This window comes from Chlorogloeopsis sp. ULAP02 (assembly GCF_038404745.2).
Classification (GTDB): domain Bacteria; phylum Cyanobacteriota; class Cyanobacteriia; order Cyanobacteriales; family Nostocaceae; genus Chlorogloeopsis.
In genome coordinates, this window is the sequence record NZ_JAYKTT020000054.1 from 1 (window position 1) to 171,386 (window position 171,386).

Sequence of the window (171,386 nt, forward strand, 5' to 3'; positions counted from 1 at the left end):
AATACTGAAACGTAACCCACCGATCAAAATAAACGAAAGTAGTCCATCAATTAATGGCAATGAACGTGGAAGTCCACTTAAAACGGAGTTTGGGATGCTATGAATTACATCAAAACAAAACGACTGTATGATGATCGCTGCTGCCATCAACATGGCGATATATGTGAGTTCCTCAATGCTGGCATAGCGCCAGTAACGGCGATAGAAGCCAGAACTCCATAAAATGAATTGTTTGATGAGCAAAAATAGTGTTGTGGCAAATGCTAAGTTTGATAGATATGCTTCTAGGCTAGGTATTCCATCTAAGCGCAGAATCAAAGCTAATAGGGGTGTAGCGGCAAAAACAATGATGTCGATTATTAACCAATCCCTGTTTCTCACTTTTAGCAATTTATCAAGTAATATATTGCTTGATTTCTGTATTAACCAATGAGAAACAATAAAGAAAACATTCATTTTTTGAAAACCTCAATTCGCTAAAGACTATTACTTAGCTACAAATAGCCAAGTCTAGACAAAGCAAATTGGTATAACCAATTTTATTAATTATTGCGAAACTTGTAGTAAAAATACACAGCAAAAGAAATTTGCAGTTGTCGCTCTTATTATCAAAACTGGTATCCATTCACTTATTGTCCTGTTTAACTCAAATCAAATATCTTTGACAGATGTCTGTTTTGGTTTGATGACTATCTCAAATGCTCTCAAAGTTATATTATGCACTTATCTAAGTTAAATCAACCTGACCAAAAGTATAGTAGTTGGATCTGACAATCATTTTAGTTGATATTCACACCACAATAACTATCTTGAATATATACATAAGTAACTCATCCTCAAGAATTGGATTTTTATCAAATAACTGAGTCGCAAATGCATACAACATATTTAAAAATTATCCAGCAGAGCTTAAAGGCTAAGAAGCGCTTTTAAACTATGTTGATTTGCTGATCTGCAAAAAAACTTTTTTAGTTACTATATCTAGACTCAATCAAAAACTACCACTTTTAAGCCTAATCACATTGGAAATTAATAATTTTCTTAAAATTGGTCTGAATCAATTGATAAATAAATATCGCTTTTTTTCATTATCAACCTCCTCTAACAAGGATGATGCCATCTTCGTTAATGCATTGATAAAAAGATTATCTAAAGGCTTTGCTGAAGAAGATTTTTAGGACGTACACACAGCAAAAGCTTGTTTAGAAGATTTCATAAAATTCAGATTAGCTGATTGTTAACTCTATCAATACTTTTAATTTACAATTTGTTGTATTTTGAGTATCTAGATAGGTATTGAGATGCAACTAGCATAACATATGCTAGCAATTAGCATAACTAAATAGATTGTTTATATTGATAGAAATACTTTGATATAGTTAAAAAATTGAAGATAAAGCAAGCAATAACTTTATTTTTCAGAGAAATTTATAATTAAGAAAAATAGAAAGTATTTATGCCAAATTTAGAAGATGATAGATGATTTTTATGTTGCATATGAGTATCAAACAGCAATAAGATACTAGATGTCATAGAATGCTCACTACTAGCACAAAAAAATTATCGGTTATCTTTGCCAGAAATTACGCATGAGTTACGGAAAAACCAACCGCAGAGAACACAGAGAACACGAAGAAAAGAGGGTTTTAGAGGAATTTTGCGTAAGTCCTATTTGCGTTGCAAGTGCTCGTCTTTGCGATATTGCGATATTGCGATATATTGTTGTTGATCCTTAATCTATAAAACTGCTTCTCCCTATCTCGACTACATCGATGGTATGAAGTTGAGCCAACAAAAACACAAATTATTTTTTCTAACTGCGTTATATATCCCCTGGGGGAGTATTCTATATAAATAGGTAATCAATCCAACAGCACTGACAGTAGTACTAGAGCCATAAAGAGTGCTGATAAGTGTCTAGAGATTAGGAACCATTATTAAATGGTCTATTCAGTGAGCCTTTTGTAAACTTACTGAGAATTAATCATCAAGGTTGATGGAACGAACATAAGAATTTTCATGAGCACAAGCATTAATGGTTTAATGCTTGAGACTAGGAGTGTTTTTTAGATGCAGCAAGCTAGAAAACTTTAGTATTTCACAAAATTATCATGATCTACCAGCATAAAACACTAGAAATCAAACCACACATAACTAGATGGTTGAACCAAACATTATCAAACAAAATACAGACTACTACAGTAGTAGCAATTGAGAACATACTTTTGCCACCAGCGCAAATTCGACACTACTTTGAGCCTAAGAAGATGCAAGAATTAGTAGAGTCAATCAGGCAGCATGGCATTCTTGAGCCACTTTTAGTTCGCTCCATTAATAATGAGATGTATGAGTTAGTCAGTGGAGAACGACGCTATCGAGCGGCGAAAGAACTTCAAATATCACAAATTCCTGTTATAGTGCGCCAACTCAACGACGAAGAAGCATTGCAGATTAGCTTAATCGAGAATTTACAACGAGAAGACTTAAATCCAGTTGAGGAAACAGAGGGTATTCTGCAACTATTGGCAATTAAGCTGAACTTAGAAATTCAAAATATTCCTAAATTACTTTATAAGATGCAGCATGAAGCTAAACATAGAAATACCCAAAACGTTTTGGGCAGTGAACAAGGGCAAGCTGTACTAGAAGTGTTTAGAGGATTAGGGCTGATGAGTTGGGAGTCTTTCGTCAGTAGTCGCCTGCCTTTACTTAATTTATCTGAGGAGATTTTGATAGCTTTACGTCAAGGAAAGATAGCTTATACTAAAGCTCTAGTCATTGCTAGAGTTAAAGATAAAGAACAAAGACAAGTACTGCTAGAAGAAGCGATCGCCAAAACACTTTCGCTTTCTCAGATCAAAGAACGGCTCGTCAGTCTTACAACTGCAAGCTCTAATGACGATAGGCACCCATCCTTAAAAAATCGTATGAGTACAATTGTCCGTCTGCTGGATAAATCACAAATTTGGGATAATCCTACCAAGCGCGAATCACTAGAGAGGCTCATGGAACAGTTGCAAGCACTAGTGTCAGAAGAGTAAGCTGACAAAGCTAACTGAGTAGATCGCAAGCTTGGAAGCTGTATCTACTTTGCGCTCAAAACAGGGAAGATAATATAGATGAATATTGCTCAATAGCTGATCTTGTATTTTTCATTCCCACAGAGCTAGAAATGACGTTAGTTGTTGCTACATTTTATAAATTTGTTAACCTGCCAGATTTGATCGAGAAACAACAACCTTTACTATCCTATTGCCAAGTGCAAGGCATTAAGGGAACGATTCTGCTGGCACAAGAAGGTATTAACGGCACAATTGTTGGCTCCCGTCAGAGTGTAGACTCAGTATTATCTTTTTTGCGTTCCGATCCGCGCCTTGCTGATTTGGAACACAAAGAGTCTTCTGCTGACTCCCCACCGTTTGAGCGGATGAAAGTACGTCTAAAAAAAGAAATTGTCACTATTGGGCTGCCCGAAGTTAACCCGAATGAAGGTGTGGGAACTTATGTAAGCCCCAAAGACTGGAATGCCATTATTTGCGATCCAGAAGTGACAGTGATTGATACTCGCAATGATTATGAAGTGAGTATTGGCACTTTTAAAGGAGCGCAAAATCCCAAGACGGAATCATTTCGCCAATTTCCGGATTACATTGGCAAGCAACTTGATCCGAATCAACACAAGAAGGTAGCACTCTTTTGTACTGGTGGAATTCGTTGTGAAAAAGCTTCGGCTTTTATGCTTTCCCAAGGATTTCAAGAAGTTTATCATCTCAAAGGTGGTATTCTCAAATATTTAGAGGAAGTTCCAGCAGAAGAAAGTTTGTGGGAAGGAGAGTGTTTTGTTTTCGATGAACGCGTGGCAGTGAGTCACGGTTTGCAATCTGGTACCCACCAAATGTGTGCTAGCTGTGGGCATCCGATCTCAGAAGTTGATCGCACTTCTTTAAAGTACGAGGAAGGAATTTCTTGTCCCTACTGTTTTGATAGTTTGACAGAGGAGAAAAGAAAACGCCAGCAGGAAAAACTGCGCCAACAAAATTAACAGTAGCTTGGCGATCGCTGTTGCTCGATTCAGTTACGATGCATCTTTCCAAGTTCTTAATATTTAACAGTGCTCAACCGGATGCTGATGTCTGCGTATAATCTGGAGTAAATGCGATCGCTACAGATACTCATATCTTCTAGTAAAAAACCAATCTGCTTTAGCGGCTTGTCAATCATGCTGTTGCGGCTAGTCTGAGTCAACGTGTCACTTGATTGCAAGATTTAATACTCTCAGTTTCTATACATAATTCTTAAGTTTTAATTTTTCATAGCTAGGGTTAAGCCATCTGCAATTGGTATCATACTGATCGTAACTCTTTGGTCTTGATGTAGTTTCTGATTCAAAGCACGAATTTTGTTAGTGCGATTGTCTTGAATGTTGCGATCGGCTACTTGACCTGACCATAACACATTATCGATTGCAATCAATCCTTTCGGACGTACAAGTTGCAAAGCCAATTCGTAATAATTCTCATAATTGCTTTTGTCAGCATCAATGAAGGCAAAATCAAAGGTTTCTCCTTCGCCTGCTGCTAACAACTGCTCTAGCGTTTCTAAGGCTGGAGCAATGTGTAATTGAATTCTATTTGCCACACCTGCTTGCTGCCAGTATCGACGGGCAATAGCTGTGTACTCTTCACTAACATCACAAGCCACTACTTTGCCATCTACTGGCAATGCCAATGCAACTACCAGAGAACTATAGCCAGTAAATACACCAATCTCCAATGTTTTCTTTGCCCCAATTAACCGCACCAGCAATCCCATAAATTGTCCTTGCTCAGGTGCAATCTGCATTTCAGCCATTGGATGCTGTGCCGTTTCCTGTCGCAGTTGGGTGAGAATTTCTGGTTCCCGTAGAGATACGGAGAGCAAGTAGTTATAAAGGTGTTTGTCTAGTCCAATAGTCTTATTTGCCATAAAACGCGATCGCTAATCCTGAGTTCCGTAAAAGATTTTACTTTGGACAAACAAAGGCGAGCTTGAAGCTTTTATTAAACTCTAAGTATTGTGGATGCAGTGACAGAAGGTAAGCATCACCTCAATCGTGATCAAATATTTAAATTTGATTAGATTGTAAAGACACACCACTATATGGAAGGAAATTAGATTACGGGTAAGCTAGCAGTCGTAGTCTAAATAACAAATAAAAAGATCCAACAAAAACTATGTTCTGATCATCTTAAATGTTATCTATAATCATAGTTAATTAATTTACAAAATTCGACATAAATTGTAGTCAAAGACAACAACCTTTGATTATCAGATGATTTTTTTAATCTTTAGTGATTAGTTTGCCTAGTAATACTCTTTCTACTCCTTGAGTTATATTTCACAAATTTCTAGAATTAGTAAACTAGCATACAATCCAAAATTGCACTTTACTGTAGTTGCTACTTGCAAGGGGGAAAAGCATGAGCCGTCCAATTATTCTTGGTATTGTTGGTGACAGTGCTGCTGGAAAAACCACACTGACAAAAGGGATTGCTCAGGTGCTTGGCCCAGAAAATGTGACAATCATTTGTACAGATGATTACCACCGCTACGATCGCAAACAACGTGCAGAAATTGGTATAACAGCTCTTCACCCCGACTGCAACTATCTAGATGTTATGCAGCAGCATTTGTCACTGCTAAGAATAGGACAGCCTATTCTCAAGCCTGTTTACAGTCACAAAACAGGTACATTTGAGCCGCCAGTTTACATTAAACCGGGTAAATTCGTGATTGTTGAGGGATTACTTGGTTATTCAACTCGTACAGCTCGTGATTCCTATGACGTAAAAGTTTATCTCGCACCCCCTGAAGAATTACGTGCTACCTGGAAAGTTAAACGAGATACACAAAAACGGGGCTATACAGAAGAACAGGTGTTAGCAGAACTTGAAAAGCGAGAACCAGACTCAGAACAGTTTATTCGTCCGCAAAGACAATGGTCAGATATAGTAATAAGTTTTTACCCGCCTAACGATGATTTGAATCAAGTTAACGGACATCTAAACGTGCGTTTAGTTTTACGTCCAACCATTCCTCATCCGAATTTTACCCAAATTCTTGGTCTCGATCACAATTCTATGTCAGCAATTCGTTTGGGATTAGATCGGGATATGGGTAAACCTGTTGATGTTTTAGAAGTTGACGGTCATGCTACTTTAGAACAAGTCAATAAGTTAGAACATCTAATTTGCTCGGATATGCCTCACTTGAGGAGCATATGCGATCGCGACAGCAATCCAGAGTTAGGCAAAGTTGCTGGCACCACTGGGGAAACAATTCAAAGTTATCCCCTCGCCCTTACCCAGCTTTTGATTACTTACCATATGCTCAAAGCAACACAAATACATTAGACATCTTGTGAAAAAGAATGTAGAGACGCGTACACCGCGGGGGTTCCCGTAGGGTAATTTCGCGTCTCTACTCTCTGTATTTGGATCAAAGTTTTTGTGAAATGGTAGTGCGATCGCCCGCTCTTGTATTAAGTCGAGATGCGCGATGTGAAAGTTGTGCGTAGAGGTAAGTGGTTAGGCAAAATTAAAGTTATGGGTAGAGGCAAGGGAACAGGGAACTCTTAACAGGGAACAGCAAAAAAATGTGTAATTAATTTTGTTTAGATACTTAGTAGCCCATTAGCCTTTAGCAAAAATTTTAAATATTTAGTCAAATCGGTTATATTTTGAGAGCCTTCAGGGGATAAATAGAGTATAGATACTCTGCGAGTGTATTTCCCTGAGTTTGCTATGACTTATTGTCTCAGAATTGTTGATATGCCTGAAACCGAGCGTCCGCGAGAGCGGTTGTTGGCTCATGGTTCTAAAGTTTTATCCACTGCTGAATTAATTGCAATTCTGCTTGGCACCGGGCAAGGAGCGGGAAAACTCTCTGCTGTGGGTTTGGGACAATATATATTACACGAATTAAGTAAATGCGATCGCGATCCATTAGCAGTGCTGCGAGATATTAGCGCTGCTGAATTAATGCAAATTCCTGGCATTGGCCCAGCAAAAGCAACTACCATATTAGCAGCAATTGAATTAGGTAAACGTGCCTTTCAGTCTCGTCCTTCGGATCGGACAGTGATTGATAGTCCAGCTGCTGCCGCTGCTGCTCTTAGCCAAGACTTAATGTGGCAAACAAATGAGCGTTTTGCAGTGTTGCTGTTGGATGTAAAAAATCGCTTGCTGGGAACGCAGGTAATTACTATTGGCACTGCCACCGAAACTTTAGCACCTCCTCGCGAAATTTTTCGAGAAGTGATTCGCCAAGGAGCAACACAAGTAATAGTTGCACACAATCACCCTTCAGGTAACATTGAACCTAGTAGCGAAGATATCGAACTTACCCGGCAGTTGCTAGCAGGGGCGCAATTTTTGGGTATTCCACTGCTAGATCATTTAATTTTAGGTAATGGCAATCATCAAAGTTTGCGGGAAATTACAACCTTGTGGGAGGAGTACCCCCAGGGAGATTCATGAAACTGGAAAAGTGGAGTGCCGCTGTGGTTCTTTCTTGAACCCTTGCCATTTATAGCTTGACTTATCGATTCACCGTACTCATGTCCGCATAGCGATCGCCTGCTGCCACATTTTTGGGAGCGACTTCGTCAATACGTTGCAAGTCTTCTGGTGTCAGAGCAATCTCTACGGCTTTAATATTTTCCTCTAGATACTGACGGCGCTTAGTTCCCGGAATTGGAACGATATTTTCTCCTTGTGCCAATAACCATGCCAGCGCCAACTGACCGGGGGTTGCTTGTTTTTCGGCCGCGATCGCTTTCACTAGTTCTACTAATTGTAGATTCTTTTGGAAGTTTTCACCCTGAAAACGAGGCGAAGTACGGCGAAAATCATCTGGAGCCAAGTCATCAGGACTGGTAATTTGTCCAGATAAAAATCCCCGCCCCAAAGGAGAGTAAGGTACAAAGCCAATCCCTAATTCTCGCAAAGTCGGCAAGATTTCATCTTCTGGCTCGCGCGTCCATGGAGAATACTCGCTTTGTAAGGCTGCGATCGGATGAACGGTGTTGGCACGGCGAATAGTTGTCGGTGCTGCCTCCGACAGTCCCAAGTAGCGGACTTTACCTTGCTGTACGAGTTCTGCCATTGCACCCACGGTGTCTTCAATCGGTACGTTCGGATCGACACGATGCTGGTAATAGAGGTCGATGTAGTCAACTCCAAGCCGTTTCAGCGAGGCATCACAAGCTTGGTGAACGTATTCCGGACGCCCGTTGATTCCCCGGAAACTGCTGTCTTGACTGCGTTGGATACCAAATTTAGTTGCCAATACTACCTTGTCTCGACGGCCTGCGATCGCTTTGCCCACAAGTTCTTCATTGGCGCCGTAGCCATACATATCGGCGGTATCAAGAAAGTTGACACCAAGTTCTAGGGCGCGGTGGATAGTGGCGATTGATTCAGTTTCATCCTGTTCGCCGTAGAACTCGGACATACCCATACAACCAAGTCCCAAAGCGGAAACAACAAGCCCTTGTTTGCCTAATTTTCGTGTCTTCATTGGTTTTTTCCTTTTTATCTAAAATTTGTATTTTTCTCTAATGCCAATAATTCATTACAAACTCATTGGCAGGCGCACTTGAAACCTCGTATCTCCTGGTTGAGAAAAAACCCGAATATCGCCATGATGTTGTCCCACAACAATGCGATAGGCGATGTGCAAACCTAATCCTGTACCTTTACCTACTCCTTTGGTAGTAAAAAACGGCTCGAAGATATGGGACAGAATTTCTGGGGGAATGCCAAGCCCATTATCAGCAATTTCCACTAGCAAAAAGTCAGTTTCGCAACTAGTACGAATCCAGATTTGACCTTGCCCATTGATAGCATCAATAGCATTGTCAATCAAATGCGTCCAAACTTGATTTAAGTCTCTGCCATAGACATTAATACGCGGCAGTTCGCAGTCATACTCCCGCGTTACTACCAGACCTTGCTTCAGCTTGTGACTCAAGATGGTTAAAGTACTTTCTATACCTTCATGTAAATCTATTTCCTGTAAAGGTGCTCGATCCATGTAGGAATAATCTTTAACAGCTTCAACAAGAGTGGAGATTCGCGCAGTACAATGATCTATTTCTTCTAACAAACCTATTTCTTGCAGCGTTACCTCTATCCAAGTGAGGACATTACTAAGTAACAAGCCACCTATATTCTGCTTAATATTCTCCAACCATTGAGTGTCTATTCCAACGGAAACAAAGGTAGGAGCAAGTTTCCACGCATTGGCAATGTTGTGCATTTCCAGCCATTGCATGACTTCATCCTCGCGATCGCTTTGGGTTAGCGGATCGAGTTGCACTGCTGTTTTAGCGCGGGCGATCGCATCTTGCAGCAAGTCGGCAAGAAACGCTTTTTGTGCGCAAGTCATTTCCTGCTGATTCAGCTTAATTGTTAGTGGTTGCAATACTTGCACTGTCTGACGTAACTGTCCTACAGCTCGGCGGCTGGCTGAGGCAGGGTTGTTCAACTCGTGAGCCAAACCTGCTGCCAAAGTGCCTAATGCTACCATTCTTTCTCGATGCTGTGATATCGTTTGTACTTCTTGCAACCTTTCTGCCATCGTGCGCAGAATTGCGGTCATGACACAAGTACAACTCGAAAGCATTTCCCAAAATGCCTGGTTTGGCAATTCAAAAATCTGGCAGCGAGTCACAGCAGAACCACTTGCCCAGAAGTATTCTTGACCCATTAAAACAGGCAATTCGCCATACAGGGTTTTCGGTTCGTAAGTTGCCAACAAAATCTCTTCATTACCGACTTTTTTTGTAATTCGCACTTGACCTTCAAGCAACACAAAAACATGGTTGGCGCGATCGCCTTGATGGCGATGAATTTCACCTGGTTGCAACCATACCTCTTGTCCTTGTTCCAGTAGCCATTGCAACCTTGGTTCCGGTAGTTTTGCAAAGATTGGGACTTGGCGTAAAGTGTTGATGTCAAGCATAATCAAACCGAGTTTGGAATTAATATCATGTCTATTTAAGGGGATGAATTTTATCTCACGCACCAGACGCATTAGACGCCCGGAGGGTAGGCGCGGAGAAAGAACGATTCCCCGCGTCCCCATGTCTCTTTTTTATGCCTGGCGGTGAAACTTGTTTTATTGTGACTGCCCTTTGCCCTCTTTACACAAGTTGTCAACAGGTTTGATGATAGGCAAACGCACGCGAAAGCGCGTATCACCAGGTTTAGATTCGACATGAATATCACCTTTGTGTCTGTTGACAACGATTCGGTAAGTAATTTCTAAACCTAAACCGGTGCCTTTCCCAACACCTTTAGTAGTAAAAAATGGTTCAAAACCCATAGTCTATAAACTATTCGGCGGCTGATCCCCCGAAAAATGACTACACCTTTATTTTGGAGGTAAAATGGCGGCAAAAAACAAAAAAGGTTCCGTTGTTCTTAGCTCGACTTTATCGCTCACTGGTATTGATGCCGAGGCGATAACCACAGGCATTTCAACAAGGGTTTCGTTTGAAACGCGATCCTTGCACCCAACTCCCTTAATTTTATTGAAGTCACTTTTTATATTGCGTTTTAGATTTACCAATTACGCACTTCTGTAGAGTTCGCTTACGAAACGGAACTGGTAAGGAGGTTTAGGGATCGAGGGACATACTTATATACTATGTATTTTATTTAAATTAAGAAATTCAGTACAAAAATCAGGATTTTTGTCTAATAATTACTCACTGTCTAATCACTTTTTAGCAAAAACTTAACAACCATGTATTTCAATCCTGGTGTTGCAGTGTTTGTATGACCTGTGTTTGAAGTTCATGTAAGTTAACACCCAAATATTCTAAGATTCTCACTGCATTACTAGGCTGACCATCAATTAACTCTTGACCTTCTTCAAGGAGTCCAAGAAGGAGATGGAAAGCGCTAATAAAGCGTTGTTTACCTCGATCAGCTATCTCTTCCGCTCTTGTAAGGACTCGAATTGCTCTTTCAGAGAAACCCACTCCTTCGTTAAAAGCAAACGAAGCAATTGTATAGTTAGCCTCTACTTCAACTACTTGTGTAGATGGTGGAGAAACAACCAAAGTGGATTCCGACAAGTCAGTATCAATAGGCACTAAAACATCACGAATGGCTGCTTGAACTCTTGCTAATGTAATATTTCGATTTTGAAAAAAATTAAGTGAATTAAATGAAGTTAAATTTGTCTCTGTATCAGAGGAAGTTTCATTCCCGTCAGAACTCTCCTGAGCAATTAAACCTAATAGAATTAATTCTGTTCCAACAGAGTGATACTGTTGAGAGAATACTTGATTTCCAGCAAAAAGTACTGCCTTTAAACCTTGGCTGTCAAGTCGCTCAAATAACATACTAAAAACATTTATCTGCGTAATTAATTGATATCGCAAAAATACTGAACTCTTCTATAAATTTTGGCTCAGAATAATAACAACACGTAGTCATTTGTACACAGGATTTATTAATTTTGCAACTTCTTAAAGTTTGAATAAAATTTAAAAGAATCTTGTAGACACTTATTTGGAGAAAGAAATAGTTTGAAATAGTAATCTCAAAGCAATACGCTTTCACCTAATTTATGCACTCTACCAAATCTGAAAGTTATCCAGTACAGCAACAAATGAAATCCCGTAATCATTCGATGTATTTATGGAAGAAATTTAACAAGCTTTGCTTACTACCTGCTATCGTTCCACTAGTCTCTGTCTTGACTAGCCTAGTTGCTTCTCCTGCAATTGCAGGTTCAGTTGACATAGAATTTGGGGATGCGAGGTAGCATTGGCTTGTGCCAACTTCAATGCTACGAGTACAACAGCATCGTGGCAGTTCACATTAAATCCTAAATCTCCATCAGTATATGGAATTAATGGTGGCATCACTTTTGATGATGATCCCCTTTCATTTCAATCAATTGATCAGGTTTATGTAGGAGGAACAAGGGGCGATTTTGGAATTGTGAATTATTCAGATCCTGAAGGTATAGCTCCGTTTACAGCCCAACTGACTGCGATACTTACTGCCTTTGCACCAAACCCACCCCTTATTCGTCATGCTGCTGTCCCATTACTATCAACATTGTGTGATATTCCCAATCCCAACCTCGCTTTTGTCTTTGATACTACGGGCAGTATGGGTTCTTACATTGGAACCGTACAACAAACTGCTAAAGACATTCTAAACAAACTAGATGTTTCTGGATTGAACTATCGTGTTGCGGTAACCGACTATAAAGATTTTGGCGGCTCAGACTATCCTTACAGACCTGTTTTACCCTTTTCCAGCAATCAAGCTGCTATTACAAGCGCTATTAACAGTCTCAGCTCAGTTAGTGGTGGTGGTGATACACCTGAATCAGCCTACTCAGCCTTGATTAGAACAATTCAAGGAGAAGGTATTGGCGAATGGGAAGAAGATGCATATAGTCGGTCAATCATTCTTCTAACAGACGCTCCTCCGCATGATCCTGAAACCTATACAGGCTACACAGCCGAAGATGTGATTGCTGCTGCTCGTTTTGCTAACGTAGGAACTGGTAATCCATTAGCTCTTTCCTCTACACAAACAATGAGTCCCTTTAGCTCTGCTTCAGCAAATATGTTTGCTGTTGAGCAAGCCACAGATGCAAATTCAAATGAGGATACTCCCCCATTAGTAAAAAGGCTGTATCCAATCAGAATTTTTACAATTCTTGCTGGTGGCAATACATGGGGCGCTGAGTTCTATGAAAAAATTGCTAAAGAAACGCTTGGTAAAGTTTACTATACTAGCTCCGCAAATGATATCACTAAAGCCCTCTTTGATATTACTGGAACTCTCTCAGGGGGCGGTGATTCTACAGTCAAAGTTCCTGAAAACTCACCTGTAATTGGACTGCTGGTAATGGGAACTTTGATTGCTGGAATGGCTATGTTCAAGCGAAAAAGGAATTCGCTTGATGTGTCAGATTAATTTATTTCGCCTTTTTCACATGAGTTCTTCACAGGTTGAATGATAGGCAAACGCACGCGAAAGCGCGTATCACCAGGTTTAGATTCAACATGAATATCACCTTTGTGTCTATTGACAACTATTCGGTAAGTAATTTCTAAACCTAAACCGGTGCCTTTACCGACACCTTTAGTAGTAAAAAATGGCTCAAAAATACGAGATTGTATCGCTTCCGGAATGCCAATTCCTGTATCAGCTATTTCTACTACAAGACAGTTATTGTCTTTATAAGTGCTAACAGTTAAATCGCCTTTGCCATCCATTGCATCAATGGCATTGTCAATCAAATTTGTCCACACTTGATTGAGTTCGCTTGCATAAGCACAGATGCGTGGCAGAGTGCGATCGTAGTTGCGGTGAATAATGATTCCCTTCTTGATCCGACAACTAAAAATCAGCAAAGTGTTTTCGATTCCCTCATGCACATCTATTTCTTGGAGGGGAGCTTGATCCATATAGGTGTAGCCTTTAATTGCTTTCACCAGCTCAGAAATGCGTGTTGTACTCTGTTCGATATCGTTGATGAGTCCTGTTGCTGACAGTGCAGTTTCTAACCAATTCAACACCTTGCCAAGTGAGTCGGAGGGGATGCGATCGCTAATAATATCAAGCTTGCCAGAATCTAATCCGGCAGAAACAAATGTGGGGGCAAGTTTCCAACCATTAGCTACATCATGTTCTTCTAGCCAATCCGTTACTTCGTCTTCTTTATCACTTTGGGTAAGAGGATCTAGTTTGGGTGCAGTCGCAATGTATTCTGTTGCTTGATTTTGAATTGCCACCAGTAAATTAAGTTGTTCTTTTGTCAGGCAACTTAGCCCTAGAGTTAGAGATTGCAAGTTTTGGAAGTTCTCGCGTAATAATGATGCTGCCCGTCGCGCCGCTGCTCCTGGATTGTTTAATTCGTGTGCCAAACCTGCTGAGAGTTTACCTAAGGCTGCCATCTTCTCTTGTTGACGCAGTTGTGCTTCTAAATCTTTGCTTCTACCCGCCATCGCAGTCAGGATGACATCTGCTAAGGGTGAACAATCGGTGAGAATTTGCTTAAAGGTGTCGATATCAATTCGCAGTACCTGAGTGGATGCGATCGCGCGAGCGTTAACAATATAAGCCGAACCAGTCAGCATCGATAATTCACCGACAAATTCACCACGACGATGAATAGCAAGCAGTCTCGTCTCGCCACCGACTTGTTTGGTAATCTCGATTTCGCCGTCTAAAACTGCGTGGAAGCTGTAGTTAGAGTCACCTTCGTTAAACAGCACATCCCCTGCGTTGAGTTGGATCTGGGTGCCATAATGCTTCATCTCTTCTAAAGCTTGATCTGGCAATTTAGGAAACAGCGTCATCTGGTTGGGATCGTGCAGCATGACAACTCCTGATTGATTTTGTTTAAATTTGGGTTATTTAGTAAGTGACTTTAAACGCAGAGGAGCGCAGAGTAAACGCGGAGGAACGCTGAGTAAGTGAGTAAGATTGTCCGTTACAAGACTTTGCTCAAATATTGATGTACGAACTGAACGCAGATTGAACCTTCACCTACTCCCGAAGCAACACGCTTGACTGAACCATGACGCACATCACCCACTGCAAAAATACCAGGAATATTTGTTTCTAGCAAATAGGGATCGCGTTCCAAATTCCATCCTTTAATGTGCTGTTTGTCGCGCAGCAAATCTGGCCCTGTTAAAATAAAACCGCGATCGCTTCGTTCTATCACACCATCTAACCATTCAGTACGGGGTGCTGCCCCAATAAAGATAAATAGTGAAGTGGCAGGAACTGTTTGTGTTTCACCAGTGAGGTTATTCTTGAGAGTAATTGCTTCTAAAGATGTTTCACCTTTGGCTTCAATGACGCTAGTTTGCGTTTTGACGGTAATATTTGGTGTATCGGCGATTTGGTCAATCAAGTACTGAGACATACTTATACCCAAGGAGTCGCCTCTTACCAAGATCGTTACATGGCGAGCATATTTAGAAAAATACATCGCTGCTTGTCCGGCGGAATTTGCCCCACCGACTATATAAACTTCTTCGTCTTTACAACTCATCGCTTCCGACTGCGCTGCACCATAGTAAACACCCGCACCAGTCAAGCGGTTCACTCCAGGTACATCCAATCGCCGCCACGCCACACCTAGCGCCAAAATCATCGCATGACAGCTAATTTCACTGCCATCTGACAACTGCAAAAATCGATATGGATCTGCGACGCGAATGCCTTTCGCTTCCTGCGGTGTAAGAATTTCCACACCAAAACGTCTTGCTTGGGTAACGGCACGACGCGCCAAATCGCCTCCGCTTAAGCCTACGGGAAAACCAAGGTAATTTTCAATACGTGAACTTGTTCCGGCTTGTCCGCCTGGGGCTTCTCGTTCAATCATCACCGTGCACAACCCTTCGGATGCACCATACACTGCGGCTGCAAGTCCGGCAGGGCCGCCGCCGACAATAATTAAGTCATAAAATGGCTGTTGCGCCTGGGTTCGCAATCCTATTTTCTCGGCAATCTCTGTATTGGTTGGCTGTGTCAGTTTAGAGCCATCAGGAAAAATAACTAAGGGAAAGTGTAATTTATTGCAATCAGCGTATTCGACTAGCTGTTCGGCTTCCTTCGATAATTCAATATCCATCCACTCGTAAGGCACTTGATTTCGTGCTAGGAAGTCTTTAACTTGATGGGAATGAGGCGACCAACGGTTACCAATTACACGAATACCTTCAAAGGGTGGGCGGAATGTTGCTTGCCAGTCATCAAGCAAATCGTTCAAAACTGGATATAACCGTTCTTCTGGCGGGTTCCACGGTTTCATTAAATAGTAATCGATTTTTGTGGTGTTGATGGCGCGAATCGCGGCATCGGTGTCTGCATAGGCAGTAAGTAAAGCACGCTTTGCGTCTGGAAATATTGACATGGCTTGTTCGAGAAACTCAACACCAGACATTTGCGGCATTCGTTGATCTACCAAAAATAGTGCTACTGACTGGTTCCGGAGTTTGAGTTGTTTGAGTGCTTCCAAAGCGCTAGCACCAGAATCAGCACGCAATATACGATAGTTTTCTCCATATTCCTGCCGCAGATCTCTTACTACTGCTTGCAAAACTTCTGGATCATCGTCAACCGTTACGATCGCTGGTTTCACTATATTCCCTCACACTAAAAGCTGGTATAAACCGATTAGAGTTCCGTCGGGATCTCGAAGATAAGCCGTTTTGATTCCGAAGTAGGGATTATTCATGGGTGGTGCGATAAATTTCACACCTTTATATCTTAATTGTTGATATTCTTCTTCCACATTATGGACTGTAAAAATTAATGCTACATTATCTTGACATTCAGCATGAGGTGGCTTATCGGCATTATGAATTAGTTGCGCCATTTCTTGTCGCCGAAATATACTTAGCTTCATATCTCCGGCTTTAAACTCGGCATATCCATCTTCTTCATCTTCGACAGCAACATCAAATCCCATCACATCTTTGTAGAATAAAAAGCTAGCTTTCCAGTCTTTGACTAGTAATCTTGTGTATGCTAAACCTGTTTTCATTGCTGGTGTACCTCTGCTGCAATCTTCGATTAAATTATGCGATCGCCTCTTTTAGTAAGTTTCTATGCAGATTTGTTTGTAATCATCTTCGTTATTAAAAACGGAGTAAATCAACTTTAAGGAGTATTTTTGCAAACAATTCCAAGTTTTAGGTAATAACGACCACAGATGGACACAGATAAACACAGATAAAATATTCGTGTGATCTGTGTTTATCTGCGGAACGTTTGTAGACGCCGAAGGCGGCTTCCCGAAGGGTGCGGAGGTTTCCTCTGCTCAAAGCTTTCCAAGACAGTGGTCGATTTATAAAACATGATTTTTGTTTGCCATTTTTATTCACATCAAACGTAATTTCCAAATGACTAGTGAAAAAGCTTTTTCTCTTGTGTCTTTTATCTTCTGCTTTCTTAATTATCATTTTTTAGTTTTTACAGAAACTTGTTCTGGCTTTTGAAACACAAACGAGAGTAAAGGTGGTGCTAAAAAAGTTGTTAAAATTACCATTACAATAATTGCAGCATCTAACGAACCCGATAAAACTCCAGTTGTTGAGCCAATACCTGCAAATACTAGTCCAACTTCTCCCCGTGGAATCATACCAATACCAATTGCTAATCGATTAGTTTCTTCTTGATCGAAGACTGTAAAACCGCTAATTACTTTACCTACAATTGCTATCAAAATTAAGAATACAGCAATCATCAGCCCTTCACGATTTTCAGGTACAAATGGATTTAATACACCAATATTAGTTTTGGCACTTACAACTACAAAGAAGACAGGTACTAGTATATCTGCTATAGGAATAATTTGGTTTTTCAAAGCCTGACATTTTTGAGTTTCTGCTAATACCAAGCCCGCAGTAAATGCTCCTAGAATTGCTTCTAATTGAATGGCTGTAGCAATATAGGATAAAGCAAAAGCAAAAATTAAAGCCGGAATTAACAACTGACCGCGAGTTCTCAACTCATCGACAATTTTGACAAAGTAAGGATTAAAAAGACGACCAAGTAAAACTGCTCCGACTAGGAATGCTACGGCACTGATAATCAAATACACTACATTTGTCAGTTCTACCTCTCCGGTTTTTGCCAGACTTGCAACAATAGCAAGAATAATAATACCAAGAACATCATCTAAAACAGCAGCGCCAATAATAATTTGTCCTTCTTTACGATTGAGATATTGCAGTTCTGCTAAAACTTTAGCTGTAATTCCAATACTGGTTGCTGTCAGAGCGGCACCAGCAAAAATTGCTGGAACAGTGGGTATACCAAATAAGTAAACTAATCCTAAAGTACCACCAAAAAAGGGCGCGGCTACTCCTACTAATGCAACGATCGCAGAGTAAGGCCCGACTTTCAGCAGTTCTTTTAAATCTGATTCCAAACCAATTTCAAATAACAGAATTACTACACCTATTTCTGCCAATACTGAAATAACTTCACTATTTATTTGAAAAATAGCTGCTCCATCTAAACTTAAACCTGTAGTGGCGATTAAAAAATTAATGATGAGGGAATTACTACTATCGCCTCCACCTTCAGGAAATACTAATAAATGAAAGGCAGATATTCCCACCACAAGCCCACCGAGTAGTTGTCCTAAAACTGGCGGCATATTTAAGCGAGCGCAAATCTCAGCACCAACGATACTGGCAAGATAAATTACTATCAAACTAATTAGTACTCCTGCCATGATGTAAGCACTGTCTGATTCTGTCGCAGTTGCTAACAGAGGAATAATTGGGTTCGATGTTAAAGAAGTCACCCAGGTTATAGAAATTGCTAACATCTTGTGTTGCTTTTTTCAAGTCTTTTAGATAGAAAAACCCGATTTTATTAAGAAACCGGGTTAGTAATAAATTTATCGATATATTTCAGTAGAAACTCGCCCATCATCTTCTAGATGCTGTGGTGGTTGAGGTGGACGACGCGAGAACAAGCGATCGCGTATTGTTCCAATCACAATATATAAAATTGGCACCACAAACAAACTCAAGAAGGTAGCAACAAGCATTCCCCCAAACACTGCTGTACCCAGAGATTGACGGCTACCAGCCCCTGCACCTGTGGCAATCACTAAGGGGAAAATCCCTAACAAGGTAGAAATGGCAGTCATGAGAATCGGTCGCAAGCGCTCTTGAGCTGCTTGTACTGCCGCTTTGGTAATCGAAAGCCCTTGCTCGTGTAGTTGGTTGGCAAATTCTACAATCAAAATGGCATTCTTACTTGCTAAACCAATCAACATCACCAATCCAACTTGGCAAAAGATATCGTTATCAAGTCCCCGCAATGACTGTGCTAACAGCGCCCCAAAGATAGCTAGAGGAACCGAGAGCATAATAATTAATGGGTCAATATAATTCTCGTATTGGGCAGCTAATACTAAGAACACAAAAACAAGTCCTAAGCCAAAAATTAAGGGTGCGAGTCCGCCTGATTCTATTTCTTCTGCTGCTATCCCTGTCCATTCATAACCAAAAGTTGTTGGTAATACCTTTTGCGATACTTGTTCCATCGCTTGAATTGCTTGTCCTGAACTGTAGCCAGGAGCTGGTGAACCATTGATTTCAATTGAGCGGAACAAATTGTAGTGATTAATTGTTTGCGCTCCAGTAGTAGGAGTGAGTTTGACAAGATTGCCCAGAGGAATCATTTGATCGTCGGCGGAGCGAACATACAGTTTATTAATATCCTGTGGGTTGGAGCGAAACTGAGCATCTGCTTGAACATATACCCGGTAAGTCCGTCGTTCATAATTAAAGTCATTGACATACCGCGAACCTAAGTAACTCTGTAGAGTATTAAATATTTCATCTACGTCAACATTTAGAGCCTTAGCGCGATTACGATCAACTTCAATCAAGATTTGGGGAGTATTAGCAGCGAATGTGCTAAATACAGCCTGTAATCCTGGTGTTTGATTACCTTGCTGGAGTAACTGTCCCATGACTTGCAGCATGGTTTCTAAATCGCTGTTACCAGCTCTATCTTGTAGCTGATATTGAAAACCACTAAAACTACCTAAACCTCGAATTGTGGGTGGATTAACTGGCAAAACTCTTGCTTCAGTAATTCCTGATAATTTACCTTGCAAATTACCGAGGATTGCTTGTACTGGCTGATTGCGGCGTTGTTCCCAAGGCTTGAGAGTTGTAAAAATTACGCCGTTATTAGCTGTGCTGCCACTAAAACTAAACCCACCCACAGCAAATGTGCCTGTGACTTCTGGCAATTTGAGAATTTCTGCTTCTGCCTGCTCCATCACTTTGCTAGTGTAGTTGAGCGAAACTCCCTCTGGCCCTTGAATAATGGTAATGAAATAACCTTGATCTTCATCGGGAAGAAATGATGTAGGTACGCGGGTATAAAGCCAACCAGTCAATATTAAGGAGAAAACAAACAGGGCTATGACAATTGCTTTTACCCTTACCAGACGGTTGAGGAACCACTCATATCTATAGCGCATCGAGTCTTGGAACGAGTTAAACTTACCAAAGATCCAACCTAAGATGCCGCGTTGTGGAGGATTGCGTCGTAGTAATAAGGCGGACAGAGAAGGTGTGAGAGTAATAGCAAGAAAAGTAGAAATAACGATAGAAAAAGCAATTGTTAAAGCAAATTGTTTGTATATTTGTCCGGTAGCTCCTGGAAAGAAGGCGACGGGGACAAATACAGCCATCAACACCAATGAAGTGGCAATTACTGCCCCAAATAATTCCTGCATTGCCACTGATGCTGCCCGTCGTGGCGACATTCCCTCTTGTTGAATCAAGCGCGAGATATCTTCGACTACGACAATGGCATCATCAACTACCATCCCTGTTGCCAAGGTAAGACCAAATAATGTCAAGGTGTTGATGGAAAAATTAAAAGCTCTGACAAAGGCAAATGTACCAATTAGTGCTAAAGGAATGGTAAGGACGGGAATTAGGGTTGTACGCCAATCTTGTAAGAAGAGAAAAATTACCAGGATTACCAAAGCGATCGCCAGTAATAAAGTAGAGACTACTTCCGAGAGCGATGCTTCTACAAAGCTAGTGGTATCAAAGGCAACTTGATACTCCATTCCTGGTGGAAACTTTTGAGCAAGTCTTGCCATTTCAGCTTTCACTGCTCTGGCTACGTCTAGCACGTTACTTCCTGGAATAGTAAATATACCAAGACCTACACCTTCATTACCTCTAAATCGCAGGAACGAACTATAATTTTCAGCTCCTAATTCGGCTCGTCCTACATCTTTAAGCTTAACGAGCGTCCCATTCTCACCAGTTTTGAGCACTATGTCCTCAAATTCCGAGACATCCGTAAGCCTGCTAATAGCACGCAAGTCGATTTGATACATTTGGTCAGATGGCGCTGGCTGCTGCCCGATTTGCCCAGCACCTACCTGTATATTTTGTTCTTCCAAAGCATCTATGACATCTTGAGCGGTGAGGTTGCGGCTAGCAAGTCGATTAGGATCGAGCCACAGACGCATTGCATAGCGACGTTCTCCAAAAATCCGCGCCTCACTTACACCATCGATTCTTTTGAGCGCATCTGCTATGTATAGGTCAGCATAATTACTTAAAAAGACGTTGTCGTACTCTCCTTGATTACTATATAGCCCGATCGCTAACAAGATGTTAGTGGACTGCTTTCTGACAGTCACTCCAGTTTGCCTGACTGGATCTGGCAGTTGTGGTTCAGCCAACGAGACGCGATTTTGCACATCAACGGCGGCAATATCTGGATCTCGCGCAGCATCAAAAGTGACTGTAATCGTACTAGTGCCACTATTACTGCTGCTAGAAGTTATGTACTTCATGCCTTCAACACCGTTAATCTGTCGTTCTAAGACAGTGGTAACGGTGTTTTCTACGATTTCAGAGCTTGCGCCGACATAGTTAGCAGTAACCTCTACTTGAGTTGGACTAATTTCTGGATATTGTTCTGTAGGTAGGGTAGGGATACTAATTGACCCTACCAGCAAAATGATGATGGCGCAGACACTGGTAAAAACAGGCCGCTTAATAAAGAAGTCAACAAACATAAAGGATTGGGTATCGGGTATCGGGGGTTGGAAAGAAGACGCGGGGACACGGGGAAAAAGGACAAGGAGACACGGGGAGGTGGGGACACGGGGAATATTTTTGATAGATTCTCCGCCTCTTCCCCTTCCCCTGTCCTCTTGTTTGTCCCTAGTCCCTAATCCCTAGTCACTAATCCCTAGTTCCTACTAAGATTCTGGATTGATGGGCGCTCCATCTGTGAGGTTAAGTAGTCCTGAGACAATAATTCTTTCTCCTGGCTCTAATCCTTCTAGCACTTGATAAGTATTGCCCTTAATATTGCCTAACTCTACACGCTTTTGTTTTGCTACCTGTTGAAACTCCCCTTTTGGAGATTGTTGCATTTGCGCTACATAAACAAAATTCTGTCCGGCTACACGAGTTACTGCTGTAGTTGGAATTAATACTCCAGGGCGCTGATTCCAAATCACTCTTACCCTAGTATATTCATCAGCCCGTAGTTGACCTTTGGCATTGTCAAAGAGTGCTTTAACTAATATGGATTGGGTGTTATTAATAACTTTGGGTGAAATAAAAAATACACGACTAATACCGACACTGCGACCTTGAGCATCCATGATTTCTACTGGTGTTCCTTTTCGCAATTGAGATCCGCGCTCAAGTGGTACAGAGATATTTACCTCCAGTGGTCTATTTTGAGTAATGGTTACTAGTTGAGTAGAATTATTCACGAAATCACCCACCTTCACAGGAATGTCACCCACTGTGCCTGCAAAGGGAGCTTCTATTCTGTAGTACTGGAGTTGAACAGCTTGTTCTTTGGTATTAGCTAATGCCTGTTGCAAGGATTTTTCTGCTTGGGAGACAGAAGCTTGCTGTGCTTGTATTCTAGATTCAATCGCTCGCAAATTAGCCCTTGCTGTTGCTAGTCTGTTGGCGTACTGATCTCTTGTTTGTCGAGAAACAGCTCCTTGAGCCGCAAGATTTGAATAGCGATCGTATTCTTGCTGATTTAATCTCACATCGGCAAGGTTAGATATACGTTCTGCTTCTAATGAACGCAGGGTTGCTCTGGCATTTTCTAACTGGGAACTAGCTGCATCAGCAGCTGCATTCACACTATTAACTGCTGCCTGTTGCTGTCTAGCATCGATCTGGATAATTGGATCTCCTTGCTTGAGTGTATCTCCGGATCTCACCAATATTTGGGCTACCTGTCCCTGAATTCTTGGCTGTAGAATTACCGAGCGACGTGACTCTAAGCTCGCTATATACTCAGAGCTATCTTCGATTAAGCCCGATTGTACAGTGGATACCTTCACTGGTACTGGTGGTGGAGCATTAGCTGCTGTTGGAGCTTGATTATTTGCTGGAGTTAGCAAACGCCACAACAAAAAGCCTCCACCCATCAATCCCAGTAGAGCTAACAATAACCAAAGCCACCGACGTTTTTGGCGAGGTGGCTGTATTTCTGTCTCTGGAACACTATCTTCAAATTCAGTTTGAGGCTGAGGGGGTATCATGGATTGCAGAGAAGTGAATAAAACAAATGACCGCTAAATCAGGATTGAACTTAAACTTAAAATTGATACAGAAATTACTTGCTATTACTGATTTAGTTATGATGCTCCCTTGTATGACTAGATACTAGCTTTTACGCTAGCATAACCTTTTATTAAAGTAAGTCTCATCTATCTAGAAATAAGTATTTATTTATAGTTTACAAAAAAACCTGTTCTAGTGTCTTGTCTATTCTTGCGAAAATTATTCAAATCTTGCTATGATTTGCATACAAAACTTGTACTCAGTAACTAAAAAGCTATCATTATTGACTGTTTACAGCTAAAATTCCCAAATTAATTAATGATTAGTGGTAGATACTCCTAAGTGACTGAAGTTATGTTGAGACAAAGGCTTATTTCAATAAGTAACTATTTACAACGCTCCATATGTATGTATTTACCTGTCGTATGGTTGTGTAAAATACATCCTTTCTGACGAGTTAATCTATTTTCTCCGACAATAAAAAGACTAATAGATAATATTAATAATAGTTTCAATAATTTTATTTTCTCAGCTTGAAGAGAAACTTTTAAATATATATTTTGAAATATATTGTAATAGGTTTTTTTGATTTTACAATTAGTATTTAGTAAATTTTTTTTAGATGAAGAGAGATTTAGTGGAATTTCTATGTTTAATTCTTGGCTCCATAAAGGTGTAGATTTTCCTTCTTGATAACCGTAAATTTTGACGTTCTTAATACATACAGTTTTCAAGCCTGTGATTTCTTGGCGAACATATTTAACTAAATTTTCTTGTTCTGGCACTTGACTAGATTTAAATTTAATTTCTAAGCAAGTATTATTGAAGCTAACTTTGGCTGTGACATTTTTAAGTTGTAGTTGACTGTTTATTAAAGATGCGATTGCCTTAACATCACCCTGCTTGGCAAGCTCTAAAATATTTGCTTGTGTCATAACTGTAGAAGCGAAGAGTTATCAACAGAAAATTTACATTAAATATAACTTGTGCTCTAAAATTTTACTTCGGTGATTACACGACAATTACAAACAGCAATCTTCAAAAAATTGTTGATTTTAATTCATCTAAAATTTATATGTATTAACTGGGGATTAAGGACAAACAAGAGGAGGGAGAGAAGTGAGTTTGTTGCCGCGGCTCTCCCCGTTGTAGCACTTGACGTAGAGAGACTACCAATGATAAATGACCAATAACTACCTCAACTAATTAACATTATTTGTAGCGACCTACCTAATTGCCATCTAGAGTATATTGTTGAGCAAATTCACGATGAATCTGATATTGTATAATTTCTTGCTGGGCTAGACTGTAATTACTACTAGTATATGGTACAGTTTTCATGAGAGTGATCGCTTCATCCCAATTGCGAACAACCTTTTGCCATTCGTCTTGAGATTGTGCCAGTTGTGCTAGTTTAGTTGCGCGTTTAGCTTTATTATTAGCTCGTTCATAATTGTCTGTAGGTTTTTTAGGTTTAGCTTTAGGTGGTTCTTGTTCAGAAGCGATTGTTGTAAGATTCTCTATAGAAAAATTTGTAGAGATACTTTGTTTAATTTCTGGTAATTTGGCGTAGGAATATATCCATAGAGCCAAAAAGGGAATTAAAATCAACGTCACTAGTTGCTTTGAGACTGAGGAAGACTTTTGAGGTGTCTCTGTGAGTTTCTGTTTTATTTTAGGAATTTCATCGATAGTTTGCACCTTAGTAACACCAAAATCAGATGAAATTACTTCATTTTTAAATTCATGTAATGTAGTTACATCTGGGTTTTTAGCTTCAGTACTGATAGAATTTCCTAAAATAATACGACGTTTAAATAAAGATTCAATTTCATAAAGTATAACAGCACAAAATAGCCAAATAATAGCGAAAAATGGTAAGATTTTACTACTAATTTGACTATAGTTAGAAATTATTTGATCATAGTTGAGTTGAAATAAAGGGAGGAGAGGAGTAAAAATTAAAGTTGCTGTTAGTGTAGACAAAATAAAAACCAGCCAGCTATATAAGCTTTCTCTCCAACTTTGCAGCCCTGGCAAAATTCCTCGAATTTTATTTACCTTTTTTCCTGGAATGACTGGAATAAAGCGACTGAGCAGAAAGTGATGTACAAAAGCGATCGCTGGGATGGGTAAGATTAGCAAAAATATCACCGAAACGATAATTCGCTCTGGTTTGTCTGATAAATTAGTAAAGTTAAGTAATAGAAATTGATTATATGCAATTGTGTTGATAAATCCTGCCATCAATCCAAATAGTATTAAAGCATTTAGCCAAGAATAAGGATGAGGAAGCCATCTTAGCAATTTCAACTTTCTCATTTTTCATGTATCCTTTGTTTTCTGAAGACGATTATGTAGATTTAGCCACATTCTACGAATATATTGGGTAATTTCCGCTTTTTACTTGTTAAATAGTTTACTCAATCTAGGATAATCTAACTTTCTAGAACGCCCAAAACAGCAAGCGTTGCAAAAATTTATAGTTTGAGCAAATTACTGATATGGCAATCGAATCTGCCGTAGGCGAAATTGGAATTGAGCAAAATTTAAAGCAATTTCTGCTTGTACTCTCAGTTTCCTTGAGTGTAGCGACACTACCGCAAGTTATTAGCTGGTTTCGTCAAATTCCCTACACTTTACTCTTGGTAATTGCTGGATTGGGGTTGGCGCTAGTGGATGTGCGCTTAGTTAATCTTTCCCCGGAGTTGATTCTGGCAATTTTCCTGCCACCCTTACTATTTGAAGCTGCTTGGAATTTAAAATGGTCTAATTTAAAGCGGGATTTAGTGCCTATCTGCCTGTATGCAGTCATAGGAGTAATAATTTCTATTGCAGGTGTAGCGCTAGGTTTGAATTTATTAGCACAACTGCCATTAACAACAGCATTGCTGGTAGGAGCAAGTTTGTCTGCTACCGATCCAGTTTCAGTCACGGCTTTGTTTCGAGAACTAGGAGTAGACAAGCGCCTTACAACACTAATGGAGGGCGAGAGTTTATTTAATGATGGTATGGCAGTAGTAGCTTTTAGTTTCCTAGTTGCCTTACCGTTGGGAACAGCACAATTAGGGGTAAGACCTGTATTATTACAACTGTTTGCGGTTATTGGAATCGGTTTAGCAGTAGGTGGTTTGATTGGGTTTGGTATCTCTTACCTAACGCAAAGATTTGATTTACCACTGGTGGAACAATCTTTAACTCTCGTCTCTGCTTACGGAACTTACATTATTGCCGAAGAATTTGGTGGATCTGGGGTAATAGCAGTTGTCACCACTGGCTTGATTTTGGGTAATTTTGGTTCCCGAATTGGTATGAACCCGCGTACACGGGTAATTGTCAGCGAATTTTGGGAATTTTTGGCTTTTTTTGTTAATTCTATTGTTTTTCTATTGATTGGTGACCAAGTTAGATTTACCCATTTAGGAGAAAATCTGGCAATTATTGCTGTCACTGTTGCTGGGATGGTTTTAGCACGAGCGATCGCTGTTTATAGTTTAGGATTTATTAGCAATCGCCTCGTCAACTCAGATATTTCTTTAGCACAACAAACTGTACTCTGGTGGGGAGGTTTGCGAGGCTCTGTCTCCATCGCTTTAGCATTGAGTGTACCGAATATCCTCAGCGAACGAGAAGATGTAATTGCTACGGTATTTGGGGTAGTTTTATTTACACTTTTGGTGCAGGGATTAACTACAAAGCCCTTACTAGAAAAACTCAATCTTTTAGGTGATCAGCCCCTGCGACAACAATATTTGGAGTTAGTTGCTCGCCAAACTGCCCTTAAACGTGTTTTAAAATACCTCGAACAAATAGAAGAACGCCCAGGATTAGATCCAGAATTTTACCGCTATCAGGAGACTTTAATTAAAGGTGAACTGCGACGGTTGGAGGAGCAAATTGATAAATTACAAGATGAATACCCCAACTTGCAAACCTTCACAGCCCAACAGCTGCGAATGGAATTGCTCGCTGTAGAGGCAGATACCTACGCAGAATTTGTGCGATCGGGTAGATTAAATCAAGAACTTGCTCCTTTGCTTGAGGATGTTTTAGAGGATGAGCTTTAACAGTTATTAGTGAATAAAATTGGAGGGTGCGTTACGGCTAATTCTCATTCTCCTAAAATCTTAAATCCTTACGTAGCCGTAACACACCCTACTCCTGACATCTTCCCTTCTGCCCTTATTTCTTAAAACTTATGCAGGCGAAGATACATACTTATACTTCCCTTGGCTGATGCAAAGTGTACGTACTTACATTTAGGTTGATTAGGTTGTGGTTAGCACTAGTAACCGTAATTGTCCGCATTTATAGCCAGATTTAATTACATATGCCAGAATTTGCCGGAGAACTACCTGTTCGCGAACCAGCGTGGAATGTCTCATCCGTTCAAAATATTCAGCCTCATCAGCAAGGGATAGATTTTGAGTGCGACGTTTCTCGCCTTTGTCTGAGGGTTCTTGCCCCAAATCTTATCCGTGTCAGTTTTTCTCCTACAGGAGAATTTAGAACTAGACGTTCTTGGGCTGTGACGCCACGGGATGAGGAATGGGCTGCGATCTCTTTCGACGTCCTAGAGACGGAGGAAGAGGTGATGATTGAAACTGAAAAAATGCGCGTCTGCGTGCAGCGTCATCCTTGTCGCATCAAGTTTTTTGACAAAGAAAATCGTCCCTTTGCTCAAGATATGGATTTGGGGATGGGTTGGCGACAAATGGGGGCAGGAAAGTTTCAAGTTGCCAATTGGAAGCGTATAGAAGCTGGAGAAAAATACTATGGCTTTGGAGAGCGGGCTGGCTTACTAAATCAACGGGGCAAGCGTCTTACTAATTGGACAACGGATAGCCTTGATTACACTATGTTAACGGATGCAATGTACCAAGCGATTCCGTTTTTTATGGCGTTGCGTCCGGAAATTGGTTATGGTTTATTTTTTAACACTACATTTTGGAGTCGTTTTGATATTGGTGCCGACGAACCAGAAATTTTACGAATGGAAACTCTGGGTGGCGAATTAGATTATTACATTATTTACAGTCCTGAACCAGCAGAAATTATTCATACATACACGCAATTAACGGGGCGAATGTCACTACCGCCTCGATGGGCATTGGGTTATCACCAATGTCGGTGGAGTTATGACTCAGAAACAGAAGTGCGACAACTAGTACACCAACTGCGTCACCGTCGGATACCTTGCGATGTTATCCACCTAGACATTGATTATATGTTTGGCTTCCGGGTATTTAGCTGGAACCCCAGACGATTCCCAGATCCCAAGAAATTACTTGGTGACTTGGCAGAGGAAGGTTTTAAAGTTGTCACCATTGTCGATCCAGGTGTAAAATTCGAGCCGCAATCAGATTATGCAGTTTATGACGAAGGAGTGGAAAAGGACTATTTTATTCGTCGGGCTGATGGCAAGGTTTTTCACGGTTATGTTTGGCCTGATCGCGCTGTATTTCCCGATTTTCTTCGTCCTGATGTGCGTCAATGGTGGGGAGATTTACACCACAATTTAACTGAAATGGGTGTTGCTGGAATCTGGAATGATATGAATGAGCCGGCAATGAACGATCGCCCATTTGGAGATGAGGGGGGGCAGAAAATTTTCTTTCCAATGGATGCACCTACAGGCTCTGGTGATGAGCGCACAACCTACGCCGAAGCTCACAATTTATATGGAATGATGATGGCTCGTGCCTGTCGGGAGGCATTAGAAAAACTTAGAGGGCGATCGCGTTCTTTTGTTTTGACGCGATCGGGTTATGCTGGTGTACAAAAATGGTCGGCAGTATGGACAGGGGACAATCATTCACTATGGGAATACCTGGAAATGTCTCTACCTATGCTTTGTAACTTAGGTTTGTCTGGCGTAGCATTTGTTGGCGCAGATATTGGGGGATTTGCAGGAGATGCAACCCCAGAAATGTTTGCTCGTTGGATGCAGTTGGGAATGCTTTATCCTTTGATGCGCGCTCATTCGATGATCAATACTAAGCGCCACGAACCTTGGGAGTTTGGAACAAGGGTAGAAGAAATTTGCCGCCAATATATCGAATTGCGCTACAGATTATTGCCTTACATCTACACCTTATTTTGGGAAGCAACAAGCACGGGAAGTCCAATTCTACGTCCCTTATTTTATCACTATCCCAATGATCCGAAAACCTATGAAATCTACGATCAGGTACTTTTAGGCTCATCGATGATGGCAGCACCTGTATACCGACCAGGGGTAGAGAAACGCATGGTTTATTTGCCCCAAGGAAACTGGTATGACTGGTGGACGGCAGAGTGTTACACAGGCTCAACTTATATTCTTGCTGATGCACCTGTAGAAAAAATGCCTATATATATTCGTGCCGGCTCAATTATTCCTCTCGCCCCTGTGATGCAGTATGTGGATGAGTCACCCATCAACGAATTAAGATTACGAGTTACTCCTGGTGCAGGGGAATGGACACTATATGAAGATGATGGGCATAGCTTTGAATATCGCCACGGTGCTTGGTCAACTACAACTTATCGCGTGTATTCAGAAGGTACGCAGACAGTCGTGGATATCCAAGCACGGCAAGGACAGTGGACTCCACACCCTCGCAAAGCCATTGTTGAGGTGATAGGTGATGGAGAGCAAGAATTTGCAGATGACGGTTCTGCTCGCCGCCTCACTTTTGGCTAGCGTCTATTGATAATTGCCTCTTGTAATTCTACTGGAGGTAATTGTTCTACAGTTTGCAGAGGCGATCGCCCTGTTATTAAACTTTGACTCAACCAAATCAAACTACCACCAAATAAAGTGATAACCCCTATTAAAATACCAGTAAGTAATTTCACTTGGGAGCGTAGAAATTTTACTTCTCTGCTTTTAGATTCTAATTCAGAAATTACCTTGGCAGGAGAAAGTTGTTTTTCTATCACTATTTCTGCTGATTGTACTACTGGCTTTTTAAAACTAACTTGCTGGTAAAGCCAATTAGTAATTAATATCGGACAATTTTTTCTAAACCAACGCCACGCAAAAATCCTGAACGCTGGTTTAGACATTCTCGCAATCCATTTCATTACTCTTTTAACAGCACAAGAGCGAAACTTTTTATTGATTAGGTTAATTGAACCTATATCATAAAGGCGGTCAAAGATAAGTTTAGCAGTAGCTTCTTCTCTGTATGCTAGATTTTCTATTATTAGAAGAACCTCGTACATTAGTTCTTCTTCTTGTTTGTTTTCCGCTAAAAAGTGTGTTAAATTACCTGATATTTTAACTGGATTAGCCATATATTTTACTCTGGCAGCACCTTGTATTTTTAATTAAAAAATATTTTAGTTATTTCACTCAAGTGACATATCAAAATTTTTGTCAACTGAAAAACACTCTTCCTATCACTATTTCCTAAGCATAATATATTTCATGTCACATTTGAATAAACTAATAACTTCAGTAGTGGTAAAAAAACTAACATTATATAGTTCATTGAAGAAGAAAATAATTGTTACTTTGCTATTAAGCATAAATTTATGTTAAATGTAGTGTTTTTGAAACTTATTTACCTCTAGGAGGATTTAATTTTCTCTTTTAAGATGTATTTCTTAAGCTTGTCGTTGTTAGTGAACAAGAATCTGTATCCTACTGTACAAGTAAGCAGAACCGCCCTGAAGATGCCCATTTTCTGTCATACCTTGCTAGACATCTGCGCATAGCATATCAGCATCTTAGATCTTGTACTTGGAAATTAGTTACTTTTAGACTTCCTCAGAATTTCCTCATTTTTAGATGGCAAGATTTATTACACAGTACAAAGCGGATGCCTGTAGCGTAATGCTTTTTACTGAGCATACGGTAACATTTATTGATAGCCCCAGCCGGGGCTTTTTATTTTCCTAAGCCTAAAATACAGAATCTCCGACTTCTTGAAAAAGCTGGGGATCTGATTGGGCAAACTAAAATGTTAATGCATTAATTTTTATACCTAAGAATATGGTGGCATGGCCCCAAAGTCAATTGATTCAGTCATGTCTGGCTATTCTTCCACCAGATATCCCGGTTGAGACTGCCGTTAAAGTGATGAACCGTAGGAAAACTAGTTATGTCTTAGTCTGTGAGCAAAGACAACTAGTTGGGATTTTTACTGAGCAAGATTTAGTTGGGGCGATCGCCTCTGGGGTAAATTTAAGCATTGCCACCTTATTAGAGGTAATGACTGATCAAGTTATTACTATTAAAGAATCAGAGTTAGACAATTTATTCAATATCCTTAGCCTGCTGCGCTACCACAAAATCTGCTACTTGCCAATTGTGGATGAAAAAGAGCAACTAGCAGGTGTAATCACGCTTGAAAGTATTCTGGAAGCTTTACAACACATAGAAACCCACCTTAAACAAGCCGAATTACAATACCGCAATCTCGTCGAGCAAATTCCTGGAGTTGCATACACTTCCCCAATCACTGCAACATCAGAATTTGCTTACATCAGCCCACAAATACAAAAATTCCTTGGCATTCCAGATCAAGAGTGGAATTCCGGATTTTTTAACAGTTGGGCGGAGTTGGTGCATTTAGAGGATCGCGATCGCATTCAGCAAGAAGTTGCCGCTGCCATCGCCACAGGTAAACCCTTTTGTAGCGAGTACCGCATGATCAGACACGATGGTAGAACCATCTGGGTGCAAGATCAAGCCAAACTTGCGCTGGCAACAGATGGGCAAACAACTGTGCTTCAGGGAATTGCCTTTGATATTAGCGATCGCAAGCAGCAAGAAGAAGCACTACAACAAAGCCAAGCCCGTTATCAATCAATTCTAGAAGATCAGACGGAAATGGTAGCTCGTTTTTTGCCAGATAGTACGATTTTGTTTGTTAATCAAGCATTTTGTCGTTATTTTGGCATTGAGCGCCAGGATATTCTTGGTAAGAGTTATAAACCTGTTATTTATGAAGAAGACAGGGATAGGGTGACTCAACTTCTAGAGTCAATGAGTATTGAAAACCCTACCATAATGATTGAGAATCGGGTAATCGATGGTAAAGGAGAAATTCGCTGGACACAGTGGGTTAACCGAATGCTATTCGATGATGGGGGAAATGTAATTGAGTGTCAGTCTGTTGGACGCGATATTACTCAATTAAAACTTACAGAAGCAGCACTGCGCCAGAGTGAAGAACGATTGCAACTAGCTTTGGAAGCATCTGGAGATGGAATTTGGGGCTGGAATCTTGCGGCAGGAGAAGTATATCTCAGCTCTCGTTGGATAGAAATGCTCGGTTATGCAGCTGATGAATTTCCAGCTGAATTTAGCAGTTGGGAAAAATCTATCCATCCAGATGATAAGCCTTGGGTGATGGATGTGTTGCAAGCTCACTTGAAAGATAGTTCTGTTCCCTACACTTTTGAATATCGAATGCGAACTAAATCGGGAGAGTGGAAATGGATTGCTAACTATGGCAAGGTTGTAGTGCGGGATCAAGATGCCCAACCATTACGAATGGCAGGTATTCACCGAGATATAGATGATCGCAAACAAGCAGAACAAGCTTTAAAAGAGCGAGAAGCTTTTTTACGGGCGATTGGGGACAACATTCCCAATAGTTATATTTACCAAGTTGTGCGGGAAGTGGATGGTAACTATCGCTTTTACTATTTTAGTGCGGGTGTTGAAAAAGCACATGGACTAAAACCCGAAGCAATTTTGGCAGATCCAAGTCTGTTGTATAGTACTTTGGTTCCGGAAGATCTTCTCTACGTTAGTCAAAAGCAGGAAGAATCTGCACAAACAATGTCAGTCTTTGATGTTCAAGTACGAGAATATTCTCCCGAAGGTAATATTCGCTGGGCGCGCTTATGCTCAACTCCCCGCGCGATGGATGACGGACGGATAATTTGGGATGGTGTCCGATTTGATATTACTGAACTCAAACGTACTGAAGAAACACTACGCAAAAGCAAAGCTCTCCTCACAGAAGCCCAAAAAGTTGCCCGTATCGGCAACTGGGAGTTTGATGTCGCTACTAAAAAAATCACCTGGACAGAGGAGCTATTTTACATATTAAATAGAGATCTCCTACAAAAGGAACCCACTTATCTTGAGCATTTACAACTCTATCATCCAGATGATCGAGAAAAATTGCACAAAGTGTTTGAGCGAGCGATTACAACAGGTGAATCATACAAACTTACACTCAGACTCAATCCTCAGTCTGATAGTTCTATACGCTACATTGAGGGGATTGGATACGCAGACTTCAATACCGATGGGCAAGTGATTCGTTTGTATGGAACTACCCAAGATGTTACAGAACGTGTGCAAACTGAGAAGGCACTGCAAGAAAAAGAGCAGTTTTTACGTAGTATTTATAATGGTGTTGAACAAGCTATTTTTGTAGTAGATGTTATCGAAGACGGTGATTTTAAATTAGTTGGATTCAATCCTGCCTGCGAACGTTTCACAAATATGCGTTCAGCAGAAATACAAGGTAAATCTTTACAACAAATGTTTCCTCCCGAAATTGCTGCATCGGTTCGGCAACGCTACCAAGCTTGTCAAGAGGCAGGAAAAGTTATTACCTATGAAGAATGTTTACCCTTTTTAGGGTTAGATACCTGGTGGATAACTAACCTGGCTCCTTTATGGGATGAACGTTCACGCATCTATCGGATTGTGGGCAGCAGCATCAATATTAGCGAGCGCAAACGGCTAGAACTTGCTCTGGAAGCATCAGAAAATCACTTAAAAAATATTCTCACTACGGCGAATGCCTCTATTGTCAGTTTTCGCGTCTTTGCCAATCGAGACTGGGAATATGAATATCAGTCGATTGGATGTGAGAGTCTTTTTGGTTATACAGCAGCAGAAATCTTAACCGACAAAATGCTGTGGATATCACGGGTGTTTCCAGAGGATCGAGATACGCTTATTTATCCACACTTTGAGAGTATTTTTGCTGAACGCACTTTTGCTGTAGAATATCGATTCCATCACAAAGATGGTTCGCTGCGTTGGATTTCTGCAATTTATTCCTCTCACCTGGATAAGGTAGCCAATTGCTGGATTGTAACGGGAGTTAGTATCGATATTAGCGATCGCAAACGGGCAGAAGAAGCTTTGCAGCAAAGTGAAACTTTGTTTCGGACTCTGAGTGAGTCTGCACCAGTAGGCATTTTTAGAACTGATGCTCAAGGTAACAATACTTATAGCAATCCTCGCTGTCAAGCAATTTGTGGCTTTACCTTTGAGGAAGCCTTAAAAGATGGCTGGATGCAGTTTATTCACCCAGAAGATTTAGAAGTAGTGTTTCCGCAATGGATTTTGTTCTTAACAACAAATCAGGAATTTTACGCCCAGGTGCGTTTTGTTCACCGAGATGCAACAATTCGCTTTTGTCGATTGATGGCGGTTCCGATTTTTTCTGAGTCAGGTGAATTAATGGGTAATGTGGGTACTGTAGAAGATATTACGGAAAGTCGGGCAATAGCGAAAATGAAGAATGAATTCATCTCTATTGTCAGCCACGAACTACGAACGCCTTTAGCTTCTATCCGTGGTTCTTTAGGATTACTAGCTGCTGGAGTACTCAAAGATCAACCAGAATCAGCCCAACAAATGTTAGAAATTGCTTCCAGCGAGACGGAACGCTTAGTGCGCTTAGTAAATGATATTCTTGACTTAGAGCGCTTAGAGTCAAATAAAGTAACTCTAGTCAAGCAGTGGTGCGATGTCACTAAAATCTTACGTCAGTCTACAGAAACTGTTCAACCTTTGGCAGCTGAAAATAATATTGCACTAGTTATGTTACCCAGTTCTGTACAAATCTGGGTAGATCCAGATCGGATTATTCAGACTCTTGTTAACTTAGTAGGTAATGCGATAAAATTCTCTCCCTCACATAGTAAAGTCACAGTGAGTGCAGAATATCTGACAGATCAAGTTTTATTTAAAGTTCAAGACCAAGGTAGAGGTATCCCAGATAGTAAATTAGAAACTATTTTTGAGCGGTTTCAACAAGTTGATGCCACTGACTCGCGTCAAAAAGGAGGAACGGGTTTAGGTTTAGCTATCTGTAAGAGTATTGTGCAGCAGCACGGCGGTAAAATTTGGGTGGAAAGTATTTTGGAAAAAGGTAGTATATTTTATTTCACGATACCTAAGGTAGTGGAAGGGTAAGGATCAATAGCATTTTTGCGAAGTCTATAGGCTCCAACCAAGAATTTTAACAATTTCAGAAACTAGCGTTAGAGGATTGAAAGGTTTAGCGATCGCTCCCACTGCGCCCAACTGCAAGAATTGATGTGGTTCAGTAAAGCTTAAAATTGATGTCAAGAAAATTACTGGTATTGCTTGAGATTTAATATTCAACTGTAATTTTTTGAGGCAAGCAATGCCATCAATTTCTGGCATTATCACATCTAGAAGAATGGCATCTGGCTTGAGATCCTCTGCTTTTATTAAGCCCTCTGCACCTGAATTCGCTAATACTACCTCCCAGCCTCCGATTGTTTCTAAGCTGATTTTGACAATTTTTTGCATATATGGTTCATCATCAACAAATAGAATTCTTTTACTGACTAGTTCTACCATCATTTGTAGTTCCTACATACTGTTCGCTTGGAGAAAACACCAAATTTAACTTGTCCCAATTCATACCAAGAGATGCATCTACAGCTAAAGATTGTTCTGGTGTAGACTCTTTGGTGTCAAAAATTTTCACCTTAATTGGTCGCCTTTTATGGTATGACTTCTGGAAAGTGAGCTTCAAGATACCGTCATTAAATTCTGCGAGCGTGGCATGAGGTTGAATCAAATTAGGTAGAGGAATAATAATTTGAAATTGATTTGGGCAAAATTCAAAATCAAAGGAGCTAAAAACTTTTGCAAGTTCTAATTCTTGTCCGATAATGAGAACTGTTTCCTGAGAAACTTGAACATCCAGTTTTTCAGTTTCTATATTTGGAATTTCTGCTATGACTATAATTTCCGTATCTGTTTCCTCTACCTCAATCATAGATACACCAGTTCTACCCTCTTCATAAACCCATAGTGTATCTTCACCATAGCTGTACAAAAACTCACGGATCACACTATATAAGTATTGCTCAAAAATACTCAACCTTTGGAAGATTTGCCAACAGATTAACATTCTAATATTTCCTTTATCTATCAACTAATGAATCTTACCAAAATAGTCAATCATGTCTTGCAAACGAAAGCTATTAATTTAAGTTATCAATAGATAAATTTTTAGTTGAATTTCTATAGTTTTCTATAATTTTTAAAATTCTATTCCTAACTAGCTGTTGCTGATAATTGTAGTACTGTCTCAGCAATTCGAGTTGTTGGTTTAACCGTTCAGTATCTTCAACTAACGTACTTAATTCGTAGATTATACTTGTGTATCCAGCTAGCATTATATTATCCGTGAGTATTGAGGAAGTTTGATTTTCAATAGTTTCAAAATTTTGGCGATCGCTGTTGTTAATCATTGTCTGTATTCCTCAAATTAGCTCCACCTCATAACTTAAAACAAAAAAATGAGGATTTTATGAGGAAAACACTTGCACTGGAAATTTATGTTTAAGGTGATGCTTTTAATAGCGTTGCTAATTTAATGTATAAAAATAATTTTGCGTCATGTCAAAACCCTTCTAGAAAAGCGACATATCGCCTCTGGGCATCCAGATTCATACCCCATTTAACAACGCCCTTTTAGTTCTCAAGACAAGCAAGTTTATTACCAATTATTTCTGCCACTTCAGGAGCTTCAACGGATATTTCCCTAATTCTTCATATACCCCGGATCATACTTGACAATTTCCGAACAGCCACCAGGCAAATCCATAACTCCCGTTACCAGCCTCAAGCTGGCAACTAGCAACAAGAACTAGAGTTACTCTTGCTCTTTCAACTGTAAGGCAAAGCCCTTCTCGCAGGGTATGGTGTGAGATATCAGTTTTTGTACTAAGATTAAGATTTCCATCCTAGAACTTCAGCTACTAAACGTGAAAGTTTCAATGGATCAAAAGGTTTGGGAATTATTCCTGCAACCCCTAGTTGAGCAAATTTATTTAAGTCAACCATCTGTACCTTAGCTGTCAATAAAATTACGGGAATATTTTGAGTTAGAGGATTACTCTGCAATTTACTAAACAGCGCCAGCCCATCTATATCTGGCATCATTACATCTAAAAGAATAGCATCAGGATGCTCGGTTTCAGCTAAAGTTAAGCCTTTACTACCTGAGTGTGCTGTTAGCACTTTCCAACAACCAAGCTTTTCCAAACAAGCTTGAATAATAGTACACAGGTTTTTTTCATCATCAATTACTAAAATACATTTCGCTGACATAGCTTTACTTTTACCCTTTAAAACTTTCTAGGGTAAAAAATTTTGTTTTGAACAATAGCATAAAATAATTACATAATTACTAGTGATAATACTGTTATATTACTTTCTCTTTTAGTCTGATCCTTTCTAAGCGATTAAGTATACGGACGATTAATTCTGACTCTACAAATGGTTTTTTTACATAGTCATCAGCTCCTGCTGCATAAACTTTATGCACAATTTCTGTATCAGAATGTACGGACAAGAACAAAACACTTAACTGGTTCCAACGAGGATCGTTGCGTACAGCTTGGCATAGTTCAATACCGCTAAAATCAGGCATTTCGATATCTAAAATCAGCAAATCTGGTACAGTATATTCTAATACATCCCAGAATCTTTGAGAATCTTGTAATGTAGTTAGTTGTATTCCCCAAGGTGACAGCAATGCAGTTACACGATTAAGCACTAAGGAGTCATCATCTACAACCAGGATTTTGGCTTCAGCCATATGGTGCTGTTTCAGTGCTGTTTTGACAACGGAAATAACCTCGCTAGCAGACATAGTTTTACTTAAAAAGCCACAGGCACCAAGACTTACAGCTTCTACTCGTTTAGACAATTGATTGCAGCTAGTGAAAACTAAGACAGGAATGTCAGGCTGACTCTGATTCAGTTCTGCTAAGAGCTTTAAACCATTCTCCTGTGGATCACTAAAGGAGAGATCTAATAAAATGACATCAGGAGAGTATATAACAAGTATACTTCTTGCCGTTTTCAGATTTGCTGCAATCTCTACTTGAAAGCCGTGAGTTTTTGCCTCTAGTTCAACTCGTTCAGTTAATATAGCATCGTCATCAATTATTAGTAACCACCCAGAAGAAACTCTAGAAAGAGAACTAGCAGTAGGCATCAAGGATTGCTGACGCACTATTTTTTTCAGTGATTTAATTAATTCCCCTAATTGCAAGGTTACATTTTGCTTCGGAGTAGTTTGACTTTCCTCCAGCAATCTTTCAATTTCCCTTGCTATTTTTGAACCTTCCAAAAGACTGTAGCATCCCAACGAACCTGCTAAACGATGGGCTTGTGCTGTTGCTTGCTTGAGCAAAGAAAGATTTGGTGTTGCATCTGATAAGTGGGCTTGTACCTGCTCAAATAATTTAATCTGTTCCCCTAGAGTTTGTTTAAACTCTTCCCACATATTTGCCACCACAGCCATCACTTTTGCTTCGGCTTGCTGCTTTTGTGTCAACTCAGTTCCTCTACTGGGATCTAAAACCCCATCTTCTAGAAGTTGTAAGTTGGAGTTGGGATAATAGTCCCCCTCCCAAACCCCTTTTTCTTCCGCAGTTCTTCCACTTAGGGAAATCCTTAGATTATACTGTTCTCTATTTCTTTTTCCCCGTTGCCTTTTAATTGATTTATCCTGTTCTTCTTTGAGGCGATAACCCAATCCATAAACTGTTTCTATCAAATCTACATTCATCCCAGCTACTTTTAATTTTTGCCGCAAACCTTTAATTTGGGTTGTCACAGCTTCCTCACTAGGAAATTCTAGAGAAGACCATATTTTATCTAGCAAAGCTCTTCTACTATATATTCTCTGAGGGCTACGGAGAAAAAGTTCTAGTAAACCATATTCTTTCGGAGTAAGATGTAGATGTTTGTCAGTATAAGTAACTTCTTTAGTATTTGTATTAAGCTGTAAATTTTCCCAAATTAATACTGTTGGTAAAATTTCTTTTCCTCTACGCAATAAAGCTTTTATTCGTGCAATTAACTCTAATAAATCAAAGGGTTTAGCAACATAATCGTCTGCACCAGCCTCTAATCCCATGACACGCATACTAGTGCTATCCTTGCCCGTCAATATTAAAATTGGCATTTGATAGCCTGCAAAACGAATTTGGCGACAAAGGGTGATTCCATCTAATCCTAGAAGCGAAACATCCAATAAAAGCAGATCGTAATCAACTTTTTTTGCTAACTCTAACCCGATTTGACCATCATTTATAGTCTCAACTTGATAGTTATAATTTGTAAGTGCTGCTACAACTATTGAAGTTGTAAATTCATCATCTTCTATCAAAAGAATTTTCATGGAAATTCTCTTTCTGTATTTAGATTACAGAAACTAACAGAAATTATATTCTTGCTTATTGTCTAAATAAAAACTAGATTATGCAAACCAATCTAAAATATGACAAATTCATTCGATTTGCTCTGGAAAGTTTATTTTTTTAGTTCTTCAGAATTGATTCTTTGTACGTAATGTTATACCAAATTATCAATAATGTCATTGACTAGTAGCAAATAACTCAAAACTATGCTCATCCGTACTAGTACGATGAGTCTGAAATTATAAAATTTCTCTTTAAAAGATTATTTATAAAGTAAACATTAAATTGTAATAACGCACCAATAAATACGGTACGTTACGGCTAATCTGACTCTCTTAAACGCTCAAACCTTTAACATAAGCCGTAACGCACCCTACTTACTTTATAAATAGTCTCTAAATAAATTTTTGAACGATAGCAATCATCTAATGCAAGCAGATTGAACAACCAATTTCAATTGTTTACAAGTTTCAGAAATGCTTTTTGATTATATTACTTAAAAGTGGGGGTGGAGGGACTTGAACCCTCACGACCTTTTACGGTCAACGGATTTTCATTCTCCTGCGGCTTTCGCCACTGCCTGATAGCTTCTACTATCTTAGACTTTGAGAATTGGACTCTCCCTTTACCCTCGACTTTACGTTAGGGTAGCTCCCGTCAAGTCTCTGCACCTTCCGAACTAGCCTTTTGTTAGTAATCATTTGTAAGCTACAAATGACTAATGACAAGTGACGAGTTTAGCTTGGCTCAGGATTGCCTTGTCTGTTACCAGATTTAGGTTTCCCTGAATTTGAGAGCTTACACTCAAAGGATTTCTCCTTTAAGGCTCAATTACTTAAGTCCGTAGCGTCTACCATTCCGCCACACCCCCAGATTTGTTTGGGAGTCACTTTTTAGTTGGTGAGGCATTAAATACCTCCTCGATCTATTGCAACATCATTTGTGTCATTTGCCAACTAGTAACTATAAAAAATTTTTCTGGATAACCGAACTTTTTTAAAAAAAGGCAGAAAATTCTCCTGAGCCGACTTGATAATTGGATAGTCAGGAGCAAAAGCAATCAACGGTACTTTCCTGGTGGCAAGCTTTCAGCCTATGATGGAAAGGAAGATGCACCCGTTGGTTATTGCTGAATTAAACTCATGATGGAATCTATGATGGTACCGCTCCTGTACCTGATTTTGGCTGGAGCTTATCTGTTAGTCATACCTGTGGCTGTGCTGTTCTATCTAAATAAACGTTGGTATGTGGCTAGCTCCATAGAGCGTGCATTTATGTACTTTTTGATATTTTTCTTCTTTCCAGGTTTATTAGTTTTGTCACCGTTTGTGAATCTTCGACCCAAGCGGCGGCAAATTGAAGCTTAAATTAACAATGGTAGGTCATAAGACTTATGCGACGCATTGACGCTATTGGAATTGGCTTAGGCGTTTTTATAGCAGGTGGCTTGGTGTATTTACTTCTGCAACTGGCAGGCTTAGATAGTTTGAATGCTGGGATCTGGAGTCAAGCCTTGCTAGTCGGTGGATTAGTTGGCTGGTTGCTGACATATCTTTTCCGTGCAGTTAGTCATAATATGACCTACCATCAGCAACGCGAACAATATGAGGAAGCCTACTTGCAAAAGCGCTTAGAAGAACTTTCCCCAGAAGAATTAGCGGAAATTCAAGCCGAAATAGAACAGGAAGAACAACATAAGGTGTAAATTGGTTATTTGTCATTTGTCCTTTGCTCATGACTAATGACAAATGACTGATGACTAATTACTAATAACTAATTACTAATGACTGCGATTTCCGATTGCTTTGAAAACCTGGCACGTAACCGAGAGTGCGCCTTAATCCCCTTTATTACTGCTGGCGATCCAGATATAGAAACTACAGTAGAAGCCTTACGAGTTTTGGATCGCAGTGGTGCGGATATAATTGAGCTTGGTGTTCCCTATTCTGATCCTCTTGCTGATGGGCCTGTTATTCAAGCTGCTGCTACTCGCGCTTTGCAAAGGGGAACAACTTTAGATCAAGTGCTAGAAATGCTGAAAGACACCTCTTCTAGCTTGCGAGTTTCCTCCGAAAAGGCTGCGCCAACGCCAATTATTCTGTTTACTTACTATAACCCCATTCTCAACCGTGGTATCGATACGTTTCTCCAGCAAGTTGCTAATGCTGGCGTAGCTGGCTTAGTCGTGCCAGATTTACCTTTAGAAGAAGCTGCAACCTTGCTCAAACCTGCTGCTGAAATTGGCATTGATGTCACTTTGTTGATAGCTCCCACTAGTTCCACCGAACGGATCGAAGCAATTGCTCGCGCCTCCCAAGGTTTTATTTATTTAGTCAGTGTGACTGGTGTTACAGGGATGCGATCGCAAGTTGAAACACGAGTATCTAATTTACTAAAAGAAATACGTAATCATACTAATAAACCAATTGGTGTAGGTTTTGGAATTTCTCAAGCAGAACAAGCTCGTCAGGTGAAAGAGTGGGGAGCGGATGCTGCAATTGTTGGCAGTGCTTTTGTAAAACGCTTGGCTGAAGGTACTCCACAGCAAGGTTTAAAGGCGATCGCCGAATTTTGTCAAACACTCAAAAGCGCGCTTGCTAACCCGTAAGCACAAGCAAATAGCAATTTAAACGAGACAAACTGGGAAGGTAGATTAAAATGTTTAATAATCAAAGTTTTTTTACCTTCCTTTGTAGACATTTTCAAAAATATAGTTTTGAATATATAAAGCAGATATCAAGCGGTAAAAAAGTAGGTTTTACCGCTTATCCGGATTTGGGTGTTATTTAAAGTACAGTACTTTTAGGATGTAAATTTTATGATTATGAGTGTTAAAGTATATCGGTCACAAGCGATCGTGGTGGCTTCGCTATATAGAGGTAAAGGCAATGAGTGAGAGTATGGCGTTCATCGGCGGTGTCGCCGTGGCGGGGCTAGCAGCTATTTTGTTGTTAAAGGGAACTGGAAATCCTCTGCAACAGCCAAATATTGCAGTTGCTCCACAATTGCCAACCACTATGATGCCTGGAGTTATACAGCAGCCACCGACATACAATCCTTACGCACCACAACCTGTTGCTCCAACACCTACAACTCCTAACCCTGATGAGCGTTTGGCAATGGAACGTCTCAAAATGGAAAATGAAGGGCTAAAAAAGGAAAACGAGCAACTCAAAAGTCAAATGCAACAGTTCCAAGCTCAACTCCAACAAGCTTATAACTATCAGTTGCAATTAAATGCACAGCAAAACCAAAATGCAGCGTCACGAATGCAGCAATCCGAAAACCCCTGGTGGTCTTCACCTATAGTATGGGCAGTGGGAGGTATGTCTTTAACTATCGGCGGAGGTATTGTTGTTGCTGGGGTAATATCTTTGTTCTCTCCTAAACAGCGTCATACTCGTACCGTTCAAGTTATTCATCCGTACAATGGTTCTGGCACACCGTTAGTTCCAGTGCGTCGAGCTGAGTTTTTACCACCTCACACTGAAGTAAGGCGAGTTAATGCGCCAGAATACGAGGACACATACTAAGTAGTTTGAAACACAACAAAGCACCTCTTAGTAAAAAAGCTTTCCGAAAACACAGACGTGCGAAAATTAGTTTTCTCATGCTTATTTTTCATGTTTTTTAATAGTAAAAAATATTTAGACACTTAATTAATACTTATTAAGAAGCCCTTCATCATTAAATACACAGTTAGTCTAGTAGAGCGCGTTAAAGCAGAGCGAACGTACCCCATGATTGTGGTGGGTTATGGATATGGATAGTTCTCATTCTCTTATACTTCTAAACCCTTGCATAGCCGTCATACATCTTACTTAACTTACTCTTACAGTCATTTTCAGATGAATAGACCAGACAATACTGTAAGAGCGGGTTTTGTCTCAATCTCTAGCTCAAACCGAAAGAATATCTGCTAAACCTGCCCCGACAAAAAATTGTGGTTCAAATAAATAAAATTTGCTTTAAATTAATCACTAAATGTTTTATTATCTTCACTGTTTAGTTGATTCAGTAGTAGAAAGCTTGTCTTTAGAATTATTATTTGGCTTGGTGATTTGAGGAAGCTTTTGTTTAGCTATATTTTCGGCAGCTTGTTTAAATAACGGTTCTATTTTGTTTCGCCAGTATTGAATATTTGGTAAATTTTCGGGTTTGTCTTTGTAAGCCAAAACTTTATCCCATTGACCACTATCTAATGCTTTATTAATCTCATTGAAGAAAGCTTCTGACTTTGCCCAATCTTGTTGCCATTGGTTTAACATTTCAGTCGTTTGTTTCAAGCCAGAGGCATTTTCGGGAATAGATTTCACCAGTTCAACTGCACCTTGTAAATCTCCAGATTCATACTTCTTTCTTGCTTTTTCTACAGTCTTGGTAGATGTTTTTTCCTGTGATTTCTCCAACTCTAATTGTGGAGATAAAGAAGATGGATCTAATGTTTCTGGAGACGAAGTTTTGCTATCCACAACAGATTTTGCTGGGGGAGTTGAAAGAGAACCAATCAAGTCAACATCGTTTACAGTTTTCACAGCAATGCCTTTATCTCGCAGACAAGTAACCCATCCATCTTTATTTTTGATATGAACTTGTTCTATCCAAGCTCGTTGTGAGTCAACTTTCACTTCTACCCAACCGCGTTTTGTCCGTCTTCCTGTTACTTCTAGCTTCTTGCCTTTGTTAACTTTTTGCATAATGTTATCACTTGTGATCGCACTCGGCTCTGAGCGGATATTTGCTTGCTTGGCTCCAACTACAGCTAAACAAGTGGGTGCTGTAATGATGTCATTACCTTCTGTCATGTTCGCAGCAAAATTTTGTGCATTCTTAACTACCAACGGCGCAACAGCAGCAGCACTACCTGCCAAAAATACTAGAACAAATAGCTGCAATAAGTCAGGGCTGTTAGAACTCTTGGAAACAGAAGTAAGTGGCTTGGTGGCTATTTCTGGCGATGCTGGAGATGCATTATTTGCTGGTGCAAGGGCGATCGTTTTCTGTTGAGATTGGCGTGACGGGAAAGCAGTTGCCCCATAGCTGAGATTTTTGCGATATTCTCCAGCTTGAGAGCGGATATCAATTGCCTGCAACGCTTCCAATGCTTCCTTAGCGCTTTGATAACGATCTTTAAAGTGATAGCGTACCATTTTACTCAATATCGCCGCCAAATCTCGGCTAATGGGTACTAAGTGCTGCCAGAGAATTTCGCCTGTTTGGGGATCTTCTTGCATTTCTACTGGCGCTACTCCTGTTAGCGCTTGAATGGCAATAATACCCAAAGCGTAGATATCACTATTGGGGCGGGGTTTGCCTTGCCCTTGTTCTGTCGGCATATAACCGGGAGTGCCAATAGCTACCGTAGCAGAGAAGTACCCGGCAGCATTGATAATTGATGTTTGGGTTGCGTATTCGGAGGGTGTACGCAATTTTTTCACCGCTCCAAAGTCTAATAAGACTAATTTCTTGTCTGAGGCACGACGGATAATATTGTCTGGCTTGATGTCGCGGTGAATTACACCATGACTGTGAACAAAATCTAAGATATTTAAAATTTCTGTTAATAAATCTATGACTTCCCCTTCAGTCCAGTTTTCACTAGACATCATTTCATCACTAAGGGAATGTCCTTCAATAAATTCCTGTACCAAGTAGAATTCTTGATTCTCGTCAAAGTAAGCCAACAGCCGAGGTATTTGATCGTGGTTACCCAATTTTTCTAAAGTTTCGGCTTCGCTTTCAAATAGGCGTTTAGCTGTATCAAACAATGAGGGAGCGGCGCTAATTGGCTTAAGGTGCTTAACTACGCAGATCGGATTACCCGGCCGTTTTGTATCCTGGGCAATATATGTTTCACCAAATCCTCCTGTTGCTAGGACTTGCATGACTTGGTATCGATGGTCTAGTAACTTGCCAATCATATTCCCTCCCCAGTATTAACATCCATTTTCTCAGGATGGTAATAAATATCTCCAAAATTTCCTCGATAAAATCCGTTATCTTGAGAAAAGATTTGGATGTAAAATGCAATTTTTTAGTCAAAAAACATTGTTAATTTTGATTTCAATATCATTTTTTAGTAACCATGCCACCTAAAATAACAAATTCAGTCGCGTGGCGGCAGGCTGAACTCCTCATGCAACCTGCTTTCATTCGCGTTGTGGATAATATTCGCAAATTGCTTGATGTATCTGCTTGGAAGGGAACTTACCAGGATGTACTGATTTGGCCCCCAAATACCAGCGATGAGACAAAAGCAGTTGTGACAAGACTTTTACAAGATCTAGAAGCCGCAACTCCTGAGAAAGCACTTGAAATTAGAGAGACTCTCGCCCGTCTACCAATGCCCCATCCAGGATATCATCTGTGTTTGCAGCGTCAAGAGCAGCAAGTAAGTGTGGATTTGTGGGAATTGTGTTACCGGGTATGTTTTGTTGATTACAATTCCTTGAGTGATGAACCAGTTGATATTGATACTAGTCTAATCGATGAAACGGGTGATGTGGATTGGAATGCTTTGGAAGCTAAAACGAAAGGGTTAGTCGAACAAGTGTTTGCAAGTTTACCTCCAGAATAACTTTATCTCTAGCCCCTTTCCCCAAATGGAGAGGGGAATTTTTGATCAACGACTAAGAATATATAGACGCGAAAGTGTTTTTGCACAGGCTAATACTCTACCCGCTGGCAAATGAGAAGCCCTACTGCTTACTTGTGAAAACAGAGTCAGTTTTTTAATGATGGCTCTATTGCAGAAGTAAGAGGATTCTAAAAATCTAGTTTTCAACTTCAAAATAGGAAATAGGGAATAGAGGTTTTCATAATTTCGTTACGGGAATAATTATATGAGTTTATGTCTTCTGAATACTTTTGTGATTAAATTCCTTACTTGTATGCAGAGTGCTCTGGGGGGTTACTCTCACAATATTTAAAAAATGATAACTTAGCACAAGTTTCTAAAACTTATTTTAAAGAAAAGTTTAACTTTTAGTTAAATTGGGATTTTGAGTATAGTATTCTGGAACGCAAACTATTTTAGTGAACAGAAAGTATAATTTAATAGGGCAGTAATATTTAATTTATTTCTAATTATAACTGTTTTAGGCAAATTAAATACTCTAACATCCAATAAGTTTAGCAGCGATTTTTTTATATTTTTGCAAGAATTGTTGACTTTTAACCTAAATATACATAGGTAAAAATGACAGCGCAATTACTTAAAATTCAGCAACAATTGTCATTCCATAAAGGACAAAGAATCTTATTAATAGAAGATAATGATATCAATAGAATGTTACTCAGTGATTATCTGAATCACTTTAGATATAAAGTTCAGAGTTTGGCAGGAGGATCTGATTTTATTTCTACTATCAAAAAGTTTCAACCAGATTTGATTTTATTAGATTTAAAACTACCTGATATTGATGGTTATTCTTTACTAGAAAGAATACAGCAAGAAGCAGATATATCCCATATACCGATTTTTATCGTTTCGGCATTTGCTTTTAAAGAAGATAGGGAACGAGCAATCAAACTGGGTGCTCGTCGTTACTTTGTTAAACCTGTAAACTTGATTGAGTTGATTTTGGCAATTCAAGAAGAATTAGCTTGTAAGCTTTTCCAGTGAAATTGGCAATATAGAAAAATATACAATCAATAAAATTTCATAGTAATTTTACTTAAAATAAATATATTCTCATCTTGCACTAGTTCCAATAGCCTTCAAAACCCTCGTTACCAAGTTCAACCTGATCACGAGAACTTCAATAAAATTTCATAGTAATTTTACTTAAAATAAATATAGGTAAATTATAAAGTTGCCAAACTTTGGTTGTGACAACATCAGCTCAAACACTACCACTAATTAAAGAACCAGAACGTCTAGAAAGTCGTTTAGCCGAAATTCCACCAGAACCTGGAGTTTATATGATGCGAGACGGAAGCGATCGCATTATATATATAGGTAAATCTCGGAAGTTGCGATCGCGTGTTCGTTCTTATTTTCGAGAATCACAAAAACTCAGCGAACGTATCGCCATAATGGTAAGGCAGGTGACAGAGATTGAATTCATTGTCACCGATACTGAAACGGAAGCTCTAGCGTTAGAAGCTAATCTGATCAAGCAGCACCAACCGTATTTCAACGTGTTGCTGAAGGATGATAAAAAATATCCTTATGTTTGTATTACTTGGTCAGAAGATTATCCCCGTATCTATATTACCCGTAAGCGTCAATTAGGTAAAGAAAAGGACAAATATTACGGGCCTTATACTGATTCTCACTTACTGCGGGAGATATTGCGCTTGTGTAAGCGGATATTTCCTCTGCGACAGCGCCCTCAACCACTATTTAAAGACCGTCCCTGCTTAAATTACGATATAGGACGTTGTCCTGGTGTGTGTCAGTTGCTAATTTCCCCAGAAGAATACCGCAAAACTGTGCAAAAAGTGGCGATGGTATTCCAAGGGCGAAGCAGCGAACTGATTGACATCCTGACAGAACAAATGCACAAGCAAGCAGAGGCACTTAACTTTGAGGCGGCAGCACGGATTCGCGATCAAATTGCAGGGCTAAAGTCTCTCAATGCCGATCAAAAAGTTTCCCTACCAGATGATACGGTTTCTCGTGATGCGATCGCTTTAGCAGCGGATGCACAACACGCCTGCATTCAATTATTTCAAATTCGTGCCGGACAATTGGTGGGTAGACTTGCATATGTTGCGGAAGTACCCCCCCTTTCATCCCCCCCGCAAGCGGGGGGCAGTGAGGGAGGGTTGATGGGAGCCATCTTACAACGCGTGTTGGAGGAACACTACCAAACTGCCGATGCGGTGGAGATTCCTACGGAAATTTTGGTGCAGCATGAATTGCCAGATACAGAGATATTGGCGGATGTGCTGACACAGCGCAAAGCCAGAAAAGTGACGATTGTCGCTCCTCAGCGACAAACCAAGGCAGAATTGATAGAAATGGTAGAGCGAAACGCTCAATATGAATTGCAAAGAATGCAAAAATTGGGCGATCGCAACCAACAAGCGATGCAAGATTTAGCTGCCATCCTTGATTTGCCCGACTTACCTCATCGCATTGAGGGCTATGATATATCTCACATTCAAGGCTCGAATGCTGTAGCTTCTCAAGTTGTGTTTATCGACGGAATCAGTGCCAAGCAACACTATCGCCATTACAAAATCAAAAATCCCACAGTTACAACCGGACATTCGGATGATTTTGCCAGTCTGGCTGAAGTTATCTGTCGTCGCTTTCGCAAGTATACCGAAGATCCGCAATTGTCACGAATTGGGAATCCTGACTGGCCTGATCTAATTATGATTGATGGTGGTAAAGGTCAGTTATCAGCAGTTGTAGCAGTTTTACAAGATATGAATTTATTGGAAGACTTGCGTGTGATTAGTCTGGCAAAACGGCGAGAAGAAATTTTTCTACCAGGAGAATCGGAACCGCTGCCAACAGAGTCAGAACAACCAGGTGTACAACTACTGCGGAGATTGCGAGATGAAGCGCATCGATTTGCTGTCAGTTTTCATCGCCAGCAACGCAGCGATAAATTGAAGCGATCGCGTTTAGATGAAATTCCCGGTTTGGGGCATTATCGCCAAAAACAGCTTTTGGGGCATTTCCGCTCAGTTGATTATATTCGCCAAGCTACACCTGCACAAATAGCTGAAGTTCCAGGAATTGGCTCGCGTTTGGCTCAGGAAATTTATGACTATTTTCATCCCGCTTAAAGTAGATAGGTAAAATGCTAAGGCTTATTAAATGCTGATAAGCAGGAGAAAAGAAATGATGGGTAATTGATAAGCGGGAAAAACCCATTACCTAATTACCCATTACCCATTACCCATTACCCATTACTAATCATTAGATTAGCAAATATGGCTGAAGCTATTCATCTGTTGATTGGAAGTTTTTCTTAAATTTTATCTCTAAACATTAATGATTTTTTTGCAGTAGCAAAAAAATCATTTCGACTTAGAATTAATATTTTTTTACTCGAACTTCTAATTTGTTATGTATTTACTAATTTAATAATAACGCTATTTTTGAACTACATTTTAGACAAAATTCTAATTTCCATTCTTTTTGCGCCTAGCTTTAAAAATTGTAACTTAATATACAAAATTTGCAAGAATTTTGCAAAAGAATATTTTTGCACTGGAATTACCCTCAATCTTGTGATGAAGTAGGGTGCCATTAGAGCCTAAAGTTAACCAAATATGATTTGCCCAAGTCTTGCTAAAAGCTACTGCTGCTTTTATTAGCAAAAATAAACAAAAGGGACTAAAGTTAGTATAGTCTCAAGCTTATCTTAGTAGGGATCGCAGAAACCATAAGTCAATACAGCATAAACAAGATGCTTTTATATCCAAAGCTAGATGGTTATATAGATAAAGTTTAAGATAATCAAAAGAATTATAGGTTGTTAAGTTTTTCCAGGCTAAATTGATTTACTGGCTAATATAATATTGATTTTTGTTAAGTATGAGAAATTAAAAGTTAGCTAGTTTCATTAGCCTGCTTATTGTTTCAAGCAAAACTAATCATGATATCCAGGGATTTAAAAATGCAGATAGTACAAAGTATTTACTGCCCCAATTGCGGTAGTAAAGGAGAAAGATATTATATTTCTGATAGACAATTAACAAGAACTCAATGCCAAAGTTGCGACTACTTAATGGTATGTTGCACCCTTACTGGTAAAGTTATTGAAGCTTATGCCCCTGGAATTTATGCACGTTGATAATTAGGTTAATGGATAGTGGTTAACAACTACCTACTATCTATTAACTACTAACTACTGTACGGACGGATTTCGTTGATTATCTTTCGGCTAAAACCGATGATTTATCTTCTAAACCCGCATAGCAGTCGTTACAACCGGGGGAACCCGACGCCAGGTGACGCCAGGTGCTACAACGCGGGAAACCCGCAAGGGCGCACTGGCTCCTTAACGCGCTGCCTCCCCTACTAACTACTGCTTACTTGCTCGTAGTTGTCCGCAAGCAGCATCTGCTTCTAAACCACGAGAGTAGCGTACGCTCACAGCAATATGATGCTGTTTGAGAACTTTGACAAAAGCTTGAATGCGACTAGAAGTCGGGCGTTTGTAGTCTACTTCAGAGATAGGATTATATGGTATTAAATTAACATGACTTTGAAATCGCCGTAGTCTTTGTGCCAACTCTGTAGCATGCTCTGGTAAGTCGTTAACATCCGCAAGCAGTACATATTCAAAAGTTACACGACGTCCCGTAATTTCCACATATTCACGGCATTCAGCTAGCAAATCTTCAATTTGATAGGTACGGGCGCTAGGGATGAGTTTTTCTCGTAGTGCTTGGTTGGGAGCGTGGAGACTGACTGCGAGGGTAACTTGTAGTTGATGTTGGGCAAATTTACGAATGCGATCGCCTATCCCCACTGTAGAGACAGTCATGCAGCGCTGTCCAATACCCACATCTTGATTGAGAGATTTAATCGCTCCTAAAACATGATCTGAATTTAATAGCGGTTCACCCATACCCATAAATACGATATGACTCACCCGCTGCTGAAAATCTTCCTGAACAGTTAATACCTGATCGACAATTTCGTGCCGTGCCAAATTACGTTTATAGCCACCTTTTCCAGTTGCACAGAAATCACATCCCATCGGACAACCAACTTGAGTCGAAACGCAAACTGTCAACCGTTCCAGAGATTTTGGATTTTGGATTTTGGATTTTGCAGCCACTGTGTTGCGGAGGTTCGCTCCGTTGTCGCAAGTGGCGTGATTTGGGAAGTTCTCCGTGTCCCCGCGTCCCCGCGTCTCCGACTCTCCCCCTCTTCGATCAGTGGGGATACCGACTGTTTCGATAATATATCCGTCTGCTAGTTGCAAAAGATACTTGACAGTACCATCGGGAGCAACAGAGCGATAGTGAATAGTAGAGCGTCCAATGGAAATTTCTGCAACTTCTGCCCGCCATTGTTTGGGAAAGACAGAAATATCAGCAAGCGATCGCACGCCTTTGTGATAAATCCATTCGTGTAGCTGCTTTCCTCTGTAGGCAGGTTGTCCTTTTTGTTGTACCCAAGCGGTTAACTCGGCAAGCGAAGCACCCAGCAAGGGAGGAGTTAATTCTCCTGATGCTGGATCTAATTTTTTTTTGGTAGGAGAGTCAACCCCAGGAAAAAGAGGCGTAGCAGACATAAAAAGTCACAAATTCACGGTGGCATATCTATCCTATAACCTCTTGCCGAATCTTGCTTTGACCTAGAGCGATCGCCTATTTCTCTCTAAAAAATTTAGAATTTACGCACGAGCTACGGAACAATAAAACCACAGAGGCACAGAGGAAGAGGAATAATAGTTAGAGAGGTATTTCCTCAATTTGAAAACTCATCATTATAAACTTATGTTAAGTTTTATTTTGGTTTGCACTCATGATTTCTCGCCGCAATTTTTTGAGCATATTATTCGTTAGTTGTTTTGCTCTGATCGGTTGGTTGAATTTTGCCCCAACAGCTCATGCCTTAGGTGGTAAACTGCCGCCTATTAATCAACCTGCACCCCTATTTACTTTGCCGACAAACTCTGGTGATGGTGAAATTTCTCTTTCTAATTTGCGTGGTAAGTGGGTAGTTCTGTACTTTTATCCAAAAGATTTCACTCCTGGTTGCACAATAGAAGCACGTCGTTTTCAGCAAGACTTACCCAAATATCTAGAAAAAAATACTCAAATTATTGGTGTGAGCGCGGATGATGTTAGTTCCCACACCGAATTTTGTGATTCAGAGGGTTTAGTATTCCCCCTATTAGCAGATACAACTGGTGCAGTGAGTAAAGCCTACGGTTCTTGGATGAGTTTTGTCTCGATGCGTCACACATTTATCATCGATCCGCAGGGTGTTCTGCGCGAGACTTTTGTCAAAGTCAATCCAGCTATCCACAGTCAAGAAGTCTTATCTCGGTTAGAGAAATTGCAAAAAACTACTGCTAAGGGTATGGGGGTATAGGGATATATGGGAGTAGGGGATAATGCTTCCCTTACACCTTCACACCCTTAAAACCTCTTTAGTCACTAGTAATGAGTAATTAGTCTTAAACTCATAATATAAATGGGCAGAATTAGAAAAAATTGATTACTAGTAAATAAAAGCTGATAGCTCCTTGGCGAGGCGTACTATGAATGTTGAACGCGAAGTAAACTTTCAAAATCCAACAGAAGAATTTGAATTTGCTCAACCACCTACTCCTCCTAAACCACTAGAATTGCTAAGAGATACTGAGGCTTTACTGCGTCGTCCAACAGTCGCAACACTGGTACCACTTTTACCGCCAAAGCTAGGAAAAAACTTGCAAGCTGCTTCTTCTGTTGCCGAAGATTCTTTAAAAGAGTTAGCCGAAATTGAACTAGAGAAAATTAGCGACTGGGAACTGCGAACTGCACGTATCCGTGTGGGATTAAGCTTTGTTGGTTTTGGAGCACTGATGATAGTTGTACTGTTACTTTATCTCACCACTTTGCATCCCCAACTCAGTTCAGTTCAACAAATTGGTTTATATTGGTATCAATATGTTTGGTTTGTGTGTTTGGGCGTAGCGGGAATGTTTATTCTCGGACGAGAAGCAATGCGTCCTACTGAAAAGCCTCAAAAATTCAAGAAACGCTGAGTATGAATAATATCAACCACAACCATTTAATTGTTGAACCTGGTTCTAAAATTTTATTAAAAGATTATGATCCTAAATATACGGGTAATTTCCAAAGTAAGGTTGATGCACAAGGCAAATTAGAAGCAGGCGTTCAGCAACTAAGAAAATATCAAGACGTTCTGTATGCTCAAAATACTTATGCTTTGTTAATTATATTTCAGGCAATGGATGCCGCTGGTAAAGATAGTACGATTAAGCATGTGATGTCTGGTGTCAATCCACAAGGCTGTCAGGTATTTAGCTTTAAAGCACCAAGTGCAGAAGAGTTAGATCATGATTATTTGTGGCGATCAGCCAAATCATTGCCAGAAAGAGGACGTATTGGCATTTTCAATCGTTCATACTATGAAGAAGTTTTAATAGTTCGTGTTCATCCAGAACTCCTACAAAAGCAACAATTGCCTGAATCCCTCAAGGCAAACCATATTTGGCAGCAACGATTTGAGGAAATTAACAATTTTGAAAAATATCTAGTAAATAATGGCATTATAGTTATTAAATTTTTTCTAAATGTTTCTAAAACAGAACAAAAAAAACGTTTTTTAGACAGAATTGAATTGCCAGAAAAAAATTGGAAGTTTTCAATTAATGATGTTCAAGAACGTGCTCACTGGGATGATTATATGAAAGTTTATGAAGATGTTTTCAATCATACCAGCACAGATTGGGCGCCTTGGTATATTATTCCTGCCGATCGCAAATGGTTTATGCGTCTTGCTGTATCTGAAATTATCTGCTCGAAATTAAAAGAACTTAATCTAAAATATCCAATTGTCAGCGATGAACATAAACAGCAACTTTTACAGGCAAAAGCAATATTAGAACGAGAAGATTAGCTATAGAGTGAGAAAAAGATAAAAATTTTAAAATTCACCTCCATTGTGATAGTGATATTATGCCTATTAATTAACCCAAATACTGCCAATCCAAATAGAATACTGCTTTTTAACCATAAGTACTCATCCTGAAGCTAAATCAAAAGAGCTTCTTGTTCACTAGGGTAAGCAAAAAGAAGTAATCAGCTGGATTGAACATTGTTTATTCAAGGCTATACAGAAATCCATACTTGACCGCAAGTTATGTATGGCTAATTTTGAAAGCCAAGCTTAATCTCATCAAATCCTCACAAGTTCCTCAGGTTTATAACTTAATCTCATGAGTATTGCCCAAAAAGAGGTGGCAAGTATGGAAGCAAGTAAACTTGCAAAATTCCTAAGTTTTTTGCAAGAAGATTTAGCGATTCCAGCAGATGATCTGCAATTAGCATTGCGGCATCCTGAGCAAAATCCGAATTTGTTACCAATAATTCTGTGGCAATATGGGTTGGTAACTTTGAACCAGCTAGATTTGATTTTTGACTGGTTGCAGGGGAATGGTTGAGGTTAAGCCACAATGAAAACAAAAAAACGTCTTGGTATTCTTACCAGTGGCGGCGACTGTCCCGGATTGAACACTGCAATTAGAGCAGTTGTCAGCCATGCCACCCTGACTCATGATTGGGAGGTGGTGGGTATTCCCTACGCCACGACGGGACTTTTGGAAGGAAAAACAGTTCCTCTGTCTATGCATGGCTTAGATTTACACGGTATCGATCCTTTACTGTGTATAGGCGGAACGATTCTCGGCAGCATTAATAAAGGAGATACTCTTGCTCGTATTAATGAGATTTTAGCTGGTTATCAGGCTTTAGAATTGGATGCCTTGATTGGTATTGGTGGAGACGGTAGTTTAGCAATTCTCAAAGAGCTACAATCTAAAGGTGATTGGCAGTTCATCGCCATTCCGAAAACTATCGATCATGATGTAGCACTGACAGAAAGAGTAGTTGGATTTGATACAGCAGTTAATACAATTGTTGATGCTCTAAATCGTTTGACTTTTACTGCTGCTAGTCATGATCGCGTCATGATTGTAGAAGTAATGGGACGTACAGCCGGACACTTGGCGCTACAGGCGGGAATTGCAGGTGGAGCAGATATCATCCTAATTCCGGAAATTCCTTATTCAATTCAAGAAATTTGCCAACATTTAGCAGAATTACGCGATCGCAACTGGCGTAGATTTGCAATTATTGTCGTAGCAGAAGGCATTCGCATCGCTGAAGATTCAACTTTGCAACCAGCCTGTGAACAACCGACTTGTGGAATGGGACAGTATATCGCTGATGAAATTCGGCGTTGCAGCACTTATCCTATAGACGTTCGAGTTTCAGTATTAGGACATATCCAACGTGGTGGTATTCCCTCGGCTAGCGATCGCTTGATCGCTACAGCTTTTGGTAAAGCCGCTGTAGATTTAGTTGTTAGCGGACACACCAGTTTAATGGTATCTTGGCAGAATGGGAGAGTAGTACCAGTTTCTTTAGATTTAGTTTTAGCGAAAAGTCCTTTACTGGTAGATCCCAATAGTTTTTTAGTAGAAACTGCCCGCTGTTTGGGTATTTATGTGGGTAAATGAAGGCAGATGGCAGAGAGCAGAGGGCAGAAGGAAAGACAATAGAAGTGTTTTTTCATTCGTTTTATCTAAAATGGAGCTAGAGGCTCCAGTTCTTGTTACCAGGTTGAACCTAGTAATGAGGGTTGTGGGGCTGCTGCCTAGTGGCTGTTGGTAAGAGGAGTGCAAGAAAATTTCTTTGCGTCTTTGCGTCTCCCTGTCCCCGCGTCAGCCTCAACTCGTCAATTAAGTTACCTCACCGAACCGCAGCTTCTAGCATTCGTAGTGTGCCATTCTCGGCATCTGTTTCCACATCAACACCTACAGGTACAGTAAATTTATCCTTAATATGACCAATCATTGAACCGTACCAAGCAGGAATACCCAAGGGTTGAATGTGATCGTTTAATACTTGAACTAAAGTCAGCGATGGTTCATCACCAAGACTACAATTAGTACATTTTCCAAACACAAAACCAACGATTTGGTTAAGAATTCCCGCATTTTTTAACTGAGTGAGCATACGATCAACGCGGTAAATATCCTCGCCTATATCTTCCACAAATAAGATGCTATCCTGCCATGATGGAAGATATGAAGATCCCAGCATTGCTGATAGTACCGACAAATTACCACCAACTAATTTACCTTTAGCCTTCCCAGGAGTAATTATTTTGCGGCTAAGTTCAGTTGTGAGGGTATTTGTCATTGTCACAACTTCTGCATTAAAAAGGATACGCTGGAAGTAATCTACGGTAAACTCATTCCAAGTAGATGTAGCAACAGGGCCATGAAAAGTAATTAGCTGACTACGAGTATAAATTGCTAATAAAAGGGAAGTAATATCGCTGTAACCTATGAAAATCTTTGGATGGGAGCGAATTAGGGAATAGTTAATCAGGGGTAAAATTCGATTGCAACCCCAACCACCACGCATAGTAATAATGGCTTTTACCGAGCGATCGCTAAACATAGTATTAACATCTTTCGCACGGTTAATATCTTTACCTGCTAAATAACCGTAACTATCTAAAATATGCGCCCCTAGCTTTACCTTTAATCCTAAAGTCAATAATGCTTGTTTTGCTTTTTCAATGTCTTGTGCTTCAACTACACCACCAGGGCTAATTAATCCTACTGTGTCACCTACTTGTAAACGTGGTGGCTTAACTAATGTGTCTGAATATAATTTGCCTTGAGCAGTAAAAATAGGAATTTGAGAATAGAGAGCACCTAAACCCAAGATTTTGACAATTTTTCGGCGCTTGATAGTCATTGTAAAAATATGGTATCATTTCAGACCTGTATCCAATGATAGGAAAAAAACAGAAGGTAAAGGGTAAAAGCAACAACCTTCCCATTACTTTTACCTTCTACCTTTTACTTTTTGTGCTCTTTGAATAGGGTGTAAGGAACGGTAGATATGCAGGTTGCCTCCACCCATACCTTTAATTTTGCCTAGCCACTTAATCATCAACAGCGAGCGGCATGGGGTAGCATGAACTTCTCTACTTCTAGGGGGAAAGCACCACGAACCATCAAAAAAGAATCGCCGTCAAGTAGGTGAGGAAGTGCTTGTACATCAGCATCTAAGCGTTCCGGGCAGAAATAAATTTCAACTTCGTTAATTGGTTGCGGCACTCGTTTAAGAATAGCTTCCAAAGTACATATCTGTGTTCCTACCAAATCAAAAAGCTTGAGTTTGTTATCTTCTATCTTCATCGCCGCAATCAAATCTAAATCCTGGGCATAATACAGGGGATTGTTTCCTTCTTGGTAGCAGAATATCGCTTTCTCATTTACTATTCCCAAAATGTTAGATACAGGTTGGCGTGTTTCCAAAAGTCGGTGTAGCAATTGTATGTCATTGCGATCGCTAGTATTTAGCAACCGAAAGCCATCAATGCCACCTTTTGAATCACACTTGCTTGTAAAAATATGTTCTTCGATCCAACGAAAGCCAAAAGATTGATATAATTCGGGTTTTGCTGTAGTTAATACCAAGGTTTGATAGCGGCGATCGCAGTAGTTCAGTACCTCCTCCATCACTTCCCGGTAGTAGCCACGCCGTCGAAATTGGGGATGGGTGCATACACCGTGAATTCCCCCTACAATCACATCTTTTCCCATCAGTCGCATCGGAATCTCCAGAATCCCCACATGGGTAACAGCTAAGTTATCGTGGAAGCGGATAAACGGGGTAGAAGCATCTTCCCAAGCTGCACCCAACTTCCGAATGCGTGCTGCCGCATCCCTAACTCCGGGGAATGCAATCTCTAGTAGGTTAAACAGGCGATCGCTTAATCTCGGATCTTCAGAAAATGACTGCCGGAAGCGATACTGATTCATAGTTTCTGTACTCAACAAAAACGTAATTCTATTTTTTTATACTAGACACACTACAAAGTCATTTCCCGATCAACAGGCTAATGTTTTGAGAAATTTAGTAGGCTGTGTAGAGAAAATCTCTAGCAATCCGAAATACTTCAAGAGGTAAAAATGGCGCGTCAACGCTTAATTATCGAGATGGGGATGGGAGTAGATCAACACGGACAAGATCCAACAATAGCAGCAGCAAGGGCTGTAAGAAATGCCATTGCTAACAATGCCTTGCCTGGTGTTTGGGAAGTAGCTGGCTTAAGCGATCCAAATAACATGATCGTGGAAGTGGAAGTTGCAGTACCATACCCAGAGCAAGTACGAAATGAAGAAGTACTTGCTGTACTACCTTTTGGGCGTAAATCTTTGAATGTGAAACTTGGGGGAATGGTTGTGCAAGGAAGAGCAATTGCAGAACTTAACGATAAAAATGACGAAATGTTGATAGCTGTCGCTGCGGTGACAGTTTTGATTGAAAATGAGTGACTGAGACAGTGAGTATAAAACTCAGTCAAAAAGAGCCGATTAATTTCTAAAGTGTTTCATAGAAAAGAGTGAGCAGAAGTTAATCATGAGTAAGAAAAATATGAAAGCACAGCTAGAAAATTGGGATAATTTTTGTCGATACCATGCTAATAATGATTGGTATGGAACTTGGACAAGATACGAGCCAAACGGACAAATAATAGAGACTTTTCACTGTATTAGAAGCTTTAAAATTAGCCCCGATGGCAGTGAGATTTATCACCAAAATCACTATACATATCTAGATGGAAAAAAAGAGACAAAGACCTTTGGCCCTTATCATAAACCAATTACCAGAGCCTTATTTTTAGATAACAGTTTTTTTTGGGGTTCTACCGAAATCGAAATTGGTTCCAATTTTGGTTTTGAAACAGGTTTTAGATATGAAGATAGACGCGTGAGTGTCGCAAGTTTATATAATAGCGCTGGCAATTTAGAAAAAATTGTAGTTATCCCAGAAACTTTAACAACTTTTCCAGAACATCCAAATCCTCCATTGTCTGAAAAAGATATTCATAACAACTGGAGAGGAAGGGGCAAAACCATGACACCTGATTGGATAGTATCCTCTGCTAGGGAAACATCATGGCATAGACTAGAATCTTTTGGTACAGATTCCCTGATTTTATATTTTTCCGATGGTATTTCTATCAGTTGCCCACGAAATGTTTACCCTGGAGAAAACTTGTTTATGGTAGTAGATTGGCAAATTAATCCTCAATTGTTCCAACGCGGTATTCGTAATTATGATACTTCTGGTTTTACAAGTTTTAAATTGGAAACCTTTGAGCTTACAAACTAATGGTGAGTTGATTTAGCATTTAAAATTTACAATTTAGTGCAAGGCGATCGCACTCACTACTGCTACCATTTATTTCATCTTCATCTCCTTTGGAAGATATGAGTTAAAAAAATAGCTGCTATGCTTCAATTGTTAGGCTTATGGCGGAATAAAACGGCTAACATCAACATAAATTATGAATACTGAAAATTTATTTGCAGCCAGCGAAACTAACTACTCTCAATGTAAAGTATTGATTGTAGGAGGAGGGCCAGCAGGACTTGCTACTGCAATCATACTAGCCAAGCGTGGCTGGCAAAATATTACAGTTCTAGAAAAACGCCCAACTGCTGACTATTATGAACCAGATAAATCATTCAGTTATCAAATTGATGGACGCGGTCAAAAATTCACTGATTTTTTAGGATTAACTCAACAACTATCAACAATTAGCGTTCCAAGTACAGAATTTTATTTAACAACAATCAAACCAGATGGTAACCGTAAAACTTTTAAATTACCTATAGTAGATCCAAAACGCAAAACTGCCTATTGGCTACCAAGAAGAGCATTTCTGCTTTTGTTGTACCAAGAAATCGAACGGAATTGGCAAGACAGCATCACAGTACTTTTCAACACAAGCTGTCTCCAAATCAATAAGTTAGCTGTAAATAACGCAGAAGAAAAACTTGAGATTGTTGCCAGAGAAAATGGCAATATTGTAAAATTTGAACCCAATCTTTTGGTTGGTTGTGATGGTCTTAATTCCATTGTTCGTAATACCTTAAAAGAGTGGGATAAATCTGGCTCGGATAAATTTGAAATGAAACTTTTTCCTTCGCCCAGTTCCGGGTTGAGGTATAAAGTTCTAAGCTTACCGCCAAATTTACCTCTCGATCACAATGGCGAAGAACACGCCGTATCTACAATGGCTTATGCTATTCGTGGGGCTTTTAAAGGGCGCACGCGTTCTGTGTCTCTTGGTTTATTGCCGCTTAAAAACTCAGATGAACCTAGAACTGCAAATATCATTACATACCCAGACCACGAAATCTGGAAATTAAAAAATAGTGAGGAGTTGTACAACTTTTTAGAGCCAGCCTTCCCCCAATTGCCAATACATCAAATCGTCTCACCCCAAGAAGCAGATAGATTTGCTAAAAGTGAAGGTGGTTCTTTTCCCATTCCCCAACACTGTTGTAGTTTACACTTCTTATTAAAAACAAATCAATCTTGTGCAACTGGGATAGTACTTTTAGGAGATGCCATCCATTGCTTTCCTCCAGATATTGGACAAGGGGTGAATTCGGCATTAGAAGATGTATGTGTCCTTAACGAAGCACTATCGAGAAGTAATGATGATATTTCCCAGGCTCTGCCTTCATACGAATCTTTACGGTTACCTGACGTTAAAGCTTTGGTACGTCTTGCCCAAACTGCTTTTCCGTGGCAGTATAACCAAGATCCTCTGCGCAGAAACTTATGGAGTGTCAACTTTTTTCTCCGACTTTTACTTAGTCGGTTACTACCTTTCATATTTAGTTCTCCAGCTTTCCTTCTTATCCAGAACCAGGAACTTTCCTACCAGCAAATCTGGGCTATGGTTCAACGCACAACCCAAATCTTCTATTTACTTGGTTTAATGTTCATGATTGGATATTTAGCCGTAGTGTTGAAAGTAGCAGAGATTTAATGATTGCCTGTAGAAGTAGCAGCTATCCGTGACAAAATAAAAGCTAGTCTGAAAATTAAAGAAACTAACACGATGATAAAAGAAACAATAGAAAGCGTTGTTTCTAGCTACTTTGCTAACATTGCTGCGATGAACGCCGAAGACTGGGTGGACAATTTTGCAGAAGATGCTGTTAGTTACGATCCCGTTGGAGAGCCACCGACAAAAGTTCATGAGGGGTTTCGTGCATTTATCGGGCAGTTGCAAGCAGTCTTTGAAAAACTAGAACCCACTACAGAGCATATTTTTGTTGCAGCCAATGAAGCAGCGGTAAAGTGGACTATGCAGGGCATCAGCAAGAGTAACAAGTCAGTGAAATTTGAAGGAATCACAATCTTTGAGGTTAATGAAGCTGGAAAAATTCAAACCACTCGTGCATATTGGAATCCAGCAGCGATGGTAGCGCAACTGCGCTCTTAAGGAACTGCTGTGCAGTAAACTAGAGGCATAGGGGTGGAAGTCTCTGACAGTAAGCCTGAATCAATGACTAACCTTCACCACTCCACTAACAATGTCTCAAGAGAATAACGAAGCAATCAAAATTCAAGAAATTTACAAACTCAAACCAGTACATTTTGCTGATTTAATCAGAGCTGTACAATTGATTTTTGATCCAGCCAGGGGAATGTCTGGTATACACAGAGAAGTTGATTGGAAAGACTTTGGCATTCCCGATGATGTGGTGGAAAATCTAAAAGCTCTCGGTAAGGAATATCAATATGCATCTCCCCACATTCCTCCAGAAATTATTTGGAGTAAATTAACTCCCCAAGCGCGGATTTGGTTTCTAGAAAATAAAGAAGATTTGTGGCAGTTTGAGGAATTTTTTCCCGCTCTGGATGAAGATTAACATTTTAGTATGAACTTACCTGCACCAATTTTTGAACTCAAAAACGTCACCCAAAAATTTAATCAAGTTCCATGTCTAATTGATATCAACTTGCGAATTGAGCCTGGTGAGAGGGTTGCACTTGTTGGTTCTAGTGGTGCAGGCAAAAGTACGTTAATTAGCTTACTCAACGGTACACTACAACCTACAAAAGGGGAAGTATGGGTATTTGGCCGCAACTTGGCACGCACACATCCTAAATCACTGCGGCAAGTACAACGACAAATTGGTACAATTTATCAGCAATTTCATCTAGTAGATAATCTACGAGTAATTCATAATATCAATGCTGGCAATTTAGGACGATGGTCATTTTTGAAAGCAGCTATTTCTTTAGTTTATCCTTTAGAAGTAGAGACAGCAGCCAAAGCGTTAATACAGGTAGGAATTCCAGAAAAACTGTACGAGCGCACCGATCGCCTGTCTGGAGGAGAACGACAAAGAGTAGCGATCGCCCGCGTTTTAGTACAAAATCCCGCTGCTATTGTTGCTGATGAACCAATCTCTAGTCTTGATCCAGAACGTAGTCGGGAGATAATGAATTTGTTAAGTCATGTAAGTCAACAAACAGGCAAAACATTGCTGACTAGCATACATGCAATCGAGTATGCCCGCAGTCACTTCCAGCGAATTATTGGTTTGCGCCAAGGTAGGATTTTATTTGATGCACCCACTAAGGAAGTATCAATGAAGATGGTGGAGGAATTGTATAGAATTGAACCACAGAGGCGCTAAGAACACAGAGGAAGATTTAGAACGACAAGTGTTCTTACCATTTCCCTATCTTCTTTGGGTGTTGGTGTTGTTAGTGCTGATTATTTGGTCGTTACAAGTAGCTGGTATATTTCAAGGAGATTTAATTAATGAAGGTGGTTGGAGTCTTGTTGTTAGTTTTCTGATTGCTGCACTCTCTCCTGAAATCAGTTCAGATTTTTTACTGTTAACCTTAGATGCAACACTCAAAACTCTCGCCTATGCGATTTGTAGCACATTTTTTAGCATTGTGATTGGGTTTGTGGCTGGTATTTTATCATCTCAAGTTTGGTGGAAATCTCTGGGTAAAGTCTATAAAATTCCTTGGTTAGTAATCAGGGCAACTTTAGCAATACCAAGAGCAATTCACGAACTGATTTGGGGATTGTTTTTTATCAATATTTTTGGACTCGATCCACTTGTGGCGGTGTTGGCGATCGCTATTCCTTTTGGTGCAATTACTGCTAAAGTTTTTTCCGAAATTTTAGATGAAACACCCCGTGAACCTTTATTAGCGCTACTAAACAGTGGTGTGCCTCCTATGAGTGCTTTTGTCTACACTTTGATTCCCCAAGCGTTGCCCAATCTAATTTCCTACAGTTTTTATCGGTTGGAGTGTTCTATCCGTTCGGCGACGGTTTTAGGTATCATCGGTGCTGGAGGATTAGGCTATCAAATTTTCCTGAGTCTTCAATCGTTGCGATCCGAGCAAGTATGGACTTTGATGTTTGCATTGCTATTTTTGAGTAGTTGTACTGATTTTTTGAGTAGGTTGTTGCGTCAGCGTTTAGAATTGCTAAACCGTTCTCCCACTGCTTTGCTCCCCCATTCCTTCACTCTCCTTTCGCTCCTGAGTGCATCTATCTTATTAATATTTTCCTTTTGGTACATCAAAGCCGATTTTGGGAAATTCTGGGAACCCCGTACAGCCGAACGTTTAGCTAGAGTCATCCAAGATGTTTTTCCGCCACAATTGATTGATTTACATCAGTTGTTTACCCTGTCTGCTCAAACGCTGGCGATGTCTATATTGGCAATGGTTGGTGCAGCAGTGGCTAGCATTTTGCTTGCTTTTGGGGCAGCGAGGGAAAATGTGGAGACAAAAAAACGATTCTCAATTGAAAATCTCCAATCTCAAATCCGAATTGGTGTTACCCGCTTGTTATTGCTTATTGCTCGTGCTGTACCGGAACCAATTTGGGCATTAATATTTTTGTTTGTATTGTTTCCAGGAATTCTACCAGGTGCGATCGCTCTGGCTGTTCACAATTTTGGTATTCTTGGTAGATTAATGGCAGAGGTTGTAGAAAATTTAGATCGGCGTCCCCTACTTTCTTTAAAAGCTTTAGGTGGAAGTACTTCCCAAGTTTTTATCTACGGCGTTCTACCTGCAACTTTTCCTCAGTTCATCGCTTACACTCTCTACCGTTGGGAAGTCTGCATTCGTGCTACAGTGATTGTCGGGTTAGTCGGTGCAGGAGGCTTAGGACGTTTGTTGACGGAGCAATTAAGCAGTTTTGACTACAAAGGTTTACTTACAACTTTGACAGTTTTGATTATTCTAACCTTAATAATAGATATTATTAGTACAACCCTTAGAAGAAGTCTACGTTAAATAGTTAAATAAGTAACATTTCTTTAGTAGAGCGTGGTAACATTTTCTTGAAAACTTCAAAATATTCAATCCCCAACTACTAAAGATATTCGTTATTGCACAGAAGACCAGTATTTAAGAAGCAGACTGTAAGAATTTTATCCGCAATATCTTTAAAATAAATGATACTATGTCGGACTTAGGGATACCATCTGCTCGTGAAGGGGAAGTTTCAACCAATCTGCAACCACAGGAATCTTTGTACGATCACCCTGAAAGTTGTAAATTGAGAAAAAATATACTAGTTGTTGACGATAACCCTGACCATTTAGAGATTCTCATCAAAATCTTGTCTGAGCATGGGTATAAAGTGCAACTAGTTACGAGTGGTAAACAAGCTTTAATGGCTGTCGAGTTAACTCAACCTGACTTGATTTTGTTAGATATCGTCATGCCGGAAATGGACGGCTTTGAAGTGTGCTCTCAGCTAAAAGCATCTGCCCAAACCAAAGATATTCCGATTATCTTTCTTAGTGTCTTATACAAAACGTTCGATAAAGTCAAAGCCTTTTCCCTGGGTGGAGCAGACTACATTACTAAGCCATTTCAGCTAGAAGAAGTTTTGGCTCGGATTGAAAATCAATTGCGTATCCAGAGGCTGACAAAGCAACTAAATGAGCAAACAGCACGGCTTGTGGAGGAAATCAAGGAGCGCAAAATTAGCCAAGAGCAACTCAAGCAAAGTGAGAAGCGTTATCGCCAATTTTTTGAGACTAGCATTGATGGCATTGTCATCACTGAAATGGCGGGAAGAATTATTGATTGTAATGCTAGTTACCAAAAGATGTTGGGTTATTCCCTAGAGGAACTCAAGTTAAAGAGTTTTTGGGATCTCACACCAATTCAATGGCACTGTTGGGAAGCCGAAATTATTGAGCAACAAATAATTGAACGAGGCTACTCAGATACCTACGAGAAGGAATATATCCGCAAGGATGGTACTTTATTTCCGGTAGAACTGACAGTTTATTGTCAGAAAAATGACTGCGGACAACCGGAATTGATGTGGGCAAATGTACGAGATATTAGCGATCGCAAGCAAGCCCAACAGGCACTACATCGAAGCCTAACCAAAAATCGCGCCCTTGTTGACGCCATCCCCGATATGATATTCCGCTGTCACGTGGATGGTACTTATCTAGAGTTCAAATCTGCTAAAGGTATCCAGCCCTTTGTACCGCCTCGTGCCTTTCTAGGGAAAAAAATCCAAGAGATATTGCCAACTAAATTGGCACACAAGTTATTACAAGCTCAACGGCAAGCTATATCGTCACAAGAAACCCAAATTTTAGAATATCAGCTCACAATCGATGAGCAAGTTCACGATTACGAAGCTCGCATTGTCGCTTGTGGAAGTCATGAAAATATTATTATAGTACGTGATATTACAGAGCGTAAGCAAACTGAAGCTGCTTTAGCTGAGAGCGAACAGAAGTATCGCAATTTAGTTGAGACATCCCAAAATATAGTTATGTCCTGCGATCGCCAAGGACGTATTACCTTTGTTAACCAAGCTGTCAAACAGATTTATGACTACGATCCCGAAGAAATGATCGGGCGTCCGTTTACTGATTTCCTCCCGCCTGAACTGATTGCCAAAGATGTAGAAGTTTTCCAGCAACTGCTAAAAGGAACGCCAGTTTATTTGTATGAAACTACTCATCTAGCCAAAGACGGTAGATCAATTCAGTTGTTATTTAATGCGATCGCACTTTTTGATGAGCAAGGACAAGTTATTGGCACAACGGGAACAGCTAGTGATATCACTGCTCGCAAACAAACAGAAGAAGAATTACAGGAAGCTTACGAAAAATTAGAGGCATACAACGCCGATCTACAAGCAACAAATCAAGAATTGCAATGTATGCTGGAGGAATTACAACTGCTTGAGGTAGAACGACAAGAGCAGTATTGCAAGTTGGCAATCGAGCAAAAACGCTATGAAGATTTATTTAACTTTGCACCCGATGGGTACCTGCTGACAAATGCAAAGGGCATAATCCAAGAAGCAAATCATGCGTTCACAACATCCCTGTCAGTAGATTTAAAATTTTTAGTCGGTAAACCTCTAGCTATTTTTGTCCCAGCAGATGATCTTCTGGCATTTCGTACTAAATTGAACAAGCTATCATTGCTTCAAGAAAAGCAAACCTGGGAACTGAGACTGCAACCTCGCAATGGTGAGCCTTTTCCTGTCGAAATAACAGTTGCTCCTGTTCGTGGCTTCTCTGAGGAACTCATCGCTCTACGCTGGTTGCTCCGAGATATTACTGAACGCAAACAAGCCGAGGCTGCTCTGCGAGAAAGCGAAGAGAGATTTCGTCAAATAGCAGAAAATATCAATCAATTTTTCTTTGTTAAATCTGCTAAAGACGAAAATTTTCTTTACATCAGTCCCGCTTATGAGAAAATTTGGGGACAAAGTTGTGAAAGTCTCTATCAAAACTCTAGAGCTTGGCTGGAGTTTTTACATCCAGATGATCGCAAACTGGTATTACTATCTGTCGAAGAACAATCCCAAGGCAAGCGTGCTCAACGGGAATATCGGATTATTAAACACGATGGCACAACTCGCTGGATTTTTGCTGAAGTGCTTCCCATTCTGGATCAATTAGGAAAACCCTTATATTACATCGGATTGGCAGAAGATATTACGGAGCGCAAAAAGGCAGAAGCAGAACTCAAAGAGAGCGAACAGTTTTTACGCAGTATTTATGAGGGCATTGAAACTGCTGTCTTTATCGTTGATGTGCTCGAAGATGGTGGCTTTCGCTATGTCGGAATTAATCCTGCCAACGAACGGATATCAGGTTTATTATCATCAGAAGTTAGTGGCAAAACTCCCGAACAAGTGCTGACTCCAGAGATGGCACAAATGGTGTCGGATCATTATCGTGCCTGTATTGAAGCCGGAGAGCGCATTACCTATGAAGAATATTTGTTAATTAAAGGAAAAGATACTTGGTGGATCACAAACCTAACTCCAATGCGAGATAATAATAATCGCATCTATCGCTTAATCGGCACAAGCTTTAATATCACACAGCGCAAGCAGCTAGAGCAGTCTCTACGCTCGCAAGCGCAACAAGAACGCTTGCTTGGCACTATTACTCAACACATCCGTCAGTCGCTCAATTTGGAGGAAATCTTAGCAACAACTGTGGTTGAGGTACAGCGAACTCTCCAAGCAGATAGAGCTTTAATTTTTCGGTTAAATCAAGACGGATCGGGAGAGGTGATCGAGGAAGCTGTTGTCCCTCAGTATCCGATCACAAATCAGATGCGCTGGCTTGATGAGTGTTTCCCAGAAGAATGCTATGAGTACTATCGTCAAGGAAATCCTCGCATTGTGCCTGATGTGGCAACGGATGATTGGGGAGCGTGTTTGGCTGAGTTTATGGAAGAAGTTGGCGTCAAGTCTAAAATGGTTGCGCCGATTATCCAAACCTTTGATGCTTCCTCGAATAATGTTTGGGGATTGCTCGTAGTTCACGCCTGCTCTCACTATCGTCAGTGGCAAGCATCTGAGATCGATTTTTTGCAACAGATTAGCAACCAACTAGCGATCGCTATTCATCAGGCAAATCTCTACCATAAGTTGCAAATTGAATTAGCTGAACGCAAACAGACTGAAGCTGCTCTAAAAGCTGCTCAAGAGAATTTGACTATCGCCATCGAAGCTGCGCAAATGGGGACATGGCATTTGGATATAACTAAAGATTTTGCCCCAAAGCGATCGCTACGCCATGATCAGATTTTTGGTTACGACACACTACAACCCGAATGGGGGCAGGAAATAGCCAGACGCCACGTTGTTGAAGAAGATCGCGAAATTTTTGATGCGGCGTTTGCTCGTGCGATGGAAACAGGTGAACTCGATTTCGAGGTACGCATTCAATGGTTGGATGGGAGCATTCACTGGATGGCGGCTCGTGGGCGTTTTTACTTTGACGAAAATGGCAAACCTGTATACGGAGGGGGTGTAAACTTTGACATCACAGATCGCAAACAAACAGAATTGGCACTGCGCGAAAGTGAAGAGCGATTTCGCAGAGCCTTTGATGATGCTGCTATTGGGATGGCAATGGTTGCGATTGATGGCAGCTTTTTGAGGGTTAATCGTTCGCTGTGCGAAATTTTAGGCTATACAGAATCGGAATTTTTGGCGCTGACATTTCAAGATATTACTCATGCTGACGATTTACAAAAGGATCTCGATAATCGACAGCGCCTTTTAGTTGGAGAAACTCGCACTTACCAAACACAAAAGCGATATATTCATAAACTAGGACACGAAGTCTGGGTATTACTGAGTACATCCCTAGTCAGGGATCGGGATGGACAATCACTCTACTTTATTACTCAATATCAGGATATTAGCGATCGCCAACAGATTTCTCGGATGAAAAATGAATTTATCTCTATTGTTAGTCACGAACTGCGTACTCCATTAACAGCAATTCGCGGCTCTTTGGGGATTTTGGAAACAGGTATCTTAGAAAATGAACCACAACAAGTCAAAGAATTAATCCAAATAGCTCTTAATAATAGTAATCGCTTGATGCGTCTTGTTAACGACATCCTGGATCTAGAACGTCTGGAGTCGGGCAAAGTCCGGCTTGTGATGCAAGAGTGCGAAATTGCCGATATCGTTAAGCAAGCAACCGAAACAGTGCAATCGATCGCAGACGAAGCCAACATCACCCTCTGTGCCACATTTCCCAAAATTCAAATTTGGGCAGCACCCGATGCGATCGCCCAAGCACTAATTAATTTGTTAAGTAATGCAATCAAGTTCTCGTCTGCTGGTAGTAGTGTGTGGTTGAGTGCAGAATTATTTCCCGATTATATCATGTTCTTCGTCAGAGATAATGGACGTGGTATCCCCTCCGATAAGCTGAAAACCATCTTCGGACGATTTCAGCAGGTAGATGCTTCTGATTCCCGTCAAAAAGGGGGAACAGGATTGGGATTAGCAATCTGTAAAACTATTATTCGACAACATGGCGGACAGATTTGGGCAGAGAGTGTGTTGGGTGAAGGAAGCACGTTTTATTTCACATTGCCAACAACAAAGCGTGAGCCATGAGTGAATAAATTTGGTTGAAATTGAAGAAGGCAGAAGTATGGAGGCAGAGGAGCCACTGCGCCCTTGCGGGTTAAGCGCGTTGTAGCACGTGGCATGGCAGAAGGGCAACCAAGGCAGACAGTTTTATCTTTGAATTACGGCAGTGGGATCTGAGTGTTCTTGCCACCCTTACCAAAGAAAAATTATTAGAAAGATATCATTCGCACACACAAAACTCGTTAAATACATTTGCCAGGATTGGTTGAAAATATGAATTAGGCGTTTCCAATACTCTGCAAATAGGCATCAATTTAATGCAATATTTAATGTAGAAGTTGTCCGGCTTGCTGCACAGCAGAGCGCATAACAGGGAGTCATCAAAACACAACCAACCCTTTTGGTGTAGCCGGAGTTTCTAAAGGCAGGCAAATATGCATACTGTAATCACACCTGAAAGAATCGAACTGCAACCTGGCACAGTTGTAAGGATGTTGGGATCTTGGCAAGACTATCAAATACTAAGTCAGCAACTTGGCGATCGCTGCTCGCCTCGCATTAAATATCGATCTGGAGAGATTTGGCTGATGGCACCGCTACCAGAGCATAGAAGAGATGCGAGCTTGCTAGCAGATATTGCTAAGGTTTTGCTAGATCATTTACAGCAAAGATATGATTCATTTACGCCCATCACCATGAGCTTGCCACAAGTCAGCGGCATTGAGCCTGACTTTTGCTTTTACATTGAAAATTGGAGATCCGTAGTAGGTAAAAACCGTATTGACTGGCTCAATGATCCTCCACCCGATTTAGTAATTGAGGTAGATATTACTAGTTATACCGATATTAATGACTATCTCCCTTATCAAGTGCCAGAGGTTTGGCTGTTAAAAAATAAACAACTATTGATTTATAGATTACAAGGTGAAAATTACATAATTACAGAAAGTAGCTATTTTCCTAACGTCAGAGAAATTGTGCAGCAATGTCTCCAAATTGCCAATCAGCAAACAACAAGTGAGGCGATTAGGTGGTTAAGAAGCTTTTTGCGTAGAAGTTATACTGCTCCATAGTTATATTTTTCTTGTGTAACTTTCCGATGATAATTAATATAAGAATTGAAAGATAGCATTCTACAAGGTATGTAGAAAAATGGATTTATAATTTAGTTGTGTTAATCCACTCCAATTTAAGGTTTACTTTATCAATAATTTCTTAATCAAAGCAGCTTTAATCACCTAAATGTAATAACTAACATCAAGATAATTTTCGCCGCAAGTTACTTTAAGAAAGGGAACTGCGGCGTCGTGAAGGGTAGATTGAGAATTCACAGTATAGGTAATCTGTCAAACTCTATCAATCTTAATCATCTAGTCATCTTGGAAAGCGTATAACTTTTGAGCTACCTCACACCAGTAGCGATCGCTTTTTTATAAATTAATCTTTGTGACGGTGCTGCCATGCTACACCAAAAGCCGCCCCAGCCCCAGCTAATAATCCAGTACTCATTCCTTGGATGGTTTTGTTAATTGGATCTTGAGTCAAACACTCATTCGTAACTTGATTGGCTTGCAAGCAAGTGTTGCTCTCTGCCCAACTAGTGGTACCCCCTAAAATTACACCAGCTAGACTACAGGAAACAATAAGTAATAAAAGACGTCTGCTTTTTCTATCCATAGATAGTTGCTAAAATTTTTAGGCTGCAAAGATTTATCAACTACTTTACACAACTACTGGCGGGATGTCAGCAAGTAAGATCATAAAGTGTGGCAGCGATCGCCTAAAAAAAGTGGGTATTACCCACCAAATTTAAACAAATTTCAAGCCGATAAATTAGATTTACTCAATTTTTAAGTTAAAAGGTAAACGAGCATATACACCTCGCGGATCGTTCATCTTTTGTAAAATTGCAAGTTCCGCTTGTAGTTTTTGGAATTCAAGGGTAAGCGGATCGGATGTTTTGAGTTGCCCTCCATTGAGATTCACAATAGCCTTCACTTCTTCAGCTACTTCTCCAAACAAGCGTTCTCCCCAAGTGCCTAATCTCGGATACTCTTGCAATTCCCAATCTTTTCCTAACTTGGCTTGTTGAGCTGTATAGGCAATGGCAGCATCTAAACCGCCAATTTCATCGATTAAACCGATATTTTTTGCTGCTATACCTGACCAAACTCTTCCTTGCGCAATTTCAGCTACCTTTGCTTCTGGAATTTTTCGACCTTGGGCAACTTTATCAAGAAATATACTATAAATTTGATTGACCATACGCTGGTACAGTGCTAATTCTTGATTAGTTTTAGGACGAGAAACTGTTTGACTGTCAGCGTAACGTCCGGTTTTGACACTATCCCAAGCAATCCCATTGTTGTTAGCTAACTTTTGAGCATTGAAAAGCAATCCAAATACACCAATAGAACCTGTGATTGTATTTGGTTCAGCAAAAATGCGGTTAGAATCACTGGCAATCCAATAACCCCCAGAGGCAGCGATATCACCCATTGATACTACCACTGGTTTTACTTCACGAGTTAGCCGCACCTCTCGCTGCATCACCTCAGCGGCTGTAGCACTACCTCCAGGGCTATTAATTCTGAGTACAACCGCCTTCACATCTTTATCTTGCCTGAGTTTGCGGAAAATTTTGGCAAAGCGATCGCCACCTATTCCTCCTTCTTCACCTTGCCCGTCAACTATCTCACCTTCGGCGTAGACAACAGCAATTTTATTTTTAGAGTTACGTTCTGTACCAAGGGAGGGATCACGAACTTCGGTGTATTGGCTAAGACTAATTTGCCGGAAGCTTTTCTCATCCTGATCAGCTCCTGTTAGCTGCTTGAGATCGGCAACTACTTCATCAAAATAACCGACTTTATCAACTAAACCATTCGTTTTAGCTTGTTGCGCCTCCAAGAAAGCTTGATTATCTGCGATCGCTTGCAATTTGGTGGCGGGAATGTTGCGACTGCTTCCGACTGCGTTTCGCCACTCTGCCCAGACATCATCCAATAATTTCTGAGTTTGTTGTCGGTTTTCTGGACTTAATTTTGTGAGTACAAATGGTTCAACGGCTCCTTTGAATTTTCCTACCCGCACAACTTGTACGCCAATACCATATTTTTCTAAAGCTCCTGCCAAAAATATCGGTTGTGAACTAAAACCGTTAACCTCCATTGCTCCCAAGGGGTTAAGCACGACTGTATTGGCTACAGAACTGAGGTAATATTCTCGTTCTCCCCATCCCACACCATAAGCCACTATCTTTTTACCAGCAGCACGGCATTTCTCCAGTGCCTGCCGAATTTCTTTATAGGTAGCAAAGCCTGCACTATTGGTTGCAGAGGTACGAGTGGCATCTAAGTAGATTCCGACAATGCGGCGATCGCGTCGTGCCTTTTCCAAAGCATCTAAAACTGCACGGAGGCTCATCTGCTCCTCCTGTTTGCCTGATAGTACTTTTTGCAGCAGTTCGCTGGAGCTGGGCTTGGTATCGGTAATTTTCGTTGCTAAGTCAAAAACTAGTACTGATTTATTTTTTACTTCTGGCCCTGGATCTTTAGCAGTTGCAAATAATAATACCAACAGACCTGTAGTTCCAAGACCAAAGAAAATAAAAAGTCCTAAAATACTGCCAACTAAGCTGGCAAAAGTTTGTTTGATAAAATTCTGCATATTTTTATTATTAGTCATTAGTCATTAGTCATTAGTGATTTTCCCTACGGCAAGGAACAATTTTACTAATGACTTCATTTGTATTCTTAATATTTCCCAATTCTCCTACTCAACACCCAAAATAGTGAAAGTAAGATGAATAGTATACTTATTTTATTCTTTGTAAGTTGCCTGAACACTTCAACTGCTCCAAGTTAGCACTACCAGTACAAAAGAGTACTGTGGTAATTTCGGCAACTAACACTTGTGTCAAGTCGTAAACAGCAGCTTCTGAAGAAGCCGCAGCTTGCAAAAATGGCATTGCTAAACCGGCTATATCTGCCCCTAATGCCAGTGCTTTTGCCACATCCAGCCCATGACGCAATCCCCCTGAAGCAATCAAAGGAATTTGTGGTGCAACGGCACGAATACTCCTTAAGCACTCCGCTGTTGGTAAACCCCAATCTGCAAAAGTTGTACCCAAACGTCGCTGTAACATATTTTCGGCTCGTTCGCTTTCTACCTTTGCCCAAGATGTACCACCTGCACCAGCCACATCAATTGCTTTCACTCCAGCAGCAATCAGCTTTTGTGCAATTGGTGCTGATATACCATTACCAACTTCTTTCGCAATCACTGGCACTGACAACACGCTACATAAAATTGCTATTTTGTCAAGCAAGCCTCGGAAGTTTGTATCGCCTCTGGGTTGGATACATTCTTGTAGTGGATTGAGGTGCAAAATTAGGGCATCTGCCTCAAGAATGTCGATGACTTGCAGACATTCATCTAAACCGTAATCGTAATTAAGTTGAACAGCTCCCAAATTGGCAAATAGGAGTACATCGGGGGCATACTTGCGCATGGCAAAGGTGTCAGCTACTTGAGGTTTTTCCACTGCCACTCGCTGGGAACCAACACCCATTGCCATTCCGTAATGTTGGGCAACTTCTGCTAGACGTCGATTGATGATGCCCGCCTCTGGGGTTCCTCCAGTCATTGAGGAGATTAACAGTGGTGCTCCTAGTTTCTTTCCTAAAAAAGTAGTACTGATGTCAATTTCATCGCGATTGATTTCTGGTAAGCAACAATGGTTAAAACGGTAATCTTCCAACCCATTGGTAGTCTGTTGGAATTGTACGTCTTCTTCCAGGCAGATGCGGATGTGATCGGCTTTGCGAGTTTCAGTAGAAGCAAATGGGCTTGTCTGGGTGTTCACGGGTGGTTCATACTACAAAGGTGTTGTAGTTTCTATTTTCTCATCTTAGTTGTGGCTATTCTGTGGGAAAGGTCACTAAGACTGCTAGGCGGTTTAATCTCCTGAATCATGTTTTGACTGTTTCTGTGGTGACTGAGTAATTTAAGTTTCAGTATTTTAGTGATCGCTGCTCCAGTTAAATCAAGATTACGTAGTATAAAATAACACTATTTAAACTGAGACAATCCATGAGGTGATTATGATTTGGAGTTTTGCGATCGCCACTGGTTGAGGAAATACAGCGGGATACTGCCAGCATCAAAAACAATTATGAGAATTTTTGCGTAATATTAGTTTTTACAACAGTAGTATTCACAGAACCCTCTTAAGCTCACCCTCTTGAAAGTGAATGCTGCTGACCATTACAACTACACACCAACCTGCTACAGAACTAGGCTACTTACTACATAAACACCCAGAGCGCTGTCAATCTTTTGTCCTTTCCTTTGGCAAGGCACATATTTTTTATTCTGAGGTGAGTACACAGCGCTGTACAGCAGTACTCCTATTGGATGTCGATGCAGTGAAATTGGCGCGGGGAAGGGGTGCTTTGATTCGGCAATACGTGAGCGATCGCCCCTATGTTGCTTCTTCATTTTTGAGTGTGGCAATAGCTCAAGTATTCAGTACTGCCCTGAGGGGACGTTGTAAAGACAAGCCGGAATTAGCACAAACCTCCATACCCTTGGTAGCAAGATTGCCTGTACTACCTTGTCGGGGAGGTGAAGAGTTTTTACGGCAACTATTTGAACCTCTAGGCTATTGTGTTAGCGCTCAAGCTCATTTATTAGATGAAAATTTTCCTGAGTGGGGACATAGCAATTATTACACCGTTGAATTGCGGCACACTCTTTCAATTTCAGATTTATTAAGTCATCTCTACGTACTTATCCCTGTACTAGATGATGAAAAACATTACTGGGTGGGTGATGAGGAAGTCGAAAAACTGCTACGTCATGGTGAAGGTTGGTTAGCTGGGCATCCGGCACGAGAACAAATTACTAAGCGCTACCTAAAACGCCAAGGTTATTTAACTCGTACTGCTTTGGCTCAACTGGCGGAGGAAGACAACCTCGATCCAGATTGGGTAGAAGAAACACACACTCAAGCAGAAGCAGCCATAGAAAAACCCCTCAGCCTCAATCAGCAAAGGATAAATGCGATTTTGACTGTACTCAAAAAGTATGATGCCAAGCGGGTGATTGATTTAGGCTGCGCTCAAGGCACTTTATTAAAAATTTTGCTAAAAGACAGCTTTTTTGAGCAAATCACAGGTGTTGATGTTTCCTATCGCTCTTTAGAAATAGCAAAAGAAAGATTAGATCGGTTGCGTTTACCTCGCGATCGCTGGAACCGCCTACAACTGATTCAAAGTGCGCTCACTTACCAGGATAAGCGTTTCAAAGGTTACGATGCAGCTACGGTAATTGAGGTAATTGAACATCTAGATTTATCGCGTATTCAAGCTTTTGAGCGAGTTTTGTTTGAGGTGGCTCAACCAAAAACTATCGTTTTAACTACACCAAATATTGAGTATAACGTCAGATTTACGAATTTACCTGCTGGGAGACTGCGCCATAAAGATCACCGCTTTGAGTGGACACGAGAGCAATTCCAAACTTGGGGAAACAGTGTGGCAGAGCGCTTTGGCTACAAAGTGGAGTTTCAATCTGTAGGAATAGAAGACTCAGAAGTCGGTTCACCAACACAAATGGGAGTATTTAGCCGTAATTCCTAATTTCATGATTGGCTATGGAAGCAATTATTTTTGTAGGAATTCAGAGTTATTTGTCATTAGTTAACACCATTGACTAACCACTGTACGGGCAGGTTTAGAAGGTAAATAGTCTGTTTCAACCGTTCACATAATCAACAAAACCACTACCCACTAACTACTAACCACTAACCAACAATGAAATTAACTATTCCTGAACTGTCCTTAGTTGTCCTCATTGGCGCATCCGGTGCCGGAAAATCAACCTTTGCCCGCAAACATTTTCAAAGCTTTGAGGTGCTTTCTTCAGACTTTTGTCGGGGATTAATATCTAATGATGAGAATAATCAGTCTGTTAGCAAAGATGCCTTTGAAGTGCTGCGCTACATTACTACTAAACGTTTACCAGCAGGGAAACTGACAGTAGTTGATGCAACAAACGTTCATCCCGATGATCGCAAAGAATTTGTTCATCTAGCACGGCAATACCATTTTTTCCCAGTTGCGATCGCTTTCGATTTACCAGAAGAGTTGTGCCATCAACGCAATCAACAACGCCCCGATCGTCAGTTTGGTTCCCATGTTGTTCGTCGTCATACCCAGTTTTTGCGGCGTTCCCTACGAAATTTAGAAAGAGAAGGCTTCCGCTACGTCTACATTCTCAAGTCTCCAGAAGAAATTGATGCTGTAGAAATTGAGCGTCAACCCCTTTGGAATAACCGCAAATACGAACACGGCCCCTTTGATATTATTGGCGATATTCACGGCTGTTGCAATGAATTAGAAGAACTACTGGGACAATTGGGATACATCAAGGATGGAGGACAGGGAGATGCAGTTTTTGATGACGCAAAGAGGTACCCGGAGGGCGGCTTCTCGTGGAGTACCCGTAAGGATGACGCCCACAGACATGAGGACAAGGAGACTAAAAGACAACCAGACAAATTCCCTACCTCCCCGCGTCCCCACCTCCCCGCGTCAATTCCGCCTTCCCTCTGGAACGATGCCCCCACCTATCAACATCCCCAAGGACGTAAAGCTATTTTCTTGGGTGATTTGGTAGACCGAGGGCCACGCATCCTTGATACAGTCAAGCTAGTGCGAAATATGGTAGCAGCGGGAACAGCTTTTTGCGTTCCTGGAAACCATGAACACAAACTATTGCGGAAATTACGGGGCAAGAATGTTAAGGTAAATCATGGCTTAGAGCAAACATTGGCAGAAATTGCAGCTTTGCCAGAAGAAGTGCGCGAACAATTTTCAAAGCAATTGAAAGAGTTTCTAGATTCTTTGGTGAGTCATTATGTCCTTGATAATGGACAACTGGTAGTTGCCCATGCGGGAATGAAGCAGGAGTATCAAGGACGTGGTTCGGCACAAGTGCGAGAATTTGCTCTATATGGCGAAACTACTGGCGAAATTGACGAGTTTGGCTTACCCATTCGTTACAACTGGGCAGCAGAATACAGAGGCGAGGCGATGGTTGTCTACGGACACACTCCTGTGCCGGATGCGGAATGGTTAAATAACACAATTGATATTGATACAGGTTGTGTCTTCGGAGGCAAACTTACAGCCTTGCGCTATCCAGAAAAGGAATTGGTAAGCGTACCTGCTGCTCAAGTTTATTGCCAGCCTGTTAAACCAGTGACAATCACTGGCAGTGAGGAGTCGGACATAGAAAAGACAGCCCAACAAGAACATGATGATTTACTGCATATAGATGATGTACTGGGTAAGCGTATTGTCAACACCAGTCTAGTATCTAATATTACAATCAGAGAAGAAAATGCGATCGCTGCCCTAGAGGTTATGAGCCGTTTTGCTGCCAATCCCAAATGGCTCATTTACTTGCCGCCTACGATGTCTCCAGTAGAAACTTCCCAAGAAGCAGGATATTTGGAACATCCCCAACAAGCTTTTGCTTACTACCAAAACCAAGGAATTACGGAGGTGGTGTGTGAAGAAAAGCATATGGGTTCGCGGGCAGTAGTAATTGTTTGCCGTGATCAAGTGGCAGCCAAGAAACGCTTTGGTGTGGATGACGAGGGCATCGGTATCTGCTATACTCGCACCGGAAGACGTTTTTTTGAAAACTCTACTCTAGAAACACAGCTTCTGGAGCGTTTGAATGTTGCTCTTTCTAGCAGTGGCTTTTGGGAAAGATTTGATACCACTTGGGTTTGTTTAGATTGTGAACTCATGCCTTGGTCAGCAAAAGCTTCAGGGTTGTTACGAGAACAATATGCACCTGTAGGGGTTGCTTCACGTCTTGCCCTCAATAATGCCGTCACATTACTGGAAAAAGCCAATTACCTTGGTGTTGACGTCAGTACACAGTTGAGCAGTTATCAGCAAAAAGCTGAAATGGCACAGCAATATGTCAATGCCTATCGCCAGTACTGCTGGAGTGTAAGTGATATTTCTCACTTAAAGCTTGCGCCTTTCCACATCTTAGCAACAGAAAAAGCTGTCCATACCGAAAAAAATCATTGTTGGCACATTGAAGAAGTGGCAAAAATTGCCTCTCACGAGCTAGAGCTAATGTTAAAAACAGCACACAAGGTAATAGATTTATCAGATCCCAGTAGTGTGGCTGAAGGGGTGCATTGGTGGAAAGAACTAACGGCAGGGGGAAGTGAAGGTATGGTAGTTAAACCAATGCAATTCATAATTAAAGGTAATCGGGGTATTATACAACCTGCGATCAAGTGTCGCGGACAAGAATATCTACGCATTATCTACGGGCCAGAATACAATCTGCCTGAGAATTTGCAACGTCTGCGTCAAAGGGGGTTATCCCTGAAACGTTCTTTGGCTATGCGGGAGTTTGCTTTGGGTGTTGAAGCATTAGAGCGTTTTGTTGCCCATGCACCCTTACGCCATGTGCATGAATGCGTTTTTGGTATTTTGGCGCTAGAAAGCGAACCTGTAGATCCAAGGTTGTAAACTACTCAAAACATACCTTCGTTTAGCAACGCCAATCAAATAATCATTTAGTGGTCAGAATGTATGACAATCAAAGAAATAAGGTGGAAGCAAAAGCAAGATAGTGATGCAGGTTCAGGTTTTGCTCGCTAGAAATTGCTCGATCGCAACAGTATCGGAGTAAAACATTTGGGATTCAACAATTTTGCTGCCGCGCATTTTATAAACGCTTGCAGCTGGCAAATCAAGTTTTCTGCCGCTACTCACTTCCAAGCCTTTCAGCCGCCAGAGAACAACGATATACTCGCCTGCATCGAGAAAGACAGCATCCATCTTTCTTTCAACTTCGGGTTGGAGATGATTCCAGGTTTGCGCTGCACCTTCAATGTGTTGTTTTGCGCCTTTAAAACCGTGATGAACACCACCATAAGGTAGTGATACAGCATCGCGGATAACAATTTCAGGATCGTAAGCGGCAAGTACTCCAGCTACATCACGTTCTTCAACCGCTTTGAACAAACGACGAGTTGTCTCGATATTCTCGTGCGACATAGCATTTTCTTCCTTTCATACAAAGTGTTTGTAGCAAAGTTTTACAATCGTCAGACTAGTCTTTAACGATTACAGATTCAGTATGCAGAAATCTTGGAGTGCTTTGCTTCAATGTTCTTGCGATCATTTTCAACGTTTTTGCTGCGAATAAACTTTGGGTGTCACTCCCACAAGTCGTTTGAAATGGTAGGTAAAATGTCCTTGACTGGCAAAACCAACCATCTGAGCAATTGTCACAAGTGACAAATTTCCCATCACCATCAGTTGTTTAGCTCGTTCAATTCGGCAACGGATTACATATTGATGAGGTGATGTATTGATTGATTTCTTGAACAAGTGAGCAAAATGATAGGGACTTAATTGCACAATTTTTGCCAATTCAGCCAAGTTAATGTTTTTATCCAGATTTGCATTAATGAAATCAATAATTTGCTTCCATTGTGTTTGAGTAAAACCGCCTGGTATCGGTTTAATTTGACGTGAATGAGTTGAATATCGAGCTAAAAGATGGACGACTAGTGCATAGGCGATCGCATCAGCATATAAACTGCTGTTTTCCCCATCAATCTCTAGTGATGTTTTCAGCGCAAAGCCAATCTGTTGCACTAACGGATCAACAAGAGTCGCAAGATGGGGAATCAGTTCTAAGTGATCGCTCCCAAACACGTCATAACTCACCTCAGTCAAAAATGACGGTTCTAAAAACAGATTGAAGAATTCAGCTTCTTTATTCCAACGGAACTGTTGACTCAAATGGGCGGGATAAATTGCCAAATCTCCTGGGATTGAGTCAACCACCTTTAGTTTTCCATCAACGACTTGCTCCAGTCGCACAGGCTTGCCGACATTCATACAAAGGGTATGTCGAAGTGATATATGCTCCGGCACATTACAGGGAGGTTGCTGAAAGTGGGCAAAGTGAATGTTTGTCCACCTCGAACCGTCACTCACCAAAATCGGCGATCGGGGAAGGATTAAAGGCAGCTTGTTTTGAGCAGGATCGGTCACAGTTATTTCGAGTTTTCTAAGAGGATTCTAACAGCAAGCACTAGAGATGCCTTCCCCAAAAATGGTGATTGAGGTTTCTGTTTTGGAAAAATGAATTAGCTTATTACACCCCAAAAGACTTTTTTGATAAATAAATCACTCTCAAGTTGGAAACACATTATATGCCCTGATAGAGGTTTTTTTGGCTCCACCTAAGTATCCTATTTAGTTAATAGGCGAATTAGAAGAAGGAAGAACAGGCAAGAGCATGGATAATATAGACAATATTGATAGTACTGCAAGTAATTCTGATCAAAATACAACAGGTACTGAAGCGAATATTGTTGATCAGCCATCATTTCAAGAACTGAAAAATTTTTCGGGTATCATTGATATCGATGGTCAGCGTCCGATAGACTCAAGTGATTTAGAGGTTAAGGATACTCTCGACATCGATGGTCAACGTCCAATAGCTAAGAGCAATTTTCAATCAAATGAAACAATTAACATAGACGGTCAACGTCCGATTGCCAAAAGCGACTTTCAGGATCGTGAAATGCTGGCTATAGATGGTCAGCGTCCAATAGACCCAAGTGATTTAGAGGTTAGGGATACTCTCGACATCGACGGTCAACGTCCGATTATTAACAGTAATTATCAAGTTAAGGATACCATTGACATCGACGGTCAGCGTCCAATCACTTCAAATAATACTGAAAAGCTTGACATTACAACAGACTATGTTGACTAAAATCATCTGCTTGGATGGGGATTAATCAAGATCATGAATTCATCCACTAACAGTAATTTTGGTTCTATTCTTGGTGCGATCGCTTTATATTTAATATAAATGATTAAGAAAAATTAAGCTGTATGAGCGTAGTTAGCCATGAGTAAAACCGCCTTAAATTTAATCGCCATCTCTGTTTTTCTCATGACTCTTTCCAGCTTGCTGGGGCCATTATTTCATTTATCGCCCACAGTACCTGCACTTGCTACCTTTACGATTTTGGGAATAGCAACTGTTGATACATTGGGTTGGCAAGGTAAGGGTGGAACCATATTGTTAGATTGGATTGCTGGATTTTCTCCTGAACATCGAGAACGCATTATCCATCACGAAGCCGGACACTTTTTGGTTGCCTATCTTTTAGATATTCCCGTCATCGGTTATACTCTCAGCGCGTGGGAGGCTTGGAAACAAAAGCAACCAGGGCAAGGCGGTGTAAGTTTTAATGATCAACAGCTAGCATCCGAACTGGAGCGAGGAACTATTAGCACCCAAATGCTGGATCGCTACTGTACTGTTTGGATGGCGGGTATTGCCGCTGAGAATTTAGTATACAAAAACGCTGAAGGTGGGGCTGATGATAAAAATAAGTTGGCTGGAGTTTTAGCAAGTATGGGTTTTTCTGCACCTGTTTGCGAGCAAAAACAGCGCTTTTTCGCTCTGCAAGCCAAAACTCTCCTGCAAGAAAATTGGTTAGCCTATCAAGCTTTAGTTAATGCTATGCGCCAACGAGCTTCGGTAGCAGAGTGTATGAGCGCGCTCCAACTCAAGAGGAAACTACCTGAAGATGTGAAATAGGTTGAGAAAAAAAGTTTTCGTTTTTACAGCCGATCGCACAGTTACGCCCAGCTGCTTTTGCTTGTAACAGATGTTGATCAGCACGTTCAAGTAGACTGATTCCGTTAGCATCATCTTCTGCTCGCAGACATGATGTACCCAGACTTACGGTGAGGTTAATAGACAGTTGGTTGTTAATCGTGAAGGGTTGTTCGCTGACTATACGATTGAGACGATTTGCTACAACTATTGCCTCATCGTAATTTGTGTTGCCAAGCAAAATCACAAATTCTTCCCCACCATAACGAAAGGGAGTATCCTGGCATCGCAGATTATGCTGAAGTCGATGAGATAACAACTGCAAAAGGCGATCGCCAACTAAATGTCCGTAAGTATCATTAACTTTTTTAAAATAATCGACATCTAAAATAATTAAACTTAAAGAAGTTCGATGATTACGAGCTTTTTTAATTTGTCTAGGTAATTCCCAATCTAAAGCACGGCGATTGTTTAATTCTGTCAGCGCATCAGATAGGGCGATTGTTGACAAAATATCGTTTGTACGGAGCAATTCGCGGTACTTTTGCGCTTTTCGCAAACCTGCTGTCAATTGTGCTAATAATAAGGGCTGGTTGATGGTTAAATCAACCATAGTTAAATCTCTATTGTCCTTTGGAGTTAGCCAAATGTAGGCATCGGCTCCTTGCTTAAGTGCGATCGCGTTCATCTCAAACTCCCACTCCCAGCCATAATCGCTTCTGTGAGCAAGCAATTGGGGGCGGTCTTCCAAAAGGATACAGTAGATCCAAGATAGTTTTGTTTGTTCTTTTAGCCAGTAGCAAAGCTCTAGACTGCCATCATTGCTCGCTTGTACAAGAACAATATCGGGCGGTGTAATTTGAATGTAAGACACTGCCTGATTAACATTATTGATAACTTCTATGCTAAAGGCACTTGCATCACGGATCTGATCCGGAAGTGTAGTGATAAAGTTTTTGCTTCCAAAGACCAGAATAGAAATTTTCATGGCTTTGCTTTTTGCCCTATATCAACTTCAAGGATACAAACCTATTAAAACCCCTTAATATTTTTTGTTGCCTATATATACTTATGTATTTTAACAAGGGGTAGTATCCTATATTTTTTATCTGAAACTAGCATATACACTCATCTCCTCTTCCTAACTGTACTGATCACCACAGTAATTAAAGTTAAAATTCAGGATACTTAAGTTCCGCCTTTCGCCATTGATCCTTTAAACAGTAAAAATACTGAATTATCTTCAAAAGTAGACAAAGTATTACTGTAACTTACAGGAATTATTTATCCAGAATTGTTATCCGATAACTTGTTCTCAATAATCTTAGATTTTCCAATAAAAATTGGACAGGTTAAACAATTTTTCTGTTTTTATTATTTTGCTCTACGAATGATATATTCTTTATTTTATGTCATCCGTATAAACCATTACTAAGCTGCATTTTTCTAAGGCTAGATAACTAAAAAATCAGTCTTTTTTGCTACTATTAACCTGCTATACTTAAGTTCATGTTTTGTTTTAAAACTAATTTTCAGAGTCTCCATAATTCCACAATATCCTGATATTCACTAGGAATTGATAAAATTTTAGTGAATTATGAGCCTGTTTTTTAAACAAAAACAAGGAATAATATTAATGATACAAAATACAGCTTTATAACAGCTAGCTATTAGCTGTTTTGTCCTCCAGACTACTAAGTAGATTTACATAATAGCAAAACTGTAAAAAAATGATCCCAAATAAAACATTAAGAAATAATTCCAAGCTTATAAAAAAACATAGAACCTAGAATTAGTTGAGATTAGGGATAGTAAATAGTACTCAGTGTAGATAAGCGGCGACTTGCCGCTTAGGCTGCGATGTTCTTTTTTTATAAACTATTGATTACTCAATCAGTATCTATTGATAGCCCTCGATCTCATAACCAGCCGCCACAATAGCTTGTTTAATGGATTCTTCGGAAGCTTGAGATTCTACAGTCACAGTTTTAGCTTTGATATCTACCTCAACCTTTGCATCAGGTTCCATAGTTTGGATAGATTCCGTAATCGTTTCGGCACAACCTTCACAAGCTATATTTGGAACTTTCAATTTTAATGCCATGAGTAACCTCATCTTAGAAATTTGCCATATTCTCAAATATCTATCCTATTAAATAAAGATTAATTGCTCATCCGACTACAGTTAGGGGATTGTGCTACCATCGCCAGCTGTAAGCTTCGTTGATTTCTCAATCTAGGTTTTCGGGTAGCAGCAAATTCAAACAAAATGTCAGAATTAGGATTATCCTCTCTGATGCAATTTCACTATCTTACGTAAATATCCCTCCCATGTCTTATCATCCCCAGTTCCTCAGCGGTAACGAAATTCGCACCTTGTTTCTCGACTTCTATGCCCAACGGGGACACCAAATTCTGCCAAGTGCCTCCCTCGTGCCAGAAGATCCCACCGTGCTGCTGACGATCGCGGGGATGCTACCGTTTAAACCGATATTTTTGGGACAACGCACGCCAGAATTCAATCGTGCTACTACTTCCCAAAAATGCATCCGCACCAATGATATTGAAAATGTCGGACGCACCCAACGGCATCATACCTTCTTTGAAATGTTGGGTAACTTTAGTTTTGGCGACTATTTCAAAGAACAAGCGATCGCTTGGGGTTGGGAAATCTCAACAACTGTCTTTAAGTTACCTCCAGAGCACCTCGTTGTCAGTGTCTACGAAGAAGACGACGAAGCCTATGCGATCTGGCGAGATCAAATCAGCGTGCCAGAAAAGAGAATTAAGCGCATGGGTGCAGATGATAACTTCTGGAACTCTGGGCCGACTGGCCCTTGTGGCCCCAGTTCAGAGATATACTATGATTTTCACCCAGAACGGGGTGACGACAATATAGATTTAGAAGACGATACTCGATTTATTGAGTTTTATAATCTTGTCTTCATGCAATACAACCAGGATGCAGAAGGCAATCTAACACCCCTTGCTAATAAGAATATCGACACAGGCATGGGTTTGGAGAGGATGGCGCAAATTCTCCAACAAGTTCCCAATAACTACGAAACTGATTTAATTTTCCCGATTATTAAAAAAGCAGCAGAAATTACTGGTGTTGACTACTATAAAGTTGACGAAAAAAATCAAGTTTCCCTAAAAATTATTGGGGATCACGCTCGCGCCGTCGTTCATATGATTGCCGATGAAATCCGTGCCTCCAACGTGGGAAGGGGTTATGTGCTGCGGCGCTTAATTCGGCGTCTGGTGCGTCACGGGCGCTTAATAGGCATTAATAGTGAATTTACCACCCAAGTTGCTGAAGTTGCTATTTCTTTGGCTGAAGATGCTTACCCCAATCTCCGTCAACGAGAAAATGCCATCAAAGCAGAATTGCAACGGGAAGAATCTCGTTTTCTCCAGACGTTAGAAAGAGGCGAAAAACTGCTGGAGGAAATTATTGCTCAGGTGAAGCAGCAAGGCAAAACCCAAATTAGCGGAGAAGATGCCTTTACCCTATTTGATACTTACGGTTTCCCCTTAGAACTTACCCAAGAAATAGCAGAGGAAAACAACCTGGCTGTCGATGTTGATAGCTTCAATGTCGAAATGGAAAAACAGAGACAACGCGCAAGAGTTGCTCACGAAAGTATCGACTTAACAGTGCAAGGTTCTCTTGACAAGCTAGCTGAACATATTCAAGCTACAGAGTTTTTGGGCTATCTCCAACCAACGACAACTGCCAAAATCGAAGCAATACTTGTAGGTGGCGTTTCCCAAGAAGAAGCAGAAGCAGGAACTGATGTGCAAATTGTCCTCGACAAAACCCCGTTTTATGCTGAGTCGGGTGGACAAATTGGCGATAAGGGTTATATCTCTGGTGAAGGTGTCGTCGCTACAATTAATGATGTCAAAAAAGAATCCGATTTCTTTGTTCATTTTGGACGGATTGAACGTGGCACCCTGAGAGTAGGCGATACTATTACTGCCCAAATTGATCGCGCTTGTCGGCGTCGCCTGCAAGCCAACCATACAGCCACTCACCTATTACAAGCAGCGCTAAAGAAAATTGTCGATGATTCGATCTCCCAAGCGGGTTCTTTGGTAGCGTTTGATAGATTGCGCTTTGACTTCAACTGTTCACGCCCCTTAACACCAGAAGAGATTCAGCAAGTAGAGGAACAAGTAAATACTTGGATTGCAGAAGCACACTCAGCTCATGTGGCAATTCTGCCCCTCGCCGAAGCAAAAGCTAAAGGTGCGATCGCTATGTTTGGGGAAAAATACGGCGAAGAAGTACGGGTGATTGATTTTCCAGGAGTGTCGATGGAATTGTGCGGTGGAACCCACGTTAGCAACACTGGCGAAATTGGCGTTTTCAAAATTATCTCTGAAAGTGGTGTTGCTTCGGGAGTACGACGGATTGAAGCTGTTTCTGGCCCGGCGATGCTAGACTACTTGAACGTCCGCGATAAAGTAGTTAAGGATTTGAGTGACAGATTTAAAGTCAAACCTGAAGAACTACCAGAGAGAATTACAACTCTCCAAAACGAACTGAGAACCACTCAAAAAGAACTAGAAACACTCAAGTCACAGCTTGCGATCACGAAATCTGACAGTCTACTGCAAACAGTCGAAACTGTCGGCGACTATAAAATTTTAGTTGCTCAGATGGAAGATATTGATCCAGAGTCCTTAAAAACAGCCGCCGAACGCCTACAGCAAAAACTTGGCACTGGTGCAGCAGTGGTACTCGGTTCCGTTCCCGAAGCCGGGAAAGTCAGCTTAGTTGCTGCTTTCTCTCCAGAGGTAAATAAGAAAGGCTTGCAAGCCGGAAAATTTATTGGTGCGATCGCCAAAATTTGTGGTGGTGGAGGCGGCGGGCGTCCTAACTTAGCACAAGCAGGCGGACGTGATGCGAGTAAGTTACCAGAGGCAATAAAGCAAGCTCAGAGTGAGTTAAAGTCAGCGTTGGCTTAATTTCTGTTTGTGGAGCAGGCATCTTGCCTGCCTGGAAATTATTAACAAATTTTGAGAATGGGTTGGGCGAAGGCATGACCCATTTTTTATTTACCTTCAAGAGTAAAACATTCTTCGGACACTTACGCAAAATTCCTCTAAAATCTTCCTTCCTCCGCGCCCTCTGCGGTTGATTATTCCATAACTCGTGCCTCATTTCTGATTCTATAGGTAAACGCCAATTAAGACTAGGCATTTCCTTAGACAGAGGTTTTAACCTAGTAGAAAATTTATCTTTAAATCACTAGTTTCTAAGTGTATTTTGAAACTCCCGCCACGAACCAATTGGATTTTGTGGCAGAAATTTTTGCAAACAGCGAATACAGTGCGGGAGTAGAGTATATGGCAATAATAGAAGTTTTACAAAGAATTTCTGATACTATCTGGGAAATTCCAATTTCCTACAAACAGGGAATGCTTGTTCCTGCTCGGATCTACGGAACAGAAAAGATAATTCAGGAATTAGACGAAGCGGTATACGATCAAGTCACAAATGTAGCTACACTTCCAGGGATAACTAAGTATGCTTTGTGTATGCCAGACGGACACTTTGGTTATGGTTTTCCGATTGGTGGTGTAGCAGCAATGGATGTGGAGCAAGGAGGAGTGATTTCTCCTGGCGGGATCGGTTTTGATATTAATTGCGGGATGCGCTTAATAGTTACTGATTTAACTTATGATCAAGTAAAGCCTCATATCAAAAAGTTAGTAGATAAACTTTACGAAAGAGTACCTGCTGGAGTAGGAAGCACAGGTTTTGTGAAACTTTCACGCAATGAGTTTCGCAAAGTGGTAGAAGAAGGCGCCCAATGGTGTGTTCGCAATGGCTATGGTAGGGAAGAAGACTTGCAGTTTATTGAAGAAAATGGGTGTATTGTAGGTGCTGACTCTGCCAAAATCAGTGAAAAGGCAATTGATCGAGGTGTCAACCAAATTGGCACTTTGGGATCTGGTAACCATTATCTAGAAATTCAAATTGCTCAACCAGAAAATATTTTTGATCGCGAATTAGCCACAAGTTTAGGAATTACTATCCCCAATCAAGTAGTCGTGATGTTCCACTGTGGTAGTCGGGGTTTCGGACATCAAGTAGCTACAGATTATCTGCAAATTTTTCTCAAAGTGATGGAAAGTAAATATGGCATTAAAATTCTGGATCGAGAATTAGCCTGTGCGCCTTTCTACTCTCCTGAAGGACAAGCCTATTTTACTGCTATGAAATGCGGCATTAATATGTCGTTTGCCAATCGTCAAGTTATTCTACATCGCATCCGAGAAGTATTTTCAGAGATTCTCAAAAAGCCACCAGAAGATTTAGATCTGCATATGGTCTATGATGTAGCCCATAACACTGCCAAACTAGAGCGACATATTGTTGATGGTAAAGAGCGATCGCTCCTTGTTCATCGTAAGGGTGCTACTCGCGCTTTTGCTTCTGGTATGGCAGATTTGCCCAAGCAATATAAGAATATTGGACAGCCAATAATTATTGGCGGCAGCATGGAAACTGGCTCTTATCTATTAGTAGGGGTACCCAGTGGAGAGCAAACATTTTTCAGCACTGCCCACGGTAGCGGACGCACAATGAGCCGGGCAAAAGCACGCAAAATTTATCGTGGGGACAAACTCCAAAAAGAAATGGAAAGTCGGGGTATATATGTCCGCAGTACCTCTTACTCAGGATTAGCAGAAGAAGCAGGTGGTGCTTATAAAAATATCGATGATGTGATCGAAGCTACTGAGTTAGCAGGAATTAGCAAGCGGGTAGTAAAGTTAACACCGATTGGAAATATAAAGGGGTAAGTAGAAGGCAGAGGACAGAAGGTAAAATACTCTTTATATCTAATGTTCATGAATTTGGATTTTATGTTTAATTATGTCCTACTACGTAAGACCTATTTTTACTTATTATGAAAATACGCACACCTTTAACAGTAATTACCGGGCCTTTGGGAAGTGGTAAAACAACATTACTGCGTTATATTCTCGAAAACTTCCCCAAAAAAATCGCCATTTTAATGAACGAATTTGGCGAAATTGCCATTGACGCCAAAATTATTCAAGGCAAAAATGTCCAAATGGCAGATTTAGGTGGTGGTTGTGTCTGCTGTTCTTTATTAGGAGAATTTGAAGCTGCTGTTAATGAAATCATTGATTCTATTGATCCAGATATGATTGTGGTAGAAACAACTGGAGTTGCAGAACCAGACGCTTTAGTTTTTGACATTCAAGAGAGTTTGATTAAAGTACGACTAGATGGAGTAATTACGGTAATTGATGCCGATGCAATGGTAAAATATCCATCTGTTGGACACACAACTCAGTTACAAATTGAAGCCGCAGATATTATTCTTTTGAATAAAATTGATTTAGTTTCTGAAAGCGAGTTACTAACTATAGAAAAAAAATTAATTTCCATTAATGAAATTGCTTCGATTGTTTATGCTGTTAGAGGACAGGTAGATCCAGAGTTACTGTTTGGTATTGGCAGAGAACGAGTACAAGCACCACCACAACATATTCATCAACCAGAGTTTGAATCATTTAGCTACAAATCAACTGCTATTTTTAATCGCTCATGTTTTGAAGAATTTGTAAATAGTCTGGAAACAAATATTTATCGAGCTAAAGGATTTATCCGCTTTCCTGAAGGTATCTATTTGTTCAATTTTGTAACTGGACGTTGGGACTTAGAGTCATTTTTACAAGAGGCAACAGAACTAGTTTTTATCGGTAAATATTTGAGAGAAACAAAAGTAGATATTCTAGAAAATTTAAAAAAATGTGAGCAGTTATCTCTAAACTAGTAATCTATATTTGACGTAGCCTATCTATGCCCTACGAATTTCTTGAAGACTTAGCCACTGCTGATATAGCCTTTCGAGCCACCGGAAAAGACTTAGTAGAGCTTTTCAAAGCAGCAGGTGATGCAACAATCAATACTATGATTGATAATTTGGAAGCAATAGAACTAAAAGAAACGCGACAAATTAACTTAGAAAATGATGCATTAGATCTATTACTATTTAATTTTCTTCAAGAACTTATTTACTATAAAGATTGCGAACAAATATTACTGCGAGCACAAGAAATTCATTTTGAGGATAAAGATAAAAATCATCATCTTACCGCTGTACTCAAAGGAGAAAAACTAGACAGTGATCGCCATCATCAACGAGTAGATGTCAAAGCCGTGACTTTACATCGTTTTCAGTTAGAAGAAACACACGATGGTTGGATAAGCATGGTTATTCTTGACATTTAATAGTGGATTTAAGAAAAAATCTATATCCCTGACTTCTTCAAGGATCGGGGATATTAATGTACATTTTAGTTTTAAAAAGTTATACTACTGATGTAAAACATTGAGAATATTAGTTAAATAACAAATTGCTAAAGAGCATAAAATAACATCAAAATCTTTGTCTCTAAAGTCTAAATACTCTGCATCTGCTTCAACAAATTCAATATTCTGCAACCCAGACTTTACAAGTTTTTGTTTAGCATTGTTGAGCATTCCTGTAGATATATCCACACCAATTACCTTACCCGAATAACCAACTATTGTGGCTGCATCAAGCGCAACTATACCCGTACCTGTGGCAACATCTAGTATTTTCTGACATTGGCGTAGTTTGACAAGTGAAAGTAATTTCTTGGCTACAGGAGTGTAAAATTTACCTTGATCGTAATTAGTTCTGGAATTAAAGTTGGTAAGTAATTGCCATTTGTATATATGCTTATCTGCTGCTTCAAGCATTCTTGAATTCTCTAAAATCCTGCTTTAAAAGTCCTAAATTTATGTTCTTTAGAAGCTAAATATAATTCACAGGCATGGCATTCTATATGTAGATGTTCGACTTATATAAACTTCACAATGCTAAAAAGATTATGTAATCTCTGTAATGCCATGATGATAGACTAGAGGAAAAGATTTAAAAGCAAAGCCTTAGTAATTTAAAAACACTGTGAATGAACCACAAAGAGGCACTCAAACGAGTTAAAAACATCACTATATCTGAATTTGTCAACTAAATTTGACAAATCAAGTAACTTAAATAATCTTATAGTCGAACAGAATCATCAATGTATCAAGCAACTAGTCAGTTGAAATGCAATTTAATTCCTTTCATACAGAAATAAGAGCAACTATTTAGCAATCAAATAATTGACATAATTTGTAAAGGTCAATCTTATGGAGTGGAAAAGTTAACGCTCTAGCTTAAATGAAATGCATTACTCTATTGTGTAGGGTTGCTGCATAAATAAAACTCGATTCATTAGGTATTGATTACCGAAAAGATTTTTTGTAATTAAACTCATTGCATAACGAGTTGATAAGTTGATAATCAAAGCGGCAACTGATATTTTCCCTCAAGAGTTCTTGCAGCACAACCAGATTTTTTTATGAGTGAGTCTTATTCTCAAAAACAAGCGAAACAAAATATAAATCAGCAACAAAGCTATTACCAAGATATAGAGAATCTGGATATATACAGTTCTGAGCAGACAGAAATTTGGCTTCCAGAGTCTCCTCAACCACAAGCTTTAGAACGACAAGCATGGAAGCTTAAGGTTAAGGCAATCATTTGGGCGATCGCTTTGAGCGTGCTACCTGTTTTGGCAGTTGGAACAGCAATCCACTATCATGGCACGCAGTTAATTACCAAGCAAATTCCTCAGTTGAAACAAGAAAGTGCGAAAGCTTCAGCAGAAACCGAACTTTCTATCCATAGACAACTGTCACTGTTGTTAACTGGAACTGGGATTACAGCTGTTTTAGCAGGAGCGATCGCTGCTTTTATGGCTAATCGTGCTATTCGTCCAGTCCAGAACGCTGCTGCAATTTCCACCACTATTATAAATAAGCTGCGTCCGGAGAATGACGAAACTCATAATCTCATTGCCAGCAAAGATGAATTATCAACCTTAGAAACAAATATTCATTTAATCAAAGAACTACTTTCGGGTTTGCTATGGGAACAAAAAGCCGAAGCACAGTACTTTCAATTGCTAATTAAAATTAGCCAATCCATCCGCGAATCGTTTAATGAAGAAAATATCTTTAGAACTACTGTTGAAGAAGTTCGCAAAGGTTTAAATCTTGATCGTGTGGCAATCTTTCGATTCAATGCTAACTGGAATGGAACCTTTATCCAAGAATCAGTAACACCCGGCTTACCAAAAGTTTTGTTAGTTACAGTCTCAAACCCAGGTTTTGAAGCAGGGTATATTGAGCAATACCGTAATGGTTGCATCCGCGCGATCGATGATATCTATCAAGCTGATTTAACTGATTATCATATTCAGTTACTGGAGCAATTTGGTGTCAAGTCTAGTCTTGTGGCACCAATTTTTAAAGGTAAGCAACTGTTCGGTTTATTAATTGCCCACCAGTCCTCTAGAATCCGCTTTTGGCAACAGTCTGAGATTAATTTGTTTGCTCAAATCGCCATGCAAGTCGGATTTGCTCTTGATTACGCAAGGCTTTTAGAGTACACCGATAAAAAGGTTAATTTAGCTCAAGTATTTATAGACATAACCCGTCGGATTCGAGAATCGCTCAATGAAGACGATGTCCTTAAAAACACCGTCGAAGAAGTTCGCAAAGCACTTAGCACTGACAGAGTACTGGTTTATGGCTTTGATGCAAATTGGTATGGCACTGTGATTGCAGAATCAGTAGTTCTCGGTTTCCCCAAAGTTTTGCGAGCCGAAATCAAAGATCCATGTTTTGCTCAAGGATATGTAGAAAAATACCAAGCCGGGCGAGTTCAAGCTACTAGCAACATCTATGAAGCTGAGTTGACTGATTGTCATATTCGGCAACTCGAATCGTTTGCTGTCAAGGCTAATTTAGTTGCACCAATTCTCAAAAACAAGCAGCTATTTGGTTTGTTAATTGCTCATCAATGTTCCAGAGCGCGTGATTGGCAACAGTCTGAAATTGATTTATTCGCCCAGATTGCCATGCAAGTCGGATTTGCTCTCGACCATGCTAGACTTTTAGATCAAGTTAAGCAGGTGTAAAAATTAGGATATTTTTACCAGAAGTGATGAAACCAACACTGAATTATCCGATGTTGCATGAAAGTTGTATATAACTTTACTAAGGAATAATTTTCTGGAATTCTTAATTTTACACATCTTGATACTATCTTGTGCCAGTGGAAGAGGGAAACCACTGGCTTTTTATTGCTAGTTTGGGTTTAAATAGGCAGATTTAAATACATCGTTTCCTGTCAACCATCTTTCTTTTTAAATCTTCACTTTTTCCCTACTTCCCAATAATTTCTGGCAGTAGAAAGCGTAAATCGTAATAATTGAGTATTTCCTAGTTCTAGAAATTTTTGTGGAACCAAAGGCACAATTTTCAAAGCGGTAATCAATTTTTCTCCTATGGCTTGTGCTAACAATGGTGGTACTGCGTTCCCTACTTGTCGGAATCCATGCCACTTGGTTTGGTGAAATCTGAACCAATCTGGAAAGGAATGCAATCGTGCAGCTTCTCGAACGGAGATTACCCGTGCTAATACTGGATGAATCGGACGAGGAGATGTATGGCTACCACGACTGTAATCCGTACCAGCACGTAAAGTATGGCACAAACCCTCAATATTCAAACGTCGCAGGCGGCTAATAGCTTCTAATTCTCCAGCTAGAGTTTTTGCAAAGCGGATTTTAGAACTTTCTTGATGCTGAGTTTGCATCGAGCTAGTTAGCAATCTAGGGTTCCATAAGCGACGATAGGAAAAATTCTGTATTGGTGATGGGGGATTAGTTTTCCGGTACTGAGTCCCTGGTACCAAGTCCCTAATATTTGGGTGAAAACGTAACATCTTTACATAGGGACTAGATTTTTTATTCAGACTTAGTAACTGTGATCGCGAAAGCAAAACTTCATCGCTAGTTTTTAATTCTGGGAAATCATCTATATCCGGCAAGTCAGTGATCGCATCTCTAACGGTGGGGGCTGGGTATTGAATACTAGGTACTAGACAGCGGCTAGAAGCATCCCTAACCCCAATTAAAAATAACCGTCGCCGCTTTTGAGGTACACCAAAATTTGCCGCATTCAAAATTTCTTTTTGTACATAGTATCCTGCGGCTTCAAACTTACTGATAAGTTGTGACAGTAAATTTCTGTGCTCTCCTGCATTCATTCCTGGCACATTTTCCATCACAAAGTAACGAGGATCTAACTCCATTACCAGGCGGTAAAAGTGAAAAATCAAATTATTGCGATCATCCTCTAAGTCTCTCTTGCCCATAATAGAGAAACCTTGACAAGGTGGCCCACCAAATACTAAATCTATTTTTCCATCCCAACTTTCATTTAAATTTCCCGCGTCCCCTTCTCGGTGAGCAAACCAACTATGGTAAGCTGCCTGTCGAATTATCTCACCTGTTACATTTGAGATATCCGCACACAATACCTGAGTCAGGGGAAAGTTGAAAGAGTAGGTGCAAGCATGAATGGGATCGTACTCTACCGCGACTAAGACATCAAACCCAGCTTGCTCAATACCCAGAGAAAATCCACCTGCGCCAGCAAATAAATCCACTGCTACTGGACGCCGTGCTTTTGGACTTTGAATTGTGGATTTTAACTTTATCAATGGTGGATTTTTATTTAAAAAACACAAATAGACGCTGCAAATAGCGTCTTGGTTTTTGATGATTGACTTTAAGCTTAATCTAAAATTTCAAATCTACAATCTAAATAGAATCTAAAAATTGGGGAGCATTTGCAAAATTTCTTGAGCAGCGCGATCGCATACTCCTAGTTCTCCTATACATTGCCGCATTTGTTGGTAATTTGCCTGAATTTCCTGTTTGCGTTCTTGGTTCAACAAAAATTCTGCTGCTGTTTGAACAATATTCTCTTTAGTTGCTTGTTCTTGGATAAATTCCGGTACGATTTGTTTCATCACCATCAAGTTTACTGGTGAAGCAAAGGGGAAAGAGATTTTCAGGATTTTCCTACCTACCCAATAAGTAAAGGGATTGAGACGGTAAAGTACTACCTGCGGCACATTTAATAAAGCAAGTTCTAAATTCACAGTACCGCACTTGGTAACTGCCAAATCTGCTGCGGCAAGTACCTCCTGTTGTTGATCTGACACTAAAGTGGCTCGTAAACCATACCGCTGTATTTCTTGTTCTATCTTCTGACGGTATATTTCCAGAGATAACGGAATCCAAAAATGTACAAGAGGCAGTTTGGCTTGAATTTCTTGCGCTGCTTCAAACATTACTGGTAGGAGATACTTGAGTTCCTGCTGACGGGAGGCAGGTAAAAGCGCCACAGCGATCGCATCTTCCTTGATTCCCAACTTGGCACGCGCCGCCTCTCGACTGGGGAAATTCACCATTCTATCTACTAGCGGATGCCCCACCCAGGTAACATTCACACCCATGTTTTTAAAGTAACGAGTTTCTTCAGGGAAAATAGCTAGGAGCTTGTCACTAACATTAGCAATTTGGGATGTATTGCCAAGATTGATGGAAGAAACCCACACCTGTGGTGCAATATAATATACAATCGCTATATTTGGGAAATGGCGGCGAATGTAATTGCCTATGCCTAAATTTGGCCCCATATAGTCAATTAACACCACCAAATCTGGCGGATTTTGTTTGAGATAGGCGATCGCCCGTCGCTGAACTTGCAGAGTTGGCAACACAAAAGGTAGAGCTTCCAAAAGGCCAAAAGATCCAATCTCACTGGTATTGGCTAGCAAATTAGCTCCTGCTGCCGCCATTTTGTCGCCACCCAGCGCTATAATCTCTACTTCCAACTCAGCAGCAAGTGCTTGTCGTTGCAGCGCGGCAACTAGTAGCGATCCTTGTAAATCGCCAGATACTTCACCAGTACTGATAAATATTCGCATTTAAAAATAGGGACTAGGGATTAGGGACTAGGAACTAGGAATTAGGGACTAGGGACTAGGGACTAGGGATTAGGAATTATAAAGATTTCAGATTTATTCAAAATTCAATATTTCTAGCCTCTAGCCTCTAGTCTCTATCCCCTAATTTCTGGTTCCTTATTCTCAAGACTCATCACTGCTGTTGCTTGCTTTTCCTTTTCCGGGAATCAAACCGCGTCTTCCTGGCATTTGAGAAAGTAGGAGAAAACGACGCAAGTGTTGCAAATGTTCTGCATCTCCCAACAGTTCCAGTTCTTCTAGAGCATCTTTAAAAGTGAATTCAGAACGATAGAGAATGCGGAAGGCTTTTTTGAGGGCTTGTAAATCAGCAGTCGAAAAACCAGCACGTTTAAGTCCCACAAGATTGAGTGTTCGCACTCGCGCCGGATTGCCTTCCACCGTCATAAAAGGTGGCACATCTCGGTCTATACGTGCCATACCACCTACCATTGCGTGTCTGCCGATATGCACAAATTGATGAACACCCAAAACCCCACTTAATCTAGCACGTGACTCTATGTGAACATGACCTGCTAGCGCCACTGAGTTAGCAATTACTACAGAGTCTTCAATGACGCAGTTATGCCCCACATGAGCATAAGCCATCAATAAGTTACCATTACCAATTTTCGTTTCTTCGCCTGTACCAGTAGCCCGATTAATTGTGACGTATTCCCTAATCAGGTTATCGTCGCCAATCTTAACCCAGCTAAATTCACCATCGTACTTCAAATCTTGAGGTTCCATGCCAAGCACCGCACCTGGAAAGATTTGATTGCGTGCTCCTATGTCTAAAGGGCCCTCTAGCACTGCATGAGCACCAATTATGGTTTCGGTACCTACTTTTACATGCCCTCCAATCACAGCATAGGCACCGACTTGCACTGTAGGGTGGAGTTCCGCATTAGGATGAATAACAGCAGTTGGATGAATAAGCGTCTTCAAGGGTGCATCTCCAGAAGATTAAGAGTGCAAAGTATTTTCAAAATTTAGTAGCCGTAGACACCCGCACGGCGACTTCCCATGAGGGTAAGCGTCGGGTAGCAACTTTAAGTGTGAGGGCGGAGAAAATTAGCAGATTATACCATACTTTTTATGGTTTTTTGCTTTGACTGAAGTCTTTTAAGTAGTTTGTAAAGGCACTTCACGGTTGTGCCTCTACTACAAAAGAAGATTTTTAGCTAACAAGAGAAAACATGAGTTCGCCTTCAGCAGCGAGCTGGCCGTCTACTTCGGCCTGAGCTTGCATCTTACCAAAACGACGTTGTTTAACCCACAACAGTTCCACGGTCATTATAAGTTGGTCTCCGGGAACAACCTGACGACGAAAGCGGACTTTATCTATACCAGCAAATAGAAAAAGTCCACCCTCCAATTCAGGTACTTGTGTCATCACGACACCGCCAACTTGTGCCATTGCCTCTACAATCAATACACCTGGCATAATCGGACGCCCTGGGAAATGACCTTGAAAATGGGGTTCATTGACCGTAACGTTTTTAATACCTACAGCTCGCTTTCCAGGAGTGTAGTCAATAATCCGATCTACCAGTGCAAAGGGGTAGCGGTGCGGTAGAAGTTTCTGAATTTCTTCTGCTGAGAGAATGGTTTTTGTTTCCGATTTACTAGTAGTGGAATGATCTGACTGCTCCTGAGTAGGTGCTGGTGTGGGCAGATTGGTTGTGTTTACTTCAGTGACAGTTGACATTGACTGTATATTTAATTTCAGTGTTGATTGGGTTGTTAGGTAACTCTTTGAACGTAATGGTTTGTGAGTTATTGATTGTCGGTGATCAAAAAGTACCATTAACCGCGAACCACTAACTAGTCCCTTGTCGTAGATCCCAAATTTTCTGTGCCAGTTGAATATGTAAATTGTGGCTAGCTTTGTATGCTAAAAAATGAGCACAGGGTATTTTTCCTATTAGGCTCAAGTCTCCTATTAAGTCCAAAAGTTTATGACGTACTGGTTCATTAGCAAATCTTAGTGGTGGATTGAGCCAGCCTTGTGGCCCGCAAACCAAAGCATTTTCCAGGCTTCCACCCTTGATTAACCCAGATTTTTGCAGATATTCAATTTGATGTAGTAAACCAAATGTGCGGGCAGGAGCAATTTCAACAGCAAAGTTAGCATGATTAGTGGAAGCAGAAGTTGGTGACCAACTATACCATTGATTGCCAATAGCAGGCAGATCGAAGTCAATGCCGTAGGTGAAGCGAGGTGCTGGTGCTGGTAAAGCACACACAAAACCATCGTCCTCACGTACCCAAATTGGTTCATTTATGGGTGGGTAGCTCTGTTGCTCTATGCAAGTTTGTGAAACTAAGCCTACCTGAGCGATACTGTCTGCCCATACCTTTGCTGAACCGTCCAAAAGTGGTACTTCTGGGCCATTGATTTCGATCCGGGCATTATCTACACCCATACCAGTTAAAGCTGCCAATAAATGTTCTACAGTCCGAACACTTACCTCGCCTTTACCCAGCTGAGTTGACAGAACCGTCTGACTTACCGCCGCTACTTGTGCTGGAATGATCGGAGTGTCTGGTAAATCTACCCTGATGAAGTATCGTCCACTGTCTGCTTCTGCTGGTAATATCTGCACTTGAGTACTGATACCACTGTGCAGTCCCACCCCTGTGTGGTTAATTTTAGCTGCTAATGTATTTTGTTCCATATTGCTAGATGTCGTGTATCATCAGTCATTTGTCTTATGCTAATGACAAATGACTGGTAACTAATGACCAATTAAAATCTTTCACCAATGCCAAAATTGATGCGGCTGTCTCCTTCATCGTTGATACCGTAGTCAACGCGAATGGGGCCAAGTGGGGATTGTACCCTGACGCCGATGCCGTAGCCATAGCCAGTACCATTTTTATCCAGCAACTCACCTGCTCTAGTCTCGGAGCCGAAGTCTGTGCCAACATCAAAAAATAGTGCGCCACTGACTACAGAGAAAACTGGGAAGCGATACTCAAGCGAGGCTTGGGCGAAACTACGAGAACTACCTAATGCACCTTCTTCATAACCCCGAACAGAGTTACTACCACCCAATGTAAAAGCTTCGTAAGGAGGCAAGTCACCAAGTACAGTTCCTCCTTGAACATTAAAGGCGATGGTTTGCGCCCCTTTGGTAAAATTCAGAAATCTGACTGGGAAATATTGACTGTAGCTGCCTCGTAATCTAGTCATAAAAATACTGCCCAGCCCTATTGGTACAGACTGATCTACCCCAAGACGGAAGAAAGAACCACTTGTTGGTTGTAAAGGATTATTGCGGCGATCGCGTACTGCTCCAAGTTGTACCAGCAACAAATCATCTTGTCCTTCTCCAGATTGAGTCAACTCAATACAATTGCTTGGATCTTGCTCACACGGTACTGTGACGTCCTCAAGCCTACCTCGCCTTCTGAGATCGCCATCGCGATCGCGGCTAGAAACTCTTTGATACTGTAAACCAGCTGAAGCTGTCCACTCTGCACGCTCGTAAGGATTCCTTGACAAGGGACGGCTGAAGGTTACACCACCACCCAAACGTAAAATGCGGGGGCGATCGCCATCATCTCCTGGATTTCTGGGATTATAGGTCTCAATATCCTGATCTGGGCCGTCAAAAATCAATGAAATTGAACGACGGCGAAAACCGTTAATTGTATAGGAGGTTCGGTATGGATCGCCGGCTATCCAAGGATCTGTAAACCGGACATCAAACAGAAATTCTCGTTGTCCTATCTGTAACTCTGTTCCTAGTTTTTGGTTTCTACCATTCAGATTTTGCTCTTGGTAGCTAATGGTACCAAATAATCCACTTGCAGTACTAAAACCCGCCCCGGCTGCGATCGAACCAGTATTGCGCTCAACCACATTCACCACTACATCTACTCTACTGGGGTCAGTACCTGGATCTAAGGAAACATTCACATCTTCAAACAAACCTAGTCCAAATACCCGCTGCAAGTCTCTTTGCACAATATTGCGGTTAAATACCGTTCCTGGCTTCAACTGCAATTCTCGTGTCACAATGTAAGGCTGTGTTTTACCTCGAATCGGTTCTCCCTTTTCGGTTGTCTCTTGCCCTTCTTTAGTACGGAAGCGGACGCGGATATCTTCTACCACCCCTTCTGCTACTTGTAAAGTGACAACGCCGTTTTCCGTTACTTGCGGCGCTCCAATTACCTGTGCTAATACATAACCTTGGTCTTGATAACGTTTAGTTAACTGCTTGATGCCTTCCTGTAGGTCGCGTAAATTCAAAATCTGTCCGTATTGGTTACGAAAGATTTCATCTACAACTTTTGGATCTAATACTGAAGGAACGTCGGTACCGGGATTTGCTTGGATATTTACGTCTCGTAAGACAGGGTTAGGTTGAACTATAAAGCTTACCCGTACTCCCAATGGCGTATCTTCTGGCACTGCTTGCACATTGGAGAAAAAGCCAGTTGAAAAGACGGCGTTAATATCCTCTTGTAGTTGCGATCGCGTTGTTGTCCGTCCTGGTTGGGTACGAATAGCTCTGTAAACTTCGTCTTCTAGTTGGGGTGTTAGCGCCTGTCCAGTTTGAGATCTCACTAACACTTCCGACACTAACACGCGCGGTTCTGTCTCTGTTTGTTCTTGATTTTGTTGATTTTCTGGAGTCGTTGGTAATGCTGGTTCAGCCCCAGGAGGAGTAGTATTTTGCTGATTAGGAGTCGGGGCGGGAGTTTGAGGTGATTGTTGAGTTCCCGCAGGAGGCGTGGGAGCTTGGAAAGGTGATTGTTGAGTTCCCGCAGGAGGCGTGGGAGCTTGGAAAGGTGACTGTTGAGTTCCCGCAGGAGGCGTGGGAGCTTGGAAAGGTGACTGTTGAGTTCCCGCAGGAGGCGTGGGAGCTTGGAAAGGTGACTGTTGAGTTCCCGCAGGAGGCGTGGGAGCAGGAGTCGGATTCTGTGCAATGATTTGATTTGCCCAGTTTGTGCCTATGCTCCTTGGTGTTGTCTTCAGTGCTGCTGCACCTGACAACATAGCTTGATTTGTCCAGTTTGTGCCTATGCTCCTTGGTGTCGTCTTTAGTGCTGCTGCACCTGATACACTATTAACTCTTATCTGCTGATTTGCTGATAGTTTAGCTGCTGGAGTTGTTTGGTTTAAGTTTTTAGGAGTTTGTGTAGTAGTTGGTAGCTTAGAAGTGGATGCTACTACTTGGGAAGTTGTCTTCACCACTGATGCTGTTGGAAACACAGCACTAACTTCATGCTCCTGATGCTTTGTTAGTGGTGTATTTGCCTGAGGTTTAAAAGTTTGAGATATTTTTGGAGTTGCTGATGTTGCAGAGTCTGGTAGAGATACTTGGGGAGTTGTTTTCAGTGCTGATGCTGTTGGAAACACAACTTGCCCTTGAGTTTCTGGTGGAGTAATAACTGTCTTTTGTTGAGATTTTTGAGAAGTTTGTACAGTTGCTGGCGTTGACAGGATTGGCATAATCGCCTCTGAGGTTTCTACCTCTGAAGTTCCTGCTAAAACATCAACAGCAGGGAATGAGGAGTTAACTTCCTGCTCGCGATCAGTGGTTGATGTGAAAACTTCTGCTGTTTCTTTTGAATTCTTTGTGGTTTGTGCTTCTGCACTGAGCGAGCCGCTTAAAGGGGCTGCAATCGCCACCACTGTCATAAACACGGGAGATAGGCGCATTTTATTTTGATTCCTCTTCACGTCCACACACCATCAAAAGGCAATTAAACTTTCAGTTAAAAGGTAAAAGTAAAAACATAATTATTACTCTCGCCTTTCTACTTTATAAGGCAAAATGCCGAAGGCAGAAGTTAAAGACTTTTGTTGTTTTTCTTTTACTCAAGGAACTGAGGATTGATGGTTGATAAGACGCGACTAATCACTGCTATACAGTTGTTAGTTGTTTATGATTAGTTGTTTGTTCCAATCAACTACCAACAATCCTCAGTTGATTTTATTATTCCCGTTCTACTGCTTTAATTACGCGTCGTAGAACCTCCTGATAAGCATCTTCTACATTTCCTAAGTCACGGCGAAACCGATCTTTATCCAAAACACGGCGATTAGGATCATTTTCCGCAGAAATATCCCATAAACGGCAGGTATCTGGACTAATTTCATCCGCTAGCAACAACTGTTGTTGTGAATTCAAACCAAATTCTAGTTTGAAGTCTACAAGGGTGATATCACACTGTTGGAAAAAGTCCTTCAGAAATTCGTTTATTTGCAGTGCTAGATGGGTAATTTTGTTAACTTGTTCCACAGTCGCCAGTTCCATTAGAAGCAGGCGATCGCGTGTCAATAAAGGATCTCCTAATTGATCGTTTTTATAATAAAACTCCACTAAGGGCTGTTTTAGAACAGTGCCTAGTGGTAATCCTGTTTGCTGACAAAGGCTACCAGCAGCAATATTTCTCACAACTACTTCCAAGGGCAAAATTTTTACTGCTTCTATCCGCATTTGATTAGGAGCAGGACTATCAATAAAGTGGGTTTTTACGCCATGTGCTTCCAATTCTTTGAATAATTTACTAGAAATGCTACAATTTATCTCTCCTTTGCCTCGTATACTTCCACGTTTTTGTGCATTAAACGCTGTAGCATCATCTTTAAAAACAGCCAGAAAGATTTGTGGGTCATCCGTGGGATAGATAATTTTGGCTTTGCCTTCGTATAACTTAGTGTGGACAGACATGGTGACAAGTAAGATTTTAGGCTATGGGCGGCTTTTATACGTTCAAGCTTAACCATTTTATCTTTTGTCGTTATTTATTAATCACTGATAGCGCTGCCCTCAACAAAGGATATGGATGCACAAGCGCAAACATAATCCCTGAAAATACTATTTAAGTTATTTTATATTTTTGCTCAATGTATAAAAAATTACTAATTATTGGGTAATAATACTTTTCATAGTATAAAAAACAAAAAATATTTCAGTGTTTATCGTGAAGCTAAAAAGCCTATATATATAGGCAAAATAACTAAATAAAATAAATTGCCAGAAATTAAATATTTACATAGCTAAAACTGAGCTAGTAACAAATAACCTCTGATTATCAAAGTGAGTACGTTAAAAATGGTCAACAAAGATAACTTTCTTTACCCTAAAGGTCGTTACTACGGTCAAGTCAAACCAGAGAACTTGGTGTTTAATGCTAATTTGCAGGAGTTTGCTCAAAAAGTAAGCTATATTTGCAATTTAGAAACTTCTGGTAAAATTCCTCCAGAAGAGGCTTATGAGCAAATCAAAGCCCTTTGGAAAGGTTTGAAAAGAAGTAAAAAGCAATTAAGAATTGGCGAAGATCCTTTTCGTCCAGATGATGATAACGCTGACAGTGATGGTGAAAACTAGAAAAATAATATCAGCGTGAGCTGAAGTTAGAACATATTCTTGCTGTGTATGTAGTATTCACTTTTAACTAGACTTCTGAAGTTTAGGCAAAAGAAAAAAGTTTGAATTTAGCAAAATATATTTAGAATTAGGCAAAGTCTCTAGCAGCGAGATTGTGCCAAACTATTTTTTCGCTTCATAAATTTTGTACCTTAGACTTTTTGCAAAAATCAGAATTTAGATTAACTATAAATAAAGGATGAACATAGATTGACACCATAAAATCAAAATACAGCGTATTTCATCTAGATGAAGTACATTACCTATCCTATTATGTACCGGGAACCCTCCCCTTTTTAAGTGAGTGTTAGGGAGGGGTATACTGCATTAACTTGCAATCTGCTGTATGTGTTTCTCAGTTCTCATCCAAAGAAAGTTTATAGACGCGCAGCGACTTCTTGAAATGTACCGATTTTTAAGCATAATTGATTTTGAGCCATGCAGAGCGCGTCTAAGTACAGTTTTCCAGAGGCAACTTCAAACTTTCTAAGACAGTCATCGATAGCTAGACAACTATGCTGCTTTCGGTAACTCGGAATAAATTATCTTTTGATAATAATCTTGTAATTGGCGAGTAGCAGCTGCCCATCCCCAACGTTCTGCTTCTTGGCGTGCATTTTGACGGATATTTTCTCGTTCTTGTTTCTGCTTTAACAGACGAATTGTTGCCGCGATCGCACCCGCATCACCTGTTTGTGGATCGAACAAGTATCCATTGACGCCATCTGTAACAATATCGGGAATACCACCGGAACGAGCCGCTACCACAGGGCAGCCAGCTGCCATTGCTTCTAGCAATACTAATCCCAGTGTTTCTGTGCGGGAAGGAAAAACAAAAGCATCAGCACTTGCAAACGCAGAGGCTAATTCTGTTCCAACCAAATAGCCAACAAAATGGGTATTTGTATCGTCAAAGTACTTTTCTAAGTTTGCCCTGTGCGGGCCATCTCCTACAAGTGCCAATCTTGCTTCGGGGATAGCTTCTAATATTGGTTTGATACGCTCAATTTCTTTTTCAGCGGAAAGACGCCCAACATAAAGTAGCAAAGGGCTATCTGGATGATTTTGCGATAGATGCGATCGCATTTGCTTAGAAGCTAAACTGGGATGAAACGTTTCTGTATCTACTCCCCGCTGCCACAAATTTACTCGCTCGATCCCGTGTGCTGTTAATTCATCCATCATGGCTGTGGAAGTACATAGATTTAAAGCTGCTTGATTATGTGCAGATTTCAGTAATTCCCACAATAATCCTTCCAACATTCCTAAACCGTAATGCTGCAAATATTGGGGCAGATGGGTATGATAAGAAGCTACTAGCGGTATATTTAACATTTTGCTATAAAATATACCCGCTAATCCAAGAACAGCTGGATTTACTACATGAACAATATCTGGCTGAAACTTTTCCAAAATATGACCAATTGCTGGGCGTGGTAGTGCCATTTTTAACTCTGGATATAGTGGTAGTGGAAAACCAGAGATACCATATATTTGCGCCCCTTTATATTCAGTCATACCACCATCGGGACAAATTACCAGTACTTGGTCTCCCCTGCGTTGTAGGTGTTCAACTGTGTGGCGCAAGCGCGTGACGATGCCGTCAACCTTAGGCAGAAAGGTTTCAGTGAATAGAGCAATCCTCATAAAATACTATTGATTACAGGCAGAGCGTTTAGATAATCCCAACTTCTGAGCAATTACACCATTAATTCCAGAGTAAATCGTCTGTTGGACTAGGAGCAATTATGTGCAGTCACTTAGTCCATCATTATCTTTACTTTCTTCAGAATAGCCGTTATTAGGAGCAAAATCACTAATTATTGGATAATACATTTGAGTATTAGCGATCGCTGGTCGTCATTGGATCGGAAAGCGTAACGATCAGTTTGAGACCAATGACTAAACTTGATTTCAGTAGGTTTCTTTAGCTAGCCTCATTCAGGTTTACAGTTATTAACTTTGATGGTTTACTAGTAATTTTAGTTAACAGTATTCAGTACTGCCCATTCAGGAATTAGTCGATAGATGTTGATACGACTAATTCCTAGTTGAGGCAGTACTATGAACAGAATCAGAATAAGCGATCGCCTATTCATCCTTTATTACTTACGATGCCAAGTCACTTTCGGCAAAATTTGATATTTGTCAACTCGATTTTGATATTTGACTGCAAAGTTTAGCAGAGAATCGAGCAAAGAATCAGAGAGATAATGAGGTTGCAGTCCTAAATCCAGTAGCTTAGTGTTTTTGGCATTGAAATAATGTTCTTCTTTCTCGATTCTGGGATTCTCCAAATTATTAATTTCCACATTTAGTCCCATCGCGTTTCCGGCTTTTTTCACCATCAGCGCCAAGTCACCGACACTAAATTGTTCAGTGAATTGGTTAAAGACGCGGAATTCACCAGATTCAGCAGGGTTAGCGATTGCTATTTCTATACATCGCACTGTATCGCGAATATCCAAAAATCCGCGCGTTTGTCCGCCCTTACCATAAACAGTCAAGGGGTGTCCAATAGCAGCTTGAATGCAGAAGCGGTTCAACGCAGTTCCAAATACACCATCATAATCAAGGCGATTAATTAACAGTTCGTCCATTCCAGTTTCTTCTGTTAAGACGCCATAAACAACACCTTGATTTAAATCAGTTGCCCGGAGTCCCCAAATTCGGCAAGCAAAATGGATATTATGACTGTCATGCACTTTGCTTAAGTGATACATTGAACCAGGTTGTTTGGGGTAGGGCAAGGTGTCTTTGCGCCCATTATGCTCAATGGTAATGTAGCCTTCTTCTATATCTATATTAGGTGTGCCATATTCACCCATTGTTCCCAACTTCACTAAGTGACAGTCTGGGAAATCGGCTTTCATCACGTACAGTAAATTTAGTGTACCGACGACGTTATTAACCTGCGTCATCACAGCGTGTTCGCGGTCAATCATCGAAAATGGAGCTGAACGTTGTTCGCCAAAATGCACGATTGTATTCGGCTCAAATTGATGCAGCGCCTTTTGGAGAAAATCGTAATTTGTAATATCGCCAACAAACAGGTCGATAGATCTACCCGTTAAATCTTTCCAACGCTGAATACGTTGCTGAATTGGCACAATCGGGGTGAGAGTTTGTACACCCAGTTCATTATCCCAGTGTCGCCGCACCAGACTATCTAAAATACCAACTTCATAACCGCGATTAGAAAGGTAAAGTGCGGTTGCCCAACCGCAATAACCATCGCCACCAATAACCAGGACTTTCATTTTCACCAGTTTTTACTCGCTGATAGCTAAATCTACCAGGTTTGTGTCCCCTCTAAACCATCTGATGGAGAGATGAAGTGGAAGCAGGGGAGACAAGGAGACAAGGCGACAAGAAAGCATCAGGAGCAAAGGGGCTTCAAGAGCAGAGGAGAACAACCAACTACTAACTACTGTACGGGCGGGTTTAGAAGATAAATTTTCGATTTGAACGGTAAGATGATCAGCAAAACCCGCACGCCAGTTGACGCCAGTCGCTTCAACGGGGGGAACCCCCGCACGGCGCTTCTCTCCGCAACGCGCTGGCTCCTTTATGCCGGGAGACCCGTCCACCCTTCGGGTACCCTGTGGGAACGCCTCCGGCGTACAGCAGTCCCCCAAACTCCTTCGGAGACGCTACGCGAACGCCGGAAACCGCCAAGACGGGGGCTGCTTCACCGCACTGGCTCCCCTACTAACCAATGACTAATGACTAAATACAAATCGATCAAACCCTAACAATTACTATTTATGTAAATAAATATTACAAGTATGACGTCAAAACGTTTTGCTGTCTTGACAACCATCAGCAGACTCGATATCGTAAGATACATACCCGGGTAAGACCGTTAAAGAGTTATGCAAGCTAAGCAAAAGGTTACTTTGTATTTATCGCCGGAACTGCACAGAAAACTAAAGATACGTTCAGCAGTAGATTCTGAACCAATGTCGGAGCTTGCCGAACGTGCCCTTGTTTTCTACCTGGCACATTCTGAACTAGTAGATGAAGAAACTTCTTACGGAAGTACTCATAAAGTCTATAGTTGCCCAAACTGCGAAAGTTCACTTGTCTTACGGGATGGAGAATTGGTTGCCTTGGGGCAACAGCCGGGGTTAATCGGTCAAGAACACCTTCCAATGGAAGAGATGGAAAAAGAATTAACCCATCCTAAGGGTGAGGAAGAATTAGTTCCTTGCTAGATAGGAATTAGGAAGACAACTTTTGAATTCATGATTCCGCCGTTTTTGCCAGAAGTGATGTCTGGAGTGTCTGTAAAAGGTCTCAAGTAGGTCGATGTATGAAAGAAGAGCTCAATATTCTCATTCAGGCTCAATACCCTTTAATCTACCTTGTGACCTCCGAGGAAGAGCGGGCTGAGCAAGCAATTTTTACAATCGCTCAATCATCCAAGCCACAGCGCCGAGTGTACGTTTGGACAGTAACTCATGGCATCGTGGAGTATGGTCAACCCCGTAACGTGACTCAACACAACACCGTATCTCCGGAAGCGGCGATTGAGTGGATTATTAGACAGAGAGAGCCAGGCATATTTATTCTTAAAGATTTACATCCTTTTATTGATGCGCCTGCGACAACGAGATCTTTGCGAGATGCGATCGCCGGTTTTAAAGGTACGCAGAAAACAATTCTCTTAATGTCGCCAATGCAGCAAGTACCCATTGAACTGGAAAAAGAAGTTGTTGTTCTAGATTTTGCACTTCCAGACATGGGTGAATTAAATAAAGTTTTAACTAATCATATAGATCACCATCGTGGGCGGCGGTTGACAACAGAAGCACGAGAAAAACTTTTAAGAGCAGCTTTAGGATTAACTAAGGATGAAGCTGAGAAAGTTTATCGTAAAGCACAAGTAACAACTGGGCGCTTAACGGAAGAAGAAGTAGATATAGTTCTATCTGAGAAAAAGCAGCTAATCAGACGTAATGGTATATTAGAGTACATAGAAGAAGATGCAACCATTGACGCAGTTGGCGGCTTGGAAGAGTTGAAGAAGTGGCTCAAGCAACGCTCTAATGCTTTTACAGAGAGAGCGCGGGAGTATGGTTTACCTCAACCAAAAGGAATGTTAATCTTAGGTGTTCCAGGTTGTGGAAAATCCCTAATTGCGAAAACAACTTCTCGACTTTGGGGCTTACCATTGCTGCGGTTAGATATGGGACGAGTCTATGATGGCTCTATGGTGGGGCGCTCGGAAGCTAATTTAAGGAATGCCCTAAAAACAGCAGAATCGATTTCTCCAGCAATTTTATTTATTGATGAGTTAGATAAATCCTTTGCTGGTAGCACAGGTTCTTCAGATTCTGATGGTGGTACCTCAAGCAGAATTTTTGGCTCTTTCTTAACCTGGATGCAAGAGAAAAAATCCCCAGTATTTGTAATGGCGACAGCTAACAGAGTCGAAAGGTTGCCAGGGGAATTTTTGAGAAAGGGTCGTTTTGACGAGATTTTCTTTGTGGATCTGCCAACACCAGAAGAACGGCAGGATATCTTCACTATCCACTTAAGTAAACGCCGTAGTGACATTTCTAGATTTGACCTTGAACAACTATCTAAAATGTCGGATGGCTTTTCTGGGGCTGAAATTGAACAGGCGATCGTGGCGGCGATGTATGAAGCTTTTGCCCAAGATCGAGAGTTCACCCAGCTAGATATTATTGCTGCAATTAAAGCGACATTGCCGCTGTCTCGAACGATGCAAGAACAGGTAACGGCTCTAAGAGATTGGGCTAGACAGCGTGCTCGACCGGCAGCAGCCTCCGTTGCTGAATATCAGCGAATGGAGTTTTAAAAGCTTTCCCTGCGAAAACAGGGTAAAGGCTAGCACCAAATGCTAGCAGTTTAAAAAAACCGCGTCTAGTTAACGCGGCTTCTTCTAAGACTAATCGTTGTCCTTTTTCTCACTTCTCTTTGGAGGAAACCCAAATGTCTCATTTTAGCACTCTGCGTACCAAGATCACCGATGCTGAAATCCTCAAGCAATCCCTACGTGACCTTGGCATCACAGTAAAAACTGAAGCAGATGTTCGTGGTTATAACGGTCAGCGTGTTCGTTCTGACATCGTAGCAGTTTTGGAAGGCGAATATGATCTCGGTTGGTCTCGCAACAGCGATGGTTCTTTCGACCTAATCGCAGACCTGTGGGGCGTAGCTAAGAAGCACAATCAGACCGAATTGATTAACTCAATCAATCAGAAGTATGCTGTTAACAAGACCTTGACTGAAGTTAAACAACGCGGTCTGCAAAATGCCAACGTTAAGTTGGTACTGCAATAGAAGTTTCTCTGCGCGTTCCCAAAGCTGTACGGGTTAACCAGGTCAAGAGCGGTTAGCCCGCTTTTTTTCCGGACTGGGTTTGTTTCCAGTCCTTATTAGTTTACAGCTTTTACTGTGCTATATCTAAATTTAACATTTTTTAAAGTTTGCCTTCATTGTTTTTGATTCAAAAACCAAGTTTTTTGATTAAACCTTAGCAACAGGAAACTGCACCTCTGTTACATAGGATTCATTATTTTGTTCGTTGCCACCGATAATATAAACCTCGCGGTTCGGGGCAATAATTTTATAGCCGTTGGCTTCAATCCAAGAGATGAGGGCTGTATAGGCTTGATTACTAGTTTTGTAACTACCGTTATGAACTGCGCAAGCCATTTTCTCAAAACCTGGTAATTCATACACTTTTATACGCTTGTTAATAGATACAAAACTTTCCGCTGATGCAACAGCCTCCCAATCAACATCAGACTCTTTGTATGCCCAATCGTGCCAAATGCCCGCACAATAAGCAGGTTCCTTAATTCCTTGTAGCAGAAGACTTTCAAATAACTCATCGTAAAGTCGCGACACAGCAGCAAAATTTGGAATAATTTTTCGTATTGATGCAACTTTGATTGGTTCCACTTTTTTAAGCACAATTCCGTATTTTGGTATGCTTTCCTCTTCGATTTGCTTAAGTCGTGCTTCTACTCGCAACAAGCGTGCCTGTTCTTCCTCTACCAAATGCTGAAGTTCTGCTTGCTTAAGTCTCAGCATGCCGCGAATTTCTGCTGGTGGGAGATTTTCGTTTAGCAGTCTGGCAATTTGTTCTAAAGAAAAGCCCAAATCTTTGAGTGCTAAAATGCGATTAAGTTGTGGTAACTGTTCAGCACAGTAGTAGCGATAACTTGTAAATTCATCTACATAAATTGGTTTGAGCAATCCCAGTTGATCGTAGAGGCGCAGTGCTTTTACCGTTACTTGACTGAGTTTGGAAAAATCACCTATTTTCAGCATCTCTCCAGCTTTTATTCAACTATGATTCAGGTGGCCAATTAGGAATGTGTGTTAGTTCTAGCTTGATACCATCTGGATCTAGAAAATATACAGCATAATAGCCAGGCATATAATCATACTCAAAAGGAGGATCGAGAATCTCTACACCCATTTCGATCAGCTTTTGGTAAAGTTTATCTACGTCTTTTCGACTATCTGCACTAAAAGCCAGATGGTGTAGCCCTGGAGAATAGCGATCGTGTTTTTGATTGGGTGATTTGGGGTTAGATGGAGAAATAGTAATGACACCATTAGAACTTGCCCAGAGAATTAATTGTTCTGTTGTTTCTGTTTGTTCATAACCTAGAAATCCTAAAAGCAGATTGTAAAAAGCTTCTGAACGCTCTAAGTTAGAGACTGTTAAGGCTATGTGATTGATAGCTCCCAATTTCATTGTTTGTTACCTCTTACTTGTGGTTATTTCTAGTGCACACCCTCCCCTAAGGGTAAAGTCAAGAGCTATTGCGAGAAAATTTTTATGAGTTTACACCAACCTCTAGAACGACTGTTAGCGCTGGAAGGTTGCTACAACACCCGCGATTTCGGTGGCTATGAAACTTTAGATGGCAAAAAGACACGCTGGCGTACTGTGTTGCGCTCAGATAGCCTACATCGTCTCACCCCAGCAAGTCAGCAGTTATTGTTGAATTACGGTGTGCGAACAATTATTGACTTGCGTTATCTGTCTGAAGTCAATCAGACTCCTAATGTCTTTTCTACTTCGCCTCATGTGACTTATTTCAACCTACCTTTGTTTGGCGAAGAACTAGAAGCTGAGATGAGGAAAGCAGGAACATTATTTAAACAATGCTTGCTGCTACTTGATTGCTGTCAGCAACAAATTAAAACGGTGATGAGTGCGATCGCTACTAATGAGACTCCAATCTTAGTGCATTGTGTTGGTGGCAAGGATAGAACCGGTTTGATAGCAGCTTTATTACTTGCTGTTGCCAATGTCCCCGTAGCTACAATTGCTCAAGACTATGCCATGAGCGCAGATTACCTTGCTGCTTTTTACGCACCAATGCTAGAAACACCAACAAAGCAAGGCTATGCTCATATGTTTAAGTCTCCACCAGAAACAGTTGGAGAGACTTTCAATTATTTGGAGCAACAGTATGGCGGAGTTGTTAGTTATTTAAAGACAATTGGCATGACTGGTGAGCAAATCAATCATTTACGTGAGATGCTGGTTGATTGATTAGTTAGTTTTTTCAATGACTGTTGTTTCTTCTGTATCTGTTATTGTTCCAGCCACAACTGCTAATTTGGGGCCAGGATTTGATTGTATCGGTGCAGCGCTAACGCTGTATAACGAATTTAAGTTCACTAACCACAATCAAGCTGGAGTCACAATTACTGTGACAGGTTTAGAGGCGGAACAAGTTAAAACTGATGAAAGTAATCTGCTTTACCAGGCTTTTGTAAAGTTATATCAACACTTGGGACAGACTCCCCCACCCGTGCAAATTGATATTAAACTGGCTGTACCTCTAGCACGGGGTTTGGGTAGTTCGGCAACGGCAATTGTCGGTGGTTTGGTTGGTGCTAATTTGTTGGCGGGTGAACCTCTGACTCAGTCACAGGTAATGGAGTTAGCGATCGCAATGGAAGGACACCCAGATAATGTTGTTCCTGCCCTGATTGGAGGCTGCCGTCTGGCTGCCAGCAGTGACTGGGGCTGGGAGATTTGTGATGTTCCTTGGCATGAAGATATTGTGCCAGTGGTAGCAATTCCTAATTTTGAGCTTTCTACCCAGGAGGCGCGACGGGTGTTGCCAACTCAGGTGAGCCGTGCAGATGCAATTTTTAATACAGCTCATCTGGGACTGTTGTTACGCGGTTTGGAAACTGGTAGGAAAGATTGGTTGCGGGCTGCTTTGCAAGATAAATTACATCAGCCTTACCGAGAATCATTGATTCAAGGTTATGAGGATGTCAAAGAAGCTGCCCTTGCTGCTGGTGCTTGCGGTATGGTAATTAGTGGTGCTGGCCCTACACTATTAGCATTAACAGATACAGCCCATTCGGAAGTTGTAGTAGCAGCAATGTCGTCCGCCTGGCAGCAACAGGGAATTTCACCAGTAGTGCGATCGCTTGCTGTTGATACTCAAGGAGCAAGAAGCTTTTGTTAATCATTAGTCATTTAATCACAAATGACAACAACACAGGATAAATAACAATGGAGCAATATCAGGCAGAAATAGCAGCAATTCAAGCTCAAATTCAGGCTTTGCGTCAAGAACGTACCTATCTTGCTGTCAATATTACGCCTCCAGAGAATGATTCACCTCAAGCAATAGCAGAAGTGTACCGTCGGCAAGCGAAAGAAAATGCTGAATTGTTTGCAGAACTGAAGGGCATAGATGATGCTATTGCTGCCCTAGAAGCTCAATTGAAACAAAAACAAGCCCAGTTAACGCGTCGGCAGACACAATCAATTCAACAGCAGCAGCTAGAGGAGGCTAAAAAACAGGCTCAAATTCATGCTGAACGTATTAATGAACTAGCAGCTGAACTTGCAACAGAAATACGCAGTCTCAAGGCTTGCGCCGATCAACTTAGCCCTCTTTACTGGCAAGTTTATTACAAACCCTTTATCACTGGTTTCAAGACTATTTCCGTTCCCCATGTCCGTTCTGATGGGGAAGTATGGACGATTGTTAATCGGATTGTTTAAAGTCCACTAAAAATATAGATCCCCGACTTCTTGGAGGAGTCGGGGATCTAGAAAATTTCATAACAAATATCCTCCTTCAGACAGTTGATATTAAGATATGTAACGGTGGTGGAAGCCACCATTTTTTGTTGACGTAGCAATTCTTAACATTTAGAATAAATCTAGAGAATTTTATAAGTATTTATTACTATTTATGCCTAATATTTAATCTTCTAGAGATAAATAACGTTTACAAAAGTATGAACTGCTTAATATAATGTAATTAAAAGCGAAAATGAAAAACGATTGTCAGTGATGATTGCTCAAATACCCTGGTTAACAACCATAATCCTCTTGCCGCTGGTGGCTGGTTTAGCCATCCCGCTCATCCCAGATAAAGAAGGTAAAACAGCTCGTTGGTACGGTTTGGGAGTAGCGATCGCCGACTTTGCCCTCATGATTTATGCCTTTTGGCATAACTACGACTTTCAAAACACCACCTACCAACTGGTTGAAAAATATGCCTGGGTGCCGCAAATCGGCTTAAATTGGTCAGTAGCAGTCGATGGTTTGTCAATGCCGCTAGTACTGCTAACAGGCTTAATCAACACACTCGCAATCTTCGCGGCTTGGAAAGTAACCAACAAGCCGCGTTTGTTTTATGGTTTGATGCTGGTGTTGTACAGCGCCCAGATTGGGGTGTTTGTCGCTCAGGATCTGCTGCTATTCTTCCTGATGTGGGAAATTGAATTGGTGCCTGTGTACCTGTTAATTTCCATCTGGGGAGGACAAAAGCGTCGTTATGCCGCTACCAAATTCATTCTCTACACCGCAGCCGCTTCAATATTTATCTTGGTAGCAGCTTTTGCGCTGGCATTCTATGGAGATACCGTTAGCTTTGACATCACAACCTTGGGAATGAAGCAATATCCCAAAGCTTTGGAACTCCTAGCTTATGCAGGTTTCTTGATTGCGTTTGGCGTGAAGATGCCAATTTTCCCTCTCCACACTTGGTTGCCCGATGCTCATGGTGAAGCTTCCGCACCTGTTTCAATGATTTTAGCTGGTGTGTTGTTAAAGATGGGTGGTTATGCCCTGATCCGCATCAACATGGAAATGCTGACTAATGCTCATGTTTACTTTGCCCCAGTGTTGGCAATTTTGGGTGTAGTCAACATTGTTTACGGTGCTTGCTGTGCCTTTGCTCAAACAAATCTCAAGCGTCGCTTGGCTTATTCTTCGATCGCCCACATGGGTTTTGTTCTGATTGGTATCGCTTCCTATACAGAAGTAGGTATGAGCGGTGCCGTACTGCAAATGATTTCCCACGGTTTGATTGCCGCTACCTTGTTCTTCCTGTCTGGCGTGACTTACGAGCGTACTCACACCTTGATGATGGATAAAATGGGCGGTATTGCCAAGGTAATGCCGAGAACCTTTGCTCTGTTTACTGCTGGTGCGATGGCTTCTCTAGCGCTACCGGGAATGAGTGGTTTTGTTGGTGAATTGATGGTATTTTTGGGAATTGCTAACAGCGATGTTTACAGTTCCAGCTTTAAAGTTGTAGTTGTGCTCCTATCTGCTGTAGGCGTGATTATGACTCCGATTTATTTACTGTCGATGTTACGCCAAGTGTTCTACGGCAAGCAAAACACCGAACTACATTTGGATGCAATTGTACCTGATGTTAAACCCCGCGAACTATTTATCACCGCTTGCTTGATGATTCCTATCATCGGTATCGGTTTGTATCCAAAATTGGCAACACAAACTTATGATGTCAAGACTGTAGAAGTTGCAGCCCATGCCCGTCAATTTCTACCAGTTGTAGCCAGACAGCAACCATCAAGTTTATATTCCAGCGTTTTTACAGCGCCGACGTTGGCTACTTCCCAAACTTCAAGTTTAATTAATATAGCTGATTAGATATTTCTCCCACAGGCTGGTGCTATTAAATAATTTTAGAAACAAAAGATGGGGGTGATTGTGCGATCGTCCCCATACTTTTTACCAAAAATATTTATTTTCTATCACTGTTGTTTGGCGGCTGGATGAGTCGTATTTAAGGAGGTATTCGCGGGCGATCGCTTCTTTATCTCGCAGAGTTTGAACTTCTTTTTTTCCGATTTCTGTGTCTGTGGAAAGTAAAATCACTTGATGGCTGGCTGAGGGAAAGTAACGTTCAACTAAGTTACTGCGGTGCGAAGAATCTAATCTCCCCAAGGGTGTGTCAATCGCCACTGGCAAACGACGCCCTGATACTCGCGCCAAGCCCCACAAAAAAGCGATCGCTAAAAGTTGTTTTTCTCCTGCCGAAAGACGATGTTTGGGAACCGATTTACCTTGTGAGTTATACAAAGATAAGCTGAAGCTATTAGTATCAATGGCAAGGCGATGCACTAAATCAGATTTGTGCAGTAGATAGCGAAAGCACTCAGTGACTTCATTTTCTAATTTATTTAATTTTCTTAAAGTCAAACGCTCTCGAAAAAGTTTAAGTGTTTCTTGAACCCTCACCGAAGCAACAATAATATGTTCTATATTTTTGCGGTCTAAAGTTTGTTTAGTATATTCTTGTAAATCCTTCTTTAGCTTTTCAATTGCAGTCTCTAATTCAACTAGACGGCGGCGTGTTGTTTCGCAATCAGCTTTAACTTCAGCAACTTTCTTTTGTGCTACTTGCATTGCATCACGTAATTTATTGTATTCTTCTGGTGATGCTGCTGTCTGCACCTGTCTTTCTAAACTGATGATTTCTTCTTCTTTAGTTTTCAGAGTAGCTAGTTGTTGTTTTGCAGAGATTTTAGCATTCTGTAAATAATAAATAACATTACCTAACTGACTGAGAGCTTCATCATCAGCGAATAACCAAAGTTCTTCTTGTAGAGAAGAGGAATTTTGCATCTGCTCATCTTCTGCTAGAAAAGCTTTGATTTTCTCAACTTGTTCTTCTGCAATACTTAAATTATTAATCAATTCGAGCAAGCGCTGATCTCGCTCCAATAATATATCTCGTGCTATTCGTCCTTGCCGAATACGAAATTCTTTTTCTCCTTGGGCTTGCACTTGCGAGAGTAATGGTTGAATTAACACCAACGGTAAAACATCGCCAGCTAATTCACACATCACCTGACGAGTTTGTTCAGCTTCTGCGGTTGTTTCTTCCTTCTGTTTATCTAACTGACTGCGTTCGGCTGCGATTTTACCGCCTTCAGAAATAAATTTATCAATAGCTATAGCTTGTGATTTTTCAGCTAATTGTAATTTTTTTTGTAGAGAAACAAATTTTTGTGTTTCTATTTTATATTCATCTTGTAATTGCTTTAATTCTTGTTCAATCTCTTCTAAATTTTCTAATTCCTGCTTGTCTGCTACTTCTTTACGTTTGCGATTAACTAAAATCTCTATATCGCCAGTCAAACGTTCAGCCAATTCTAATCCTAACAAAGCGCGAATCGCATCCACAACAATTGGTGGTGGTATTTCCTGTTCTGCTAACTCCTTCACTTGTTCTCCATCAAAAAGAAACAAGTTAGATATTCCTAAAGGTAGTAAATTCTCAATATACTCATCCCAGATATTAACTAAAGCTTCAACAGGCCAGGTGTCATCATCACCCAAAATACCTAAATTATCTTTACCATCTTTAGGGTTTCTTTCCCATGTTCGCACAATTCTGTATTTAACTGGTTGGTCATTTTCAATGTGTTCAAATACTAATTCAATGCGAGTTTTATCATTGGCAGGTGTATGACTGTTAACGCATTGAGTGAGAAAATCCCCATAGCTTAAATTTCCACGCGTAGAGCATTGGGCGCGATGTCCATAAAGTGCGAGACGAATCGCATCCATGAGCGTTGTTTTTCCCCCTCCATTCATCCCACCTAAGAGAAGAATTGGGCGAGCATTATCTTTAATTTTTGGATCGAGATTTATTACCTGACGCCCATTGTAGGGGCCAAAATTTTGGAGTACAAGTTCAAGAAAAATCATGGTACTAGGGACTATGGATTAGGGACTAGGGGCTAGGATGAGGAGGGGGGAGAGGAGCCAGCGCCGTGGGCGGGTTTCCCGACTTGGGGCGACTGGCGTGGGAAGACAAGGAGCAAGAACGTGAATCAAGATTCTCCGTGTCCCCGTGTCCTCTTTACCCAATCCCCAATCACCGTTCCCCAGTCCCGAATTTGACATTCGCCCAAGTCTTTGGTTTAGCAGCCGAGGGTTGATCTGTGGAATCAACAAATGGCTCGCTCTTTACTTCCACTTGTTCACTTGTTACATCCGTTGCTTTATCTGCTACTACAAAATCCCCTAAAGTTAGCTGCTTTACCTTTTCCACATCTCCTTGAGCAGCCGCGGTTTTCAAATCTCTTTTCAAATAAGCATTTTTAATTGCTTCTTCTTGGGAACGAGAGCTAGTATCAAAACATTTCTCTAGGGCGTCATATATGCCTACACGCCGCGCCATCTTACGAAACTGGCGTTCTGTGTCCAAAAGCTTCGCCATCAATTCTAGGTGCATGGCATCACCTTCACAAATTTCTTCTAGCACTGCCCACTCGTCGCTACCCAACAGACTATAGTCAGCACCAGGGCGGGGATCTTGGAATTCTTCACCAGTCACTTCTTTATATATGCGGGGTAAACTATCATCAAATTCATGTTTTTGTTCTAGCCAGATGCGGCGAATTTCGCTTAGTTCTTCGGGAGCAAGTAGCGTAATATCGCGCATACTTTGTGGTGCTGTATGGCGGATTTGTGTTTGTGCTTCTAATACTCGTCTTAGCCAATGTTCGCGCCAATATTTAGTATAGGGGCCTGGAATTGGTTCTACTGATTTTTCTCCATCTTTGTTGCGCTCAAAAAGTTGGACATCCCCCCAAATTCTTCGGAAATCTCTTCTGTCGCGATCATCTTCTGCATCTAATTCATTACGGATATCCAATAAAGGCTGCATCCATTCTTTTTCTTCATCATTTTGGATCATTGCCTGCATCGATTTATCCTGACTCACCAGCGTGCAAACCCAACACCCAAATCGGGAATCACCACAACTAGGAGTGGAAGTATCAACAACTAAGGGGCATTCGTTATCTGCGGTTGCACCTCTGTAGATGTTGAATAATTCTTTGTTGCTCCCTCCCCAAGGATTGTCACACTGATTGAGATAAATCCAGACATCATTATTACTCCAGTCTTCAATGGGGGTGTAAATTAAAGAATTGAGCAGACTACCATTAGGACTGAGGCGATCGCGCACTCTACGCATTTGATGCTTTTCCATTGTGGCTGCACGTTTTGAACTTTCGGCTTTGCGAGTACCCAAAACCAGAATTGTTTCACCATTCGCTCGAACCATCTCGCGGATAAAATGGTTAGCCGGATTAATTTTCAGACGTTGGGTACACCAACGAAATTGATTGCGTGGTGCGGGGTAGCCTTTGCCAATTAGATTTACCCAAAATGTATCTTGAATCACAGGCTGTAGCAGATGAGGTTCAACAGGCATTTGTTGTTTATGTGCCGCAGACTTTAGCTGTTGCAAAGATTTACGTACCCAAGCAGAAACAATCGGGTTTTCTACTTTAGTATCTGTTGTAATTACATGAATTGTTTTAGTTCGTTTTTCTTTTGGGAGGGCAGCGATCGCATTCCAAACTAGCTGCAACACCGTACTAGAATCCTTTCCCCACGATACTCCTATAATCCAAGGTATTTCGTCCAAACAATATAACTCTTGGATCTCAGCAGTGAGAACTGGTATCTCATCCAGCACAGTAGTACGCACTTTTCCATCTTGATTTTCTGCTTTTTGTGCTGTAGCCATTTCTCCCTACCTATGTAAATACAGGTAAATTCATCCCTAAACCCTTCCTGTCAGCTAGGAAGAGAAAAGATAAGATGATGCAATATTTATCACCCTTTATATATGTACTGGAAGTACAACCATAGTATTGTAATCTTTAAAGGTTTTTAAAAACTTTACTTGCTGAATCAATTCTCTTGGAAAATTATTCTGATTTATAATTTAAGACTTTAAAAATTAACATGGATGAAAGTGCTGCCTACCCAACTGCTGATATTGCCAGTGAGTTCCTAGAAAGGGAAAACAAGGATAAACAGGTGCTGGCTATTTTACTAGAAAAGTTCATGAACCAGAAAGATTGGATTTTGGTTCAAAAGACAGAAATGGGTGGTACTGAGGCCTATGTTAGCTCTGTTACCTTAGAATGGCTTGCGGGTAGAGTTCGCTTTGCATCTGCCTTACCCCTACTTCAGCAAAAATATAATCCGCAGACAGATAATGTTGAGATTGACGCCGAGAGTATTGACGAAATTCAGCAACGCCCCCTTGATTGGTCGCGTCAACTACCACTAGCTCAGTATCTGTTAAGTTGCAAAAATCACAAGTTTCCACCTGTGTTGGTAGCGATAAATCAACCGTGGGTGGACAATTCCCAAGCTACTGAGTGGAATAGCCAAGGAATAGCTTTAAAATCTACTACAAATTTTACACCGCTAGATAAAGAAGGCAAGGTTGGTTTATTAAACGTTTTTGAGGAGGATGTAACCATCTATGCACTGGATGGACAACACCGCCTTATGGGTGTACAAGGGTTGATGGAATTGCTGAAAACTGGCAAACTCCAGCGCTATAAAAAGGATAAATCTCCTGACAACACGTTTATTACCGAATCTGACTTGATTCAGCAGTATAATATTCAACCAGCCTATCTGCAAAATTTATCTAAAGAAAAAATTGGTATTGAGTTCATTTGTGCAGTTGAGCAAGGGGAAACCCGCGAACAGGCAAGACGACGCGTCAGATCCATCTTTGTGCATGTTAACCTCATGGCTGCACCTTTAACAAAAGGTCAGTTAGCCCAGCTCAACGAAGATGATGGTTTTTCTATTGTTGCTAGAAAAATCGCTGTAACCCATCCGCTTTTGGAACAGCGAGAAAGCCGAAATCCTCGCGTAAATTGGAATAGTGCTACAGTTGCAGCCAAGTCAACAGTTTTAACGACACTCCAAGCACTGAAAGATATGTCTGAGCGATACTTGGGACAAAAATTTCCTCACTGGAAACCCTTAGATAAAGGTCTAATTCCCATGCGCCCAGAGGATGAAGAACTGGAGGAGGGAATCGGAGAGTTTCACAAGCTTTTTGATTATTTGGCAAGTCTTCCTAGTTATAAGCTTTTAGAAGATGAGGATACGCCAGCCTTACGGCGATTCAGTTTTGAGAAAGATGGGGGCGAAGGAAATATGCTTTTCCGCCCTGTCGGTCAAGTGGCTGTAGCGCAAGCTTTAGGAATCTTGGTTTTCCGCAAAGGATTTAATCTCGACAATATTTTTAAGAAACTGCGGAAGTTTGATCAACAAGGTGGTTTTAGTAGCATGGAGTTCCCCCAGTCTATTTGGTATGGCATTTTGTACGATCCAAATAAAAAACGGGTGCAGGTTGCTGGGCGAGATTTAGCAGCTAAGTTACTTATTTATATGTTGGGTGGAATTGAGGATCAGATGGAACGTGCAGAACTTCGTAAAGCTTTGGCTGATGCTAGAAGAGTAGAAAATAAAACTATCGGTTTTGATGGTAATTTTGTTGAACCAAAGCAGGTAGGGCTTCCGGCTATTCTGTAGTTACTATCAAAGAATTGGCGATCGCTCAATTTTAAGGAACAATCACAATGGTTCTCACCGTTTATGAATTTATCGCTCAATGCGGCGATAGCGATCGCTATGAGTTTTCCTCAATCTTTCCCAATTTGCAACTAACAGCACAACAAGTCTTTGTGCCAGGGTGCTAATCGCCCTTCAAGTCTCAACTAGGCAAAATTCTACAAAGGGCGTATGCACCATACCTCTCCAACAATCTTCTAACGACTCCATATCTAATGGAAAAGAGCGATTGCTTTCTATGAAAGGTGCGTTAAGCAAATCGCCTAACGCACCTACTGTGAAAACTGGTAACTGTTAAAACTCTCCCGCTAATGCTGCAACACAACGTTCGCAAATTGAGGGATGTTCTGTGTTCTCTCCCACATGAGTAGAGTAGTTCCAGCAGCGATCGCATTTTTGTCCTTCTGCTTCTACGACACCAATTCCCCATGCATCTGTCTGCAAGTTGTATTTCAATCCTTGCAGTTTTTCTGGTGTATCTAACATCTCTGCTTGGGAAGTAATAAAAAGATAGCGAAGTTTATCGATACCATTATCACTGGTACTATCCAGTGATTTCACAGAGGCACGTAAATGCTCATTAGCGATGTAGAGCAAAACTCTTGCTTCTAGGGAAGAACCAATCATTTTTTCTACCCTTGCTTGCTCTAATACCCTGTTGACATCAGTGCGGATTTCTCGTAACTGTTGCCAAAAAGTTGCTAATTCTGGATTCTGCCACTTGGAATCTAGCTGCACCCAACCAGCTTCAAACACCGATTTGTAAGGTGTCTTGTAGGGGAGATATTGCCAGATATCTTCAGCCATGTGACACAGCACAGGTGCGATCGCTTTTGCTAAATTTTCTAAAGCAATCTGTAACACGGTTTGACAACTACGCCGACGGAAGGCATCGGGCGCACTGATATACAACCTATCCTTAGCAATATCCAAATAGAAGTTGGATAAATCCACAACGCAGAAGTTCTGCACCGTTTGGAAAAAGCGGGAGAATTGGAAGCTATCAAAGGCTTCAGTCACTTCTTGAAATACTTCTGTGATCCGGTGCAACATATATTTATCGAGTTCTGGTAATTCCTCGAAAGGTACTGCATTTTTTTCGGGATCGAAATCGTGCAAATTACCCAACAAAAACCGCGCCGTATTGCGAATTTTGTTTCTGATATCTGTCAGTTGCTTGAGGATGTTTTTACCCAAGGGTACATCCGAGGTGTAATCTACCGAGGAAACCCACAAGCGCAACACGTCTGCTCCATAAGCTGGTTCTTCTTTCTGGTTCTTTCCACCCCCAATTACAACTTTCGGATCAACTACATTTCCTAAGGACTTACTTTGTTTGCGTCCTTGTTCATCTAGGATGAAGCCATGAGTCAAAACTGTTTTGTAGGGTGCAATACCGTTGACTGCTACGCTGGTGAGCAAACTCGACTGGAACCAACCGCGATGCTGATCCGAACCTTCTAAGTATATATCTGCTGGGTAGCGTAATTCTGGACGCTGCTTGATGACCGCTGCCCAAGATGAGCCAGAATCAAACCACACGTCCATTGTATCTGTGCCTTTACGGTAGGTACGGCCGTTATTGCGGTATTTTTCTGGCAATAATTCTTCAACAGAAAGTTCCCACCAAGCATTAGAACCTTTTTCGGCAATGATCACCTGCACGTGGGCGATCGTTTCCTCATTTAATAGTGGTTCTTTGGTTTCTTCGTCGTAGAAAACTGGAATGGGTACACCCCAACTGCGCTGACGCGATATACACCAATCAGAGCGATCGGCAACCATCGGCGTGATTCGATTTTCGCCTTGAGCGGGAATCCATCTTACCGAGGCGATCGCTTTGAGGGCTTCTTCACGAAATCCTTCCACAGAAGCAAACCACTGTTCGGTAGCACGGAAAATAGTCGGTTTTTTTGTGCGCCAATCATAAGGGTACTTGTGGACGTAAGGTTCCTCTTTGAGCAGGGAACCAGCCTCAGACAGGGCATCAATTACCGCTTGATTACCATCCCCAAGCACATTCAACCCGGCAAACTGTCCTGCTTCTTCGGTAAAGTTACCATTGTCATCAACTGGTGCCAAGATAGGTAAACCATAACGTTGACCAACGATGTAGTCTTCTTGACCATGTCCGGGTGCAGTATGTACTAACCCTGTGCCTGATTCAGTAGTTACATAATCACCGCCAACCACGATTGGGCTTTCCCGCTCATACAGGGAATGTCGGTAAGTGGAATGTTCTAATTCTTTCCCTTTGACTGTGGTTTTTACGGTTAATGCAGTTTCCAGAGTAGTAGACAGTCGTTCTACCAAATCAGCAGCTACGATTAAGTATTTAAACTTAACACTTCCTGGTGGAGAACTTACTTCCACAACTGCGTAGTTGAGTTGTGGATTGAGTGCCACTGCCAAATTCCCTGGAATTGTCCAAGGCGTTGTTGTCCAGATGGCTACACCTAAATCGTGGAGATATGGTTTTAGCGCAGGCTTCACCGCTTCGGAAAGGCTAGTAATAGCGAAAGCAGCATAGATACTACGAGAAGTGTGTCCTTCTGGATATTCTAATTCTGCCTCTGCCAAAGCAGTTTTAGAACTAGGACTCCAGTGGACAGGCTTCAAACCACGATAGATGTAACCTTTTAATACCATCTGACCGAAAACACCGATTTGCGCTGCTTCGTATTCCGGTGCCAGCGTCAAATAAGGATGATCCCAATCACCCCAAACTCCGTAGCTTTTGAAGCTTTCCCGCTGTTCGTCTACTGCATTGAGAGCAAATTCTTTGGCTTTTTGCCGTAGTTGCAAAGTTGTCAAGTTTTGCCGTTCTGCAGACTTCATGTTCTGCAAAACTTTCAGTTCAATAGGCAAGCCGTGACAGTCCCAACCAGGCACATAGCGAACTTTGCGCCCCCGTAGCAGTTGGTAGCGGTTAATAATATCTTTGAGAATTTTATTTAAAGCATGACCAAGATGCAAAGAGCCATTTGCGTAGGGTGGCCCATCATGCAGTATAAATAATTCGCCTGGATTATTCTCGGACAGGCGATCGTAAATCTTATTGTCTTGCCAAAACTTTTGAATTTCAGGTTCACGCTTGATTGCGTTCGCCCGCATATCAAAGTTAGTTTTGGGTAAATTTACTGTATCCTTGTAGCTTCCAGTTTCTGTCACAGCTTCATGCCTAAGATTTTTAGTTGTCCAGGTTTTATCAATTATAATTGTTGCCACGACTGCTACCTAAAGCACCCATGTTAATAGAAATGAGCCAAGGGTTTTGAAGTATTTAGGTTAGCTAAGACTGCAACAAATCTTCTGCCAAAGCTACTGCACCCCACAAAGGCGCATCATCTCCCAACGCTGCCGACACAATCTCAAAATTCACTTCCGGTAACGCTGTCTTTCGCGCTGTTTCCCGAATCACTTGCCACCATCTTTCTCCAGCCTTGGTTACGCTTCCACCCAAAACAAATAGCTGCGGGTTGATCAAATTCGCCACATTGCCAATACCCACTCCTAAAGCCCAAGCCGATCGCTCTAAAAGTTCCTGTGCTAACTGATCACCTTGTGCCGCCGCCTCACTCACCACCTTCCCCGTAATTAACTCCAAATTCCCACCTACTAAATTTCTAATTTTTTCTCCCCTACACCCCTGCAATTCCTCCCTCGCATCCTGTGCCAAATAAGGCCCCGACGCCAACCTTTCCACACATCCCCGCTTCCCACACAAACATATCGGCCCCGCAGGATCTACAACCATATGTCCAATTTCGCCAGCCATACCTTCCTCACCCCGCCAAGGTTTGGCGTTGAGTATCCAACCACCTCCAACGCCAGTGCTAATGGTAATGTAAAATAAACTATTATGGTTATTTCCTGCACCGTAACGCCATTCACCAAGAGCCGCTACATTAGCATCATTATCAATACTAGCAGGAACGCTATATTCCTGTTCTAATAAGTGTTGCAAAGGTATATTCTCCCATCCGCAAACATGATGTGATAATCTCACTGTACCCGTAGTTGCATTTACAGGCCCGCCAAAGCTAACACCGATCGCGGCGGGTTTCCTATCTTGGAGTAAAGATTTGATGAGCGATCGCATAATCTTTAAGTCAGTGCTAGCATTTGTATTTGCAGGCGACAGGCAGCGTTCGTAACCCAACCACTCTCTAGAACCCGCATTACTTAAAGCTGCTGCTAATTTTGTACCACCAAAATCGAGTGCCAAGATGAATGTCATACCATTTTAGATTTATCTCTCATCTCAAATGTAAGTTTGATGTGGCACAAAAAGTTTTAAAACCATCATTAAAGTTCCAAACTAGAAATTTTCTAAATTTATAAAATTATCTATTCAAATTTAAAAAAGCAAAAAAAAGCCAGTGCGGAAAAACACCACTGGCAACACGCAAAGTGAAAGCGATAACAACGAGGCTTGCTGAACTATCATCAAGAATTACAGAGGGCTAATTTCTTGTAAAGTTAAATACAATTTTTACGCAACACATCTCACTATTAAGTAGAAGTAAGTAGAAGACATCATATTAATCAATAATTTTAACAATAATTTTAATCCAAAATCTAAAATCCGAAATTAATATAAAAAGCCAGTGGTTTCCCTTTCCCACTGGCAAAAATGAATCCAAGAGCAAAACAGTCAGAATCGCTGAACTATAAATAAGAATTCCAGAAAATTCTTGTTTGATAAAGTCATATACAACATTCATGCAACGTTGTCTAAAATTCTGCAAGTACGCCATCAATAAATTGCTGTAATCTTTGATAATGGGAGCCTTTCCAATAAATCTGAGCACAACCTTGACAACGATGAAACTCCTCTATCTCCCGCTGGATGTTTTCTGGCAACTGCCCCATAACGGCTTGTTTAGTAACTGGTTGTAACAGGCTATTACAGCGCAGACATCTTTGGAAAGGAGACACCAATTCAAATAAATCAAAGCGTCGCAATACTTCTACAATTTGTTTTTGAGGATCGGTATTTCGCACGTAATAGCCATATACAACTGCACTGCGCATCAATAAGCCCCTGTCACGAGTTAAAAGAATTCGTATTTGCGTACTGGAAATTTCAGCTAATTCTGCATCATCATAATCGTTCCGATATAGGGTGTCAAAACCTAACAATCGCAAAGATGACGCCAATTTTCCTAAGTGAATATCTAAAACAAAGCGAATCACATTTAGTGGTGTCGGTCGTACTAAACTCAAAATGTGTCTTTGTTTTGCTGCGGAAATAGGATAGACATTGATAATATCTCCATCCTGAACGATGTAAGAAAAGTCTACTAATGTTCCGTTGACTTCAATACTATCAACTTCTGGATGAGGTACACCTAATGATTCAATCATGTCTTTAATTGAGCCTCTCTCTCCAAAAAAATGCTCAATTTTCCTATCTCTTTTATGTGGTGGCAAAAAATCATTTAATTCTGCGTAAAAGCTAAACTTTACTCTAGCCATAGCAAAAAATCATTATTTTATCCTATCTTAATCATTGTAACTTTCATAGATAAAAGCAAGTTACAATAGCAGAATATCTGCTAAAAACTTCAAGAAAAAATACTGAGCGATCGCACTTTGCTTTAACTATCTATCAGAGAATAACTCAAACAACTTGGTGTAGCTGTTCGCAGCTATGTAGAGCCACAACTTGAGTCTATGGATACTCCTCGCTCTGAACAAGAAAATGAGGAAGGGAAGAATTTCACCTAGAAGGCTGACTGGGATTTGCTTTTAGGCATAGTTAACCTATAATTTCCTGCTGCTATTGCCTAACTTCTAAGTTCTGAACTCTGGCTTGCCTGGTGTTTATACTCATTATAGTAATTTCTCAAACTATGCAAAAAAGCTGAATATTGAGAATCTTTATCTTTTATATTTGTCTCTATAGAGTTTGCGAATTGAAACTATTCTACTCTTAAATGCTTATTAACATTGATTTTGCTGGCTTTGCAGGCATTGAGCTACATAGTCTTTGGAAAAATTATTAGTAAAGTCTTGCATTTGTGTTTGACATCAGCTAGAGTCGAAATAGGTACTACCGATTCAGTCTCTAATTTATTCTTCAGGAGGTGCGATCGCTTAACAGGGCAATTTACAAAGTGTGCTTTTCCATTTTTGTCACGTAATTGAGATTTTCGTTAACGCAACGCGAATCAAGATACTGTAACTGCGTAAAAATACTTCTTATGGCAGTGCTATTACCAACAAATAATTGCTACCATTACAATAAAATTCATAATCTCGTTTAACTTTCTTTTTTTTATTCAATTGAGAATATTTTGCAAAATGCACCAATTTAGAGATAAATTTCAATCACCTCGAAAGGATCATTGTTCAACCCACCGTAATATAGATAAATTATTATTTATATCTACAGAAGGAGAAAATTATTTTGCTTATCTATGTTACTCCAGAGCGACTTAAATTAGTTTTTAAATCTCATGTGTTCAATAACTGAATTACAGCCGAGATGTCAGTAGAAACTCTAACTTCTTGTGATTAGGATTAACTACTCATCAAAAAAAGAGTTTATGTTTTGCTAATTTTACTTATGAGACGAAGTAGAGAAATCTCATTTGCAGCAATCAGAAAAACTATAACTCTTGACTGTAAATTGTTAATCTTTATCTTGAAAGTAGCTCAAACATTTTATAAAAAAATCATCTACAGCACAAAATTGAGTGAAAAATGATGTTATAAAGTGGCTACTAGGATAAAAATGAAAAATTGTTGTCATTCATTTTTATCTTCGTTGATAGGTGGAAGCGTATTTTGTAGCTACAAAAAGCTCGCTACAATTTTCTGGGGAAATTGTAACTAAAACTACTAACTCTGTTGGTAATATCCTTTGTTTTTTAGTTCAATCAATTACTACAGTTAGATGAATACTTTCTTTTGTTCTGATAATTCTCGTCAATTAGGAGAAGATATTATTGGCAGTGTCTCCAATCATAAGACTTATATTTTGATTGAGTGTCCCACGCCTTGGTCTACAGAAGCTTTTCACTCCAGATGGGTTCCAGAAAATTTACAGCTTTTAGTAGAGGAAATAAAACGTGCTAAACTACCGATAAATTTTCTTTTGATTGCTAATAATTTATCCCATAAAGTAAACCATAAAACACTGTTAATTTATCAAAAGCAGGATGGGTTGAGTCATGGTTACCAAAAGCGAGAGTTTCATCTAGAAAATATAGAGCAAGCAGCAGCTGTAATTAGAAAATGGTTGTGGGATAGAAACTCTAATTATGAAGTAGAGGCAACTCCAACTAGAGATTTTTTAGTATGTACCCACGGTAGTCACGATCAATGCTGCTCTCGATATGGTAATCCCTTTTATTTTAACGCTACAAGTATTGTTGATGAATTAAATTTGAGTAATGTCCGACTTTGGAAATCCAGTCATATTGGCGGACATAGATTTGCTCCTACATTAATCGATTTTCCTGCTGGAAGATATTATGGCAATCTCGATCAAGAATCATTTAAATCAATTTTGACGCGTACTGGCGATATTAAATGCTTGCAAAAAGTTTATCGAGGTTGGGGAATTCTACCAAGTTCAATTCAGGTTTTGGAAAGAGAACTCATTTTTCGCTATGGATGGGATTGGTTCAATTACAAAGTGGCAGGCAGAATCATTGAGCAAAGTGCAGACAAAAATACAATTCGTGCTGAACTAACTTTTGAAAAGCCTGATTGTTCGCAATACAATTATCAAGCTAGGTTAGTGAAGGACGAAACAAAAACTGTAGAATTGAAGAGTTCCTGTCATGCCAAACATGAGTCAGTATATGTTAAATATGCTGTTGCTAGTCTCTGGTTGACTTCTACAAATCTTATCACCTGTAGTGCGTAAGATTTATTCTTTTTCTGGACGAATACTCATATACTTGTCTGTGCGAATAGCATTGATGACGCAGCGGATATGGCTTTCTTCTGCACCCAATGTTTTGAGTAAATGATTTCCCAACTCAAGCGCCGCTTCAAATTCAGGTTGTACGACTTCTCTTGCACCCATTTGAGTCAAAAAGTCAATTTCGCTGTCAATGTGCGATCGCACAATCACATCTAATTGAGGTGCAATAGAGAGCGCCCGTTTGAGGAGCAATCTGGTACTAGCAGGATCTGGTAATGCTATTGCTAGAGCTTTAGCGGTTGGCAAATGTGCTTTTTCCAATACTGACTCCGAATCAGCATCGCCAAAAATATAAGGTATTTGGTGAAAACGCAACCTTTGCACAGCTGCTTCGCTATTCTCAATCACCAAAACAGGATATCCCTGGCTTTGTAAAATCTTGACAATTACTTGCCCGACTCTCCCGTAACCAGCAACTACCACATGATTGCTGATTCTTTCTGGCAGAAATATGGTTTTAGGAGCCGAAAATCGCCGCAGAAAATTTGTTAACCAAGGTATGTGGTTAAACTTATCTGCGAGGCGAGGCGCAGAGTCTAGCCACATGGGAGTCAGCACCAGCGTAATTGCTGTTGTTGCCAACAGTAAAAGATAGGTTTGTTGGGAGATGAGTTGTAACCTCCAGCCTTCCAAAGCTAAGACAAAGGAAAACTCTCCAATTTGATTGATACCAAAACTGACGATGACAGCGGTTTTAAGAGAATAACCAAACCTAAGAACAATCGGTAAAACAATCGCTGCTTTGCCCAACATTACCAACATCACTAGCCCTATAATCAGTCCTAAGTTCTGGATCAGCAAAACCGGATCGATGAGCATACCAATCGAAGCGAAAAAAAGACTGGCGAAAGTGTCTCGCAAAGGCAGAACTTTTGCTAGTGTTTGATCGGCATAGTCAATTTCAGAAATCATTAACCCGGCAACAAATGCTCCCATCGCAATAGACAAGCCCAGACTAGCTGTAGTCAAAGCCACACCTAAACATAGAGCAATTACTGCTAAAAGAAATAATTCATTGCTTTCGGTAGCAGCAAAACTGCTGATCAGGCGAGGCACGATCCATTTACTTAAGGCGATCGCTACTGCCACAAACACCAGGATTTTAAATACGGCAATGCCAAGCGCCAAGGCAATATTTTCTGGTTGCTGCAAAGCAGGCAAAATTGCTAATATCACGCCTAATGCCAAATCTTGGGCGATTAAAATCGCCAACATTATTTGTCCATGTAATGTATTAATTTCTCCTCTATCTGTCAGTGTTTTTAACACTACCGCCGTTGAAGATAGAGAAAGAACCACTCCTAAGAAAATTCCCTGAGAAAGTCCGGAAGCCCAACCTAACAGAACAGTCACAAAAGCTACCAGTACTGTTGTCAAACTTATTTGTAATATGCTTCCTTGTAAGGCAATATTTTTAACTCGTTTTAGTTCTGCTAAAGAGAATTCTACACCTAAGGCAAAAAGCAGAAAGGCAACACCTATCTCCGCTAAAGATTTAATCTGGGGAACATCGCTTAAGAGCTTGAAGCCGAAAGGCCCTACAATTAATCCACTGGCTAGATAACCAAGCAAAACAGGCTGACGTAGTCGGTTTGCCAGATAACCTCCCACTACCGCAGCCCCTAAGACAATGGTGAAATCCAAAATCAAACTTTGCTCAGTTGCCATGTTTGCTACAGGTTGCCACAACTGTAGTAGTTTACTCTTTTAGGCTAACCTGACATCATGCAAGCTATTCAAATCAATATTTAAATACTAGTAAGTAATCAGTTTCCCTTTCAATAAATAAGGCAGCTATGCTGGAGGCAGTAGACACTTCGTGTCTACTTGCAGAAGTCGCTGCGCGCCTACCTTCGGTAGGCAGAAGGAAAGAAACACGTTTCCCTCTAAAAGTTCCCTGTTTCCTGTTCCCTGTCTCCTATCCCCTGTACCCTAGATTCCAGGATAGGACAAAACATTTGCGATCGCGCTTCCGTTAATATCTATAGATTTTTAGCACAAATGTTTGTCCATAAAGAAGCTACTTTTCAGCGATTATTTCCTTTGAAACTTGATCTGCCCTAGTCTGATTTTGTTTAACTTGCTTTGCTATAGCAATGACATAGGTTGATAGCAAAATGGTGATGAGAATACCGTCCATCGCCAACCTCCCTGGTAGGTGTTGTTGTGTAATTACCGAAAAGGCGCTTAGAGTCCCTAACTAATACATCACCACGTTCAACGGTATTTCCTGATTTATATACAAATAATTTAATTTTTCTACCAGATATCATTAGTATAAATGTTTATTCCGCTGGGGTTAGACACTTATCATTAGTTAGTGGTTAGTTGTCTATTGCTCCCCCATCTTCCTTATTTCCCCTATCTCCCCCTCCGCTCTCTTCTCACGTTCTTCCTAGCATCTGCAAATTGTGTAAAGTTGCATAAAGCCCTCCTAGTTGGAGTAACTCTTCGTGACTTCCTTGTTCGATTAATTCGCCGCGTTTGAGTACGAAAATCCGATCTACGTTGCGAATTGTCGATAAGCGGTGGGCGATAATAATCGCGGTACGTCCTACCATTAGCTTGTTTAAAGCTTGTTGAATCAATGCTTCTGTTCCCACATCCAAGCTAGCTGTTGCTTCATCTAGTACTAAAATTTGGGGATTGCGGATAGTAGCACGAGCAAAGGCTAAAAGTTGCTTTTGACCGCTAGAAATATTGGTACCTCGCTCCCTGAGTTGTGTATGATATCCTCTGGGAAGTTGTTCAATAAACTGGGCGACATTAGTTCTCTGGGCTGCTTTTTGAATTTCCTCAAAAGTGTATCCATCTCCTAAAGTGATGTTGCTTTTAACATCACCAGCAAATAAAAATGCCTCTTGTAAAATCACTGCCATATAGCGGCGCAATTCTGCTTGAGGTAGTTCCCGGATATCAATACCATCAACGAGGATGCGCCCTTTGCTGGGTTCATAGAGGCGACATAAAAGGCGAATAATTGTACTTTTTCCAGCACCAGTAGGCCCTACTAATGCTACTTTCTCACCAGGATGAATAGTAAAATCTAAGTCTTTAATTACATATTCGTCATCATTCTTATAGGAGAACCACACGTGTTCAAATTTAATTTCTCCTAACTGTGGTTTAGTATTTTGATCAGGTGAGTCAAGATTTTCTTCAATCTCGTCAATGTATCCAAATTGAGAATCGAAAATTGAGATTCTAGGATTGGCGCGATCGCGTATTTCTATTGGTTCATCTAAAATATCGATCACGCGCTCAATCGCCGTAAAACCAGCTTGAATTACCGTAAATTTTTCTGCAAACTGCTGTAGGGGCTGGAATAATCGCTCGGCATATAAAATAAATGCAGATAATATTCCGAATGTCAAGTTTTCTTGTAATAGTAAATAACCACCAACCAACAAAACAAGTGCGATCGCAACCAAAGAAACCCATTCTAGGGTTGCAGAAACCGCAGACTCATTAAAGATGGTTTTGTCTACCTCTTTGACGTAACGCTGATTTGTCTTGCGAAACAACTCGGCATTAAATTTTTCCCGCCGAAATAATTGCACAACGTTGATGCCAACAATATTTTCTTGCAACTGGGAATTAAGCGTTGATAGTTCTTCCCTGGCTTTGTAATTGGCACTGCGGTACTGCTGCTGAAAGTAAATAATTAATGCCGATACTGGGATGAGCATCGCAAGCAGTAACAAAGCGAGTTCCCAGCGGATCGAAAACATAAAACCGAGAATCACCAGCATGGAAAACAAATCTGACACAATGCCAACTGCTCCAGTGGAAAATACATCTCCCAGTACTTCCACATCACTGGTAAGTCTAGTAATTAACTTACCAACAGGTGTGCGGTCAAAAAAGCGTACAGCCAAGGATGTGACATGCTTAAACAAGTCTTGGCGAATTTCAGCGGTAATTTTTTGTCCGATTTTCTGTACCAAATAACCCTGAAAGCCTGTAAAGATTAATCGGATAGATACCGTTACTACTAACAATGCTTCCAAGATATGCAAAGCCTGCCAAAAGGGAAGATTGCGGAGTAACTCGAAAGTACTTGGTTCTTGACGAATTAGGGAAATTATCTGTCCAATTAAAAATGGTTGGACAGCGTTAGCTATGGACATTGGCACAAGTAACAACATTGCCAGTGCCAATGATTTTTTGTGACGACGGGCATAGGGTGCTAGGCGTAAAAATAACCGCCAATCGTTTTCACGCCGACGGTACTCTGTGTGAGATTTTGTTTGCGGCTTGGAAATGCTGGTCATAAAGAAATTATATTAATTTTTACAATCACAAAAGCAAAAATTGGGAAATTAGTGTTTAATTTCTTACCCTGCCATTATCCAAAAGTTAAAGTAATCTCATAATTTAGACATTTTGAGAGAAGCGATCGCCTGTACTTGCGTTTACTTGGCGTATATCATCCCAACTGCAACTGAGTTGTTATTAACACCCTCAATTTCTGTTGAATTTTTCTCGCTCGTTAAGCAATGCCGCCTATATTTATACCAAATTAAAAAATGATGATGTCAGATATATTTATACAACTCAGATACACTAAAGTGATTCCGGTGATGTGAATAAAATGGTAAGCAAAAGTCATATTTTAGAAATCGAACACAGATAGACACAGATAAACACAGATAGGCAATTTCAAATCCAAAATCACGCCACGTGACGCCAGTCGCTACAACGCGCTGGCTCCTTTATGCCGTAAAACTCTTACTTACAGCAGCCGCCTTCAGCGTCTACGGCAGTCGTCATGGGGGAGATCCCCTGTTCTGCGCGCTGCCTCACCACAGCAGTGGCTCCAAAATCTAAAATGGTATGAGTTCGGCTAATTCACATTTACAAGTGTATGAACTTACATCTGTTGCGTCTCTACAAATCTTGAAATTGATTTCCAAGCTATTAAGTTATATATGAACAACCAATTATATTGTGATACAAAAGTTTTTAAGTAACATTACTATTGGTCTTTGCGTAGTTCCCTTGGTAGTGCTAGTGCCAATACTATCATTTGAGTCGAGAGAACTCAGTCCGCCAGAATGTAGAGTACAAAAGTGGCAATTATCTTTACCCCTATCAACCCAAAATCAGACAGTACCACCGCCACTTCTACCCCTACAAAACTCGCCGTTTTTTTGTTGTGAAGGTGATACATCTTGCTTTGATCGACAGATTTGGGGCGAAGATAGTCAACCCTCAGACAAAAAGGCACTTACAGCAGCAATTGATCGCAGTTTGCAGTACTTACAAACCAATAGGGCTGAAGCTGCCTATCAAAGGTATCAAATAGCTGAAATTGGGCGTCCACAGGTTATCAAGAGTTTAAAACGATTCCGCCAATTATTACTCAAATCTAATTCTGCTGCTGAATTGAATGCAGCGATCGCACGAGAGTTTGTTTTTTACCAGTCTGTTGGTAGCGATGCGAAAGGAACGGTTTTGTTTACCGCCTACTTTGAACCGCTTTATCATGCCAGTCGCATTCCCACAGCCGAGTATCGCTATCCCGTCTACCGTTTACCTCCCGATTTAAACTCTTGGCAAAAGCCACATCCGACACGCTTGGAGTTAGAGGGGGCAGATGGTTTGCAAGGCTCAAAAGGCAAACTGCGGGGATTGGAGTTGTTTTGGTTTCGCGATCGCCTAGAACCGTATATCATTCAAATTCAAGGCTCGGCACGGCTTCAGTTACCCGACGGCACTCAGACAACAATCGGCTATGCCGGCAATACCCTTTACAACTACAAAAGCATTGGACGCGAACTAGCAAATGATGGCAAACTACCTTTGGAAGGACTGACAATGCCAAAAATCTTGGACTACTTTCAAAAGTATCCCCAAGAATTAGACGTATACATTCCACGCGATCCCAGCTTTGTATTTTTTCAAGAAAAATATGGTGCGCCAGCCCAAGGTTCCATTAGCGTGCCGCTTACAGCAGAACGTTCCATTGCCACAGATAAATCCCTAATGCCTCCTGGTGCTTTAGCCATCATTCGCGCTCCTTTTCCCTTTGTTGATAGTAACGGCAAAACAGAACACCGGATTGTTAGTCGTTATGTTCTCGATCAAGATACAGGAGGCGCGATCAAAGGCGCAGGAAGAGTAGATTACTTTTTAGGTAATGGTAAACAAGCAGGCGATCGTGCTGGTGTCACAGTTAGCTACGGACAACTATATTATTTGCTGCTTAAGTCTGCATCATAATTTGTAGATAAAAATTTCAAAGCTTTGTAAAATAAACTTTTTAGCCATGCAATAAGGTTAGCCTTATTTGCGTAATTAGGCAGAGGATGTGGTGTAAAGGTGAGCAAATTTGAGCATTGCGCTCATAAATTCCAGTTTTCTATTAAATTTTGAAAAAATATGCAAGCCAATCGCAGCATTTATGAAGTAGCCATCATCGGTGGTGGAATCTCTGGAACTGCATTATTGTACAGCTTAAGCAATTACACCAACCTCAAGCGAATTGTTTTAATTGAAAAAAATTCAGCAGTTGCTTTGGGCAATTCTCATAAAACGAGCAATAGCCAAACTCTTCATTTTGGAGATATAGAGACTAACTATACTTTAGAAAAAGCTCAAAAAGTTAAACGAGCTGCTAACTTAGTCAAAAATTATCTTTTGAAAAATGACCTTCAGCAAGAAACATACAGCCGATATCACAAAATGGTTATTGGCATAGGAAAGGAACAAGTTCAAGAACTTCAAAAGAGGTACCAAGAATTTAAACCTTTATTTCCTCAATTAAAATTGCTACCTAAAGAAGAAATAGAATTTCTAGAACCTAAGGTAGTGAAAAATAGAGATGCCGAAGAGGAAATTATCGCTCTATTTAGTGAAGAAGGTTACACAATAGATTTTCAAAAACTAGCTCAATCTTTCCTTCATAAGTCAATTAATAACTCTCAAACAACAATTGATTTAATGATGGAGACAAAAGTGAAAAGTCTCAAAAAAGAAGGAGAGCTATATTATATTCAGACAGATAAAGAAGAGATTACTGCTAGAGTTGTGGTTTTTATGACTGGAGCGTACAGTTTGTTATTTGCGAAATCTCTAGGCTATGGTAAAAATTATGCGCTTCTAAACGTAGCTGGAAGTTTTTATTTAGCACCAGGTGTTTTAAACGGTAAAGTCTATACAGTACAACTAAAAGAAATTCCTTTTGCAGCTATTCATGGAGACGCAGAGGTTCACGATCAAAGCAAAACTAGATTTGGCCCCACTGCCAAAGTCACTCCTGTTTTGGAGCCATCTAAGTATACTACTATTTTTGATTATTTAAAAACGGCTGGTCTCAGTCTCAATGCTTTAATGAGCTTCCTCAGCATTCTTTCCGAAAAAGCAATATTTAAATATATAGTCAAAAATTATCTTTATGACATTCCCATTCTTGGGAGAAGACTCTTTTTAAAAGAAGTTCAAAGAATCATTCCTTCATTACAAATAGATGACATTCAAATTGCTAAAGGATATGGAGGAATCAGACCTCAAATTGTTAATCTTAATACCAAACGTCTTGAGCTTGGTGAAGCCAAAATTATCGGAGAAAATATATTATTTAACATTACGCCTTCTCCAGGAGCTTCAACTTGTTTGCAGAACGCTGAATATGATACTGAAAGAATTATCTCTTTTTTAGGTAAAGAATATAGATTTGACAAACAGCAATTCTTAACAGATTTAGGGGATAATTAAGAACAATGCAGAACGCATAATATCTAGTTAATTACAACCATAGATAGATACCGAGAAAAAAGATTTTATCTGTGTCTATCTGTGTCCATCCGTGGTCGAATTGTTTGAAAATAGAATAAGTGTAAGAGGTTTGATGTACAAATTTAGTCTTGTTACAAGTTGCTTTAATTGATATCTTGCAGCTGTTGCAACAGCCAGGAGACTGAACCTCCAAATCCTTGTTATCAGGTTCAACCTGGTAACAAGAACTAGAGCCAGAGGCTCTAGTTGATCTTGGTGCAAGTTATTCAGTTAACGCATTGCATGATTGTGGTGCGTTACGGCTAGTTCTTGCTCTCTCAAACTTTCACATCCTTACATAGCCGTAACACACCATACAAAATATTACTATGATAAAGATAAATAAACGCTTTACTAAACTTAATAATGACTGTAACTACCCAACAGCAACTAACACAAGACACCTTTGAAAAACTCTTTTGGACTTGGCAAGGTTATAAAATTCAGTACACCGTCATGGGTACTGGCAAACCTTTGGTTTTAGTTCATGGATTTGGTGCTTGTATCGGACACTGGCGAAAAAATATTTCTGCTTTAGCAAGTGCTGGTTATCGTGTATTCGCTCTTGACCTTTTAGGCTTCGGTGGTTCCGATAAAGCCCCTATTAATTACACTACAGAAGTATGGGTAGAACTGCTCAAAGATTTCCATTCAGCACATATTCACGAACCTGCTGTATTTATCGGTAATTCTATTGGCGCACTTTTGAGCTTAATGGTAGTGGCGCAATATCCAGAAATTTCCGCAGGAGCTGTGTTGATTAACCCTGCAGGAGGATTGAGCCATCGCCCCCACGAATTGAATCCACCACTGAGAATTGTGATGGCAACTTTTAATAAGTTAGTTGGACATCCAATTACCGGGACTTTCGTATTTAACCGGATTCGTCAAAAGCACCAAATTCGCCGTACTCTTTACCAGGTTTATCGCAACCGCGAAGCCGTCACAGATGAATTAGTGGATATGCTTTATACTCCCTCTTGCGATCCAGGAGCGCAAAAAGTTTTCGCCTCTATTTTAACAGCACCTCCCGGCCCCACTCCTGCTGAAATATTGCCCAAAGTTCAGTGTCCTCTCTTAGTACTTTGGGGTGCTGATGATCCTTGGACACCAATAACAGGGGCAAATATTTATGTAGAAGCCCAAAAAGTTGCTGCTCAGGGCGTACAAGCACAGGAGAATGGAAAAGATATTAAAATTGTTCCTATTCCTAATGCTGGGCATTGTCCCCATGACGAAGTGCCAGATGTAGTTAACTCTCGGATAGTGGAGTGGTTGGCAAATTTATAAGTTAGTGATGGGTAACGATCGCGCTTTACCCATCCGATAAATATTACTCTTGTCTAGAATTATCCTCATACACGTTAAGCTTGATTAAGGTAGCAAATTGTTGCACTTCCTAGAGGAATTTCTTCGTTCCTGCTAACTTTTAATTTTCGCTGCTTGAGAAAACCGAAATGCTAGACCGAATTTTTGATTACCTTCACTTTCATTTCAGCATTGAGGCTCCTATCGTTTTGCTTGTCCTGATATTTTTGGAGGCAGTGCTATCTGCTGACAATGCGATCGCCCTAGCTGCGATCGCTCAAGGACTAGAAAACAAAAAACTTGAACAGCAAGCGCTCAATTTGGGTCTAGTTGTTGCTTACGTTTTAAGAATCACCTTGCTGCTGACTGCGACTTGGGTGCAACAGTTCTGGCAATTTGAGTTACTAGGTGCAGCTTATCTACTGTGGTTGGTATTTCAACACTTTACCTCAGCAGAAGACGAAGAACATCACCATCACGGGCCTCGTTTTACAAGCTTATTACAAGTCATACCTGTAATTGCTCTGACGGATTTGGCATTTTCTTTGGATAGCGTTACCACAGCGATCGCCGTTTCTAAAGAAACTTGGCTAGTCTTAACTGGCACTACGATTGGTATTGTCACCCTGCGCTTTATGGCGGGTTTGTTTATTCGTTGGTTGGATGAATTTAAGAATTTAGAAGATGCAGGCTATATAACTGTAGCTTTAGTAGGATTACGCCTGCTGATCCGGGTGGTAAACGAAGATTTAGTACCACCACAATGGATCATGATTAGCGCGATCGCTCTAATTTTATCCTGGGGATTCTCCCAGCGCAATCTTCCAGAGTCATTACCGGAAGTATCGGCACCGGAAAAAAGTGAAGTGAATGTGGAGTGATTAGGGACTAGGGAATAGGAATGCTAGAAAGGTTGAAGTAAAAAGGATGAAGGCTAAAATTGTTTATACTTCATACTTTTTCCTAGCCCCTAGCCCCTAGCCTCTAATTTACTCGTGCAGCCAAGGCATTAAATGAGGTTGCCAATTGACTAATTCTTCATCTTTAAACCACAAAGAAATTTCTCGTTGAGCAGTTTCGATCGCATCGGAGCCGTGAATAATATTACGACCGATATTAACGCCAAAATCACCCCGGATTGTCCCTGGTTCTGCCGTTAAGGGATTTGTCGCACCAATTAACTTTCTTGCCGCAGCAACAACACCTTCACCTTCCCATACCATCGCTACCACCGGGCCAGAAGTGATAAACTCAACTAACCCTGAAAAAAATGGTTTTTCCCGGTGAACATCGTAGTGCGCTTCAGCCAATTCCCGGTTGACTCTCAAGAACTTTAAGCCAACTAAGGTAAAACCTTTAGTTTCAAAGCGACGGATAATTTCACCAGCCAATTTACGTTGTACGCCGTCGGGTTTAATTGCAATAAATGTGCGTTCCAAAGCTATCTCCTCAAAGCAGATAAATATTTTTTGTGTCTTTAGTTAAAAGTCAAAAGTCCCTGATATAGTTTTTGTCTGTATAAGTACGGGTGGGTTTATAAGATAAATTGTCGGTTTGAGCCGAAAAATAATCAGCAAAACCCGCACGGCAGTCGCTACAACGGAGCGGAGCCTCAGCAACGCGCTGCCTCCCCTACTAAACAATAACTAATGACCAATGATTAATAACCAATCACAGAATATCTCAGAAATCACCTCCAAAGTCTATGTGCGTTCAAACATGAATGCGCTAAATTGTAAATTCGTGGGTGAAACATAAAAGGTCAACAAGAAATGCGTCTTGAGTCAACTGCTGCATCAGATGAGGTGGTGAAACCGCCTTCCAATAATGGTAAAAAAGGTGAACTGAAACATCACAAGCAAAAAAAATTGCTACCACCTGCTACCACACATGATGGCTCGCGCCTGTGGAAAATTGAGGATAGTGAAGCCCTATACCGGATTGAAGGTTGGGGGCAACCTTATTTTTCAATTAATGCCGCCGGTGACATTACTGTTTCTCCCAAGGGTGATCGCGGCGGTTCTCTCGATTTATTTGAATTAGTCAATGCTCTAAAACAGCGCAATCTCGGTTTGCCTCTGTTAATTCGTTTTTCGGATATTCTAGAAGACAGAATCGAGCGGTTGAATGCTTGTTTTGCCAAAGCGATCGCTCGCTACAATTATCCTGGGGTTTACCGGGGCGTATTTCCGGTTAAATGCAATCAGCAGCGGCATCTGGTATCAGATTTAGTCCGCTTTGGCAAACCTCATCAATTTGGTTTAGAAGCAGGTTCCAAGCCAGAATTAATGATTGCTCTAGCAATGTTGGATACACCAGGAGCTTTGCTCGTCTGCAACGGCTACAAAGACCAAGAATACATTGAAACGGCAATGCTGGCACAGCGACTAGGACAAACACCAATTATCGTCCTAGAACAAATTGAAGAAGTGGATTTGGTGATTGAAGTCAGTCAGCAGCTAGGAATTCAACCGATTGTCGGAGTGAGAGCAAAACTCAGCACTCAAGGCATGGGGCGCTGGGGAACATCCAGCGGCGATCGCGCTAAATTTGGTTTAACAATTCCAGAAATTATCCAAGCAGTGGATAAGTTACGTGCAGTCAACTTGTTAAATTCTTTACAGCTATTGCACTTTCATGTTGGCTCGCAAATTTCTGCCATTAATGTCATTAAAGATGCAATTCAAGAAGCCAGCCGCATTTACGTAGAATTAGCAGCATTAGGCGCTAACATGAAATATCTCGATGTCGGTGGTGGCTTAGGTGTAGATTATGATGGTTCGCAAACTAACTTCTACGCCTCAAAAAATTACAATATGCAGAACTATGCCAACGACATTGTGGCAGAGTTGAAAGATACCTGCTCAGAGCGAGGTATACCCGTACCAACACTGATTAGCGAAAGTGGACGAGCGATCGCTTCCCACCAGTCGGTATTGATTTTTGATGTTCTCAGTACCAGCGAAGTTTTGACTGAAGCGCCCGAACCTCCTAAAGAAGGAGAGTCGCACATCATCAGTTATCTTTGGGAAACTTACCAATCAATTCACGAAGATAATTATCAAGAGTTTTACCACGACGCTACCCAATTTAAAGAAGAAGCGATCAGCCGCTTCAATTTGGGAATTCTCAGCCTCACAGAGCGTGCCAAAGCCGAACGACTGTACTGGGCTTGTTGTCAAAAAATTCTCAGTATCACTAGGCGGCATGAGTACGTACCCGACGAACTGGAAGACTTAGAAAAAATCATGGCTTCTATCTACTACATCAATATGTCTGTATTTCAGTCTGCGCCTGATTGCTGGGCTATTGATCAATTATTTCCGATTATGCCGATCCACCGCCTAGATCAGGAACCAACACGACGGGGAATTTTAGCGGATCTTACCTGTGACAGTGACGGTAAAATTGACCGCTTTATTGACTTGCGAGATGTGAAGTCAGTCTTGGAACTCCACCCCTTTGAGCCTGGAGAACCTTACTATCTGGGAATGTTCCTGAGTGGAGCGTATCAGGAAATCATGGGTAATTTACATAACTTGTTTGGCGATACGAACGCTGTTCATATCCAATTAACGCCCAAGGGCTACCAAATTCAACACGTAGTTAAGGGTGACACCACAAGTGAAGTGGTGGGCTACGTGCAGTATGACTCCGAGGATATGGTAGAAAACATCCGCCAGCGCTGCGAACACGCTTTAGAAGAAAATCGCATTACTCTAGCAGAATCACAGCGACTACTGCAAACCTATGAACAGAGTTTGAGGAGGTATACGTATTTGTCTTCTTAGGGACTGGGGACTGGTGACTAGGAAAGAAACTAATCAACGTTAAAAGCGATGATTCCCAACCCCTAGTACCGAGTCCCTAGTACCTAATTTGCGTTTGTCCCTAACAATTCGGCGATCGCTTGCCGTTCTAGTGGAGTTTGAGACGTCGGTGTTTGTCTAGCATCGGTAATCAACCAGTCTAAAGCTGCGGCTTGGACATCTATTGTTGCCCCAGTTTTATCTACGCAGTATCGTCCAAACACTAACTTATCAACCAGCCGCGCTCCTGGGCCTAAACGCGACCACTCAAAAATTACACTGTTTTCTACAGTTGCACCACTGCAAATCCAGCAATTTGGGCCGATCATTGTGGGGCCGACAATTTTAGCTCCATCTTCAATTTTGGTCATGCCACCAATGTAGACTGGGCCAGTAATATCAACTTTATCCCAGTTCATTGCTACATTTAAGCCAGTGTAAATACCGGGGGCAACTTGCTGACCGGGAATTTGGACATTTTTAATTTCTCCGGACAGCACACCACGAATTGCCCGCCAGTAGTCTGGAACTTTACCAATATCTACCCATTCAAAGTCCATCGGAATGGCATAGAACGGCGCACCTAATTCCACTAGTCTGGGAAATAATTGGCTACCAATATCGTACTCACCACCTGAGGGAATATAATTCAAAACCTCTGGTTCAAAAATATAGATACCCGTGTTGATATTGGTACTTAGAGCTTCGTCTACCTTGGGTTTTTCTTGGAAAGCTTTAACGCGTCCTTCTTCGTCGGTGACAACTACACCGTAGCTAGAAACTTCTTCTTGAGGAACGGATTTCATGATGATAGTGGCAATCGAACCCTTAGATTTATGCCACTTCACAGCTGCCGTCAAATCTAGGTCAATTAAAGCATCTCCGCACAACACTACAAAAGTGTCATCAAAAAATGGGTAAAAGTCCTGAATTTTTTTCATACCGCCAGCGGAACCAAGGGCTTCTCCCACCAGCGTACCTTCAACAATTCGTCCTTCAAAAGAATAAGCAATCTGGACGCCAAACCGCTGCCCATCACGGAAATAGCTTTCAATTTCCTCTGCCAAATGGCTAACATTGACCATAATTTGGTCAAACCCATGTTGGCGTAACAGTTCTAGTAGAAATTCCATCACTGGCTTTTGCAGGATGGGCATCATCGGTTTGGGCATAGTGTACGTAATCGGACGAACACGAGTTCCCTTACCCGCAGCCAGAATCATCGCCTTCATAAATCTTTATTCCTCAACCACAAGCCAGTTAACTTTCATGGAGTGATATTTCATAGTCAGTTTATTTTATGCGCTGAGTCATCCTGACAAGGACTGAATTAGGGGAATTAATGAACATGGTATTAGCATAAGCATAGGTTAATGATATGCGATCGCCAGATGATTGCTCATCTGTTCAATGTACTTAAATTTTGGGGTTGTTTGAAACACTAGCTGAAACATTAATTGTATAAATCATGTGTATTTTTGAGCTAGATGCCTACGAGTGATTTTCGTCGCTCCTACTTGGAGGCTCGCGCCCACAATAATGATGAAAACCTTTGTAGCCTAGTTCCCCCTATCTAATTCCTCGACGGTTCCAAGCTTTTTTCGGTACTTTGTGTGTTTGTGAGCAAGCGAATTTTAATATTCTGGTAAAACTCTTCTTGAAAAAGCTCCACCTTGGATTGAGCCGAAAGCAATAACAATGCCCAAAAAACACCTACTAAATGGCTGTTTGGTGAGTCGTGAGCAGAGCCATTGTGTTGTGATTGCTTTGTCTGAGTCCACAACTGTACCAGTTGTTCCAAATCCAACCAATTTTGTTCTAGACACAGTTGTGTTGACCAACTGTACAATACTTGTTCTAATTCTCCAGCTACTTCTGTAAGGTTTTCCTGGTGAGCCAACTCCAGTGCCGCCCGCATCGATTGCAAACCGGGTTGACGCCGGGGACGAGGTGGTTTGTTGACTTTTTCCACTAGTTTTAACTGTTCTGCCATTAACTGCAATTGCTCGATTAACTCTTGCAGAGTCACACGACGCTTCGGCGGAGGCATGGCTGCCGGGCGACGACGCAAATGCCGTTCTAATGGCAATCGATGATTTGGAGATAAAACTGCGTCCTCTGGTTCTAAAAAAATATCATCTCCAAGAGTTTCTTGCTCTTGTGCAGACTGCAATTGCATTAAAGTGTTGGCTTTAAATAACACCAGCATTGATGCTGAAAGAATTGCTTGTCCAGATTGAGATAAGTCGGCTTCATAAGTTCTATGAGTAGCCTCTGATGCCATTAATTCTATATAAAGGTCAATTACCTCAATAACTTGGACATCCCAAGGATCGATTTCCCCGGCTTGTGCCTGATTTATGAGATTCTCAATTGTTGCCAGTAGCTCGGAAGCATCCATCAACAAATACTGTGGTTAGTAGTTAGTAGGTAGTAGTTAGTAGTTAGTAGAGGAACTGTAGGAAGAATCCTTCTCCTTATCTTTCCCTCCCCGTGTTCCCCCTCACGTCAGTCGCCTGCGGAGGAGCCATTATCTACTAACCACTATCCACCAACTTCTCTTGGTATTGTGAATAAAGTCAGACTTAAGCAAAAGATAAAAATTATTACAAAGTTTATTTGTCTCATTGGATACTAGATAGTAAGTAGTAAGTTCTGCTTAATGATTTCTAAGAAATCACAAATTCTTATCTTAGGAATTGTAATTTTTGATTCCATAAGTCCCTAAGTTAGTACATTTAGAGATATGTGTGTATTGCGAGTTTACAAACAAATGTTATTGGAGAGAGTATAAAAAATCAAGTGTAATATGATATTTACGTGTACAAATAAATGTATCTAGAAATACTTTTATCTGTTTTTGCAGCGGTAAGGGTTGACTAGGGACGCTTGAAGGGGAGTGGGAGAGCGAAGTAGAACTCTTCTCCACCTCCCCGTGTCCTTTTCATTACCCCATCCCCTTTACTCAAGAGGCAACTCTGGTTCAATAGTAATTTCTGATACAGGATTTTTGGGCTTGAAGTTTTTCAGAGCATCAAATGTGCCTTTGATTGTGCCAGCAATCGGTACAGCAACGAGTGTTCCCAGTAAACCAGCAATTTCAAATCCCATCAAAATTGCAACAAAAATCCAGATCGGATTCAGTCCAATAAAATTTCCTAGTAACTTGGGGCCTAGCAGATTATCTTTAATTTGTTGCATAAAGATTGCCGCCACTGCAACTTGAACTGCTAACCACCAACTTTGCAGCAACAGCAAAATCGTGACGCTGCCAATGCCAAGAGTTGCTCCCACGAAAGGAATGAGTTCAGAAATGCCGATCCAGATAGCAAACACAAGTGCAAAGGGAACTTTTAAAATCAAAAAAATGGGAGTAAGACTTACTACCATAAATAGCCCCAATAATAATTGGGAAAGGAAAAAGTTCTGGAAATTTAACCGTAAGGAAGTGGTGAGAGGTACACGAATACGGGATGGTAGGAGCTTTACCAAACCAAACCAAACGCGATCGCCATACAACAGCATATAAAATGCCAGTACGACTACTAAAACCACGTTAATTATTCCTGATAGTAATGTTCCAGCAAATCCAACAGCAGTTGAAGCTAATTGCTGCACCAGATTCTGAATATTGGCATTGATTTGATTGCTAATTACAGTAAAATCTAAAGGCAAACGTCGTTTCTTAGCCAAAGCTTCTATATAGTCTAAGTTATCTTGACTAGTCGCAAGCCAATCAGGAATCTTGTTTAATAGCTGGATAGTTTGGTCAATGACTATCGGTACGAGTGTAACGCCCAAGAATACTACTAGTGTTAAAGTCAGCAGTAGTACAGCAATCACTGCCTGTGTGCGAGAAATACGAGCTTTCTCAAAGAACTTAACTGGATAGTTCAATAAAAATGCGAGAATTGCCGCAATACTAAGAATAGTAATTGGATGCTGGAAATAGCGAAAAAAAACAGACAGCAACCAGATGTTGAGCGCAATGATTGGGCCGCTCAAACCATAGATTAGCAGATTTTGAAGAGAGGTCCAACGGCGCATTTGAGGCAATATATTTGAAAAACTCCTTAGCTGTTGTGAGTAAAAACTACTTAATACTGATTATCATCATAGATATTTTTCACAGGTAGATGACTTACCTTAAATTGAATAGGTTGGCACAAATTAAAGTTAACTAAATAGGGTTGTCATTGGTCAATAGTCATTAATTATGAGTGAGGTTATAGATGTGTTTACTTTTCGTAACATAGGTATGATGATTTCCACTCATACCAAAATGACGTAGGAAGTCTTGTTTCAAAATTCTGGACAAGCCTACTAATCAATGGTTTTAATCCAAAATCTAAAATCCAAAATTAGTATCACCTATTTAGTCAAAAGGAAGCAGAGCGCAATGGAAAAAACTTTAGCCGACCTTCGCAAAGATTATACATTGCAGGGCTTGAGCGAAAATGATATTGACCCAAATCCTTTTATACAATTTCAAAAATGGTTTGACCAGGCACTAGCTGCCCAATTGCCAGAACCAAACGCGATGACTGTTGCTACTGCTACACCAGATGGCAAACCCTCGGCAAGAATGGTGCTGCTAAAAGATTTTGACGAACGGGGTTTTGTTTTCTTTACCAACTACAACAGTCAAAAAGGACAAGAACTCACCGAAAATCCTCAAGCTGCTTTAGTTTTTTGGTGGGCAGAACTAGAACGGCAAATTCGTATTGCCGGGTATGTAGAAAAAGCTTCTGAACAAGAGTCAGATGAGTATTTTCAAAGTCGTCCTTTCAATAGCCGCCTCGGTGCTTGGGCATCTCATCAAAGCCAAGTAATAGCAAGCCGAGAAGAATTAGAGGAGCGTCTGCAAGCACTGCAAGCAAAATATGAAAATCAAGATATACCCCGCCCTGCTTACTGGGGAGGTTTGCGTGTGATCCCAACAGAAATTGAGTTTTGGCAAGGACGCCCCAGCCGCTTGCACGATCGCTTGCTGTATACTCGTCTTAATGATGAGAGTTGGAAAATAGAGCGTTTGTCACCCTAAAACAGAAAGACTTCTGTCTACATTAACCCCATTTCATGCAAACCCTGGCGTAGCCGTTTTGCTTCTTCGGGGTTGTGTTTTTCATGGATAGTGATCGCTTGGCGAAAAGCCTTCAAACTGCCTTGTACATTGCCAACTTTCAGCAGCACTACTCCCAAGTTTTGATAGGCATCTGCATTTTTAGGATTTAAGACAATTGCTTTTTGATAAGATGCGATCGCCTCTGTAAATAAACCCATTGCTTTGAGAGTCATTCCCAGATTGTAATGCCCTGTAGCAAAACTAGGATCTATCTGCAAAGCTGTTTCATAAGCTGTTTTCGCACCTTTGAAATCTCCAGTTGCTTTTAGTAAATTGCCTAAGTTATTGTATGCTCCCAGCTTCAGCATGGGATAAATAGGTAATTTAATTGCAGCTTGATAATAAACAATAGCCTGTTTGACATTTTGCAAACGGCTGCAAGCAATGCCCAAATGATAGTAAAGTTCGTATAAAATGTCGTAATTATCCCCGGCAATTTTAACTCCTTTGGCTAGTAAATCTACACCTTCAGCTATCTTTCCCGTTTCTACGTACAAAGCACCCAACTTACTGCATACATAAGGATCGTGGGGATGGGTTGCAAGAAACTCTTCCATCGCTTTTTGGGCTTTAAAGTGTTTGTTGCTTTGGGTAATCGCACTTTTTTGATAACCAGAATGTAGAATTGCTACACCTTGCAAATAGCCAATCTGCCAATGGGGTTCTTGGCGCAAAATCTCGGTGACGCTATCATCCACTAAAGCGTGGTAAGGACGAGAAAAGCGAATTTTTGGATGGTTACGAAATAGGCGAGAAACCAAGGAATAGGGGGATTGTACAGCACCCACCTCTTGACGAAGGAGGTTAATGAGTAGGTATTCCTCACTGTGCATTGCTTCTCGCAACTGCGGTACAATTTTCTGCGTCAGGCTTTCGTCTGCATCTAATACTAAGATCCAATCACCTGTCACGTATTTTAAAGCTGCATTCCTAGCGGCACTGAAGTCATTGCACCATTGAAAGTGATGTACTGTGGCACCAAATTTCTGAGCAATTTGGGGAGTGCGATCGCTTGAACCTGTATCGAGAACCACCATTTCGTCTACCACATTTTTGACGCTGCCCAGGCATTTGGGTAGTACTCTTTCTTCATTTTTGACAATCATGCACAGGCTCAGTTTCATAATCTGCCTTTATCCGGACTTACTGCAAACAAGAGGGCGATCGCACTATGGGTGCTAATTCTGATTTATAGCACTGTCTGGATGGGATGGGATGTAAAGCAAATCTAAGAAATTACTTGGCATAACTGAGGAGATGCGATCGCACTACTAAACCTCGATTCGCAGTAAATATAGATTGATTCGATAAACCAAGAAAAGATGTACACGAATAATTGGTGTTGCTGAATAAGGGGACGATTGAGGCTGACGCGGGGATTATGGTTGATGCAAATTCCAAAATCATCCCGCAATTATGCAACGCCTATCTATGTCTATCGGTAGTCAATTTCTAAAACATGATTTTTGCTTGCCATTTTAATTAACATTCAGACATAATTAGCAATCCACGACGAGCTTTTAAGGTAGTTTATAACTGGTGACTCTAATTATTAACTGACCTTGACGGGGATTTTGAGTGAATATGAATGCCCCTTCTTCCTTTTCGCCACTGGATAAAAAGTCAATTTGTAAGTCTCCGGTTTCAGAAATTTTCTCCCCTATTTTTAACTGCGCCATAATCTGAACTGACTCGGCTGTTCCTCCGCCTGTATTGGTGACTTCAAAAGGAACATAATATTTTCCATCCACTTCTCGGATAGTTTGTTTGTTACTAACTGAAAGTATTGGAGGTTGATCATTTTCGTTTAACCAAACATAACCCACTAAGCCGACTACTATAGCAAGAATAAATGAGGCTGCACTGAAAGTAACCCATTCAGCAACAGAACGCTTCGGTCGCTGTGATTGTGTTTCAGTGTCAGTTATTTCGCTTTCCATATAGACTCTAACGAGGATGAAAGTATGCTATTGATTAAAATAAGGGTGTATGAAAGTTCTTCAGCCCACCCCACATTCTTCTACCATTTGATTAATTCATACCGCTAACCTTCCAGCGGCACCGCCGATAGTTGCAGGTAATCCTAGTAATAATGTGTGATTCAACCACATTGTCCAAGGATCGCTCAGAGTTAATTTTTGAAAGAACCACAACATTACTGCTGCTGCCAACAGTGATATTAAGTAAGATGCAATTGTTTCGCTGATTGGTCTTTGAAAAATTCCTTGTTGTTGCCTGCGCTTTTGCTGATCTGAAAAGCCCGCTTCAAAAACAATAGCATAGGAAATGACTATAGATGCAGCCATAATAGCTAAAAGCCAAGCAGGCGGAACTGCTGCTGCTAACATGGGAATCTCATCTGTAGGAGCAATGTTAAATGCTATGACAATTGCACCGATGACAGTTGCACCAATATCAGAGAAGGTTGCATATAAATGTGAATTTTTTTTGTTTGTCGGGTAGCTTTTTTGTCCCTGTGCATTTCCATGACGAGTGTCACCCAAGAGTTGATTTGCTAGGGCTACACCAAATGTAAATGGTACGCTCTCAAATGTGATTTTACCAAGGACTTCTCTGAGTGGGGTTTCGGGTGTTAGCTCTTGCAGTAGTAGTAGTATAAATGCAGAGCAAGTCACTCCAATTGCTATAGCTTCCACTGTATCTGTTAGCGCTTCATAAGGGCGGTTACCATGTCTGCGTTTACGAAAGCCTTCTGTTCGGTTGAGCAAGAAAACTATGATAAATGTGAGTGCGATCGCAAACATTAACAATGGTGGTTTTGCAAGCGATCCAATCCACCATACTTCCATTGTGTACAGCAAGGGGATACCAAATAAAAAACCACCACAAGCACCTCGAATGATATCGTTTATCTCGCTTACCCAGATATTTTTATGACGCTTGCTTTTCACACCCATAGTCTTTTTGCCATGAAGATTTGTTTTGAGAGAAATAGGTAAGCATAATTTATGCTCGACTATGCGATTAGCATAGCTTATCGGAAGTCAATAGCACTCTAAACCCGTCATGACGTCTATTTAATTATTTACCAAGTAAGCCTAGAGCATCTGAGAATACTATTACTTAATAGAGTTTTATTTCATTAAAGTCTTTATTTACGAAGTGATAAATAGTAACTAACAACAGAACTTAATTTTATTTATATCTCACTCATAACATCAGCTTTGATTTACATAACTTCTGCTATTTTTGACTATAAAATCTGTCTTTAGTTATCCTTATTCAAGACGTAATTTATATCTATTGATAGGTGTAAACTCTATCTACATCAGGATATCTTTAATTTTGTCAATGCAAAATTCTAAATGTAATTCAGAGGAAGAACTATGAGCTTAGAAAAGAGAGTAGAGGCGACTGCCAAAAATATTGAGGGTAAAGTACAGGAAGTAGTTGGTGATTTAACTGGTAATCCAAAAGACCAAGCCGAAGGTCAAGCAAAACAAGCAGAAGCCCAGCTTCGTCATACTGTTGAAAATATTAAGGATGATGTTAAAAAATCATTAGACTAGTTCTATCTTTTTGACTATTAGAAATTAATCAAAAACTCCACTTAACTTAAAATAGTGGAGTTTTTTTATAGATTATGAAGAATAAAAAAAGGTTAGCTACCTCTAAATCGGCTCTAACCATATTTTTTCCTGGCATTCATTTAAACTGCGCTGCGCCGAGTAATTAAACCCCAGATAAAAATTGCAATTATTGCGCCAATAATTGCAACAATCAAGCCAGGGATACTAAGAGTGCTTGCGGTTAATTGTAGCGTCCCCGTATTGATTAAAGAAACAATACTTCCACCGATAAATGCACCGATGATACCTAAAATCATGGTTGCCAGAATCCCACCACCCTGACGACCAGGATAAATAGCCTTAGCAATAGCTCCTGCAAGAAGACCGAGTATGATCCAAGCAATAATATTCATAATTTAACTCCTTGGTCTTTTTCTACTGTTATTCTACTCCTAAATACAATAACAATTACAGCTTTTCTTTTCTTCTATCTCAAGTCCAGTCACTTTTCTATCGTAAGAAGTAATTGTTACCAACTTTGTTTTAAATATAATTACTTAGACAAGGCATGGGCTTAAAGATAATCTTTTTTGATTAAAATTAATCATTTTAAATTAGAACTATTCTTAATATTTTTTTTATTAATGACTTTACAGCAAATTTCATTTATTGGAGCCACAATTTCTTCTAGGGGTGGGTTTAGCAGATATCCTTTTAGTTTGAGCTAGAGATTGAAACAAAACCCGCCCTTACAGTATCCTGTGGTCTATTCATCTGAAAATAACTTTAATTATAAGAAGTTAAAGATACTATAAAAATTTATCTGTATTCAATACCACAAATAATCAGCAATAAACAGCACAAAGTGATTTTGTTTGTTTACTCTTGATATAGCATCCAGATTCATACCACGATTTAGTAATGCCTATAATTTACATACACCAACTTGAGAGGATCGAAAACCATATTAAAATCCCTCCAACCATTGATGAAGTGAGATTGGAGGGTTCTGAATCGACTGTAATTTTGAGCGATAACTATACGATAAATCGCATTACAGATGACAGACTTGTTAGGTGAGAGTAAGTACAAAAAAGACTGATCGAATCATATGCTCTTGCTAGTTCTTAGTCATCAATTACCGATTTTTCTATAAATCGTTAACTGCTAACCATTTTCCAATCGCTATGAATCATTAATGCTTTAAGCTACTAACCCTGAGCGCAAGGCGCGCACAGCTGCTTGAGTACGATCATCAGCACAGAGTTTATTAAGAATGTTGCGAACGTGAGTTTTTACTGTTCCAACTGTAATATACAGTTTCTCTGCAATTTGTCCATTACTACACCCAGCTACAATCAACTCAAGTATTTCTAGTTCCCGTTGAGTTAGCGGATAAGTTTCTAAAACTTGCTCGTACTCAGGTGCTAGAGCATCAATTTTTACAGTTTTGCTTTTCTCAGTGGATTGTCCTTCTGGCAAAGCTTTACGCATCTGAAGTAAGACAACATTGGCGATCGCTGGATCAATCCAAGAATTTCCTTCGTAAGTTGCTTGAATTGCTTCGGTTAACCTATCAATACTTGTGTCTTTCATGTAGTAGGAATCTGCTCCTGCTGCAAAGGCAGCAAGTACAGCATCCTCTGAGTGTTCCATTGTCAGAATGAGAATCTTGGTTGTTGAGTCTGCTGTTTCGGTTTGCCATTGCCTAAACTTACGAGTGAGTTCAATCCCATCCATGTCAGGCAACCCAATATCTACAACAGCTACATCTGGCTTCGCAGTTTCCAAAAGTTTTAGCCCTTTAGTAGCATTTGCGGCTTCACCAACAACTCTAACTGTGCTATCTGTCTGTAATGCTGCTTTTAGCCCCATTCGGGTCAAGTCGTGATCTTCAATCAGAACAATACTAATTTCGCTCATTGGTATCCTTACTCTCTACTAATTGCATCTGTCGCAGGCCGACATTTTACTATTTATTTTTTTATTTTCCAAAACTAAAGATAGATGATTTTTTCACAAAATTGCATCCACCGATAGAAGTACTCACTTTGATCTCAATTAGCAAGACTATCTATCAAAAAATCTAGCTAACGATATATAGCGAGTTCATAGAGATTTATGAAATACTAATTTGGCATGTAATTGCAATCACAAGTAGTTCGCTACCAAATTAACTTCCACCAGCCCCTCAGATGGTTTTACCCTCAAGTTTTAAGTTAGCTTAATATAAGCAAACATAGCTTAAATCTCTTGACCTAAATTCTGAAGATAAGTAAGCAAAGAATTTTGCCAGCCTGATTCCAAATGCTAATCTAAGTATTGGCAGTTCAGGTTGAGTATATAGGCACAAACGATAGTTGTTAGGATCACTATAACAATATAGATAGAAATAAAAGTTTACAAAATTTATAGATATGGTGCTAAACTCTAAATCTACTATTGATGTTAAAAAGTTAGAGCCAGAGGAAGTAAGCTTAAGTGAAAGTTGGCAGTACTTTCATGCCATTTTTAATCAAACTTCTCAATTTCTTGCACTGAATCAAACCAGATGGCATTGTGATTGAAAACAAAGTAATTGAGCGCCTATTCTGGAAGTGTGGGTTTTGGGCAAATTCACACCAAACTCAGGAACTTTTGTCTTGGGCGATCGCGCGTGCGCAACAGGAGAAACTAGCCCCCATGAAGTCGAAGTTTTGGCAGCGGGGAATACAATTGCAAACATCGACTTTTCGATTAAACCGATCACAGATGAAACTAATCGCGTAGTCTTCTTAATTTGGGAAGCTCAAGATATTAGTAATAAAAAACGTGCCGGAGCAGAAATTTATAAGCTCAAAACACAACTAGAGAAATGTGTAGCTGAACGAACACTACGAGCGATCGCTAATCTCTGAGAGTGGATTGAAGAAGATTTACAAGGCACGCTGCCAGAAGAAAACCAGTACCAAATGCACCTGTTGTGTAGCCGAGCGCGTCGCATGGAGGCTTTAGTATCAAGATAAGGTATTTTGGATTTTCCAAACCCTACAAGCGCGTGATCAAAAAGAGAACACGGGGATAGGTTTAGCAATTGTTCAGAAAATTGTGGAAACTGAGATAGGCGCGATCGCTTTAGAATCTCAAGTCGGATGGGTTGTACTTTCCGCTTTACTTGCCCTAAGCAACCCAGGGAATTAAATGTCTAAGTTGATAATTAACCTACCTTTATCATCTAACTCTGACCAATGACTGAGGACGTCAGCTAAGTTACCAATTTACAATTGGGTTGAACTTGAGTTAGTGGTATTCTTTTTTACTGCTTTCTCAAGCTTCTTAGGTTTATGTAAGGAGTTATTTTAGTTCAACTAATTACTAAATTTAGTAATCAGTTTTAACCCTGACTCTGATACTCTAAATCAATAAGCTAAATTTGCAAAAAAATTAACTATTTCTTAAATTGAGGTGATGTTGGAAAAAGTAATCAACATACTACTAGTGGAGGATGATGAAGTCGATGTCATGAATGTAAGGCGGGCTTTCAAGAAGGTTAATATCACTAATCCACTGTATGTTGCTGCTAACGGTATAGATGCACTAGCGATGCTGCGGGGCAGTGAAGGTAAACCTCCTCAAGTTCCCGGACAGCGACGTTTAGTGCTACTAGATTTAAATATGCCTAAAATGGGTGGGATAGAATTTCTGCAAGAATTACGCTCCGACCCCAACCTCAAACCCACTCCTGTGGTGGTGATGACAACCTCTAATCAGGATAAAGACCGGGTAGAAGCCTACAATTTGAATGTGGCCGGCTACATTCTTAAACCTGTGACATTTGCGAATTTCATTGAATTAATGGCAATGCTAAACAGGTACTGGATGTTGTGTGAAATGCCTTAGTCAATTCTAAATCAAGATTGTGGAGCGTGGCTACAATCACTCATATCCGCATCCGCTATATCGATAATTTAAAATATAAAATAAATTTTTCTAATGGTTGAAAAACTTAAATGCTATACAAAAACCTAAATGTGGTACCCATAGTTGAAGGTGATGGAAGAGACGCTAAACATACTAGTTGTAGACGATGATGAAGTTGATCGCATGACAGTCCGCCGTGCTCTCAAGACAGCAGGTGTGAAGGTGGAAATAATTGAGGCAGCTAACTGTCGTGATGCGATCGCTGCTCTGAGTCAGACTGCTTTTGACTGCGTTTTTCTAGATTATCGCCTCCCAGACCAAAACGGTCTGAGTTTAATTTACGAGATCCGTTCTCGCGGCATCAAAGTTCCTTTGGTAGTTCTTACAGGTCAAGGAGATGAACAAATAGCTGTAGAACTCATGAAGGCGGGTGCAACAGATTATCTTTCTAAATCCAGAGTATCCCCAGAAATCTTAGCACAGATTTTGCGGAATGCAATTCGAGTTTATCGAGCAGAAATGCAAGTAGCATTTGTAAATCAGCAGCTGCGAGAAAGCAATGAATTGCTAACTCAACAGAATCAGGAATTAGAAGCACAAAGACAGCAGATTGAGTTGCAAAATCAAAAGCTAATGGAAGCATCCCAAATGAAAACCCAGTTTTTGGCAACTATGTCTCATGAACTGCGGACACCAATGAATGCTATTATTGGCTTTTCTCAATTATTGCTGCGTCCTCAATGTGGTAGCCTCACAGAGCAGCAAAAAAATATGGTAGAACGTATTTTTAACAACGGCAAACACCTGTTGATGCTTTTAAACGAAGTGCTTGACTTTTCTAAGTTAGAAGCAGGTAGATTAAATCTCAATCCAGAGATATTTGATTTATCTCAAGTTGTTAAAGCAACTACAGCCGAAATGATCTCCCTTGCAGAAGCAAAAAAACTTTCTGTACAGGTACACAGCAATTTACAAAACGCTGTAGTGTTCAACGATCCTTTGCGTGTGCGACAGATTTTAACTAATCTACTCTCTAATGCCATCAAGTTTACGGAGTCAGGTAGCATTGGTGTAGATGTTAAAGAATTACCCAATAATCATGTCGAAATAGCTGTTTGGGATACAGGTATTGGGATTGCCTCTTCAGATATCAAATATATATTTGAAGCCTTCCGACAAATTGACCAAAATATTACTCGTAAATATCCTGGCACTGGTCTCGGTTTGCCAGTTGTAGATGCCCTGGTACAAATGATGGGTGGTAAAATCATCGTTGAAAGTCAATTGGGTAAAGGCTCGGTGTTTAGAATCGAACTACCCCGTCAAATATTATCTGTAAAACAGCAAAGCTCGGACGGCAAGAATTTAGACAAAACGTCCAAAATTACTGCTTTGTCTTCAAAGGGAACCTCACTCAAAAAAAAAGATCTCCGCTTTGCTCAGGAGACACTGCCACCAGAAAAGGGGGATAGGTAATATTTGTCTATGAGCTAAAAATCAGACTAAAATTTGTTTTCAAAATAACTCGATATTAAAGATGTTATCAGCTACCAATTCTAAAGTAGAACGTATTCTTGCTGTTGATGATACTCCTGATAATCTTGTCCTGCTACAGACTATTTTAGAAATTGAGGGGTACAGCATTGACTTAGTGGCAGATGGTACAACTGCCTTAGAAAAAATTGAACAATCTCCACCCGACTTGATTCTACTAGATGTGATGATGCCGGGGTTAGATGGTTATGAAGTTACGCGTCGTGTTCGTAACCATCCAACTATGCCTTATATTCCTATCCTGTTATTAACAGCATTTCATGATGTCAGTGTAGTGGAAGGTTTGGATGCAGGAGCAGATGATTTTATCCGCAAGCCATTCGATCAAGATGAGTTGCTAGCAAGAGTGCGATCGCTTTTGCGGCTCAAGCAAAGTCTTGACGAACAAAAGAAATTATTTCGGCAGCAGGAAGACTTTGTTTCTCGTGTTACCCACGATTTACGCACTCCTCTAGTTGCTGCGGATCGAATGCTGAATTTGTTTCAACAGGAAACTTTCTGCAAAATTTCGCCAGAAATGAAACAGGCGATCGCGGCGATGATTCGTAGCAACCATAACTTGTTAGATATGGTAAACACCCTACTGGAAGTACATCGCTTTGAAGCAGGTAAAAAGAACTTACAATTTGATAGCTGCAATATGCGGGAGATTGTTGAAGAAGTAGTTCAAGAACTTAAACCGCTTGCGGATGAGAAGGATTTAATGTTGAAAGTAGATGCCAGCAGATTAAACCAGCAAGATGAGAATGCTGCTGTAGTCAGGGGTGGTGACTGCCTAGAATTGCGTAGGGTGATTGGCAATTTGGTTGGAAACGCAATCAAATTTACAGATACAGGGGGTATAGAACTGCGTATTTTTGAAACATCCCTTCCTTCGACTAATCAAACATGGGTGACAATAGAAGTTAAAGACACAGGATATGGAATTGCTCAAGAAGATTTAGCAACATTATTTGAGCGATTTCGCCAAGGCAAAAATAAGCGTGCAGGCAGTGGCTTAGGCTTGCATCTTTCCCAGCGGATTCTAGAATCTCACGGAGGAAAAATTAGCGTAATCTCTGAATTAGGAAAAGGCAGCGTTTTTACAGTATCTTTACCCAAGAAGTAACTAGATTATCTTTCAATGCGCACATCTGGTGCAAATGCATAAAGAGTAGCGCCACTCCTTGCAACCAAGTATTGAGTGGGAGATGACATATTAGCCGTTCTGTCATTGATATCTTGATCTAGAATAAACTTAAAATGATTGTCTGGAGCATCTTCTAGTCTTTTAATCCTGATTTCTCCTCCGAAATACTTACGCTTTTCTGGATCGGAAAGAGCATTAGCCTGTTGAGTGCTAATTTTGATAAAGGTTGATTTAACAATTACAATTCTCATGTTTTAGATAACTTTTTAACGCTTATGAGAATTATCATATTTAAATCGACTATGTAATTATTTTCAGGATTATTTAATGATTTCAGTGTGATCAAGATAAAAAGTTAAACAAGAAATTATGATTTGATAGAAACCAAAATTAGACTTTCAGATTCTATTTAATGTATCCTATTTGTAGTCATAATACTACTAGTGATAAAATTTGGGAGTAATATCAATATGTAATTTCACCGGACTTTTACCTAAAACCTAAGATAGAAGTTACTAGCCTATCAAATATGCTCAGTTCACCCGAAAAGTTTATTTACTACATTTTGAAATACTACATTGGACTGGTGACAGCAAAAAAACTTGCCCTTAATATCAAAAACAGTGAAAGGCAATTTTTCTGAAACAAAAAAATTTAATTTCACACTTCTAACAGCAACTCAAAAAATGATTGGCTTGTTGTTAGTTGTCTAACTTTTTCTTCGGGAAAGAACATATGACGACAACATCACTACCAACCCGTGGACAAATAGAAAGAACATTAGCACAGCGGATACAGGCTTTATACCGCGAACAGCTAGGACATCAGCCAAGTAAAGTTAGTTGTCAAGTAGCAGAGCAAAATTTAATAATCTTAATTGAAGATTCTATTACTCCACCAGAACAATTATTAGCTCAAACAGGACGACAAGAACTAGCCGAAAAAGTTCGCTCAGATTTAGACATGGCTATTCAACCTCAACTCAAAGAGCTAATCGAAGAAACGTTAAACATAGCTGTAGTTGAAATCCTTAGTGATGCTACCTTAGAGACTGGTCGTACTGGTATGATTGCTGTTCTAGCAGAAATACCTAATTTTCGCAGTCCTGCTGCCGTTAATAAGGGTAGAAGAAAAGCATCATAAAACTGAAAACCGAAATCAAATTCAAGTAACTTACAGTTGTATGATGTTGGATGAGTGGCTAACACAAATCATAAGCTGAGTACTGCTTGAGCTTTTCACCTAAGTAACTAAAAATCATAGCCTCTAAATCCTCAATCATATAGGGTTTGCTGATATAGTCGTCAAAGCCCGCTTTTAATATACGTTCTCTGTCTTCCTCACTGGCTAAAGCCGTGACTGCAACAACAGTAATATCGCAAGTTAGAGGCTCTTGTCTGAGATAACGCAAAACATCTATTCCGTTTAAACCAGGCAATAAAATGTCTAGAAGTATTAGATCTGGTTGATACTCCTTTGCCACCAGTACAGTTGCTGAACTGTCCGTCTGACAAATGAGTTTACAGCCTAGTGATTCAAGCGCATAACTCATCAGTAGCAAATTGTCATCATTATCTTCCACCACTAAAACTAAAGGCGGCTGTGAGTTTCGCTTATCTTCATCACCCATGACTGCGCCTGCCAATTTCATTCCTTCAGAAAATCTCATTCGCATTTTCGTCTCTCTTGAAAGAACAAACAAGGCATTCCCAGAGCGGTAACATAGCGCTCGTTCAAGACTGGCTCGTGATCAACTCTATCAAGTTGACTATACCTTGCTCACCCAATAAGCTTGGATAAAAGCACATCTCAAGCTGAATGAGTAAGAGCTATACCCTTTGATTATAAGCAAAATAAACAGGAAAACTAGCAAATAATTCATAAGTACTTGATATAGTTAATAATTTTTTAATACATAATCTTTGATGTCATTTACCTGCAATACTCCCATGTATGTAAAATTAAAAAATGTCAAGAAATATAATTACTTTTTATGTATCAAAACTCAAAATAAATAAGCATAAATACTCAAAATTTGTATTTATGCAAGGCGATCACGTAAACACAAAATTTGAGTGAAATTGCGCAATTTCACTTTATGGTAGTTCTGTTTTAAACGTAAGAATTCCTGAAGTCTGCTAATAAGCGGTTGTGCAAAATAAGGGTGAACTCTAAACTCCTCAATAAAAACAGGAGACTCTGCCTTAATTAATGCTTTCTCATCTGGAACTTGGGAAAGAGAAAAACAGGCGACAGGAAAACAATGCGTATAGTTAATTGTGACTGAGTACTTGTATCAGTCCAAATCATTGGTGAAAAATAAGATCCCCGACTTATAATAAAAAGTTGAGGATCTATGTCTAAAAATTTTGATCGATAAAATAAAATTGCTATAGCTAATGGTAAAAAATTACAGCAATTTAGCAATTAAAAATTAAATGAATGATGAACTTAGTAAATACTAAACGGTTGGTGAAATTGAAGATTTGATAGCTGCATTCAATAATTGTAGTTTGTCGCGAGCGAAGTGGCACTCTGGTATCTCACTCATGAAGCAGAACAACAAACAAGCGCTCGCATCCGCCAGAGTATTCAAAGGTATAATACGGCGATAGGTTCAAAACCACAAAAGATAGTGGTGATCACGACACTCTCACTTTGTTTTGGATTGAAATGGTGCATCGTTATCTAGCAGTTAACAATAGACAAGATTCGCTATTGCACCTGACTAACAAGCTCATCGATAGTTACAACAATCTGGCAAGTCAAATAGCCAGATAGTCTGTTATGCGAAAAAATTCCCCAAGGTTAAAGTCATATCCTGACTTTGTACTTCTGCTGTCTGTTGTAGATTGCGAGCAATTTTCTCAAAAGCAACAGCAGCCCCTGATTTACCTCCCGTTAATACTAAAGGTTCGCCGCGATTGGTGGAAACAATCACGCGCTCATCGTCGGGAATTGATCCCAATAGCGGAACTGCCAAAAGTTCTTGAACATCTTCTACCGACATCATATTAAAATCCCGTACCATTCCAGGTCTAATACGGTTAACTATTAATCGAATTGACTTGATGTCTTTTTTGTCTTCTAGCAACCTAATTACACGGGCTGCATCACGCACTGAGGAAATTTCTGGTGTAGTAATAACTATCGCTTCGGTGGCAGCAGCGATCGCATTGTTAAATCCCATGTCAATACCCGCTGGGCTATCCAGTAGTACAAATTGATACTTCTGTGCCAAATTGTTTAACAGTAACTTTAGCTGCTCTGGATCTACTGATTCTGTGGCGCGTTTATGTGCTACTGGCAGAAGTACTAAACCAGGTTGCCGTTTGTCTTTCACTAAAGCTTGTTCTAAACGGCATTCTCCAGCCAATACATCAAACAATGTGTAGACTATGCGTTTTTCTAGTCCTAGCAGCAAATCTAAATTTCTCAATTCAAAGTCAGCATCAACCAGTGCCACTTGATAGCCCATTTTAGCTAGAGCCATACCCAAATTGGCTGTCACTGTGGTTTTACCCACACCGCCTTTGCCCGATGTAATGACAATAATGCGAGTCATGATAGAAATTTACTCTATTGGGACAAGGGCTAGTACCCCTAAATATTATCTCTACCAGGAACTTAAGTACTAACCATCACAAAACTAATTAATTTTAACATTTCCCGCGTACATCACTTTTGCTAACTTAGATACAGTATTTCCTAAATTAATGACAAATTGAAAGCATACAGAGTTGACTGTTAATCATCGGCTGACGTCATTAACTTTAGTTATTTAAAATTTTGTTTTTTCTTTAAATTAAAATGTAGTGAAGTATGCATATCGATAATACCTATACAGCAAAGTATAAAACTTTAGTCTCAAAGCTATTTTTGTAGACGTCTAAAGGACATCTTCCTGTAATGTCTGCTCTGAACAATTTTGAATAGAAAGATAAAAATTTACAGTAATTTGACACGCATAGTACATTATACTACAATGTATTGCATAGTACCAGCTTATTGGCTCTCAATCGGATAGTAACTTTGCTATGGGTATCACGCTGTTCATGAGAATGTCTTTCCATGCATATTTATTGGTTGGCATTCATGAGGGCAGTGCGTTCCTGTCGCCTGGCATCGGAAAGCAACTGCCCGTCCCAGCGCCGCGATGCTCCACGGCGTGGGCATTCTGCCAACATTTAGGTAAAAGAAAAATTTGCTCTGTGATCACGCAATCACCTTGTAGATACCCGATAGAAACTACTGGGGCGATTTTCTACAGAGTAGAGTAGCAAAGAAGGCATTAAGAACCACTCAAAACCTGAAATGTTAATTTAGAAGTGGCTGTACTGCTAAACAAATGTTTAGTACTTACTCATAGAGTTTCTTGCAAGTGTATAAATGGATTACTCTGGCGACTTGCACTTAAGTAGATTATATTACATACAAACTTTACCAAAAGCGGGTAAATCTTCTCTAAAACACGACTTCATTACCGCTAAATTCATAAAAATATGGAATTTGAATATTTTAGAAATAATGAAAGCTCTCCTATAAATAATAATCGTCAAAGCCTACTTGCTAGTGGTTGGCGGCCTTTTCACCGAGAATTCAATTGGGAGTTTTTAGGACAACTGGCGTTTAAAGACACGCAAGAACTAACGCAAAAAACTTTAAATCTGGTAAGTAATATAGCGGAAACTTTAGGACGCAATCATTATACCTGGTGGGCAAATTTATTAAATATTGCTTCCGATAATACGCGTTACGAATTTGAGAAATTCTGGAATTATATTACGCCAGATCCACTAGCACCAGATTACCGTTATCAGGATATTCTGAGTACAGAAACTCCTATTGTGCAATTTGTAAGTCGTAATAGTATTCCGATTGATTATGTCCTGAATCGACTGCAAGAAATAACTGTAATGCGGGTTTTACAGTTGCTAGAACGTCCTGATATTATCACTCAATATTACTTAGAAAGAGACTTGTATTTTCCTGTCGAAAAATTTGTGAGTTGGGAACGTTTAGATGTTATAAATACAGTTTATAGTTATTGGTCTCAAGAGGATGTTTGGCTACAAATTGATTCCTACGAAAGAGGGCGACGACAGTATACTTTGATGTCAAAAGATTTATCACCATTAATTAACAAAGCAACTTATGATTTAGCAATTATGCTCAGTGGATATCAAAGCCGCGTCGGCAAGGTTTACAATCAATTTTCCATTCGCAGTTTTCCCGAAGATATTCAAAGCTTTAGTGATGCAGTACAGCAAGTAATTCTCAATCAAAATCAATTAGCAGTTTTAGTACATGGCGAACCAGGAACAGGTAAAACAGCATGGACGCAAGCAGTTGCAAAAGAAATTCTTGTACCACTTGGATACGTAATTTTTATTTTAGATCATGATGCGATCGCTAATTTTGTACCACCCACATATTTAGAGCGAATTTGCATTATTATTAATGAGGCTGATAATTTAGCCCAAAATCGTGCTAGCGAAGTTGCTCAATACAGTACTAAAACCGAACATATCTTAAGTTTACTGGATGGTACTTTGTACCAAAGCGTAATTGATGACTCTGGTATTCAAATGCGGCAAAGATTAGTGGTATTAATGACTTGTAACACTACAGAAAGATTAGATCCAGCTATGTTACGTAAAGGTAGAGTTGATTTGATGTATGAGTTTACCCATAAATTTGTTTGAGTAATAAAACTACAGACTTGAGAAATGCAAAAGAAAAAATCCTGTGGTGTAATTGTGATGCGATCGCAGCCACAGATGAGTTTTTTGCTGCTGTTAAAACCTAACTCCTACGATTTGCCAAAAGGTAACATCGAACCAGGAGAGGATGAAATTAGTTGTGCGTTACGTGAGTTATTTGAAGAATCTGGAATTACAATTAATGATATCGAGTTAGATGAAAAGTTTCGGTTTACTGTAACTTACAGACTTCGTCACAAGCGATTGAAAGGGAAGAAAAAAGAAAAAACTATTGTGATATTTTTGGCTTGGCTTAAGAACGAAGTAGTTGTAAAAACTAGTGAACACGGTGGCTACATATGGATGGTTTGGGATCCCCCACACATAATTCAACAAAAAACCATCGATCCACTACTAACGGAATTAGAAAACTACCTGTATGGATAGTAAAGTTTTCAGGAAAATACCCCAAAACAATTGTAGTTAATTACTCAATAATTAAATTGAACCGATTCAATTATCGTGAAAATACAATAGCTAATTTTAGCAGCACTTAGACTTCCTAATCATGCTATTTCCTATCATATTTAGTCAGGAGCTAGCAGCAATACATCCCCAGTCAATTATCTTAGAAAGTAACGATTCTACCTTTGAGATTGAAAGATATGCACAAGCAAATCTATGTAAGATTGAATATGACTACTCAAAGCATAACTAGATTATCTCCGGTTGGAATGGCATGAAAAATAAAATTTCTAATATTATTTATTTCTATAATATACAGCCAATAATGTTACAGTTCCACAAGTAATAAAACTAAGTAAATTTCCATACATTAAAATCAAATCATTTTGGTAATAACCATAAAGAACTCCATCTATTTGAATCAGATTAAAACCAGAAAAAGTAATTAAAGAAACATTTTTGGCACTTCTAGTTTTAAGAATTCTCATGGCTTGTGGCACAAATAAACTAGCGTTAATAACAAAGCCTAAGCCAAAGAAAAAAGTAACTATTTCTTTCATGTTGAAAGTAAGTTATATACCAGAAATCAAGTATAAAGATTGTCACGATTATTACTAATAGTTAATGCTTCCACTGCTAAAGCACATACTTTTTACAGGATGTGATTATGACACACCCACAATTTATTGATGCTGTTTTAGTGAGAACGTCAATGATAAGAAGTGAGTGTAGAGAAAGTAGTGTTATAATACTTCATGACTTGCTTAAAAAATTCCAAATAATATAGCCCACATTAGCGGGCTATATCTACATACAGATGAAAAGCTAAATTTGATATTAAAGGTCGCCGCCGCGAAAAGCCAGTACAAAAATCACCGCAGGACCGGCTAACATAATCAAGGCTACAAACAGCAGCTGGAAAATAACTTCCCAATTAATGCTTGTTAAAGCTTCAAACATTATTCCCTCCCAGTTGACTTAAAACTATTTGTCACTCAATTGTCAAACCCGGAATTTATCATATCCGGCGATTGCCTATCAAATTTAATTTACTTAACAAAATGATAACAAACAATATACAAAACTAAAATAGGGATTGCGCACTAGCTGATCACCAGCAAATAAAAATTAAGGTTTAAACAATGGCTACTTGGCAATGTGTAAAGCAATGCGGAGCTTGCTGTCACCTCGATCCAGCATACCGCCCAGACTTAGATGAGTACTTATCGCCACAAGAAATGGAACTCTACCTGAGCATGGTAGGTGAAGGAGGATGGTGCGTAAATTTTAATCGCACCACACGTGAATGCCGAATCTACACAAATCGCCCGCGTTTCTGCCGTGTAGAAACGGAAGTGTTTGAGGATATGTACGGCATTTACCCGGAAGAATTGAATGATTTTGCAATTGAGTGCTGTCAACAGCAAATCGAAGGCGTTTATGGCGATCGCAGTTTAGAAATGCTGCGCTTCAATCAAGCCGTTGGTTACATATATAAAGAGTGATGACATAGACACAGGGCAGTTACTTACCTTACAGCAAGCCAGACAAAGCCAGTTGTCACTACAAGTCTACTGAAGGTTGCAGCTTATCTTTGGCAACTAATGCCAAGATTTAGTGATCAAGAATACTTATTAAACTACAAGTATTTTGACTTTATAAGCGCGCTATTCCCTTAATAGTCGTTATCAGCCACACACATCCCTTTGCATTTAATACCATTTGTCGCGGTGCGCTGACAATGAGAACATAAAACTTTTTCTGTTTCTTGATTTATCTTTATACTAGTGTTTGTTCTAAGAAAGTCTTTTTCAGTTTGGTGTTCTACAGTCATAAGAATAGAGAAGTTTTTGGCTGTTTACATTTTACCGAAGAAGAATTTAGAATTCAGAAGCTGGATTCAGATTGAGTATTCTGTGTGACTACACAGAAAATAGTGTTTTAAAGTCCTAGATTTTAATCGTGAATAGCAATATAATTTTCTTTGTTAAAACTTGATTATAACTCCTGAATACTAACTTATGACCTTTTTACTAATTCTCAAAATTAATGATTATTGCTAATGCAAACTCTAAATAATTCTATCACACACCTGACTTCTTGAGTCTCTTATTTAAGATTAAGTTATATCTTGTACCTATTTTTCGACTGCCAAGAAATAAATTTCTTGGCTAAGAGCGAAAGTAAGCTAAAGCTTACTAGACATATTTTTTAGTCTGTTGAAACGGACTTTGGCTATAAGAGTTGTAATTTAGTACAAGAGTATTCAAGGTGATGTGCAATATATGTGTTAAGTAAAATTAATTGTACTTTTTTATGAAATTTAGAAAAACTAAATAACAAGAATAATGGTTACAAACTCTAATAGCAATTCACAACTTCCCTCGGATATATCAACTTTAAATAATCGTACAGCAAAGCCAAGCTCTGAATTTTACTCTGTTTTCTCTGAAGAAGAACTTTTAGGAATAATTCATGCATTAGAAGTGAGACGAGAGATACCTCTCAAATATTCTTATAAAGGTAGGGGTGCCAAAATTTGGGATAATTTTTATCTTAAATATGCTATTCCTAAATGGTATCGGACATCAAATGTAGAAATTGACCTTTTAAAGCAGAATTTTACATTTATTATCAACAAGTTCCACAAATACCAAAAAATTAATGTTATTGATGTAGGTGCAGGAAATTCATATCCTGTTAAACAATTTATCTGTAGGCTTACTAAATTGGGTTTAATCAATAAATATCTTGCCTTAGATATTAGCGAAGATTTACTTAATATATCCAATCTTAATTTTAAGAAGTGGTTTCCCAAAATTGAATTTCTCAGTGCTTTAATTGATATAGAAAATAATTGTATACCTCAAAGTCTGTTGGAGAAGTTGGAGAATCAGACTCAAGTTAAAACTGAAGACACAGCAACAATAATTTTGCACTTGGGTGTAACAATGGGAAACCATCAAAATAGAATTAAAGTACTCACAAATTTTAGAAATAGTATGCAAAAGAATGATTTTCTAGTCTTCACTAACGAAATTGGTTCTAATTCTCAATGGGATGGCAGTGCTAGAGGTGGCTGCAAATATCATGCAGAACAAGTATATGGATGGATTAAAAATACACTTGGGATTAAATCTGAAGATTGTCAACTTATAAGAAAATATGATTCACAAACAGATAGCCTAGTTGCTAATATGCAAATTCTGAGTAACTACACTATAAATTTTAACTTTATGGCAATTAATAAAAATCTTGAAATCTCCGCAGGTGAAGAAATAACGATTTGGAGACATCATAAATATGAAATACCTGAACTTCTGCAAGAAATAGAAAAAGCTGGGTTAGAGCTTGTTCACTACAGTACTAACAAATACTTATCACATGCTATGGTATTTTGCCAAATTACTAGTAAGTAGTAATTAGCCCCGTGTCAGAAGTAGAACATTGCTCAAAATTACATTCGGCTCTTGGCAGATATTAGCAGATTTGCTGTGAGTATGCCTTTTGATATACTAATATATGAATATATTTTGCTGCTTTCATCTCAGCAATTAGATAGTTGTTGAAAAGTGGTCTCAATATTTTAATATTATTATGGATATAGAATTTCAGTAAAATCTCAGTCTAACTCTCAATCAAATACCTAGTAATTTAAGTTGCAATTAAAAATTATGGAAAATACGTTAGTTGACAAAACTTTCCGTGACAGTAATGGCAATATTGTTTTAGCTCAGAAGCCAAATCTCCCGCTTATTGTTTGGATACTAACCAGTTTACTTGCTCTAATTTTTACAACTGGTAAAGTTAATACAGCGTTAGACGTTTTGGCGAATGGCTCTTTGTTTACTTGGGCTTGGCTGGAATTATTTCAAGGTATTAATTATTTTCGCAGAGCTTTAGGTCTATTGGTATTGATTGGTATTATTGCATTTAAACTTAGTAGTTCTAACGGATTAAATAATTAACCAAAAATATCTATCTTCAGCAATAATCTATATTATCGTTTGACTATTTAGATAGAGAGTTGTACCTTCCCATAAATACTCTTTAATATCTACATAATATTTATTTGGATTACGAGATAAATCTATCTTACATAAAACTTTAATCCCTTCCAATTCTAATTTGTTTTTCTGTTCAGGAATATATGTTAATAAATTACCTTGAGAGTCTAATATTCTATGAGTTGGATAATTAGGAACAGAAGTTTTTTTAATGTACATCGGAATAGCTCGCATATAGCTATTGCCTACTCCTATCCCTTTAATAATCTCTTTATAGGTCACAACTTTTCCATTAGAAACTTTGATTATAAAATCTAGAAAGCGTCCATAGGGATTTTCAGATAATACTGGAAATTGATTAGTTTGAATTTGAAATTTGCTGCCAGTTTGTATTTTACCTGATGCGATGACTACACCCAAAATTCCTCTTTTATATTGAATACTTTTTAATGATTCTACTAAATAAGCTATGCGTTTACACGGCTCGCAGTAAAAAGTTAAGCGAATTGCAGCACCGCTTTCAAAAGTTATCAAAGAGCCAGGTACGAACTTCTCAGGTTGTATACCTGTAATCACAATATTTTCTCGCAATTCACCTGGTTCAATTGAAAATTCTAAAATATCTTCATGTCTGATAATTAAAACTTGCCTGGGACTGATAGGATTAGCATTAATATCTCCTTGTATACCATGACCTACTTGCAAATTTAAATGTGTAAGCTCTACCATTGCATCACCTTGTTTTAGCTTGGTAAAAAGATGCAGTACAGAGCCATATTTATCAGACATAACATTTAATCATTTATCGTATATAAGGATTATTAACTAGGAAGTTACCGCATCAAGAGAACAACTGCGTTTTCAATAACAAACCGCCAGAGCACACTACCTCTGGCGGTTTCATTATATTATTTAGACTTTGCTCCGATCACACCCTGACGCAAATACTACTACTGCCTAAAAGCTAGTTATAGTATGCCTTTTCTGCTTCTAACTGATGAAGTAAGTTTTCATCTCCTTTAACTCTGGCAACTCGTAAACGATGCTCTAAGCTCTTTAGGATGTTAGCACGATGGATATCAACCGCTGTTTGCAAGCGTTGTTGTGTATTCCTTTTCATGACTGTTTCTAACACCAATACTCTACTTTATGAATCAATCCCCAATTCTGATGCTGCCCGATGCAACATTACTTGTTGACGATTTTGCAGCTTCTGGCGGCTTTGACTCATTAACAAACGGGCTTGTGTGCAGATTAACCCAGATTTGTGATTGGATTGCATTTCAAGATAATTTGATTTCATGTCGCCTCTTTCTTTATTTATGTACTGTTGAATGAGGCGCGTTCCTTCAGGTCAACTTTCCTTACTTCCGTCTCTCAACACGAGAGATGAACGATTTATCCTTTACTCATAATATATTACTGTTGTGACAATTTTTGCTTCTGTCCTGAGAGGGAAAACCGTAATCTTCTTGTAAGGATTTACCCCAACTAGTAGAGTTTCACAGGAAATGGAAGCAACGATAGGTAATTTTATTTCACAAGTGGATGCGTGTAAGTCAAAATCGAGAGCCATCGCTCGGATTAGATCACAACAAACAAGAATTAATCATTCCAGGGTTGCAATTTGTAACAAAAATCTGAGAAAATGAAAAGAATATGAAAAACCTCTAGATCAAAACTACTGCCTGTGAAACTTGATTCTGTACCTGTGACCATAGCCAGTGTATCTCAGCCTCCTACTCAGCTAGAACTAAAAAGCATTTCACCATCACCTACAACTGTCGATTGTCCCCAAAAGCAATCAGTTGTAGCTATTTTTACCACTACCTTCGTTACTATTTTTCTAGCAGAAATTGGTGATAAAACCCAGCTATCGACTCTATTGATGAGTGCAGAATCTAATTCACCTTGGGTAGTATTTGTCGGCTCGGCAGCAGCATTAATCACTACTAGCCTCCTGGGTGTAATTTTAGGTAGTTGGATCGCTAGCCGCCTCTCTCCAAAGACTATCAACAAGGCTGCTGGAGTGATGTTACTGCTGATTTCCCTGATGCTGTTTTGGGATGTAGTCATTAACTAAGGCTAAAGAATAATCTTATGGACTGGCACCTTTTAGGATTGAGTTTTATTACAGTTTTTTTATCAGAGCTAGGCGACAAAAGTCAGTTAGCCGCGATCGCGCTTTCAGGGCGTTGTCAATCTCCGCGAGCCGTGTTCTTTGGTACAGCCGCTGCATTACTTTTGACTAGTTTCTTAGGAGCCGTCTCTGGGGGAGTTGTAGCAGAATTATTACCTACGCGCTTATTGAAAGCGATCGCTGCTGTCGGATTTGCTATTCTCGCTTTGCGTCTGCTGTTTTTTGACAATGAGGTATCTGAATAATTAGTTGTAGAGACGCACTACAGCACGTCTCTACAAATTCTTGTCTACTGCTGCCGCCAATACCAACCCAACAGCGTAACGCCGGCTACTAGCTTGATTATTTCCAATAGCCAGTAACCGCCGTGCAACATATTCATATTTGTGGGGATTTCTGCAACTGCCTGAAATAAATTTAATTGCAGTCCAATAGCAGACATTTGCGGAGTTAACAAATATGTATCAACAAGCGTTATCAACAGCAGTAACACTGATAAAATCAGGCTACCAATACGCCAGCTAAATTTATCTTTGCCCAGAGCTAAAACACCTGTTAAGACTAAGCCAGCAGCCAGTAATTCAATTCGATTAAAATTCCAAAAAATCACATAGCCTGCTGTCGCAAAACTCGCTTGTGTCATCATGCCAGAAATATAAAGACTAGGCATAATTACCCAATCTAATATTAGGCTAGCACTCAGCCAAAAGCCCAAACTCAACATGACAATAGATTGCCAGATCGGACGCTTGAATCCGAAGCTAGAAACAGTATTCATAAGTAATGAATAATTGCTGGGGTTATATTCTTAGTTTCGTACTTCACAAATCAATTTGACAACAAATTTCAATTATCTTTATACATTGCTAGTTGACAATGTATAAACTAAATTCAACAGGCAATTATACACGCTGTGATTTATATTGCCATATGCATATTAAAAATATTTGCAAAGATATAAACAATAGCAATAAAAATAAGTAATTGTTACGCAATCGAATCATTACAATTAAATCATAAACATCAACTTAGAGTAGGCTTCTAGTCTGCCTTAGCTCCAAAAGGTATAAAGCCATGCGCTTTGGAGTTTTATTTAGTACAGCATTAACTGGGGCGATCGCAATTGAAGGTTACATTACCCTAAGCAGCCCAGCAATTCAATTGCAAAATGGCACAGTATACTTTGCCCAGCCTCCACGCCTTATAGAAGCAGCGACTACATACCAAGATACGTATGTATGGGGTGCAACGTACTATTTCACGATCAGCTTGCCTGAGAATGCCGGAGAACCCTTACAAAAAATAACGATTAATCAACGCGAAGGAGTTGACTATATTCGCTTTGATCGAGAAGATACTTATGCTTTTGAAGGAACGCGTCGTAAAAAAGGTCAAAAGCTGAAACTAAAAGATGTGACAAGGGATCGCAAATCCCGAACCCTATCACTGACATTCGATCCGCCTATATCGCCAGGTAAAAATATTACAATTGCTCTTAAACCCGTGCAAAATCCTATGGTTGGTGGTGTTTATTTATTTGGAGTTACTGCCTACCCAGCGGGCGAAAAATCTTACGGTCAATTTCTTGGTTTTGGACGATTACAATTTTACAGCCCCAGCATCGATTCATTGAGATGGCATCCTTAGCGGTAATTTTTCATTTAACTGATTCGCCGTAAGTCCCGCGCTGTAATCTTTGATTCAGCGCCGGGATATAAGGCGGGCGGTAACGATTGTATCTTTTCCTTGTCTTTGCAAA

The 171,386-nt window shown here is 40.3% G+C and carries 139 protein-coding genes, 2 pseudogenes and 1 riboswitch; of the genes and pseudogenes, 70 read left to right on the top strand and 71 right to left on the bottom strand.

What is annotated here, in order from left to right:
• Nucleotides 1-456, bottom strand: a pseudogene (locus U2718_RS18835) (polysaccharide biosynthesis protein); the annotation flags it as partial.
• A gap of 1,655 nt (nucleotides 457-2,111) precedes the next feature.
• Between U2718_RS18835 and U2718_RS18840 the strand changes: the two are divergent.
• Together U2718_RS18840 and U2718_RS18845 are read left to right on the top strand one after the other, a co-directional pair.
• A complete protein-coding gene (locus U2718_RS18840) occupies nucleotides 2,112-3,041 on the top strand; it encodes a ParB/RepB/Spo0J family partition protein (RefSeq protein WP_341996033.1) in 930 nt (309 codons plus the stop codon).
• 131 nt (nucleotides 3,042-3,172) lie between these two features.
• Nucleotides 3,173-4,042 (top strand): rhodanese-related sulfurtransferase, encoded by an 870-nt coding sequence (locus U2718_RS18845; RefSeq protein ID WP_341996035.1) that lies wholly within the window; start codon nucleotides 3,173-3,175, stop codon nucleotides 4,040-4,042.
• 56 nt (nucleotides 4,043-4,098) lie between these two features.
• On the opposite strand, the gene U2718_RS18850 is transcribed toward U2718_RS18845, so the two are convergent.
• Together U2718_RS18850 and U2718_RS18855 are read right to left on the bottom strand one after the other, a co-directional pair.
• Complete coding sequence (locus tag U2718_RS18850; protein ID WP_341996037.1) at nucleotides 4,099-4,263, bottom strand: hypothetical protein; 165 nt, start codon at nucleotides 4,261-4,263, stop codon at nucleotides 4,099-4,101.
• A gap of 39 nt (nucleotides 4,264-4,302) precedes the next feature.
• Nucleotides 4,303-4,965, bottom strand: a complete 663-nt coding sequence (locus U2718_RS18855) for a class I SAM-dependent methyltransferase (protein ID WP_341996039.1) — start codon at nucleotides 4,963-4,965, stop codon at nucleotides 4,303-4,305.
• 494 nt (nucleotides 4,966-5,459) lie between these two features.
• Between U2718_RS18855 and U2718_RS18860 the strand changes: the two genes are divergently transcribed.
• Both U2718_RS18860 and radC read left to right on the top strand, forming a co-directional pair.
• Complete coding sequence (locus U2718_RS18860; RefSeq protein WP_341996041.1) at nucleotides 5,460-6,392, top strand: phosphoribulokinase; 933 nt, start codon at nucleotides 5,460-5,462, stop codon at nucleotides 6,390-6,392.
• A gap of 390 nt (nucleotides 6,393-6,782) precedes the next feature.
• Nucleotides 6,783-7,517, top strand: coding sequence for a RadC family protein (gene radC / locus U2718_RS18865; protein WP_341996043.1), 735 nt, complete (start codon nucleotides 6,783-6,785; stop codon nucleotides 7,515-7,517).
• 61 nt (nucleotides 7,518-7,578) lie between these two features.
• Here the strand turns inward: radC and U2718_RS18870 are convergent, their stop codons facing one another.
• The 4 genes and pseudogenes from U2718_RS18870 to U2718_RS18885 form a co-directional block, all read right to left on the bottom strand.
• On the bottom strand, nucleotides 7,579-8,559 hold the full coding sequence (locus U2718_RS18870) for an aldo/keto reductase (protein ID WP_341996045.1): 981 nt from the start codon (nucleotides 8,557-8,559) through the stop codon (nucleotides 7,579-7,581).
• 54 nt (nucleotides 8,560-8,613) lie between these two features.
• Nucleotides 8,614-10,005: an ATP-binding protein gene (locus U2718_RS18875; RefSeq protein ID WP_341996047.1), complete on the bottom strand. Its 1,392-nt coding sequence runs from the start codon at nucleotides 10,003-10,005 to the stop codon at nucleotides 8,614-8,616.
• Between the two features lie 156 nt (nucleotides 10,006-10,161).
• Nucleotides 10,162-10,362, bottom strand: a pseudogene (locus U2718_RS18880) (ATP-binding protein); the annotation flags it as partial.
• 436 nt (nucleotides 10,363-10,798) lie between these two features.
• On the bottom strand, nucleotides 10,799-11,434 hold the full coding sequence (locus U2718_RS18885; RefSeq protein WP_341996049.1) for a Clp protease N-terminal domain-containing protein: 636 nt from the start codon (nucleotides 11,432-11,434) through the stop codon (nucleotides 10,799-10,801).
• Between the two features lie 388 nt (nucleotides 11,435-11,822).
• On the opposite strand from U2718_RS18885, the gene U2718_RS18890 reads away from it, so the two are divergent.
• Nucleotides 11,823-12,992, top strand: a complete 1,170-nt coding sequence (locus U2718_RS18890; protein ID WP_341996051.1) for a vWA domain-containing protein — start codon at nucleotides 11,823-11,825, stop codon at nucleotides 12,990-12,992.
• Here the strand turns inward: U2718_RS18890 and U2718_RS18895 are convergent.
• The 8 genes from U2718_RS18895 to U2718_RS18930 all read right to left on the bottom strand — a co-directional run bounded on the left by U2718_RS18895 (nucleotide 12,989) and on the right by U2718_RS18930 (nucleotide 25,465).
• The gene (locus U2718_RS18895; protein WP_341996053.1) at nucleotides 12,989-14,401 is read right to left on the bottom strand and encodes an ATP-binding protein; all 1,413 of its coding nucleotides are present in this window, start codon (nucleotides 14,399-14,401) and stop codon (nucleotides 12,989-12,991) included. The two genes, U2718_RS18890 and U2718_RS18895, sit on opposite strands and share 4 nt — an antisense overlap.
• A gap of 113 nt (nucleotides 14,402-14,514) precedes the next feature.
• Nucleotides 14,515-16,179 (bottom strand): FAD-dependent oxidoreductase, encoded by a 1,665-nt coding sequence (locus tag U2718_RS18900; protein ID WP_341996302.1) that lies wholly within the window; start codon nucleotides 16,177-16,179, stop codon nucleotides 14,515-14,517.
• A 6-nt stretch (nucleotides 16,180-16,185) separates the two neighbouring features.
• On the bottom strand, nucleotides 16,186-16,581 hold the full coding sequence (locus tag U2718_RS18905) for a VOC family protein (protein WP_341996055.1): 396 nt from the start codon (nucleotides 16,579-16,581) through the stop codon (nucleotides 16,186-16,188).
• Between the two features lie 414 nt (nucleotides 16,582-16,995).
• Nucleotides 16,996-18,375 carry a cation:proton antiporter gene (locus U2718_RS18910; RefSeq protein ID WP_341996057.1) on the bottom strand — a complete coding sequence of 460 codons (1,380 nt, stop codon included), beginning with the start codon at nucleotides 18,373-18,375 and terminating at the stop codon, nucleotides 16,996-16,998.
• Nucleotides 18,376-18,447: 72 nt separating this feature from the next.
• Complete coding sequence (locus U2718_RS18915) at nucleotides 18,448-21,618, bottom strand: efflux RND transporter permease subunit (protein WP_341996059.1); 3,171 nt, start codon at nucleotides 21,616-21,618, stop codon at nucleotides 18,448-18,450.
• A gap of 186 nt (nucleotides 21,619-21,804) precedes the next feature.
• Nucleotides 21,805-23,121: an efflux RND transporter periplasmic adaptor subunit gene (locus U2718_RS18920; RefSeq protein WP_341996061.1), complete on the bottom strand. Its 1,317-nt coding sequence runs from the start codon at nucleotides 23,119-23,121 to the stop codon at nucleotides 21,805-21,807.
• 408 nt (nucleotides 23,122-23,529) lie between these two features.
• On the bottom strand, nucleotides 23,530-24,078 hold the full coding sequence (locus tag U2718_RS18925) for a hypothetical protein (protein WP_341996063.1): 549 nt from the start codon (nucleotides 24,076-24,078) through the stop codon (nucleotides 23,530-23,532).
• Between the two features lie 295 nt (nucleotides 24,079-24,373).
• Complete coding sequence (locus tag U2718_RS18930) at nucleotides 24,374-25,465, bottom strand: hypothetical protein (protein WP_341996065.1); 1,092 nt, start codon at nucleotides 25,463-25,465, stop codon at nucleotides 24,374-24,376.
• Between the two features lie 182 nt (nucleotides 25,466-25,647).
• On the opposite strand from U2718_RS18930, the gene U2718_RS18935 reads away from it, so the two are divergent.
• Entirely contained in the window at nucleotides 25,648-27,210 is a 1,563-nt protein-coding gene (locus tag U2718_RS18935; RefSeq protein WP_341996067.1) for a Na+/H+ antiporter, read from the top strand.
• A gap of 263 nt (nucleotides 27,211-27,473) precedes the next feature.
• Nucleotides 27,474-29,828, top strand: coding sequence for a glycoside hydrolase family 31 protein (locus U2718_RS18940; protein ID WP_341996068.1), 2,355 nt, complete (start codon nucleotides 27,474-27,476; stop codon nucleotides 29,826-29,828).
• On the opposite strand, the gene U2718_RS18945 is transcribed toward U2718_RS18940, so the two are convergent.
• A complete protein-coding gene (locus U2718_RS18945) occupies nucleotides 29,825-30,424 on the bottom strand; it encodes a hypothetical protein (RefSeq protein ID WP_341996070.1) in 600 nt (199 codons plus the stop codon). The two genes, U2718_RS18940 and U2718_RS18945, sit on opposite strands and share 4 nt — an antisense overlap.
• Before the next feature lie 700 nt (nucleotides 30,425-31,124).
• Here U2718_RS18945 and U2718_RS18950 point away from each other — a divergent pair.
• On the top strand, nucleotides 31,125-35,306 hold the full coding sequence (locus tag U2718_RS18950) for a PAS domain-containing protein (protein WP_341996072.1): 4,182 nt from the start codon (nucleotides 31,125-31,127) through the stop codon (nucleotides 35,304-35,306).
• 24 nt (nucleotides 35,307-35,330) lie between these two features.
• On the opposite strand, the gene U2718_RS18955 is transcribed toward U2718_RS18950, so the two are convergent.
• From U2718_RS18955 to U2718_RS18975, 5 genes are all read right to left on the bottom strand, one after another.
• Entirely contained in the window at nucleotides 35,331-35,720 is a 390-nt protein-coding gene (locus tag U2718_RS18955; RefSeq protein WP_341996304.1) for a response regulator, read from the bottom strand.
• The gene (locus tag U2718_RS18960) at nucleotides 35,701-36,279 is read right to left on the bottom strand and encodes an Hsp20/alpha crystallin family protein (RefSeq protein WP_341996074.1); all 579 of its coding nucleotides are present in this window, start codon (nucleotides 36,277-36,279) and stop codon (nucleotides 35,701-35,703) included. The genes U2718_RS18955 and U2718_RS18960 overlap by 20 nt, the downstream gene beginning before the upstream one ends.
• Before the next feature lie 73 nt (nucleotides 36,280-36,352).
• Entirely contained in the window at nucleotides 36,353-36,622 is a 270-nt protein-coding gene (locus U2718_RS18965) for a hypothetical protein (protein ID WP_341996076.1), read from the bottom strand.
• 481 nt (nucleotides 36,623-37,103) lie between these two features.
• A complete protein-coding gene (locus U2718_RS18970; protein WP_341996078.1) occupies nucleotides 37,104-37,484 on the bottom strand; it encodes a response regulator in 381 nt (126 codons plus the stop codon).
• A 94-nt stretch (nucleotides 37,485-37,578) separates the two neighbouring features.
• Nucleotides 37,579-39,567, bottom strand: a complete 1,989-nt coding sequence (locus U2718_RS18975) for a response regulator (protein ID WP_341996080.1) — start codon at nucleotides 39,565-39,567, stop codon at nucleotides 37,579-37,581.
• Between the two features lie 1,173 nt (nucleotides 39,568-40,740).
• Between U2718_RS18975 and ndhL the strand changes: the two genes are divergently transcribed.
• The 4 genes from ndhL (at nucleotide 40,741) to U2718_RS18995 (ending at nucleotide 43,119) form a co-directional block, all read left to right on the top strand.
• Nucleotides 40,741-40,953 carry an NAD(P)H-quinone oxidoreductase subunit L gene (gene ndhL / locus U2718_RS18980; protein ID WP_341996306.1) on the top strand — a complete coding sequence of 71 codons (213 nt, stop codon included), beginning with the start codon at nucleotides 40,741-40,743 and terminating at the stop codon, nucleotides 40,951-40,953.
• A 26-nt stretch (nucleotides 40,954-40,979) separates the two neighbouring features.
• A complete protein-coding gene (locus tag U2718_RS18985; RefSeq protein WP_341996082.1) occupies nucleotides 40,980-41,291 on the top strand; it encodes a DUF3007 family protein in 312 nt (103 codons plus the stop codon).
• A 78-nt stretch (nucleotides 41,292-41,369) separates the two neighbouring features.
• On the top strand, nucleotides 41,370-42,194 hold the full coding sequence (gene trpA / locus U2718_RS18990) for a tryptophan synthase subunit alpha (protein ID WP_341996084.1): 825 nt from the start codon (nucleotides 41,370-41,372) through the stop codon (nucleotides 42,192-42,194).
• Nucleotides 42,195-42,474: 280 nt separating this feature from the next.
• Nucleotides 42,475-43,119, top strand: coding sequence for a heterocyst differentiation related protein (locus tag U2718_RS18995; RefSeq protein ID WP_341996308.1), 645 nt, complete (start codon nucleotides 42,475-42,477; stop codon nucleotides 43,117-43,119).
• Nucleotides 43,120-43,584: 465 nt separating this feature from the next.
• Here the strand turns inward: U2718_RS18995 and U2718_RS19000 are convergent, their stop codons facing one another.
• Nucleotides 43,585-45,507, bottom strand: coding sequence for a serine/threonine-protein kinase (locus U2718_RS19000; RefSeq protein WP_341996086.1), 1,923 nt, complete (start codon nucleotides 45,505-45,507; stop codon nucleotides 43,585-43,587).
• Nucleotides 45,508-45,671: 164 nt separating this feature from the next.
• Between U2718_RS19000 and U2718_RS19005 the strand changes: the two genes are divergently transcribed.
• The 4 genes from U2718_RS19005 to U2718_RS19020 all read left to right on the top strand — a co-directional run bounded on the left by U2718_RS19005 (nucleotide 45,672) and on the right by U2718_RS19020 (nucleotide 50,346).
• Complete coding sequence (locus U2718_RS19005; protein WP_341996088.1) at nucleotides 45,672-46,163, top strand: hypothetical protein; 492 nt, start codon at nucleotides 45,672-45,674, stop codon at nucleotides 46,161-46,163.
• Between the two features lie 621 nt (nucleotides 46,164-46,784).
• Entirely contained in the window at nucleotides 46,785-47,210 is a 426-nt protein-coding gene (locus tag U2718_RS19010; protein ID WP_341996091.1) for a response regulator, read from the top strand.
• 206 nt (nucleotides 47,211-47,416) lie between these two features.
• Complete coding sequence (gene uvrC / locus U2718_RS19015; protein WP_341996093.1) at nucleotides 47,417-49,333, top strand: excinuclease ABC subunit UvrC; 1,917 nt, start codon at nucleotides 47,417-47,419, stop codon at nucleotides 49,331-49,333.
• A gap of 836 nt (nucleotides 49,334-50,169) precedes the next feature.
• A complete protein-coding gene (locus tag U2718_RS19020; RefSeq protein ID WP_341996095.1) occupies nucleotides 50,170-50,346 on the top strand; it encodes a replication restart DNA helicase PriA in 177 nt (58 codons plus the stop codon).
• Nucleotides 50,347-50,577: 231 nt separating this feature from the next.
• On the opposite strand, the gene rlmN is transcribed toward U2718_RS19020, so the two are convergent.
• A complete protein-coding gene (rlmN, locus tag U2718_RS19025) occupies nucleotides 50,578-51,798 on the bottom strand; it encodes a 23S rRNA (adenine(2503)-C(2))-methyltransferase RlmN (RefSeq protein ID WP_341996097.1) in 1,221 nt (406 codons plus the stop codon).
• Nucleotides 51,799-52,031: 233 nt separating this feature from the next.
• On the opposite strand from rlmN, the gene U2718_RS19030 reads away from it, so the two are divergent.
• The 5 genes from U2718_RS19030 to U2718_RS19050 all read left to right on the top strand — a co-directional run bounded on the left by U2718_RS19030 (nucleotide 52,032) and on the right by U2718_RS19050 (nucleotide 55,761).
• Entirely contained in the window at nucleotides 52,032-52,604 is a 573-nt protein-coding gene (locus U2718_RS19030; protein WP_341996099.1) for a peroxiredoxin, read from the top strand.
• A 169-nt stretch (nucleotides 52,605-52,773) separates the two neighbouring features.
• Entirely contained in the window at nucleotides 52,774-53,262 is a 489-nt protein-coding gene (locus U2718_RS19035) for a hypothetical protein (RefSeq protein ID WP_341996101.1), read from the top strand.
• A 2-nt stretch (nucleotides 53,263-53,264) separates the two neighbouring features.
• Entirely contained in the window at nucleotides 53,265-54,140 is an 876-nt protein-coding gene (locus U2718_RS19040) for a polyphosphate kinase 2 family protein (RefSeq protein WP_341996103.1), read from the top strand.
• Between the two features lie 349 nt (nucleotides 54,141-54,489).
• Nucleotides 54,490-54,684 (top strand): DUF2949 domain-containing protein, encoded by a 195-nt coding sequence (locus tag U2718_RS19045; protein ID WP_026087746.1) that lies wholly within the window; start codon nucleotides 54,490-54,492, stop codon nucleotides 54,682-54,684.
• A gap of 12 nt (nucleotides 54,685-54,696) precedes the next feature.
• Nucleotides 54,697-55,761, top strand: a complete 1,065-nt coding sequence (locus tag U2718_RS19050) for an ATP-dependent 6-phosphofructokinase (RefSeq protein WP_341996105.1) — start codon at nucleotides 54,697-54,699, stop codon at nucleotides 55,759-55,761.
• A gap of 232 nt (nucleotides 55,762-55,993) precedes the next feature.
• On the opposite strand, the gene U2718_RS19055 is transcribed toward U2718_RS19050, so the two are convergent.
• Nucleotides 55,994-57,013 (bottom strand): LD-carboxypeptidase, encoded by a 1,020-nt coding sequence (locus U2718_RS19055; RefSeq protein WP_341996107.1) that lies wholly within the window; start codon nucleotides 57,011-57,013, stop codon nucleotides 55,994-55,996.
• A 197-nt stretch (nucleotides 57,014-57,210) separates the two neighbouring features.
• Nucleotides 57,211-58,086 (bottom strand): GNAT family N-acetyltransferase, encoded by an 876-nt coding sequence (locus U2718_RS19060; protein ID WP_341996108.1) that lies wholly within the window; start codon nucleotides 58,084-58,086, stop codon nucleotides 57,211-57,213.
• Between the two features lie 150 nt (nucleotides 58,087-58,236).
• On the opposite strand from U2718_RS19060, the gene U2718_RS19065 reads away from it, so the two are divergent.
• The 9 genes from U2718_RS19065 to U2718_RS19105 all read left to right on the top strand — a co-directional run bounded on the left by U2718_RS19065 (nucleotide 58,237) and on the right by U2718_RS19105 (nucleotide 70,588).
• A complete protein-coding gene (locus tag U2718_RS19065; RefSeq protein ID WP_341996110.1) occupies nucleotides 58,237-58,602 on the top strand; it encodes a Lin0512 family protein in 366 nt (121 codons plus the stop codon).
• A gap of 85 nt (nucleotides 58,603-58,687) precedes the next feature.
• A complete protein-coding gene (locus tag U2718_RS19070; RefSeq protein WP_341996112.1) occupies nucleotides 58,688-59,443 on the top strand; it encodes a DUF3598 family protein in 756 nt (251 codons plus the stop codon).
• Nucleotides 59,444-59,618: 175 nt separating this feature from the next.
• Nucleotides 59,619-61,115, top strand: a complete 1,497-nt coding sequence (locus U2718_RS19075; protein WP_341996113.1) for an NAD(P)/FAD-dependent oxidoreductase — start codon at nucleotides 59,619-59,621, stop codon at nucleotides 61,113-61,115.
• A gap of 72 nt (nucleotides 61,116-61,187) precedes the next feature.
• Nucleotides 61,188-61,574, top strand: a complete 387-nt coding sequence (locus U2718_RS19080) for a nuclear transport factor 2 family protein (protein WP_341996115.1) — start codon at nucleotides 61,188-61,190, stop codon at nucleotides 61,572-61,574.
• 91 nt (nucleotides 61,575-61,665) lie between these two features.
• Nucleotides 61,666-62,004 carry a hypothetical protein gene (locus tag U2718_RS19085; protein WP_341996118.1) on the top strand — a complete coding sequence of 113 codons (339 nt, stop codon included), beginning with the start codon at nucleotides 61,666-61,668 and terminating at the stop codon, nucleotides 62,002-62,004.
• 9 nt (nucleotides 62,005-62,013) lie between these two features.
• Entirely contained in the window at nucleotides 62,014-62,778 is a 765-nt protein-coding gene (locus U2718_RS19090; RefSeq protein WP_341996121.1) for a phosphonate ABC transporter ATP-binding protein, read from the top strand.
• 28 nt (nucleotides 62,779-62,806) lie between these two features.
• Entirely contained in the window at nucleotides 62,807-64,411 is a 1,605-nt protein-coding gene (locus tag U2718_RS19095; protein ID WP_411813328.1) for a PhnE/PtxC family ABC transporter permease, read from the top strand.
• Between the two features lie 169 nt (nucleotides 64,412-64,580).
• Complete coding sequence (locus U2718_RS19100) at nucleotides 64,581-69,539, top strand: PAS domain S-box protein (RefSeq protein ID WP_341996124.1); 4,959 nt, start codon at nucleotides 64,581-64,583, stop codon at nucleotides 69,537-69,539.
• Nucleotides 69,540-69,949: 410 nt separating this feature from the next.
• On the top strand, nucleotides 69,950-70,588 hold the full coding sequence (locus U2718_RS19105) for a Uma2 family endonuclease (RefSeq protein ID WP_341996126.1): 639 nt from the start codon (nucleotides 69,950-69,952) through the stop codon (nucleotides 70,586-70,588).
• A gap of 364 nt (nucleotides 70,589-70,952) precedes the next feature.
• Here the strand turns inward: U2718_RS19105 and U2718_RS19110 are convergent, their stop codons facing one another.
• The 3 genes from U2718_RS19110 to fni form a co-directional block, all read right to left on the bottom strand.
• Entirely contained in the window at nucleotides 70,953-71,192 is a 240-nt protein-coding gene (locus U2718_RS19110) for a hypothetical protein (protein ID WP_341996128.1), read from the bottom strand.
• A gap of 162 nt (nucleotides 71,193-71,354) precedes the next feature.
• Complete coding sequence (sppA, locus tag U2718_RS19115) at nucleotides 71,355-73,184, bottom strand: signal peptide peptidase SppA (protein WP_341996310.1); 1,830 nt, start codon at nucleotides 73,182-73,184, stop codon at nucleotides 71,355-71,357.
• Between the two features lie 148 nt (nucleotides 73,185-73,332).
• Nucleotides 73,333-74,382: a type 2 isopentenyl-diphosphate Delta-isomerase gene (gene fni, locus U2718_RS19120; RefSeq protein ID WP_341996130.1), complete on the bottom strand. Its 1,050-nt coding sequence runs from the start codon at nucleotides 74,380-74,382 to the stop codon at nucleotides 73,333-73,335.
• A gap of 388 nt (nucleotides 74,383-74,770) precedes the next feature.
• On the opposite strand from fni, the gene U2718_RS19125 reads away from it, so the two are divergent.
• Both U2718_RS19125 and U2718_RS19130 read left to right on the top strand, forming a co-directional pair.
• Nucleotides 74,771-76,159: a 3' terminal RNA ribose 2'-O-methyltransferase Hen1 gene (locus U2718_RS19125; protein WP_341996132.1), complete on the top strand. Its 1,389-nt coding sequence runs from the start codon at nucleotides 74,771-74,773 to the stop codon at nucleotides 76,157-76,159.
• Between the two features lie 174 nt (nucleotides 76,160-76,333).
• Nucleotides 76,334-79,084, top strand: a complete 2,751-nt coding sequence (locus U2718_RS19130) for a polynucleotide kinase-phosphatase (protein ID WP_341996134.1) — start codon at nucleotides 76,334-76,336, stop codon at nucleotides 79,082-79,084.
• A gap of 114 nt (nucleotides 79,085-79,198) precedes the next feature.
• On the opposite strand, the gene U2718_RS19135 is transcribed toward U2718_RS19130, so the two are convergent.
• Together U2718_RS19135 and U2718_RS19140 are read right to left on the bottom strand one after the other, a co-directional pair.
• Nucleotides 79,199-79,615, bottom strand: coding sequence for a nuclear transport factor 2 family protein (locus U2718_RS19135; RefSeq protein WP_341996136.1), 417 nt, complete (start codon nucleotides 79,613-79,615; stop codon nucleotides 79,199-79,201).
• A 129-nt stretch (nucleotides 79,616-79,744) separates the two neighbouring features.
• Nucleotides 79,745-80,623, bottom strand: coding sequence for an AraC family transcriptional regulator (locus U2718_RS19140; RefSeq protein ID WP_341996138.1), 879 nt, complete (start codon nucleotides 80,621-80,623; stop codon nucleotides 79,745-79,747).
• 247 nt (nucleotides 80,624-80,870) lie between these two features.
• Here U2718_RS19140 and U2718_RS19145 point away from each other — a divergent pair, with 247 nt between their 5' ends.
• Both U2718_RS19145 and U2718_RS19150 read left to right on the top strand, forming a co-directional pair.
• The gene (locus U2718_RS19145; RefSeq protein WP_341996140.1) at nucleotides 80,871-81,353 is read left to right on the top strand and encodes a hypothetical protein; all 483 of its coding nucleotides are present in this window, start codon (nucleotides 80,871-80,873) and stop codon (nucleotides 81,351-81,353) included.
• Between the two features lie 138 nt (nucleotides 81,354-81,491).
• Nucleotides 81,492-82,190 (top strand): ATP-dependent Zn protease, encoded by a 699-nt coding sequence (locus U2718_RS19150; RefSeq protein WP_341996142.1) that lies wholly within the window; start codon nucleotides 81,492-81,494, stop codon nucleotides 82,188-82,190.
• Here the strand turns inward: U2718_RS19150 and U2718_RS19155 are convergent.
• Nucleotides 82,159-83,196, bottom strand: coding sequence for a GGDEF domain-containing protein (locus tag U2718_RS19155; protein WP_341996144.1), 1,038 nt, complete (start codon nucleotides 83,194-83,196; stop codon nucleotides 82,159-82,161). The genes U2718_RS19150 and U2718_RS19155 overlap by 32 nt on opposite strands.
• Nucleotides 83,197-84,108: 912 nt before the next feature.
• Nucleotides 84,109-84,312 carry a heavy-metal-associated domain-containing protein gene (locus U2718_RS19160; RefSeq protein WP_341996146.1) on the bottom strand — a complete coding sequence of 68 codons (204 nt, stop codon included), beginning with the start codon at nucleotides 84,310-84,312 and terminating at the stop codon, nucleotides 84,109-84,111.
• Nucleotides 84,313-84,539: 227 nt separating this feature from the next.
• On the opposite strand from U2718_RS19160, the gene alaS reads away from it, so the two are divergent.
• The 4 genes from alaS to U2718_RS19180 all read left to right on the top strand — a co-directional run bounded on the left by alaS (nucleotide 84,540) and on the right by U2718_RS19180 (nucleotide 90,489).
• Nucleotides 84,540-87,185: an alanine--tRNA ligase gene (gene alaS / locus U2718_RS19165; protein ID WP_341996148.1), complete on the top strand. Its 2,646-nt coding sequence runs from the start codon at nucleotides 84,540-84,542 to the stop codon at nucleotides 87,183-87,185.
• Between the two features lie 381 nt (nucleotides 87,186-87,566).
• Nucleotides 87,567-89,027 carry an RtcB family protein gene (locus U2718_RS19170; RefSeq protein ID WP_341996150.1) on the top strand — a complete coding sequence of 487 codons (1,461 nt, stop codon included), beginning with the start codon at nucleotides 87,567-87,569 and terminating at the stop codon, nucleotides 89,025-89,027.
• 107 nt (nucleotides 89,028-89,134) lie between these two features.
• Complete coding sequence (locus U2718_RS19175) at nucleotides 89,135-90,031, top strand: GTP-binding protein (protein WP_341996153.1); 897 nt, start codon at nucleotides 89,135-89,137, stop codon at nucleotides 90,029-90,031.
• A 26-nt stretch (nucleotides 90,032-90,057) separates the two neighbouring features.
• On the top strand, nucleotides 90,058-90,489 hold the full coding sequence (locus tag U2718_RS19180; RefSeq protein ID WP_341996155.1) for an archease: 432 nt from the start codon (nucleotides 90,058-90,060) through the stop codon (nucleotides 90,487-90,489).
• Between the two features lie 84 nt (nucleotides 90,490-90,573).
• Here U2718_RS19180 and U2718_RS19185 read toward each other — a convergent pair whose 3' ends face one another.
• Nucleotides 90,574-90,984 (bottom strand): class I SAM-dependent methyltransferase, encoded by a 411-nt coding sequence (locus U2718_RS19185; protein WP_341996157.1) that lies wholly within the window; start codon nucleotides 90,982-90,984, stop codon nucleotides 90,574-90,576.
• A gap of 647 nt (nucleotides 90,985-91,631) precedes the next feature.
• Here U2718_RS19185 and U2718_RS19190 point away from each other — a divergent pair.
• Nucleotides 91,632-93,254: a GAF domain-containing protein gene (locus U2718_RS19190; RefSeq protein ID WP_341996159.1), complete on the top strand. Its 1,623-nt coding sequence runs from the start codon at nucleotides 91,632-91,634 to the stop codon at nucleotides 93,252-93,254.
• Between the two features lie 236 nt (nucleotides 93,255-93,490).
• Here the strand turns inward: U2718_RS19190 and U2718_RS19195 are convergent, their stop codons facing one another.
• The 7 genes from U2718_RS19195 to purC all read right to left on the bottom strand — a co-directional run bounded on the left by U2718_RS19195 (nucleotide 93,491) and on the right by purC (nucleotide 102,846).
• On the bottom strand, nucleotides 93,491-94,843 hold the full coding sequence (locus U2718_RS19195) for a DNA cytosine methyltransferase (protein ID WP_341996161.1): 1,353 nt from the start codon (nucleotides 94,841-94,843) through the stop codon (nucleotides 93,491-93,493).
• A gap of 111 nt (nucleotides 94,844-94,954) precedes the next feature.
• A complete protein-coding gene (gene lpxB / locus U2718_RS19200; RefSeq protein WP_341996164.1) occupies nucleotides 94,955-96,118 on the bottom strand; it encodes a lipid-A-disaccharide synthase in 1,164 nt (387 codons plus the stop codon).
• A gap of 162 nt (nucleotides 96,119-96,280) precedes the next feature.
• Nucleotides 96,281-97,102 (bottom strand): acyl-ACP--UDP-N-acetylglucosamine O-acyltransferase, encoded by an 822-nt coding sequence (gene lpxA / locus U2718_RS19205; RefSeq protein WP_341996166.1) that lies wholly within the window; start codon nucleotides 97,100-97,102, stop codon nucleotides 96,281-96,283.
• A gap of 232 nt (nucleotides 97,103-97,334) precedes the next feature.
• Nucleotides 97,335-97,865 carry a 3-hydroxyacyl-ACP dehydratase FabZ gene (fabZ, locus tag U2718_RS19210; protein WP_341996168.1) on the bottom strand — a complete coding sequence of 177 codons (531 nt, stop codon included), beginning with the start codon at nucleotides 97,863-97,865 and terminating at the stop codon, nucleotides 97,335-97,337.
• Between the two features lie 112 nt (nucleotides 97,866-97,977).
• Complete coding sequence (gene lpxC, locus U2718_RS19215) at nucleotides 97,978-98,835, bottom strand: UDP-3-O-acyl-N-acetylglucosamine deacetylase (RefSeq protein ID WP_341996169.1); 858 nt, start codon at nucleotides 98,833-98,835, stop codon at nucleotides 97,978-97,980.
• Between the two features lie 71 nt (nucleotides 98,836-98,906).
• A complete protein-coding gene (locus tag U2718_RS19220; RefSeq protein WP_341996172.1) occupies nucleotides 98,907-101,831 on the bottom strand; it encodes a BamA/TamA family outer membrane protein in 2,925 nt (974 codons plus the stop codon).
• Nucleotides 101,832-102,108: 277 nt separating this feature from the next.
• Nucleotides 102,109-102,846, bottom strand: a complete 738-nt coding sequence (purC, locus tag U2718_RS19225; RefSeq protein ID WP_341996174.1) for a phosphoribosylaminoimidazolesuccinocarboxamide synthase — start codon at nucleotides 102,844-102,846, stop codon at nucleotides 102,109-102,111.
• 384 nt (nucleotides 102,847-103,230) lie between these two features.
• Here purC and U2718_RS19230 point away from each other — a divergent pair, with 384 nt between their 5' ends.
• Nucleotides 103,231-103,506 carry a hypothetical protein gene (locus U2718_RS19230; RefSeq protein ID WP_341996176.1) on the top strand — a complete coding sequence of 92 codons (276 nt, stop codon included), beginning with the start codon at nucleotides 103,231-103,233 and terminating at the stop codon, nucleotides 103,504-103,506.
• A 552-nt stretch (nucleotides 103,507-104,058) separates the two neighbouring features.
• On the opposite strand, the gene U2718_RS19235 is transcribed toward U2718_RS19230, so the two are convergent.
• The 3 genes from U2718_RS19235 to U2718_RS19245 form a co-directional block, all read right to left on the bottom strand.
• Nucleotides 104,059-105,192, bottom strand: a complete 1,134-nt coding sequence (locus U2718_RS19235; RefSeq protein ID WP_341996178.1) for a glycosyltransferase family 1 protein — start codon at nucleotides 105,190-105,192, stop codon at nucleotides 104,059-104,061.
• Nucleotides 105,193-105,650: 458 nt separating this feature from the next.
• The gene (locus U2718_RS19240) at nucleotides 105,651-106,805 is read right to left on the bottom strand and encodes an NAD-dependent epimerase/dehydratase family protein (protein ID WP_341996312.1); all 1,155 of its coding nucleotides are present in this window, start codon (nucleotides 106,803-106,805) and stop codon (nucleotides 105,651-105,653) included.
• Between the two features lie 12 nt (nucleotides 106,806-106,817).
• On the bottom strand, nucleotides 106,818-107,135 hold the full coding sequence (locus tag U2718_RS19245; protein WP_341996180.1) for a hypothetical protein: 318 nt from the start codon (nucleotides 107,133-107,135) through the stop codon (nucleotides 106,818-106,820).
• 285 nt (nucleotides 107,136-107,420) lie between these two features.
• Between U2718_RS19245 and U2718_RS19250 the strand changes: the two genes are divergently transcribed.
• The 3 genes from U2718_RS19250 (at nucleotide 107,421) to U2718_RS19260 (ending at nucleotide 109,857) form a co-directional block, all read left to right on the top strand.
• Nucleotides 107,421-107,762, top strand: coding sequence for a hypothetical protein (locus tag U2718_RS19250; protein WP_016872826.1), 342 nt, complete (start codon nucleotides 107,421-107,423; stop codon nucleotides 107,760-107,762).
• A 98-nt stretch (nucleotides 107,763-107,860) separates the two neighbouring features.
• Nucleotides 107,861-109,372: an AAA family ATPase gene (locus U2718_RS19255; protein WP_289788332.1), complete on the top strand. Its 1,512-nt coding sequence runs from the start codon at nucleotides 107,861-107,863 to the stop codon at nucleotides 109,370-109,372.
• 134 nt (nucleotides 109,373-109,506) lie between these two features.
• Complete coding sequence (locus U2718_RS19260) at nucleotides 109,507-109,857, top strand: DUF1257 domain-containing protein (protein WP_016872828.1); 351 nt, start codon at nucleotides 109,507-109,509, stop codon at nucleotides 109,855-109,857.
• Nucleotides 109,858-110,043: 186 nt separating this feature from the next.
• Here the strand turns inward: U2718_RS19260 and U2718_RS19265 are convergent, their stop codons facing one another.
• Together U2718_RS19265 and U2718_RS19270 are read right to left on the bottom strand one after the other, a co-directional pair.
• The gene (locus U2718_RS19265) at nucleotides 110,044-110,853 is read right to left on the bottom strand and encodes a MerR family transcriptional regulator (protein WP_341996189.1); all 810 of its coding nucleotides are present in this window, start codon (nucleotides 110,851-110,853) and stop codon (nucleotides 110,044-110,046) included.
• Nucleotides 110,854-110,872: 19 nt separating this feature from the next.
• Nucleotides 110,873-111,286 carry a VOC family protein gene (locus U2718_RS19270; RefSeq protein ID WP_341996190.1) on the bottom strand — a complete coding sequence of 138 codons (414 nt, stop codon included), beginning with the start codon at nucleotides 111,284-111,286 and terminating at the stop codon, nucleotides 110,873-110,875.
• Between the two features lie 84 nt (nucleotides 111,287-111,370).
• Between U2718_RS19270 and U2718_RS19275 the strand changes: the two genes are divergently transcribed.
• The 4 genes from U2718_RS19275 to U2718_RS19290 all read left to right on the top strand — a co-directional run bounded on the left by U2718_RS19275 (nucleotide 111,371) and on the right by U2718_RS19290 (nucleotide 115,477).
• Entirely contained in the window at nucleotides 111,371-112,093 is a 723-nt protein-coding gene (locus U2718_RS19275) for a tyrosine-protein phosphatase (protein WP_341996192.1), read from the top strand.
• A 16-nt stretch (nucleotides 112,094-112,109) separates the two neighbouring features.
• Nucleotides 112,110-113,027: a homoserine kinase gene (gene thrB / locus U2718_RS19280; RefSeq protein WP_341996194.1), complete on the top strand. Its 918-nt coding sequence runs from the start codon at nucleotides 112,110-112,112 to the stop codon at nucleotides 113,025-113,027.
• Between the two features lie 47 nt (nucleotides 113,028-113,074).
• Entirely contained in the window at nucleotides 113,075-113,572 is a 498-nt protein-coding gene (locus U2718_RS19285; protein WP_341996196.1) for a hypothetical protein, read from the top strand.
• 294 nt (nucleotides 113,573-113,866) lie between these two features.
• Complete coding sequence (locus tag U2718_RS19290) at nucleotides 113,867-115,477, top strand: NAD(P)H-quinone oxidoreductase subunit 4 (protein WP_341996198.1); 1,611 nt, start codon at nucleotides 113,867-113,869, stop codon at nucleotides 115,475-115,477.
• An 81-nt stretch (nucleotides 115,478-115,558) separates the two neighbouring features.
• Here the strand turns inward: U2718_RS19290 and dndD are convergent, their stop codons facing one another.
• The 3 genes from dndD to dndC are packed head-to-tail and all read right to left on the bottom strand — an operon-like array spanning nucleotide 115,559 to nucleotide 119,378.
• Nucleotides 115,559-117,544: a DNA sulfur modification protein DndD gene (gene dndD, locus U2718_RS19295; protein WP_341996200.1), complete on the bottom strand. Its 1,986-nt coding sequence runs from the start codon at nucleotides 117,542-117,544 to the stop codon at nucleotides 115,559-115,561.
• A gap of 18 nt (nucleotides 117,545-117,562) precedes the next feature.
• The gene (locus U2718_RS19300; RefSeq protein ID WP_411813326.1) at nucleotides 117,563-117,742 is read right to left on the bottom strand and encodes a hypothetical protein; all 180 of its coding nucleotides are present in this window, start codon (nucleotides 117,740-117,742) and stop codon (nucleotides 117,563-117,565) included.
• Entirely contained in the window at nucleotides 117,714-119,378 is a 1,665-nt protein-coding gene (dndC, locus tag U2718_RS19305) for a DNA phosphorothioation system sulfurtransferase DndC (RefSeq protein ID WP_341996202.1), read from the bottom strand. The genes U2718_RS19300 and dndC overlap by 29 nt, the downstream gene beginning before the upstream one ends.
• 221 nt (nucleotides 119,379-119,599) lie before the next feature.
• Here dndC and U2718_RS19310 point away from each other — a divergent pair, with 221 nt between their 5' ends.
• On the top strand, nucleotides 119,600-121,198 hold the full coding sequence (locus U2718_RS19310; RefSeq protein WP_341996204.1) for a DGQHR domain-containing protein: 1,599 nt from the start codon (nucleotides 119,600-119,602) through the stop codon (nucleotides 121,196-121,198).
• 333 nt (nucleotides 121,199-121,531) lie between these two features.
• Here the strand turns inward: U2718_RS19310 and ileS are convergent, their stop codons facing one another.
• From ileS to U2718_RS19325, 3 genes are all read right to left on the bottom strand, one after another.
• Nucleotides 121,532-124,408 (bottom strand): isoleucine--tRNA ligase, encoded by a 2,877-nt coding sequence (ileS, locus tag U2718_RS19315; protein WP_341996314.1) that lies wholly within the window; start codon nucleotides 124,406-124,408, stop codon nucleotides 121,532-121,534.
• Nucleotides 124,409-124,529: 121 nt separating this feature from the next.
• Nucleotides 124,530-125,477: an ROK family protein gene (locus U2718_RS19320; RefSeq protein ID WP_341996206.1), complete on the bottom strand. Its 948-nt coding sequence runs from the start codon at nucleotides 125,475-125,477 to the stop codon at nucleotides 124,530-124,532.
• 497 nt (nucleotides 125,478-125,974) lie between these two features.
• Nucleotides 125,975-126,718, bottom strand: a complete 744-nt coding sequence (locus tag U2718_RS19325) for a Mut7-C RNAse domain-containing protein (protein WP_341996208.1) — start codon at nucleotides 126,716-126,718, stop codon at nucleotides 125,975-125,977.
• Between the two features lie 1,423 nt (nucleotides 126,719-128,141).
• Between U2718_RS19325 and U2718_RS19330 the strand changes: the two genes are divergently transcribed.
• Nucleotides 128,142-129,119, top strand: a complete 978-nt coding sequence (locus tag U2718_RS19330) for a sucrase ferredoxin (protein WP_341996210.1) — start codon at nucleotides 128,142-128,144, stop codon at nucleotides 129,117-129,119.
• A 3-nt stretch (nucleotides 129,120-129,122) separates the two neighbouring features.
• On the opposite strand, the gene U2718_RS19335 is transcribed toward U2718_RS19330, so the two are convergent.
• Both U2718_RS19335 and U2718_RS19340 read right to left on the bottom strand, forming a co-directional pair.
• Complete coding sequence (locus tag U2718_RS19335; RefSeq protein ID WP_341996212.1) at nucleotides 129,123-130,847, bottom strand: cation:proton antiporter; 1,725 nt, start codon at nucleotides 130,845-130,847, stop codon at nucleotides 129,123-129,125.
• Nucleotides 130,848-131,563: 716 nt separating this feature from the next.
• Entirely contained in the window at nucleotides 131,564-133,453 is a 1,890-nt protein-coding gene (locus U2718_RS19340; protein WP_341996214.1) for an ABC transporter ATP-binding protein, read from the bottom strand.
• Nucleotides 133,454-134,132: 679 nt separating this feature from the next.
• Here U2718_RS19340 and U2718_RS19345 point away from each other — a divergent pair.
• From U2718_RS19345 to U2718_RS19360, 4 genes are all read left to right on the top strand, one after another.
• A complete protein-coding gene (locus U2718_RS19345; RefSeq protein ID WP_341996316.1) occupies nucleotides 134,133-135,404 on the top strand; it encodes a murein transglycosylase A in 1,272 nt (423 codons plus the stop codon).
• Nucleotides 135,405-135,563: 159 nt separating this feature from the next.
• Nucleotides 135,564-136,898, top strand: coding sequence for an FAD-dependent oxidoreductase (locus U2718_RS19350; protein ID WP_341996217.1), 1,335 nt, complete (start codon nucleotides 135,564-135,566; stop codon nucleotides 136,896-136,898).
• Nucleotides 136,899-137,324: 426 nt separating this feature from the next.
• Entirely contained in the window at nucleotides 137,325-138,248 is a 924-nt protein-coding gene (locus U2718_RS19355; RefSeq protein WP_341996219.1) for an alpha/beta fold hydrolase, read from the top strand.
• Nucleotides 138,249-138,415: 167 nt separating this feature from the next.
• Nucleotides 138,416-139,147: a TerC family protein gene (locus U2718_RS19360; RefSeq protein WP_341996221.1), complete on the top strand. Its 732-nt coding sequence runs from the start codon at nucleotides 138,416-138,418 to the stop codon at nucleotides 139,145-139,147.
• A gap of 108 nt (nucleotides 139,148-139,255) precedes the next feature.
• On the opposite strand, the gene ndk is transcribed toward U2718_RS19360, so the two are convergent.
• Nucleotides 139,256-139,705: a nucleoside-diphosphate kinase gene (ndk, locus tag U2718_RS19365; protein ID WP_341996223.1), complete on the bottom strand. Its 450-nt coding sequence runs from the start codon at nucleotides 139,703-139,705 to the stop codon at nucleotides 139,256-139,258.
• A 333-nt stretch (nucleotides 139,706-140,038) separates the two neighbouring features.
• On the opposite strand from ndk, the gene speA reads away from it, so the two are divergent.
• On the top strand, nucleotides 140,039-142,057 hold the full coding sequence (gene speA / locus U2718_RS19370; RefSeq protein WP_341996225.1) for a biosynthetic arginine decarboxylase: 2,019 nt from the start codon (nucleotides 140,039-140,041) through the stop codon (nucleotides 142,055-142,057).
• An 83-nt stretch (nucleotides 142,058-142,140) separates the two neighbouring features.
• Here speA and U2718_RS19375 read toward each other — a convergent pair whose 3' ends face one another.
• From U2718_RS19375 to U2718_RS19385, 3 genes are all read right to left on the bottom strand, one after another.
• Nucleotides 142,141-143,307: an NDP-sugar synthase gene (locus tag U2718_RS19375; protein WP_341996227.1), complete on the bottom strand. Its 1,167-nt coding sequence runs from the start codon at nucleotides 143,305-143,307 to the stop codon at nucleotides 142,141-142,143.
• Nucleotides 143,308-143,648: 341 nt separating this feature from the next.
• The gene (locus U2718_RS19380) at nucleotides 143,649-144,476 is read right to left on the bottom strand and encodes a ScpA family protein (RefSeq protein WP_341996229.1); all 828 of its coding nucleotides are present in this window, start codon (nucleotides 144,474-144,476) and stop codon (nucleotides 143,649-143,651) included.
• Nucleotides 144,477-145,036: 560 nt separating this feature from the next.
• The gene (locus tag U2718_RS19385; protein ID WP_341996231.1) at nucleotides 145,037-146,122 is read right to left on the bottom strand and encodes an AI-2E family transporter; all 1,086 of its coding nucleotides are present in this window, start codon (nucleotides 146,120-146,122) and stop codon (nucleotides 145,037-145,039) included.
• 352 nt (nucleotides 146,123-146,474) lie between these two features.
• Between U2718_RS19385 and pdxH the strand changes: the two genes are divergently transcribed.
• Nucleotides 146,475-147,119, top strand: a complete 645-nt coding sequence (pdxH, locus tag U2718_RS19390) for a pyridoxamine 5'-phosphate oxidase (protein ID WP_341996233.1) — start codon at nucleotides 146,475-146,477, stop codon at nucleotides 147,117-147,119.
• A 17-nt stretch (nucleotides 147,120-147,136) separates the two neighbouring features.
• Here pdxH and U2718_RS19395 read toward each other — a convergent pair whose 3' ends face one another.
• The 3 genes from U2718_RS19395 to U2718_RS19405 all read right to left on the bottom strand — a co-directional run bounded on the left by U2718_RS19395 (nucleotide 147,137) and on the right by U2718_RS19405 (nucleotide 150,118).
• Entirely contained in the window at nucleotides 147,137-148,306 is a 1,170-nt protein-coding gene (locus U2718_RS19395; protein ID WP_341996318.1) for a tetratricopeptide repeat protein, read from the bottom strand.
• Nucleotides 148,307-148,720: 414 nt separating this feature from the next.
• A complete protein-coding gene (locus U2718_RS19400) occupies nucleotides 148,721-149,140 on the bottom strand; it encodes a TIGR02588 family protein (RefSeq protein WP_341996235.1) in 420 nt (139 codons plus the stop codon).
• Between the two features lie 96 nt (nucleotides 149,141-149,236).
• On the bottom strand, nucleotides 149,237-150,118 hold the full coding sequence (locus U2718_RS19405) for a TIGR02587 family membrane protein (RefSeq protein WP_341996236.1): 882 nt from the start codon (nucleotides 150,116-150,118) through the stop codon (nucleotides 149,237-149,239).
• Between the two features lie 429 nt (nucleotides 150,119-150,547).
• Here U2718_RS19405 and U2718_RS19410 point away from each other — a divergent pair, with 429 nt between their 5' ends.
• Nucleotides 150,548-150,730, top strand: coding sequence for a CsbD family protein (locus U2718_RS19410; RefSeq protein WP_341996239.1), 183 nt, complete (start codon nucleotides 150,548-150,550; stop codon nucleotides 150,728-150,730).
• A 140-nt stretch (nucleotides 150,731-150,870) separates the two neighbouring features.
• Here U2718_RS19410 and U2718_RS19415 read toward each other — a convergent pair whose 3' ends face one another.
• Nucleotides 150,871-151,143 (bottom strand): GlsB/YeaQ/YmgE family stress response membrane protein, encoded by a 273-nt coding sequence (locus U2718_RS19415; protein WP_341996241.1) that lies wholly within the window; start codon nucleotides 151,141-151,143, stop codon nucleotides 150,871-150,873.
• A 790-nt stretch (nucleotides 151,144-151,933) separates the two neighbouring features.
• Complete coding sequence (locus U2718_RS19420; RefSeq protein WP_341996245.1) at nucleotides 151,934-152,653, bottom strand: response regulator transcription factor; 720 nt, start codon at nucleotides 152,651-152,653, stop codon at nucleotides 151,934-151,936.
• A gap of 494 nt (nucleotides 152,654-153,147) precedes the next feature.
• Between U2718_RS19420 and U2718_RS19425 the strand changes: the two genes are divergently transcribed.
• The 5 genes from U2718_RS19425 to U2718_RS19445 all read left to right on the top strand — a co-directional run bounded on the left by U2718_RS19425 (nucleotide 153,148) and on the right by U2718_RS19445 (nucleotide 157,292).
• Entirely contained in the window at nucleotides 153,148-153,297 is a 150-nt protein-coding gene (locus tag U2718_RS19425) for a hypothetical protein (protein WP_411813327.1), read from the top strand.
• A gap of 39 nt (nucleotides 153,298-153,336) precedes the next feature.
• The gene (locus U2718_RS19430) at nucleotides 153,337-153,627 is read left to right on the top strand and encodes a hypothetical protein (RefSeq protein ID WP_341996247.1); all 291 of its coding nucleotides are present in this window, start codon (nucleotides 153,337-153,339) and stop codon (nucleotides 153,625-153,627) included.
• A 550-nt stretch (nucleotides 153,628-154,177) separates the two neighbouring features.
• Entirely contained in the window at nucleotides 154,178-154,609 is a 432-nt protein-coding gene (locus U2718_RS19435; RefSeq protein ID WP_341996249.1) for a response regulator, read from the top strand.
• Nucleotides 154,610-154,762: 153 nt separating this feature from the next.
• Complete coding sequence (locus tag U2718_RS19440) at nucleotides 154,763-156,106, top strand: hybrid sensor histidine kinase/response regulator (RefSeq protein WP_341996251.1); 1,344 nt, start codon at nucleotides 154,763-154,765, stop codon at nucleotides 156,104-156,106.
• A gap of 61 nt (nucleotides 156,107-156,167) precedes the next feature.
• A complete protein-coding gene (locus tag U2718_RS19445; protein ID WP_341996253.1) occupies nucleotides 156,168-157,292 on the top strand; it encodes a hybrid sensor histidine kinase/response regulator in 1,125 nt (374 codons plus the stop codon).
• Nucleotides 157,293-157,297: 5 nt separating this feature from the next.
• On the opposite strand, the gene U2718_RS19450 is transcribed toward U2718_RS19445, so the two are convergent.
• Nucleotides 157,298-157,564, bottom strand: a complete 267-nt coding sequence (locus U2718_RS19450; RefSeq protein ID WP_341996256.1) for a hypothetical protein — start codon at nucleotides 157,562-157,564, stop codon at nucleotides 157,298-157,300.
• Between the two features lie 484 nt (nucleotides 157,565-158,048).
• Between U2718_RS19450 and U2718_RS19455 the strand changes: the two genes are divergently transcribed.
• Entirely contained in the window at nucleotides 158,049-158,456 is a 408-nt protein-coding gene (locus tag U2718_RS19455; protein WP_341996258.1) for a DUF2294 domain-containing protein, read from the top strand.
• Nucleotides 158,457-158,514: 58 nt separating this feature from the next.
• Here U2718_RS19455 and U2718_RS19460 read toward each other — a convergent pair whose 3' ends face one another.
• A complete protein-coding gene (locus tag U2718_RS19460) occupies nucleotides 158,515-158,988 on the bottom strand; it encodes a response regulator (protein WP_341996260.1) in 474 nt (157 codons plus the stop codon).
• Nucleotides 158,989-160,098: 1,110 nt separating this feature from the next.
• Nucleotides 160,099-160,878, bottom strand: coding sequence for a septum site-determining protein MinD (gene minD, locus U2718_RS19465; RefSeq protein ID WP_341996261.1), 780 nt, complete (start codon nucleotides 160,876-160,878; stop codon nucleotides 160,099-160,101).
• Between the two features lie 937 nt (nucleotides 160,879-161,815).
• Between minD and U2718_RS19470 the strand changes: the two genes are divergently transcribed.
• Both U2718_RS19470 and U2718_RS19475 read left to right on the top strand, forming a co-directional pair.
• Nucleotides 161,816-163,018, top strand: coding sequence for an AAA family ATPase (locus U2718_RS19470; RefSeq protein WP_341996263.1), 1,203 nt, complete (start codon nucleotides 161,816-161,818; stop codon nucleotides 163,016-163,018).
• A 24-nt stretch (nucleotides 163,019-163,042) separates the two neighbouring features.
• A complete protein-coding gene (locus U2718_RS19475; RefSeq protein ID WP_341996266.1) occupies nucleotides 163,043-163,462 on the top strand; it encodes a bis(5'-nucleosyl)-tetraphosphatase in 420 nt (139 codons plus the stop codon).
• Between the two features lie 314 nt (nucleotides 163,463-163,776).
• Here the strand turns inward: U2718_RS19475 and U2718_RS19480 are convergent, their stop codons facing one another.
• Both U2718_RS19480 and psb30 read right to left on the bottom strand, forming a co-directional pair.
• Nucleotides 163,777-164,040, bottom strand: a complete 264-nt coding sequence (locus U2718_RS19480) for a hypothetical protein (RefSeq protein WP_341996268.1) — start codon at nucleotides 164,038-164,040, stop codon at nucleotides 163,777-163,779.
• A gap of 277 nt (nucleotides 164,041-164,317) precedes the next feature.
• On the bottom strand, nucleotides 164,318-164,440 hold the full coding sequence (psb30, locus tag U2718_RS19485) for a photosystem II reaction center protein Ycf12/Psb30 (RefSeq protein WP_016873729.1): 123 nt from the start codon (nucleotides 164,438-164,440) through the stop codon (nucleotides 164,318-164,320).
• A gap of 182 nt (nucleotides 164,441-164,622) precedes the next feature.
• Between psb30 and U2718_RS19490 the strand changes: the two genes are divergently transcribed.
• The 3 genes from U2718_RS19490 (at nucleotide 164,623) to U2718_RS19500 (ending at nucleotide 167,448) form a co-directional block, all read left to right on the top strand.
• The gene (locus tag U2718_RS19490) at nucleotides 164,623-164,985 is read left to right on the top strand and encodes a YkgJ family cysteine cluster protein (RefSeq protein ID WP_341996271.1); all 363 of its coding nucleotides are present in this window, start codon (nucleotides 164,623-164,625) and stop codon (nucleotides 164,983-164,985) included.
• Between the two features lie 843 nt (nucleotides 164,986-165,828).
• A complete protein-coding gene (locus U2718_RS19495; RefSeq protein ID WP_341996273.1) occupies nucleotides 165,829-166,899 on the top strand; it encodes an L-histidine N(alpha)-methyltransferase in 1,071 nt (356 codons plus the stop codon).
• Between the two features lie 255 nt (nucleotides 166,900-167,154).
• Nucleotides 167,155-167,448, top strand: a complete 294-nt coding sequence (locus U2718_RS19500; RefSeq protein ID WP_341996276.1) for a hypothetical protein — start codon at nucleotides 167,155-167,157, stop codon at nucleotides 167,446-167,448.
• A gap of 27 nt (nucleotides 167,449-167,475) precedes the next feature.
• Here U2718_RS19500 and U2718_RS19505 read toward each other — a convergent pair whose 3' ends face one another.
• The 3 genes from U2718_RS19505 to U2718_RS19515 form a co-directional block, all read right to left on the bottom strand.
• Nucleotides 167,476-168,276, bottom strand: coding sequence for an MGMT family protein (locus tag U2718_RS19505; RefSeq protein ID WP_341996278.1), 801 nt, complete (start codon nucleotides 168,274-168,276; stop codon nucleotides 167,476-167,478).
• A 175-nt stretch (nucleotides 168,277-168,451) separates the two neighbouring features.
• The gene (locus tag U2718_RS19510; RefSeq protein WP_341996279.1) at nucleotides 168,452-168,607 is read right to left on the bottom strand and encodes a hypothetical protein; all 156 of its coding nucleotides are present in this window, start codon (nucleotides 168,605-168,607) and stop codon (nucleotides 168,452-168,454) included.
• A gap of 27 nt (nucleotides 168,608-168,634) precedes the next feature.
• Nucleotides 168,635-168,790, bottom strand: a complete 156-nt coding sequence (locus U2718_RS19515; RefSeq protein ID WP_341996281.1) for a hypothetical protein — start codon at nucleotides 168,788-168,790, stop codon at nucleotides 168,635-168,637.
• A 35-nt stretch (nucleotides 168,791-168,825) separates the two neighbouring features.
• Nucleotides 168,826-168,885: riboswitch (Glutamine riboswitch) on the bottom strand.
• A 292-nt stretch (nucleotides 168,886-169,177) separates the two neighbouring features.
• On the opposite strand from U2718_RS19515, the gene U2718_RS19520 reads away from it, so the two are divergent.
• Both U2718_RS19520 and U2718_RS19525 read left to right on the top strand, forming a co-directional pair.
• Nucleotides 169,178-169,570 (top strand): TMEM165/GDT1 family protein, encoded by a 393-nt coding sequence (locus U2718_RS19520; protein ID WP_341996282.1) that lies wholly within the window; start codon nucleotides 169,178-169,180, stop codon nucleotides 169,568-169,570.
• A 17-nt stretch (nucleotides 169,571-169,587) separates the two neighbouring features.
• Nucleotides 169,588-169,872, top strand: coding sequence for a TMEM165/GDT1 family protein (locus U2718_RS19525; RefSeq protein WP_341996285.1), 285 nt, complete (start codon nucleotides 169,588-169,590; stop codon nucleotides 169,870-169,872).
• A 44-nt stretch (nucleotides 169,873-169,916) separates the two neighbouring features.
• On the opposite strand, the gene U2718_RS19530 is transcribed toward U2718_RS19525, so the two are convergent.
• Complete coding sequence (locus tag U2718_RS19530; protein ID WP_341996287.1) at nucleotides 169,917-170,405, bottom strand: hypothetical protein; 489 nt, start codon at nucleotides 170,403-170,405, stop codon at nucleotides 169,917-169,919.
• Nucleotides 170,406-170,701: 296 nt separating this feature from the next.
• Here U2718_RS19530 and U2718_RS19535 point away from each other — a divergent pair, with 296 nt between their 5' ends.
• Nucleotides 170,702-171,274, top strand: a complete 573-nt coding sequence (locus tag U2718_RS19535; RefSeq protein ID WP_341996289.1) for a DUF2808 domain-containing protein — start codon at nucleotides 170,702-170,704, stop codon at nucleotides 171,272-171,274.
• The last annotated feature ends 112 nt before the right edge of the window (nucleotides 171,275-171,386 follow it).

Coding starts and splice junctions, on each gene's coding strand:
- U2718_RS19085 (WP_341996118.1), top strand. CDS start 61,666: ATGTCTCAAGAGAATAACGAAGCAATCAAAATTCAAGAAATTTACAAA.
- minD (WP_341996261.1), bottom strand. CDS start 160,878: ATGACTCGCATTATTGTCATTACATCGGGCAAAGGCGGTGTGGGTAAA.
- U2718_RS19495 (WP_341996273.1), top strand. CDS start 165,829: ATGGTTACAAACTCTAATAGCAATTCACAACTTCCCTCGGATATATCA.
- U2718_RS19510 (WP_341996279.1), bottom strand. CDS start 168,607: ATGAAAAGGAATACACAACAACGCTTGCAAACAGCGGTTGATATCCAT.
- U2718_RS19425 (WP_411813327.1), top strand. CDS start 153,148: ATGGTGCTAAACTCTAAATCTACTATTGATGTTAAAAAGTTAGAGCCA.
- U2718_RS18925 (WP_341996063.1), bottom strand. CDS start 24,078: ATGACACAAGCAAATATTTTAGAGCTTGCCAAGCAGGGTGATGTTAAG.
- U2718_RS18985 (WP_341996082.1), top strand. CDS start 40,980: ATGCGACGCATTGACGCTATTGGAATTGGCTTAGGCGTTTTTATAGCA.
- U2718_RS19100 (WP_341996124.1), top strand. CDS start 64,581: ATGTCGGACTTAGGGATACCATCTGCTCGTGAAGGGGAAGTTTCAACC.
- U2718_RS18840 (WP_341996033.1), top strand. CDS start 2,112: ATGATCTACCAGCATAAAACACTAGAAATCAAACCACACATAACTAGA.
- U2718_RS19440 (WP_341996251.1), top strand. CDS start 154,763: ATGGAAGAGACGCTAAACATACTAGTTGTAGACGATGATGAAGTTGAT.
- U2718_RS19270 (WP_341996190.1), bottom strand. CDS start 111,286: ATGAAATTGGGAGCTATCAATCACATAGCCTTAACAGTCTCTAACTTA.
- U2718_RS19235 (WP_341996178.1), bottom strand. CDS start 105,192: ATGAGGATTGCTCTATTCACTGAAACCTTTCTGCCTAAGGTTGACGGC.
- U2718_RS19530 (WP_341996287.1), bottom strand. CDS start 170,405: ATGAATACTGTTTCTAGCTTCGGATTCAAGCGTCCGATCTGGCAATCT.
- U2718_RS18965 (WP_341996076.1), bottom strand. CDS start 36,622: ATGATTAACAACAGCGATCGCCAAAATTTTGAAACTATTGAAAATCAA.
- U2718_RS19175 (WP_341996153.1), top strand. CDS start 89,135: ATGAAAATACGCACACCTTTAACAGTAATTACCGGGCCTTTGGGAAGT.
- U2718_RS19275 (WP_341996192.1), top strand. CDS start 111,371: ATGAGTTTACACCAACCTCTAGAACGACTGTTAGCGCTGGAAGGTTGC.
- U2718_RS19030 (WP_341996099.1), top strand. CDS start 52,032: ATGATTTCTCGCCGCAATTTTTTGAGCATATTATTCGTTAGTTGTTTT.
- U2718_RS18930 (WP_341996065.1), bottom strand. CDS start 25,465: ATGAGAAAGTTGAAATTGCTAAGATGGCTTCCTCATCCTTATTCTTGG.
- U2718_RS19155 (WP_341996144.1), bottom strand. CDS start 83,196: ATGAAAATTTCTATTCTGGTCTTTGGAAGCAAAAACTTTATCACTACA.
- U2718_RS19410 (WP_341996239.1), top strand. CDS start 150,548: ATGAGCTTAGAAAAGAGAGTAGAGGCGACTGCCAAAAATATTGAGGGT.
- U2718_RS19395 (WP_341996318.1), bottom strand. CDS start 148,306: ATGATTGTCAAAAATGAAGAAAGAGTACTACCCAAATGCCTGGGCAGC.
- U2718_RS19450 (WP_341996256.1), bottom strand. CDS start 157,564: ATGAGAATTGTAATTGTTAAATCAACCTTTATCAAAATTAGCACTCAA.
- U2718_RS18920 (WP_341996061.1), bottom strand. CDS start 23,121: ATGATACCCCCTCAGCCTCAAACTGAATTTGAAGATAGTGTTCCAGAG.
- U2718_RS19230 (WP_341996176.1), top strand. CDS start 103,231: ATGGTCAACAAAGATAACTTTCTTTACCCTAAAGGTCGTTACTACGGT.
- U2718_RS18940 (WP_341996068.1), top strand. CDS start 27,474: ATGCCAGAATTTGCCGGAGAACTACCTGTTCGCGAACCAGCGTGGAAT.
- U2718_RS19500 (WP_341996276.1), top strand. CDS start 167,155: ATGGAAAATACGTTAGTTGACAAAACTTTCCGTGACAGTAATGGCAAT.
- U2718_RS19300 (WP_411813326.1), bottom strand. CDS start 117,742: ATGTCAAATTCGGGACTGGGGAACGGTGATTGGGGATTGGGTAAAGAG.
- U2718_RS19050 (WP_341996105.1), top strand. CDS start 54,697: ATGAAAACAAAAAAACGTCTTGGTATTCTTACCAGTGGCGGCGACTGT.
- U2718_RS19350 (WP_341996217.1), top strand. CDS start 135,564: ATGCAAGCCAATCGCAGCATTTATGAAGTAGCCATCATCGGTGGTGGA.
- U2718_RS19375 (WP_341996227.1), bottom strand. CDS start 143,307: ATGAAGGCGATGATTCTGGCTGCGGGTAAGGGAACTCGTGTTCGTCCG.
- psb30 (WP_016873729.1), bottom strand. CDS start 164,440: ATGTTTGAAGCTTTAACAAGCATTAATTGGGAAGTTATTTTCCAGCTG.
- pdxH (WP_341996233.1), top strand. CDS start 146,475: ATGGAAAAAACTTTAGCCGACCTTCGCAAAGATTATACATTGCAGGGC.
- lpxC (WP_341996169.1), bottom strand. CDS start 98,835: ATGGAACAAAATACATTAGCAGCTAAAATTAACCACACAGGGGTGGGA.
- U2718_RS19125 (WP_341996132.1), top strand. CDS start 74,771: ATGCTGCTGACCATTACAACTACACACCAACCTGCTACAGAACTAGGC.
- U2718_RS19060 (WP_341996108.1), bottom strand. CDS start 58,086: ATGAATCAGTATCGCTTCCGGCAGTCATTTTCTGAAGATCCGAGATTA.
- U2718_RS19170 (WP_341996150.1), top strand. CDS start 87,567: ATGGCAATAATAGAAGTTTTACAAAGAATTTCTGATACTATCTGGGAA.
- U2718_RS19290 (WP_341996198.1), top strand. CDS start 113,867: ATGATTGCTCAAATACCCTGGTTAACAACCATAATCCTCTTGCCGCTG.
- U2718_RS19250 (WP_016872826.1), top strand. CDS start 107,421: ATGCAAGCTAAGCAAAAGGTTACTTTGTATTTATCGCCGGAACTGCAC.
- fabZ (WP_341996168.1), bottom strand. CDS start 97,865: ATGTCAACTGTCACTGAAGTAAACACAACCAATCTGCCCACACCAGCA.
- U2718_RS19460 (WP_341996260.1), bottom strand. CDS start 158,988: ATGCGAATGAGATTTTCTGAAGGAATGAAATTGGCAGGCGCAGTCATG.
- U2718_RS19405 (WP_341996236.1), bottom strand. CDS start 150,118: ATGGGTGTGAAAAGCAAGCGTCATAAAAATATCTGGGTAAGCGAGATA.
- U2718_RS19020 (WP_341996095.1), top strand. CDS start 50,170: ATGCAGATAGTACAAAGTATTTACTGCCCCAATTGCGGTAGTAAAGGA.
- U2718_RS18860 (WP_341996041.1), top strand. CDS start 5,460: ATGAGCCGTCCAATTATTCTTGGTATTGTTGGTGACAGTGCTGCTGGA.
- U2718_RS18960 (WP_341996074.1), bottom strand. CDS start 36,279: ATGTTAATCTGTTGGCAAATCTTCCAAAGGTTGAGTATTTTTGAGCAA.
- U2718_RS19360 (WP_341996221.1), top strand. CDS start 138,416: ATGCTAGACCGAATTTTTGATTACCTTCACTTTCATTTCAGCATTGAG.
- U2718_RS19220 (WP_341996172.1), bottom strand. CDS start 101,831: ATGCGCCTATCTCCCGTGTTTATGACAGTGGTGGCGATTGCAGCCCCT.
- U2718_RS19130 (WP_341996134.1), top strand. CDS start 76,334: ATGAAATTAACTATTCCTGAACTGTCCTTAGTTGTCCTCATTGGCGCA.
- U2718_RS19065 (WP_341996110.1), top strand. CDS start 58,237: ATGGCGCGTCAACGCTTAATTATCGAGATGGGGATGGGAGTAGATCAA.
- U2718_RS18915 (WP_341996059.1), bottom strand. CDS start 21,618: ATGTTTGTTGACTTCTTTATTAAGCGGCCTGTTTTTACCAGTGTCTGC.
- U2718_RS18870 (WP_341996045.1), bottom strand. CDS start 8,559: ATGAAGACACGAAAATTAGGCAAACAAGGGCTTGTTGTTTCCGCTTTG.
- rlmN (WP_341996097.1), bottom strand. CDS start 51,798: ATGTCTGCTACGCCTCTTTTTCCTGGGGTTGACTCTCCTACCAAAAAA.
- U2718_RS19255 (WP_289788332.1), top strand. CDS start 107,861: ATGAAAGAAGAGCTCAATATTCTCATTCAGGCTCAATACCCTTTAATC.
- U2718_RS19335 (WP_341996212.1), bottom strand. CDS start 130,847: ATGGCAACTGAGCAAAGTTTGATTTTGGATTTCACCATTGTCTTAGGG.
- U2718_RS19515 (WP_341996281.1), bottom strand. CDS start 168,790: ATGAAATCAAATTATCTTGAAATGCAATCCAATCACAAATCTGGGTTA.
- U2718_RS19475 (WP_341996266.1), top strand. CDS start 163,043: ATGCAAAAGAAAAAATCCTGTGGTGTAATTGTGATGCGATCGCAGCCA.
- ndhL (WP_341996306.1), top strand. CDS start 40,741: ATGATGGTACCGCTCCTGTACCTGATTTTGGCTGGAGCTTATCTGTTA.
- U2718_RS19340 (WP_341996214.1), bottom strand. CDS start 133,453: ATGACCAGCATTTCCAAGCCGCAAACAAAATCTCACACAGAGTACCGT.
- U2718_RS19400 (WP_341996235.1), bottom strand. CDS start 149,140: ATGGAAAGCGAAATAACTGACACTGAAACACAATCACAGCGACCGAAG.
- U2718_RS19160 (WP_341996146.1), bottom strand. CDS start 84,312: ATGGCATTAAAATTGAAAGTTCCAAATATAGCTTGTGAAGGTTGTGCC.
- U2718_RS19055 (WP_341996107.1), bottom strand. CDS start 57,013: ATGACTATCAAGCGCCGAAAAATTGTCAAAATCTTGGGTTTAGGTGCT.
- U2718_RS18950 (WP_341996072.1), top strand. CDS start 31,125: ATGGTGGCATGGCCCCAAAGTCAATTGATTCAGTCATGTCTGGCTATT.
- U2718_RS19070 (WP_341996112.1), top strand. CDS start 58,688: ATGAGTAAGAAAAATATGAAAGCACAGCTAGAAAATTGGGATAATTTT.
- U2718_RS18970 (WP_341996078.1), bottom strand. CDS start 37,484: ATGTCAGCGAAATGTATTTTAGTAATTGATGATGAAAAAAACCTGTGT.
- U2718_RS19090 (WP_341996121.1), top strand. CDS start 62,014: ATGAACTTACCTGCACCAATTTTTGAACTCAAAAACGTCACCCAAAAA.
- U2718_RS19110 (WP_341996128.1), bottom strand. CDS start 71,192: ATGGATAGAAAAAGCAGACGTCTTTTATTACTTATTGTTTCCTGTAGT.
- U2718_RS19420 (WP_341996245.1), bottom strand. CDS start 152,653: ATGAGCGAAATTAGTATTGTTCTGATTGAAGATCACGACTTGACCCGA.
- speA (WP_341996225.1), top strand. CDS start 140,039: ATGCGTCTTGAGTCAACTGCTGCATCAGATGAGGTGGTGAAACCGCCT.
- U2718_RS19480 (WP_341996268.1), bottom strand. CDS start 164,040: ATGAAAGAAATAGTTACTTTTTTCTTTGGCTTAGGCTTTGTTATTAAC.
- U2718_RS19535 (WP_341996289.1), top strand. CDS start 170,702: ATGCGCTTTGGAGTTTTATTTAGTACAGCATTAACTGGGGCGATCGCA.
- trpA (WP_341996084.1), top strand. CDS start 41,370: ATGACTGCGATTTCCGATTGCTTTGAAAACCTGGCACGTAACCGAGAG.
- U2718_RS19190 (WP_341996159.1), top strand. CDS start 91,632: ATGAGTGAGTCTTATTCTCAAAAACAAGCGAAACAAAATATAAATCAG.
- U2718_RS18935 (WP_341996067.1), top strand. CDS start 25,648: ATGGCAATCGAATCTGCCGTAGGCGAAATTGGAATTGAGCAAAATTTA.
- dndC (WP_341996202.1), bottom strand. CDS start 119,378: ATGGCTACAGCACAAAAAGCAGAAAATCAAGATGGAAAAGTGCGTACT.
- U2718_RS19135 (WP_341996136.1), bottom strand. CDS start 79,615: ATGTCGCACGAGAATATCGAGACAACTCGTCGTTTGTTCAAAGCGGTT.
- U2718_RS18910 (WP_341996057.1), bottom strand. CDS start 18,375: ATGTTAGCAATTTCTATAACCTGGGTGACTTCTTTAACATCGAACCCA.
- U2718_RS19265 (WP_341996189.1), bottom strand. CDS start 110,853: ATGCTGAAAATAGGTGATTTTTCCAAACTCAGTCAAGTAACGGTAAAA.
- U2718_RS19470 (WP_341996263.1), top strand. CDS start 161,816: ATGGAATTTGAATATTTTAGAAATAATGAAAGCTCTCCTATAAATAAT.
- U2718_RS19000 (WP_341996086.1), bottom strand. CDS start 45,507: ATGATTGGCAAGTTACTAGACCATCGATACCAAGTCATGCAAGTCCTA.
- U2718_RS18875 (WP_341996047.1), bottom strand. CDS start 10,005: ATGCTTGACATCAACACTTTACGCCAAGTCCCAATCTTTGCAAAACTA.
- U2718_RS18855 (WP_341996039.1), bottom strand. CDS start 4,965: ATGGCAAATAAGACTATTGGACTAGACAAACACCTTTATAACTACTTG.
- U2718_RS19285 (WP_341996196.1), top strand. CDS start 113,075: ATGGAGCAATATCAGGCAGAAATAGCAGCAATTCAAGCTCAAATTCAG.
- U2718_RS19490 (WP_341996271.1), top strand. CDS start 164,623: ATGGCTACTTGGCAATGTGTAAAGCAATGCGGAGCTTGCTGTCACCTC.
- U2718_RS18955 (WP_341996304.1), bottom strand. CDS start 35,720: ATGGTAGAACTAGTCAGTAAAAGAATTCTATTTGTTGATGATGAACCA.
- U2718_RS19415 (WP_341996241.1), bottom strand. CDS start 151,143: ATGAATATTATTGCTTGGATCATACTCGGTCTTCTTGCAGGAGCTATT.
- U2718_RS19330 (WP_341996210.1), top strand. CDS start 128,142: ATGAATACTTTCTTTTGTTCTGATAATTCTCGTCAATTAGGAGAAGAT.
- U2718_RS19385 (WP_341996231.1), bottom strand. CDS start 146,122: ATGCGCCGTTGGACCTCTCTTCAAAATCTGCTAATCTATGGTTTGAGC.
- U2718_RS19010 (WP_341996091.1), top strand. CDS start 46,785: ATGACAGCGCAATTACTTAAAATTCAGCAACAATTGTCATTCCATAAA.
- U2718_RS19310 (WP_341996204.1), top strand. CDS start 119,600: ATGGATGAAAGTGCTGCCTACCCAACTGCTGATATTGCCAGTGAGTTC.
- U2718_RS18945 (WP_341996070.1), bottom strand. CDS start 30,424: ATGGCTAATCCAGTTAAAATATCAGGTAATTTAACACACTTTTTAGCG.
- U2718_RS19035 (WP_341996101.1), top strand. CDS start 52,774: ATGAATGTTGAACGCGAAGTAAACTTTCAAAATCCAACAGAAGAATTT.
- U2718_RS19005 (WP_341996088.1), top strand. CDS start 45,672: ATGCCACCTAAAATAACAAATTCAGTCGCGTGGCGGCAGGCTGAACTC.
- U2718_RS19260 (WP_016872828.1), top strand. CDS start 109,507: ATGTCTCATTTTAGCACTCTGCGTACCAAGATCACCGATGCTGAAATC.
- U2718_RS19180 (WP_341996155.1), top strand. CDS start 90,058: ATGCCCTACGAATTTCTTGAAGACTTAGCCACTGCTGATATAGCCTTT.
- U2718_RS19445 (WP_341996253.1), top strand. CDS start 156,168: ATGTTATCAGCTACCAATTCTAAAGTAGAACGTATTCTTGCTGTTGAT.
- U2718_RS19040 (WP_341996103.1), top strand. CDS start 53,265: ATGAATAATATCAACCACAACCATTTAATTGTTGAACCTGGTTCTAAA.
- U2718_RS19080 (WP_341996115.1), top strand. CDS start 61,188: ATGATAAAAGAAACAATAGAAAGCGTTGTTTCTAGCTACTTTGCTAAC.
- U2718_RS19045 (WP_026087746.1), top strand. CDS start 54,490: ATGGAAGCAAGTAAACTTGCAAAATTCCTAAGTTTTTTGCAAGAAGAT.
- U2718_RS19240 (WP_341996312.1), bottom strand. CDS start 106,805: ATGAAAGTCCTGGTTATTGGTGGCGATGGTTATTGCGGTTGGGCAACC.
- U2718_RS19505 (WP_341996278.1), bottom strand. CDS start 168,276: ATGTCTGATAAATATGGCTCTGTACTGCATCTTTTTACCAAGCTAAAA.
- U2718_RS19320 (WP_341996206.1), bottom strand. CDS start 125,477: ATGACATTCATCTTGGCACTCGATTTTGGTGGTACAAAATTAGCAGCA.
- U2718_RS18995 (WP_341996308.1), top strand. CDS start 42,475: ATGAGTGAGAGTATGGCGTTCATCGGCGGTGTCGCCGTGGCGGGGCTA.
- U2718_RS19380 (WP_341996229.1), bottom strand. CDS start 144,476: ATGGATGCTTCCGAGCTACTGGCAACAATTGAGAATCTCATAAATCAG.
- U2718_RS19145 (WP_341996140.1), top strand. CDS start 80,871: ATGGATAATATAGACAATATTGATAGTACTGCAAGTAATTCTGATCAA.
- purC (WP_341996174.1), bottom strand. CDS start 102,846: ATGTCTGTCCACACTAAGTTATACGAAGGCAAAGCCAAAATTATCTAT.
- sppA (WP_341996310.1), bottom strand. CDS start 73,184: ATGCAGAATTTTATCAAACAAACTTTTGCCAGCTTAGTTGGCAGTATT.
- dndD (WP_341996200.1), bottom strand. CDS start 117,544: ATGATTTTTCTTGAACTTGTACTCCAAAATTTTGGCCCCTACAATGGG.
- U2718_RS19150 (WP_341996142.1), top strand. CDS start 81,492: ATGAGTAAAACCGCCTTAAATTTAATCGCCATCTCTGTTTTTCTCATG.
- radC (WP_341996043.1), top strand. CDS start 6,783: ATGACTTATTGTCTCAGAATTGTTGATATGCCTGAAACCGAGCGTCCG.
- U2718_RS19435 (WP_341996249.1), top strand. CDS start 154,178: ATGTTGGAAAAAGTAATCAACATACTACTAGTGGAGGATGATGAAGTC.
- alaS (WP_341996148.1), top strand. CDS start 84,540: ATGTCTTATCATCCCCAGTTCCTCAGCGGTAACGAAATTCGCACCTTG.
- U2718_RS19455 (WP_341996258.1), top strand. CDS start 158,049: ATGACGACAACATCACTACCAACCCGTGGACAAATAGAAAGAACATTA.
- U2718_RS19325 (WP_341996208.1), bottom strand. CDS start 126,718: ATGGCTAGAGTAAAGTTTAGCTTTTACGCAGAATTAAATGATTTTTTG.
- U2718_RS19075 (WP_341996113.1), top strand. CDS start 59,619: ATGAATACTGAAAATTTATTTGCAGCCAGCGAAACTAACTACTCTCAA.
- lpxB (WP_341996164.1), bottom strand. CDS start 96,118: ATGCGAATATTTATCAGTACTGGTGAAGTATCTGGCGATTTACAAGGA.
- U2718_RS19525 (WP_341996285.1), top strand. CDS start 169,588: ATGGACTGGCACCTTTTAGGATTGAGTTTTATTACAGTTTTTTTATCA.
- thrB (WP_341996194.1), top strand. CDS start 112,110: ATGACTGTTGTTTCTTCTGTATCTGTTATTGTTCCAGCCACAACTGCT.
- U2718_RS19355 (WP_341996219.1), top strand. CDS start 137,325: ATGACTGTAACTACCCAACAGCAACTAACACAAGACACCTTTGAAAAA.
- U2718_RS18895 (WP_341996053.1), bottom strand. CDS start 14,401: ATGCTGCACGATCCCAACCAGATGACGCTGTTTCCTAAATTGCCAGAT.
- U2718_RS19185 (WP_341996157.1), bottom strand. CDS start 90,984: ATGCTTGAAGCAGCAGATAAGCATATATACAAATGGCAATTACTTACC.
- U2718_RS18975 (WP_341996080.1), bottom strand. CDS start 39,567: ATGAAAATTCTTTTGATAGAAGATGATGAATTTACAACTTCAATAGTT.
- U2718_RS19105 (WP_341996126.1), top strand. CDS start 69,950: ATGCATACTGTAATCACACCTGAAAGAATCGAACTGCAACCTGGCACA.
- U2718_RS18845 (WP_341996035.1), top strand. CDS start 3,173: ATGACGTTAGTTGTTGCTACATTTTATAAATTTGTTAACCTGCCAGAT.
- U2718_RS18905 (WP_341996055.1), bottom strand. CDS start 16,581: ATGAAAACAGGTTTAGCATACACAAGATTACTAGTCAAAGACTGGAAA.